This window comes from Pantoea sp. X-Soil-OKNW-713, assembly GCF_059730685.1.
In genome coordinates this window covers 691,045-921,730 of the sequence record NZ_AP035995.1, presented here as the reverse complement: position 1 = coordinate 921,730, position 230,686 = coordinate 691,045, and the positions used below count along the sequence as shown (strand labels likewise).

At 55.2% G+C, this 230,686-nt stretch carries 195 protein-coding genes, 3 tRNA genes, 1 riboswitch and 1 other annotated feature (2 of these 200 running past the window's edge); of the genes, 87 read left to right on the top strand and 111 right to left on the bottom strand.

The window, feature by feature from the left end:
• The 17 genes from accA to rpsB all read right to left on the bottom strand — a co-directional run.
• Window positions 1–237 carry the 5' end (the start) of an acetyl-CoA carboxylase carboxyl transferase subunit alpha gene (accA, locus tag AC6I8R_RS04085; protein WP_021184656.1) on the bottom strand. 723 nt of this gene lie to the left of the window's left edge, so only the first 237 of its 960 coding nucleotides appear in the window; its start codon is at window positions 235–237; its stop codon lies beyond the left edge, outside the window.
• A 12-nt stretch (window positions 238–249) separates the two neighbouring features.
• On the bottom strand, window positions 250–3,732 hold the full coding sequence (dnaE, locus tag AC6I8R_RS04080; protein WP_415174589.1) for a DNA polymerase III subunit alpha: 3,483 nt from the start codon (window positions 3,730–3,732) through the stop codon (window positions 250–252).
• Window positions 3,733–3,763: 31 nt separating this feature from the next.
• A complete protein-coding gene (gene rnhB, locus AC6I8R_RS04075) occupies window positions 3,764–4,390 on the bottom strand; it encodes a ribonuclease HII (protein WP_021184658.1) in 627 nt (208 codons plus the stop codon).
• Window positions 4,383–5,531 carry a lipid-A-disaccharide synthase gene (lpxB, locus tag AC6I8R_RS04070; RefSeq protein WP_208724842.1) on the bottom strand — a complete coding sequence of 383 codons (1,149 nt, stop codon included), beginning with the start codon at window positions 5,529–5,531 and terminating at the stop codon, window positions 4,383–4,385. The genes rnhB and lpxB overlap by 8 nt, the downstream gene beginning before the upstream one ends.
• A 3-nt stretch (window positions 5,532–5,534) precedes the next feature.
• Window positions 5,535–6,323, bottom strand: a complete 789-nt coding sequence (lpxA, locus tag AC6I8R_RS04065; RefSeq protein WP_415174588.1) for an acyl-ACP--UDP-N-acetylglucosamine O-acyltransferase — start codon at window positions 6,321–6,323, stop codon at window positions 5,535–5,537.
• 3 nt (window positions 6,324–6,326) lie between these two features.
• Window positions 6,327–6,782: a 3-hydroxyacyl-ACP dehydratase FabZ gene (gene fabZ, locus AC6I8R_RS04060; protein WP_013507953.1), complete on the bottom strand. Its 456-nt coding sequence runs from the start codon at window positions 6,780–6,782 to the stop codon at window positions 6,327–6,329.
• Window positions 6,783–6,977: 195 nt separating this feature from the next.
• The gene (gene lpxD / locus AC6I8R_RS04055) at window positions 6,978–8,003 is read right to left on the bottom strand and encodes a UDP-3-O-(3-hydroxymyristoyl)glucosamine N-acyltransferase (protein WP_208724840.1); all 1,026 of its coding nucleotides are present in this window, start codon (window positions 8,001–8,003) and stop codon (window positions 6,978–6,980) included.
• Between the two features lie 3 nt (window positions 8,004–8,006).
• On the bottom strand, window positions 8,007–8,507 hold the full coding sequence (locus AC6I8R_RS04050; protein ID WP_013507951.1) for an OmpH family outer membrane protein: 501 nt from the start codon (window positions 8,505–8,507) through the stop codon (window positions 8,007–8,009).
• A gap of 105 nt (window positions 8,508–8,612) precedes the next feature.
• Entirely contained in the window at window positions 8,613–11,024 is a 2,412-nt protein-coding gene (gene bamA / locus AC6I8R_RS04045; protein ID WP_036626612.1) for an outer membrane protein assembly factor BamA, read from the bottom strand.
• Window positions 11,025–11,075: 51 nt separating this feature from the next.
• Window positions 11,076–12,425 carry a sigma E protease regulator RseP gene (gene rseP, locus AC6I8R_RS04040; RefSeq protein WP_415174587.1) on the bottom strand — a complete coding sequence of 450 codons (1,350 nt, stop codon included), beginning with the start codon at window positions 12,423–12,425 and terminating at the stop codon, window positions 11,076–11,078.
• 12 nt (window positions 12,426–12,437) lie between these two features.
• On the bottom strand, window positions 12,438–13,295 hold the full coding sequence (gene cdsA, locus AC6I8R_RS04035; RefSeq protein ID WP_415174586.1) for a phosphatidate cytidylyltransferase: 858 nt from the start codon (window positions 13,293–13,295) through the stop codon (window positions 12,438–12,440).
• Window positions 13,296–13,313: 18 nt separating this feature from the next.
• Window positions 13,314–14,066, bottom strand: a complete 753-nt coding sequence (ispU, locus tag AC6I8R_RS04030; RefSeq protein ID WP_021184665.1) for a (2E,6E)-farnesyl-diphosphate-specific ditrans,polycis-undecaprenyl-diphosphate synthase — start codon at window positions 14,064–14,066, stop codon at window positions 13,314–13,316.
• Between the two features lie 166 nt (window positions 14,067–14,232).
• Window positions 14,233–15,435 carry a 1-deoxy-D-xylulose-5-phosphate reductoisomerase gene (ispC, locus tag AC6I8R_RS04025; RefSeq protein ID WP_021184666.1) on the bottom strand — a complete coding sequence of 401 codons (1,203 nt, stop codon included), beginning with the start codon at window positions 15,433–15,435 and terminating at the stop codon, window positions 14,233–14,235.
• A 258-nt stretch (window positions 15,436–15,693) separates the two neighbouring features.
• Window positions 15,694–16,251, bottom strand: coding sequence for a ribosome recycling factor (gene frr / locus AC6I8R_RS04020; RefSeq protein WP_021184667.1), 558 nt, complete (start codon window positions 16,249–16,251; stop codon window positions 15,694–15,696).
• A 188-nt stretch (window positions 16,252–16,439) separates the two neighbouring features.
• Complete coding sequence (gene pyrH / locus AC6I8R_RS04015; protein WP_013507944.1) at window positions 16,440–17,165, bottom strand: UMP kinase; 726 nt, start codon at window positions 17,163–17,165, stop codon at window positions 16,440–16,442.
• A gap of 158 nt (window positions 17,166–17,323) precedes the next feature.
• Window positions 17,324–18,175, bottom strand: a complete 852-nt coding sequence (gene tsf / locus AC6I8R_RS04010) for a translation elongation factor Ts (RefSeq protein WP_021184668.1) — start codon at window positions 18,173–18,175, stop codon at window positions 17,324–17,326.
• A gap of 181 nt (window positions 18,176–18,356) precedes the next feature.
• Window positions 18,357–19,082 (bottom strand): 30S ribosomal protein S2, encoded by a 726-nt coding sequence (gene rpsB / locus AC6I8R_RS04005; protein ID WP_013507942.1) that lies wholly within the window; start codon window positions 19,080–19,082, stop codon window positions 18,357–18,359.
• Window positions 19,083–19,398: 316 nt separating this feature from the next.
• On the opposite strand from rpsB, the gene map reads away from it, so the two are divergent.
• From map to AC6I8R_RS03985, 4 genes are all read left to right on the top strand, one after another.
• Window positions 19,399–20,193: a type I methionyl aminopeptidase gene (gene map, locus AC6I8R_RS04000; protein ID WP_021184669.1), complete on the top strand. Its 795-nt coding sequence runs from the start codon at window positions 19,399–19,401 to the stop codon at window positions 20,191–20,193.
• 75 nt (window positions 20,194–20,268) lie between these two features.
• Window positions 20,269–22,923, top strand: coding sequence for a bifunctional uridylyltransferase/uridylyl-removing protein GlnD (glnD, locus tag AC6I8R_RS03995; RefSeq protein ID WP_497830662.1), 2,655 nt, complete (start codon window positions 20,269–20,271; stop codon window positions 22,921–22,923).
• A gap of 164 nt (window positions 22,924–23,087) precedes the next feature.
• Entirely contained in the window at window positions 23,088–23,912 is an 825-nt protein-coding gene (gene dapD / locus AC6I8R_RS03990) for a 2,3,4,5-tetrahydropyridine-2,6-dicarboxylate N-succinyltransferase (protein ID WP_013507939.1), read from the top strand.
• 274 nt (window positions 23,913–24,186) lie between these two features.
• Window positions 24,187–24,579 carry a DUF3461 family protein gene (locus tag AC6I8R_RS03985; protein WP_021184671.1) on the top strand — a complete coding sequence of 131 codons (393 nt, stop codon included), beginning with the start codon at window positions 24,187–24,189 and terminating at the stop codon, window positions 24,577–24,579.
• A gap of 27 nt (window positions 24,580–24,606) precedes the next feature.
• Here AC6I8R_RS03985 and AC6I8R_RS03980 read toward each other — a convergent pair whose 3' ends face one another.
• The 4 genes from AC6I8R_RS03980 to dgt all read right to left on the bottom strand — a co-directional run bounded on the left by AC6I8R_RS03980 (window position 24,607) and on the right by dgt (window position 30,339).
• Window positions 24,607–25,863, bottom strand: a complete 1,257-nt coding sequence (locus tag AC6I8R_RS03980; RefSeq protein ID WP_497831934.1) for an alginate lyase family protein — start codon at window positions 25,861–25,863, stop codon at window positions 24,607–24,609.
• On the bottom strand, window positions 25,860–27,020 hold the full coding sequence (locus AC6I8R_RS03975; protein ID WP_208724836.1) for a CdaR family transcriptional regulator: 1,161 nt from the start codon (window positions 27,018–27,020) through the stop codon (window positions 25,860–25,862). Before AC6I8R_RS03975 ends, AC6I8R_RS03980 begins: the two co-directional genes overlap by 4 nt.
• 248 nt (window positions 27,021–27,268) lie before the next feature.
• Entirely contained in the window at window positions 27,269–28,708 is a 1,440-nt protein-coding gene (gene degP, locus AC6I8R_RS03970) for a serine endoprotease DegP (RefSeq protein WP_036626616.1), read from the bottom strand.
• Between the two features lie 137 nt (window positions 28,709–28,845).
• The gene (gene dgt, locus AC6I8R_RS03965) at window positions 28,846–30,339 is read right to left on the bottom strand and encodes a dGTPase (RefSeq protein ID WP_021184674.1); all 1,494 of its coding nucleotides are present in this window, start codon (window positions 30,337–30,339) and stop codon (window positions 28,846–28,848) included.
• A gap of 99 nt (window positions 30,340–30,438) precedes the next feature.
• On the opposite strand from dgt, the gene mtnN reads away from it, so the two are divergent.
• From mtnN to AC6I8R_RS03950, 3 genes are all read left to right on the top strand, one after another.
• A complete protein-coding gene (gene mtnN / locus AC6I8R_RS03960) occupies window positions 30,439–31,137 on the top strand; it encodes a 5'-methylthioadenosine/S-adenosylhomocysteine nucleosidase (RefSeq protein WP_021184675.1) in 699 nt (232 codons plus the stop codon).
• Window positions 31,130–31,942 carry a vitamin B12 ABC transporter substrate-binding protein BtuF gene (gene btuF / locus AC6I8R_RS03955; RefSeq protein ID WP_415174584.1) on the top strand — a complete coding sequence of 271 codons (813 nt, stop codon included), beginning with the start codon at window positions 31,130–31,132 and terminating at the stop codon, window positions 31,940–31,942. The genes mtnN and btuF overlap by 8 nt, the downstream gene beginning before the upstream one ends.
• 106 nt (window positions 31,943–32,048) lie before the next feature.
• Window positions 32,049–32,288: a hypothetical protein gene (locus AC6I8R_RS03950; protein ID WP_208724832.1), complete on the top strand. Its 240-nt coding sequence runs from the start codon at window positions 32,049–32,051 to the stop codon at window positions 32,286–32,288.
• Window positions 32,289–32,316: 28 nt separating this feature from the next.
• Here AC6I8R_RS03950 and erpA read toward each other — a convergent pair whose 3' ends face one another.
• Window positions 32,317–32,664 carry an iron-sulfur cluster insertion protein ErpA gene (gene erpA / locus AC6I8R_RS03945; protein WP_013507930.1) on the bottom strand — a complete coding sequence of 116 codons (348 nt, stop codon included), beginning with the start codon at window positions 32,662–32,664 and terminating at the stop codon, window positions 32,317–32,319.
• Window positions 32,665–32,885: 221 nt separating this feature from the next.
• Between erpA and hemL the strand changes: the two genes are divergently transcribed.
• The gene (gene hemL / locus AC6I8R_RS03940) at window positions 32,886–34,166 is read left to right on the top strand and encodes a glutamate-1-semialdehyde 2,1-aminomutase (protein ID WP_497831933.1); all 1,281 of its coding nucleotides are present in this window, start codon (window positions 32,886–32,888) and stop codon (window positions 34,164–34,166) included.
• 65 nt (window positions 34,167–34,231) lie between these two features.
• Here the strand turns inward: hemL and fhuB are convergent, their stop codons facing one another.
• The 6 genes from fhuB to hrpB form a co-directional block, all read right to left on the bottom strand.
• Complete coding sequence (fhuB, locus tag AC6I8R_RS03935) at window positions 34,232–36,208, bottom strand: Fe(3+)-hydroxamate ABC transporter permease FhuB (RefSeq protein ID WP_021184679.1); 1,977 nt, start codon at window positions 36,206–36,208, stop codon at window positions 34,232–34,234.
• Window positions 36,208–37,086, bottom strand: a complete 879-nt coding sequence (gene fhuD, locus AC6I8R_RS03930) for a Fe(3+)-hydroxamate ABC transporter substrate-binding protein FhuD (RefSeq protein WP_497831932.1) — start codon at window positions 37,084–37,086, stop codon at window positions 36,208–36,210. The genes fhuB and fhuD overlap by 1 nt, the downstream gene beginning before the upstream one ends.
• 8 nt (window positions 37,087–37,094) lie before the next feature.
• Window positions 37,095–37,889, bottom strand: coding sequence for a Fe3+-hydroxamate ABC transporter ATP-binding protein FhuC (fhuC, locus tag AC6I8R_RS03925; RefSeq protein ID WP_021184681.1), 795 nt, complete (start codon window positions 37,887–37,889; stop codon window positions 37,095–37,097).
• 42 nt (window positions 37,890–37,931) lie between these two features.
• Window positions 37,932–40,127: a ferrichrome porin FhuA gene (fhuA, locus tag AC6I8R_RS03920; protein ID WP_497831931.1), complete on the bottom strand. Its 2,196-nt coding sequence runs from the start codon at window positions 40,125–40,127 to the stop codon at window positions 37,932–37,934.
• Between the two features lie 196 nt (window positions 40,128–40,323).
• Window positions 40,324–42,825: a bifunctional glycosyl transferase/transpeptidase gene (gene mrcB, locus AC6I8R_RS03915; protein WP_415174580.1), complete on the bottom strand. Its 2,502-nt coding sequence runs from the start codon at window positions 42,823–42,825 to the stop codon at window positions 40,324–40,326.
• 94 nt (window positions 42,826–42,919) lie between these two features.
• Window positions 42,920–45,397, bottom strand: coding sequence for an ATP-dependent helicase HrpB (hrpB, locus tag AC6I8R_RS03910; protein WP_497831930.1), 2,478 nt, complete (start codon window positions 45,395–45,397; stop codon window positions 42,920–42,922).
• Between the two features lie 33 nt (window positions 45,398–45,430).
• Here hrpB and thpR point away from each other — a divergent pair, with 33 nt between their 5' ends.
• The 9 genes from thpR to panD all read left to right on the top strand — a co-directional run bounded on the left by thpR (window position 45,431) and on the right by panD (window position 52,466).
• Complete coding sequence (thpR, locus tag AC6I8R_RS03905; protein ID WP_021184685.1) at window positions 45,431–45,970, top strand: RNA 2',3'-cyclic phosphodiesterase; 540 nt, start codon at window positions 45,431–45,433, stop codon at window positions 45,968–45,970.
• On the top strand, window positions 45,971–46,675 hold the full coding sequence (sfsA, locus tag AC6I8R_RS03900) for a DNA/RNA nuclease SfsA (RefSeq protein WP_021184686.1): 705 nt from the start codon (window positions 45,971–45,973) through the stop codon (window positions 46,673–46,675). It begins immediately after the preceding gene.
• A gap of 260 nt (window positions 46,676–46,935) precedes the next feature.
• The gene (gene dksA / locus AC6I8R_RS03895; RefSeq protein ID WP_013507920.1) at window positions 46,936–47,391 is read left to right on the top strand and encodes an RNA polymerase-binding protein DksA; all 456 of its coding nucleotides are present in this window, start codon (window positions 46,936–46,938) and stop codon (window positions 47,389–47,391) included.
• 72 nt (window positions 47,392–47,463) lie between these two features.
• The gene (gene gluQRS / locus AC6I8R_RS03890) at window positions 47,464–48,393 is read left to right on the top strand and encodes a tRNA glutamyl-Q(34) synthetase GluQRS (RefSeq protein WP_497831929.1); all 930 of its coding nucleotides are present in this window, start codon (window positions 47,464–47,466) and stop codon (window positions 48,391–48,393) included.
• 38 nt (window positions 48,394–48,431) lie between these two features.
• The gene (pcnB, locus tag AC6I8R_RS03885; RefSeq protein WP_415174596.1) at window positions 48,432–49,841 is read left to right on the top strand and encodes a polynucleotide adenylyltransferase PcnB; all 1,410 of its coding nucleotides are present in this window, start codon (window positions 48,432–48,434) and stop codon (window positions 49,839–49,841) included.
• The gene (gene folK / locus AC6I8R_RS03880) at window positions 49,838–50,317 is read left to right on the top strand and encodes a 2-amino-4-hydroxy-6-hydroxymethyldihydropteridine diphosphokinase (RefSeq protein WP_415174577.1); all 480 of its coding nucleotides are present in this window, start codon (window positions 49,838–49,840) and stop codon (window positions 50,315–50,317) included. The genes pcnB and folK overlap by 4 nt, the downstream gene beginning before the upstream one ends.
• A 75-nt stretch (window positions 50,318–50,392) precedes the next feature.
• On the top strand, window positions 50,393–51,187 hold the full coding sequence (panB, locus tag AC6I8R_RS03875; RefSeq protein WP_021184690.1) for a 3-methyl-2-oxobutanoate hydroxymethyltransferase: 795 nt from the start codon (window positions 50,393–50,395) through the stop codon (window positions 51,185–51,187).
• 15 nt (window positions 51,188–51,202) lie between these two features.
• Entirely contained in the window at window positions 51,203–52,057 is an 855-nt protein-coding gene (gene panC, locus AC6I8R_RS03870) for a pantoate--beta-alanine ligase (protein WP_021184691.1), read from the top strand.
• 28 nt (window positions 52,058–52,085) lie between these two features.
• Window positions 52,086–52,466, top strand: a complete 381-nt coding sequence (panD, locus tag AC6I8R_RS03865) for an aspartate 1-decarboxylase (protein ID WP_013507914.1) — start codon at window positions 52,086–52,088, stop codon at window positions 52,464–52,466.
• Between the two features lie 93 nt (window positions 52,467–52,559).
• On the opposite strand, the gene AC6I8R_RS03860 is transcribed toward panD, so the two are convergent.
• The 3 genes from AC6I8R_RS03860 to hpt all read right to left on the bottom strand — a co-directional run bounded on the left by AC6I8R_RS03860 (window position 52,560) and on the right by hpt (window position 54,988).
• A complete protein-coding gene (locus AC6I8R_RS03860) occupies window positions 52,560–53,330 on the bottom strand; it encodes an ABC transporter permease (protein WP_021184692.1) in 771 nt (256 codons plus the stop codon).
• The gene (locus AC6I8R_RS03855) at window positions 53,327–54,253 is read right to left on the bottom strand and encodes an ABC transporter ATP-binding protein (RefSeq protein WP_013507912.1); all 927 of its coding nucleotides are present in this window, start codon (window positions 54,251–54,253) and stop codon (window positions 53,327–53,329) included. Before AC6I8R_RS03855 ends, AC6I8R_RS03860 begins: the two co-directional genes overlap by 4 nt.
• 198 nt (window positions 54,254–54,451) lie before the next feature.
• Window positions 54,452–54,988 (bottom strand): hypoxanthine phosphoribosyltransferase, encoded by a 537-nt coding sequence (gene hpt / locus AC6I8R_RS03850; RefSeq protein WP_021184693.1) that lies wholly within the window; start codon window positions 54,986–54,988, stop codon window positions 54,452–54,454.
• A 155-nt stretch (window positions 54,989–55,143) separates the two neighbouring features.
• Between hpt and AC6I8R_RS03845 the strand changes: the two genes are divergently transcribed.
• Window positions 55,144–56,424 carry a cystathionine gamma-synthase family protein gene (locus tag AC6I8R_RS03845; RefSeq protein ID WP_208724809.1) on the top strand — a complete coding sequence of 427 codons (1,281 nt, stop codon included), beginning with the start codon at window positions 55,144–55,146 and terminating at the stop codon, window positions 56,422–56,424.
• Here the strand turns inward: AC6I8R_RS03845 and cueO are convergent.
• Window positions 56,421–58,034: a multicopper oxidase CueO gene (gene cueO / locus AC6I8R_RS03840; RefSeq protein ID WP_497831928.1), complete on the bottom strand. Its 1,614-nt coding sequence runs from the start codon at window positions 58,032–58,034 to the stop codon at window positions 56,421–56,423. The genes AC6I8R_RS03845 and cueO overlap by 4 nt on opposite strands.
• A 175-nt stretch (window positions 58,035–58,209) precedes the next feature.
• Here cueO and AC6I8R_RS03835 point away from each other — a divergent pair, with 175 nt between their 5' ends.
• The 3 genes from AC6I8R_RS03835 (at window position 58,210) to speD (ending at window position 60,365) form a co-directional block, all read left to right on the top strand.
• The gene (locus AC6I8R_RS03835; RefSeq protein WP_013507908.1) at window positions 58,210–58,557 is read left to right on the top strand and encodes a YacC family pilotin-like protein; all 348 of its coding nucleotides are present in this window, start codon (window positions 58,210–58,212) and stop codon (window positions 58,555–58,557) included.
• Between the two features lie 109 nt (window positions 58,558–58,666).
• A complete protein-coding gene (speE, locus tag AC6I8R_RS03830) occupies window positions 58,667–59,530 on the top strand; it encodes a polyamine aminopropyltransferase (protein WP_497830092.1) in 864 nt (287 codons plus the stop codon).
• 28 nt (window positions 59,531–59,558) lie between these two features.
• Window positions 59,559–60,365 carry an adenosylmethionine decarboxylase gene (gene speD / locus AC6I8R_RS03825; RefSeq protein ID WP_415175721.1) on the top strand — a complete coding sequence of 269 codons (807 nt, stop codon included), beginning with the start codon at window positions 59,559–59,561 and terminating at the stop codon, window positions 60,363–60,365.
• Window positions 60,366–60,414: 49 nt separating this feature from the next.
• Here speD and AC6I8R_RS03820 read toward each other — a convergent pair whose 3' ends face one another.
• From AC6I8R_RS03820 to dtnK, 3 genes are read right to left on the bottom strand one after another with little or no spacing between them, the layout of a single operon-like run.
• A complete protein-coding gene (locus AC6I8R_RS03820; RefSeq protein ID WP_021184700.1) occupies window positions 60,415–61,176 on the bottom strand; it encodes a DeoR/GlpR family DNA-binding transcription regulator in 762 nt (253 codons plus the stop codon).
• A gap of 6 nt (window positions 61,177–61,182) precedes the next feature.
• Window positions 61,183–62,163 (bottom strand): D-threonate 4-phosphate dehydrogenase, encoded by a 981-nt coding sequence (locus AC6I8R_RS03815; protein WP_021184701.1) that lies wholly within the window; start codon window positions 62,161–62,163, stop codon window positions 61,183–61,185.
• Entirely contained in the window at window positions 62,156–63,427 is a 1,272-nt protein-coding gene (dtnK, locus tag AC6I8R_RS03810) for a D-threonate kinase (RefSeq protein WP_021184702.1), read from the bottom strand. The genes AC6I8R_RS03815 and dtnK overlap by 8 nt, the downstream gene beginning before the upstream one ends.
• Window positions 63,428–63,619: 192 nt before the next feature.
• Between dtnK and AC6I8R_RS03805 the strand changes: the two genes are divergently transcribed.
• The 6 genes from AC6I8R_RS03805 to AC6I8R_RS03780 all read left to right on the top strand — a co-directional run bounded on the left by AC6I8R_RS03805 (window position 63,620) and on the right by AC6I8R_RS03780 (window position 70,478).
• Window positions 63,620–64,768: an iron-containing alcohol dehydrogenase gene (locus AC6I8R_RS03805; RefSeq protein ID WP_497831927.1), complete on the top strand. Its 1,149-nt coding sequence runs from the start codon at window positions 63,620–63,622 to the stop codon at window positions 64,766–64,768.
• A 17-nt stretch (window positions 64,769–64,785) separates the two neighbouring features.
• Window positions 64,786–65,670, top strand: coding sequence for a dihydrodipicolinate synthase family protein (locus AC6I8R_RS03800; protein WP_415175722.1), 885 nt, complete (start codon window positions 64,786–64,788; stop codon window positions 65,668–65,670).
• 60 nt (window positions 65,671–65,730) lie between these two features.
• Entirely contained in the window at window positions 65,731–66,684 is a 954-nt protein-coding gene (locus AC6I8R_RS03795) for a phosphoglycerate dehydrogenase (RefSeq protein WP_497831926.1), read from the top strand.
• A 29-nt stretch (window positions 66,685–66,713) separates the two neighbouring features.
• Window positions 66,714–68,033 (top strand): MFS transporter, encoded by a 1,320-nt coding sequence (locus tag AC6I8R_RS03790; RefSeq protein ID WP_021184706.1) that lies wholly within the window; start codon window positions 66,714–66,716, stop codon window positions 68,031–68,033.
• 73 nt (window positions 68,034–68,106) lie between these two features.
• On the top strand, window positions 68,107–69,438 hold the full coding sequence (locus AC6I8R_RS03785; protein WP_415175725.1) for an MFS transporter: 1,332 nt from the start codon (window positions 68,107–68,109) through the stop codon (window positions 69,436–69,438).
• Window positions 69,435–70,478 carry a cyclase family protein gene (locus AC6I8R_RS03780; RefSeq protein WP_415175724.1) on the top strand — a complete coding sequence of 348 codons (1,044 nt, stop codon included), beginning with the start codon at window positions 69,435–69,437 and terminating at the stop codon, window positions 70,476–70,478. The genes AC6I8R_RS03785 and AC6I8R_RS03780 overlap by 4 nt, the downstream gene beginning before the upstream one ends.
• Before the next feature lie 84 nt (window positions 70,479–70,562).
• On the opposite strand, the gene yacL is transcribed toward AC6I8R_RS03780, so the two are convergent.
• The 3 genes from yacL to AC6I8R_RS03765 all read right to left on the bottom strand — a co-directional run bounded on the left by yacL (window position 70,563) and on the right by AC6I8R_RS03765 (window position 75,032).
• The gene (gene yacL / locus AC6I8R_RS03775) at window positions 70,563–70,925 is read right to left on the bottom strand and encodes a protein YacL (RefSeq protein WP_415173450.1); all 363 of its coding nucleotides are present in this window, start codon (window positions 70,923–70,925) and stop codon (window positions 70,563–70,565) included.
• 172 nt (window positions 70,926–71,097) lie between these two features.
• A complete protein-coding gene (acnB, locus tag AC6I8R_RS03770; protein ID WP_021184710.1) occupies window positions 71,098–73,695 on the bottom strand; it encodes a bifunctional aconitate hydratase 2/2-methylisocitrate dehydratase in 2,598 nt (865 codons plus the stop codon).
• Window positions 73,696–74,036: 341 nt separating this feature from the next.
• Entirely contained in the window at window positions 74,037–75,032 is a 996-nt protein-coding gene (locus AC6I8R_RS03765; protein ID WP_415173449.1) for an aldo/keto reductase, read from the bottom strand.
• Between the two features lie 98 nt (window positions 75,033–75,130).
• Here AC6I8R_RS03765 and AC6I8R_RS03760 point away from each other — a divergent pair, with 98 nt between their 5' ends.
• Window positions 75,131–76,027 (top strand): LysR family transcriptional regulator, encoded by an 897-nt coding sequence (locus tag AC6I8R_RS03760; protein WP_415173448.1) that lies wholly within the window; start codon window positions 75,131–75,133, stop codon window positions 76,025–76,027.
• Window positions 76,028–76,112: 85 nt separating this feature from the next.
• Here AC6I8R_RS03760 and lpdA read toward each other — a convergent pair whose 3' ends face one another.
• The 4 genes from lpdA to pdhR form a co-directional block, all read right to left on the bottom strand.
• A complete protein-coding gene (gene lpdA, locus AC6I8R_RS03755) occupies window positions 76,113–77,537 on the bottom strand; it encodes a dihydrolipoyl dehydrogenase (protein ID WP_036626678.1) in 1,425 nt (474 codons plus the stop codon).
• Window positions 77,538–77,711: 174 nt separating this feature from the next.
• Window positions 77,712–79,598, bottom strand: coding sequence for a pyruvate dehydrogenase complex dihydrolipoyllysine-residue acetyltransferase (gene aceF / locus AC6I8R_RS03750; protein ID WP_497831925.1), 1,887 nt, complete (start codon window positions 79,596–79,598; stop codon window positions 77,712–77,714).
• A gap of 14 nt (window positions 79,599–79,612) precedes the next feature.
• On the bottom strand, window positions 79,613–82,279 hold the full coding sequence (gene aceE, locus AC6I8R_RS03745) for a pyruvate dehydrogenase (acetyl-transferring), homodimeric type (protein ID WP_208724796.1): 2,667 nt from the start codon (window positions 82,277–82,279) through the stop codon (window positions 79,613–79,615).
• 127 nt (window positions 82,280–82,406) lie between these two features.
• A complete protein-coding gene (gene pdhR, locus AC6I8R_RS03740) occupies window positions 82,407–83,171 on the bottom strand; it encodes a pyruvate dehydrogenase complex transcriptional repressor PdhR (RefSeq protein ID WP_021184716.1) in 765 nt (254 codons plus the stop codon).
• A gap of 504 nt (window positions 83,172–83,675) precedes the next feature.
• Between pdhR and aroP the strand changes: the two genes are divergently transcribed.
• From aroP to AC6I8R_RS03725, 3 genes are all read left to right on the top strand, one after another.
• A complete protein-coding gene (gene aroP, locus AC6I8R_RS03735; protein WP_208724795.1) occupies window positions 83,676–85,031 on the top strand; it encodes an aromatic amino acid transporter AroP in 1,356 nt (451 codons plus the stop codon).
• A 172-nt stretch (window positions 85,032–85,203) separates the two neighbouring features.
• On the top strand, window positions 85,204–86,616 hold the full coding sequence (locus AC6I8R_RS03730; protein ID WP_208724794.1) for a glycoside-pentoside-hexuronide (GPH):cation symporter: 1,413 nt from the start codon (window positions 85,204–85,206) through the stop codon (window positions 86,614–86,616).
• Complete coding sequence (locus AC6I8R_RS03725; RefSeq protein WP_415173445.1) at window positions 86,613–87,572, top strand: glycoside hydrolase family 43 protein; 960 nt, start codon at window positions 86,613–86,615, stop codon at window positions 87,570–87,572. The genes AC6I8R_RS03730 and AC6I8R_RS03725 overlap by 4 nt, the downstream gene beginning before the upstream one ends.
• Here the strand turns inward: AC6I8R_RS03725 and ampE are convergent.
• Together ampE and ampD are read right to left on the bottom strand one after the other, a co-directional pair.
• On the bottom strand, window positions 87,554–88,408 hold the full coding sequence (gene ampE, locus AC6I8R_RS03720) for a beta-lactamase regulator AmpE (protein WP_497831924.1): 855 nt from the start codon (window positions 88,406–88,408) through the stop codon (window positions 87,554–87,556). The two genes, AC6I8R_RS03725 and ampE, sit on opposite strands and share 19 nt — an antisense overlap.
• A gap of 16 nt (window positions 88,409–88,424) precedes the next feature.
• Window positions 88,425–88,976 carry a 1,6-anhydro-N-acetylmuramyl-L-alanine amidase AmpD gene (gene ampD, locus AC6I8R_RS03715; RefSeq protein ID WP_497831923.1) on the bottom strand — a complete coding sequence of 184 codons (552 nt, stop codon included), beginning with the start codon at window positions 88,974–88,976 and terminating at the stop codon, window positions 88,425–88,427.
• 182 nt (window positions 88,977–89,158) lie between these two features.
• On the opposite strand from ampD, the gene nadC reads away from it, so the two are divergent.
• From nadC to hofC, 4 genes are all read left to right on the top strand, one after another.
• On the top strand, window positions 89,159–90,055 hold the full coding sequence (gene nadC / locus AC6I8R_RS03710; RefSeq protein ID WP_497831922.1) for a carboxylating nicotinate-nucleotide diphosphorylase: 897 nt from the start codon (window positions 89,159–89,161) through the stop codon (window positions 90,053–90,055).
• Between the two features lie 174 nt (window positions 90,056–90,229).
• Complete coding sequence (gene ppdD, locus AC6I8R_RS03705; protein WP_021184723.1) at window positions 90,230–90,685, top strand: prepilin peptidase-dependent pilin; 456 nt, start codon at window positions 90,230–90,232, stop codon at window positions 90,683–90,685.
• Window positions 90,672–92,060, top strand: coding sequence for a type II secretion system protein GspE (gspE, locus tag AC6I8R_RS03700; RefSeq protein WP_208724790.1), 1,389 nt, complete (start codon window positions 90,672–90,674; stop codon window positions 92,058–92,060). The genes ppdD and gspE overlap by 14 nt, the downstream gene beginning before the upstream one ends.
• Window positions 92,053–93,252: a protein transport protein HofC gene (gene hofC, locus AC6I8R_RS03695; protein ID WP_497831921.1), complete on the top strand. Its 1,200-nt coding sequence runs from the start codon at window positions 92,053–92,055 to the stop codon at window positions 93,250–93,252. Before gspE ends, hofC begins: the two co-directional genes overlap by 8 nt.
• 98 nt (window positions 93,253–93,350) lie before the next feature.
• On the opposite strand, the gene AC6I8R_RS03690 is transcribed toward hofC, so the two are convergent.
• On the bottom strand, window positions 93,351–94,391 hold the full coding sequence (locus tag AC6I8R_RS03690) for a GMP reductase (protein WP_021184726.1): 1,041 nt from the start codon (window positions 94,389–94,391) through the stop codon (window positions 93,351–93,353).
• Between the two features lie 229 nt (window positions 94,392–94,620).
• On the opposite strand from AC6I8R_RS03690, the gene coaE reads away from it, so the two are divergent.
• The 3 genes from coaE to yacG are packed head-to-tail and all read left to right on the top strand — an operon-like array spanning window position 94,621 to window position 96,183.
• Window positions 94,621–95,229 carry a dephospho-CoA kinase gene (coaE, locus tag AC6I8R_RS03685; protein WP_208724787.1) on the top strand — a complete coding sequence of 203 codons (609 nt, stop codon included), beginning with the start codon at window positions 94,621–94,623 and terminating at the stop codon, window positions 95,227–95,229.
• 4 nt (window positions 95,230–95,233) lie between these two features.
• Complete coding sequence (gene zapD, locus AC6I8R_RS03680; protein WP_021184728.1) at window positions 95,234–95,977, top strand: cell division protein ZapD; 744 nt, start codon at window positions 95,234–95,236, stop codon at window positions 95,975–95,977.
• An 8-nt stretch (window positions 95,978–95,985) separates the two neighbouring features.
• Complete coding sequence (yacG, locus tag AC6I8R_RS03675) at window positions 95,986–96,183, top strand: DNA gyrase inhibitor YacG (protein ID WP_021184729.1); 198 nt, start codon at window positions 95,986–95,988, stop codon at window positions 96,181–96,183.
• Between the two features lie 24 nt (window positions 96,184–96,207).
• Here yacG and mutT read toward each other — a convergent pair whose 3' ends face one another.
• From mutT to ilvI, 22 genes are all read right to left on the bottom strand, one after another.
• Window positions 96,208–96,603, bottom strand: a complete 396-nt coding sequence (gene mutT, locus AC6I8R_RS03670; RefSeq protein WP_021184730.1) for an 8-oxo-dGTP diphosphatase MutT — start codon at window positions 96,601–96,603, stop codon at window positions 96,208–96,210.
• Window positions 96,604–96,700: 97 nt separating this feature from the next.
• On the bottom strand, window positions 96,701–99,406 hold the full coding sequence (secA, locus tag AC6I8R_RS03665; protein ID WP_021184731.1) for a preprotein translocase subunit SecA: 2,706 nt from the start codon (window positions 99,404–99,406) through the stop codon (window positions 96,701–96,703).
• Window positions 99,407–99,475: 69 nt separating this feature from the next.
• Entirely contained in the window at window positions 99,476–99,982 is a 507-nt protein-coding gene (gene secM / locus AC6I8R_RS03660; protein ID WP_208724784.1) for a secA translation cis-regulator SecM, read from the bottom strand.
• Between the two features lie 268 nt (window positions 99,983–100,250).
• A complete protein-coding gene (gene lpxC, locus AC6I8R_RS03655) occupies window positions 100,251–101,168 on the bottom strand; it encodes a UDP-3-O-acyl-N-acetylglucosamine deacetylase (protein ID WP_021184733.1) in 918 nt (305 codons plus the stop codon).
• A 101-nt stretch (window positions 101,169–101,269) separates the two neighbouring features.
• Entirely contained in the window at window positions 101,270–102,424 is a 1,155-nt protein-coding gene (gene ftsZ / locus AC6I8R_RS03650) for a cell division protein FtsZ (RefSeq protein ID WP_021184734.1), read from the bottom strand.
• A 71-nt stretch (window positions 102,425–102,495) separates the two neighbouring features.
• Window positions 102,496–103,752 carry a cell division protein FtsA gene (gene ftsA / locus AC6I8R_RS03645; RefSeq protein WP_013507861.1) on the bottom strand — a complete coding sequence of 419 codons (1,257 nt, stop codon included), beginning with the start codon at window positions 103,750–103,752 and terminating at the stop codon, window positions 102,496–102,498.
• Window positions 103,749–104,588, bottom strand: coding sequence for a cell division protein FtsQ (gene ftsQ, locus AC6I8R_RS03640; protein ID WP_497831920.1), 840 nt, complete (start codon window positions 104,586–104,588; stop codon window positions 103,749–103,751). The genes ftsA and ftsQ overlap by 4 nt, the downstream gene beginning before the upstream one ends.
• 1 nt (window position 104,589) lies before the next feature.
• On the bottom strand, window positions 104,590–105,510 hold the full coding sequence (locus tag AC6I8R_RS03635) for a D-alanine--D-alanine ligase (protein WP_415173441.1): 921 nt from the start codon (window positions 105,508–105,510) through the stop codon (window positions 104,590–104,592).
• Window positions 105,503–106,978, bottom strand: coding sequence for a UDP-N-acetylmuramate--L-alanine ligase (gene murC / locus AC6I8R_RS03630; RefSeq protein WP_208724782.1), 1,476 nt, complete (start codon window positions 106,976–106,978; stop codon window positions 105,503–105,505). The genes AC6I8R_RS03635 and murC overlap by 8 nt, the downstream gene beginning before the upstream one ends.
• 70 nt (window positions 106,979–107,048) lie before the next feature.
• The gene (gene murG / locus AC6I8R_RS03625; RefSeq protein ID WP_415173440.1) at window positions 107,049–108,107 is read right to left on the bottom strand and encodes an undecaprenyldiphospho-muramoylpentapeptide beta-N-acetylglucosaminyltransferase; all 1,059 of its coding nucleotides are present in this window, start codon (window positions 108,105–108,107) and stop codon (window positions 107,049–107,051) included.
• Window positions 108,104–109,318: a cell division protein FtsW gene (ftsW, locus tag AC6I8R_RS03620; protein WP_021184739.1), complete on the bottom strand. Its 1,215-nt coding sequence runs from the start codon at window positions 109,316–109,318 to the stop codon at window positions 108,104–108,106. The genes murG and ftsW overlap by 4 nt, the downstream gene beginning before the upstream one ends.
• Window positions 109,318–110,634 carry a UDP-N-acetylmuramoyl-L-alanine--D-glutamate ligase gene (gene murD, locus AC6I8R_RS03615; RefSeq protein WP_021184740.1) on the bottom strand — a complete coding sequence of 439 codons (1,317 nt, stop codon included), beginning with the start codon at window positions 110,632–110,634 and terminating at the stop codon, window positions 109,318–109,320. Before murD ends, ftsW begins: the two co-directional genes overlap by 1 nt.
• A 2-nt stretch (window positions 110,635–110,636) precedes the next feature.
• A complete protein-coding gene (mraY, locus tag AC6I8R_RS03610) occupies window positions 110,637–111,719 on the bottom strand; it encodes a phospho-N-acetylmuramoyl-pentapeptide-transferase (RefSeq protein WP_013507854.1) in 1,083 nt (360 codons plus the stop codon).
• Complete coding sequence (gene murF, locus AC6I8R_RS03605; protein ID WP_021184741.1) at window positions 111,713–113,074, bottom strand: UDP-N-acetylmuramoyl-tripeptide--D-alanyl-D-alanine ligase; 1,362 nt, start codon at window positions 113,072–113,074, stop codon at window positions 111,713–111,715. The genes mraY and murF overlap by 7 nt, the downstream gene beginning before the upstream one ends.
• Window positions 113,071–114,558, bottom strand: a complete 1,488-nt coding sequence (gene murE, locus AC6I8R_RS03600) for a UDP-N-acetylmuramoyl-L-alanyl-D-glutamate--2,6-diaminopimelate ligase (RefSeq protein WP_021184742.1) — start codon at window positions 114,556–114,558, stop codon at window positions 113,071–113,073. Before murE ends, murF begins: the two co-directional genes overlap by 4 nt.
• Window positions 114,545–116,311: a peptidoglycan glycosyltransferase FtsI gene (locus tag AC6I8R_RS03595; protein ID WP_021184743.1), complete on the bottom strand. Its 1,767-nt coding sequence runs from the start codon at window positions 116,309–116,311 to the stop codon at window positions 114,545–114,547. The genes murE and AC6I8R_RS03595 overlap by 14 nt, the downstream gene beginning before the upstream one ends.
• 16 nt (window positions 116,312–116,327) lie before the next feature.
• Entirely contained in the window at window positions 116,328–116,648 is a 321-nt protein-coding gene (ftsL, locus tag AC6I8R_RS03590) for a cell division protein FtsL (protein WP_021184744.1), read from the bottom strand.
• On the bottom strand, window positions 116,645–117,586 hold the full coding sequence (rsmH, locus tag AC6I8R_RS03585; RefSeq protein ID WP_021184745.1) for a 16S rRNA (cytosine(1402)-N(4))-methyltransferase RsmH: 942 nt from the start codon (window positions 117,584–117,586) through the stop codon (window positions 116,645–116,647). Before rsmH ends, ftsL begins: the two co-directional genes overlap by 4 nt.
• A gap of 2 nt (window positions 117,587–117,588) precedes the next feature.
• Window positions 117,589–118,047: a division/cell wall cluster transcriptional repressor MraZ gene (gene mraZ / locus AC6I8R_RS03580; protein WP_021184747.1), complete on the bottom strand. Its 459-nt coding sequence runs from the start codon at window positions 118,045–118,047 to the stop codon at window positions 117,589–117,591.
• Window positions 118,048–118,540: 493 nt separating this feature from the next.
• Complete coding sequence (cra, locus tag AC6I8R_RS03575) at window positions 118,541–119,551, bottom strand: catabolite repressor/activator (protein ID WP_021184748.1); 1,011 nt, start codon at window positions 119,549–119,551, stop codon at window positions 118,541–118,543.
• 196 nt (window positions 119,552–119,747) lie between these two features.
• Complete coding sequence (gene ilvN / locus AC6I8R_RS03570; protein ID WP_021184749.1) at window positions 119,748–120,239, bottom strand: acetolactate synthase small subunit; 492 nt, start codon at window positions 120,237–120,239, stop codon at window positions 119,748–119,750.
• A gap of 2 nt (window positions 120,240–120,241) precedes the next feature.
• Window positions 120,242–121,966 carry an acetolactate synthase 3 large subunit gene (gene ilvI / locus AC6I8R_RS03565; protein ID WP_021184750.1) on the bottom strand — a complete coding sequence of 575 codons (1,725 nt, stop codon included), beginning with the start codon at window positions 121,964–121,966 and terminating at the stop codon, window positions 120,242–120,244.
• Window positions 121,967–122,881: 915 nt separating this feature from the next.
• Between ilvI and leuA the strand changes: the two genes are divergently transcribed.
• From leuA to leuD, 4 genes are read left to right on the top strand one after another with little or no spacing between them, the layout of a single operon-like run.
• On the top strand, window positions 122,882–124,444 hold the full coding sequence (gene leuA, locus AC6I8R_RS03560) for a 2-isopropylmalate synthase (protein WP_021184752.1): 1,563 nt from the start codon (window positions 122,882–122,884) through the stop codon (window positions 124,442–124,444).
• Between the two features lie 2 nt (window positions 124,445–124,446).
• Complete coding sequence (leuB, locus tag AC6I8R_RS03555) at window positions 124,447–125,538, top strand: 3-isopropylmalate dehydrogenase (RefSeq protein WP_021184753.1); 1,092 nt, start codon at window positions 124,447–124,449, stop codon at window positions 125,536–125,538.
• A gap of 4 nt (window positions 125,539–125,542) precedes the next feature.
• Window positions 125,543–126,949 (top strand): 3-isopropylmalate dehydratase large subunit, encoded by a 1,407-nt coding sequence (gene leuC, locus AC6I8R_RS03550; protein WP_021184754.1) that lies wholly within the window; start codon window positions 125,543–125,545, stop codon window positions 126,947–126,949.
• A 3-nt stretch (window positions 126,950–126,952) separates the two neighbouring features.
• Window positions 126,953–127,558 (top strand): 3-isopropylmalate dehydratase small subunit, encoded by a 606-nt coding sequence (leuD, locus tag AC6I8R_RS03545; RefSeq protein ID WP_021184755.1) that lies wholly within the window; start codon window positions 126,953–126,955, stop codon window positions 127,556–127,558.
• A gap of 56 nt (window positions 127,559–127,614) precedes the next feature.
• On the opposite strand, the gene AC6I8R_RS03540 is transcribed toward leuD, so the two are convergent.
• The gene (locus AC6I8R_RS03540; RefSeq protein WP_208724776.1) at window positions 127,615–128,793 is read right to left on the bottom strand and encodes an MFS transporter; all 1,179 of its coding nucleotides are present in this window, start codon (window positions 128,791–128,793) and stop codon (window positions 127,615–127,617) included.
• A gap of 254 nt (window positions 128,794–129,047) precedes the next feature.
• Here AC6I8R_RS03540 and sgrR point away from each other — a divergent pair, with 254 nt between their 5' ends.
• From sgrR to thiQ, 4 genes are all read left to right on the top strand, one after another.
• Window positions 129,048–130,709 (top strand): HTH-type transcriptional regulator SgrR, encoded by a 1,662-nt coding sequence (sgrR, locus tag AC6I8R_RS03535; RefSeq protein ID WP_208724775.1) that lies wholly within the window; start codon window positions 129,048–129,050, stop codon window positions 130,707–130,709.
• Between the two features lie 35 nt (window positions 130,710–130,744).
• Window positions 130,745–130,842: riboswitch (TPP riboswitch) on the top strand.
• A gap of 47 nt (window positions 130,843–130,889) precedes the next feature.
• A complete protein-coding gene (gene thiB / locus AC6I8R_RS03530; RefSeq protein WP_497831919.1) occupies window positions 130,890–131,876 on the top strand; it encodes a thiamine ABC transporter substrate binding subunit in 987 nt (328 codons plus the stop codon).
• A complete protein-coding gene (gene thiP / locus AC6I8R_RS03525) occupies window positions 131,852–133,462 on the top strand; it encodes a thiamine/thiamine pyrophosphate ABC transporter permease ThiP (protein WP_497831918.1) in 1,611 nt (536 codons plus the stop codon). The genes thiB and thiP overlap by 25 nt, the downstream gene beginning before the upstream one ends.
• Entirely contained in the window at window positions 133,446–134,147 is a 702-nt protein-coding gene (gene thiQ / locus AC6I8R_RS03520) for a thiamine ABC transporter ATP-binding protein ThiQ (protein WP_497831917.1), read from the top strand. The genes thiP and thiQ overlap by 17 nt, the downstream gene beginning before the upstream one ends.
• Here the strand turns inward: thiQ and AC6I8R_RS03515 are convergent.
• Window positions 134,144–134,908, bottom strand: a complete 765-nt coding sequence (locus AC6I8R_RS03515) for a DedA family protein (protein ID WP_021184761.1) — start codon at window positions 134,906–134,908, stop codon at window positions 134,144–134,146. The two genes, thiQ and AC6I8R_RS03515, sit on opposite strands and share 4 nt — an antisense overlap.
• Before the next feature lie 167 nt (window positions 134,909–135,075).
• Between AC6I8R_RS03515 and polB the strand changes: the two genes are divergently transcribed.
• The 3 genes from polB to rluA all read left to right on the top strand — a co-directional run bounded on the left by polB (window position 135,076) and on the right by rluA (window position 141,188).
• The gene (gene polB, locus AC6I8R_RS03510) at window positions 135,076–137,436 is read left to right on the top strand and encodes a DNA polymerase II (protein WP_497831916.1); all 2,361 of its coding nucleotides are present in this window, start codon (window positions 135,076–135,078) and stop codon (window positions 137,434–137,436) included.
• Between the two features lie 154 nt (window positions 137,437–137,590).
• Window positions 137,591–140,497 carry an RNA polymerase-associated protein RapA gene (rapA, locus tag AC6I8R_RS03505; protein WP_415173436.1) on the top strand — a complete coding sequence of 969 codons (2,907 nt, stop codon included), beginning with the start codon at window positions 137,591–137,593 and terminating at the stop codon, window positions 140,495–140,497.
• A gap of 37 nt (window positions 140,498–140,534) precedes the next feature.
• Window positions 140,535–141,188 carry a bifunctional tRNA pseudouridine(32) synthase/23S rRNA pseudouridine(746) synthase RluA gene (gene rluA, locus AC6I8R_RS03500; protein WP_021184764.1) on the top strand — a complete coding sequence of 218 codons (654 nt, stop codon included), beginning with the start codon at window positions 140,535–140,537 and terminating at the stop codon, window positions 141,186–141,188.
• Between the two features lie 91 nt (window positions 141,189–141,279).
• On the opposite strand, the gene djlA is transcribed toward rluA, so the two are convergent.
• On the bottom strand, window positions 141,280–142,095 hold the full coding sequence (gene djlA / locus AC6I8R_RS03495; RefSeq protein ID WP_021184765.1) for a co-chaperone DjlA: 816 nt from the start codon (window positions 142,093–142,095) through the stop codon (window positions 141,280–141,282).
• 182 nt (window positions 142,096–142,277) lie between these two features.
• Between djlA and lptD the strand changes: the two genes are divergently transcribed.
• Genes lptD through apaH form a run of 6 tightly spaced genes read left to right on the top strand, consistent with a single transcriptional unit; the run spans window position 142,278 to window position 149,102 of the window.
• The gene (gene lptD / locus AC6I8R_RS03490; protein ID WP_051337976.1) at window positions 142,278–144,650 is read left to right on the top strand and encodes an LPS assembly protein LptD; all 2,373 of its coding nucleotides are present in this window, start codon (window positions 142,278–142,280) and stop codon (window positions 144,648–144,650) included.
• Window positions 144,651–144,704: 54 nt separating this feature from the next.
• Window positions 144,705–146,000: a peptidylprolyl isomerase SurA gene (gene surA, locus AC6I8R_RS03485; RefSeq protein ID WP_021184767.1), complete on the top strand. Its 1,296-nt coding sequence runs from the start codon at window positions 144,705–144,707 to the stop codon at window positions 145,998–146,000.
• Window positions 145,990–146,982, top strand: a complete 993-nt coding sequence (pdxA, locus tag AC6I8R_RS03480) for a 4-hydroxythreonine-4-phosphate dehydrogenase PdxA (RefSeq protein WP_497830059.1) — start codon at window positions 145,990–145,992, stop codon at window positions 146,980–146,982. The genes surA and pdxA overlap by 11 nt, the downstream gene beginning before the upstream one ends.
• Window positions 146,975–147,799, top strand: a complete 825-nt coding sequence (gene rsmA, locus AC6I8R_RS03475; protein WP_021184769.1) for a 16S rRNA (adenine(1518)-N(6)/adenine(1519)-N(6))-dimethyltransferase RsmA — start codon at window positions 146,975–146,977, stop codon at window positions 147,797–147,799. Before pdxA ends, rsmA begins: the two co-directional genes overlap by 8 nt.
• Before the next feature lie 4 nt (window positions 147,800–147,803).
• Window positions 147,804–148,181, top strand: coding sequence for a Co2+/Mg2+ efflux facilitator ApaG/CorD (gene apaG / locus AC6I8R_RS03470; protein WP_021184770.1), 378 nt, complete (start codon window positions 147,804–147,806; stop codon window positions 148,179–148,181).
• 51 nt (window positions 148,182–148,232) lie between these two features.
• Window positions 148,233–149,102 (top strand): bis(5'-nucleosyl)-tetraphosphatase (symmetrical) ApaH, encoded by an 870-nt coding sequence (apaH, locus tag AC6I8R_RS03465; protein ID WP_021184771.1) that lies wholly within the window; start codon window positions 148,233–148,235, stop codon window positions 149,100–149,102.
• 79 nt (window positions 149,103–149,181) lie between these two features.
• Here apaH and folA read toward each other — a convergent pair whose 3' ends face one another.
• From folA to ribF, 10 genes are all read right to left on the bottom strand, one after another.
• Window positions 149,182–149,664, bottom strand: a complete 483-nt coding sequence (gene folA, locus AC6I8R_RS03460; protein WP_021184772.1) for a type 3 dihydrofolate reductase — start codon at window positions 149,662–149,664, stop codon at window positions 149,182–149,184.
• Window positions 149,665–149,951: 287 nt separating this feature from the next.
• Entirely contained in the window at window positions 149,952–151,094 is a 1,143-nt protein-coding gene (locus AC6I8R_RS03455; RefSeq protein WP_021184773.1) for a porin, read from the bottom strand.
• Window positions 151,095–151,329: 235 nt separating this feature from the next.
• Window positions 151,330–154,554 carry a carbamoyl-phosphate synthase large subunit gene (gene carB / locus AC6I8R_RS03450; RefSeq protein ID WP_021184774.1) on the bottom strand — a complete coding sequence of 1,075 codons (3,225 nt, stop codon included), beginning with the start codon at window positions 154,552–154,554 and terminating at the stop codon, window positions 151,330–151,332.
• 13 nt (window positions 154,555–154,567) lie between these two features.
• Window positions 154,568–155,716 (bottom strand): glutamine-hydrolyzing carbamoyl-phosphate synthase small subunit, encoded by a 1,149-nt coding sequence (gene carA / locus AC6I8R_RS03445; protein WP_036626638.1) that lies wholly within the window; start codon window positions 155,714–155,716, stop codon window positions 154,568–154,570.
• 470 nt (window positions 155,717–156,186) lie between these two features.
• Window positions 156,187–157,002 carry a 4-hydroxy-tetrahydrodipicolinate reductase gene (gene dapB / locus AC6I8R_RS03440; RefSeq protein WP_497831915.1) on the bottom strand — a complete coding sequence of 272 codons (816 nt, stop codon included), beginning with the start codon at window positions 157,000–157,002 and terminating at the stop codon, window positions 156,187–156,189.
• A gap of 245 nt (window positions 157,003–157,247) precedes the next feature.
• Complete coding sequence (ispH, locus tag AC6I8R_RS03435; protein WP_013507818.1) at window positions 157,248–158,201, bottom strand: 4-hydroxy-3-methylbut-2-enyl diphosphate reductase; 954 nt, start codon at window positions 158,199–158,201, stop codon at window positions 157,248–157,250.
• Window positions 158,182–158,652, bottom strand: coding sequence for an FKBP-type peptidyl-prolyl cis-trans isomerase (fkpB, locus tag AC6I8R_RS03430; RefSeq protein ID WP_497832736.1), 471 nt, complete (start codon window positions 158,650–158,652; stop codon window positions 158,182–158,184). The genes ispH and fkpB overlap by 20 nt, the downstream gene beginning before the upstream one ends.
• Before the next feature lie 9 nt (window positions 158,653–158,661).
• Window positions 158,662–159,162 (bottom strand): signal peptidase II, encoded by a 501-nt coding sequence (gene lspA, locus AC6I8R_RS03425; protein ID WP_036626641.1) that lies wholly within the window; start codon window positions 159,160–159,162, stop codon window positions 158,662–158,664.
• A complete protein-coding gene (ileS, locus tag AC6I8R_RS03420; protein ID WP_497831914.1) occupies window positions 159,162–161,981 on the bottom strand; it encodes an isoleucine--tRNA ligase in 2,820 nt (939 codons plus the stop codon). The genes lspA and ileS overlap by 1 nt, the downstream gene beginning before the upstream one ends.
• Before the next feature lie 27 nt (window positions 161,982–162,008).
• Window positions 162,009–162,947 carry a bifunctional riboflavin kinase/FAD synthetase gene (gene ribF / locus AC6I8R_RS03415; RefSeq protein WP_021184779.1) on the bottom strand — a complete coding sequence of 313 codons (939 nt, stop codon included), beginning with the start codon at window positions 162,945–162,947 and terminating at the stop codon, window positions 162,009–162,011.
• Between the two features lie 318 nt (window positions 162,948–163,265).
• On the opposite strand from ribF, the gene rpsT reads away from it, so the two are divergent.
• Window positions 163,266–163,529 carry a 30S ribosomal protein S20 gene (gene rpsT / locus AC6I8R_RS03410; RefSeq protein ID WP_013507813.1) on the top strand — a complete coding sequence of 88 codons (264 nt, stop codon included), beginning with the start codon at window positions 163,266–163,268 and terminating at the stop codon, window positions 163,527–163,529.
• 51 nt (window positions 163,530–163,580) lie between these two features.
• On the opposite strand, the gene nhaR is transcribed toward rpsT, so the two are convergent.
• The 4 genes from nhaR to dnaK form a co-directional block, all read right to left on the bottom strand.
• Window positions 163,581–164,483: a transcriptional activator NhaR gene (gene nhaR / locus AC6I8R_RS03405; protein ID WP_021184781.1), complete on the bottom strand. Its 903-nt coding sequence runs from the start codon at window positions 164,481–164,483 to the stop codon at window positions 163,581–163,583.
• Window positions 164,484–164,505: 22 nt separating this feature from the next.
• Entirely contained in the window at window positions 164,506–165,678 is a 1,173-nt protein-coding gene (nhaA, locus tag AC6I8R_RS03400) for a Na+/H+ antiporter NhaA (protein WP_415174427.1), read from the bottom strand.
• A 176-nt stretch (window positions 165,679–165,854) separates the two neighbouring features.
• Window positions 165,855–166,997, bottom strand: a complete 1,143-nt coding sequence (dnaJ, locus tag AC6I8R_RS03395; protein WP_013507810.1) for a molecular chaperone DnaJ — start codon at window positions 166,995–166,997, stop codon at window positions 165,855–165,857.
• A gap of 100 nt (window positions 166,998–167,097) precedes the next feature.
• Window positions 167,098–169,008: a molecular chaperone DnaK gene (dnaK, locus tag AC6I8R_RS03390; RefSeq protein ID WP_013507809.1), complete on the bottom strand. Its 1,911-nt coding sequence runs from the start codon at window positions 169,006–169,008 to the stop codon at window positions 167,098–167,100.
• Window positions 169,009–169,300: 292 nt separating this feature from the next.
• On the opposite strand from dnaK, the gene satP reads away from it, so the two are divergent.
• Complete coding sequence (satP, locus tag AC6I8R_RS03385; protein ID WP_021184783.1) at window positions 169,301–169,867, top strand: acetate uptake transporter; 567 nt, start codon at window positions 169,301–169,303, stop codon at window positions 169,865–169,867.
• A 36-nt stretch (window positions 169,868–169,903) separates the two neighbouring features.
• Here satP and AC6I8R_RS03380 read toward each other — a convergent pair whose 3' ends face one another.
• From AC6I8R_RS03380 to tal, 3 genes are all read right to left on the bottom strand, one after another.
• A complete protein-coding gene (locus AC6I8R_RS03380) occupies window positions 169,904–171,214 on the bottom strand; it encodes an MFS transporter (RefSeq protein WP_415174425.1) in 1,311 nt (436 codons plus the stop codon).
• 112 nt (window positions 171,215–171,326) lie between these two features.
• On the bottom strand, window positions 171,327–171,914 hold the full coding sequence (gene mog / locus AC6I8R_RS03375; protein WP_497831913.1) for a molybdopterin adenylyltransferase: 588 nt from the start codon (window positions 171,912–171,914) through the stop codon (window positions 171,327–171,329).
• Between the two features lie 112 nt (window positions 171,915–172,026).
• Window positions 172,027–172,980, bottom strand: a complete 954-nt coding sequence (gene tal / locus AC6I8R_RS03370) for a transaldolase (protein ID WP_013507805.1) — start codon at window positions 172,978–172,980, stop codon at window positions 172,027–172,029.
• 213 nt (window positions 172,981–173,193) lie between these two features.
• Here tal and yaaA point away from each other — a divergent pair, with 213 nt between their 5' ends.
• On the top strand, window positions 173,194–173,970 hold the full coding sequence (gene yaaA, locus AC6I8R_RS03365; RefSeq protein WP_021184786.1) for a peroxide stress protein YaaA: 777 nt from the start codon (window positions 173,194–173,196) through the stop codon (window positions 173,968–173,970).
• Window positions 173,971–174,074: 104 nt separating this feature from the next.
• On the opposite strand, the gene thrC is transcribed toward yaaA, so the two are convergent.
• From thrC to AC6I8R_RS03340, 5 genes are all read right to left on the bottom strand, one after another.
• Window positions 174,075–175,361: a threonine synthase gene (gene thrC, locus AC6I8R_RS03360; protein WP_021184787.1), complete on the bottom strand. Its 1,287-nt coding sequence runs from the start codon at window positions 175,359–175,361 to the stop codon at window positions 174,075–174,077.
• A 3-nt stretch (window positions 175,362–175,364) separates the two neighbouring features.
• Window positions 175,365–176,294, bottom strand: a complete 930-nt coding sequence (gene thrB, locus AC6I8R_RS03355) for a homoserine kinase (protein ID WP_021184788.1) — start codon at window positions 176,292–176,294, stop codon at window positions 175,365–175,367.
• Between the two features lie 2 nt (window positions 176,295–176,296).
• Window positions 176,297–178,759: a bifunctional aspartate kinase/homoserine dehydrogenase I gene (gene thrA, locus AC6I8R_RS03350; RefSeq protein WP_415174424.1), complete on the bottom strand. Its 2,463-nt coding sequence runs from the start codon at window positions 178,757–178,759 to the stop codon at window positions 176,297–176,299.
• 26 nt (window positions 178,760–178,785) lie between these two features.
• Window positions 178,786–178,907 (bottom strand) — a sequence feature (Thr leader region).
• The gene (gene thrL, locus AC6I8R_RS03345) at window positions 178,843–178,914 is read right to left on the bottom strand and encodes a thr operon leader peptide (RefSeq protein ID WP_071783593.1); all 72 of its coding nucleotides are present in this window, start codon (window positions 178,912–178,914) and stop codon (window positions 178,843–178,845) included. Its footprint overlaps the feature before it by 65 nt.
• A gap of 185 nt (window positions 178,915–179,099) precedes the next feature.
• Window positions 179,100–179,804 (bottom strand): tRNA/rRNA methyltransferase, encoded by a 705-nt coding sequence (locus AC6I8R_RS03340; RefSeq protein ID WP_021184790.1) that lies wholly within the window; start codon window positions 179,802–179,804, stop codon window positions 179,100–179,102.
• A 609-nt stretch (window positions 179,805–180,413) separates the two neighbouring features.
• On the opposite strand from AC6I8R_RS03340, the gene arcA reads away from it, so the two are divergent.
• On the top strand, window positions 180,414–181,130 hold the full coding sequence (gene arcA / locus AC6I8R_RS03335) for a two-component system response regulator ArcA (RefSeq protein WP_013507799.1): 717 nt from the start codon (window positions 180,414–180,416) through the stop codon (window positions 181,128–181,130).
• A gap of 66 nt (window positions 181,131–181,196) precedes the next feature.
• Here the strand turns inward: arcA and creA are convergent, their stop codons facing one another.
• Window positions 181,197–181,670, bottom strand: a complete 474-nt coding sequence (creA, locus tag AC6I8R_RS03330) for a protein CreA (protein ID WP_013507798.1) — start codon at window positions 181,668–181,670, stop codon at window positions 181,197–181,199.
• 195 nt (window positions 181,671–181,865) lie between these two features.
• On the opposite strand from creA, the gene robA reads away from it, so the two are divergent.
• The gene (robA, locus tag AC6I8R_RS03325) at window positions 181,866–182,747 is read left to right on the top strand and encodes an MDR efflux pump AcrAB transcriptional activator RobA (protein ID WP_021184792.1); all 882 of its coding nucleotides are present in this window, start codon (window positions 181,866–181,868) and stop codon (window positions 182,745–182,747) included.
• 42 nt (window positions 182,748–182,789) lie between these two features.
• Here the strand turns inward: robA and gpmB are convergent, their stop codons facing one another.
• Window positions 182,790–183,437, bottom strand: coding sequence for a 2,3-diphosphoglycerate-dependent phosphoglycerate mutase GpmB (gene gpmB / locus AC6I8R_RS03320; RefSeq protein ID WP_021184793.1), 648 nt, complete (start codon window positions 183,435–183,437; stop codon window positions 182,790–182,792).
• Window positions 183,438–183,488: 51 nt separating this feature from the next.
• Between gpmB and yjjX the strand changes: the two genes are divergently transcribed.
• Window positions 183,489–184,007: an inosine/xanthosine triphosphatase gene (gene yjjX, locus AC6I8R_RS03315; protein ID WP_021184794.1), complete on the top strand. Its 519-nt coding sequence runs from the start codon at window positions 183,489–183,491 to the stop codon at window positions 184,005–184,007.
• On the opposite strand, the gene trpR is transcribed toward yjjX, so the two are convergent.
• A complete protein-coding gene (trpR, locus tag AC6I8R_RS03310; protein ID WP_013507794.1) occupies window positions 184,008–184,316 on the bottom strand; it encodes a trp operon repressor in 309 nt (102 codons plus the stop codon).
• Between the two features lie 44 nt (window positions 184,317–184,360).
• The gene (gene sltY / locus AC6I8R_RS03305; RefSeq protein WP_036626663.1) at window positions 184,361–186,280 is read right to left on the bottom strand and encodes a murein transglycosylase; all 1,920 of its coding nucleotides are present in this window, start codon (window positions 186,278–186,280) and stop codon (window positions 184,361–184,363) included.
• 259 nt (window positions 186,281–186,539) lie between these two features.
• Here sltY and atzF point away from each other — a divergent pair, with 259 nt between their 5' ends.
• The 9 genes from atzF (at window position 186,540) to deoR (ending at window position 199,077) form a co-directional block, all read left to right on the top strand.
• Window positions 186,540–188,336 (top strand): allophanate hydrolase, encoded by a 1,797-nt coding sequence (gene atzF, locus AC6I8R_RS03300; RefSeq protein WP_415174423.1) that lies wholly within the window; start codon window positions 186,540–186,542, stop codon window positions 188,334–188,336.
• Between the two features lie 2 nt (window positions 188,337–188,338).
• The gene (uca, locus tag AC6I8R_RS03295; RefSeq protein WP_497831912.1) at window positions 188,339–191,956 is read left to right on the top strand and encodes an urea carboxylase; all 3,618 of its coding nucleotides are present in this window, start codon (window positions 188,339–188,341) and stop codon (window positions 191,954–191,956) included.
• A 9-nt stretch (window positions 191,957–191,965) separates the two neighbouring features.
• A complete protein-coding gene (locus AC6I8R_RS03290; protein ID WP_021184798.1) occupies window positions 191,966–192,667 on the top strand; it encodes a GntR family transcriptional regulator in 702 nt (233 codons plus the stop codon).
• A gap of 30 nt (window positions 192,668–192,697) precedes the next feature.
• A complete protein-coding gene (gene urtA / locus AC6I8R_RS03285) occupies window positions 192,698–193,966 on the top strand; it encodes an urea ABC transporter substrate-binding protein (protein ID WP_021184799.1) in 1,269 nt (422 codons plus the stop codon).
• Window positions 193,967–194,136: 170 nt separating this feature from the next.
• Entirely contained in the window at window positions 194,137–195,702 is a 1,566-nt protein-coding gene (gene urtB, locus AC6I8R_RS03280) for an urea ABC transporter permease subunit UrtB (RefSeq protein WP_021184800.1), read from the top strand.
• Window positions 195,702–196,778, top strand: coding sequence for an urea ABC transporter permease subunit UrtC (gene urtC, locus AC6I8R_RS03275; protein ID WP_021184801.1), 1,077 nt, complete (start codon window positions 195,702–195,704; stop codon window positions 196,776–196,778). Before urtB ends, urtC begins: the two co-directional genes overlap by 1 nt.
• The gene (gene urtD / locus AC6I8R_RS03270) at window positions 196,771–197,562 is read left to right on the top strand and encodes an urea ABC transporter ATP-binding protein UrtD (protein WP_021184802.1); all 792 of its coding nucleotides are present in this window, start codon (window positions 196,771–196,773) and stop codon (window positions 197,560–197,562) included. The genes urtC and urtD overlap by 8 nt, the downstream gene beginning before the upstream one ends.
• A 1-nt stretch (window position 197,563) precedes the next feature.
• On the top strand, window positions 197,564–198,262 hold the full coding sequence (gene urtE / locus AC6I8R_RS03265) for an urea ABC transporter ATP-binding subunit UrtE (protein ID WP_021184803.1): 699 nt from the start codon (window positions 197,564–197,566) through the stop codon (window positions 198,260–198,262).
• Window positions 198,263–198,312: 50 nt separating this feature from the next.
• Window positions 198,313–199,077, top strand: a complete 765-nt coding sequence (gene deoR, locus AC6I8R_RS03260) for a DNA-binding transcriptional repressor DeoR (RefSeq protein ID WP_021184804.1) — start codon at window positions 198,313–198,315, stop codon at window positions 199,075–199,077.
• Here the strand turns inward: deoR and AC6I8R_RS03255 are convergent.
• A complete protein-coding gene (locus AC6I8R_RS03255; RefSeq protein WP_021184805.1) occupies window positions 199,074–200,021 on the bottom strand; it encodes a 2-hydroxyacid dehydrogenase in 948 nt (315 codons plus the stop codon). The genes deoR and AC6I8R_RS03255 overlap by 4 nt on opposite strands.
• Window positions 200,022–200,207: 186 nt before the next feature.
• Here AC6I8R_RS03255 and ettA point away from each other — a divergent pair, with 186 nt between their 5' ends.
• The 3 genes from ettA to AC6I8R_RS03240 all read left to right on the top strand — a co-directional run bounded on the left by ettA (window position 200,208) and on the right by AC6I8R_RS03240 (window position 204,742).
• The gene (ettA, locus tag AC6I8R_RS03250) at window positions 200,208–201,875 is read left to right on the top strand and encodes an energy-dependent translational throttle protein EttA (RefSeq protein ID WP_071783592.1); all 1,668 of its coding nucleotides are present in this window, start codon (window positions 200,208–200,210) and stop codon (window positions 201,873–201,875) included.
• Window positions 201,876–202,308: 433 nt separating this feature from the next.
• A complete protein-coding gene (locus tag AC6I8R_RS03245; protein ID WP_497831911.1) occupies window positions 202,309–203,463 on the top strand; it encodes a mandelate racemase/muconate lactonizing enzyme family protein in 1,155 nt (384 codons plus the stop codon).
• Window positions 203,456–204,742 (top strand): MFS transporter, encoded by a 1,287-nt coding sequence (locus AC6I8R_RS03240; RefSeq protein WP_021185819.1) that lies wholly within the window; start codon window positions 203,456–203,458, stop codon window positions 204,740–204,742. Before AC6I8R_RS03245 ends, AC6I8R_RS03240 begins: the two co-directional genes overlap by 8 nt.
• A gap of 79 nt (window positions 204,743–204,821) precedes the next feature.
• Here AC6I8R_RS03240 and nadR read toward each other — a convergent pair whose 3' ends face one another.
• The 3 genes from nadR to serB form a co-directional block, all read right to left on the bottom strand.
• Window positions 204,822–206,060: a multifunctional transcriptional regulator/nicotinamide-nucleotide adenylyltransferase/ribosylnicotinamide kinase NadR gene (gene nadR / locus AC6I8R_RS03235; RefSeq protein ID WP_021185818.1), complete on the bottom strand. Its 1,239-nt coding sequence runs from the start codon at window positions 206,058–206,060 to the stop codon at window positions 204,822–204,824.
• Window positions 206,061–206,162: 102 nt separating this feature from the next.
• Window positions 206,163–207,545, bottom strand: a complete 1,383-nt coding sequence (radA, locus tag AC6I8R_RS03230) for a DNA repair protein RadA (RefSeq protein WP_013507777.1) — start codon at window positions 207,543–207,545, stop codon at window positions 206,163–206,165.
• A 13-nt stretch (window positions 207,546–207,558) separates the two neighbouring features.
• Window positions 207,559–208,536, bottom strand: a complete 978-nt coding sequence (gene serB / locus AC6I8R_RS03225) for a phosphoserine phosphatase (protein WP_021185816.1) — start codon at window positions 208,534–208,536, stop codon at window positions 207,559–207,561.
• A gap of 107 nt (window positions 208,537–208,643) precedes the next feature.
• Here serB and AC6I8R_RS03220 point away from each other — a divergent pair, with 107 nt between their 5' ends.
• A complete protein-coding gene (locus tag AC6I8R_RS03220) occupies window positions 208,644–209,303 on the top strand; it encodes a YtjB family periplasmic protein (RefSeq protein ID WP_021185815.1) in 660 nt (219 codons plus the stop codon).
• A 39-nt stretch (window positions 209,304–209,342) separates the two neighbouring features.
• Here AC6I8R_RS03220 and yjjG read toward each other — a convergent pair whose 3' ends face one another.
• From yjjG to AC6I8R_RS03205, 3 genes are read right to left on the bottom strand one after another with little or no spacing between them, the layout of a single operon-like run.
• Complete coding sequence (yjjG, locus tag AC6I8R_RS03215; protein ID WP_497831910.1) at window positions 209,343–210,026, bottom strand: pyrimidine 5'-nucleotidase; 684 nt, start codon at window positions 210,024–210,026, stop codon at window positions 209,343–209,345.
• Between the two features lie 20 nt (window positions 210,027–210,046).
• Window positions 210,047–210,487 carry a ribosomal protein S18-alanine N-acetyltransferase gene (rimI, locus tag AC6I8R_RS03210; protein WP_036627496.1) on the bottom strand — a complete coding sequence of 147 codons (441 nt, stop codon included), beginning with the start codon at window positions 210,485–210,487 and terminating at the stop codon, window positions 210,047–210,049.
• Complete coding sequence (locus tag AC6I8R_RS03205) at window positions 210,459–210,869, bottom strand: DNA polymerase III subunit psi (protein ID WP_036627493.1); 411 nt, start codon at window positions 210,867–210,869, stop codon at window positions 210,459–210,461. The genes rimI and AC6I8R_RS03205 overlap by 29 nt, the downstream gene beginning before the upstream one ends.
• Window positions 210,870–210,975: 106 nt before the next feature.
• Here AC6I8R_RS03205 and rsmC point away from each other — a divergent pair, with 106 nt between their 5' ends.
• The 4 genes from rsmC to AC6I8R_RS03185 all read left to right on the top strand — a co-directional run bounded on the left by rsmC (window position 210,976) and on the right by AC6I8R_RS03185 (window position 212,471).
• Window positions 210,976–212,007, top strand: coding sequence for a 16S rRNA (guanine(1207)-N(2))-methyltransferase RsmC (gene rsmC, locus AC6I8R_RS03200; RefSeq protein WP_497830039.1), 1,032 nt, complete (start codon window positions 210,976–210,978; stop codon window positions 212,005–212,007).
• A 142-nt stretch (window positions 212,008–212,149) separates the two neighbouring features.
• Window positions 212,150–212,236, top strand: a tRNA-Leu gene (locus tag AC6I8R_RS03195).
• Window positions 212,237–212,268: 32 nt separating this feature from the next.
• A tRNA-Leu gene (locus AC6I8R_RS03190) sits at window positions 212,269–212,355 on the top strand.
• 29 nt (window positions 212,356–212,384) lie between these two features.
• Window positions 212,385–212,471 (top strand) — tRNA-Leu (locus AC6I8R_RS03185).
• 84 nt (window positions 212,472–212,555) lie between these two features.
• Here the strand turns inward: AC6I8R_RS03185 and AC6I8R_RS03180 are convergent.
• A complete protein-coding gene (locus AC6I8R_RS03180; RefSeq protein WP_021185811.1) occupies window positions 212,556–212,840 on the bottom strand; it encodes a DUF1435 domain-containing protein in 285 nt (94 codons plus the stop codon).
• A gap of 232 nt (window positions 212,841–213,072) precedes the next feature.
• Between AC6I8R_RS03180 and AC6I8R_RS03175 the strand changes: the two genes are divergently transcribed.
• The 3 genes from AC6I8R_RS03175 to AC6I8R_RS03165 all read left to right on the top strand — a co-directional run bounded on the left by AC6I8R_RS03175 (window position 213,073) and on the right by AC6I8R_RS03165 (window position 215,622).
• The gene (locus AC6I8R_RS03175) at window positions 213,073–214,167 is read left to right on the top strand and encodes a diguanylate cyclase (protein ID WP_021185810.1); all 1,095 of its coding nucleotides are present in this window, start codon (window positions 213,073–213,075) and stop codon (window positions 214,165–214,167) included.
• 113 nt (window positions 214,168–214,280) lie between these two features.
• Window positions 214,281–215,084, top strand: coding sequence for a siderophore-iron reductase FhuF (gene fhuF / locus AC6I8R_RS03170; RefSeq protein ID WP_497831909.1), 804 nt, complete (start codon window positions 214,281–214,283; stop codon window positions 215,082–215,084).
• 85 nt (window positions 215,085–215,169) lie between these two features.
• Entirely contained in the window at window positions 215,170–215,622 is a 453-nt protein-coding gene (locus AC6I8R_RS03165; RefSeq protein WP_021185808.1) for a YbaK/EbsC family protein, read from the top strand.
• Here AC6I8R_RS03165 and AC6I8R_RS03160 read toward each other — a convergent pair.
• From AC6I8R_RS03160 to AC6I8R_RS03145, 4 genes are all read right to left on the bottom strand, one after another.
• Window positions 215,619–216,839, bottom strand: coding sequence for an MFS transporter (locus AC6I8R_RS03160; RefSeq protein WP_021185807.1), 1,221 nt, complete (start codon window positions 216,837–216,839; stop codon window positions 215,619–215,621). The two genes, AC6I8R_RS03165 and AC6I8R_RS03160, sit on opposite strands and share 4 nt — an antisense overlap.
• Before the next feature lie 217 nt (window positions 216,840–217,056).
• On the bottom strand, window positions 217,057–218,040 hold the full coding sequence (locus AC6I8R_RS03155; protein WP_036627489.1) for a nucleoside hydrolase: 984 nt from the start codon (window positions 218,038–218,040) through the stop codon (window positions 217,057–217,059).
• 8 nt (window positions 218,041–218,048) lie between these two features.
• Window positions 218,049–219,071, bottom strand: coding sequence for a LacI family DNA-binding transcriptional regulator (locus tag AC6I8R_RS03150; RefSeq protein WP_497831908.1), 1,023 nt, complete (start codon window positions 219,069–219,071; stop codon window positions 218,049–218,051).
• 53 nt (window positions 219,072–219,124) lie between these two features.
• Entirely contained in the window at window positions 219,125–220,519 is a 1,395-nt protein-coding gene (locus AC6I8R_RS03145) for an MFS transporter (protein ID WP_415173086.1), read from the bottom strand.
• Window positions 220,520–221,102: 583 nt separating this feature from the next.
• Here AC6I8R_RS03145 and AC6I8R_RS03140 point away from each other — a divergent pair.
• A complete protein-coding gene (locus AC6I8R_RS03140) occupies window positions 221,103–221,657 on the top strand; it encodes a histidine phosphatase family protein (protein WP_497831907.1) in 555 nt (184 codons plus the stop codon).
• On the opposite strand, the gene AC6I8R_RS03135 is transcribed toward AC6I8R_RS03140, so the two are convergent.
• Window positions 221,650–222,600 carry a beta-propeller fold lactonase family protein gene (locus AC6I8R_RS03135; RefSeq protein WP_497831906.1) on the bottom strand — a complete coding sequence of 317 codons (951 nt, stop codon included), beginning with the start codon at window positions 222,598–222,600 and terminating at the stop codon, window positions 221,650–221,652. The two genes, AC6I8R_RS03140 and AC6I8R_RS03135, sit on opposite strands and share 8 nt — an antisense overlap.
• 401 nt (window positions 222,601–223,001) lie before the next feature.
• Here AC6I8R_RS03135 and AC6I8R_RS03130 point away from each other — a divergent pair, with 401 nt between their 5' ends.
• On the top strand, window positions 223,002–224,021 hold the full coding sequence (locus tag AC6I8R_RS03130; protein ID WP_497831905.1) for a glycosyltransferase family 32 protein: 1,020 nt from the start codon (window positions 223,002–223,004) through the stop codon (window positions 224,019–224,021).
• Here AC6I8R_RS03130 and AC6I8R_RS03125 read toward each other — a convergent pair.
• Window positions 223,995–224,918 (bottom strand): LysR family transcriptional regulator, encoded by a 924-nt coding sequence (locus AC6I8R_RS03125; protein ID WP_415173082.1) that lies wholly within the window; start codon window positions 224,916–224,918, stop codon window positions 223,995–223,997. The two genes, AC6I8R_RS03130 and AC6I8R_RS03125, sit on opposite strands and share 27 nt — an antisense overlap.
• Before the next feature lie 120 nt (window positions 224,919–225,038).
• Between AC6I8R_RS03125 and AC6I8R_RS03120 the strand changes: the two genes are divergently transcribed.
• The 4 genes from AC6I8R_RS03120 (at window position 225,039) to AC6I8R_RS03105 (ending at window position 230,458) form a co-directional block, all read left to right on the top strand.
• Window positions 225,039–225,428, top strand: coding sequence for a tautomerase family protein (locus AC6I8R_RS03120; RefSeq protein WP_021185799.1), 390 nt, complete (start codon window positions 225,039–225,041; stop codon window positions 225,426–225,428).
• A gap of 215 nt (window positions 225,429–225,643) precedes the next feature.
• Window positions 225,644–227,941: a phosphatidylglycerol--membrane-oligosaccharide glycerophosphotransferase gene (gene opgB, locus AC6I8R_RS03115; protein ID WP_415173081.1), complete on the top strand. Its 2,298-nt coding sequence runs from the start codon at window positions 225,644–225,646 to the stop codon at window positions 227,939–227,941.
• A gap of 292 nt (window positions 227,942–228,233) precedes the next feature.
• Window positions 228,234–229,835 (top strand): APC family permease, encoded by a 1,602-nt coding sequence (locus AC6I8R_RS03110; protein ID WP_021185797.1) that lies wholly within the window; start codon window positions 228,234–228,236, stop codon window positions 229,833–229,835.
• Between the two features lie 173 nt (window positions 229,836–230,008).
• Entirely contained in the window at window positions 230,009–230,458 is a 450-nt protein-coding gene (locus AC6I8R_RS03105) for a hypothetical protein (RefSeq protein WP_497831904.1), read from the top strand.
• Here the strand turns inward: AC6I8R_RS03105 and AC6I8R_RS03100 are convergent.
• On the bottom strand, window positions 230,455–230,686 hold the final stretch of the coding sequence (locus tag AC6I8R_RS03100; protein WP_497831903.1) for a GNAT family N-acetyltransferase. It continues 479 nt past the right edge of the window; only the last 232 of its 711 coding nucleotides appear in the window; the start codon falls outside the window, past its right edge — the gene reads right to left on this strand; it ends in the stop codon at window positions 230,455–230,457. The two genes, AC6I8R_RS03105 and AC6I8R_RS03100, sit on opposite strands and share 4 nt — an antisense overlap.

Below are 230,686 nucleotides of genomic sequence, written 5' to 3'. Positions count from 1 at the left end.
GACATAGTCCAGCGTATAAGGACGCAGCGGGTGACGCGCCAGTTGCGCGACCTGCCATGCACCCAAATCGGAGAAGATTTTACGTGTCAGCTCTACGCTTTTTTCGCGCAGACGCTGCACTTCTTCGTCCAGATTAATATCGTGTTTCTCATCCTGACGGCCAATCGATTTCAGCGAGTCGATTTTCGCTTCCAGTTCTGCGATTGGCTGTTCAAAATCCAGGTAATTAAGACTCATAATGTTCCTGTTTTAGTCAAACTCCAGTTCCACCTGCTCCGACCCAACTAACGACCGCAAATCGTTGAGTAAACGATCGCTGGGCGAAATACGCCACGCTGCACCAAAGCGCAGCTTCGCCCGCGCATCTGCTCTCTGATAATAGAGATGCACCGGAATAGTCCCGGAGCGATGAGGCTCCAGAGACTGGCGGAGACGGTTTAAAAGCTGGTCATCAATTTGCCTGTCCGTCAGCGAGATAGCAAGACCACGCGCGTATTTTTCCCGCGCTTCGTCAATGTCCATCACTTCGCGGGCGGTCATTTTAAGGCCGCCACTGAAGTCATCAAAGCTGACCTGTCCGCTAACGATCAGGATTCGGTCCTTCTCCAGCAATTGCTGGTATTTATCCAATGCATCGGTAAATAACATCACCTCCAGACGCCCAGAGCGGTCATCCAGAGTACAGATACCAATTCGGTTGCCACGCTTGGTGACCATCGTACGGGCAGCAATCACCAGCCCCGCCGCGACGGTCACTTTACCACGATCGGTTGGATGCATGTCTTTGAGACGCATCCCGCCAACGTAACGTTCAATTTCTTTCAGATACTGATTAATCGGATGGCCGGTGAGATACAGGCCCAGCGTTTCACGTTCGCCATCCAGCTGAATCTGTTCCGGCCACGGTGTCACGCTGGCGTACGATTTCTCTACCTGCTCCGGTTCTTCTGCCAGCACGCCAAACATATCCGCCTGACCGATGGCCTCGGCTTTCGCATGTTGATCGGCGGCTTTCAGCGCATCGCTGAGGGAGCTCATCAGCGCAGCACGATGCGGGCCGAGACGATCGAACGCACCGGACATGATCAGTTTTTCCATCACGCGACGGTTGATCTTTTTGGTGTCGGTACGGGCGCAGAGATCAAACAGTTCTTTGAAGTAACCATCCCGGTTACGCGCCTCGAGGATCGCTTCAATCGGGCCTTCACCCACGCCTTTGATCGCACCGATACCGTAAACGATCTCACCCTCATCGTTCACATGGAACGGATAAAGCCCGGAGTTGATATCTGGCGGCAGCACCTTGAGGCCCATACGCCAGCACTCATCCACCAGCCCCACCACTTTCTCGGTGTTATCCATATCCGCGGTCATTACCGCCGCCATAAATTCTGCCGGATAGTGGGCTTTCAACCACAACGTTTGATAAGAAACCAGCGCATAGGCAGCGGAGTGCGATTTGTTGAAGCCGTAACCGGCGAATTTCTCCACCAGGTCGAAGATCTTCATCGCCAGCTCGCCGTTGACGCCCATCTTCTCCGCCCCATCCTGGAACACGGAGCGCTGCTTCGCCATCTCTTCCGGTTTCTTTTTACCCATCGCACGACGCAGCATATCCGCGCCGCCCAGAGTATAACCGGACAGCACCTGGGCGATCTGCATCACCTGTTCCTGGTAAAGGATGATGCCGTAGGTCGGTTCCAGCACCGGTTGCAGCGACTCATGCTGCCACTCGATATCCGGGTAAGAGATCGCCTCGCGGCCATGCTTACGGTCGATAAAGTTATCTACCATGCCGGACTGCAACGGGCCCGGACGGAACAACGCCACCAATGCGATCATATCTTCGAAGCAGTCAGGCTTCAGACGTTTGATCAGATCCTTCATGCCGCGCGATTCAAGCTGGAACACGGCGGTGGTTTCCGCGCGTTGCAGCATGTCGAAACTCTTTTTATCGTCGAGGGGAATGGCTGCGATATCAATCGGTTCCAGGCCCTGCTTCTCACGGCGCGGGTTAATCATCTTCAGCGCCCAGTCGATAATGGTGAGCGTGCGCAAGCCGAGGAAGTCGAACTTCACCAGACCAGCATATTCCACGTCATTTTTATCGAATTGCGTGACCGGGTGGTTGCCGTTTTCATCGCAGTACAGCGGTGCAAAATCGGTAATTTTGGTCGGCGCGATCACCACGCCACCGGCGTGTTTACCGGCGTTACGCGTGACACCTTCCAGCTTACGCGCCATGTCGATCAGCGCTTTAACCTCTTCATCTGCCTCGTAGATTTCCGGCAACTGCGGTTCGGCAGCAAAGGCTTTTTCCAGCGTCATGCCCGGATCGGGCGGCACCAGCTTGGAGATACGATCAACAAAGCCGTAAGGATGCCCCAGCACACGGCCTACGTCGCGGATCACCGCTTTTGCTGCCATCGTACCAAAGGTAATGATCTGCGATACCGCATCGCGGCCATACATCTCAGCAACGTGGTCGATCACCTGGTCACGTTTTTCCATACAGAAGTCGACGTCGAAGTCAGGCATCGACACACGTTCCGGGTTCAGGAAACGTTCGAACAGCAGGTCAAACTCCAGTGGATCAAGATCGGTAATCTTCAGCGCATAAGCGACCAGCGAACCGGCACCGGAACCACGTCCCGGTCCTACCGGTACGCCGTTATCCTTCGACCACTGGATAAACTCCATCACGATCAGGAAGTAGCCGGGGAAGCCCATCTGGTTAATAACGTTAAGTTCAATCTCCAGACGTTCATCATATTCCGGGCGTTTCTCGGCACGCACTGCCGGATCGGGGAACAGGAATTCCAGACGTTCTTCCAAACCTTCCCGTGATTTCACCACGAGAAAATCTTCGGTGGTCATATCACCGGTCGGGAACTGCGGCAGGAAGTACTCACCCAGTCGCACGGTGACGTTACAACGCTTAGCAATTTCTACGCTATTTTCCAGCGCTTCCGGGATGTCCGAGAACAACTCGCACATCTCCGCTTCGCTGCGCATATATTGCTGAGGGCTGTAGTTACGCGGACGTTTGGGATCGTCCAGCGTGTAACCATCATGAATTGCCACGCGAATTTCATGCGCGTCAAAATCATCTTCGTTGAGGAAGCACACTTCATTGGTTGCCACCACCGGCACGCCTTCGGCAATCGCCAGCTCAACCGCCGCGTGCAGGTAGCTCTCCTCATCCGGGCGACCCGTGCGCGTCAATTCAAGATAGTAACGATCGGGGAAGTGCTGCTGATAAAACGCCAGGCACTGCGCCACCAGCGCATTGTTGCCGCGCAATAAGCTACGTCCCACATCGCCACGACGGCCACCGGAAAGCAGAATCAAGCCTTCCTGATACTCAGCCAGCCAGTCACGATCAATGATCGGCCCGGCAATACCGTAACCCCGTTGGTAAGCGCGTGAAATCAGTAATGTCAGGTTCTGATAACCGGTGTTGTTCGCCGCCAGCACGGTGAGCTGTGTCAGCTCATCGCCCATCAGCTCGCTGGCAACGTTAAAATCGGCGCCAATAATCGGCTTCACCCCAGCACCGTGCGCGGTGCCATAGAATTTCACCAGCCCGCACAGGTTGGTGAAATCAGTAATGCCAATAGCAGGCATCCCTAATGAGGCAGCCTTTTTTACCAGCGGCCCGGTCTTCGCCAGGCCATCAACCATTGAGTAGTCGCTGTGAACGCGCAGATGTATAAAACGGGGTTCAGCCATATCAGTTTCCGGTTAAAACAGCGTCAGGCTATTAAAGCGTAGTCGGCTGGCGTGCGGCCAGCACGTCGGCATCAATCAGAGCGTTACGCACCGGCGCAAAGCTGCGGCGATGATGAGGCGTAGCACCATACTGGGTCAATTTTTCCATATGCAGTGCCGTCGGATAACCCTTGTGCTGAGCGAAGCCATACTGCGGGAAGAGAAGATCCAGTTCGGCCATTTCACGATCGCGCGTCACCTTCGCCAGGATCGACGCGGCGCTGATCTCTGCAACCAGGCTATCACCCTTAACTACCGCCTGTGATGGCATCGGCAACGCCGGGCAACGGTTGCCATCGATCAAAACAAAATCAGGCACCACAGGTAAACCTGCCACCGCACGCTGCATCGCCAGCATGGTCGCATGCAGAATGTTGATCTGATCGATCTCTTCCGGTTCCGCACGGCCCAGGCTCCAGGCCAGTGCTTTTTCTTTGATCTCGTCATACAACGCCAGACGACGTTTTTCCGACAATTTTTTGGAATCGGCCAGACCGACAATCGGCTTTGCAGGGTCAAGGATCACCGCTGCCGTCACCACCGCGCCGACCAACGGGCCACGCCCGACCTCATCAACACCGGCAATCAGCCGCGCATTGGGATAAATAAACTCAGCCATGAGCAATCTCCAGTACGGCATCCGCGGCCTGCTCATCAGCATTCCAGCGAATTTGTGCATGTAGTTCGTTAAACGTCGCAAGCAACGCATCACGCTCGGCACCCGCATGTAACAGCGGCTCCAGCGCAGCGGCTAAGGCTGCCGGCTGACATTCATCCTGCAACAACTCCTTCACCAACTCGCGCCCGGCAAGCAGATTCGGTAAGGAGACGTAAGGGGTTTTGACCAGCCGCTTCGCCAGCCAGAAGGTGAAAGGTTTCATGCGATAACCCACCACCATCGGACATTTCGCCAGCATACACTCCAGTGCCGCGGTTCCCGATGCCAGAATCGCTGCATCGCTGGCAATCATCGCTTCACGTCCTTTACCATCCAGCAGGTGCATCGGTAATTCCGGTGCCACTTCTGCTTTGATGTGCTCGAACTGTTCACGACGCTTCGCATTCACCAGAGGCACCACGATTTCAAGACGAGGATAGCGCTGGCGCAGCAGTTGCGCGGCACGCAGAAAATCGGCGCTCAGCATTTCCACTTCGGCACCACGGCTACCCGGCAACAGGCCCAGGCAGATTGCATCATCAGCAATCCCTAAACCACGACGCGCTGCCAGTTTATCCGGCTGCATCGGCATCGCATCGGCCATAGTGTGGCCGATAAAACGGCACGGCACATTGAAACGATCATAGAACGCTTTTTCAAACGGCAGAAATGCCAATACGAGGTTAGTATTGCGGCCGATTTTGAACACGCGTTTTTGACGCCAGGCCCAGACTGAGGGACTGACATAATGAATGGTGCGAATTCCGGCGCGTTTCAGACGACCTTCGAGCGTGATATTGAAATCAGGCGCATCAATGCCGACAAACACATCCGGTTGCAGCGCAGTGAAGCGCTGCGTCAGGTCACGGCGGATTTTCAGCAGCCGCGGCAGACGTTCCAGCACTTCAACAATGCCCATCACCGCCAACTCTTCCATCTCATACCAGGCTTCACAGCCTTCAGCCTGCATACGCGGACCGGCAACGCCGACAAAGCGAGCATCAGGATGGCGCGCTTTTAACGCACGAATGAGACCGGCACCAAGAATATCGCCGGAGGTTTCTCCGGCGACCAGGGCAATCGTTAAGGGACGCACTGACATGGATTAACGAATCAATCCACGGGTTGAGCGGGCAAAGAAGTCATAGAAAGGCTGAACTTCGCTATGCTGTTTTGCCAGCGCTTCAATCTCCGGCTTCACTTCATCCAGCGTTTTACCGCTGCGATACAGCAACTTGTACGCATTACGAATCGCATGCAGGGCTTCTTTGCTGAACCCACGACGCTTCAGACCTTCGATGTTGATACCAAAAGGTGTCGCATGGTTACCCTGCGCAATGACGTACGGTGGTACGTCCTGCGCGACACCGGAACAACCGCCGACCATCACATGAGCGCCAATGGTGCACCACTGGTGTACTGCCGTCATCCCACCGATGATAGCGAAATCATCAACCGTGACGTGGCCACCCAGCGTAGCGTTATTGGCGAAAATGCAGCGATTGCCAATCACGCAATCATGCGCAATGTGCGCGTTCACCATCAGCAGGTTGTCACTGCCGATTTTGGTCAGGCTACCACCCTGTATCGTACCGCGATGAATCGTGACACTTTCGCGGATACGGTTGCGATCGCCAATTTCCACACGCGTCGGCTCACCCGCATACTTCAGGTCCTGATTCACTTCGCCAATCGAAGCAAACTGGTAGATCTGGTTATCCTTACCAATACGCGTATGGCCATTCACCACCACATGCGATTTGAGCACCGTACCTTCACCAATTTCCACGTTGGCACCAATAAAGCAAAATGGGCCGATGTGAACATTGGCGCCGATCACGGCACCTTCTTCAATAACGGAACTGGGATGGATGCTGGCGGTTGAATCAATCACTAATTATGCCTCCCGGCTACGGGCACACATCATGGTCGCTTCACAGACAATCTTACCGTCTACGGTTGCTACGCCTTTGAAGCGCGTCAGGCCACGACGGGTTTTCTCGAATGTCACTTCCATGATCATCTGATCGCCCGGTACCACCGGACGCTTGAAACGGGCTTCATCGATGCCGGCGAAGTAGTAAAGCTCGCCCGGCTCCAGTTTGCCGACACTTTTGAATGCCAGAATACCGGTGGCCTGCGCCATCGCTTCCAGGATCAGAACGCCTGGGAAAATCGGTTTACCAGGGAAGTGCCCCTGGAAAAACGGTTCGTTTACAGAAACGTTCTTCACCGCACGCAGATATTTATGCTCTTCAAATTCCAATACACGGTCAACCAGCAGGAATGGATAGCGGTGCGGCAGCAGTTCTAAAATCTCTTCAATTTTCAGAGTATGCGTTTCAGTAGTCAAAATACTCTTCCTGTCCTAAAAATTCTGATGGCAACAATAACACGGCCTGCAACGATCAAAATGATCATCCGCAGGCCGCAAATCAGTTCGGTGGCGTCTCGCTTCCCTGCGATACCTGCTGCACATGCTCAGACAAGGTCTGAGCGGGTAAAGAAGGTACGCTGCTTATTATAAAGCCGGTGTCGTGGGATGGCGTTACTCGTCTTTGCCGACTTTACGCTCGATGGCTTTGAGGCGTTTGCTCATGTCATCGATATTCATCACCAACGCTGCCGTTTTACGCCAGGTTTTGTTGGGTTGCAGCGGAATACCCGAAGAGTATACCCCAGGCTCTGTGATTGGGCGCATAACCATGCCCATTCCCGTCACGGTGACTTTGTCACAGATTTCCATATGTCCGTTAATGACGCTGGCGCCGCCAATCATACAGTAACGGCCAATCTTCAGACTACCCGCCATGATCACACCACCGGCAACCGCGGTGTTATCACCGATCACAACGTTGTGTGCAATCTGACATTGGTTATCTATGATAACACCATTGCCGATCAGAGTGTTATCCAACGCACCGCGATCGATGGTTGTACAGGCGCCAATTTCCACCCGATCACCAATCACCACCGTGCCCAACTGCGGGATTTTCACCCAATTGCCACGATCGTTAGCATACCCGAAACCATCCGCACCGATGACGGTACCTGACTGAATCAGACAATCCTGACCAATCTGGATTTCGTGATAAATCGTCACGTTAGCCCACAGGCGTGAACCGCGACCAATACGCGTGTGCTTACCAACAAAACACCCGGCGCCGATAACGACGTCGTCGCCCAGCTCAACACCGGATTCGATCACCGCATTCGCACCCACCGAGACATTGCTTCCCAGCTTGGCCGTTGGGTCGATCACGGCGCTGGGCGCGATATTCTGCGCGGGCTGAGGCGTGGTGTCCAGCAGTTGTGCCATGCGGGCATAGGTCAGGTAAGGATTTTTCACCACCAGCGCGGCCGTATTACACCACTCCAGATCCGCTTCCGTCAGCACCACGGCCGAAGCCTGCACCTGGGCGAGTTGCTCACGGTAACGGCTGTTTGCAAGAAAAGTGATTTGGCCAGTTGTGGCGGATTGCATAGAAGCAATGCCGGAGATGGCGATATCGCCATCTCCGTGCAATTCTGCATCCAACTGCTGGGCTAAATCAGCCAGTCGAATAGATGACATCGATTATTTAACCTGTTTTACAACGTCAGCAGTGATGTCTTTAGCATCAGAAGAAGTGTACAGCACAGCCTGAGAGTCCAGGACCAGATCGTACCCTCCGCTTTTCGCTACAGACTGAACAGCAGTCTGGATTTTAGCCAGCAGCTTGTTACGTTCCTGCATCTGACGGGTCTGGTTGTCTTTCTCAAAAGCCTGAGCTTTTGATTCGAAAGCAGCACGTTCAGAAGCGATCTGCTTCTCTTTCTTGGTACGGTCGCTGGCTTTCATGGTTGAAGCATTGCGTTGCAGATCCTGAATCTCCTGCTGGATTTTCTGCTGCTGAGACTGGAGGTCAGAGGCACGGCCCTGGAACTCACTCTCAAGTTGCTTAGCAACGACAGCACGCTGCGGAGACTGCTGGAAAACCTGGCTCAGGTTAACAACGGCGATTTTGTCTGCCGCCTGGGCGCCAGCAGAAGCAGCTAATGCAACACCCAGAGCAGCGGCACAGAACAACTTTTTCACTATAAACTCCTTACCCTCAACATGTGTGTTTGCAGCGTGTAGCCAGGCTACACGCATGCAGACTCTCTTTATACCCTTTGGGTATACACTTCCCTGCTCAGAGCTTTACCAGGTTTTACCGATGTTAAACTGGAACTGCTCTGACTTGTCTCCCTCGACTTTCTTGATCGGTTGGGCATACGAGAAGACCAACGGTCCCAACGGTGACATCCACTGTAGTGCGATACCGCTGGATACGCGAATATTGTTTGGATCGCTGTAATCCGGGATCCCTGCCGCACGCGTTTCTGCGGTGTTCTGCCATTTGGTATCCCAGACAGTACCCGCATCGAAAAATACCGACGTACGTACTGAGTTAGCATACTTCTCGCTCAGGAACGGTGTTGGGGTGATCAGCTCAAGACTTGCCACCGCCATCGCGTTACCACCGACCGCATCATCTGACTTACAGATGCCATTCGGATCGGACAGCGTACAGGTTGACGAGCCATCATTCAGGTACGCCGCTTTCGGACCAATGGTGTTGGACTGGAAGCCACGAACCGTGCTGGAGCCACCCGCATAGAAGTTCTCATAGAACGGCATCTCTTTACCGCCGAGTCCGTCACCATAACCAACACGGCCACGACCTAACAGCACCCAGGTACGATCACGGTTGATCGGAACGTATTGTTGGGTATCCAGCGTCGCTTTGTAGAAGCTGTTATCTGAACCCGGGATGGTCACTTTACCGTTCAGGTTGGTACGGTTACCGGATGTCGGGAAGAAACCGCGGTCCAGGGTGTTGTACGTCCAACCATAGTTGAAGGTGAAGTCATTCGCGGAGAAATCACCATCATCATTCAGCTCCTGATGACGTCCTACCGAATCAAGATAACGCCACATCGCCACCTGCGGCTGCATATTGGAAAGGTCGTTATGAACATAACCTAAACCAACACGTAAGGTGTTGTTCTCATTGATCGGGAAGCCCAGCGTGCCATCAACACCATAACTTTTATTGGTGTAGTCAGACAGGTCAGCATCATCCGCTTTAAAGTCGTTATAGAAAATACGACCGCCCAGGCTGACACCGTCCACCGTGAAATACGGATCGGTCAGTGAGAATTCAGCATAGGTCTGATAATCGTTTTTGGTCCCACTGATACCCACGGTGTTACCCGTGCCGAGCCAGTTGTCCTGGGTCACGCCAACCTGGAAGCTCACGCCACTTTCTGTGCCGTAGCCCACACCGAAGTTGAATGTACCGGTGTTACGTTCCTTAACCTTGTAGACCACGTCAACCTGGTCAGGTGAACCCGGCACGCGCTGCGTATCCACGTCTACCGTTTCGAAGTAACCGGTACGGTTCAGACGTTCTTTACCCTGCTCAACCAGATCGCTGCCCAGCCATGCGCCTTCCATCTGACGCATTTCACGACGCAGTACCGAGTCCTTCGAGGTATCGTTACCTTCGAAACGGACTTTACGCACGTAGTAACGGTTCCCGGCATCAACGTTGATATGCAGTTTTACCGTCTTGTCGGCATCATTAATTTCCGGCTGAGTGACCACGCGCGGATAAGCATAACCGTAGCGACCCAACAGTTTTTTGATGTCGTCTTCCATCTGAGTGACTTTAGTGCCGTTATACAGCTCACCCGATGGGATCTTCGTCAGATGTTCAATTTCCGCCGAGTGACCCGCCATGCTGCCGTTAACAATCACACCCGCGATCTTGTACTGATCGCCTTCGGTAATGTTGACGGTGATGTAGATCCCTTTCTTGTCCGGCGTCAGGCTCACCTGCGTTGAATCGATATTAAAACGCGCATAACCGCGATCCAGATAGAAGCTGCGCAGGGTTTCGAGGTCCCCGGCCAGTTTCTGTTTCTGGTATTTACGATCGCCCACTACGTTCCACCACGGCACTTCGTCACGCAGCTGGAAACGGGAGATCAGTTCATCAGAACTAAAGGCTTTGTTGCCCACGATGTTAATCTGCTGAATCTGAGCAGAAACACCTTCCTGGAAGACAAATTTCAGGTCAACACGGTTACGTGGCAGCGGTGTAGCAATCGCTTTAACGCTGGCGGTGTATTTACCGACGCTGTAGTAGAAATCCTCCAGGCCCTTCTCAATTGAAGAAAGCGTGGTGCGGTCAAGTGCTTCACCGACACGGATACCAGAAGCCTCAAGATTCTGTTTCAGCTGATCTTCTTTCACCGCTTTGTTGCCGGAGAAAGTGATGCTGGCAATGGTCGGACGTTCTTTCACCTGGACAATCAGCGTAGTACCGTCGCGCAGAACCTGAACATCTTCGAAGTTACCGGTGGCGAACAGTGAGCGAATGGTATTTCTGATGTCATCATCATTCACTGTATCGCCGACACGTACCGGCATACTCAGCAGAGCCGCGCCGACGGCGACTCGCTGTAGCCCTTCGAAATGAATATCCTTCACCACGAAATCGTCTGCACCGTAAACGGTGGCGCTGCTAAACAGCAGCGACGCTATGAGCAACTTTTTCATCGCCATCGTTGTTATGCGTTTTCCTAACACATCCCACGCCTGTCTGCATTCCAGCTATTACAGGCGTGAGAAATCATTGAAAAGTGCAAGCCCCATTAACAGCACCAGCAAAATTGAGCCAATGCGGTAACTGAAGTCCTGAACTCGCTCGGACACCGGTCCACCTTTGATCTTTTCGATCGCCAGAAAGAGCAGATGTCCACCATCTAAAACCGGCAGTGGGAACAGGTTAATGATGCCCAGGTTAACGCTGATCAGCGCCAGAAACATCAGGTAGTAAATCACCCCATATTCTGCTGATAACCCGGCACCCTGCGCGATCGAAATCGGCCCGCTCAGATTATTCAGCTTCACGTCCCCGGTTATCAATTTGCCCAGCATGGAAACCGTCAGCTTCATCAGTTGCCAGGTTTTAACACTGGCTTCGCCGATGGCGGCAAAAGGCCCATACTGCCTTACCGTTTTGTACTCGTCAGGCAACGGAATCACGCGGGGTATTACCCCTGCAAAGCCTTCCGCCTTGTTACCCGGTTTTGCTTCCGGTGTCAGCGTCAACGCCAGTGATTCGCCGTTTCGCTCCACCTCAAGTGCCATATTTTTGCCGGGGTTATCCCGCACCTGCACCACAAAAGCCTGCCATTGTGTTAACGGCTGACCATCGACTTTAACGATCCTGTCGCCTGCTTGCAAACCGGCTTCACTCGCCGGAGAGTTAGCCTGAACTTCGGCCAGGGTTGTTTCGATTTGTGGCCCGCGAGGGCGGATACCCAACGCAACAACCGGGTCCTGCTTATCGGGTTCGAACTGCCAGTCACGCAAATCCAACTGCTTCTGCTGCGTGGCATCCTCACCAAATTGCGAGACGGTTAGCGTGGCACTCTGATCACCGATTTTGCCGATCAGCGCCATGCGCACAGCATCCCAATCAGGCGTTTCGATACCATCTACCGCTTTAAGTTCCATCCCGGAGGTAATTTGCGCTTCTGCCGCAACGGAACCGTTCAGAATTTCACCAACCACCGGGCGCACGCCAGGGACGCCGTGAATAAACACCGCCCAATACGCGATAATGGCAAAAATGAAGTTAGCTATCGGACCTGCGGCAATGATCGATGCCCGCTGCCAGACTGCTTTGTTGTTGAAGGCTTGATGACGCAGTTCAGCCGGAACGCTTTCAACGCGTTCATCAAGCATTTTGACGTAGCCGCCAAGAGGGATAAGGGCAATGACGTATTCAGTGCCCTGACGATCGCGGCGACTGAACAGCGCTTTGCCGAAACCAATCGAAAATCGTTCGACTTTCACACCGCAGCGACGCGCAACCCAAAAATGGCCAAACTCGTGCACGGTAATCAGCACGCCGAGCGCCACAATAAAGGCTGCAAAACTCCAGAGTATGCTCAACATGGTCGCCAATCCTCAGAGGGTGCGGAACACCAGCAGCAACAGGCAGGCAAAAACCGGCACCGCTGCTGTCAGGCTATCAATGCGATCGAGGATACCACCGTGGCCCGGAATTAAGTTACCACTGTCTTTGATACCGGCTTCACGTTTGAACATACTTTCCGTCAAATCACCCAGTACCGAAGCCAGTGCGGCAATGACGGCACAGATAACCAGCGTGGACGCGGCAATCGTTAGCGGTGCAAACAGGGCGAACAACCAGGCAATCAGCGCTGAAGAGAGCAACCCTCCCAAAAAGCCTTCCCAGGTTTTACCGGGAGACACTTTTGGTGCCAGTTTGTGTTTGCCAAACAACCGCCCAAACATGTAGGCACCGGAGTCGGCACCCCATACCAGAAACATCACGAAGAGTAGCCACCAGGCACCCGCGAAATGGTCGGTATCATAATGATACTGGCGCAGCGCCATCATACCCCAGAAGAAGGGGATAACAGTGAGTACGCCAAACAGGAGACGGAGCGGGCGAGAATGACGCCAGACCGCAGCAGAAGCGGGATAGAAAAGCACTAAAACCAACGCCACAATCCACCAAACCAGCGATGCCCACAAGGAGCTTTCCATCTGAAATTGATGTAAATCGCGTTGATAAGGTTGCAGGGTGAACAGCATCACGGCCAATAATAAACCGCAAAGCACAGCCAGCCAGATGCGTTGCTGGCGAGACGCCATGCCCGCCAGTTGCCCCCATTCCCAGGCGGCAAGCATGCAGATGATGATAGTTGTTATCGCAAAACCGGACAGTGGTAACCAGAACAGCGCAGCAATCACCAGCGGAATTAAAATCAACGCGGTAATTAAACGAGACTTCAGCAAAGGTTACCCCCAGGTTGCTCAGGCGCCGCCTGGTGCAGCGCCGCCATAGCGACGCTCCCGCAGAGAGAAAGCATTCAGTGCACCTTCAAAAACGTGTTCATCAAAATCAGGCCAGAGAACATCGGTAAACCAGAACTCAGCATAGGCAATCTGCCACAGCAGGAAGTTGCTAATCCGATGCTCTCCCCCGGTCCTTATCACTAAATCCACCGGCGCCAGCTCGTTCATACAAAGATACGGAGCCAGGCTCTCTTCGGTTATCTGGTCAGGACGTAACAGACCTTCCTGAACCTGTTCGGCCAGTTTTCTGGCACCCTGGATAATATCCCAACGGCCACCGTAGTTAGCAGCAATGTTGAGAGTCAGTCCATTATTTTGCTGAGTCAGTTCCTCGGCGCGACGAATGCGTTCCTGGATACGGGAATTGAAACGACTGATATCGCCAATAACACGCAAACGTACATTGTGTTTGTGCAGGCTTTTGACCTCACTGTCGAGCGCCCAGACAAACAGTTCCATTAAGGCCGTCACTTCCTGAACCGGTCGGCTCCAGTTTTCACTGCTGAACGCATAAAGCGTGAGCGCTTCCAGCTTATGGCTGACCGCAAAGCTGACGGCCCGGCGTACTGATTTTACCCCGGCTTTGTGGCCTGAAATACGCAGTTTGCCCTGATTTTTTGCCCAGCGACCATTACCATCCATAATGATGGCTACGTGACGCGGCGTACAATCAGCCCGGTCATCGAATGTGTTGTGATTGTTGGACGACATAACGCGTAATAATTCCTTTAATCAGAAATGCTGTGGTTTCTGAATACATTGCGCCTGCGGCAAGTACCAACCTCAAGGTCAGCTGGCATCAAAATAACACCAGGCCGAAAAACGCGAGCGAGCGACTATACCATTTTCACCCTGAGCTAACAAATAGCGCGGACAATCAACCTGCTATACGCAAGCGTGGCAACATTTCATTGGCACACACCCGCGCTAACCGATCGATCTCCATCACTGCTTCAACGCTGTCGGGCTCACCGCAGCTCAGCGACGCCAACACTTCGCTGTTTAACGCAGCGATATCGGTAAAGCGGATCTGATGCTGCAGGAATGCGGCCACCGCCACTTCGTTCGCTGCATTTAGCGTTGTCGTAGCGGCCTGGCCAGTGGCACAGGCGTCAATTGCCAGCTTCAGGCAGGGATAGCGCGCGTAATCCGGCTCAGAAAAGGTCAGCGCTTTCATTCGGGTGAAATCGAGCGGCGTGACGCCGGCAGGAATACGTGCTGGCCATGCCATGCTGTGGGCAATCGGGGTTCGCATATCCGGCGATCCCAGTTGCGCCAGCACGCTACCATCGCAATAACGCACCATCGAATGGATTACCGACTGCGGATGCAGGATAACCTCCATCTGCGCATCAGTGGCGTTAAATAGCCAGCGGGCTTCAATGTATTCAAGACCTTTATTCATCATGGTGGCCGAATCAACGGAGATTTTACGCCCCATTGACCAGTTCGGATGCGCACAAGCCTGATCGGGTGACATACCGGCCAAATCGGTTAATGGCGTGTCACGAAAAGGACCACCTGATCCCGTGAGAATAATCGACTCGATGCCGTTATCCCGCAGATCAGCGTACCCCAACTGATGCTGTATGGAAGCCGGTAAACTCTGAAAAATGGCGTTGTGCTCGCTATCGACCGGTAGCAACTGGGCCTGATGGCGCTGAACCGCCTCCATAAACAGACGGCCGCATGTGACAAGCGATTCTTTATTGGCCAGCAGGACAGTTTTTCCGGCACGGATGGCCGCCAGCGTCGGAAGCAAACCTGATGCGCCGACAATCGCCGCCATCACCTGATCAACTTCATCAAGCGCAGCCAGTTCACAGGCCGCCTGAACGCCGGAGAGCACTTCGGTGTTGATGTTGAGTGCTCTCAGTCGCTCACGCAGCGCTTGTGCCGAGGCTTCATCCGCCATCGCCGCATAACGAGGCTGAAACTGCTGACATTGCTCGGCCATCATGGCCACATTCTGACCGGCAACCAAGGCTGTTACCTGATATTGCTCAGGATTTTCCCGTACTACCGCCAGTGTACTGGTGCCAATCGAGCCAGTGGAACCCAGCAGAGTTAATCGCTTCATGACGCTTTCCGTGTGTACTCAGAGGAAGGGGACAGATAATTTCCCACTTCTTCAGGACCAAAATAAAACGCCGCAAGACAGCGCATTCACGAAGAATACCTCTCTTGACGGCGTTTATACCCGTCATACTTCAAATTGCAGATGCGTTGGCTGCGCTCGTTCACCCCAGTCACTTACTGATGTAAGCTCCTGGGAATTCATTCCCTTACCGCCAACCTGCAATCCGAATTATTTCGGGTATATAAGATAATGATGGAATCAGAATTCCATCAGTTCCTTTTCTTTCTCGGCCAGTGCCGCATCAACGTTTTTGATACGCACATCGGTCATTTTCTGCACATCGTCCTGCGCGCGACGCTCGTCGTCTTCGCTGATTTCTTTGTCTTTCAGCAGCGCTTTGATCTTGTCGTTCGCGTCACGACGTACGTTACGGACAGACACACGGCCCTGCTCCGCTTCACCGCGAACAATTTTGATCAGGTCTTTACGACGCTCTTCGGTCAGCGGTGGCAGCGGAACACGAATGTCGCTACCGGCAGAGCTTGGGTTCAGACCCAAATCAGATGCCATGATCGCTTTCTCAACTGCCGGACCCATAGAACGATCGAAGACGTTGATTTTCAGCGTGCGCGAATCTTCTACTGTAACACTGGCCAGCTGACGCAGGGGCGTCGGCGTGCCGTAATATTCAACAACAATGCCGTCGAGCAGAGAGGGTGAAGCGCGACCAGTGCGCACTTTGCTGATAGTGTTTTTGAATGCTTCCACGCATTTGTCCATGCGCGTTTCAGCATCTTTTTTAATTTCGTTAATCACGTTGAAACCCTTGGATTCGGTTTGACCTGGCCATTTCCGGGCTAACCGGAAGCGGTATCGATAATCATCGATCATCCTGATACCCTAAATAATTCGAGTTCCCTATCGGGCACGGATTATTCAGGGCATAGCGCAGCGCCCAAGCGCCGCGCCAACAGAATATACCCTATTTTATCTTGCGTCGGGTATTAATGCGTAATCAGGGTGCCTTCTTTTTCACCCATCACGACACGACGCAGAGCGCCAGGTTTGTTCATATTGAAGACGCGGATCGGCAGTTGATGGTCGCGTGCCAGCGTAAAGGCCGCCAGATCCATCACTTTCAGCTCTTTATCCAACACTTCGGCATACGTCAGCTGTTCATAGAGCGTGGCATCCGGGTTCTTCACCGGATCGGCGGAGTAAACGCCATCCACTTTAGTGGCTTTCAGTACCACATCAGCTTCGATTTCAATACCACGCAGACAGGCGGCAGAGTCGGTTGTAAAGAACGGGTTGCCAGTACCGGCAGAGAAGATAACCACGCGGTTATTACGCAGCAGGCTGATTGCTTCTGCCCAGCTGTAGTTATCACAAACGCCGTTCAGCGGGATCGCTGACATCAGGCGCGCATTGACATAAGCACGGTGCAACGCATCACGCATCGCCAGGCCGTTCATCACGGTAGCCAGCATCCCCATATGGTCACCGACCACACGGTTCATACCTGCCTGCGCCAGGCCTGCGCCACGGAACAGGTTACCGCCACCAATAACCACACCCACCTGGATACCCAGCTCAACCAGCTCTTTCACCTCTTGCGCCATGCGGTCAAGCACACTCGCGTCAATACCAAAACCTTCAGCACCTTGCAGTGCTTCGCCACTCAGTTTTAGCAGGATACGTTGATATACAGGTTTTGCGTTGGTCGCCATGGTCAATTCTTCCTGGAAGATATGATGAAAAGGAGAAGTTAAATCTGATCAATCATCCGCTTAGCGAGAGAGAAAAGCTATTGGGAAGTGACTGAAAATAGGCCCGCAGCAAAATGCAGGCAAAAAAGAACCGCCTTTTGGCGGTTCTTTCGGACCAGTTAAGACTGTTTGGACATCGCAGCAACTTCTGCTGCAAAGTCAGTCTCAACTTTCTCGATGCCTTCGCCCACTTCGAAGCGGATGAAGTTAATGACATCAGCGCCTTTCTCTTTCAGCGCCTGACCAACGGTTTTGCTCGGGTCAATAACGAAAGCCTGACCAGTCAGAGAAACTTCGCCGGTGAATTTCTTCATACGGCCTTCAACCATTTTCTCTGCGATTTCTTTCGGCTTACCAGACTGCATCGCGATGTCCAGCTGAACCTGGTACTCTTTCGCTACCACGTCTTCAGACACATCTTCCGGCTTCACGAATTCCGGCTTGCTTGCTGCAATGTGCATTGCAACCTGCTTGATCAACTCTTCGTCAGCGCCTTTGGTAGAAACCAGAACGCCGATACGTGCGCCGTGCAGGTAGTTACCCAGCTCAGCACCTTCCAGAATAGCAACACGACGGATGTTGATGTTCTCACCGATTTTCGCAACCAGTGCCACGCGCTCTTCTTCGAACTGTGCTTTCAGAACTTCAACGTCGGTCACTTTGCCAGCGGCAGCAGCGTCGATCACTTTGTCAGCAAATGCCTGGAAACCAGCATCTTTTGCGACGAAGTCGGTCTGGCAGTTAACTTCCAGGATCACACCGAAACCGTCAACGATCTTGGTTTTGATCACGCCGTCAGCAGCCACGTTACCCGCTTTTTTCGCTGCTTTGATTGCGCCAGACTTACGCATGTTTTCGATGGCCAGTTCGATATCGCCATTCGCTTCAGTCAGCGCTTTTTTGCAGTCCATCATGCCAGCGGCAGTACGCTCGCGCAGTTCTTTTACCAGTGCAGCGGTAATTTCAGCCATTCCAGAATCCTCGATTCGTTTCTCAGTGCTTGCACACTGCCAGAAACTTGTTGCGGAAAATTTACTCTGCCCCGCTCGCCTTAATGGAAGCGTGACAGACTTGGATATAATAAAGGGGCCGTGCGGCCCCCTTAACAGATTACATCTGATGTCTAAGGGCTCTGTGAAAGAGCAGACCTTATCAGGCGTTCTCTAAAGACGCGTCTTCAGCTTGCTCAGCCAGATCCTGAGAACGGCCTTCGCGCACGGTAGTGGCAACGGCAGTCAGGTACAGGCTTACAGCACGGATTGCATCGTCGTTACCCGGGATAACGAAATCAACGCCGTCCGGATCAGAGTTGGTATCAACGATAGCAAATACCGGAATACCCAGGTTGTTTGCTTCTTTGATTGCAATGTGCTCGTGGTCAGCATCAACAACGAACAGTGCGTCCGGCAAACCGCCCATATCTTTGATACCGCCCAGGCTGTTTTCCAGCTTGGCCAGTTCACGAGCGCGCATCAGCGCTTCTTTTTTGGTCAGTTTGTCGAAAGTACCGTCCTGAGACTGAGTTTCCAGATCTTTCAGGCGTTTGATGGACTGACGAACGGTTTTCCAGTTGGTCAGCATGCCACCCAACCAGCGGTGGTTTACGAAGAACTGGTCGCAGCTCAGTGCAGACTCTTTTACCGCTTCGGCAGCAGCGCGCTTAGTACCGACGAACAGGATCTTACCTTTACGGGAAGAAATTTTGTTCAGCTCAGCCAGGGCTTCGTTGAACATCGGTACAGTTTTCTCAAGGTTGATGATGTGAACTTTGTTACGCGCACCGAAGATGAACGGCTTCATTTTCGGGTTCCAGTAACGGGTCTGGTGACCGAAGTGAACACCAGCCTTGAGCATGTCGCGCATGGAAACAGTTGCCATGATTACCTCTAAAGTTTGATTGGGGTTGGGCCTCCATGTATCCCATACAACCGACCTCTTACAAGGCACCCCGGCGTACGTGTCGATACATGTGTGTTTTAGTACACATAATGAGATTTATGCGTTTCCTGTTCGCCCAGGGGGCTGACAGAGAATCGTCGGCGCGCTTTATACCACAATGCGCAGGAATACGCCAATAGTCGTTAACAGAAAATGGCTTGAGACTTCCCGATTTGGCAGCCCAAATGCCTGCTGCTAACATGACTGCACAGAACTCAATTATTGTCGAAATTTTCGACAGCCGCGGATTAATTTAATGGCTATTTCAATAAAAACTCCTGAAGAAATCGAAAAAATGCGTGTTGCCGGTCGCCTGGCAGCTGAAGTGTTGGAAATGATTGCACCGCATGTGGTGCCCGGTATCTCCACCGGCGAACTGGATCGTCTTTGCCACGAACATATCACCAACAAACAGCAGGCAATCTCCGCGTGCCTCGGCTACCACGGATTCCCGAAATCGGTGTGTATCTCCATCAATGAAGTGGTCTGCCACGGTATCCCGAGCGACGATCGTCTGCTGAAAGATGGCGATGTCGTCAACATTGATGTCACGGTGATCAAAGATGACTATCACGGCGACACCTCAAAAATGTTCATCGTCGGCAAGCCGACCATTCAGGGCGAGCGCCTGTGTCGCGTCACCCAGGAAAGCCTGTATCTGGCCCTGCGTCTGGTGAAACCCGGCATCCGCCTGCGTGAACTGGGACGTGCGATTCAGAAGTATGTTGAAGCACAGGATTTCTCTGTGGTGCGCGAATATTGCGGCCACGGCATTGGCAAAGGTTTCCACGAAGAGCCGCAGGTGTTGCATTACGATGCCGATGACGGCGGCGTGGTGTTGCAGGCCGGCATGACCTTTACCGTCGAGCCGATGGTCAACGCCGGTGATTACCGCATCCGCACCATGAAGGATGGCTGGACCGTGAAAACCAAAGATCGCAGCTTGTCCGCGCAGTACGAGCATACTATTGTGGTGACGGAGAACGGCTGTGAGATTCTGACGCTACGTGAAGACGACACCATCCCAGCGGTGCTGGAAAACGTCGCGTAAATCTCTTCCCAACAGTACCAGGCCGACCTTGAGTCGGCTTTTTTATGTCAATGGCGCGAAGAAGAGACGATGTCGATGAGTGGTAGCGTGACCGAAGCAGTACACAAAGGCCTGACCGATTCCCCAGCCGACTGGCCTGATGAAGCCCTGACCCGCGAGAAACTCAAACTCTATCTCGAACAATTTCAGCAGCATATGGGGACGGCGTTTGATGCCGGTACCGATGTCGAATCCCTGATTGATGCGCGTACCCTGTTTATTGATCGGCTGCTGCGCCGCTTATGGCGCTTCTTTGGCTTTGATCAGATGAAAGAGATCGCCCTGCTGGCGGTGGGCGGGTATGGCCGTGGCGAACTGCATCCGCTGTCGGACATTGATGTGCTGATCCTGAGCCGCCGCCCGCTGGACGAGCATGCCGCACAACGCACCAGTGAGTTGCTCACGCTGATGTGGGATCTCAAGCTCGAAGTCGGCCACAGCGTGCGTACGCTCGAGGAGTGTCTGCTGGAGGGGCTGTCGGATTTGACCGTCGCCACCAACCTGATTGAATCGCGCATGCTGACCGGCGACGTCGCATTATTTCTTGAGCTGCAAAAAAACATCTTTAGCGATGGTTTCTGGCCATCATCACGCTTCTTCGCCGCCAAAATTGAAGAGCAGCAAGAGCGCCATAAACGCTACCACGGCACCAGCTACAACCTCGAGCCGGATATCAAAAGCAGCCCCGGCGGTCTGCGGGATATTCATACGCTGCAATGGGTGGCTCGCCGCCACTTTGGTGCCACCACCCTTGATGAAATGGTTGGCTTTGGCTTTCTCACTGAAGCCGAGCGTAATGAACTTAATGAATGTCAGGAGTTTCTCTGGCGCATCCGCTTCGCGTTGCATCTGACGCTGACGCGTTACGATAACCGCCTGTTGTTTGATCGCCAGCTGAATGTGGCGCAGCGTCTCAACTATCTCGGCGAAGGTAACGAGCCGGTTGAGCGCATGATGAAAGATTTTTACCGGGTCACGCGCCGCATTGGCGAGTTAAATCAGATGCTGCTGCAACTGTTTGATGAGGCGATCCTCGGCCTTTCCGCCACCGAAAAGCCGCGTAACATCGATGACGACTTCCAACTGCGTGGCGAGTTGATCGACCTGCGTGATCCCACGTTATTTGAACGTGAGCCTCAGGCGATTATGCGTATGTTTTACGTGATGGTACGCAACGAAAACATCAAAGGCATTTACTCCACCACCTTACGTCAGCTGCGTTTCGCCCGCCGCCATCTCAAACAACCGTTGTGCCAGATCGCCGAGGCGCGTCAGACCTTCATGGCGATTCTGCGCCATCCCGGCGCGGTGAGCCGTGCGTTGGTGCCGATGCATCGTCACAGCGTGCTTTGGGCTTATACGCCGCTGTGGGGCAATATCGTCGGTCAGATGCAGTTTGACCTGTTCCATGCTTACACGGTGGATGAACATACCATCCGCGTGTTGCAGAAACTGGAGAGCTTTGCTGACGAAGCGACACGTCCGATGCACCCGCTGTGCGTAGAACTCTGGCCGCGTCTGCCACAGCCGGAACTGCTGCTGATGGCGGCGCTGTTGCATGACATCGCCAAAGGGCGTGGCGGCGATCACTCGATTTTAGGTGCGCAGGATGCCCTCGATTTCGCTGAATTACATGGTCTGAACTCACGGGAAACGCAGTTGGTTGCCTGGCTGGTGCGTCATCACCTGCTGATGTCGGTCACCGCCCAGCGCCGCGATATTCAGGATCCTACCGTCATTCAGCAATTCGCAGAGGTAATGCAGAACGAAAACCGCCTGCGCTACCTGGTGTGCTTAACGGTATCAGACATCTGCGCCACCAACGAAAGCTTGTGGAACAGCTGGAAGCAGAGCCTGCTGCGCGAACTGTTCTTCGCCACGGAAAAACAGCTGCGTCGCGGCATGGAAAACAGCCCGGATCTGCGCGAGCGTGTCCGTCATCATCGCTTGCAGGCGCTGGCGCTGCTGCGAATGGAGAACCTCGACGAAGAGCGACTGCAACATATCTGGAGCCGCTGCCGTTCCGACTATTTCCTGCGCCACACCCCTAATCAGCTGGCATGGCATGCGCGACATCTGATCAACCACGATTTGAGCAAACCGCTGGTGCTGGTCAGCCCGCAGGCAACGCGCGGCGGAACTGAGATTTTTATCTGGAGTCCCGATCGTCCATATCTGTTTGCTGCTGTGGCGGGTGAACTCGATCGCCGCAATCTCAGCGTGCATGACGCGCAGATCTTTACCAGCCGTGACGGTATGGCAATGGATACCTTTATTGTGCTGGAGCCGGATGGCAGCCCGTTGGCATCCGATCGTCACCCGATGATCATTCAGGCGCTGGAGCAGGCGATCACCCAAACACAATGGGTGCCGCCGCGCGTGCGCCGTCAGTCATCGCGACTGAAGCACTTCAGCGTGGAAACCGAAGTCAACTTCCTGCCCACGCATACCGATCGCCGCAGCTATCTGGAATTGATCGCCCTCGATCAGCCAGGCCTGCTGGCGCGCGTCGGTGAAGTTTTTGCAGATTTAGGTGTCTCGCTTCATGGCGCACGTATCAGTACAATTGGCGAACGGGTTGAGGATCTTTTCATCCTCGCGAACAGCGAGCGCCGAGCGCTTGATGCCGAAATGCGCAATGTATTGCAACAACGGTTGACAGAGGCCCTTAATCCAAACGATAAAGTGTGACCGCAATCGATTTATTATCGCGTGCTTGCACGAATTTGTAGCGGCGCGATTTATCGCGCTGTTCTCAGGCATTTTCAGGTTTGGATAAACCTGCGCGATAAATCGCGCCGCTACGGAATCTGCCTTAAACAATCAATTTAGTATGACAGAATCAGGAATTAATCATGCAACAGTTACAGAGCGTTATTGAATCTGCCTTTGAGCGCCGCGCCGATATCACGCCAACCAGCGTGGACAGCGTCACTCGTGAAGCCATCAACCAGGTCATCGGTCTGCTGGACAGCGGTGAACTGCGCGTATCGGAAAAGATCAACGGTGAGTGGGTAACGCATCAGTGGCTGAAGAAAGCAGTTCTGCTGTCGTTCCGCATCAATGACAACCAGGTAATGGAAGGCGCAGAAACCCGTTTCTACGACAAAGTCCCGATGAAATTCGCCAACTGGGACGAAGCGCGCTTCAAGAAAGAAGGTTTCCGCGTTGTTCCTCCGGCAGCTGTGCGTCAGGGCGCATTTATCGCCCGCAATACCGTGCTGATGCCTTCTTACGTGAACATCGGTGCTTACGTTGACGAAGGTTCAATGGTTGATACCTGGGCAACCGTAGGTTCCTGCGCGCAGATCGGTAAAAACGTTCACCTGTCTGGTGGCGTCGGCATCGGCGGTGTTCTGGAGCCGCTCCAGGCTAACCCGACCATCATCGAAGACAACTGCTTTATCGGTGCGCGTTCAGAAATCGTTGAAGGCGTAATCGTGGAAGAAGGTTCCGTGATTTCAATGGGCGTCTACATCGGCCAGAGCACCAAAATCTATGACCGCGAAACTGGCGAAGTGCATTACGGTCGCGTACCGGCTGGCTCAGTCGTAGTTTCAGGCAACTTGCCTTCTAAAGATGGCAGCTACAGCCTGTACTGCGCGGTCATCGTGAAGAAAGTTGATGCGAAAACCCGTGGCAAAGTCGGTATTAACGAGCTGCTGCGCACCATCGACTAAGGCGAATTTGCCTTAAATTAACTAATCCGACGGGTCTGTAATCAGGCCCGTAATTTTTTCTTTACACTGCCTGCCAAACAACCTGTTTCTCACCGCGAATTAACAAGTGCGTTTATTTTTCAAACAGGTCATAATCCGCGCCAGTTAACTCAGGCCGCGCGATATTCATCCCGATTTTTGTCTACAGTTGATTAAGCTGGTTGCTGCGTTTTAGCCGCATCCCGAATGATGATAGTCCTGCGCGCTCCCCCCACTTTTGATGGAATATAAAGCTATGTATGACAACCTGAAAAGCTTAGGTATCAGCACCCCTGAAGACATTGACCGTTACAGCCTGCGTCAGGAAGCCAATAACGACATCCTGAAAATCTATTTCCGCAAAGATAAAGGTGAGTTCTTCGCGAAAAGCGTGAAGTTCAAATACCCACGTCAGCGCAAAACCGTGGTTGCCGACCACAGCAGCCAGGGTTACAAAGAAGTTCAGGAAATCAGCCCTAACCTGCGTTATGTGATTGATGAGCTGGATCAGATTTGCCAGCGTGATCAGGTTGAAGTCGATCTGAAACGCAAAATCCTGGCCGATCTGCGTCATCTGGAAAACGTGGTGTCTAATAAGATCGCTGAGATTGAATCCGACCTCGATAAACTGACTCGCAACGGTCGTTAATTTCGCCTCACGCTTTTCTCAGGCCAGCTATTGCTGGCCTTTTTTCTGCCCATAAGGCAACGAAATCAACCAGGTATCACGCTGCGCCTGCTCTACAGCCCCGCGCGCTGAACCGCTAAAGGCGGTCCAGTCAGTGCGGGCGATGGCGGATTCCCAGCGCGTTTGGTGCAAACTGTTATCCGCCAACGACAACAAAGGAATGATCCTCTGGCTGACACGATCGCGGTTTTTCCACGGCCAGGGTTTAACCGGATCGCTATAAGGGGCGAGCGCCGCCAACGCGGCGAGTAACGATCCGCCCTGTGCGTTCTGATAATGCCAGAGATCACCGTTGCCACTTTTCTGTGCCAACTGCGCGAGGGCGGTCAGCGCCTGCAAATTAAAATAGCTGTAATGAAAAGATCGGGTGCGCGCCAGTTCATAGGGTTGGCTGCCATCGGCCCGGATCTGTTGATCAATTTTTCCACGCGCCAGGGTCACCATCGCCCGCACCGCAGCATTATCCCCAAGATACCAGGCGATGCCCGCCAGCTGGGTACAGTACCAGCTACCGTGATTATTGGGCGCTGCCGCTTCCTGTTGTGCGAGCGGGCTATGCTGTAACCAATGCAGATAGTCGCGAAACCAGCGTTCTACCCCCTGCTGATCGGCCGCTTGCCAACCTGGAGAGGTTCTCAGTAACTGCAAGGCATCCACTACTCGGGTCGCAAAATAGCGCCCGTCGAGCACCCCGGTATGACGCCCATCCGCTATCCCAGGGACACCCTGCGCAAAGTTAAGGTTGGGATTCATTCGACTGGCAGGATCGATAAACCAGTGGCGCACCAGCGACTGTGCTTTATCGGCATAACGCTGCTCACCGGAGAAGTACCAGGCAAGCGTCAGTGCCTGCACATCAGCGCTAAAGCGTGCCAACCGGACACCATCGCTCTGATCATTTTTGCTGGCTGGATTCACCATACCGTCGCGTCGCAGCCACGGCAGGCCAGCGGGTTGTGACGCGTCTGGCCACCAATAGGCGCTCAGACTGAGATAGTCATGCTTCGAACCGCCTGGCGGTAACAGCCCTTTATCAATGACGCTGGGATCAGGATGCTTCAACGCCTGTTGCGCTTCCCGCTGTAATTGTTGCCACGCCGCCAGCGTTGGCGACGCAGCCCGGTGCTGCGCCAGTTGTTGCTTAACCTGCTGTAAATCACTCAGCGAGAGAAAAGCCAGCTCAGTCGCCTGGCTAAAACCGCTACATACCCATAGCGCGAACGCCAGTATCCCAGCCCGTTTCATCCGCCCTGCTCATCAAGTTGCAATGCCACGTACAATAACAGGCGATCGTCAAAGTTGCCGAGATTCAACCCGGTGAGTTCCGAGATACGATTCAGACGATATTCCAGCGTATTACGATGGATAAACAGCGCACGCGCCGTAGCGCTGGGTTGTACGTTATGGCTGAACCAGGCGATTAAGGTACGCCGCAGCAAACCATTGCTATCCATATTTTTCAGTTTCGCCAGCGGTCGGGCCAGCTCATTGGCCTGCCAGCCACCGCGTAAGCTATCGAGCAGTACCGGCAACACCAAATCCTGATAGAAATAGCTGCGTTGTTCCGGCATACGCTGTTTGCCGACCATCATGGTGGTACGGGCGGTACGATAGGAACGTGCGATGCTGCCGGGACCGGTAAAATAGTTCCCCAGCGCAATACGCATGCGCAGATGCCCGCTCTCTTTCATACGTTGTAATAACTGCTCAACCCGACGCCGATGATCGTCCTGATCATAGCGACCATGCGCATTCAGTGCCGGTTTCAGTACCACCATTTCGGTGAGCGAGACAATGGCAATCAGGTTATCGCGCTCGGGGGTAGTCAGCAGCGTTTGCAGTTGCTGCAATTCCGACATGGCGCTATCGACACCAAGTTGCCCGCTGTCCACCTCGACCACCGCAACCACACGCGGTTGATTAAGATCGATACCCAGCCGTTGCGCCCATTCGCTCAACGCCGGTGACAGGGTTTCGCTGCGTACCAGGTTGAGAACCAACTCCTCGCGCAGGCGGCTATCCTGCGCCAGCATATGCAGCAGCCGTGCCTGTTCCAGCATCATCTCTGCGGTCATGCAAACCAGTTCACCGTAATGCCGTAACGCTACGGGTTGCCCGGTCAGACCGATTACACCTACGATTTCACCATCAATACGCAGCGGCAAGTTAATCCCCGGGCGTACACCATGCAGATGCTTAGCCACCGCTTCATCGATGTCTACAACCCTGCCCTGCGACAGTACCAGCAGCGCACCTTCGTGCAATTCGCCAATACGCTCGCGGTCGCCACTGCCAATGATGCGGCCACGGGCATCCATCACGTTGACATTGCTGTCAATAATTTTCATGGTGCGGGCAACAATGTCCTGAGCCAGTCGCGCATCAAGATGATAGGTGGCCATTAATCACTCCAGATAAAAGGAACTGCCGACAGAATACGCGCCCGCTTAACGGCTGGCATTGTGCAACTGCACATAGCCGGATAGAGATTGCGGGAATTGCGGGGGAGGTCACATCTGTGATGCTTGTGGCGGCACGATTTATCGTGCGAATTTTGGCACCAGGTGCAAAACCGCGCGTTAAATCGCGTCGTTACATTTTCTGCATAAAAAAGGCGGACCGAAGTCCGCCTTTGCTTAGCTACAAGAGATTACTGCATCAGCAGGTACAGGCTGTTGTCGCCGCGCTGGACATTCAACGCCAGTACCGAAGGTTTGGTGTCGAGGATCTTGCGCAGTTCGCCCAGATTCGCCACCGACTGCTGGTTCACACCGAGAATCACATCGCCTTTTTTCAGGCCGATCCGCGCCGCGGCACTGCCCGGTTTCACGCTATCAACTCGCACGCCTTTCTGGCCGTTGCTGTCGACATTACTCAGATCTGCACCTTCAATGCCGGTATAGATCGTAGCGGACTGTACTTTATCCTGAGTGCTCTGCTGCAACTCCACAGTGACGCTTACTGGTTTGCCGTCACGCAGCAGACCGAGTTGCAGCTTAGTGCCAACCGGCAGTGAACCGACTTCAGCACGCAGTGCTGAGAAGCTGGTCAGCGGTTTGCCATTCATCGACACCACCACATCACCGGCTTTAATGCCCGCTTTCGCGGCAGCGGAATTCGGCAGAACCTGGCTTACAAAGGCACCACGCTGCGCATCGACTTTCATCGCTTTCGCCAGCTCGGAGTTCAGCTCGGTACCCATGATCCCCAGCTCACCGCGTTTCACCTGGCCATACTCGACCATCTGCGCACTGAGGTTTTTCACCATATTACTCGGGATGGCAAAACCAATACCGATGTTACCGCCGTCCGGAGCCAGGATCGCGGTGTTGATACCAATCAGTTCACCGTTAAGGTTCACCAACGCACCACCCGAGTTACCACGGTTGATCGCAGCATCGGTCTGGATAAAGTTTTCATAGTTCTCAACGTTCAGGCCGCTGCGACCCAGTGCTGAAACGATACCCGAAGTCACGGTTTCGCCCAGACCATAGGGGTTACCGATCGCTACGGTGTAATCGCCCACGCGCAGGTTATCTGAATCGGCAATCTTAATCGCCGTCAGGTTTTTCGCATCTTTCAGCTGGATCAGCGCAATATCCGACTGCGGATCTTTACCAATGACTTTCGCATCATAACGGCGTCCGTCACTCAACTGCACCTGGATTTTTGTCGCATTTTCAACCACATGGTTGTTAGTCACCACGTAGCCTTTATCAGCATTGATCACCACGCCAGAACCCAACGCGCGGAATTTCTCCTGCTGAGTGTTATCACCGCCGCCGCTGTTATCACCACCACCCCCCTGGCACATCGGTGAGCTTTGGAACGGCGAACCGTCCTGGCAGAACGGTGAGTTATCACCAAAGAACTGCTGGAATTGCTGCGACATACGCGGCGTCTTCACCGTGGTGCTCCCTTCCACGCTGATACTCACCACGGAAGGCATCACTTTTTCCAGCATCGGTGCCAGGCTGGGCAGCTGTTGGCTGGAGGAAGAAGCTGTCTCCGCCGCGAAAACACTGACAGGGCTTAACGCCATGCCAAGACTAAGTGCCAGTGCACTTAACATTAATGTGCTTTTTTTCATTCATCTGTGTCTCATATAAGATTTACGTCCGGACCATTGCTGTGGTCGTGATGATGAGATTAAATTGTAAGCGCGAAGTTCCTGATAAAGTTTTGGGTAAAAGTAAAAAATTATTCTTCGTCTTTACAAAACTTCTCTTATTCTACCGCCATCAAACGGCGGTACTCATCCCAGGCATAAAGATCCGTCATTCCGCTGATATAGTCCTGAATCAGGCGTGAACGATAATAGCGTTCCCACAGCAGGCGTTCATATTTATGCGCCACAATTAAGGTTCGCATTTTTTGCTGATAAGCTTTGCGATGTTTCCCGGATAGTTTATGAAACAGGCGAGTCTCAATCGGATGTTTGGCTAAGAAATCATCATTCATCAGGGTGGTAAACTGCTCATAATCGAGCAACATTAATGACTGATAAATTTCCAGTAACCCTTTAATGACACGATAGCCTTGCAATTCCAGTTGTTCGACTTCGGGATGATTAAACACCTGCTGGCGCGCAACCGTTTTAAATAACATCAACAGGCGCCCTTCCTCACCATCATCCTCCAGCAGAGCATGATTAAAATTCCCTGTAAAAATAGCCGGTAAGTTATCGATAAAGCGCCGTACGGCATGACTGACTAACACGTTTTGCACGTTAACACGTAGCGCCATAAAAAACTGGTCGCCTTTGGTGCGCCATTTCTTCTGGCAGGCTTCTTTCCACGCTTCACCAATGGTGCGGCTGAATGCATCACCAGGTTTTACCGGCCCCCAGGCTTTGAGCAAATAATCGTACAGCGTGTCGACATTAAAGATGTCTTTTTCTACCGCATCATCGAGATCGGCAATGCAATAAGAAATATCGTCAGCGGCTTCCATTATCCAGGTCAGCGGATAGCGATGATGTTCAGGAATATCGGTAGCCGCACGAAGATCGGCGACATATTCCCTTTCGGATAAATAAAAACCCGGCTTTTTCATTAATACGCTGAACTCAGCCGGTTTATCGCCTTGCCACCAGGCGGGGGCGGTATATTTTAAAATACAGGCCACCTGAGCATAACTGAGGTTCAGTTGTAGCAAGGTATGGACCATGCGAATCGCCTGCGCATTGCCTTCGAAGTGGCACAAATCCTGACGAATCATTGCATTTAACCGGTCAAAATCGGCCCGCTGCACCTCGTTTTCTACCCCAGCCACCAGCGGATCCACCAATTCAGCCGGTAAATTATCATCAAACCAGTCATTGATAGCGGCCTCACCGAAGTGACCAAAGGGCGGATTGCCAACATCATGCAGCAGACAGGCCATCTCAATCAGGCTTTCAAAGGCACCTTCCAGCTCATCAAGGCCATATTTCGCCAGCCCTCCCCCCTGGGTTTTCAGGGTTTGCAGCACTTCTTTCGCGATATAACGTCCGGTTTGTTGCACTTCGAGAGAATGGGTCAGACGTGAACGCACCGCGGCATTCCGCTCCAGCGGAAAGACCTGGGTTTTTTGTTGCAGACGACGAATCGCGGCCGAATTAATGATACGCCCACGATCGCTTTCAAAATGGCGGGTAATAAAGTATTCCCCTTCGGGATCTTTACGGCTGGTATAGGGGCGGGTGAAGCTGATCTTCTTCCTGAAATTGATCGTCGCCATAATTACCCCTTATTTTTTCGTGAATTCTTCCTCTGACAGCCATGATAGACTATGCCTCACTTTTGCGGTTTACATCCACAACATTAGCGAGACTCTTTTATGAAAGCAGGCATTATTGGCGCGATGGAGCAGGAAGTTACCCTGCTGCGTGACAAAATTGAAAACCGTCAGACGCTGACGCTGGCCGGGTGCGAAATTTACACTGGCACGCTGAATGGCGTTGAGGTTGCCCTGCTGAAATCGGGCATTGGTAAAACCGCAGCAGCACTGGGTACAACGTTACTGCTGGAACTGTGCAAGCCGGATGTCGTCATCAACACCGGTTCCGCTGGCGGTCTGGCACCAACGCTGAAAGTCGGCGATATCGTGGTATCCGACGAAGTGCGTTACCACGATGCAGATGTCACCGCATTCGGTTACGAACCGGGCCAGATGGCCGGTTGCCCGGCGGCGTTCATTGCCGATGATAAACTGATTGCCGCCGCTGAGCAGGTGATCAAGCAGCTGGATCTCAACGCAGTGCGTGGCCTGGTGGTGAGCGGTGATGCCTTTATTAATGGTGCAGAGCCGCTGGCACGCATTCGCCACACCTTCCCACAGGCGATTGCCGTCGAAATGGAAGCCACTGCGATTGGTCATGTATGCCATCAATTCAAGGTGCCTTTTGTGGTGGTGCGCGCCATCTCTGATGTCGCCGACCAGGAATCGCATCTCAGCTTCGATGAGTTCCTCAGCGTTGCAGCGAAGCAATCCTCTCTGATGGTGGAAAACCTGCTGGCACAACTGGCTCGTGGTTAAATCGACCTGGCTTGTCGGGCTGCTGCTGTTTTGCAGCAGCCTGCTTGCCGCAACCCCACGCGTTATCACCTTAGCGCCGCACCTGACCGAGCTGGCGTTCGCCGCCGGTATCACGCCAGTGGCGGTCAGCGCCTGGTCAGATTATCCCGCCAGTGCCGCATCGCTGGAGCAAGTGGCAAACTGGCAAGGCATCAGGATCGAGCGGATTGTGCAGCTTAAACCGGATGTGGTGCTGGCGTGGCGCGGTGGCAATCCTCAGCGCCAGGTCGAACAACTGCAACGGCTGGGCATTAAGGTGGAGTGGATCGATCCGCAGACCCTTGATCAGATGATCGATGCATTGGCGGATCTGCGACGCTGGAGCCCGCATCCACAACAGGCAGAAGATGCGGCTCAGGCGTTACGCGCGCAGGAAATGCAGCTGCGCCAGCAATACCAGCAGCAACCGCCGGTCCGCATTTTTTTGCAGTTTGGACAACAACCGTTGTTTACCGCCTCACGCAATACACTGCAAAATGCAGTGATTGAACTGTGTGGAGGCCGCAATATCTTTGCCGATAGCACAGTGAGCTGGCCGCAGGTCAGCCGCGAACAGGTGCTGGCACGGCACCCACAGGCGATAGTGATCGGCGGCAAAGCCGCACAGGCCGCCAGTATCGCGCAGTTCTGGCAACCGCAGTTGGCGGTTCCGGTGATTGCCATTAATGATGACTGGCTGAGTCGACCAGGACCACGCCTGTTGCTGGCAGCTCAGCAGCTCTGTGCGGCGCTTCATCCGGCGAAAAACAGTACCAAAATTGATTAAAGAATCAGCAAAAATTGTCGTTAATCAAGTAACAAGGCACGGCAGCCACGTATGCTCTGTGCCCTTTTTGCGCAAAGCGCAATTTTGACTACACCAGGAATTCAACATGACCAGAGCTTTGCTACTGGCCATAGGGCTTGTGATCGCTGCACCGATTGGTGCAGCCTCCACCACCGGCTCTATTGCCGTTTCGCTGACGATTTTCTCTCGCTGTGATATCTCACGTCCCAATACGCAATCCCTACCCGCGATTGATTGCGGTCGCCAGGTTAGCGCCCAACCACGGGTGATGCACAGCGCATTGGAGCACAACGAAGGATCGCAGTTAGTGACGGTAGAGTGGTAACCGGCCGCCAGAACGGCGGCCAGTGCAATCAGATACTGAAAGAAGAACCACAGCCGCAGGTGGTTTTGGCGTTCGGGTTGGTCACGATGAAACGTGAGCCTTCCAGCCCTTCGGTGTAATCAACCGACCCACCCACCAGATATTGCAGGCTCATCGGATCCACCACCAGCGCCACGCCCTGTTTTTCAATGGTCATGTCGCCGTCGTTCATTTGATCGTCGAAAGTAAAACCGTACTGGAAGCCGCTACAGCCACCACCGGTGATGTAAACACGCAATTTCAGCTCCGGATTTTCTTCATCCGCGATCAGATTCTTCACTTTTTTCGCTGCTGCATCGGTGAATTGCAAAGGCAGTGCTGCTACATCGTCACTCATCTTTTACTCCGGGTAAACGTCCAGGTCAGAAAACGACCTCAATCACGCTATTATCTGCCAGCCGCACAGTGCAATCAAGTGTTGCCCTTCGCACTGCGTGCCGCCTGTTATGCCCTAAAGTATAGCGATGATACGCCTTTAGCGCGCGGCTGCCTTTCACCTCATGCCTATCTTCCCGTAGAATGGCGCGAGTTTTTTTAAGACACAGCAGGAGCCGTAGAATGAGTAAGTCAGAAAACCTGTTTGCCGAAGCGCAACGCCTGATCCCTGGCGGTGTGAACTCCCCGGTGCGCGCATTTACCGGTGTAGGCGGTGTGCCGCTGTTCATTGAACACGCTGATGGCGCTTATCTGTACGATGCCGACGGCAAAGCCTATATCGACTATGTCGGATCCTGGGGTCCGATGGTACTCGGCCATAACAACGCCACCATCCGCAACGCGGTGATTGAAGCCGCCTCTCGTGGCCTGAGCTTCGGTGCACCGACCGAGATGGAAGTCAAAATGGCGCAGTTGGTCTGCGAACTGGTGCCGAGCATGGACATGGTGCGCATGGTCAACTCCGGCACTGAAGCCACCATGAGCGCCATTCGTCTGGCGCGTGGTTTTACCCATCGCGACAAAATCATCAAATTTGAAGGCTGCTACCACGGCCATGCTGACTGCCTGCTGGTCAAAGCCGGTTCCGGTGCATTGACCCTCGGTCAGCCGAACTCGCCAGGTGTTCCGGCAGATTTCGCCAAACATACCCTGACCTGTAACTATAACGATCTGGCCTCGGTGCGCAGCGCGTTTGAACAGTATCCGACAGATATCGCCTGCATCATCGTCGAGCCGGTAGCGGGTAATATGAACTGCATTCCGCCGCAACCGGACTTCCTGCCGGGCCTGCGCGCATTGTGTGATGAGTTTGGCGCGCTGCTGATTATCGATGAAGTGATGACCGGTTTCCGTGTGGCCCTGGGTGGCGCGCAAGCGTACTACGAGGTGACGCCGGATCTGACCTGCCTGGGTAAAATCATCGGTGGCGGTATGCCAGTGGGCGCATTTGGTGGGCGTCGTGATGTCATGGAAGCGCTGGCACCGACTGGTCCGGTCTACCAGGCAGGAACCCTGTCCGGTAACCCGATTGCAATGGCGGCCGGTTTTGCCTGCCTGACGCAGATTGCCCAGCCCGGCACCCATCAAACCCTGACTGACCTGACCACGCAACTGGCGGAAGGCTTGCTGGCAGCAGCGCAAGCAGAAAACATCCCGTTGGTAATCAACCACGTTGGTGGCATGTTTGGCCTGTTCTTCACCGATGCCGACAGCGTGACCTGCTATCAGGACGTGACCGAGTGCGATGTCGAACGCTTCAAGCGTTTCTTCCATCTGATGTTGCAGGAAGGCGTCTATCTGGCCCCTTCCGCCTTCGAGGCGGGCTTTATGTCACTGGCGCACAGCCAGGAAGATATTCAGCGCACCATCGATGCCGCACGCCGCTGCTTCGCGCAGCTGTAATGCATCAGGGCACCGCAAGGTGCCCTGATTTGCTCTGTCGAAAACCCGCGCGATAAATCGTGCCGCTACGCCCGCCTCAGCAGCCAGATAAAGTATGGCGCGCCAAAGAAAGTGGCCATCAGGCCCGCCGGGATTTGATCCGGGAACGCCAGCATACGGCCACACCAGTCAGCAAACACCATTAACACCGCGCCGAGCAAACCGGCCATCAACACCTGTGGTAAGGCACGGCGGAAGCCCAGCATGCGCACGATATGCGGTGCCATCAACCCGACAAAACTTAACGGTCCAATGGTTAAGGTCGCGGTAGCGGTCAATGCGGCCGCCAGCAGCAACAGGGCGAGCCGCGAAGTGGTCAGCGCCATCCCTGCCGAACGCGCCGTCGCACTCCCCAGCGGCAGCAGCGTTAACCAGCGGCTCGCCAACGGGGCCAATGCCACCAGTACCACGGCACACACCGCGCTTTGTAATGCCTGATGCAGGGTGATGTTGTAGGTCGAACCAGAGATCCAACTGAGCAACCCACCCATACGCGGATCACCGCTCGCCATCAGCAGCATCAGCAAGGTCACAAAGGCACTATTGAGGGCCATGCCCGCCAGTAGCATGCGTTCCGGCGAAAAACCGCCGCGGCTGGCGACCAACATAATGGTCAACAGCGTCAACGCTGCGCCCAACGCACCTGCCGGTAACAGCCAGGCCACCGCATTGCCGGGCACGAAAAACAGCATCACCACCACGCCACAGGCGGCACCAGAACTAATGCCTAACACTTCCGGGCTGGCCATCGGGTTACCGGTTAAACGCTGAATCAACGCCCCGGCCACGCCAAGCATCAGTCCGACCATTATGGCGGCCAACACGCGCGGTGCACGCCACGGCAGCAATTGATGCAGCATATCGCCACTGACCCACGCCCAGCCGTGCGCATCTCGGCCAAAGGCCACACCCACCAGGCCCAGCAGCGCCAACACCACGACGCCGCACAGGCACCAACGCAATACGGCCTGACGTTCGGCAGGCACTTTATCGCCCTGATTAAGGGGTGGAGGCACCGAACCGGTACGCAGACGCGGCAACAGCCACAGTAGAATCGGCACGCCGATCAGTGCCGTTGCCGTACCGGTAGAGACTTCGCGCCAATGGTTGGTCAGCCACAACACGCATTGGTCCGCCAGCCACAGCAGCAGCGCACCGATCAGCGGGGACAGCAGCATCCGGCTGATTAAACGACGGCCACCGAGCATCTTCGCCAGCAGAGGGGCAAACAAACCAATAAAGCCGATGATACCGGCGACATTAACCAGTTGCGCGCTCAGCAAAATCGCCAGCGCCAGCGCCGCTACGCGCGCCAGCGAGAGTGCCAGCCCGAGGTTTTTCGCGACACCATCATCCAGGCCCATCAGGGTCAGTGGACGCAGCAACGCCAGCGCCAGCACAAAGGCCAGCAGCAGACGCGGCCACAGTAACGCAACGTTGTGACCATCCAGTTGGTTGAGCGCGCCCGTGCTCCACAGGAACATGTTCTGCAACTGGTCGTGATTAAAGATGGCAAAGATTTGATTGACCGCACCAACGTACAGGCTGAGCACCAATCCGGCGAGAATCAAGGTCACTGGCGAAAGCCGTTTACCCCAGGCAACCCCGAAGACCAGAATACCAACCACAACTGCACCGCCCATCGCAGCGAACTGCTGCGTCACGGCACCGCCAGGCAGTTGCCATAAGGTTGCGACCGTCAGGCCTAGTTGGGCGCCGGACGAAACCCCCAGCGTGGTAGGTTCTGCCAGAGGGTTGCGCAGCACCTGCTGAAACAGCAAACCCGCCAGCCCCAATCCGGCCCCGACCAACAACGCCAGCGCCAGACGCGACAACAGGCTGTGATGAAACACCACCTGTTGGATATTGTTGACGTCCGGCGCAACAAACGCCTGCGCCCACTGCGCCATCGGCAAGGCCTGGCGAAAATTGATCAGGGTTAAGGTCAACGCCAGCAGGAACAACGCACTCAATAGCGCGACGGAAAACAGACGATTGCGCATCAGTGCGACTCCAGCGCGTGTTCCAGCACGCGGATAAATTTCAGTGCCGAGTAAGTGGCACCGTAATACCAGACGGCAGGCACCCGCTGAAAATGCCCGGCACGGATAAACGGCAGCGCCTGCCATAATGCCGTGCGCATCACTTCCTGCATCTGCAACTCATTATCGTGGTCGAAGCAGATCACCGGCACATCCCCTACCGCCGCCAGACGCTCCAGCCCGATAACGGCGCTGCCCCAAAAATTGGTTTCACCCTGCCAGGCGCTTTGCAAACCAAGATTGTCCATCACTTCCAGGAACAGGCTGCCTTTGCCGAAGGTAATGGCATGACGGCTGTCCAGCAATGACATCAGCAGAATCGGCCGTCCCGCCCAGGGTTTTAGCCGCTCACGCGCTGCCGCCAGCACGCTATCGACATACTGCAAATGTTGCACCGCCTGCGCTTGACGACCAATGCGCGCGCCCAATTCATGCAAAGATTTTCTGGCGGTACTTAACGGTTTGCCATCGCCGCTGTTCAGATCAAACCCCATAGTGGGCGCGATGCGTGACAAGGTTTCGGCAGAGGGACCATAGCCATTGGAATGCAGAATCAAAGAGGGATTAAGCTGGGTCATCAACTCCAGATTGGGTTCGGTGCGCAGACCAAGATCGATGGTGGTGGCAGGCAGTTCCGGCTCCCCCACCCACACCCGATAGTTAACCATGTCTGCCACGCCAAGCGGTGCGACGCCCAGCGCCATCAACAACTCCGTGGGTAACCACTCCAGCGCCAGAATGCGTTGGGTATCCGGCAACGCCGCGTGCAGCGGCGCGAGCTTCATCAGCGGCGACAACGCCAGCACCGCCAGCAAACGACGGCGAGAAATATCCAGCATCACGGGCCTCAGTAAACGAAACTGACGGGCGCACCGCCCTGCGGATGCGGCAGAATCCCCATCGGGATGCCATAAATGCTGCCCAGCACATCGGCCTGCATGATCACCTCTGGTCCCCCTTCGGCAATCATTTCACCACCGCGCAACGCCACCAGCCGGTCGCAATAACGCGCCGCCATATTGATATCATGCAGCACCGCAATCACCGTTAAGCCCCGCTCCTGGCTGAGACGCTGGATCAAAGCCAGCACTTCAACCTGATGGGCAATATCCAGCGCTGAGGTGGGTTCATCCAACAGCAGGCAGCGGCTGTTTTGCGCTACCAGCATCGCCAGCCAGGCGCGCTGACGTTCACCGCCAGACAGGCTATCCACCAGTCGTCCGGCGAACGGCTTCAGCCCGACCAGCGCTATCGCTTCTTCTACACGGTCACGATCTTCCTGACCATAACGCCCCAGCGCCCCGTGCCACGGATAACGCCCAATCGCCACCAGCTCGCGCACCGTCATGCCTTCTGCCGCCGGTAACTGCTGCGGCAGATACGCCACCTGACGGGCAAAATCCTTGCTGCCCCACTGATCTACCGCTTCGCCGTTCAGTAACACGCGACCAGCACTTGCCGCCTGATGGCGTCCCAGCATTTTCAGCAGCGTGGATTTTCCCGAACCGTTATGTCCAATCAAAGCCGTGACTTTACCCGGCGTGAAGGTCAATGAGAGCGGATGAAGCAGCGTGCGTCCCGGCACGCGAAAACTGACGTTATCCAGCGTAAAGGTGGTTTCTTCGTGGTGCGGATGCTGCATGGTAATCCCTGGCGTTACGGGCGCACAATGCGCCCTTTTCTATCAGAAACGGAAGGTTGCAGTACCAACAATCTGGCGATCGCTGCCCCAGTAGCAGGCATATTCGCGATAGCAGCTGGCAACATATTCGCGATCAAACAGGTTGTTGACGTTGATACCCAGTGATGAGCCCGGCAGGCCAAAGCGCGCGAGATCATATTTCACCGCGGCATCAACCACGGTATAGCCCTTCACATCGAAGTTTTGGTTTTCGTTAGCACCGCTGCTGTATAGCCCTTTGCTGGCACCGGTATAGCGCACGCCGGCCCCCAGTGTCAGACCAGAAAGTGCGGTTTCGTGGAAAGTGTAATCACTCCACAATGACGCGGTCTGTTTCGGCACCTGTACCGGGGTTTTGCCCTGCAAATCGGTATCATGGGTGTATTCCGCATCGGTATAGCTATAGCCCGCCGTCAGGTTGATATTGGCGGTCAGAGCCGCCTTGGCTTCCAGCTCCACCCCACGCGAACGGATCTCACCGCTCTGCACGCTGAAGTTGAGGTTATTCGGATCGGCGGTCAGGTTCTTGCTTTTGGTCAGCTGATACACTGCGGCGGTGATAACAATCGGACGATCTTTCGGTACGTATTTCACCCCGGCTTCATACTGTTTGGCGCGCGAAGGATCAAACGGCTGCCCGTCTGCGGTGGTGCCCGGTGTCGGGATAAAGGATTCGCTATAGCTGAAGTACGGGGCGATACCGTTATCAAATACGTAATTCAGCCCCCCACGCCAGGTAAACGCCTGATCGTGGTTTTTCTCTTCGCTGTTGCCATTACGGTTCAGCGCTGAGGTCATGGCGTAATCGTAGCGGCCACCCAATGTCAGCACCCAGCGGTTCCACTCCATCTGATCCTGGGTGTAGAGGCCGGTCTGCTCCTGGCGGTTCAGGTACTGATAAGGGAACGGCGTCCCCACCATCGCATCATTGCCGTATTGCGGATTGAACGGGCTAATCGGCTCGGCACCGGCATATACCACATCAATATCGTTACGGGTACGCTGATAATCCACGCCCATCAACAGGGTATGATCCACAGCACCAGTCAGGAATTTCGCCTGCGCCTGTGTGTCGACCGCGAACTGATTGAGCTTCTCATTGGAACGCGCATACCCACGGTTAATCATCTCAATCGAGGGATCGTAACCGCTACCGTAGATGCTGCGATAATCGGTACGCAGGTCGGCATAGCGCAGATTCTGGCGCACCGTCCAGGTATCGTTGAAACTGTGCTCAAAGCTGTAACCCACCATTTTGGTGTTGCGCGCAATCTTGTTGCTCGGTTCGCCTTCATCAAAATTGGTCGGCAGTTTGAACTGGCTGCCGTCGGCACGGGTGATCGGTACCACCGTACCTTCACGCGGCAGCCAGCCGTAGTAACCGGTTTCCGGTTCGTTCTGGAAATAGGTCAACAGGTCAAAACGGGTATTGGCATCAGGACGCCAGCTAAAGGAAGGCGCGATCGTGTAGCGCTTCTCTTTGTTCATCTCCTGCTGCGCATCCTGGCTGCGCGCCAGGCCGGTCAGTCGATAGCTGTAGACGCCACTGTCATCCAGCGCGCCACCGAAATCAAAACCGGTAGAGAAACGGTTATCGGTGCCCATCTGGAACTGCACTTCACGCAGCGTTTCCTGGGTCGGGCGCTTACTTACCAATGACACCACACCACCGGGGTTGCTTTTGCCGTACAGCACCGACGCCGGGCCACGCAGCAATTCAGCGCGCTCAAGGAAGTAAGGATCAATAGCGAACTCAGAGTAGTTATCAGCCTGCAATTTCAGGCCATCGAGGTACTGGTTGGTATTGACTTCACTAAAGCCGCGAATCGAGAAAGCATCGATCACATCCGAGCTGCCACGGTTATCGCTGATCCCTGGGGTGTAACTGAAAGCACGTTTGACCGACTGGACATTGTGCATCGCCATCTCTTCCTGCGTCACCACCGAAACCGACTGCGGGGTCTTCTCGATAGGCGTGTCGGTTTTGGTGGCCGTGGCACTGCGTTTTGCAGCGATGGTCGGGGCCGGTCCCCAGGCACTCTCCTGAGGTGCCGCAGAACCACCATCAGCGGTGACGACTACGGTATCTTCAGCCAGCGCTTGCGCGCTCAGGGTGCCAAGGGCTATTGAAATCAGTAACGCGATCGGGCGTTTGGTAGACGCTCCGCGCGGATCAACAGAGGGAAAATGCGCATTCATATCAGGAATCTCTCGAAAAGTAATCGACGCAGGCGAATGTAAACGAGAATGATTATTAGAAAGGTTGGATTTTAGGCGATATCGCGCAAGATCCGCAAGATTTAAAGCCTGATAGCGGTGCGTTTGCCGCACGTTCGCTCATTTTCACATCTATAAAAAAGGGTGCCGAAGCACCCTTTTTTTAAGATTCAGCAACTTAGTTGTTGCCAAACATCTCTTTGATCCAGCCAGCCACGCCGTTGCTGTCTTTCTGCTCTTCCTGTTGCTGCTGTTGCAACTGTTGCTGCTGCTGAACCTGCTGCTGCTGTTGCTGGCACAGCGAGTTAGGATCAAGCGTCCAGACCGGCAGTGAGCGCCAGGTACTGCTGCCCGAACCACAGACAAAGTTACCGGCCGAATCGATGTTCATCTGAGTGATATCTTCCGGCGGCGTCAACACCAGCGGCATCGGTGCCTGGTTATCCAGATAGCGGCGATACAGCTGCATTGCGCCACTGGCACCGTACAGTTTCGTCGTCTGGTTGTTATCGCGTCCAACCCAGGTGATCGCCACTTCTTTGCCGTCAATACCGGCGAACCAGCTATCGATCAGGTCATTCGTGGTACCGGTTTTACCCGCCAGATGCGCATTCGGGAAACGCGCACCCAGCGCACGCGCCGTACCGTGATCCGCCACCTGCTGCATGCTGTACAACGTCAGATATGCCGCCTGCGCCGGTTCCACACGCTGCGCCTGTGGGAAGCTCTGGTACAGCACGGTGCCATCTTCGGCAATCACCGAACGCACCGCCGACAGCTCAGCACGATTACCGCCACTGGCGATGGACTGGAACGCCTGCGCCACTTCAATCGGCGTCAGGTTAAGCGCACCCAGTAGCATCGCCGGAACCGGATGGAGCTGGTCTTTCGGCACGCCGAGCTTGCTCCAGGTATCGACCACCGAGTTCAGCCCCAGCGTCATACCCAGGTTTACTGTCGGCACGTTCATCGAGTTGGTCAGTGCGTCCACCAGCATCACTTTGCCACTGAAGCGACGATCATCGTTGAGCGGCTTCCACACCGTGCCATTCGGTTGTTTCAGGGCGATCGGTTCATCAGCAATCCAGCTATTCAGACGGTAGCTGTTCGGCTGGCTTAACGCGGTCAGGTAAGTGGCCGGTTTAGCCAACGAACCGATGGAGCGGCGTGCCTGCAACGCACGGTTGTAACCGGCGAACTGCGGATCGGAACCGCCCACCATCGCCCGCACTTCACCGCTGAAGCGGTCAACCACCACCATCGCGGTTTCCAGATCTTTCAGGCCACGCTGTTTTTTCAGCGTCGGAATGCCATCTTCAACCGCTTTTTCTGCCGCATCCTGCGAAATCGGATCGAGTGTGGTGAAGATCTTCACGCCGGAGAGATCTTTCACTTTATCGCCGAGTTTCGCCTGCAACTCGTTACGCACCATCTGCATAAAGGCGGGCTGCGGGGTAATCACCCCCCCCTTCGGCTGCACGCCTAATGGGCGCGCCGACAGCATGTTGTACAGATCTTCATCGATGATCTTCTGCTGTTGCAGCAAACGCAGCACCAGATTACGACGTTCCAATGCCAGCTGCGGATTACGCCACGGGTTGTACAGCGATGCGCCTTTCACCATCCCCACCAGCATCGCCTGTTGATCGAGGCTCAGCTCATCAACCGGGCGGCCAAAGTAGTACAAACTCGCCAGCGGGAAGCCACGGATCTGATCGTTACCCGCCTGACCGAGGTACACTTCGTTGAGGTACAGCTCCAGAATGCGATCTTTGCTGTAGCGCGCATCCATGATCACCGCCATATAGGCTTCACGCGCTTTACGCCACAGCGAACGCTCGTTGGTGAGGAACAGGTTTTTGACCAGCTGCTGCGTCAGGGTACTGCCGCCCTGCACCGCTTTACCTGCCGTAATGTTGGCAAGGAAGGCACGACCAATCGAGTAAGGGCTGATGCCATCATGCTCGTAGAAATGGCGGTCTTCGGTGGCGATCAACGTATCGACCAGCAGATCCGGGAAACCGGCACGCGGCACGAACAAACGTTGCTCGCCGTTCGGCGATTGCAACATGGTGATCAGGCGCGGATCGAGGCGGAAGAAGCCAAAATCGCGTCCGGTTTCGAGGTTTTTAATCTCGCTCAGTTCGTCACCGTTGAACGTCATACGCGCACGGATCTGGCCTTCTTTGCTGTCCGGGAAATCAAACGGACGGCGCAGCAGGTCGATGGTGTTGCCTTTGACGCTGAACTCACCAGGGCGGGTAATGCGCGACACTTCTCGATACTGCGTGCCTTCCAGCAGCGCAATCATCTCTTTTTTGTCATACGCCATGCCCGGCTCAAGACTGACCATGCGACCATAAACGGCAGCAGGCAGTTGCCACACTTTACCGTCAATACGGCTGCGGATTTCCGAGTCGAGATAGACGCCCCAGGCGGCCATCACCACGACAAAAACCAAAAATAGCTTAATGAACCAGCCTAACCAGCGACGTTTCGCGCGCGGCGGGCGCTTTCCTTTACCTTTGCGTGGCACTGGCTCACTCTCCTCGTCATCATCAAAATCGTCCTGATCGATATCATCATCAAGTTCCCTGCGGCGACCCCGACGCGCGGTGTTGCGCGGCGGTTTGGGCTGTTTTCCTTTGCGCCCAATCGGTTCGCGATCATTCCCAGACATGCTGTTATTCTCCAGGTATAGCTACGGCTGCGCCGTTACTCTAACTGCTTTCTCGTGCCGCGCATGGCAGAACCCTCTGAATTGTCACCAGAGGTCACGATGAAAATTTCTTGGTCCGCCTCGTGGGTAAGGCGTTGGCCGGATCGTCCGGCCAGGGATGTTTGGGATAACGCCCTTTCATCTCTTTCTGCACTTCAGGATATGCCCCACGCCAGAACGCTGCCAGGTCACGGGTGATCTGCAACGGCCGGTGCGCCGGTGACAACAACTCCAGTACCAACGGTATCCGGCCTTCAGCCACCGCAGGATTGCTGGCTTCACCAAACATCTCCTGAATACGCACCGCCAGCGCCGGGGGCTTCTCCGCATCATAGCGAATCGGCAGGCGGCTTCCGGTCGGCACAGTGTAATGAGTTGGCAGCACAGTATCCAGCCGCTGACGTTGTGACCATGTCAGCAAATGTAATAATGCACTGACAAGATTGACGTTCTGCAACCCCTTCAGGTCGCGCACCCCATCCATCTCCGGCAACAGCCATGCTTCCAGCGACTCCAACAGTGTCTCGTCATCAAAAGCGGGCCAAGCCTCCTCCGGCAACCACTGTGCGGCGCAGTGCAGACGCAGGCGCAGCTGTTCGGCTTCCGGCGTCCAGCCCAGCACCGACAGACCTTTCTCACGGATCCAACGCAGCATCGCCGCGTGCAATACCTCCGGTTCCGGGCGTGACATCGGCTGTGCTTTCAGGACCAGCGCACCCGAGACTTCACGCCGCCAGGCACGCAACGTGCCTTTCTCTTCATCCCACTCCACATCGGTACGCTGCTCGACCAGTTGTGGGCGCTGCTGACGCAACGCCTCAATATCCACCGGCAGTGCCAGCAAGATGCGCGCATCGGCAGCGCTGGCCCCTTGTAACAGCGACGGAGCGATCAGCCATTCGCTGCGGCTCAGGCCATCCTGCTCATCCAGCATCGCCCCGATACCGTTCGCCAGTTGATAACGCGCGCTGTTGCCACGGCGCTGGGCCAGGCGGTCGGCAAACCCGGCGGCCAGCAGTGCCGGGAAAAGATCGGCATCAACGTTGCCACCGCTGGCATTGAGGCGCTGTTGCCACTGACGGGCGCGCCGTTGCCAGCTGGATTGAGGACGATGCAGCGCGTCACGCAGGTCGGCGCTGCCGCTACGCGGCGGCTCCTCGAGAATAGCCACCAATAAGGCCGCGCTGGCGATGGCATCCTTATCCTGCCCGGCTGCACACAGCATGGCGCACAGACGCGGATCGCTACCCAGCTCAGCCATTTTGCGCCCGACGGCGGTCAGGCGTCCGGCGTCATCCAGCGCCGCCAGCCGGGTCAGCAACGTTCGCGCCGCACGCAGGTGACGTGGCGGTGGCATATCCAGCCATCGAAGTTGTCCCACATCCGGGCAGCCCCATTGCAGCAAATCCATTTGCAGGGCCGCCAGATCGCTATGCAGGATTTCCGGCTCACTTTGTGCCGCCGCCCGGAGCGCCTGCTCCTGCGGTAGCAAATGCAGACAGATCCCCGGTTCCAGCCTGCCCGCACGCCCGGCACGTTGCGTCATTGAGGCCTGGCTGATGCGTTGGGTTTGCAGCCGCGTGACACCGCTGCGCACCTCAAACTGCGCGGTACGTTCCAGCGCGCTGTCCACCACCAGGCGGATGCCCTCAATGGTCAGGCTGGTTTCCGCGATATTGGTCGCCAACACCACTTTGCGACGCCCAGGCGGGGACGGCAGGATCGCTCGCCGCTGCGCGTCGAGTGACAACGCACCATATAAAGGAGAAAGATCGACATCCTCACTGACACGCGCTTCCAGTTCACGTTTCACCCGTTCAATCTCCGCCACGCCAGGCAGGAACAGCAACAATGAACCTGTTTCTTCGCGTAACAACTGCGCCACTTCACGCGCCACCGCCTTTTCAAAGCGCAGCTGATTATTCAGGGAAGCAAAACGGCGCGTCACTGGAAAGCTACGACCTTCCGAAGCAATAAAGGGGGCGTCCGGTAGCAGCGCACGCAGGCGATCATTATCCAGCGTCGCCGACATCAGCAGAATCTTCAGATCCTCGCGCAGCCCCTGTTGCACATCCAGCAACAGCGCTAACGCCAGATCGGCCTGCAAACTGCGTTCGTGGAATTCATCGAGGATCACCAGCGAAACACCGTCCAGCATCGGATCGCGCTGCAACATGCGCGTCAGGATACCTTCGGTGACCACCTCCAGCCGGGTGTTCGCCCCGCAGCAGTTTTCACCCCGCATCCGGTACCCCACCGTGCCGCCCGGTTGTTCACCGAGCAGCTCCGCCAGCCGCTGCGCCACGTTGCGCGCGGCAAGCCGCCGTGGCTCCAGCATAATGATGCGACCGGGCAGTTGCGCCTGTTGCAGCAACTGCAACGGTAACCAGGTGGATTTGCCTGCGCCGGTCGGTGCTGCCAGTAATACCTGTGGCGCTTGCGCCAGCGCGGTCAGCAGCTCAGGCAGTACCTCGCTTACCGGTAATTCACTCAAACTCAACTCCCTTTCTGCCTGTGCTAAGATGGCGCGCATTGTACCACCCAGCGCGGATTATCGGAGGCTACGATGACCACCCAACGTCTGTTTTTTGCTCTCGAACTGCCTGCGCCTTTGCAGCAGGAGCTGGTGCGCTGGCGAGCCGAAAACTTTGCCGAAGACGCCGGACGCCCGATAGCGGCAGCCAATCTGCACCTGACGCTGGCGTTCCTCGGTGAAGTCAGCGATGAAACCTCGCTGCGCCTGCAACAACTCGCCGGACGGATTAGCCAGCCGGGTTTTGCTATCGATCTGGATGATGCCGGACACTGGCCGCGTCCTGGCGTGGTGTGGCTGGGTTGCCAGCGCCCGCCACGCGGTTTACTGCAACTGGCCAACCTGCTGCGCGCCCAGGCGGCACGACATGGCTGTGCGCAAAGCGCGCCATCGTTTCACCCGCATGTCACCTTGCTGCGCAACGCGGCCCATAAAGTCGCCCTTCCGCCGCGCGGTTTTCACTGGCGTCTGGATGTGAGCCATTTCGTCTTATGCTCCTCGCGCTTCGAAAAGGGCCAAACCCGCTATCAGGTGCTGGCCCGCTGGCCGTTATCCACCCCGACAGGAGACTGAATGCATTTCTCCCCGCCACTCAAACCGGCCCGTTTAATCGCCCGATATAAGCGTTTCTTAGCGGATGTCATCACCCCGGAAGGTGAGACGCTGACCATCCACTGTGCCAACACTGGCGCGATGACCGGTTGCGCCACGCCAGGCGATACCGTGTGGTATTCCACGTCCGACAGCCCCACACGTAAATATCCTCACAGTTGGGAACTGACCGAAACCCAGCAGGGGCACTGGATCTGCGTCAATACGCTGCGCGCCAATCAACTGGTGAAAGAAGCGATAAATCTCGGTGTAATTCCAGAATTTTCCTCTTATGACCACTGCCAGTCTGAAGTGAAATATGGCACGGAAAAAAGCCGAATTGACTTCCTGCTACAAGCGAAGGGCAGATCGAACTGCTATATTGAAGTCAAGTCCGTCACCCTTTTACAGCATGGTAAAGGCTATTTTCCGGATGCGGTGACGGCCCGCGGGCAAAAGCATCTGCGCGAACTGCGACATATCGTGGCAGAGGGCCATCGGGCCGTTTTGTTGTTTGCCGTTTTGCACACGGGGATTGAGGACGTTTCCCCGGCGCGCCATATCGACGCGCAATACGCAGAACTACTGGTACAGGCGCAACGGTGTGGCGTGGAAGTATTGGCGTATCAGGCTCACATATCACCGCTAAAAATGTTACTGACACAGCCGATAAGGGTAGAGTTGTAATATTCTTAGCAATTTGTTGTGATAGGAATGTTCTGAGCGGTGCGCTGAATACGCTGTTCCTCACAGGCTTGTCAAGGTGTGATCATGAATAATTGCCAACCTTGATTGCTTCTGCTATTTATAGCGGCCTGTTTTTTTCCCTGTTGGGAATCGATATACCCTAAGTAATGCAAGTTGCAGACCGGCCGCCAGTATCACCGCAGCCAACATGCTGGAACTTGACATATGACGGGTGGTGCGTGTTATCCAGGAGAAACAACATGCAAGAAGGGCAAAACCGTAAAACATCGTCCCTGAGTATCCTCGCCATCGCTGGGGTGGAGCCGTATCAGGAGAAACCGGGCGAAGAGTATATGAACGAAGCCCAGCTGAGCCATTTCCGCAAGATTCTGGAAGCCTGGCGCAATCAACTCAGGGATGAAGTCGACCGTACTGTGTCGCATATGCAGGACGAAGCTGCCAACTTCCCGGATCCGGTTGACCGTGCCGCGCAGGAAGAGGAATTCAGTCTGGAACTGCGTAACCGCGATCGCGAGCGTAAGCTGATCAAAAAGATCGAGAAGACGCTGAAGAAAGTGGAAGATGACGATTTCGGCTACTGCGAATCCTGCGGTGTTGAAATTGGTATTCGTCGTCTGGAAGCGCGTCCGACCGCCGATCTCTGCATTGACTGCAAGACGCTGGCAGAAATCCGCGAGAAGCAGATGGCTGGCTAATGGCCGTGAACAGACTGTCGCCGCACAGCAGGGAAAACCACTGTTTTCCCGCCGTGCGGTGCACATTAAAAAATGTCTAATTTTCCCTGCATTGGGCGTTTCGCCCCCTCTCCCTCTGGTGAACTTCATTTTGGCTCGCTGATTGCTGCAACAGGCAGCTACCTGAGTGCGCGTGCACAACAAGGGCGTTGGCTGGTGCGTATCGAAGATATCGATCCACCGCGTGAAGTGCCCGGTGCCGCCAGCCGCATTTTGCAGCAGCTGGAGCAGTATGGATTGCATTGGGATGGCGAAGTGTTGTGGCAGTCGCAGCGCCATGAGGCATACCGTGAAGCCTTAAACTGGCTACGCGAGCAGCGCCAGAGCTATTTTTGCACCTGTACGCGCAGCCGTATTCAGCAGTTGGGCGGTTTTTATGACGGCCACTGCCGCGATTTGCAGCTCGGATCACACCATGCCGCGCTACGCCTGCGCCAGCATACGCCGGTGTATGGCTTTGACGATCGTCTGCGCGGTCATCTGGTTGCGGATACCCGGCTGGCAGAGGAAGATTTTATTATTCATCGCCGTGATGGCCTGTTTGCCTATAACCTGGCGGTGGTGGTAGATGACCATTTTCAGGGTGTCAGCGAGATTGTTCGCGGCGCGGATTTGATTGAACCAACGGTGCGCCAGGTGGCCCTGTATCAACAGTTTGGCTGGCCAGTCCCTGCGTATCTGCATTTGCCGCTGGCGGTGAATACCGATGGTAACAAACTGTCCAAGCAGAACCATGCCCCCGCGCTGCCCGCGGGCGATGCGCGACCGTTGCTGGTTCAGGCGTTAAACTTTTTGGGTCAACCGGTATCAGAAGGATGGCAGGATGAATCGCTGGAAACCCTGTTAAAACAGGCGGTCGCCCGGTGGAATATCCGTCTGATCCCACAGGAAAACGCCCTGAAGCCGGATGAAACGACAACGCCATTCTCAAATGGTTCGCAACAAGCTATGATTAGCCGCTGATTTTACCAACACCATTAATGTCACTGTCGAGGTGTCCCATTTTTACCCGAGTCGCTAATTTTTGCCGGAGAGTCCTCAAGCGTGACGAGGAGGTGCCTGAAGAGGTGGAAACCGAAAGTCTGATGACCGTCATTCCCCGTGAAAGCCACAACATCTCACGCAAAGATATCAGCGAAAATGCCCTCAAAGTGCTCTATCGCCTGAACAAAGCCGGTTACGAAGCCTACCTGGTAGGCGGCGGTGTGCGCGATTTACTGTTGGGTAAGAAACCAAAAGATTTCGATGTCACCACTAACGCGACCCCGGAGCAGATGCGCAAATTGTTCCGCAACTGCCGTCTGGTGGGACGCCGTTTCCGCCTGGCCCATGTCATGTTCGGGCCGGAAGTGATCGAAGTTGCCACCTTCCGTGGCCATCATCAGATGGATGAAGGCGAAGAAGATCGCAACAGCTCACAGCGCGGGCAAAACGGTATGCTGCTGCGCGATAACATCTTCGGCAGCATCGAAGATGATGCCCAGCGTCGTGACCTCACCATCAACAGCCTGTACTACAGCGTGGCCGATTTTACGGTGCGCGATTATGTCGGCGGTTTGCAGGATTTGCAGCAAGGCATCATTCGCCTGATTGGCGATCCGGAAACGCGCTATCGCGAAGACCCGGTGCGTATGCTGCGCGTGGTGCGTTTTGCCGCCAAGCTGGATATGCGTATTGCGCCGGAGACTGCCGAGCCGATTCCGCGTCTTGCCACCCTGCTGCATGACATTCCGCCCGCACGCCTGTTCGAAGAGTCGCTCAAGCTGCTGCAAGCCGGTTATGGCTACCGCACCTATCAGATGATGCGTGAGTATCAACTGTTCCAGCCGTTGTTCCCGACGTTGACGCGTGGCTTCACCGAACACAGCGACAGCCCGATGGAGCGCATGCTGGCACAGGTGCTGAAAAACACCGATACCCGCCTACAGAATGATATGCGCGTCAATCCGGCGTTCCTGTTTGCCGCGATGTTCTGGTATCCGCAGCTGGAATCTGCCGAACAAATCGCCCAGGAAAGCGGCCTGACCTATTACGATGCCTTTGCTCTGGCGATGAACGAAACGCTGGATGAAGCCTGCCGCGCGCTGGCGATTCCGAAGCGCATCACCACGCTGATTCGTGATATCTGGCAGTTACAACTGCGGATGTCGCGTCGCCACGGCAAACGTGCGTGGAAGCTGATGGAACATCCTAAGTTCCGCGCGGCCTATGACCTGCTGGCGCTGCGTGCCGAAGTGGAAAACAACCCGGAGCTGCAACGTCTGACGCAGTGGTGGGGGGAATTCCAGGCCGCCGCCCCGACGACGCAGAAAACCATGCTGAATACGCTGGGCGACGATCCGGCACCACGCCGTAAACCACGTCGTCCTCGTCGCCGTCCTGCTGCCCCACGCAGCAACAGCGCGCCATGACCCGCGTCTATCTCGCTTTAGGCAGTAACCTCGCCGACCCGCTGCATCAGGTTGATGCAGCGCTGGCAGCGCTGGATGCACTGCCGCACACCACCCGCGTTGCTACGTCGTCGCTGTACCGCACCCCGCCTTACGGCCCACCGGATCAACCGGATTACCTCAACGCGGTGGTGGCGCTGGAGACAGATTTGCCCGCAGAAACCTTGCTCGACCATACCCAGCGCATTGAGCTGGAACATGGCCGGGTGCGCAAAGCCGAGCGTTGGGGACCCCGCACCCTCGATCTGGATATCCTGCTGTTTGGCGATGCGGTGATTAACACGCCACGCCTGACGGTGCCGCATTATGACATGCACAACCGCGCGTTTATGCTGCTGCCGCTGCTGGAGATCGCCCCTCAGTTGACGTTGCCCGACGGCACCCCACTCGCTCCTGTGCTGGCAGCGCTCGACCAAAGCGCGATTCGTTTCTGGTAAAATCGCACGCCAGTCATATCACCTGCACCGCCAATCCTTTACACTGCGCCCATCAGAAAATACTGAGAGAGTGCGATGAAACCCACAACCATCTCCCATTTGCGCCAGTGGAAAGCCAGTGGCCGCAAGTTTGCCACGCTGACGGCCTATGACTTCAGTTTTGCCCGCCTGTTTGCCGACGAAGGTATTCAGGTGCTGCTGATTGGTGATTCGCTCGGCATGACGGTACAGGGCCATGAATCGACCCTGCCGGTGACGGTCGCCGATATCGCTTATCATACCGCCGCAGTGCGTCGTGGTGCGCCACAGGCGCTGGTGATGGCTGACCTGCCGTTTATGAGTTATGCCACGCCCGCACAGACCTTCGACAACGCGGCACAGTTGATGCGTGCCGGGGCCAACATGGTCAAACTGGAAGGCGGTGCCTGGCTGGCAGAAACCGTGCAGATGCTGACCGAGCGCGCGGTGCCGGTATGTGGTCATCTTGGCTTAACGCCGCAGTCGGTGAACATCTTCGGCGGTTATAAAGTTCAGGGCCGCGACGAAGCGGGTGCAGAACGTCTGCTGGCAGATGCGCTGGCGCTGGAAGCGGCAGGTGCGCAGTTACTGGTGCTGGAATGCGTGCCGGTGGCGCTGGCAGAACGCGTCACCAAAGCGCTGGCGATTCCGGTTATCGGTATCGGCGCAGGCAATGTCACCGATGGACAAATTCTGGTGATGCACGATGCCTTTGGCATTACCGGCGGCCATATCCCGAAGTTTGCCAAAAATTTCCTCGCAGAAACCGGCGACATTCGCGCGGCGATTCGCCACTATATTGCCGAAGTTGAGGCGGGCAGCTATCCGGCCGCCGAACACAGTTTCCAGTAAATCAGGAGATGTGCAGTGCTGATCATTGAAACACTGCCGATGCTGCGTCGCGAGATTCGTCGCTGGCGGCAGGAAGGCAAACGTATCGCGCTGGTGCCTACCATGGGCAACCTGCACGACGGACACTTAACGCTGGTCGATGCTGCGCGCGAGCGCGCCGATATCGTGGTGGTGTCGATTTTTGTGAACCCGATGCAATTCGATCGTCCCGACGATCTGGCGCGCTACCCGCGTACTTTGCAGGACGACTGCGAAAAACTGAATCGCCACAGCGTGGACCTGGTGTTCGCTCCCGCACCGGCTGATGTCTATCCCAAAGGCCTGGACACCCAAACCTTTGTTGAAGTGCCGGGACTGTCATCGCTGCTGGAAGGCGCCAGCCGTCCGGGCCACTTCCGTGGCGTCTCCACCATCGTCAGCAAGCTGTTCAACCTGGTGCAACCCAATATCGCCTGTTTCGGTGAAAAGGATTTTCAGCAATTGGCTATCATCCGCAAAATGGTGGCGGATATGGGCTTCGACATCGAGATTGTCGGTGTGCCAACGGTACGTGCCAAAGATGGCCTGGCGCTCAGTTCGCGCAATGGTTATCTCACCGCCGATGAGCGTAAACTGGCACCCGGTTTAAGCCAGGTGATGAACGCTATGGCCGAGCGTCTCAGCAATGGCGAGCGCCATGTCGAAGAGATTATCGAGACTGCCGAACAGGCGCTGCGTGAGAAAGGTTTCCGCCCGGATGGTCTGGCGATTTGCGATGCCGAAACGCTCCAGCCGCTGACCGTCGATAGCCAACGAGCCGTGATTCTGATGGCTGCCTGGCTGGGCAACGCCCGTCTGATTGATAATCAGCAAGTGGATCTGACCCAGTAAGGGATCATTTTTATAAGGTTATACCGCTATGATTCGTACCGTATTACAGGGCAAGCTGCATCGCGTCAAAGTGACCCAGGCAGACTTGAATTACGAAGGTTCCTGCGCCATTGACCAGGACTTTCTGGATGCCTCTGGCATTCTGCAATATGAAGCCATCGACATCTACAACGTCACCAACGGCCAGCGTTTTTCCACCTACGCCATTGCCGCTGAGCGTGGCTCAAAGATTATCTCCGTCAACGGTGCTGCCGCACGCTGCGCCTGTGAAGGCGACATCATGATCATCTGTTCTTATGTGCAGGTGGAAGATGAAGTTGCCCGTAGCTGGCAGCCCAAAGTGGCCTACTTTGAGGGCGATAACGAGATGAAGCGCATCGCAAAAGCGCTGCCGGTGCAGGTCGCCTGATAGCATTGTAGCGGCGCGATTTATCGTGCGATTCCGCGCGGGCTGCCGGAAAAAATCGCGCGATAAATCGCGCCGCTACGTCACAGTTCTGCCTTAGCTTCGCAGTCCCCGCCCACGCTGTATCAATACATACACCAGCGCGTAAAACACCACGATAAACGCCACCAGCACTGACAGGGTCAGCTCCAGCGGTACATCATGGATGCCGAGGAAACCGTAGCGGAAGCCACTGATCATATACACGATCGGATTCAGCTTAGACACCGCCTGCCAGAATGGCGGCAGCAGCGCCAGCGAATAGAACACCCCTCCAAGATAGGTCAACGGCGTCAACACGAAGGTCGGAATCAGGCTGATATCGTCAAAGGTGCGGGCAAATACCGCGTTCAGCAAACCGGCCAGCGAGAACAGAATCGCCGTCAGCAGCAGCGTAACCGCCACCATCGTCCACGAATAGACCTGGAAAGGCACGAAGAACAACGATATCGCTGTCACCAGGATCCCGACACAGACACCACGCGCCACACCACCACCGACATACCCGGCGATGATAATGTGCGTCGGCACCGGTGCCACCAGCAGTTCTTCAATGTTGCGCTGAAACTTGGCGCTGAAAAACGAGGAGGCCACGTTAGCGTAGGCGTTGGTGATTACCGCCATCATGATCAGACCCGGCACGATAAATTGCATGTAACTAAAACCATGCATATCACCGATGCGCGATCCAATCAGGTTGCCGAAGATGATGAAATACAGCGTCATGGTGATCACCGGTGGCACCAGCGTCTGAATCCAGATGCGGGCAAAACGGTTGATCTCTTTGGTCCAGATGCTCTTGAGCGCCACCCAATATAAATGCGTCATGCTTTGGCTCCTGTTTTTCCCTGCACCAGGCTGACAAACAGCTCCTCAAGGCGGTTAGCTTTGTTTCGCATACTCAATACCTGAACACCCTGCGCGCTGAGCTGACTGAAAACGCTGTTCAGCCCCTGCTCACGCATCACCTCAACTTCCAGCGTCGAGGTATCGACGAGACGATACTGGAAACCTTCCAACTTCGGCAGCGGACTGCGCGGCGCTAAATCGAGGATAAAGGTTTCGGATTGCAGCTTAGAGAGCAAACCTTTCATCGAGGTGTTTTCCACCAGCTCACCGCTCTGGATAATGCCGATATTACGGCACAGCATTTCCGCCTCTTCCAGGTAATGGGTGGTCAGAATGATGGTGGTGCCCTGCGCATTCAGCTCCTTCAGGAACACCCACATGGAGCGACGCAGTTCGATATCGACACCCGCGGTTGGCTCATCGAGGATCAGCAGCTTGGGTTCGTGCATCAGCGCGCGGGCAATCATCAGGCGGCGTTTCATCCCGCCAGACAACATACGCGCACGTTCGTTGCGCTTGCCCCACAGATCGAGTTGTTTCAGGTATTTTTCGGCGCGGATATTCGCTTCACGACGTTCCACACCGTAATAACCGGCCTGATTAACCACAATCTGTAATACGGTTTCAAACGGGTTGAAGTTAAATTCCTGCGGCACCAGTCCCAGCTGGCGCTTGGCATTGACCACATCCTTTTCCAGGTCATAGCCGAACACCCGCACGCTGCCGCCAGATTTATTCACCAGCGAGCTGATAATGCCGATGGTAGTGGACTTACCGGCACCGTTCGGCCCCAGTAAGGCATAAAAATCACCTGCTTCCACGCTGAGATCGATCCCTTTCAGCGCCTGTACGCCGCCGGGATAGGTCTTGGTCAGCCCGGAAAGTTCCAGTGCATAAGTCATTGCGAATCCATACCTTGTTGTAATCAGAAATGAGTGACCAGGTGATAAAAGTCGTGAATTTAAAGGAGTTTAGCAGAGATTATGTTACCACTCAGCGCAGCGCGGGGGAAACGCGTGCAGCGCCACCCGTCAGCCACTGGCCGACGGGCTGCGCATCTTATCGCAGGCGGGAAAGGTTAGCCTTGGAAGATTGTGCGGTTACTCGTCGAGCAGCACCACTTTGCCGATGTACGGCAGATGACGATAGCGCTGGGCGTAGTCGATACCAAAACCCACCACAAATTCGTCCGGGATGGCGAAGCCAACATATTCAACGGTGACATCCACTTCACGACGTTCCGGCTTGTCCAGCAGGGTACAGATCGCCAGCGAGTGCGGCTCACGCAGACGCAGGATCTCGCGCACTTTGCTCAGGGTGTTGCCGGAATCGATGATGTCTTCGACGATCAGCACGTCTTTACCGCGAATATCTTCGTCAAGATCTTTCAGGATCTTCACATCACGGGTACTGGACATGCCGCTGCCGTAGCTGGAGGCGGTCATAAAGTCGACTTCGTGCGGCACCTCAATGGTGCGGCACAGATCGGCCATAAACATAAAGGAACCGCGTAACAGCCCGACCAGCACCATTTCACGGCCGCTGTTACGGTAATGGTCGCTAATCTGTTTGCCCAGCTCGGCAATACGGGTTGCGATCTCCTGCTCAGAGATCATCACGTCGACGGTGTGTTTCATTGCATTCAGCCCGGTTAGGTGTCTTAAGAAAGCCACGCAGTCTATCATAGTCCAATTAAGCGCTGACGCCGCGCACACAACGCAAACGTTACCGTGGCGAAAAATATTGCTCTGACGTTAACTGTATAAAAAGCACCCAGCCAACCGGAGACGTTATGACCTCTTCATCCAGCAAAAAATCGCCGCCTGATACCTCTTCGCTCCATCCCGAAACACAAATGCTGAATTACGGTTACGATCCACGCCTGTCGGAAGGGGCAGTTAAGCCGCCGGTATTCCTCACCTCCACCTTTGTGTTTAACAGCGCCGAAGAAGGGAAGGATTTTTTTGATTTCGTCGCCGGTCGCCGGGAACCGCCCGAGGGCCAAAGCGGCGGCCTGGTCTATTCACGCTTTAATCATCCCAATAGCGAAATTGTTGAAGATCGGCTGGCAATTTACGAAGGGGCAGAACGCGCCGCCCTGTTCTCTTCCGGCATGGCGGCGATTGCCACCACCTTGCTGACCTTTGCCCGGCCAGGTGAGGTGATTTTGCATTCACAGCCGCTGTACGGCGGCACCGAAACCCTGCTCAGCAAGACGCTCCATAATCTCGAAATTAAAGCCGTTGGTTTCAGCGATGGCACCGATGAAGAGAAAGTTCACGAAGCCGCTAAACTGGCCTGGCAACGTGGACGCGTGGCGTTGATTTTGATTGAAACCCCCGCCAACCCCACCAACAGTCTGGTGGATATTGAATTGATGGTGGAAGTCGCCGAGGTGATTGCTCAGCACCAGGGTTCCCGCCCGATTATTGCCTGTGATAACACCCTGCTCGGCCCGATTTTTCAGCGCCCGCTGGAACAGGGTGCTGACCTGTCGCTCTATTCCCTGACCAAATATGTCGGCGGCCACTCTGACCTGATTGCCGGTGCGGTACTGGGTAGAAAAGCGTTGATTGATCAGGTACGGTCGCTGCGCAGCGCCATTGGTACCCAGCTTGATCCTCATTCCAGTTGGATGATTGGCCGTTCGCTGGAAACATTGTCGTTGCGGATGGAGAAAGCCGCGCACAACGCAGCGTTAGTGGCGGCGTTTCTGCGCGATCAACCGCAGGTGGAGAAGTTGTACTGGCTCCCCTTCCTCGATAAAAACAGCAGCGCCGGGGAAACCTATCGTCGTCAGTGCTTTGGCGCAGGTTCCACCTTCTCTTTTGATATTCGCGGCGGTCAGCCTGCCGCTTTCCGTTTCCTCAACGCCCTGAAGTTGTTCAAACTGGCGGTGAGCCTCGGCGGCACCGAATCACTCGCCAGCCATCCGGCCAGCACCACCCATTCTGGTGTCGCCGCCGAAGTACGTCAGCGTATTGGTATCACTGACGCCACCGTGCGATTATCCATCGGCATCGAACATGCCGATGATTTAATTGAAGATATCCGGCAGGCGTTAGCCAGTTAAGTCACGGTAAAGCCCAGCATCATGCCGGTGTCTTCATGTTCCAGCAGGTGACAGTGCGCCATGTAGGCATGTTCAGCGCTGGCGACATAGTTGAAGCGCACCAACACCTCACTGCGCCAGCCATCGACGCTGACCATATCTTTCCAGCCCTGGCGGTGTGGAGCCGGCGGCTTGCCATTTTCTGACAGAATACGGAACTGGGTGCCGTGGATATGGAACGGGTGCAGCATGCTGTCGCCTTCGCCGGAGATGGTCCATTTCTCCATGCTGCCAAGTTTCGCACCGAACATCGGCTTCGCCATATCAAAGGCAACGCCATTGATTTTGTTCCCATTATGAAAATCGTAACCCGGCGCAGCCTTAGCATGACCGCTGTGATCCATCGCCATGTTGCCGTGATCCATCTGCATGCCGCCCATGTCCATCTTCATGTCCATCGGCTTTTTGTCGGCTGGCATGGCCATGCCGTGATGATTACCCATCGCTTTTGCCCCGTAGCGATCCATCAACGCCTGCATCCCCTGGCTGTCGAGCTGCGGGTCCATCATCAGTTGCAACCAACGGGTTTGCAGCCCCTCGGTCGCGGGTACTGGCGGCAGATCCACCAGCTTATCCGGCAACGCGCCGCTCGCCATGACACGCAGCGGCAGGATATTCACCAACGGCAGTGGCTGATCGAACGGGGCCAGCATCATACCCATCTGTGTCACTGGCAGCGTCACCATATCAAAGGCGTTGCCGTCGGAAGTATCGACCATCACTTCAAAACGTTCGCCTGGCAGTAGCGGCAGGCTCTCCACCTTCACCGGTTCCGCCAGCAAACCACCGTCGCTGCCAATCACATATAACGGACGTTTATCGCTGGTGGCGATATGCAGTGAACGGGCGTTACATCCATTCAACAGACGCAGGCGCAACCAGCCGCGAGGCACCGCATGTTGTGGATATTGCGCGCCGTTGGTCAGCATCATATCGCCGAACCAACCCACTGCCGCGCGCATAATATCCAGTTGATATTCGATGCGGCTGCCATCTTTCGTTAGCTGCTTGTCCTGGAAAATCAGGGGGACATCGTCAACGCCCCACTGGATGGGCAGGCGCAATTTGCCGGATGCGTCATCCTGAAGCAGCACCAGTCCAGCCAGCCCCTGAGCGACCTGATGGCCGGTTTTGCCATGCTGGTGGGGATGAAACCAGCAGGTCGCTGCGGGTTGATCCGGGGTAAAACTCACCTGCCGGGTTGCTCCGGGCGCGATGACCGCCTGAGGCCCCCCATCCACCGCACCGGGTACTTCCAGCCCGTGCCAGTGGACGGTCGTCGCTTCCGGCAGACGGTTATGGATATTGACGTTCACCGGTTTACCGCGCTGCAAGGCAATGGCGGGGCCGAGCAGGCTACCGTTGTAGCCCCAGGTCGGTACCGCTTTGCCGTTCCACTGGCTGGTGCCTGCCTGAGCGATAAGGTTATAGGTGCCGTGCGCATCCGCTTCCAGCAGAGCGGGGATCGGCAATAAAGGGCGCGTGGCAGCCATCAATGAGCGGCTCCACAGGGGCAGGGCACCTGCCGCGCTGAGAGCAGCAGTCAGCTTCAGAAAATGACGACGTTGCATATTCATATCCTTATTGTGCATAAGACCTCAGCGTAAACCTTGCCCCTGCGGGAGGGTCAAGCCCTGCTGTATAATGCAGCGAAAAAATTGCGATGTGCGGCACGACGGCAAATTTATCGGAATCCTGCCAGTATCTGTGCTAACGTCAGTTTATTGTCCCTTGTTGAGAATGATTATGACGAAAAGCATCAAGATCCTGCTGCTGGCGGGACTCCTTGGCTTCTCCTCCACCAGCTTTGCCCTGAGCGAATCCGAAGCGGAAGATCTGGCTGATCTCACCGCAGTATTTGTTTATCTGAAGAATGATTGCGGCTATCAGGACTTACCCGATGCGCAGATTCGCAAAGCACTGGTGTTCTTCGCCCAGCAAAACCGCTGGGATCTGAGCAACTACAGTACCTTCAACATGAAAGCGCTCGGCGAAGACAGCTACAAAGATTTGAGCGGCATCGCCATCACCAATGACAAAAAATGTAAGTCACTGGCACGCGACTCGCTAAGCCTGCTCGCCTACGTGAAATAACCCGCCGCCCCGCTCTGCTGCTGAACATTTGACCGTGCAACCACGGTCATAATTCGCTATGATTTGCCGCCCATTTTCATGGCGATGTCATCACAGGAGAGCCTCAATCATGGCCCAAAATGAAATGTGGTATGAAACCCTTCATGCCGGTTTCGGACAGTATTTCACGGTGGATAAGGAACTTTACCGCGAGAAAACTGCGCACCAGGATTTAGTCATCTTTGAAAATGCGGCTTTCGGTCGCGTTATGGCGCTGGATGGCGTGGTACAAACCACCGAGCGCGATGAATTTATCTATCATGAAATGATGACCCATGTGCCGATTCTGGCGCACGGGGCGGCAAAGCGTGTGCTGATTATCGGCGGTGGCGACGGTGCCATGCTGCGCGAAGTATCACGCCATGCCAGTATTGAACAGATCACTATGGTGGAGATCGATGCCGGGGTGGTGAACTTCTGCAAACAGTATCTGCCCAACCACAGCGCGGGTGCCTATGACGATGCGCGTTTGCAGCTGGTGATTGATGATGGCGTCAATTTCGTCAACCAGACGCCGGAGAAATTCGATGTGATCATCTCTGACTGCACCGACCCGATCGGTCCGGGAGAGAGCCTGTTCACCTCAGAATTCTATGCCGGCTGCAAAAACGCCCTCAACCCGGGCGGTATTTTTGTCGCACAGAACGGCGTCTGCTTTTTACAGCAAGACGAGGCGATTAACAGCCATCGCAAACTCAGCCACTACTTTTCCGATGTCAGCTTTTACCAGGCAGCGATTCCGACCTATTACGGTGGCATCATGACCTTTGCCTGGGCTAGCGACAATCCGGCGCTACGTCAACTTGATAGCGCCACCTTGCAGTCGCGTTTTGCGGCCGCTGGCCTGCACTGCCGTTACTACAATCCGGCAATCCACACTGGCAGCTTTGCCCTGCCGCAATATCTGCTGAATGCCCTGTCAGACGTGCGCTGACCGGATATTTATAAGGGGGTGAACGAAATTGCAAAAGCTAAAACTACATGGCTTCAATAACCTGACAAAGAGCCTGAGTTTTTGTATTTACGATATTTGCTATGCAAATACTGAAGCCGAGCGTGATGGTTACATCGCCTATATTGATGAGCAATACAACGCCAACCGTCTGACGGAAATTCTGACGGAGACCTGCTCGATCATCGGTGCCAACGTGCTCAACATCGCACGCCAGGACTATGAACCACAGGGAGCAAGCGTGACCATTCTGGTCAGCGAGGAGCCGATCGATCCGAAAGACATCGATAACTCAGAACATCCCGGCCCGCTGCCCAACTCCGTCGTCGCGCACCTCGATAAAAGCCATATTTGCGTGCATACCTATCCGGAGAGCCACCCGGAAGGCGGATTATGCACCTTCCGCGCCGATATTGAAGTCTCAACCTGCGGCGTGATTTCACCGTTGAAAGCGTTGAATTACCTGATTCACCAGTTGGAATCTGACATCGTCACCATTGACTATCGCGTGCGCGGTTTTACCCGTGATGTGAATGGCGTGAAGCACTTTATCGACCATGCAATTAACTCGATTCAGAACTTTATGTCGGATGATATGAAGTCGATGTATGACATGCTGGATGTGAACGTTTATCAGGAAAATATCTTTCACACCAAAATGTTGCTGAAAGAGTTCGATCTGAAGCATTACCTGTTCAACACCAAACCGGAAGATCTTAGCCCGGAAGAACACCAGCGCATTACCGGCTTGCTGTGGAAAGAGATGCGGGAGATCTACTATGGCCGCAATATTCCGTCGGTGGGTGTTAAATCGTAATTGATCGCGTAGCGGCGCGATTTATCGCGCCGCTACGGGGTTTTCGCCCTTATTCCGTCAGTTGCAGCGCAATTCCACGTTCCCGTAGATTGCGACACACTTCGTCATCCAGGCGCGCATCGGTCACGATATCGGTCAGACTCTCAATCGGCGCAGCACAGAACAGTGACCATGAACCGTATTTGCTGCTGTCGGCCAGCAGAATCCGGCGACGCGCATTCGCCAGCAAATCCATCTTCAGCCCGGCCTTCTCTTCGGTTGGCGTGGTAATGCCGCGTTCGATACTCCACGAGTTACAGCTGACAAAGGCCACATCCGGGTTGATGCTACGCAGCAGGCGGCGACCATGTTCACCGATGCATGACTGGCTGGAATCATCGATCCGCCCGCCAATGATGGTGACTTCAATCTGTTTAAATTCAGACAAAAACAGCGCGATGTGCAGGTCGGCAGTGATCACCCGCAGCGGTAAATGGGTCAATTGACGCGCCAGCTCCAGCATGGTGGTGCCAGCATCCAGTACCACCGCATCTCCGGACTGTACAAAACCGGCTGCAAAATGAGCGATCGCCTGTTTTTCCGCCAGGTTACGCTGCATCTTTTCCAGAGTGGTTGGCTGGGCGGGGATAAAGCGATTAAGGGTAACGCCGCCGTGACTACGGCTAATCACGCCTTCTTTATCCAGCTTGATCAGATCGCGGCGAATAGTGGCCGGTGAGGCAGAAATAGCGCTCACCAGCTGTTCAACAGTAACCAGATTATGGCTTTTCAGATAGTCCATAATCTGGTCGAGGCGACTTTGTCCCTTCATATTTCCCTATGCAAGTTGCATCGCGAGTTTGATGGAGATCGCCATGCTCGCAGAGTTCGCCTTACCTGTCCAGGCGATATCAAAGGCGGTGCCGTGGTCCGCAGAAGTACGGATAAACGGCAAACCGGCTGTAATATTGACGCCATCATAAAAACCAAGCAATTTCAGCGGGATATGCCCCTGATCGTGGTACATCGCCACCACCATATCATACTGGCCTTGCTGGCATTGCAGGAATACCGTATCCGGCGGGCACGGGCCATAAACATCGATGCCTTTTTCCTTCATCGCTTTAATGGCCGGTGCCACGGTGGTGATCTCTTCATCACCAAACAAACCGTTCTCACCGGCATGCGGGTTAACCCCGGCAACCGCAATACGCGGTTTGTCGAATCCGACGCGGCGCAGGAAAGTATCTGCCATGCCGATCACCGTCTCAATACGCGGACGATTGAGGGTGTCGAGGAATTTACGCAGCGCGATATGCGTCGTGACGTGAATCACCTTCAGATGATCGGTGTACAGCACCATCGCGTAATCTTTGGTGTTGGTCAGTTGCGCCAGCAGTTCGGTGTGGCCGGGATAGATATGACCCGCCGAATGCAGGGCTTCTTTGTTCAGCGGCGCAGTCGCAATCGCCTGCACTTCCCCAGCCAGAGCCAGTTCGGTGGCACGTTTCACGCAGCGCCATGCCAGATCGCCCGCTTCTTTCTGCACCACACCGGGTTGCAGCGCTTCCGGGTTCGCCAGCGGCTCGTCAATCACGTTGATGATACCCGGCGCAAAATGCGCGTCTTTTACCTGGTCCAGCACGCGCAGCTCAGCCTGCGGCGTAATGTTCAATCCCATCACCCGACGCAGCGTTGCGGCACAGCCCACCACCACCGCCGGCACACCGGCCAGCTCGCCTTCCGCCAGCGCTTTAATGATGATCTCCGGGCTGATGCCCGCCGGATCGCCCATGGTCACCGCAATAATTTTATTCACTCGACATCTCCTCAATAAAACGAATGGCTTCTACCAGGGTGTTTTCGTCGCCAAAGCCACCCGCTTTGGTCATCACCGGCAGGTGTAAATCACTATTAAGCAGAACCCCGTGCGGCACACAGCCCGCCACCAGACCCTGAATTTGAAAACCGCTGGCCCCCAGCGCCTGTGCCACAGCAATCGCCACATCCCCACCGGAGAGATACAGCCCGGCAGGCTGGACGTTGCGGCACACCGCTTCGGTCAGTTGGGCCAAAAACTGGCAGATACGCTCGCCCAGTTGCTGGCGGGAAACCTGTTGCTGCTGGCACAGCCTGTCAATCTCATGACGCTGTGCGGCATGTTGAGTGGTGCGCACCACGCAGTGTTCACCCATGCGCAATGCCTGCTCCATCGCCTGCTGCCAGTTGCTGGCCTGCGGCCATGCTGGCTGGGCAAACAACTGACGGATATCAATATCGATAATGCGAATCGCCCGCTGGCTATTGAGACGATCAATCTGCTGTTGGGCAATGGCGCTCATCGAGCCCACCACCGCCAGCACCGGCCGCGCCTCCCGGCCTGCCAGATACTCACCCAGCGCGTCACCCAGACCAGATGCCCCGGCCAACAGTGGACGCGTTGACAGCGCGGCTGCCGCCTGCATCAAAACGCGTAAATCGGCGTCCTGCTCAATATCAATCACCACCAGCCCCTGCTTCCCTGCCAGCACCTGCGCCAGCTTGCCGCTGCGTAGCGTGTCGATGTTGATCACTTCACCTGGCAAATCGCTCTGCATCTGCAAGCGCGTCAGCACATTGCTGCTGGTAACGGGCGTTTTCGGGTCGCTGGCAAATTCGGTGTCAGTCAGGCGCTGCTGATTGATCCACACCTCGCCCCCTCGCGTGGTGCGCCCCAGCTTTGGTACCGCAGGCACGACCAGCGCCAGCGCTTTGCCACTGGCCGCCATCGCTGCGGCGATTTCCGCACCGGGGTTGCCACGTAACGTGGAATCCATCTTCTTAAACAACCAGCCATCCTGCGCAATCGCCTGATGCTGCTGTACCGCGCGTTCAGTGCGTTGCGCGGCCTCGGTGGCACTGACTGCCCGGCTGTCGGTGCTAATCACCAGTACATCGGCGGCATTGGCATCATGCGGCGTATCGCTATTAAACAGCACATGCACGCGCGCCCCTGCCCGGGCCAGACCGCTTCCGGCATCGTTAGCGCCGGTAAAATCATCGGCAATCACCAGAACCGGCGTTTTCCAAGGTTGTGAACGCATCCTCTCTCCTGTAACGGGCAGCTTGCCGTGTTGAGATTGATTATATTCAATCACGATTGATTATATGTGAGCAAGATCAAATTAATTGAAATCAATATGCCCTATAAATTCAGGCACAGTTAGTGACAGATATCGCAGACTGATGAGCAAAACCAATCAATCAGCGCGATAACATCGGGAAAAGGGTACGAAATGAATATCAACAGCACCGTGATTAGCGGCTATCAGGCACTCAATGACCTCAGCTACCTGCTGAAAGGTCGGCAGAAAGCGCTGCTGGTCACTGATAAGAATATAGAGGGCATCCCGGCAGTCCAGACGTTGATTGCCCAACTGAAGCAGCACATTGCCAGCCTCAGTGTGGTCAACAGCGTGCCGCCAGAACCCAGCCAGCATGATGTGGCGGCGATTGTTGCTGCCCTGCCGACGACCGATGTCGATCTGGTGATTGGCGTAGGCGGCGGTAGCGTACTGGACGTTGCCAAACTGCTCTCTATTCTGTGCGTGAAAGGCGCGCCTACCCTTGAGGCCCTGCTGGCCGGGGAAAAACCGCTGACCCGCACCACTTCGCTGCTGATCCCGACCACCGCAGGCACCGGTTCAGAAGCCACGCCGAACGCCATCCTGGCGATCCCGGAGAAAGAAACCAAAGTTGGCATTATTACTCCGGTGATGCTGCCGGACTATGTCGCGCTGGTGCCGGAGCTGACCACCAGCATGCCACCACACATCGCCTCTTCTACCGGCATTGATGCGCTGTGCCACCTGATTGAGTGCTTCACCGCCACGGTCGCCAACCCGGTGAGTGATAACTACGCGATGATTGGCATGAAAAAGCTGTTTGCCAGCCTGGAAACCGCCGTTGCCGAGCCGGGTAATCTTGAAGCGCGTCTGAATATGCTGTGGGCGTCATATTACGGCGGCGCATCGATTGCCCACGCCGGTACGCATCTGGTGCACGCGATGTCTTATCCGCTGGGCGGCAAATATCACATTCCGCACGGCGTGGCGAACGCCATCCTGTTGGCACCCTGTATGCGTTTCGTCCGCCCGGCAGCAGTGAGTAAATTTGCTCAGGCTTATGACCTGCTGCCTGACGCCGACCAGACTCTGGATGAAGAAGCGAAATCGCACGCGCTGGTTGAGTACTTCGCCACGCTGGTACAGCGCCTGAAACTGCCAGCCAGCCTGGAAGAGCTGGGTATCGGCCCGGATCACCTGCCCTATCTGGTGGAAGCCGCGCTCGACGTGCAACGCCTGATGAAGAATGTACCGATGAAAGTGAGCGCCGATGACGTGCGAAACGTCTACCTGACGCTGTTTCCGGCATTGAATCACTAAGGACTATCGAGGAAATCATGAGCAACAAAATTCAGGGCGTACTGACCGCCATTGTCACCACCTTCGACCGCGACGGTGCCTTTAACCCTGCCACACAACGTGAGCAGGTGAAGCGTCAACTGAGCGCCGGTAACGGTATTTTCTGCGGCGGCACCAACGGTGAATTCTTCGTGCTGAATGAGCAGGAGAAACTGGCGGTCACTGAAACCTGCGTGGATGAAGTGAACGGCAGCGCGCCTGTAGTGGCACATATTGGCGAGATCTCCACCCGTGAAACCATCCGTCTCGGTAAGCAGATTGAGAAACTGGGTGTTGATGCGGTATCGGTGATCACCCCGTACTTCGTGCCGTTGAAGCAGGATGAGTTGATTTACCACTACCAGACGGTGGCGGATGCGCTGAACGTGCCGCTGTTCCTCTACAACATCCCGGCGCGTACCGGCAATACCTTGCAACCGGAAACCGTGCGCACGCTGGCGTCACATCCCAACATCATCGGTATCAAGGACAGCGCGGGCAGCTACGAAAGCCTGAGCGGTTTCCTGCAAGCCGCCAAAGGTATCGATAATTTTGACGTGCTGAATGGCCCGGACTCGTTGATTCATCAGGGCTTTGTTGATGGCTGCTCAGCCTGCATCTCCGGCCTTGCCAACGTGGCACCGAAAGAGATCAACGCCATCTGGGCACGCTTCCACGCCGGCGATATCGAAGGTTCGCGCCTGGCACAGGAAAACGTCACCGGCTTACGCACCGACCTATACAGCGTCGGTTTCTCACCGGCCGCGGTGAAAAAGGCGGTTTCTCTGCTCGGTTATAACGTCGGTGACAGCCGCTATGCGGTGCGTTTCACTGCCGAAGAAGAGCAGAAGATCCGTCAGATCGTGAACCAGTATTTGCAGTAATGGCCGTCAGGGCAGCGTGTGCTGCCCTTGCCTGTTCCACTTTTTACACCGGGAAGCGTTATGAAAGTCATCTGTACCTCACCATCATTCGCTAAATATGACGCAACGCCAATCACCACGTTGCAACAGCAGGGTTTTGAACTGATCACCCTGCCCGCCGATGCCCCGCTCAGCGCGCTGGAGCCGCATCTGCCCGACACCGTGGCGATGATTGTCGCCTTTACCGACGTCAATGAAGAACTATTGAGCAAAGCGCCACAGCTGAAGATTGTCTGTAAGCACGGCGTAGGCGTCGATAACATCAATCTGGAAGCCACCCGCGCACGCGGTATTTACGTGACCAACGTGCCGGATGCCAACAAGCATGCCGTGGCTGACTTCGCTTTTGCTTTGATCCTCAACAGCGCCCGTCAGGTCACCCAGGCGGCGGTGGAAACCCGTGCCGGCAACTGGCCGCGTATTTTTGCCACCGACGTTTACGGCAAAACGCTGGGCATCGTTGGGCTGGGCAACATTGGTAAGCAGGTCGCACTGCGCGCCAAAGGCTTCAACATGCGCGTGGTCGCCTTCGATTTCTACCCGGATGAGAAATTCGCTGCGGAACATGGCATCGAATTCGTCAGCATGGATCAACTGACCGAAGCGAGTGACTTCATCACCCTGCATACCCCGCTGACCAATGAAACGCGCAACCTGTTTGATGCAGCACGTATCAAACGGATGAAGAAAAGCGCATTCCTGATCAATGTATCGCGCGGTGGCGTGGTGAATGAACAGGATCTATTCCAGGCGTTGCAGGACAACGTGATCGCCGGGGCGGCTGCGGATGTCTTTGAGCAGGAACCTCTGGCCGAACATCCGCTGTTCACCCTGAGCAACTTTATTCCGACCTCACATATTGCGGGCTATACCGACGGGGCGATCAGCGCCATCGGCGAACGTTGCGTGACGCAAATTGTGCAGTGCATTAAACAGGGCGAACGCCCGGTTAACGTGATGAACGGGCTGGCCTGAGGGCCGCCCCCCTGAATCGAGTGATTATTATGAATACACCCTCACGCTCGACCCGTATTCGCTGGTGGATCGCTGGCCTGATGTGGCTGGCTGTCGCCATTAACTATATTGACCGTACTGTACTCTCTGCTGCTGCCCCGCATCTGATCAAAGAACTGGAAATCAATCCAGAGATGATGGGCGTAATCATGGCCGCGTTTTTCTGGTCGTACGCACTGCTGCAAATTCCGGCAGGCTGGTTTGCTGACCGTTTCGGCCAGAAAAAAGGGCTGGGAATTGCCGTTGGCTGGTGGTCAATCGCCACTATGGCAATGGGCCTGGCAACGGGCTTTAAATCGCTGCTGGCGCTGCGTCTGGCCCTGGGTGTCGGTGAAGCGGCGGCCTACCCGAGCAACGCCGGGATCGCAGCCCGCTGGTTCCCGGACCGCGAACGCGCCACCGTCTCTGGTTTGTTTGACAGCGCCTCCAAATTTGGTGGCGCCATCGCCATGCCGCTGATTGTATGGATGATCGCCATGTTTGACTGGCGCATCACCTTCCTCGCTATCGGTGCGGTCGGTCTGTTCTGGGTAATTGCCTGGTACTTTATCTATGCCGAGAACCCGGAAGACCATAAGTCGATCAGCCGCGATGAAGTGCACCTGATCCGTGATGGCCAGGCTAACAAGCACGGTGATAAAAGCGTGCTGCCGATGAAGTGGTACAAGCTGCTGCGCTATCGCAATATCTGGGCAATGTGCATTGGCTTCTTCACCATCAACTACACCTCCTATTTCTTTATCACCTGGCTGCCGACCTACCTGGTGAAAGATAAAGGCATGGACTTCCTGAAAATGGGGATGGTGGCAGCACTGCCGTTGATTTGCGGCATGGTGATTGAAGTGCTGGCTGGTTGGGCATCCGACCGGATGGTGCACAACAAAGTCCTGTCGCTGACCGCGACGCGCAAATTGTTCCTGACCATCGGCCTGGTGATGGCGCTGTGTATCGGTTTTGCGCCCTTCACTGACTCGGTATTTATGACGGTGCTGCTGCTGTGCATCGCCAAATCGGGTACCACCGTAGCAGCTTCCCAGGTGTGGGCGTTGCCGGGTGACGTGGCACCGAAAAACAGCGTGTCGATTGTCGCCGGATTGCAGAACACCGTGTCCAATATGGGCGGCGCGGTTGGCCCGATCATTACCGGCGCTATCGTGGGTGCCACCGGCCATTTCACCTGGGCACTGGTGTTCTCCGCCGTGCTGGTGGTGATTGGCATCCTTAACTACCTGTTCCTGATGGGCAAAGTTGAACCTATCGTGGATGAAGAACAGGTTCATCATTCACAAACCCTGACCAGCGGCGCGTAAGCGCCCTGACTCGCCGCATCGTCCTGATGCGGCGTTCCCTACAACTCACTATAAAAAACAATTGGAGGCGATGATGTCGCTGAATTCCAATGGAGCATCTGCTGCTGTTTCGGCAAGAAAAGGGAAATTTCGTTTCATCATTCTGACGGTGCTGTCTGTCGGCATCGCCATCAACTACATCGACCGCGCCGCAATGAGCGTCGCCATCCCGTTTATGAGCCAGGAGTTACACTTCTCGCCCACCGACAGCGGGTTGCTACTCTCCGCCTTTTTCTGGAGTTATGTGCTGTTCCAGTTACCAGGCGGTTGGCTGGTGGATAAACTCGGCCCACGCATCACTTTTGCCCTCAGTAGCCTCGGCTGGGGACTGGCAACGGCGGCCTGCGGCCTGGCCAGCAGCATCGCGGCGCTGGTGGGTTTCCGTTTTGTCCTCGGCGCGGTCGAAGCCCCCAGCTATCCCGCCAGTTCCTCGACGGTGACACGCTGGTTCCCGCGCCAGGAACGCAGTTTCGCCGCCGCCACCTTTAACAACGGCAGCAAAATTGGCGGCACCCTGGCGATTCCGATCATCTCGTTTTTGATTGCGCTGGTTGGCTGGCGTATGACCTTTGTCATCTCCGGTCTGGTGGCGGTGGTCTGGGCGCTGGCATGGTATCTGTGGTATCGCGATCCGCGGGAACACAAGGCCGTCTCCGCAGAGGAAGTGGCGTTTATTGAGGCCAATCAGGACCCGCAAAACGGCGAACCGATGAGCGTACGTCAGTTGCTGGCACAGCGCACCGTGCAGGCGATGATGGCGGGTTTCTTCTGCATCAACTTCGTTTCCTATTTCTTCTTCACCTGGTTCCCAACCTATCTGGTGGAAACCTTCCATCTTTCGCTGATGAAGTTCGGCCTGCTGGGGATGCTGCCGGGTATCGCCGCGATTGTCGGTGGCTGGTGTGGCGGTTTGCTGTCGGATTCGTTGGTACGCCGAGGTTATTCACTCAGCGTGGCGCGCAAAATCCCGCTGGTCGGTGGGATGCTTGGCAGCGCCACTATCGGCCTGGCGGCCTTTTCCCCGACGGTAGGTCTGGCGCTGTCTGCGCTGTGCTTTGCTAACTTTGCCGCAACCTTTGCTTCGGCGGCTTTGTGGGCGCTGCCGTCAGACGTGGCACCCAACCGCGCCAATGTCGCCACCATTGGGGGTATCCAGAATATGGCGGCCAACCTTGCTGGCATCATTTCACCGATTCTGATCGGTGTGATCATGCAGTTCACCCATTCGTTCGTGATTCCGCTGGAAATCGCTGGCGTCATCGGTGTGGTCGGCGCGCTGGTGTATGCCTTCTGGCTGCCGCGCGTGCAGCCGATGGGCGTGGCCGACAACGCTGCGCCGAATGGCGCATTGAGGAGAGAAGTATGAATAGCCGTTGGAAACAACGCCCGCCCCACTCCACCTGGGGTGATTTTGGCCCCGATGACCAGTTAGGTCGCCTCAATCTACTCACGCCACAAAAAGTGCGGGAAGGTGTGGCGGAAGTGCAGACCGGAGAAACCTTTTGCCTGAGTTTGCCGCTCGATTTACCGGGCGGCACGGCGATGAACCCACGTCGTCCACCGCCGCAGCTCAACGCCACAAGGCGTGGTGAACACGCCAATATGACCTATCCGCTGTCGCGTGATAATCCACAGTTGAGTGATGTGATTTGCGACGACACCGTGACGCTGGCGCTGCAATATTCCACCCAGTGGGACAGCCTCGCACATATGGGACAATGGTTTGACGTGAACGCGAACGGCGAGCCGGAGATGGTGTTCTACAACGGCTATAAAGCGAATGTCGATATCGTCGGCGAAACCGACTACCGCGCCGGGTGTGGCTGCCACCACGGTAGCCATCTGGGAGCCAAAGCGCTGGGCATCGAAAATATGGCGCAGCACGGTATTCAGGGACGTGCGGTGATGATCGATATCAAGCGCCACTTTGGCACCGAGCGTTTTGCCTTTGGCTATACCCATCTGCAACAGATTTTGCAGGCTGACGGTATTGAAGTGCGCCCTGGCGATCTGGTGTGTTTCCGTACCGGCATGGATGAGGCCATTCTGTCGATGCAAGGCGAGCCAGATATGACTTTCCTTAACAGCCACTTTGCCGGGCTGGACGGCAGCGATGCGCAATTGCGGCAGTGGATTGTAGAAAGCGGTGTTGTGGCGCTGATTGCCGACAATCCGGCGGTGGAGATGCTACCGGCACGACCGTTGAACGATGATTTTTATCCGTCGCATCCGTTGCATGATCTCTGCCTGTTCCGCCTCGGGGTGTATCTCGGTGAGTTGTGGTTGCTGAGTCCGTTAGCAAACTGGCTGGCGCACCACCAGCGGCACGCATTTCTGCTGACGGCCCCGCCGCTGCGGCTACCTGGCGCAGTGGGATCGCCTGCTACGCCGGTTGCTACCGTATAATCCATCTCTGTAGCGGCGCGATTTATCGCGCATTTTGTAACCCCGAGATCAAAAGAGCGCGATAAATCGCGCCGCTACAGGTCATTATTTTCCCGCTAAAAACTGCCGATACGCGGTAATCACCGCCAGAAAATCCTCAACACCGCAAAACGCCAGGCTCTCTTCATCGTAATAGGTCATGCCTTCTTCCAGCCCGTCATCCTCGAGTGCCAGCTGGTTGGCGCGAATCATCACCTCTTCTTCATCCAGCCACAGCGTATATTCATGCCCGACACGTTGCCACTGATGATGGGTGCCTTTCACCTGCTGCACGGCAGCTTCGACTTCATCCAGCAGGGCCAGATTCTCATCCACCTCTTCGTTGAACCAGTGCCCCACCGCTTCGTGGTCCATCGACATACGCACTTTGACCTTACCGGTCAGATCGCGCAAAAATTCATATTCCATGAGTTTTACCTCTTACTGATAGCGCGCCACGAGGCACTCCCTGAGAGCATTTTGTGCGCAACACGCTGAATAAAGTGGGATCGTGCTCGCATTATGCCAGGCCGCGTCAGAGGAAAAAAGCACACAAAAAAAGGGGCGATTCTCATCGCCCCCTGATAACACCTTGACCCAATTACAACGCGGTCTGGAAGATCACGTTGTCGGCTTTATCGGTGTACTGATGCAGCTGATCAAAGTTGAGGTAGCGGTAGGTATCCGCCGCGGTCTTATCAACCTGAGTCATAAACTGCTGATACTCATCCGGCGTAGGCAGTTTACCCAGCAATGAGGCGACAGCCGCCAACTCCGCAGAGGCCAGATAAACGTTCGCGCCAGTACCGAGACGGTTCGGGAAGTTACGGGTCGAGGTGGAAACCACCGTCGCACCGTCAGCTACACGCGCCTGGTTACCCATGCACAACGAGCAACCCGGGATCTCAATACGCGCACCGCTCTTGCCGAATACGCTGTAGTAGCCTTCTTCGGTGAGCTGTGCCGCATCCATCTTGGTTGGCGGAGCCACCCACAGACGGGTCGGCAGCTGACCTTTGTGGCTGTCCAGCAGTTTACCCGCCGCACGGAAGTGGCCGATGTTGGTCATGCAAGAACCGATAAATACTTCATCGATCTTCTCACCCTGTACATCAGACAGCAGACGCGCATCATCCGGATCGTTTGGCGCGCACAGAATCGGCTCTTTGATTTCCGCCAGATCGATGTCGATCACCGCAGCGTATTCTGCATCCGCATCGCCTTCCAGCAGTTGCGGATCAGCCAGCCATTTCTCCATACCTTCAACGCGGCGCTCCAGCGTACGACGGTCGCCGTAACCTTCGGAGATCATCCACTTCAGCAGCACGATGTTGGAGTTGAGATACTCGATAATCGGCTCTTTATCCAGCTTGATGGTACAACCGGCAGCAGAACGCTCAGCAGAGGCATCGGTCAGTTCAAACGCCTGCTCCACTTTCAGTTTTGGCAGACCTTCGATTTCCAGCACGCGGCCAGAGAAGATGTTTTTCTTACCTTTCTTCTCAACGGTCAGCAGGCCCTGTTTGATGGCGTACAGCGGAATCGCGTGTACTAAATCGCGCAGGGTGATACCCGGCTGCATTTCGCCTTTGAAACGCACCAGTACCGATTCCGGCATATCCAGCGGCATTACACCTGTTGCCGCAGCAAACGCGACCAGACCAGAACCCGCCGGGAACGAAATACCAATCGGGAAACGGGTATGGGAGTCACCACCGGTGCCAACGGTATCCGGCAGCAGCATACGGTTCAGCCAGCTGTGAATTACGCCGTCACCTGGACGCAGCGACACACCGCCACGGTTCATAATGAAGTCTGGCAGAGTATGGTGCGTGGTCACGTCTACCGGTTTCGGGTAAGCGGCAGTATGACAGAAGGATTGCATCACCAGGTCAGCAGAGAAGCCGAGACACGCCAGATCCTTCAGCTCATCACGGGTCATCGGACCGGTGGTGTCCTGAGAACCTACTGAAGTCATCTTCGGCTCGCAGTACGCGCCAGGACGGATACCTTCAACACCACAGGCACGGCCAACCATTTTCTGCGCCAGTGAGAAACCACGGGTGCTGGCAGCAACGTCTTTGGCTTGCAGGAACACATCGCTGTGCGGCAGGCCCAGAGATTCACGGGCTTTGGCTGTCAGGCCACGACCGATAATCAGCGGAATACGGCCACCCGCGCGAACTTCATCCAGCAGGACTTCGGTTTTCAGCTCGAATTTTGCCAGCAGTTCGTCGGTGTCGTGATTACGCACTTCACCTTTATACGGGTAGACATCAATCACATCGCCCATATTCAGACGATCAACGTCCACTTCGATCGGCAGCGCGCCGGCATCTTCCATAGTGTTGAAGAAGATCGGGGCAATTTTGCCGCCAAGGCACAAACCGCCACCCTTCTTGTTCGGCACATACGGAATGTCTTCACCCATAAACCACAGCACCGAGTTGGTGGCTGACTTACGGGAAGAACCGGTTCCGACCACGTCGCCAACGTACGTCAGCGGGAAACCTTTTTTCTGTAATGCTTCGATTTGTTTGATCGGACCAATGTTACCGGCATCATCGGGTTCGATGCCTTCACGGGCGTTCTTCAGCATCGCCAGTGCGTGCAGTGGAATATCCGGGCGAGACCATGCATCCGGTGCCGGAGAGAGGTCATCGGTGTTGGTTTCGCCGGTCACTTTGAACACGGTGGTGGTGATTTTTTCTGCCAGTTTAGGACGCTTCAGGAACCATTCTGCATCGGCCCAGGACTGGATGATTTTTTTCGCGTGTGGGTTACCCGCTTTGGCTTTCTCTTCGACATCGTAGAAGTTATCGAACATCAGCAGCGTGTGAGACAGGGCTTCTGCGGCAATCGGTGCCAGTGCTTCATCATCAAGCGATTCAATCAGCGCATGGATGTTGTAGCCACCTTGCATGGTGCCCAGCAGTTCGACTGCTTTTTCAGGAGTAACCAGAGGAGAGTGGGCTTCGCCCTTCGCGACAGCTGCCAGGAAACCGGCTTTTACATACGCCGCTTCATCAACACCCGGTGGGACACGATTGACCAACAGGTCAGTAAGGAATTCTTCTTCACCCGCTGGCGGGTTTTTCAGCAGTTCAACCAGCGCGGCCATTTGGGAAGCATCTAACGGCTTAGGTACGATTCCCTGGGCAGCACGCTCGGCAACGTGCTTACGGTATTCTTCTAGCACGACGTTCTCCTCGCTCTCATTGTATAGCTTTCCGGTGCACCCTTTAACGCAGTCCAACAGTAGGGTGAGGTGCCCGGTTCCGCGTCGGCCAGCATAGCAGCATTTCGGCTGATTGTTAATCTGTTTACAAAAAAGCAACATCCTTTCGTTAAGCAGCAGATTTCGCTGCGCAGGGGACACATCACAAAAAAAGCAGGCAAACGTATTGCTCCGTAGCGGCGCGATTTATCGCGCAATAACAGCAGCGGTGCCGGGAAAACTCGCGCGATAAATCGCGCCGCTACGAATGGGGCCTTAACAGGCAACAAGTGCCTGTTAAGTTGAGCATTTTTCAGGCCCCCTTAGCGATCAACCAGCACAAATTCTGTGGCGTTATAACGCTCACCCTGGATATGTTGCGGATCGAACAGCGCATCCAGGGTGCTGATATCGGCGCTGCGCAATGGCAGCGTGGCGGCGGCACAGTTTTGTTCCAGATGCACGATTTTGCTGGCACCAGGAATCGGGACAATAAACTCCCCTTTTGCCAGCACCCAGGCCAGCGCCAGTTGTGCAGGCGCGGCATCATAACCTGTAGCCATCTCTGTCAGCTGATTCACTAACTTCTGGTTATGCGCCTGAGCATCCTGCTGGAAGCGTGGCAGGTTACGCCGGAAATCATCCTCTGCCAGCGTTTCCCCCGCTGGGAATTTTCCGGTCAGGAATCCCCGTCCTAACGGGCTGTAAGGCACGAAGCCAATATTCAGTTCGCGACAGGTGGCGAGGATCTCTTGCTCCGGGTCGCGCGTCCACAGGGAGTATTCACTTTGCAACGCCGAGATGGGGTGTATCGCACAGGCGCGTCGCAGAGTGGCTGAAGAGACTTCCGATAAACCAAGGTATTGGACTTTACCTTCACGCACCAGATCGGCCATCACGCCCACCACGTCTTCAATCGGTACCGCAGGATCAAGACGATGTTGATAGAGAAGATCGATGCTCTCTACACCGAGACGTTGCAGCGAGCCTTCTACCGCACGGCGAATATGCGCCGGGTCGCTGTTCACGCCAGTAACGCGCTCCCAGCCTTCCCCCTGTTCGTTGATACGGAAACCAAATTTGGTGGCAATTTTAATGTCTTTGCGCCCTTTTAACGCTTTTGCCAGCAACCTTTCGTTGGTGAAGGGGCCGTAAACCTCGGCGGTATCGAGAAAATCGACACCCAGTTCAAACGCCCGCGCCAGAGTGTTCAGCGCTTGCTGCTCATCATTCTGGCCGTAGGCAAATGACATGCCCATGCAGCCTAATCCCAGTGCTGAAACCTGTAATCCCTGATTGCCTAATTGACGCTGTTGCATTGTTTCATCCTCGTTGCTGTCAGTGTTATTGTTATAACCCTCAACAATTGCAGCAACAATTGAGGCATTCTTGCCGATTTAGTGAGTAAAATTCAGTAATGAACCCTTATCGCGCCACGCTACAGGAACTGGAGATGTTTGCCGCTATCGCGCAGCATCTGAGCTTTCGCAAAGCCGCCAGTGAACGCAATATCACCCCCTCGGCGCTCAGCCATGCAATGCGTAATTTTGAAGAGCGCCTCGGAGTACGATTGTTGAATCGCACTACGCGCAAAGTGGCCCTGACCGAAGCCGGAGATCGTTTTCTCCAGCGTATTCAACCCGCATTGCAGGACCTGGCGCAGGCGGTTGATGAACTAAACGACTGGCGCAGCGACCCGCGCGGTAGCCTGCGTATCAGCATGCCACGTTCAGCAGAAGCGCTGTTTTTCCAGTCCCTGATCCTGCCGTTTATGCAGCGCTATCCAGACATCACGCTGGAGATCGACAGCAACGATACGCTGCTGGATATTGTGGCCGCCGGTTTCGATGCCGGCGTGCGCTACGGCGCGGTGCTGGCGCAGGATATGGTGGCGGTCCCCTTTGGTATCCCAATGCGTGCCCTAGCCGTCGCGACTCCCGAATTTATTGCACGCTATGGTGTACCAAACTCACCGGCTGAACTGCTCAATTTTCCCTGTATAGAACGCCGTTTTCCCAGCGGGCGTCGCTATCGTTGGGAGTTCTGGCAGGATGGGCAAAAACAGGAAGTGGCGGTAAATGGCTCGTTGGTACTCGACAATAATGAACGTATTTTGCAAGCGGCACTGGCGGGAGCAGGTATTGCCTTTCTACATCAGGGGACGGTGATGGAGGCGATCCAGCGTGGTGATCTGGTGGAAATTTTATCTGACTTTACTCAAGTAGAAGAAGGGTTCTGGCTTTATTATCCAAGTCGTAAATATCTGTCTACGCCATTGCGTTATTTCATTGACTGGCTGAAGGAAAATCGGTAACGGATTATCAAAAAAGTCGCGCCGTTACGAAATATGCCAAAAAAAAACGGCTCACTCAGGGAGCCGCTTTTTTATTTTTCAGCGCTTATTTCTTTTTCGCTTTCGCGTTCGGCAGGTCGGTGATGCTACCTTCGAACACTTCCGCAGCCAGGCCCACAGACTCGTGCAGCGTCGGGTGCGCATGGATGGTCAGCGCGATATCTTCGGCATCACAACCCATCTCAATCGCCAGACCGATTTCACCCAGCAGCTCGCCGCCGTTGGTGCCGACAATGGCGCCACCAATCACACGGTGCGTTTCTTTGTCGAAAATCAGTTTGGTCATACCGTCAGCACAGTCAGAGGCGATAGCACGGCCTGAAGCAGCCCACGGGAAGGTGGAAACTTCGTAGCTGATGCCTTTCTCTTTCGCTTCTTTCTCGGTCAGACCTACCCATGCCACTTCTGGCTCGGTGTAAGCAATTGACGGAATCACTTTCGGGTCGAAGTAATGCTTCATACCGGCGATAACTTCAGCCGCAACGTGGCCTTCGTGCACGCCTTTGTGCGCCAGCATCGGCTGACCAACGATGTCACCGATCGCATAGATGTGTGGCACGTTGGTGCGCATTTGTTTGTCGACGCGGATAAAACCACGATCGTCCACTTCTACGCCCGCTTTACCGGCATCCAGACCTTTACCATTCGGCACACGGCCAATCGCCACCAGCACGGCATCGTAACGCTGTGCTTCAGACGGTGCTTTTTTGCCTTCCATGGAAACGTAAATGCCATCTTCTTTCGCGACAACGGCGGTGACTTTAGTTTCCAGCATCAGGTTGAATTTCTTGCTGATGCGTTTGGTGAACACTTTCACCACGTCTTTATCGGCCGCCGGGATAACCTGGTCAAACATCTCAACCACGTCGATCTCTGAACCCAGCGCATGGTAAACGGTACCCATCTCCAGACCGATGATACCGCCACCCATAACCAGCAGACGCTTCGGTACTTCTTTCAGTTCCAGCGCATCTGTTGAATCCCACACGCGCGGATCTTCGTGCGGAATGAACGGCAGTTCAATCGGACGAGAACCGGCAGCGATGATAGCGTTGTCGAAGTTAATGGTGGTCGCCCCACCTTCACCTTCAACCACCAGGGTGTTAGCACCGGTGAATTTACCCAGACCGTTCACCACTTTGACTTTACGGCCTTTGGCCATACCCGCCAGGCCACCGGTCAGTTGTGTGATGACTTTCTCTTTCCAGGTACGAATTTTGTTGATGTCAGTTGAAGGCTGGCCAAACACGATGCCGTGTTCTTCCAGTGCTTTCGCTTCTTCAATGACTTTCGCTACGTGCAGCAGCGCTTTTGACGGGATACAGCCAACGTTCAGACAGACACCACCGAGGGTGCTGTAGCGCTCTACCAGTACGGTTTCCAGACCTAAATCAGCGCAACGGAAGGCTGCAGAGTAACCTGCAGGACCTGCCCCAAGTACCACGACTTGAGTTTTAATCTCTGTACTCATCATGACCTCTTATTAGATTTCCGGCGGTCAGACGCGAACCTGTCCCAGGCTCTGGATGCCCTTATTCCACCGGCACATTTCACCGCAAGAGTTTACAGAATTGTTAATAAACTGCCAACCGCGGTGACTCTGAATGCGTACAACAAGGCCGGCATTCGCCGGCCTTGATTAACTTCACATCACCAGACGGCGAATGTCTGACAACATGTTGTTGATGATGGTGATAAAGCGCGCACCATCAGCACCGTCAATCACGCGGTGGTCGAAGGAAAGAGAGATTGGCATCATCAGACGCGGAGCAAACTCTTTACCATTCCATACCGGCTCCATCGCCGATTTGGAGACACCGAGGATAGCCACTTCCGGCGCGTTCACGATTGGCGCAAAGTGCGTGGTGCCCAGGCCACCCAGGCTGGAGATGGTGAAACATCCACCCTGCATATCGCCCGCAGTCAGCTTACCGTCACGCGCTTTTTTCGAGATCGCCATCAGTTCACGGGACAGCTCGGTGATGCCTTTTTTGTTCACATCTTTGAACACCGGAACCACCAGACCGTTTGGCGTATCCACGGCCACACCGATGTTGATGTATTTCTTCAGCGTCAGTTTCTGACCATCTTCGGACAGTGAGCTGTTGAAACGCGGCATCTGCTCCAGCGCAGCGGCAACGGCTTTCATGATAAACACCACCGGGGTGAATTTCACATCCAGCTTACGTTTCTCTGCTTCGCTGTTCTGCTGCTTACGGAACGCTTCCAGATCGGTGATATCGGTTTTGTCGAAGTGAGTCACATGCGGGATCATGACCCAGTTACGGCTCAGGTTAGCACCGGAGATTTTCTGGATACGACCCAGCTCGACTTCTTCGATTTCACCAAACTTGCTGAAGTCCACTTTCGGCCACGGCAACATGCCAGGCAGACCGCCGCCACTTGCCGCCGCAGCCGGAGCTGCTTCAGCGCGTTTCACCGCGTCTTTCACATACGCCTGAACGTCTTCTTTCAGGATGCGACCTTTACGGCCAGTACCTTTGACTTTCGCCAGGTTGACACCGAACTCGCGCGCCAGGCGACGAATCACCGGGGTAGCATGCACGTAAGCGTCGTTCTCAGCAAAATCACTCTTCGCATCCGCTTTGGCGGCAGCGGGTGCCGGAGCGGCCTGAGCCGCAGGTGCCGGAGCAGCTTCCTGTTTCGCCGGTGCAGCAGCAGCAGGCGCAGCGCCTTCGACTTCAAACACCATGATCAGCGAACCGGTTTTCACTTTGTCACCGGTGGAAACTTTCAGCTCTTTCACGGTGCCCGCGAACGGCGCCGGGACTTCCATTGAGGCTTTATCGCCTTCAACCACAATCAGTGACTGCTCAGCGGTAACTTTGTCGCCCACTTTGACCAGCACTTCAGTGACTTCAACTTCATCACCACCGATATCCGGTACGTTGACATCTTTCGCGCCAGCAGCAGCGGCCGGTGCCGGTGCCGCAGCAGGTTGTGCCGCCGCAGGGGCTGCCGGAGCAGCAGCGCCTTGCGCTTCGAATACCATGATAAGTGAACCGGTGTTCACTTTATCGCCGGTAGCAATTTTGATCTCTTTCACTACGCCCGCGAACGGTGCCGGGACTTCCATTGAGGCTTTGTCGCCCTCAACGGTGATCAGGGACTGCTCAGCCGCAACGGTGTCGCCCACTTTAACCAGAATCTCGGTGACTTCGACTTCATCACCACCGATATCCGGCACGTTGACGTCTTTGCTGACAGCAGCGGCAGCCGCAGGTGCCGGCGCGGCTTCTGCTTTCTTCTCTTCTGCCGCCGGTGCAGCAGCCGCTGCGCCTTCTGCGTCAAAGATCATGATCAGTTTGCCGGTTTCGACTTTGTCGCCGGTGGCAATTTTGATCTCTTTGACTACGCCAGCCTGCGGTGATGGCACTTCCATCGAGGCTTTGTCGCCTTCCACGGTGATCAGTGACTGTTCGGCTTCAACCTTGTCACCTACCTTGACCAGGATCTCGGTGACTTCAACTTCATCTGCCCCGATATCCGGCACTTTAATTTCGATAGCCATTACTCTCTTACCTCTTAAGCCAGACGCGGGTTAACTTTATCGGCATCGATGTTGAATTTGGTGATCGCTTCCGCCACCACTTTCTTATCGATTTCGCCGCGTTTAGCCAGTTCACCCAGTGCTGCAACCACGACATACGATGCATCCACTTCGAAGTGGTGACGCAGGTTTTCACGGCTGTCTGAACGACCGAAGCCATCAGTACCCAGCACACGGTAATCGCTCGCCGGTACGTAGCTACGAACCTGTTCTGCGAACAGTTTCATGTAGTCAGTTGACGCAACGGCCGGCGCGTCATTCATCACCTGAGCGATGTAAGGCACACGCGGGGTTTCAGTCGGATGCAGCATGTTCCAGCGCTCGCAATCCTGACCATCACGCGCCAGTTCAGTGAACGAGGTCACGCTGTAGACGTCAGAACCGATACCGTAGTCTTTCGCCAGGATCTGAGCCGCTTCACGGACGTGACGCAGGATAGAACCAGAGCCAAGCAGCTGCACTTTACCTTTGCTACCTTCAACCGCTTCCAGCTTGTAGATACCCTTACGGATACCCTCTTCCGCACCCTGCGGCATCGCAGGCATGTGGTAGTTTTCGTTCAGCGTGGTGATGTAGTAGTAAATGTTTTCCTGCGCTTCGCCGTACATACGCACCAGACCATCATGCATAATGACAGCCACTTCGTAGGCATAAGACGGATCGTAAGAGATACAATTCGGGATAGTCAGCGACTGAATATGGCTGTGACCATCTTCATGCTGCAAGCCTTCACCATTCAGGGTGGTACGACCGGAGGTGCCGCCGACGAGGAAGCCGCGCGCCTGTTGGTCGCCTGCCAGCCACATCAGATCACCAATACGCTGGAAGCCGAACATCGAGTAATAGATGTAGAACGGAATCATTGGCAGATTGTTGGTGCTGTAAGAGGTCGCCGCCGCCAGCCAGGATGAACCTGCGCCCAGCTCGTTGATCCCTTCCTGCAAAATCTGGCCTTTTTCATCTTCTTTATAGTAAGCAACCTGCTCACGGTCCTGCGGGGTGTACTGCTGGCCGTTCGGGCTGTAGATACCAATCTGACGGAACAGACCTTCCATACCAAAGGTACGGGCTTCGTCCGCGAGGATCGGCACCAGACGATCTTTGATCGACTTGTTCTTCAGCATCACGTTCAGCGCACGCACGAAAGCGATGGTGGTAGAGATCTCTTTGCTCTGCTCTTCCAGCAGCGCGCTGAACTCTTCCAGTGCCGGCATTTCCAGCTTCTCGGTGAAGTTTGGCTGGCGAGTCGGCAGGTAGCCGCCCAGCTTCTCACGCTGACCGTGCAGGTAGTTGTACTCTTCTGAGCCTTTTTCGAAGGTCACGTACGGCAGTTTTTCGATGTTTTCATCAGCTACCGGCACATTGAAGCGATCGCGGATGTAGCGAACGCCATCCATGTTCATTTTCTTCACCTGGTGAGCGATGTTTTTACCTTCGGCGGTGTCACCCATACCATAACCTTTGATGGTATGTGCCAGAATCAGCGTCGGCTGGCCTTTGGTGTCCTGCGCTTTTTTCAGTGCCGCGTAGATTTTCTTCGGATCGTGACCACCACGGTTCAGGGCGAAGATCTCTTCGTCTGACCAGTCTTTCACCAGCGCAGCAGTCTCCGGGTATTTACCGAAGAAGTGCTCACGCACGTAGGCACCGTCGCGTGATTTGAAGGTCTGATAGTCACCGTCAACGGTTTCGTTCATCAGCTGGATCAGTTTACCGCTGGTGTCTTTCTTCAGCAGTTCATCCCAACGTGCGCCCCAGATCACTTTGATCACGTTCCAGCCAGCACCGGCAAAGATGCCTTCCAGCTCGTTGATGATCTTACCGTTACCGGTGACCGGGCCATCCAGACGTTGCAGGTTACAGTTGATGATGAACACCAGGTTGTCCAGTTTTTCGCGGACAGCAATGGTGATCGCACCTTTAGATTCCGGCTCATCCATCTCACCGTCACCCAGGAAGGCGTAAACGGTCTGAGCAGAGGTGTCTTTCAGACCACGATGATCCAGATATTTCAGGAATTTCGCCTGGTAGATCGCATTCAGTGGGCCAAGGCCCATGGATACGGTCGGGAACTGCCAGAATTCCGGCATCAGTTTCGGGTGCGGATAAGAAGAAAGACCGTTGCCATGCACTTCCTGACGGAAGTTGTTCATCTGCTCTTCGGTCAGACGGCCTTCAAGGAACGCACGAGAGTAGATACCCGGAGAGATATGGCCCTGGAAGTAAACCAGATCGCCGCCATCTTTCTCGCTACGCGCACGGAAGAAGTGGTTAAAGCACACTTCATAGATAGTCGCGGAAGACTGGAAGGATGAGAGGTGACCACCCAGCTCCAGATCTTTCTTCGACGCACGCAGCACCGACATGATGGCGTTCCAGCGGATTGCGGAACGGATACGACGTTCAAGCGAGGTGTTGCCCGGATAGTCCGGTTCATCTTCAACGGCAATAGAGTTGATGTAGTTGCTCACGGCAGAAGAACCTGCAGCAACTTTTACGCCGCCCTTGCGTGCAGCACTTAATACCTGGTCAATCAGATACTGCGCGCGCTCAACACCTTCTTCACGGATGACCGATTCGATCGCCTGTAGCCAGTCACGAGTTTCGATCGGATCCACGTCATTGTGTAAACGTTCTGACATGGGGTGTATTCCTTATCTGTGTCTAATACGTTGAATTGTCAGGAGCCTGTCTGCTTGTGCTTTGCTTCAGTTCACAGCACAAGAAGACAGGCCCGTCGCTTTTTATCCGCACGTTCGTTGCCGCGCGTTATTCCTTACGTTGCTGTAAACGACGCAGGGAGCGTTCACGACGACTCTGCTCCCGACTTCTATCCAGCAAGATTTCCTCAATGAACGCCAGGTGACGGTGTGATGCCTCGCGTGCTTGTTCTGGCTCACGAGCCACAATCGCCTCAAAAATACTGGCGCGGTGACCGCTCACTTTCGCCAGCATTTCCCGGCGAGCGTAGAGCAATTCAAAATTCTGACGGACGTTTTGTTCCAGCATAGGGCCCATAGAACGCAGCAAATGCAAAAGCACCACATTATGGGCCGCTTCTGTGACAGCGATCTGATACTGCATCACGGCGTCGGCTTCAGCGTCGAGATCGCCGCTGTCCTGGGCCTGCTGGATTTGAACATGGCAGTCGCGAATGCGTTGCAGATCCTCATCCGTACCACGCAACGCCGCGTAATACGCAGCAATGCCTTCCAACGCGTGGCGGGTTTCCAGCAGGTCAAACTGAGATTCCGGATGTTGGGCAAGCAGGCTGACCAGTGGGTCGCTCAGGCTTTGCCAGAGATGCTTTTGCACGAAGGTGCCGCCACCCTGACGGCGCAGCAGCAACCCTTTCGCCTCAAGGCGCTGGATCGCTTCACGAAGAGAAGGACGTGATACATCGAATTGTTTGGCGAGTTCGCGCTCGGGTAGCAGCTTCTCTCCTGGCCGCAGCGTCCCTTCCATAATCAGGGATTCCAGCTGCTGCTCAATGGCATCGGAGAGCTTTGGTTGGCGAATCTTACTGTAAGCCATCGTCCCTTCTTATTGTGACTGACGTCCGGAGTAAATTGGTAATACCAATTGCCAAAAGTTGCCGGTAAAGTAACAAAGTATTCACCTTGTGTCTATATGGCAGCCGTCACACTTCAGGGGATTATCATTGGTTAAATGCGCTAAACGGCTGGGATAAAGACAGAAATAGAGCTGCGGGGCGAATTGTTAACAGAATCCGCTTTTACCAAACCTTACACAGGCTTAGCGTATCCCTTCCACACTCACCATAAGGGAATGCTATTCGTGTTTATTACCAATTCATGTCAGAAATACCGCGTTAGCGCGGCAGTGGATGCTGCTGCTTTTCCAGGCGTCTCTTAGCACAAAAAGCAAAAGCAGGTGCAAAGCGTCGCGCTTATCACTATTCTGGTCGCCAAGGTAGCTCTCGTATGCACACAGCACGCCAGATACCGTAAATAAATGAGTACGTTATGTAAAAATAGCCTTACATTGGGCGAAAAATAACAACATCACGAGGTTCGTATGGAACAACAGCATGGCGACACGCTGCACCGCGGCTTGAAAAATCGCCATATTCAGCTGATTGCGCTGGGTGGTGCCGTAGGTACTGGTCTGTTTCTGGGTAGCGCTTCAGTCATCAAATCTGCCGGCCCGGCCGTTATTCTGGGCTATGCAATTGCCGGATTTATTGCCTTTCTGATTATGCGCCAATTGGGCGAAATGGTAGTGGAAGAGCCGGTTGCCGGTAGCTTCAGCCATTTTGCCTACAAATATTGGGGCAACTTCGCCGGTTTCGCCTCTGGCTGGAACTACTGGGTGTTGTATGTACTGGTTGCCATGGCCGAGTTAACCGCCGTGGGTAAATATATCCAGTTCTGGTGGCCCGACTTCCCCACCTGGGCAACCGCCGCCATCTTCTTTGTCGCGATCAACGCCATCAACCTGACCAACGTGAAAGTGTTTGGTGAGATGGAGTTCTGGTTTGCCATCATCAAAGTCGTTGCGGTCATTGGTATGATCCTGTTTGGTGGCTGGCTGCTGTTCAGCGGCAATGGCGGCCCGCAGGCGACCGTCAGCAACCTGTGGAACCAGGGCGGCTTCCTGCCGAATGGCTTTGGTGGGTTGGTGATGATGATGGCGATCATTATGTTCTCGTTTGGCGGTCTGGAGCTGGTGGGGATCACCGCTGCGGAAGCCGACAACCCGGAACAAAGCATCCCTAAAGCGACCAACCAGGTGCTGTGGCGTATCCTGATTTTCTATATCGGCTCACTGGCGGTGCTGCTGTCGCTGCTGCCGTGGACCCGCGTCACCGCTGACACCAGCCCGTTTGTACTGATTTTCCACGAACTGGGTGATGCGCTGGTGGCGAATGCACTCAACGTGGTGATCCTGACGGCGGCACTGTCGGTGTATAACAGCTGCGTTTACTGTAACAGCCGCATGTTGTTCGGCCTGGCGCAGCAGGGCAATGCCCCGAAAGCCCTGTTGAAAGTCGATAAACGCGGTGTACCGGTGGCAACCATTCTGGTGTCTGCGGTAGCAACTGCCCTCTGCGTGCTGATTAACTACCTGATGCCTGGCGAAGCCTTCGGCCTGTTGATGTCCCTGGTGGTTTCGGCGCTGGTGATTAACTGGGCGATGATCAGCCTCGCTCACCTGAAATTCCGTAAGAAGAAAGACCAGCAGGGCGTTACCACGCGTTTCCGCGCCATCCTTTACCCGCTGGGTAACTGGATCTGCCTGGTGTTCCTCGCCGGTATTCTGGTGATTATGGCGATTACTCCCGGCATGGCTATTTCGGTCTGGCTGATTCCGGTTTGGCTGGTAGTACTGGCTATCGGCTACGCGATTAAAAACAAAGCGCAGCAAGCGTAAATCTGCCCACTCTGCCCGCCCTTGATCGGCGGGCAGAGATCTTCCTTCTTTAGATCTTCCTCACACTTTTTTCCGCCCAGGTGTTTTGTCCATCATCCTGACCAAATGGTCCCCGCCAGATTGCTGATTTTCCGCTAATAATTTTCCCACTGGTTATTACTGGAGAACAACAATGAAAGGAACCGCGCTCTCATTTCGGGAAAAGCTGGGATACGGCATGGGCGATGCCGGATGTAACATGATTGGCGGGGCCATCATGCTCTTCCTTAACTATTTCTATACCGATGTTTTTGGCCTCGCACCGGCGCTGGTCGGCACCTTATTGCTTTCCGTGCGGGTACTGGATGCGGTGACAGACCCGATTATGGGTGCCATTGCCGATCGCACGCAAAGCCGCTGGGGCCGTTTCCGCCCCTGGCTGCTGTGGATCTCCGTCCCTTATGTTCTGTTTAGCGTGTTGATGTTCACCACTCCGGACTGGAGCTATGAAAACAAGGTCATCTGGGCCTTTGTTACTTACTTTTTGATGTCATTAACCTACACCGCCATCAATATTCCTTACTGCTCGCTGGGTGGCGTCATCACGAATGATCCGGGTGAACGCGTCTCCTGCCAGTCATACCGTTTTGTCATGGTCGGGGTTGCCACATTGATTTTGTCCTTGTCGCTGTTGCCAATGGCCGAGTGGTTTGGCGGCGACAACAAAGCGCGTGGTTATCAGATGGCGATGAGCGTGCTGGCACTGATTGGCCTGGCGATGTTTCTGTTCTGCTTTGCCACGGTACGTGAGCGTATTCGCCCGGCGGTACCCACCAATGATGATCTGAAAAACGACCTGCGTGACGTGTGGAAAAATGACCAGTGGGTACGCATTCTGCTGCTGACATTCTGCAATGTCTGCCCGGGTTTTATCCGCATGGCCGCTACCATGTATTACGTTACCTGGGTAATGGGCCAATCGACCCATTTTGCCACTCTGTTTATTAGTCTTGGCGTGATCGGCATGATGTTGGGCAGCACGCTGGCAAAAGTGCTGACCGATCGCTGGTGCAAATTAAAAGTGTTTTTCTGGACGAACATCGCCCTGGCGCTGTTTTCCTCTGGTTTCTACTGGATCAACCCGCATGCCACTCTGAGCGTGGTGATCGCCTACTTCCTGCTGAATATCCTGCATCAAATTCCTTCACCGCTGCACTGGTCGCTGATGGCCGATGTTGATGATTATGGCGAGTGGAAAACCGGCAAACGCATTACCGGCATGAGCTTCTCTGGCAACCTGTTTTTCCTCAAAGTCGGACTGGCCGTCGCCGGGGCGATGGTCGGTTTCCTGCTCTCCATCTATGGCTATGATGCCGGGGCGAAACAACAATCAGACCAGGCAATCAACGGCATTATGCTGCTATTCACCGTTATTCCTGGCGTTGGTTATCTGATCACCGCCGGTGTCGTCCGTCTGCTGAAAGTGGATCGAAAATTGATGCGTACCATTCAGGACGATCTGGCGTTGCGCCGCGCGAACTTTCGCGATCTGCAAACATCACGTCCCTCCTCTGCCGCCGTTATCGAACCCGGAGAAATTAAATGAGTCATTCCTGGCCTAATCCCTTTATCACGCAACGTGCTGATCCTTTTATTCTCCGTCATGACAACGGGTATTACTTTGTCGCGTCAGTGCCTGAATATGATCGTCTGGAAATACGTTATGCAGCCACGCTGGCAGCACTGCCCGAGGCTGAACCGGTTGTGGTTTGGCACAAACCGGACACGGGACCGTTTAGCGCACTGATCTGGGCACCCGAGCTGCATCATATCAACGGCCAGTGGGTGATCTATTTTGCTGCTGCCCCCACGCGTGAAATTAAAGATGGCTTGTTCCAGCACCGCATGTACGCGTTGGTTTGTAGCGATGCTGACCCGCTGACCGGCCACTGGCAGCCGGTGCGTCGGGTGCATACGCCGTTAGATAGCTTCTCACTCGACGCTACGCATTTTGTTCATCAGGGAAGAAACTGGTATCTGTGGGCGCAGAAAGATCCCGCTATCCCAGGTAACTCGAATCTTTATCTCGCTGAATTGCTTAATCCCTGGACGCTGAAAGGCACGCCACAGATGCTGAGCCGCCCGGAGTATGAATGGGAATGCGCCGGATTTAGCGTGAACGAAGGTCCGGCGGTGATTCGTCATGGTAACCGGTTGTTTGTCACCTACTCCGCCAGCGCGACGGATGAAAACTATTGTCTGGGAATTCTCAGCATTGATGCGGATGCCGACCCGCTGCAAGCAGCCGCGTGGCAAAAATCAGCGCGCCCGGTCTTCAACACCAGTTGGGACAATCATCAGTACGGACCAGGCCACAATAGCTTTACCGTCGACGAACAAGGGAAGGATGTACTGGTTTATCACGCGCGTAACTACACGGAAATTGAGGGCGATCCGTTATGGGATCCTAATCGCCATACGCGGTTGAAATACTTTGCCTGGCGTGAGGACGGCACACCGGATTTTGGTGTGCCGCCCGCCGATCACACCAGCGTACCGTAGATGGTCAACAGCGCGACTACCACCACCAGCACCAGGGAAATGCGTTTTGCCAGCGCAACAGCTACGCGCGGGGTTTCCACTTTATCAACATGGGGATCCCGCGCCAGTGAGAACTGCGCCAGACTGGTCAACACCTGATATTGCGAGCGATGCCAGTCAGTCAGCGAGGCGAACCAGGCGGGCAACGCTCGCTCACCATGCCCCAGTAATGCGTAGGCAACGCCTGCAAGACGTACCGGAATCCAGTCCAGCAGATGTAAAATGCGGTCAACACCTGATTGCGCACGTTCCAGCGGAGTATGATGCTTTGCCAGCCAGCTTTGCCAGGCTCGCAGAAAGGCGTAGCCCACCAGCAGCACTGGCCCGTAAGGACCGCCCACCACGAACCAGAACAGCGGGGCCAGATAAAAGCGGAAGTTAATCCAGATCAGCGCGTTCTGAAGCTCACGCAGAAATTCGCGCTCGCTGCACTCAACCGGCACCCCGTGAATCAGCGTCAGCTCTGCCGCCATCGCCTGATGCGCCGCCAGGTCATCGTGACTCGCCGCTTTCAGATAAGTGTGATAATGCAGGCGTACCGAACCTGCGCCAATACACAGCAATCCCACGACAATCCAGAACAACAGCTGCACTACACCAAAAAGCAACCCTTTCAGGCTCCAGACCAGCAGCCAGACAATCAGCATGGCGATAATCGTCATCACCAGAGTGCGAAGCAGCGAAAAATGCCGACGACCACGAAACAATGGCTCCAGCCGATGATCCAGCTGCCAGTGCTCACCCAGCTTAAACAGTCGTTCCCAACCTAAAACCAATAACAAGCTAAACAACGTCATACCTGCTCCTGCTGATTCAGGGATTCTCCCGCTTTAAGGCATGTTTATAGCGTACCCAGTCAAATGCCGGTCCCGGATCGGTTTTACGTTCCGGCGCAATATCACTGTGTCCGGTGATACGTTCCGCTGTCAGCGGATAGTGTTGCATCAATAGCTCAGTTACCTGTGCCAGCGTCGCATACTGTGCATCGGTATAGGGCAGAGTATCGGTGCCTTCCAGCTCTATCCCCATCGAAAAATCATTACAATTTTCCCGGCCGTCAAACTGCGATGCCCCCGCATGCCAGGCTCGCTGGTTAAAGGAAACATACTGCACCAGTTCACCGTCGCGCCGGATCAGACAGTGCGCAGCCACACGTAAATGGGCAATATCGGCAAAATAAGGATGCGCATCCGCAGGCAGAGTCCCCGTGAACAGACGATCAATCCACGGGCCGCCAAATTCGCCGGGCGGCAAACTGATATTGTGAATAATCAGCACCGAAGGTATTTCATTTTCCGGCCGCTGATTGAAGTGCGGTGAAAGCACCTTACGCGCACTGCTAATCCAGCCATCTTCCAGTTTCATGCCGTTTTCCCTACGTTGAGGTCAGGCTGAGAATAACATGATTCTTTCCGGGAGCTTGTGAGTTAATGCGAAAGGCAGAGGAAGTTAAGGATACTAAACATTTCATCGCCATGAACTGGCATTGACGCGAAAATCAGGCTAAGGTGTGCGCTCATTCTCTCGTCATCTGGAGCAGAAATAGTATGGCATCGCGTCGTTACGATCCCGATCATCGTCGTCAGGCATTGATCAGGCGCATTGAGCAGGACATCCCGGAAGCCGTTTCCGCTGCACTTCGGGAAGACTTAGGCGGCGAAGTGGATGCCGATCGTGACATCACAGCGCTATTGCTCCCGGCAGACAAACAAGCCGAAGCCAAAATCATCACACGCGAAGCCGGTGTTTTCTGTGGTAAACGCTGGGTGGAAGAGGTCTTCATCCAACTGGGTAATAAAGTCACCATCACCTGGCATGTTGAAGATGGGCAACCCCTGACCGCTGACCAGTTGTTGTTTGAACTCCAGGGCCCGGCACGTCTGCTGTTGACGGCGGAACGCACCGCGCTGAATTTTGTACAAACGCTCTCTGGTGTGGCAACCGAAGTCAGTCATTATGTGGCCTTGCTGGCAGGTAGCAATACGCAGTTACTGGATACACGAAAAACCTTACCGGGGCTGCGAACCGCCCTTAAATATGCCGTGCTCTGCGGGGGCGGTAGTAATCATCGTCTCGGTCTGTCTGACGCCTTTCTGATTAAAGAGAACCATATTATCGCCAGTGGCTCGGTGCGCCAGGCCGTGGAGAAAGCGTTGTGGCTGCACCCTGATGTGCCGGTCGAGGTCGAAGTTGAAACGTTGAATGAGCTAAGGGATGCGCTGGATGCGGGTGCCGACATCGTGATGCTCGATAACTTCAGTCTCGAGATGATGCGTGACGCCGTGGTGCTGACACAAAAACGCGCATTACTCGAAGTGTCCGGCAACGTGACAGAAACGACACTGCCGCAAATTGCGCAAACCGGGGTGGATTATGTCTCGGTAGGAGCGTTAACCAAACACGTACGCGCACTTGATCTCTCCATGCGTTTTCGCGAAACCTGATAGTCCCGTCGCGGTGCGCTGCACCGCGAATCTGCGAGGTTGCTTCCAGTTCCCTGTTCCGCAGGCTGCAAATGCGGATCTTTTCTGCGTAACGTTTCCAGCCGTTTGATTTCATCGCTTTTTCTTTCCTGCCCCCTTTTTTACCGTGACGGCTCCACAACAAGGAGCCTGCTTATGGAACGACAACGTGGTTTTACCCTCATCGAATTAATGATTGTGATCGGCATTGTGGCCATCCTCAGCGCAATCGGTGTTCCGGCTTATCAAAATTATCTACAACGCGCCGCTCTGACGGATATGTTACAGACGATGGTGCCTTACAAGACGGCGGTGGAACTTTGTGCCATTGAACGTGGTGGCCCTGCTCAATGCCAGGCAGGTGATCGGGGGATACCGGCAGCCAAAGGTTCGCGTTATGTCGCGACACTTGCCGTCATCAACGGCGTCATCACGCTGACCGGGCAGGAAAGCCTGTCAGGATTAACGGTGGAGATGCAACCGGTGTGGAACAGCACCGATGGCACGCTTGACTGGCAACGTAGCTGTAACAGCGACAACAGCACCCTGCGCGAAAACTGCCTGGAACAGTTTCGCTTTGCTGACAAAGGTGGACGTCATGGAGAAGCCTGATGACATGCTCAAGACGCTGTGTAGGCGTCATAACGCGATAATCCTGCATCATGATGACACTTTGCTGCGCGTGGCTGTGTCCGGTACACCTGAACCGGCGCTGCTGGAGGCACTGCAATTTGCCAGTCAGTGCAAAGTCGAGGTGGAGTGCTGGCCAGCCGCCCGAATCGAGCAGCAACTCCACGAGCCGGGGCGTTCTGAGGTGCCCAAAGAACAGGCTGCGGTGGAGTCTGCCATCAACGCAGTGGAGTATATTCTGCGCCAGGCATTACAACGTCGTGCATCCGATGTCCATTTTGAGCCACAGCATCACGCGTTGCGTGTTCGGCTACGTATTGATGGTGTCCTGCACAAGCTGGCGCAATTGCCCGATGCTCAACCCGCTGCGGTGCTGGCCCGGTTGAAAATTCTCGGCGGGCTGGATATTGCTGAACGGCGGTTGCCGCAGGATGGGCAATTTACCCTGGAACTGGAAGGGAAGCAGGCCGCCTTTCGTCTCTCCACCTTACCCATCAGCCACGGAGAGAAAGCGGTTGTACGTTTAATGCAGAGCGAAAATAGCGCGATTGCGCTGGATAAACTCGGCATGCCGACCAGCCAGTTGCGTCAGTTCAGCACGGCACTGGCGAAACCACAGGGGTTGATTCTGGTAACCGGCCCAACCGGTAGCGGAAAAACCTTCACCCTTTACAGCGGATTGAGTGCACTCAATGTGCCGGAAAAAAACGTCTGTAGTGTTGAAGATCCGGTGGAAATTCCGCTTGAAGGTATCAACCAGACACAAATTCAGCCCCGCAGTGGGCTGGATTTTAATCTGGTGTTGCGCGCCTTATTGCGCCAGGACCCGGACATCATCATGGTGGGTGAAATACGTGATGCGGAGACGGCGGGGATTGCCGTCAAAGCCGCGCAAACCGGTCATCTGGTCCTCTCTACGCTGCATACCAACTCAACCGCTGAAACCCTGACGCGGCTGCGGCAAATGGGGATCCCCGGCTATCTGCTAGGTCCGGCGCTGCAACTGATTGTTGCACAACGGCTGGTAAGACGCCTGTGTATACATTGCCGCCAACCGGGACAGGCAATTGCTCATCTGCCCCCCGAATTATGGCCGGGAACGCTTCAGACCTGGCGGGCTCCGGGGTGCGACCACTGTTTTTCCGGCTACTATGGGCGGTTGGCACTTTTCGAACTCCTGCCCATGACCGCCAAATTGCAGAACGCCATCTCTGCTGATATGCCACTGGAGCATCTGCTCTCACTGGCAAATCAGCAGGGAATGAAAACGCTGGTCGCCGCCGGACTGGAAGCGGTCAGTCGAGGGGAAACCTCACTGGAAGAGATGCAACGCGTGGTTGGATTGGGCAATGGCTAATCTCTATCATTTTCGCTGGCAGGCGCTGGATAGCGCGGGTTTACTGCAAAACGGTGAATCATTAATCTCCACCCCGGATGCACTGCTGCACCAGTTGGCGGATCGTGGAATGATGGCCGTGAGTTGGAAACGGGGGAAGTGCTGGCGTGCGCGCGACTGGAAGTGGCAGCAAAAAAGCAACCTCATCCAACAACTTGCCACGCTGCTCAAGGCAGGACTTCCTCTGGCAGAAAGCCTGGCTCTGCTTGCCGAAGGGCACCCCGATATCGGCTGGCGTACATTACTCAGAGGGTTGCAGCAACGGGTGCTTGCCGGAGTACCCTTTTCCCAGGCATTACGCGACTGGCCGCAAATTTTCCCGCCGTTGTTTCCGGCGTTAATGCAGGTGGGAGAACTTACCGGGCAATTAGACGAATGTTGCCGCCAACTGGCGCAGCAGCAAACCGGCCAACAGCTTTTGCGTCAGAAAGTGGTCAAGGCACTGCGCTATCCATTGTTCATAATGTTGGTCGCGATAGCAGTGAGTGCTGGCATGCTGCTATTTGTCTTGCCGGAATTTGTCTCGGTGTACGCCAGCTTCGATGCACCACTCCCGGCACTCACTGCCGGTGTGATGGCATTATCAGCCTTGCTACAGGCGGTTGCTTTACCGTTACTGTTGACCTGCGGAGCCGTTGCCATTCTGGTTCAACAATTTTATCGACGCTCTCCCCGCTGGCAGCGTCAATGCCAGCTTTGGTTATTACGGCTGCCATTGCTGGCACCGCTATGGCGCGGCAGCCAACTCACACAAATTTATGACATTCTGCAACTGACACAGCGGGCCGGCCTGACCTTACTGCAAAGTTTGCAAGCGGTGGAAGTCACACTGGCAGCCCGACTCTGGCGTGAGGCTATCGGGGAATTGCAGCAACATATTGCCGCTGGCGCACCCTTGCACCAGGCTCTGCTACAACATCAATTGTTCACTCCCCTGTGTGCCCAACTCATTAAAGTGGGTGAAGAGGTAGGTGCTTTAGATGTCATGCTGTCACGCCTGGCGGAATGGCATCGGCAGAATACGCTGAGCCGCGCAGAGTCTCTGGCCGCAGCGCTTGAACCCATGATGATGGTCGTGATTGGCAGCATCGTGGGGACACTGGTGATTGCGATGTATCTGCCGGTATTTGGGCTGGGTGATGCTATTCGCTGATGGGTGTACATTTTTATTCGTAGCGGCGTGATTATTCGCGCAATTTCGTACGCGAAGTCAGAAAAGGTTGCGCGATAAATCGCGCCGCTACCAGTGAATCAGCGAGTAAACACCCGATTTTCCTGTTCCGCCACACGAATAAAAGTGGTGCGTTTGGTCAGCTCTTTCAGTCTTTCCGCCCCAACATAAGTACATGCCGAGCGCAGGCCACCGAGGATATCTTTAATCGTGTCGTCAACCGGACCACGCAGCGGCAGCCGAACGGTTTTGCCCTCTGCCGCACGATACTGCGCAACACCACCAACATGGCGCTTCATGGCTGATTCTGAACTCATGCCATAAAACAGCATAAATTGCTCACCCTGCTCCTCAACGATAGTGCCTTCACACTCATCATGTGCCGCCAGCATACCGCCAAGCATGACAAAATCGGCTCCGCCACCAAAGGCTTTGGCGATATCACCCGGTACGGCACAACCGCCATCACTGACGATCTGCCCCCCCAGCCCATGTGCAGCATCTGCACATTCAATTACCGCTGAAAGCTGCGGATAACCCACCCCAGTTTTCACGCGTGTGGTGCAGACTGAACCGGGACCGATACCCACTTTCACGATATCCGCACCAGACAAAATCAGTTCTTCCACCATTTCCCCGGTGACCACATTACCGGCACAAATCGTTTTATCCGGGAAACTCTCGCGCGCACGTTGCAGGAACGCGACAAAGTGCTCGGAATAACCATTAGCAACATCGATGCAGATAAAGTTAAGTTGAGGTGAAAGCGCCAGAACGGCACTGAGTTTGCTGAAGTCTGCTTCTGACGTACCGGTAGACACCATTACATGCCCCAGCACCGATGCGGGCACGCGCTGAATAAACGCCTGCCAGTCTTCGACGCTGTAGTGTTTGTGCACGGCGGTTAGCACGCCAAATCCTGCCAGCGCTTCTGCCATAGTGAAAGTACCGACCGTATCCATATTAGCGGCGATAACCGGTACGCCAGTCCAACTTAGAGCAGAGTGTTTAAAGGTAAAAGTACGCTCGAGTTCAACATCTGAACGGCTTTTGAGAGTGGAACGTTTAGGGCGGATCAGTACGTCTTTAAAGCCCAGTTTAACATCTTCTTCAATACGCATAACGGGTGTCCTGGTTAGTGGCATCGAACCTCAGTTCGGGTAGCGCTCACGGCTCCAGTGTCGTTATCATACGCGCCATTCGTTCTGCGACAAGACTGCGAATTTCACTTTATTTAAGCTACAATCCGTTAAATTTAGCTGAGAAAATCGATTGTGATCCTGCTCTCATCTTGCCTTAAGTTTTACGCAGGTTGTGGCAGCATGACGGTGCAGATTCCAGGAAAACGCTATGCCTTTTACCGTTGCGCTAACGGGTGGCATTGGCAGTGGTAAATCCACCATCGCCAATGCCTTCGCGGCGCTGGGTGCCGAGATCATCGACGCCGACTCCATTGCCAGAGAAGTAGTTGAACCGGGTACGCCAGCATTGCAGGCGATCGTTAAACGTCATGGCGAATCGATCCTGACGGCAGAAGGCACGCTTTATCGTGCACGGTTGCGCGAAATTATTTTTCAGCAGCCGCAGGAAAAAAACTGGCTGAACCAATTGTTGCATCCATTAATTAATGCGCGAACTCAGCAGTTAAAGGCACTCACTACCTCACCTTATGTGCTGTGGGTGGTGCCGTTGCTGGTGGAAAACGGCCTGCAACATCAGGCCAATCGCGTGCTGGTGGTGGATGTGGATGAGGCAACCCAATTGCAGCGTACGCAACAACGCGACGGAATATCCCTCGCGCAAGCCCAAAATATTCTTGCCGCGCAGGCCAGCCGACAACAGCGCCTGGCCGTCGCGGATGACATCATCGATAATAGCGGCACGCCTGATGATGCGCTGCCGCGTGTTGCTGAACTTCACCAGCGCTACTTGCGTCTGGCCGCAGCAGAACAGGATTAACATCATGAGTACAGTCGTTCTGTTTGAACATCCCCTGAATGAGAAAATGCGTACCTGGTTACGCGTCGAATTTCTGCTTAACCAATTGCACGAAACCATCCCCGTCACCAGTTCCGTTTCCGCGCTGGGTGTCTTCCGCATTCTTGCCGATTTGCTGGACATCTTTGAACGGGGTGACATGCGCACTGAACTGCTGAAAGAACAGGAACGCCAGCAGCAAAAGTTGCGCGCCTGGCTCGATGTCCCGGGAGTGGATCTGCAACGAGTGCAGACGTTAAGCAAACAGCTAAAACAGCAATCGAGCGAGCTGTTACAGGCACCCCGTATGGGCCAGCAATTACGTGAAGATCGTCTGATTGGGCTGGTTCGTCAGCGCCTGAGCATTCCTGGTGGTTGCTGTAGTTTTGATTTGCCCGGCCTGCATATTTGGTTGCATCTCGAACAAACGATGCGTGATGCACAAGTCAACGCCTGGCTGGAATCGCTTAATCCACTGCGTAACAGCCTTGCGATGATCCTCGATTTAGTTCGCCAATCGGGTGTGTTTCGCAATCAAACCAGCCTGAACGGGTTTTATCAGGATAACGCCGAAGGTGCTGATTTGTTGCGGCTGCAACTCACACTGGAAGATGCCTTATACCCGCAAGTCTCCGGCCATAAGAGCCGTTATGCCATTCGCTTCCTGCCGCTGGACAGTGAACGTGGTGAAGTACCCGAACGACTTAACTTTGAACTGGCCTGTTGTTAGAGGATGTTATGCAGGAAGAGATGATTGTTGTACCTTGCCCCAATTGCGGTAAAGACGTGATGTGGGACGAACTGAGTCCCTGGCGCCCATTTTGTAGCAAACGTTGCCAGCTGATTGATTTAGGCGAATGGGCAGCAGAAGAAAAACGTATTGCCAGCAGCGGTGATATGACCGACAGCGACGACTGGAGCGAAGAACAACAGTAACTATCAGGGGCCTGGCCCCTGATATCAGATTTCGCCCGCCACCAGGCGTGCAATCAATGCATGGTTTGCGGGTGGGAATTCTTCTGCAACCAAGGCTGTTTGCTCGACCCAGCGTTGCGGCTGCCCTTCCTTACCCCAGGGCTCGCCATGCCAACCTTCCACCAGAAAGAAATGCAGCGTGACACGCAAATCTTCATAGCTGTGATCAGCCTGCCCAATTGGCTGAGCTGCCGTCACTTCAATACCCGTCTCTTCCATTAGCTCACGCTTCAACGCCTGTTCAGCGGTTTCGTCCTGTTCGATTTTGCCGCCAGGAAACTCCCATTTGTTAGCCATGTGGGAACTTGCTGCACGTTGAGCAAGGAAGATCTGGTGACTGGCATTGCGAATGATGCCCACCGCGACTTGCAGGTGTTTCATAAGCTGAATTCCGCTAAAAGAATAAAATGAGTCGCTGATTCTAAAGCAGTCACCGTGAAAACGCATAAAAAAAGGAGCCAATCGGCTCCTTTCTTTATCAGGCCAGACGGCCGTGGCACTGCTTATATTTTTTACCTGAACCACACGGGCAAGGATCGTTACGACCGACCTTGCGTTCGCCGCCCTGCGCCGCCAGCGCGGCAGCCGCTGCGGTCTCATCATCCACATGACTCAACTGCTGCTGCTGTGCCAGACGCTCAGCTTCTTCACGACGCTGTTGCTCCATCGCTTCAACTTCTTCCGGCATACGCACCTGAACCTTGCTCAGGGTGCTGATCACTTCGTATTTCAGCGATTCCAGCATGGCGGCAAACATGGAGAAAGATTCGCGCTTGTATTCCTGCTTCGGATCTTTCTGCGCATAACCACGCAGATGAATACCCTGACGCAGATAATCCATCGCCGCCAGATGCTCTTTCCACAGTGAGTCCAGCGTTTGCAGCATCACGCCTTTTTCAAAGTTACGCATCATTTCCACGCCCACCACTTCTTCTTTGGCAGCGTAGCTTTCTGTCGCATGCTTCATGATGCGCTCGCGCAGCGTCTCTTCATGCAGGTCAGGTTCTTTATCCAGCCATTCCGCAATCGGCAGATCCAAGTCGAAATCAGTACGCAGACGCTCTTCAAGGCCAGGCACATCCCACATTTCCTCCAGCGACTGCGGCGGAATATAGGTGTCGATGGTTGCTTTAAACACATCCTCACGGATGCTGTTGATGGTTTCTGATACGTCAGACACATCCAGCAGCTCGTTACGCTGGCTGTAGATCGCGCGGCGCTGATCGTTAGCAACATCATCATACTCAAGCAGCTGCTTACGGATATCGAAGTTACGGCTTTCTACTTTACGCTGCGCATTGGCAATCGCTTTGGTTACCCACGGGTGTTCAATCGCTTCACCTGGCTTCATCCCCAGCTTACGCATCATGTTAGAGACACGATCCGAGGCGAAGATACGCATCAATGCATCTTCCATTGACAGGTAGAAACGTGAAGAACCAGCGTCACCCTGACGGCCCGCACGGCCACGCAGCTGGTTATCGATACGACGCGATTCATGGCGCTCAGTACCGATAATATGTAAACCACCGGCAGCCAGAACCGCTTCATGACGCTGCTGCCAGGCGGCTTTGATTTCTTCAATCTGTGCGTCGGTTGGCGCTTCCAGCTCCGCCACTTCCGCATGCCAGTTACCACCCAGCATAATGTCAGTACCACGACCCGCCATGTTTGTGGCGATGGTCACAGCACCAGGCTGACCAGCCTGTGCCACGATATCTGCTTCGCGGGCGTGGAATTTGGCGTTCAGTACGCTGTGTTTGATGCCGGCACGCGTCAGTTCGTTGGAGACCACTTCAGATTTTTCAATTGAAATAGTACCCACCAGCACCGGCTGCCCATTGGCAGTACAGGCACGAATATCTTCAATGATGGCATCAATCTTCTCTTTCTCGGTCATGTAGACCAGATCGGCCATATCTTTACGCACCATCGGACGGTTGGTTGGCACCACGATGGTATCGAGTTTGTAGATCGAGCTAAATTCAAAAGCTTCGGTATCCGCTGTACCGGTCATGCCGGCCAGTTTTTCGTAGATACGGAAATAGTTCTGGAAAGTGATGGACGCCAGCGTCTGGTTTTCGTTCTGGATCTCCACGCCTTCTTTGGCTTCAACCGCCTGATGCAGACCATCTGACCAACGACGTCCCTGCATCGTACGACCGGTGTGTTCATCAACGATCACAACCTCACCATCTTTAACGATGTAGTCAACGTCACGGGTGAACAACGCATGCGCACGCAGAGCCGCAGTGACATGGTGCATCAGCATAATGTTGGTCGGTGAATAGAGAGATTCACCCTCATCCATAATGTTCTGGCTAACCAGCAGTTCTTCGACTTTAACCAGACCGCGCTCAGTCATATGTGCCTGACGCGCTTTTTCATCCACCCAGAAGTCACCTTCGCCCTGGAAGGTATCGGAATCTTCTTTTTCCTGACGGATCAGGTGCGGGATGATTTTGTTGACCTTGATATACAGGTCAGAGCTGTCTTCAGCCGGGCCAGAGATGATCAGCGGCGTACGCGCTTCATCGATCAGGATGGAGTCGACCTCATCCACCAGCGCATAATGCAGTTTACGCTGCACGCGCTCTTCCGGGCTGAAAGCCATGTTGTCACGCAGATAGTCGAAACCATACTCGTTGTTGGTACCGTAGGTGATATCGGCAGCATAGGCAGCGCGTTTGGCAATTGACGGCATACCTGGCAGGTTGATACCCACGGTCAGACCAAGGAATTCAAACAGTGGACGGTTATTTTCGGCGTCACGTTGAGCAAGGTAATCGTTCACGGTTACGACGTGGACGCCTTTGCCACTCAGGGCATTCAGGTAAGCAGGCAGCGTAGCCGTCAGGGTTTTACCTTCACCGGTACGCATCTCAGCGATGCAACGTTCGTTGAGTACCATGCCGCCAATCAACTGCACGTCGAAGTGGCGCATGCCAAACACACGCTTACTTGCTTCACGTACGGTGGCGAAGGCTTCCGGGATCAAGCTTTCCAGGCTTTCACCTTTTTCCAGACGCTCGCGGAATAAACCCGTTTTCGCTTTCAGTTCGTCATCGGAGAGCTTTTCAAAATCCGGCTCCATCTTATTGATGACATCCACGACTTTGCGCATGCGGCGCAAAGTACGATCATTGCTACTACCAAAAACTTTAGTTAATAATTTGATTAACATGATAATTATTTTCTCAATTCAGTCGTGACACCACGAACTGCGCAATCTAAACAAAGTGAGTGAAAAAGGTTAGCAGTTGAGCAATGAAGGTCCGGCGCGAATGCCCTGAAGAGCAGACAACCAGAAAGCGGGGGTATTAATTTGCGGTTCTGAGACGCGAACAGCACGTTGCGGTTCGGCAACCATCTGTGGCATCGCCGGTGAAGTCAGCAATGCTTGTAATGAATCGATGAGCGCCAGCTTTTGTGCTGCCAGCGGAGCCACCTGATCGCTCTGCGCCTGCGCCGGTGGCGTCATGCTGAAAGAGAGATGGCGAATAACGGTGCGAATGGCATGTTGATGCCAGTAATCGACATTAAAACTTGGGCGGCGTGCCGTTTCCTGGAGACGGATCAGGTGGTCGAAACGGACGATATTACCGACAAACAGGCTGCTGACAGGCGTATCAGCGGAAGTAGGTTCGGAGGTTTGCGCACACGCGGGCAAGCCAAAACTGGCTGCAACCATCCCCAACAGGAGATGCGGCCAGAAGTAGCGTCTGCCAAATTGTCGCCAGCGTGAGAAAATCCCGATCACAACCCGTCCACAATGCTTCAGTAAAATAGTATTCCCGCCTGCGGCGGTACTTACCCTGCCAATTCAGGCGCCTGATAATAGCATTTATGTGTGGCTTCCACACCAGTGATTCAATGGTCGTCGGACGAATTCACGCTTTTTCGTACAAGAACTAACCCGTGTTGGCAGTGAAATGCGAGTCGTTACGCAGAAAGGATAGAGAATAAAAAAACGGCAGGTTCCACTGACCGGAGAGAGTGTCAGGGAGACCCGCCGTTTTATGTCTGACTTACGCCAGAACCAGATTGGGTGCTTTGAATGCCAGCGGCAGTTCAGCTTCGTCTTCGAAGGTTGCCCATTCCCAGGCTTCCTGCTTCGCCAGTACCGCTTGCAGCAGCTTGTTGTTCAATGCATGGCCTGATTTAAAGGCGGTAAACGCGCCAATAACGTTGTGGCCGCACATAAACAGGTCGCCGATCGCGTCCAGCATTTTGTGACGAACGAACTCATCCTCAAAGCGCAGACCTTCTTCGTTCAGTACGCGGAAATCATCGAGGCCAATCGCACAATCTAAACTACCGCCCAGGCACAGGCCTTTAGACTGCAGATATTCGATTTCACGCATAAAGCCGAAAGTACGCGCACGGCTGATCTGGCGAACAAACGCCTCGGCCGAGAAGTTCAGCTGATAGCGCTGCGAACTTGAATCAATTGCCGGATGTTTGAAATCGATGGTGAAGTCGAGTGAGAAACCATTGTACGGTTTAATCTCTGCCCACTTGTCGCCATCTTCAACGCGCACCGCTTGCTTAACACGCACAAATTTCTTCGCGCTGTTCAGCTCTTCGATGCCCGCATCCATCAGCAGATAGATAAAAGGTGCAGCACTGCCGTCCATGATCGGGATTTCCGGCGCATCAACTTCAACAATGATGTTGTCGATACCCAGACCCGCCAGCGCGGCATTCAGGTGTTCTACGGTCGAAATACGCACGCCTTCATCATTCACCAGGCAAGTACTCAGCATGGTGTCGCGCACGTATTTTGCATCAGCCGGGAAATCTACCGGTGGATTCAAGTCTGTGCGACGATAGATGACCCCGGTATTAGCCGACGCAGGGCGTAAGGTCAGCGTGACTTTTTTGCCGGTATGTAAACCGACGCCAGTCGCCTGAACAATACGTTTTAATGTCCTTTGTTTGATCATCGCATTATCTCGCAATATTACCCATCCGACCGCCAGTATAAATTACCGGCGGGCGAACACTTTAGCACAAAGAGCGGAGAATCCCAATTCTCGGGATATTCTTAGTCGGCCTGCTTACGCAGAAACGCCGGAATATCCAGATAGTCAGGCTCTTTGCTTGACGAAGCAGCCGGGTCGTTAACCACTTTCGCAGCAGGTTTTTGCTCCTGCGGCAGCGGCGCCATGCCATGCTGCTGGTAACGATGGTCCATCACTGGCTGGCTGGCCGGTTTGTTGGTCACCAGGGTGATTTCCGGACGCTTGTCCATACCGATACCAGTCGCGACCACGGTCACACGCAGTTCATCGTTCATCTCTGGATCCAGAGAAGTACCGATTACCACGGTAGCGTTGTCTGAAGCGAAGGCACGGATGGTGTTACCCACGGTTTCGAACTCGTCGAGACGCAGATCGAAGCCAGCGGTGATGTTAACCAGCACCCCACGCGCGCCAGACAGGTCGATATCTTCCAGCAGCGGGCTGGAGATCGCCATTTCGGCCGCTTCTTCCGCACGGTCTTCACCACATGCCACGCCAGAACCCATCATGGCGTAACCCATCTCTGACATCACCGTACGTACGTCGGCGAAGTCAACGTTCATCAGACCCGGACGGGTAATCAGCTCGGCGATACCCTGCACCGCACCTTTCAGTACGTCGTTAGCTGCACCGAAGGCATCCAGCAGAGAAATGCCACGACCCAGCACTTTCAGCAGCTTGTCGTTCGGAATCGTGATCAGTGAATCGACATGCTTCGACAGTTCAGCGATACCCTGCTCGGCAAAAGCCATGCGCTTTTTACCTTCGAAGTTGAAGGGCTTAGTCACCACCGCAACGGTCAGGATACCCAAATCTTTCGCGACTTCTGCAACCACCGGTGCCGCACCCGTACCGGTGCCGCCGCCCATGCCCGCCGCAATAAACACCATGTCTGCCCCATCCAGCGCAGAACGCAGTGCTTCGCGATCTTCTTCCGCTGAGGTGCGACCAACTTCCGGGTTTGCACCCGCACCCAGACCCTTGGTGATATTGGTCCCGATCTGGATAGTCTGGCCGACCGCCGTTTTACGTAACGCCTGCGCGTCGGTGTTCACAGCGAAGAATTCCACACCTTCGATACGCTCGCGTACCATGTGTTCTACGGCGTTGCCACCGCCACCGCCGACGCCGATGACTTTAATCACCGCGTCATTGGTCAATTCCATAGGTTCAAACATGATTTCTCTCCGTTATGTGCCTGTCGCCTGGAGATCATAAAAACTGCCAGCATGATCCCCTTTTACAAAAATTAAAACTCTTTCTTCAGCCAGCTGTTGATTCGTTTGAACCAGTTACCCACTGAAGCACGTTTTTCCGTTTCCGCATCACCATTCATATGTGACTCTTTGCCGTAATGCAGCAGACCAACTGCGGTTGAATAGTACGGCTCCTGCGCATAATCCGTCAGGCCGGTGATGTTCAGTGGCTGACCAATACGCACCTGCGTGTGAAAAACACGCTGGGCGCAGGCCGCCAGGCCTTCAATCTGCGCCGCGCCACCGGTCAGCACAATACCGGCTGCCAGATGGTGCTTCACGCCCTGCTGGCGCAGCTGTTCCTGCAATTGCAGAATCTCGTCATTCACCAGATTCAGCAGTTCGGTGTAACGCGGCTCAATCACTTCTGCCAGCGTCTGACGCTGCAAACTACGCGGTGGGCGTCCACCCACACTCGGGACTTCCACATTCTCGTCTTTACCGACGATGGAACCCAGCGCGCAGCCATGACGAACTTTAATCGCTTCAGCGTCCGTCGGCGGTGTACCAAAGGCGTAAGCGATATCGCTGGTCACCACGTTCCCGGCATACGGGATCACTTTGGTGTGACGCAGCGCGCCGCCGGTATACACCGCGATATCCATAGTACCGCCACCGATGTCGACCACGCACACGCCCAATTCGCGCTCATCTTCCGTCAACACCGAGAAACTGGAAGCCAAACCGGCAAAAATCAGTTGGTCCACTTTCAGGCCGCATCGTTCCACCGCCTTCACGATATTTTTCGCCATATCGTTGTGGCAGGTGATCAAATGAACTTTCGCCTGCATGCGCACACCGGACAGCCCAACCGGATTCTTAATGCCTTCCTGGTAGTCGATGGCATATTCCTGCGGAATCACATGCAGGATACGATGTTCATCACGAACGCGAACCGATTTAGCGGTATGCACCACGTTCTCTACATCATCCTGAGTGACTTCCTCTTCGGAAATCGGAACCATCCCGATTTCGTTCTGACAACTGATATGTTTGCCCGATAAAGCAAGGTAGACGGAAGAAATCTGGCAATCTGCCATCAGTTCAGCCTGATCGATGGCGCGCTGCACGCATTTCACCACCGACTCAAGGTCATTCACGCCACCTTTGTCCATACCGCGAGACGGGCAGCTGCCCACCCCAATAATGTTGACCATACCATCGGGCAGAATTTCCCCAACCAGGGCGGCGACCTTCGCGGTGCCGATTTCAAGTCCTACTACCAGTTTTCTGTCCGTTGCCTTGATCATTGTTGTTTAGCCTGTGCCTGGTTCTGTTGCTGATTGACTTCCTGTGGCTCTAACGGTGCCGGTGTCCATCCTACGGCAGCACCCGAGTCATAGCGCAAATCGACATAGCTGATGCGCTTGTTACCGCTCTGGGCCTGCTGTTGCAGTTCCGGGTAGAGCTCAATAAAACGGTTCAGACGCTTCATGGTATCGCTGCGCCCCAACTCGATGCGCACATCATCGCTGGTCACCAGCTGCCACGAGCGCCGCGCCGTCATCGACGCGACCTTCAGGGTAAACTTGCTGGCCTTCAGTACATTACTCATGGTGTGATACCCGGCCAACACCTCTTTCTCACTGCCTTCCGGCCCGTACAGCATTGGCATGGTTTCTTTACCAATGTGACTGGCCGGGATACTGAAGGAGACACCATCAGCGTCCACCATGTGCAGGTCATTCCAGCGAGCCACCGGAACATACTCTACCAGGTTAATCTTCAGCTCATCAGGCCACTGCTTGCGCACGCTGACCTGTTTAATCCACGGCAAACGTTCAATTTGCTGCTGGATAATGTCGACATCCTGCGACATAAAGGTGCCCGGTGCGCCGAGTGACAAAATCGCCTGGCGAATGTCATCGTGCGTGGTGTAATGCGTTTCACCGGTCACCACCAGTTTCGATAATGGCAGGCGGGATGCATCGTTCATCCACTTCAACACCACCAGCCCGCCAGCCACCATAATGCCTAACACAATCAGCAGGAACACGATGCCGAAAAGCCGGGCACCGTTGCTACGCCCGGAGCGCGTGCGCTCCTGGGGTTCGCGGTTGCGTACGTTCAGCGCCGCCTGTGACATATCAGTCGGCCAACTCCAGAATACGGGCAACCAGCTGCGGGAAGCTGAGTCCCGCCTGCTTCGCTGCCATCGGCACCAGACTATGGCTGGTCATTCCCGGCGAAGTATTCACTTCCAGCAGCTGGAAATTATCCTCACCGTCGACCATCACATCCACTCGTCCCCAGCCGCTGCAACCTAATGCCCGCCAGGCCGCCAGTACCAACGCCTGCAATTCTGCTTCACGCTCAGCACTCAAGCCGCTCGGGCAGAAGTATTGAGTATCGTCAGAAATGTATTTTGCTTCATAGTCATAGAACTCACTGGCGGTTTGAATTTTGATGGATGGCAGAATCTGGTCGCCTAAAATGCCGACGGTGTATTCCGCACCACTCAAAAACGCTTCCACCAGCACGTCATCATCGTGACGAAACGCTTCTGCCAGCGCCGCCGGTAACGCATCGCGCGTATTAACCCGACTGATCCCCACGCTTGAACCTTCGCAGCTTGGTTTGACGAACACCGGTAAGCCCAGTGCATCAATATCGGCCAACGTCTGCGCATCCAGCCCATTTTCCTGCTGCTGACGCGTCAGCCAGACAAATTTTCCAGCCGGCAATCCCCTGCCCTGCCACAGCAATTTGCTGCGCAGTTTATCCATGGTGATCGCCGAGGCCATAACACCGCTGCCGGTGTAGGGGATCTGCTGGAATTCCAGCACCGCCTGCAAAGTACCGTCTTCACCGCCACGACCATGCAGGGCAATGAAAGCTTTATCAAATCCTTGTTGTTTCAGGGTGAGAACTGAAACATCGCGCGTATCCACCGGATGCGCGTCAATACCCATCTCGCGCAATCCAGCCAGCACCGCGCTACCGGACATCAACGAAACTTCACGCTCCGCCGAGGTGCCGCCAAACAAAACCGCTACCTTCTCAGCCATTGCGCACCTCCGCCTTCACTGCGGGCTGCAAACGGATTTCCGCCAGCTTGCGCGCGATTTTGCCAATATTACCTGCGCCCTGAACAATCACCAGGTCGTTGCCACTCAACAGGGGTGCCAGCGTCTCTGGCAGCGCATCGTGTTCAGACACCAGAATCGGATCAACTTTGCCGCGACCGCGAATCGCGCGGCACAGCGAACGGCTATCCGCTCCCGGAATCGCGGCTTCGCCCGCCGGATACACATCCAGCATCAGCAGCACATCCACCTGTGACAACACGTTGGCAAAGTCGTCAAACAGATCGCGGGTGCGCGTGTAACGATGCGGCTGAAATACCATCACCAGTTTTTTCTCTGGCCAGCCAGCGCGCGCAGCTTTGATCGTCACATCCACCTCGGTGGGGTGATGACCATAATCGTCGACCAGCATCGCGCTACCCGGCGTACCGTTAACCGGGGCGGTATCAAACTCACCCAGCACATCAAAACGTCGGCCCGTGCCCTGGAAGCTTTCGAGCGCAGCCAGAATCGCGTTGTCGTCGATGCCTTCTTCGGTCGCTACCGCCACCGCAGCCGCTGCGTTGAGCGCGTTATGGCGACCCGGCGCATTCAGCGTCACATGCAGCACTGGCTTGTCGTGACGAATCAGGGTGAAGTGCCCCTGAGCACCACGCTGCTCATAATTTTCGATGCGCACATCAGCATCTTCGCTAAAACCATAGGTGGTGAGTTGACGGCCGACGCGCGGGATCAGATCGCGGATCACCACATCATCGACACACATCACCGCACGGCCGTAAAACGGCAGGTTATGCAGGAAATTGATAAACGTCTGTTTCAGGTTCTCGAAATCGCCCTGATAGGTATCCATATGATCGGCTTCGATATTGGTGACAATCGCCACCATCGGTTGCAGATGCAGGAACGACGCATCGCTTTCATCCGCTTCAGCAATCAGATAGCGACTGCTGCCCAGCCGTGCATGGGTACCTGCGGCTTTCACCAGGCCACCGTTGACGAAGGTCGGATCCAGGCCACCTTCGGCATAAATACTGGCTACCATCGCGGTAGTGGTGGTTTTGCCGTGCGTACCGGCAATCGCGATGCCGTGGCGGAAGCGCATCAGCTCCGCCAGCATCTCTGCGCGACGAATTACCGGGATACGCTGCTCACGCGCCGCCACCAGTTCCGGGTTGTCCTGCGCCACGGCAGTGGAGACCACCACCACACTCGCATCGGTCACGTTTTCCGGGCGATGGTTGAAATAGATCGTTGCGCCCAGCGATGCCAGATGCTGCGTCACCGGGTTGGGTGCCAAATCGGAACCGCTAATATGATAACCTTCGTTCGCCAACACTTCGGCAATACCGCCCATGCCAGCACCGCCAATGCCGACAAAGTGGATGTGCCGGACGCGACGCATCTCGGGCACAATGGAACGCAGTTTTGCCAATTGTTGTGTATTCATCTGTCTCTGTTACCTGTGTTTTCCATTTGTACCTGAACCAGGTACGGGTCAATCTGACTGACCGATTAACTTACTTCGCGGCGCGCGCAACTTCCTGAGCAACCCGTTCAGTTGCATCGGGAATCGCCACCTGGCGGGCTTTTTCTGCCATCTCCAGCAAGGTAGCGCGATCCCAGTGGCGCAGCGTCTCCGCGACCACAGCCGCGGTGAACTGCGGCTGCTCAAAAATTTTGGCTGCGCCCGCCTGCTCCAGCGGCAACGCATTCCAGTACTGCTGACGATCCTTATGCATGAAAGGCACGAAAATCGCCGGTAAGCCTGCGGCGGCCACTTCACTGACGGTCAGCGCACCGGAACGGCACACCACCACATCAGCCCAGGCATAAGCAGCAGCCATGTCATCGATGAACTCGGTGACTTTATGCTGCGGCTGACCCGCATCGCGATACGCCTGTTGCACCGTCTCCAGCGCACCTTTGCCGGTCTGATGCCATAACGTGATGACATCACCGAGTTCAGCGGCAACCTGCGGCAGCGTCTGATTGAGGATGCGCGCCCCCTGGCTGCCCCCTACGACCAGCACACGCACCGGACCGCTACGCCCAGTCAGGCGTTCAGCAGGTAACGGCAGCGCCAACACATCGGTACGTACCGGGTTTCCGACCACATCCGCATTGGGGAATGCGCCGGGAAAAGCCTGCATCACTTTGCTGGCGATCTTTGCCAGCCATTTGTTGGTCAGCCCGGCGATACCGTTCTGTTCATGCAGCACCACCGGGATACCGCAGCTCCATGCCGCCAGACCACCAGGGCCAGACACATAACCGCCCATACCCAATACCACATCTGGCTGCCAGTTCTTCATGATGCGGCGCGCCTGACGCCAGGCATTAAAGATGCGCAGCGGTGCCAGCAGTTGGGCTTTCACCCCTTTGCCACGTAATCCGCTGATGCGGATAAAATCAATCTCGATACCATGTTTTGGCACCAGATCGGCTTCCATGCGATCGGCGGTCCCCAGCCAGCGTACCTGCCAGCCCTGTTCCATCAGATGATGGGCGACAGCCAGACCAGGGAACACATGTCCACCGGTTCCACCTGCCATCACCATCAGTCGCTTCCCACTCATCGACCACCTCGGGTAAACGCCTGAGCTTTCGCCAGACGCGTTTCATAATCTATGCGCAACAAAAACACGATGGCCGTCGACATAATGATCAAACTGGAACCACCGTAACTAATTAGCGGTAACGTCAGACCTTTGGTCGGCAGCATACCGGCAGCCGCACCGACGTTAACCAATGCCTGGAAGCTGAACCATACGCCGATGGAACAGGCCAGAAAGCCGGAAAAACGTTGGTCGATCTCCAGCGCGCGACGGCCAATCGACATCGCGCGAAAAGCGACGAAGAATACCATCAACAGCGCCAAAACCACACCGGCATAACCCAATTCTTCACCGATGATGGAGAAGATAAAGTCGGTATGCGCTTCCGGCAGATACTCCAGTTTCTGCACCGAGTTGCCCAGCCCCTGCCCCCAGAACTCACCACGGCCAAACGCCATCAATGACTGGGTTAACTGGTAGCCGCTACCAAACGGATCTTCCCACGGGTTCCAGAACGACGTCACACGACGCATACGATAGGGTTCCGCGATAATCAGCAGCACCACGGCGAAAATACCGGAACCGATGATTGCGAGGAACTGCCACAACTTCGCGCCTGCCAGAAACAGCATCGCCAGCGTGGTGACAAACAGCACCACCACCGTTCCGAGGTCGGGCTGCGCCAGCAGTAACACCGCCAGCACCACCATCACGCCCATCGGTTTACAGAAGCCCCAGAAGTTGTTACGCACCTCTTCCACTTTGCGCACCAGATAGCTGGCGAGATAGCAGAACAGCGACAGCTTCGATAGCTCCGCAGGCTGAATACGCAGCGGTCCCAATGCAATCCAGCGCGATGCACCGTTGACCGAGCTACCCACCACCAGCACCACCAGCAGCATCACTACGGACACCACCAGCATGGCATTGCTGTAGCGTTGCCAGAAATCCATCGGCACGCGCAAAGTGACCAGCGCCATACCGAACGCCAGTGCGATATAAAAAGCATCACGCTTGGCAAAATAGAACGGGTCTTCATTCAAACGCTGGCCCACCGGCATTGAGGCCGAGGTCACCATAATGAAGCCCACCAGGGCCAGACCAAACGTCAGCCACAGCAGCGTGCGGTCGTACAGCACCACCGGCGCATCTTCGTTTTCCCGCGCGCCCATCACCCAATCTTTCAGGCGCAGGGAGAGGAAGCTGGCTACACCGGCACCGGGAATGCGCATCAGCCTAACTCCTTCGCCAGTTGCGCGAACTGATCGCCACGCTGTTCAAAATTACGGAACTGATCGAGGCTGGCGCAGGCTGGTGACAGCAGCACCATATCGCCCGCTTTTGCCTGCTGCGCGATCTGTTCCATTGCCTGCTGCATGGTTTCAGTGCGGGTAGCCACGTCCGGCCGTAAGGCCGCCAGTGCATCGCCGTCACGGCCAAAGCAGAACAGTCGCACGTTGTCACCTTGCAGATAACGCGCCAACGGGCTGAAATCAGCGGATTTACCATCGCCGCCCAGCAGTAACCACAGCGTGCCTTTGACCTGCAAACCATTCAACGCGGCTTCAGTGCTGCCAACATTGGTGGCTTTGGAGTCGTTAATCCAACGAATGCCGTGCGCTTCATGCGCCAGTTGGAAACGATGCGGCAAGCCGGTAAAGGTGGTCAGCGCTTTCAGGCTGGAGGCTCGCGGGATATTCACCGCATCAGCCAGCGCCAGCGCCGCTAACGCATTGGTGTAGTTATGTTGCCCCACCAGCTTCATTTCGTCGGTGTTCAGCACCTTCTCACCTTTCACACGCAACCAGGTACTGCCCTGCTGCCGGTTGAGATGATAATCACCGATATCGATACCAAAGCTGACGCAGCGGGTATCGGCACCGCGTACCGGCATGGTCATGCCGTCATCGGCGTTAACCACACAAATCCGGGCATTTTCGTAGATGCGCAGTTTGGCAGCGCGGTACTGCTGCATACCCAACGGATAGCGATCCATATGATCTTCCGTCACGTTGAGGATGGTCGCCGCAGCGGCTTTCAGGCTGTAGGTGGTTTCCAGCTGGAAGCTGGAGAGTTCCAGCACGTACAGCTGAGCCGGGGATTTCAGCAGTGACAACGCCGGTAAACCGATATTGCCACCCACACCCACCTGCCAGCCTGCGGCACGCGCCATTTCGCCCACCAGGGTGGTCACGGTGCTTTTACCGTTAGAGCCGGTAATCGCCACAATCGGTGCCTGCGCTTCACGACAGAACAGCTCGATATCACCCACGATTTCGATACCGGCATCTGCCGCTTCGCTCAAGGCCGGGTGCGCAAGGGCAATACCTGGGCTGGCGATAATTAAATCGGCCGCCAGCAACCAGTCGTTGTTCAGTCCACCGACATAGCGCTCCACCTGTTCTGGCAGCTTATCCAGACCCGGCGGTGACACACGGGTGTCCATCACGCGGGGCGTTACGCCCTGCGCTAAAAAGAAATCAACACAGGAGAGGCCGGTCAGACCCAACCCGATGATGACGACTTTTCTGCCCCGATAGTCAGCCATGATTAACGTACCTTCAGCGTTGCCAGGCCAATCAGCACCAGCATCAGCGAAATAATCCAGAAGCGCACGATCACGCGCGGCTCCGGCCAGCCTTTCAATTCATAGTGATGGTGAATCGGTGCCATGCGGAAAATGCGTTGTCCGCGCAGCTTGAACGACCCCACCTGGAGGATCACTGACAGCGTCTCCACCACGAACACGCCACCCATGATCACCAGCAAAAATTCCTGACGCAGCAGCACCGCGATGGTACCGAGTGCGCCACCCAGCGCCAGCGAACCGACATCACCCATAAAAACTTGCGCCGGATAGGTGTTGAACCACAGGAAACCGAGGCCTGCACCGACAATCGCGGTACACACGATCACCAGTTCCCCCGCATGACGCAGATAAGGGATATGCAGATACTCAGCAAACTTCACGTTACCGGTCGCCCAGGCAACCAACGCAAAGCCGGCAGCGACGAACACGGTCGGCATGATTGCCAGACCATCCAGACCGTCGGTCAGGTTGACGGCGTTCCCCGTCCCTACAATCACAAAGTAAGCCAGCAGAATGTAAAACAGCCCCAGCTGCGGCATGATGTCTTTGAAGAACGGCACCACCAGCTCTGTCGCCGGGGTGTCTTTACCCGCCAGGTAGAGCGCGAACGCCACACCGAGCGAAATCACCGACATCCAGAAGTATTTCCAGCGGGCGATTAACCCTTTGGTGTCTTTGCGTACCACTTTGCGGTAATCATCGACAAAGCCAATCACACCGAATCCAACCAGTACCACCAATACGCACCAGACATACGGGTTGGACGGATATGCCCACATCAACACCGATACGGTGATGGAAGTGAGAATCATCAGGCCGCCCATTGTCGGGGTGCCGCGCTTACTGAAGTGCGACTCAGGGCCATCGTTACGTACTACCTGACCAATTTGCAGCTTTTGCAGCCAGGCAATCAGGCGTGGGCCCATCCACAGAGAGAGGAACAGAGCGGTCAGCAGGCTGACAATGGCGCGAAACGTCAAATAGGAAAAGACGTTAAAGCCGGAATAAAGTGCGACCAGATGCTCGGCCAGCCAAACTAACATGTTCCTTTCTCCTGTAAGCTCTGTACTACCTGCTCCATGGCGGCACTACGCGAACCTTTAATCAAAATCGTTAACTCCTGATGTTCGGACAATAACGTCCGTAAACGTTCAATCAGCGCGGCTTTGCTGGCGAAATGTTCGCCATTGCCACTGTTTTCACTGATCAACTGACTAAAGCGTCCGGTGCTCAGTACACAATCAATTCCAGCGGCTTTCGCCGCCTCGCCGACCTGACGGTGACAGGACTCCGTCTCATCACCAAGTTCCGCCATATCGCCGACCACCATGACGCGATAGCCCGGCATATCGCCCAGCACCTGCGCGGCAGCAGTCATCGATCCCACATTGGCGTTGTAGCTATCATCAATCAGCAGTTGATGCTCAGCCAGACGAACCGGGAAGAGGCGGCCTGGAACCGGCTGTAATTTCGTCAGACCTGCCTGAATTGCGCTGAGAGGTGCATCTACCGACAGTGCCAACGCGGCTGCGGCCAGGGCGTTGGCAATATTGTGGCGGCCCGGCAGCGGTAGCGTCACCGCGATATCACCGTGCGGGGTGTGCAGCGTGAATGCGGTGGCATCGGCGCGCAGTTGGATATCGCTGGCACCAAACTCCACCTCAGCCTGCGGTTGTGGTGAAAAACGCCACAAGGTTTTACCCGCCAGCAACGGTTGCCAGTTCGCCAGATCATTGCTGTCGGCGTTGATAATGGCCGTGCCATGCTCCGGTAAGCCACCAAAAATCTCACCTTTGGCTTTGGCGACACCGGCAAGCGAACCGAAACCTTCCAGATGCGCTGCGGCAAGGTTATTCACCAGCGCCGTCTCCGGGCGTGTTAAATCGGTGGTATAGGCAATCTCGCCCTGGTGGTTCGCACCCAGCTCAATCACCGCGTAGTCATGGTCTTTGGTCAGACGCAGCAGCGTCATCGGCACGCCGAAGTCATTATTCAGGTTACCGGCGGTATACAGCGTCTCACCACACTCGCGCAGAATCGCGGCGGTCATCTCTTTAACTGAGGTTTTGCCGGACGAGCCGGTCAACGCGACCACACGGGCTTTTGCCTGTTGGCGCACCCAGGCAGCCAGTTGACCAAAAGCGATACGGGTATCGGCCACCACGACCTGCGGCACCGCGACAGGCAAGTGCTTACTTACCAGCAACGCTTGCGCGCCGCTGGCGATCGCATCGCCGACAAAGTCGTGTGCATCAAAGCGTTCACCTACCAGGGCGACAAACAGGCACCCTGCTGTCACTTTTCGGGTATCGGTGACCACGTCGTTGACGGTTGCATCGCTTCCGTACAACGTACCGCCACTGACGTTAGCCAGTGTGTCGAGGGAAATCGGGATCATGCCATTACCCCCAGTAAACGGGCGACCGTGTCGCGGTCGGAATAGTCCAGGCGGCGATTGCCGACGATCTGATAATCTTCGTGCCCTTTACCTGCCACCAGCACGATATCCTCGGCTTTGGCTTGCATAATGGCGTTGGTGACCGCCTGCGCCCGCCCCGCTACCACGCGCGCGCGGCCAGGATCGAGCAATCCGGTCAAGATGTCATTCACGATTGCCTGCGGATCTTCACTACGTGGGTTGTCATCGGTGATCACCACCACGTCAGCAAACTGTTCAGCAATCGCCCCCATCAGCGGGCGCTTGCCTTTATCGCGATCGCCACCACAACCAAACAGGCACCATAACTGACCTTTACAGTGCAGGCGCGCTGCTTCCAGCGCTTTCTCCAGCGCATCTGGCGTATGGGCGTAATCAACCACTACCGTAGGTTTTTCCGGCGCACTAAACACTTCCATACGACCTGTGACCGGCAGTAACTGCGATGCGCTGCTGACCAGGGCATCCAGTGGGTATTCCAGCGACAGCAGCGTTGCCAAAGCCAGCAACAGGTTGCTAACGTTAAAAGCCCCCATCAGGCGGCTGTCAAACTCGCCATCACCCCAACTGGAGCTGAAGCGGATATGCGCCCCGCCATCGTGATAGTTTACGGCGGTGGCTTTCAGCCAGCGGCCATGACAACCGGGTTGCAGGTTATCCGCCATGGTGACGGCAACGGCATCCGGCAGGTTTGCCAGCCAGCGACGTCCAACCTCGTCATCCGCGTTGATAATCGCCGCACCAACATGGTGTTCAGAGAACAACAACCATTTGGCCGCTTCGTAGCTTTGCATGTCACCGTGATAATCGAGGTGATCGCGACTCAGATTGGTAAACACCGCAGCAGCAAACGGCAGAGCAGCAACACGATGCTGTACCAGGCCATGCGACGACACTTCCATCGCCGCCAGCGTTGCGCCCTGGCCTACCAGGTCGTGCAGGACATGCTGAACATCCACGGCGGAACCGGTGGTATTTTCCGTCGGTGCCAGTTGGCCATACAGACCATTACCCACCGTCCCCATCACCGCGCCCGTCTCGCCCAGCAGATTGGCCCACTGCGCGATCAATTGGGTGGTGGTGGTTTTGCCGTTGGTGCCGGTGACACCAATTAATTTCAGTTTTTCAGCAGGTTGCTGATAAAAGCGTCCAGCCAGTGCCGAGAGACGCTGCGGCAACTGCGCCAGATAGATAACCGGGACACCATGTATCTCGCGGATATCTCCATCGCTGGCTTCACCTTCGGCTTCGGCAATCACTGCCGCCACGCCCTGGGCAATAGCCTGCGGAATAAATCGACGTCCATCAGCATGATGGCCCGCCACGGCGATAAACAGATCGCCAGAAGCCGCAGAGCGGCTGTCCAGTGTCATGTCACGGAGTGGACGCGCCGGCGCGCCCGGCACCCAAGGGGCCAGTAAGTCGCGCAGGTTACGATCTGTCACTTGATTCCTCACTCTGGTTCTTCACCAAATCGTTCTTATCATTTACCGGTAGCGCATCGGGTTCGATGTTCATGGTACGCAGTACGCCGCCCATGATGGCACCAAACACCGGCGCGGAGACCGCACCACCATAATATTTACCGGCCTGGGGATCGTTGATCACCACCACCAAAGCAAAACGAGGATGACTGGCAGGCGCTACGCCTGCGGTGTAAGCAATGTATTTATTGACGTAACGTCCATCGGGACCGACTTTCTTCGCGGTACCGGTTTTGATCGCAATGCGATAGCCCTTGATGGCGGCCTTAACGCCACCGCCACCCGGCAGAGCAACGCTTTCCATCATATGCACCACAGTTTTCACCAGGTCTTCCGGGAAAACACGTTCACCGGCAACCGGTGGATCAACTTTGGTAATCGACAGCGGACGATAGACGCCATAGCTGCCAATGGTTGCGTAGACTCGCGCTAACTGTAACGGCGTTACCATTAGCCCGTAGCCGAAAGAGAAGGTGGCCCTCTCTATGTCAGACCACCGTTGTTTTTGAGGATATAAGCCACTGCTTTCTCCGACCAACCCCAAATTGGTCGCCTTACCCAGCCCAAAGCGCGCGTAAGTGTCTACGAGTGCTGAGGACGGCATCGCTAACGCCAGACGTGAAACCCCGACGTTACTCGACTTCTGTAGGACCCCGGTCAGGGTCAATTCGTTGTAGCGCGCCACATCTTTGATCTCATGACCATTGATACGATAAGGCACGGTATTCAGTACGCTGTTTTCTTTCACCACGCCGCGTTGCAGGGCAGTCATCACCACCATCGGCTTAACGGTGGAGCCAGGCTCGAAGATGTCGGTAATTGCGCGGTTACGCATCACATCTTTTGGCGTGTTAGCAAGGTTGTTCGGGTTATAGGCCGGGCTGTTAGCCATCGCCAGCACTTCACCGGTGTTAACGTCCACCAACACCGCAGAACCCGATTCGGCTTTGTTAAAGGCCACCGCGTTATTCAGTTCGCGATACACCAGCGCCTGCAAACGTTCATCAATGCTCAGCGTCAGGTTATGGGCGGCGCGGCTATCCACCGAGGAGATATCTTCAATCACGCGACCGTAACGATCTTTACGCACCGTACGTTCGCCAGGTTCACCGGTCAGCCATTTGTCGAAGCTTTTTTCTGTGCCTTCAATACCCTGACCGTCGATATTGGTAAAGCCAATCAGGTGGGCAGTAACCTGACCAGCCGGATAGTAGCGACGAGACTCTTCACGCAGATAGATACCGGGAAGCTTGAGTTTTTTGACATATTCGCCGATCGCCGGGTTCACCTGACGGGCCAGATAAACAAAACGCCCTTTCGGGTTGGCGTTGATGCGTGAGGCGAGTTGGTCGAGCGGGATCGACAGCGCATCCGACAGCGCTTTCCAGCGGCTATCAACAGAGACGCCGCCGTGTTCATTAAGTTCTTTCGGATCGGCCCAGATGGCGTTCACCGGCACGCTGACCGCCAACGGACGCCCGGCGCGATCGCTGATCATGCCACGCGCGGTAGGGACTGCCTGCACACGCAGTGAACGCAAATCCCCTTCTTTCACCAGTTTGTCAGGATTAATCACCTGCAACCAGGCAACACGCGATAACAGGCCACCCAGCGCCAGTAAAATACAGCCGCACAGCAACGCAAAACGCCAGCTTACAAAGCTGGCCTTATCTTCCGGTTTTTTTAACTTCAGCGTTTTGCTTGCGCCGCTCATCAGGTTCTGAGATTCCTTATTGCTGCACCACAATGTTTTCCTGTGAAGGATCGACATGCTGCATTTGCAATTTCTCGGTTGCGATTCGTTCTACCCGGCTGTGATCGCCGAGCGCGTTTTCTTCCAGAATCAGGTTGCGCCACTCAATATCCAGGGCATCACGCTCCAGCACCAACTGTTCACGTTCTGCCGTCAGACGACGCGTCTTATGCGTGGTCGTGACCACCAGCATCGCGGAAATCAGGACCGCCACCAGCAACAGCACCGGAATCTTGCCAAAACGCAGCAGATCGCCACCAATGACACCGGGCAGGCTATGACGCTCGTTTCCGATCATGACGCTGTCCTTTCAGCAATACGCAGCACCGAACTGCGTGCGCGTGGGTTATCAGCGACTTCGGCTTCGCCCGGCACCAGCTTGCCAAGCGTTTTCAGTTCCCGACCACCCAACGCCTTCAACTGCGTTTCGGTCATTGGGATACCTGCCGGTACTTGCGGACCACGGCTCTGATCGCGCATAAAGCGTTTCACCAGGCGATCCTCCAGTGAGTGGAAGCTGATCACGGACAATCTGCCGCCAGGTGCCAGTACTGACAACGCCCCTTTCAGCGCGGTGTCGATCTCTTCCAGTTCACTGTTGATCCAGATACGAATCGCCTGAAAACTGCGGGTCGCCGGATGCTTGAATTTATCTTTTACCGGTGTTGCCGCAGCAATCACTTCAGCCAACTCTTTGGTGCGCGTCATCGGCTGCTCGCGGTTGCGCTCGACAATCGCCCGGGCAATGCGCTTGGCAAAACGTTCCTCACCGTAGGTCTTCAGCACAAAAGCGATATCGGCTTCTTCAGCGCTGAGTAACCATTCCGACGCTGACTGGCCACGCGTCGGGTCCATGCGCATGTCCAACGGCCCATCACGCATGAAAGAGAAACCACGTTCTGCGTCATCCAACTGCGGCGATGACACGCCTAAATCGAGTAAAACGCCGTCGATCTTGCCGGTCAGCCCGCGCTCGGTTACGTATTCCGCCAGTGCCGAAAACGGCCCATGCACGATCGAGAAGCGCGGATCTTTTATCTCAGCGGCTGCGGCTATGGCTTGCGGATCGCGATCAATCGCCAGTAGCTGCCCGTTCGCGCCAAGTTGCGAAAGGATCAATCTGGAGTGACCACCGCGACCAAAAGTGCCGTCAATGTATATGCCGTCTTCCCTGATATTGAGAGCGTTTACCGCCTCATCCAGCAGCACTGTGGTGTGTTTGAAATTTTCCTGCATAGCTATAGCGACAAGTCCTGCAACCGCTCAGATAAAGGTTCCTGAGCTGACTGTTCTGCGTCAATATCATCCTTAACTTGTTGATACCAGGTCTGTTCATCCCACAGTTCAAACTTGTTGAACTGGCCGACCAGCATCACTTCTTTCGTCAGGCTCGCATGTTGGCGAAGGGTATTTGCCAACAACAAGCGGCCTGCATTATCCATCTGACACTCACTGGCATGCCCCAACAGCAGACGCTGCACGCGACGCTCGGCGGGGTTCATGCTGGATAAGCGAGACAGCTTTTTCTCAATGATTTCCCATTCGGGCAGGGTATAAAGCAGCAGGCAGGGCTGATGGAGGTCGATGGTGCAAACCATTTGACCCTGAGACTCTGCGATCAGCAATTCACGATAGCGTGTTGGTACGGCCAGCCGCCCCTTGCTGTCGAGATTGACTAACGTTGCCCCACGGAACATGCCAGCCTCACCCCTCAGATACCCTTTTTCACCACTTTATCCCACATTTTACCACGAAAAGAGTTTACGGAGCCGATGAAATCCTTGTCAAGCCGCAACGGCGAGTGAATATCACTCTTTACAGCGGGTGAAATTATTCAAAGAAGGGTGGAAGAAGACGATGAATGGCAAAATAAAAATTAACCTGATGAATAATGGAATAAAAATTTTCGCGTCATGAAAAATGGCGAAAAATAAAGCGCGTTGCCCCGTTAAGATAAATATCCCGCGTTATGCGACAGCGGCTGCATTTTAGGGGATTTCCGAAAAGAAGCCCAGCACCATCGCGACAGCTCTGCTACCCGCTGCTGCCGAAGATGTAAACAAATAAGAAAAGCCAGGCAGTTTAATTTGTTAGCAAATCAGGTGAAAATTTACGCTTTTTTACCTGAATGATGGCAGGGAAAATTAACCGGCTGGTTAATAAAGTGGGGCAGCACGCCACCCCACCGATTCATTTTGTCCGACGGCTTAATTGACCACGGCGAAATAAATTACGTCGAATTCGGGTTAAACCCGGCTTCGGTTTTCGAGGTTCATCCAGTGACGCTAAAACAAGTTCAAGCACGCGTTCCGCAACATCACGATGACGCTGCCCTACGGCCAGTACCGGACACTCAAGGAAATCCAACAATTCGTGGTCGCCAAAGGTGGCAATCGCCAGGTCGGTTGGCAGACGCCCGTCACGTTTCAGCGTCACATCCATCACCCCCTGTAACAGACCGAATGAGGTGGTGAACAACGCCTCTGGCATGGGATGATCTTCCAGATATTTCTCGAACAGCGCCGCGGCAGCCGTGCGTTCAAAGCTATTGCAGTAGATATAATCGATTGGGCGCTCGTCGCCTTTCCACGCCTCACGGAAACCCATTTCGCGCAGGAAGCTCACCGACAGCTCCGGCAGCGCGCCAAGGAACAGGACGTTTTTCACCGGCAGCTGACGCAATTCAGCGGCCAGTTGCTGGGCATCATCCTGATCGGCACCGACCACGCTGGTAAAATGTTCACGATCCAGCGCACGGTCCAGCGCAATGATCGGCAGCGGATCGTTGATCCAGCGCTGATAAAACGGGTGTTCCGGCGGTAGTGAAGTAGAAACAATGATCGCATCAACCTGACGCTGCAAAAGATGTTCAATGCAGCGCATCTCGTTATCAGGCTGATCTTCAGAACAGGCGATCAGCAGTTGATATCCACGCTGCCGCGCCTGGCGCTCAAGGTAATTGGCAATGCGCGTATAGCTGGTGTTTTCCAGATCGGGGATCACCAGCCCAATGGAACGGGTACGCCCGGCGCGCAGGCCCGCCGCCACGGCATTCGGGTGATAATTGTACTCACGCACCACCGCCATCACTTTCTCGACGGTTTTGTCGCTGACACGATATTGCCGCGCTTTGCCATTGATCACATAGCTGGCCGTAGTGCGCGACACGCCAGCCAGGCGCGCGATTTCATCCAGTTTCACGATGACACCTTAATTCCTGATAAGCCCTGTGGCGAAAATGCCCGCAGAGTAGCTAAGGGTAAAACATTTGTAACATCTAACCGCAGAAAACTACGCTGAGCAACCGCTTTTATCCGTCAGCTTGTTCAAGCGCATAAAATAAAAAAACCCGGCATTACGCCGGGTTAGCATCGTGACTGTCTGTTACTGACGGTGATTAACGCATGATGCGATCGCCGCGCGATACACCAACGATACCGGAACGCGCCACTTCAACAATTTCCGCTACGTCACGGACAGTGTTAAGAAACGCATCCAGCTTGTCGCTGGTGCCTGCCAGCTGAACCGTGTACAGCGTTGGCGTCACGTCGATGATCTGCCCACGGAAAATTTCCGCGCTGCGTTTCACTTCTTCGCGGCCATAGCCGGTCGCCTGGATTTTCACCAGCATGATTTCACGTTCAACGTAGGCACCCTGCCCCAGCTCGCTGACACGTAACACGTCAACTAACTTATGCAGTTGTTTCTCGATCTGCTCCAGCACCTTTTCATCGCCGACGGTTTGAATCGTCATACGTGACAGGGTGGGATCGTCTGTCGGTGCGACCGTCAGGCTTTCAATGTTGTAGCCGCGTTGCGAAAACAGGCCAACCACGCGGGACAATGCGCCGGATTCGTTCTCCAGCAGTACCGATAAAATACGACGCATAATTATGTCCTCTCCGTTTTGCTCAACCACATCTCGTCCATACCGCCACCACGAATCTGCATCGGGTAAACGTGCTCGCTGCCATCAACCGTCACATCTACAAACACCAGTCGCCCTTTCGCCAGGGTTTCCAGTGCCTGGGTCAGCTTCTCTTCCAACTCGGCCGGATGCTGAATCGCGATTCCAACGTGACCATAGGCTTCCGCCAGGCGTACGAAGTCCGGCAGGGACTCCATGTAAGATTGTGAATGGCGGCCAGAGTAGATCATGTCCTGCCACTGCTTCACCATGCCGAGGAAGCGGTTGTTGAGGTTCAGTACCAGCACCGGCAAATCATATTGCAGCGCGGTCGACAGTTCCTGAATGTTCATCTGGATGCTGCCGTCACCGGTGACACAGATTACGGTTTCTTCCGGCAGCGCCATCTTCACACCCAACGCCGCAGGCAGGCCAAAGCCCATGGTGCCCAAACCACCGGAGTTGATCCAGCGACGGGGTTTGTCGAACTGATAATACAGCGCTGCGAACATCTGGTGCTGGCCCACGTCCGAGGTGACGTAAGCATCGCCTTTGGTCAAACGCCAGATAGTTTCGATCACTGCCTGCGGTTTGATTTTATCGCTGGTGCGATCAAATTCGAGGCATTTGCGACCACGCCAGCCATCAATGGTCTGCCACCAGTCGCGCAGGCTGTCGAGCTCCTGCTTCACCTCGGTCTGCGCCAGCAGTTCCAGCATCTGGGTCAGCGTCTGTTTCGCATCACCGACGATCGGAATGTCTGCGGCAACGGTCTTGGAAATCGAGGTTGGGTCAACGTCGATATGCATCACCGTGGCATTCGGGCAATACTTCGCCAGATTGTTGGTGGTACGGTCATCAAAACGCACGCCGATACCGAAAATCAGGTCAGCGTTATGCATGGTCATGTTGGCTTCATAAGTACCGTGCATACCCAGCATACCCACGCACTGACGATGCGTTCCAGGGAAAGCACCCAGCCCCATCAGTGAGGTCGTCACCGGGATGTTGAGCTTTTCCGCCAGTTGCAGCAATTCGGCTTCGCAACCCGAGGTAATAGCACCGCCACCGACATACATCACTGGCTTATGGGCCGCCAGCAGGGTTTGCAGCGCGCGCTTAATCTGCCCCTTATGACCCTGGATGGTTGGGTTATAAGAACGCATGCTGACCGACTCTGGCCAGACATAAGGCAGCTTATTCGCCGGGTTCAGGATATCTTTCGGCAGGTCAATCACCACCGGGCCCGGGCGGCCACTTTTTGCCAGCCAGAACGCTTTTTTGATGACGGTTGGGATCTCTTCGGTGCTTTTGACCAGGAAGCTGTGCTTCACCACCGGGCGGGAAATCCCCACCATGTCGCACTCCTGGAAGGCATCATAGCCGATCAGTGACGACGGCACCTGACCCGACAGAACCACCATCGGGATCGAGTCCATATAAGCAGTGGCGATGCCGGTAATGGCATTGGTGGCGCCAGGACCGGAAGTCACCAGCACGACACCCACTTCGCCGGTAGCACGCGCCAGGCCGTCAGCCATGTGCACCGCGCCTTGTTCGTGGCGAACTAATACGTGGTCGATACCGCCGACCGTTTGCAGAGCGTCGTAAATATCGAGCACCGCTCCGCCCGGATAACCGAATACCTGTTTAACGCCCTGATCGATTAACGAACGGACGACCATTTCGGCTCCTGACAACATCTCCATTTTCTGCCTCCAGGCTTGAGGGACGGAATCCACGGACGTTCGCTTTCCAGCCGCGTCAGTGACATCCTGCCCCGGATTCGCCAATTAAGATCAAAACCTTATGTTTATGCTCAGAAGACGGAATTCATTTCCGCCTTCCAGGTACAGGGAATCTACTTGAGTTCATTCTTTTGAGAGTAGGTCGATTACCATAACCGCAGAAAACCCGGCAGGCAAACGCCCATCCCTCTCAGCTCCGCTTCTTTCCACCTCAAAGGCACTAAGGCGTGATAATTGCCCGCGAGGATTAAACTAATCCCAGCACAGAACAGCAGATGATAATGCTGGTTCGGCAATTATTTACAGCGAGTTATAAGAAATACACGATGCATATTTTGCAACATTCCAGCCCACAATCTTACCCGGCAATTAATTCCTGGCGTGATTATCTTTAAAATCCTTATCTGACGTGAGATTCGTCTAAACAACCGCTTTGCCATTGTTTTACCACCAGGTAAATAAACCCAACAAAACAAATTAAAATCAAACGGTTAAAATAAATATTCATTTTTAAAACATTTTTGCAAGTGATCAAAATCGCCAGCGCCGCGTTAATATTTGTTTTTCCTCTGAACAAGCGAATAATCACAGCAGATCCACCTTGAGCACCTTGAGAAATAACCTTTCACTTATGGTTGACATCAGCGGCCTTTCTCAGTATCAATATGTGCAGCACTCAATTTACGAGGTTTGATCCATGTCCCGTTCTTTTCGTCTACTTGGTCTACTACTAATCGCATCCCCATTGCGCGGTAGACTCGTGGGCGGAATCAACAACTGATTCGAACCTGCAGAAAGTTTAAGAAAACCCGCGCCAATGCGCGGGTTTTTTTATGCTCGTAGCACCGGCGAAGTTAATGCATAAGGAAGATTACGATGAGCCAGCAAGTTATTATTTTCGATACCACTCTGCGCGATGGCGAGCAGGCGTTACAGGCCAGCCTGAGTGTTAAAGAAAAATTGCAGATTGCCCTGGCGCTGGAACGTATGGGCGTAGACGTAATGGAAGTCGGTTTCCCGGTCTCTTCTCCGGGCGACTTTGAATCTGTTCAGACCATTGCGCGCACCATTAAGAACAGCCGCGTCTGTGGCCTGGCACGTTGCGTTGAGAAAGATATCGACGCCGCTTACGAATCTCTGCGCGTTGCAGAAGCGTTCCGTATCCATACCTTTATCGCCACCTCGCCGATGCATATCGCCACTAAGTTGCGCAGTACGCTGCCTGAGGTGATTGAGCGCGCGGTGCATATGATCAAGCGTGCGCGTAACTACACCAACGACGTGGAATTCTCCTGCGAAGACGGTGGCCGTACACCGATTGATGACCTGTGCCGCATGGTGGAAGCCGCGATTAATGCTGGCGCCACCACCATTAACATCCCGGACACCGTGGGTTACACCCTGCCGCACGAATACGCCAACATCATCAGCCAGCTGATCAATCGCGTGCCGAATATTGATAAAGCGATTCTGTCTGTGCATACCCACGATGACCTGGGCATGGCCACCGGCAACGCGATTGCTGCGGTGATGGCCGGTGCACGTCAGGTTGAGGGAACGCTGAACGGCCTGGGCGAACGTGCCGGTAACTGTGCACTGGAAGAGGTGATCATGGCGATCAAAACCCGCCAGCAGATCATGAACGTGCACACCAATATCAAACATCAGGAAATCTACCGCACCAGCCAGACCGTCAGCCAGATCTGCAACATGCCGATCCCGGCCAACAAAGCGGTGGTCGGTTCGAATGCCTTCGCCCACTCGTCCGGCATCCACCAGGATGGCGTGCTGAAAAACCGCGAAAACTACGAAATCCTGACGCCGGAATCGATCGGTCTGCATAAAATCCAGCTCAACCTGACCTCACGTTCAGGCCGTGCCGCGGTGAAACACCGTATGGAAGAGATGGGCTACAAAGAGACCGACTACAACCTGGATACCCTGTACGACGCCTTCCTGAAGCTGGCGGATAAGAAAGGTCAGGTGTTCGATTACGATCTGGAAGCGTTGGCCTTCATCAACAAACAGAATGAAGAACCGGAACATTTCCAGCTGAAAGAATTCAACGTGCAGACCGGCTCCAGCGTGACCGCTACTGCATCTGTCCAGCTGGGCTGTGGTGAAGAGATCAAATCTGACGCCGCCACCGGTAACGGTCCGGTCGACGCCGTCTATCAGGCGATTAACCGTATCACCGGCTTTGAAGCTGAGCTGGTGAACTACAAACTGACCGCCAAAGGCCACGGCGAGAACGCCCTGGGTCAGGTTGATATCGTGGTCAACTACAACGGTCGCAAATTCCACGGCGTGGGCCTGGCGACCGATATCGTCGAATCCTCCGCCAAAGCGATGGTCAACGCCCTGAACAATATCTGGCGTGCCAAACAGGTGGAAAAAGAATTGCAGCGCAAATTTAAAGAGCAAAAGGAAACGGTGTAACTATGACTAAGTCTTTTCATATCGCGGTAATGCCGGGCGACGGAATCGGCCCGGAAGTGATGGCGCAGGCCATGAAAGTTCTGGACGCGATTCGTGCGCGTTTCGACATGCGTATCACCACCAGCGAATATGATGTTGGCGGTATCGCCATCGATCGTCACGGCGAACCGCTGCCACCTGCCTCTGTTGCCGGTGCCGAGCAGGCCGATGCCATTCTGTTTGGTTCCGTAGGTGGTCCGAAGTGGGAACACCTGCCGCCCGCACAGCAACCGGAGCGTGGCGCACTGCTGCCACTGCGTAAACACTTCAAACTGTTCAGCAACCTGCGTCCGGCAGCGCTGTATAAAGGTCTGGAAGCCTTCTGCCCGTTGCGCAGCGACATCGCCGCGCGTGGCTTCGATATCCTGTGCGTACGCGAGCTGACTGGCGGTATCTACTTTGGTCAGCCGAAAGGCCGTGAAGGCAGCGGCCCACACGAACGCGCATTCGACACCGAGGTGTATCACCGTTTTGAGATCGAACGTATTGCCCGCATTGCGTTTGAATCTGCGCGCAAACGCCGCAACAAAGTGACCTCAATCGATAAAGCCAACGTGTTGCAGACCTCCGTGATGTGGCGTGAGATCGTCAACGAAGTGGCGAAAGATTACCCGGATGTGCAACTGAGCCATATGTACATCGACAACGCCACCATGCAGCTGATTAAAGACCCATCACAGTTCGACGTGCTGCTGTGTTCAAACCTGTTTGGCGACATTCTCTCTGATGAATGCGCGATGATTACCGGTTCAATGGGCATGCTGCCGTCAGCCAGCCTGAACGAAGAAGGTTTCGGCCTGTACGAGCCAGCGGGTGGTTCAGCCCCGGATATCGCGGGTCAAAATATTGCCAACCCGGTAGCTCAGATCCTCTCGTTGTCCCTGCTGCTGCGCTATAGCCTGAACGCCACTGAGGCTGCCGACAGCATTGAGCGCGCGATCAACCGTGCGCTGGAAGCGGGTCATCGCACCCGTGATTTGGCCGGAGACGGTCAGTCCGTGAGCACCGATGAAATGGGCAGCATCATTGCCCGCTTCATCACCGAGGAAAAATAAAAAAATGAAAAGCTTATACCAGAAGTTATTTGATGCACATGTCGTCCACGAAGCACCGAACGAAACCCCGTTACTGTACATCGATCGTCATTTGATCCATGAAGTCACGTCACCGCAGGCCTTTGATGGCCTGCGCGCTCACGGTCGCAAAGTCCGTCAGCCGTCGAAGACCTTCGCTACTATGGACCATAACGTCTCCACCCAGACCAAAGACATCAATGCGTCGGGCGAGATGGCACGTATTCAGATGCAGGAACTGATCAAGAACTGCGCTGAATTCGGTATTCAGTTGTATGACCTGAACCACCCGTTCCAGGGCATCGTCCACGTCATCGGCCCGGAACAGGGTATGACCCTGCCGGGTATGACCATCGTCTGTGGTGATTCCCACACCGCTACTCACGGTGCTTTTGGTTCACTGGCGTTCGGTATCGGCACCTCTGAAGTGGAGCATGTGTTTGCCACCCAGACCCTGAAACAGGGCCGTGCCAAAACCATGAAGATTGAAGTGCTGGGTGAAGCCGCACCGGGCATCACCGCGAAAGACATCGTGCTGGCGATCATCGGTAAAACCGGCAGCGCCGGCGGAACCGGTCATGTGGTGGAGTTCTGTGGCCCGGCGATTGAAGCGCTGACCATGGAAGGCCGTATGACGTTGTGCAACATGGCAATTGAAATGGGTGCCAAAGCGGGCCTGGTCGCGCCGGATGACACCACCTTTAATTATCTGAAAGACAAACAATTCGCACCGAAGGGCGAGCAGTGGGAACAGGCTGTTGCCTACTGGCGCACCCTGAAATCCGACAGCGATGCGAAATTCGATACCGTGGTGACGCTGAACGCCGCCGATATCGCCCCGCAGGTGACCTGGGGCACCAACCCAGGCCAGGTGATGGCAGTTGACCAGGCAATCCCGAACCCGGCCTCATTCGCCGATCCGGTTGAACGCGCCTCTGCCGAAAAAGCGCTGGCCTACATGGATCTGCAACCGGGTATCAAACTGACCGACGTGGCGATCGATAAAGTGTTTATCGGTTCCTGCACCAACTCACGTATCGAAGACCTGCGTGCTGCTGCCGCGATCGCCAAAGGCCGCCATGTAGCGCCTGGTGTGGTTGCGATGGTGGTACCGGGTTCTGGTCCGGTAAAAGCGCAAGCGGAAGCGGAAGGTCTGGACAAGATTTTCCTCGAAGCTGGTTTTGAATGGCGTCTGCCAGGTTGCTCCATGTGTCTGGCGATGAACAATGACCGTCTGAATCCGGGTGAGCGCTGTGCTTCCACCAGTAACCGTAACTTTGAAGGTCGCCAGGGCCGTGGTGGACGTACCCACCTGGTCAGCCCGGCGATGGCCGCTGCGGCGGCGGTGACGGGCCGTTTTGCCGATATTCGTGAACTGACTCAGGGAGCTTAAGCCATGGCGAAGAAATTTACTCAGCACAGCGGAATCGTAGCCCCGCTGGATGCCGCGAATGTTGATACCGATGCCATCATTCCTAAGCAGTTCCTGCAAAAGGTAACTCGCACCGGCTTTGGTGCGCACCTGTTCCACGACTGGCGTTTTGATGATGATGCCGGCACCGTACCGACCGCCAGCTTCGTGCTGAACAAGCCGGAATACAAAGGCACCAGCATTTTGCTGGCGCGTGAAAACTTTGGCTGTGGCTCCTCGCGTGAGCACGCACCCTGGGCACTGACCGATTTCGGTTTCCAGGTGGTGATTGCACCCAGCTTTGCGGATATCTTCTACGGTAACAGCTTCAACAACCAGTTGCTGCCGGTGAAGTTAAGCGATGAAGAAGTTGATGAGATGTTTAAGCTGGTCGCAAGCCATCCAGGCATCAGCTTTATCGTGGATCTGGAAGCCCAGACCGTGACTGCTGGCGACAAAACCTATAGCTTCGAGATCGACAGCTTCCGTCGCCACTGCATGATTAACGGACTCGACAGCATTGGCCTGACGCTGCAACACGAAGCGTCCATCGCCGACTACGAGACGAATCAGCCCGCGTTTTTACGTTAAAATAGCGCGATTAATCGTGCCGCTACAGCCGTAGCGGCGCGATTTATTGCGCGCAGTTACACATCCCGCACCCGCGAAGCCAGCCCCAACGCCAGCACTGCTAACCCTAGCGCCAGCCAATACACCGACTCATGGCCGAACTGTTCACTCAGCGCCCCCTGAATCAAACCCGCCACAATCATTCCGGTAGAGATCGAGGTGGTAAACATAGTGGTAGCCGCGCCAGCACGTCCCGGCATCAGGTCCTGGAACCACAACATACCGATTCCGGCAACAATCCCGATAAACGCAGCATTGAACAGCTGCAACACCATCAGCGCGGTACGTGACTGGAACAGACCCAGCCCGAGATAAAACACCATTGCGGCCACCAGCGCCACCTGCACCAGCCGACGTTTACCGAAGCGACGCGCATAATGCCCGGCCAGCAACATAATCGGGATCTCCAGCCCGGCCGCCGTTCCCATCAACAGGCCAGCCAGCTTTTCCGGCAAACCGAGCGTGGAGCTGATATAGAGCGGCATATCAATGATATACATCACGTTGCAGGTCCACATTATCACCGAGGCGATAAACAGCAGACGCACCTGGCTGTCTTTCCACGGACTCAGTTGTGTCAACACCTGCTCGGGAGACACGATCACACGCGGCACCGACGGCAGGGTGCGCCAGATCAGCAGCAGGCTTAACAAAAAGATCACCGCCGCCACGCAAAACAGCGTCACAAAGCCATAGTTCAATGCCAGCGCGAACGATAACGGCGGGCCGATCACCCACGCCAGCGACAACTGCGCACGCATGACCGAACTGAACATCACCACTTCGCGGGCGGAACGGTCAGCATACTCACGCGCCAATGCAAAAATTTGCGGCACTGCCACGCTGGCCAATGCCGACAGCAGCACGCCCAACGTAATCAACGTAAGATAATGACGGGTAAAGGCAAACAACAGCGAATTACACACCGCCATCAGGCAACAAAACATAATCAGGTGGCGGCGATCGCCGTGGTTGTCGGAACGTTTCGCCACCAGCAGGCTGATGACAATCCCGGCAATCGCGTTGACGGTAAAGAACAACCCAACCCAGAACGGCCTGACCTGCACTTCACGCGTCAGGAACAGGCTCAGCGTCGGTGCCTGCAAAGCACCGGCCACGCCAACCATAAAGGAGACGGCCATAAAAGCCAGATAAACCGGGTTGAGGAACGGCTTACGCGTTAACAGCGATTTCATGCAGAAATCCCTTTGCGGATTCAATCGGGGAAAAAAATGAGGGTAGAAGATTCCACAGCAAGACGAAAAAAGCCAGCAGAGAACACACTGCTGGCGGTGAAATTGCACCCTACTCAGAAAAGGTTCTACGTCGGCAGAACCGCTGGCAGAGCGCCATTCATGACTGAATGCCTCCCGCTCTTCCATTGGGGTCTACTATGCCTCTAATATAGGGCAAGAAAAACTGAGCGATTACGCGGCGGAGTTCCCCTTTTATGTCCTCTTCACGTCTACAACAGCAATTTATCCGCCTGTGGCAAAGCTGCCAGGGCCAGGATCAGGAAACCACCCTGAGCGAACTGGCGGAATTGCTGCACTGCTCGCGACGTCATATGCGCAACCTGTTGAATGCCATGCAGGATGCGGGTTGGTTAATCTGGCAGGCCGAAGCCGGACGGGGTAAACGTTCAACGCTGAGTTTTTGTTATACCGGGCTGGCATTGCAGCAGCAGCGCGCCGAAGATTTGCTGGAGCAGGATCGCATCGAACAACTGGTGCAATTGGTAGGCGACAAAAATCAGGTACGCCAAATGATTGCTTCTCACCTCGGCCGCAGCTTCCGCCAGGGTAAGCATATTCTGCGCGTCCTGTATTATCGCCCGCTTCCCAACCTGCTACCCGGTTCCCCGTTGCGTCGCTCCGAAACCCATTTAGCGCGGCAAATCTTCAGTGGTCTGACACGGATAAATGAGGAAAAGGGGGAAATTGAACCCGATATTGCCCATCACTGGCAACAAACATCGCTGCTGCACTGGCGCTTTTTCCTGCGACCCGCGATTCGTTTTCATCACGGTCGTGAACTGGAGATGGAGGATGTCATCAGCTCGTTGGATCGTCTGCGTACCCAACCGCTGTTCTCCCATATTGCCAAACTTCACTCCCCTGCCCCCTGGACGCTGGATATTCAACTGACTCAACCCGATAACTGGCTACCGTGGTTGCTTGGCAGCGTCAGCGCGATGATCTTGCCGCGCGAATGGCAAACGGTACGCGATTTCGCCCGTCAGCCGATTGGCACCGGCCCCTACAGCGTGGTGCGCAACCAGCAAAGCCAACTTAAAATTGCCGCTTTTGATGACTACTTCGGCTACCGCGCGTTGATTGATGATGTCTCAATCTGGGTATTGCCGGAAATCAGCGACGAACTGGTGTATGCCGGAGTGAAGTTGCAGGGCGAAACCGCGGATGAAAAATCGGAGGAGAGCCGCCTGGAAGAGGGTTGCTATTTTCTGCTGTATGACCAACGTTCAGAGCAGGGACGCGATGCCCATTTCCGCCGCTGGGTCAGCTATCTGTTTAACCCTATCGCCCTGCTGAACAACGCCGGGGTAGGTTATCAACGCTACTGGTTCCCGGCCTATGGCTTGATTCCTCGCTGGCACCACCGCCGCGACTTAACCCCAGTCAGCAAACCACAGCATCTCACCCAACTGACCATCAGCTGGTACAGCCATCATGTTGAGCATGAAGGGATCGCCAATGCGCTGCGCCCACTGCTGGCGCAGCAGGGCGTAGAGTTAATCACCCGTGAACTGAGTTACGAAGCATGGTTTAACGGTGAAGGCGAAAGCGATATCTGGCTCGGCAGTGTCAACTTCACCCTGCCGCTGGATTACTCGCTGTTCGCCCAGTTGTATGAGCTGCCACTGATGCAGCAATGCATCCCGATAGACTGGCAAAGCGCGGCTGAACGCTGGCGCGAAAAAACGCTACCGCTGGCGGAATGGAGCAAGCAACTGGTGGACAGTGACTACCTGCATCCGCTGTTTCATCACTGGTTGCTGCTGGAAGGCCAGCGCAGTATGCGTGGTGTGCGCATGAATACTCTTGGCTGGTTTGACTTTAAATCCGCCTGGTTTGCCCCGCCGGAGCTGTGAACCTTTCGCCCTGAGCCGGAAATGACTAGAATGAGCCGTTCTCAACGGGGTGCCCTGCATTACAGGGGCTGAGAGAGACCCGTCGAACCTGATCCGGTTAATACCGGCGTAGGGATTTGAGATGCCTCGCTGCTCAGATCCTTTGCGACTCAACCTTATCTTCTCCTCAAGGAGCGCAAAGTGCTTAAAAAAGTTCTGCCCGTGCTGCTGCTGATTTCTGCCCCGGCGCTGGCTGCCAAACCGGTACTGACCGTCTACACCTACGACTCATTCTCTGCCGATTGGGGACCCGGTCCGGCAGTAAAAAAAGCCTTTGAAGCCCAGTGCGGCTGTGAGCTGAAATATGTCGCGCTGGAAGATGGCGTGTCGCTGCTCAATCGTGTCCGTATGGAAGGCAAAAACAGCAAAGCGGATATCGTGCTGGGTCTCGATAACAATCTGGTGCAGGCGGCAGAAAAAACCGGCCTGTTTGCCAAAAGCCAGGTGGATACCGGCGCACTCCAACTGCCAGATGGCTGGCACAACGACACCTTTATCCCGTTCGACTATGGCTACTTCGCCTTTGTCTATGACAAAAACAAACTGAAGAACCCGCCCAAAAGTCTGAAAGAGTTGGTAGAAAGTCCTGAAAAATGGCGCGTGATCTATGAAGATCCTCGCACCAGCACCCCCGGACTTGGCCTGCTGCTGTGGATGCAAAAGGTGTATGGCGACAAGGCCCCAGATGCCTGGCAAAAACTGGCGCAAAAAACCGTCACCGTCACCAAAGGCTGGAGCGAAGCCTATGGCCTGTTCCTGAAAGGCGAAGGCGACCTGGTGCTGAGTTACACCACCTCCCCGGCTTATCACATCATTGAAGAGAAGAAAGAAAACTACGCGGCAGCGCCGTTCAGCGAAGGCCACTACATGCAGGTTGAAGTGGCAGCGCAGCTCGCCAGCAGCAAACAACCAAAACTGGCGCAGCAATTTATGCAGTTTATGGTATCCCCGGCCTTCCAGCAGACCATCCCGACCGGCAACTGGATGTATCCGGTGATTAAAAGCGAGTTGCCTGCCGGTTATCAGACGCTAAACGTACCGCAAACGGCGCTGCAATATAGCCCGACTGAGGTTGCCGACCATCGCGACGACTGGATAAGTGCATGGCAACGCGCCGTCAGCCGTTAATTCCCGGCTGGCTGCTGCCCGGCAGTTTCACCGCGCTATTGTTATGCGCGGTGGCGCTGCTGGCGTTTGGTGCGCTGTTGATGTCAGCCCCCATCGGTGACTGGCGCGCCCTGCTCACCGATGACTATCTGCATCACGTACTGGCTTTCTCCTTCTGGCAGGCGTTACTGTCGGCGCTGTGCTCAGTCATCCCCGCGATCCCGCTGGCGCGCGCCCTGTACCGTCGACGTTTTCCCGGACGTAACCTGCTGTTACGCCTGTGCGCCATGACGCTGGTGCTGCCGGTGCTGGTGGCAATATTCGGCCTGCTGAGCGTCTATGGTCGCAGCGGCTGGCTGGCCCAGCTGTGCAGCCTGGTAGGTCTCGATTATCACTTCTCACCCTATGGGTTGCAGGGCATTCTGCTGGCACATGTGTTCTTCAATCTGCCGCTGGCCACGCGCATGCTGTTGCAGTCGCTTGAAAGCATCCCGGGCGAGCAACGTCAGCTGGCGGCGCAGCTCGGCCTGCGCAGTTGGAACCTGTTCCGCTTACTCGAATGGCCGTGGCTACGGCGGCAGATTTTGCCGACCGCCGCGCTGATTTTTATGCTGTGCTTTGCCAGTTTTGCCACCGTGCTGGCGCTGGGCGGCGGCCCGCAGGCCACCACGCTGGAACTGGCGATTTATCAGGCGCTGAGTTTTGACTACGATCCCGGGCGCGCGGCCCTGCTGGCGCTACTGCAACTGGGATGCTGCCTGCTGCTGGTGTTGCTGAGCCAGCGCTTCAGCCAAGCCATTCTGAGCGGAAACCAGCAGATACGCGGCTGGCGCGATCCCCAGGATAGCTGGCGCGCGCGCCTCAGCGATGGCGTATTGATCGGTTTGGCCTTGTTGTTGTTGCTCCCGCCTTTGCTGGCGGTAGTGACTGATGGCCTGCGTGGCGGCGTCGCCGGGGCGATTCAACAACCGGCCTTGTGGCAGGCCACCTTTACCTCATTACGCATTGCCATCGGAGCAGGCGTGTTGTGTGTCATTCTTACCCTGATGCTGTTATGGAGCAGCCGTGAACTGCGCCTGCGTCATCACACTATCCCGGCGCAAGCAATGGAACTGAGCGGCATGCTAATTCTGGCGATGCCGGGCATCGTATTGGCGAGCGGTTTTTTCCTGCTGTTCAACGCCACCGTTGGCCTGCCGCAATCCCCCGACGGGCTGGTGATCTTCACGAACGCACTGATCGCCATCCCCTATGCCATGAAAGTGCTGGAGAACCCGATGCGCGATCTCAGCGCGCGTTACAATCTGTTATGCGCCTCGCTGGGTATGCAGGGGTTGAACCGCCTGCGCCTGCTTGAACTGCGCGCACTGAAACGTCCGATTGCCCAGGCGCTGGCGTTTGCCTGCGTGTTGTCGATTGGCGATTTTGGCGTGGTGGCGTTGTTTGGCAGCGCGGATTTCCGCACGTTGCCATTCTATCTGTACCAGCAAATTGGCGCCTATCGCGGCGAGGACGGCGCGGTCACCGCGTTGCTGTTGCTGCTGCTGTGCCTGCTCCTGTTTACCCTGATGGAAAAATTGCCAGGTCGTCATGCTCACACTGAATAACCTCACCTGGATGTACCAGCATCTGCCGATGCGCTTCCAGTTTAGTGCGCAAGCCGGCGAACGGCTGGCGATCCTGGGTCCGAGCGGAGCCGGGAAAAGTACCCTGCTTAGCCTGATTGGCGGCTTTTTGCCGGTCAGCAGCGGCAGTTTATGGTTGAACGGCGAAGATCATACCGCCAGCGTCCCCGCCGCGCGCCCGGTGTCGATGTTATTCCAGGAGAACAACCTGTTTCCACACCTGACGGTGCAGCAGAATCTGGGACTGGGGCTGCATCCGGGCTTAAAACTTACCGCTGACCAGAAACAGCAGGTGCTTGAGATCGCCGCGCAGACCGGGCTTCAGGAGATGCTACAGCGCCTGCCGGGACAGCTCTCCGGCGGGCAACGCCAACGCGTGGCGCTGGCGCGCTGTCTGCTGCGCAATCAGCCGATTCTATTGTTGGATGAACCTTTTTCTGCACTCGATCCGGCGTTGCGTCAGGAGATGCTGCAACTGGTGCATAGCGTCTGCGTCGCGCGTAACATCACGCTGCTGATGGTGTCGCATAGCCTGGAAGATGCGCGGCAAATCGCGTCGCGCAGTCTGGTGGTGGTTGATGGGCGGATTTACTGGGATGGCAGCACGGAAGACCTGCTCAATGGCAGAACCCCCGCCGCCGCCATCCTCGGCGTGGCACAACGTTAAGCGAAGAACACCTTCCACAGCAGATGACGGAACACTGGCATCATCGGGTGGAACTGGATAGCAATAAACGCTGCCACGCCGACCACCGCGGCCAACGGTGCCAGCCAGCGTAAACGCGCCGCCGGTAGATACGCCGTTGCCCAGTCGATATTTTTGCCACTGCGCCACCAACGCCAGCACAGCCAGAACCCCAGCCATACCAGCAACGCCACCAGCGCCAGCAGCCAGGTAAAGTGGCTGCCTTGTGCGGCCTGCGGCACATCAATCGCCACCCCGGCGAGGATACCGGGCATCAGATACAGCGGTGGCCAGAGGATGCAGCCAATAATGTTCGGTGGCAGGAATTTGCGCACCGGTAACTCCAGCATCCCAGCCGCCAGCGGAATTAATGGACGCGTCGGGCCGACAAAACGCCCCACCAGGATGGTAAACATGCTGTGCTGATGCAGCGCATGCTCGGTCTTATCCAGCAAACCACGATACTTTTGCAAATATTTCCAGCGATGCAGCGGCCCCTGGAATCTCCAGCCAATGCCATAGGAAACCCAGTCGCCAATCAGGCAACCGACCAGCCCGGCAGCCCAGGCCGGATAGAGACCAATCTGGCCGCTGCCGACCAGCGCGCCCAGACTTGCCATCAACACCGTGCCCGGCAGCAGCAATCCTACGAAGGCCAGCGACTCAAGAAACGTCACCAGCGCGACAGCAAACAATGCCCATTCCAGAGATTGCGTAAAAAGATGTTGTACCCAGGCTTCCATAAATATCCTCTGCGGAATATGAAGGCTGGATTGTCCAGAGCCAGCCGCGCAGCGTCAAGGCAAGATTTGTACACCAATGTTGACAAAGCGCTGACAATTTAAGCAAACCAAAGACACTGTATAAACATCCATGATACACTAAACGGGTTATCACACCCGGAGTTCCCGTGACCGATCCACGCGCAGGTTTTCTGCTTACCCGACACTGGCGAGACACCCCCACTGGCAGCGAAGTGGTGCTGTGGCTGGCTACCGACCGCGGCGCGCAGCGCTTAGTGTTGCCCGCTCAGGAGTCGGTGGCGTTTATTCCCACCGAATTTCAATCGCAGGTCGAAACGCTAATCCGCGACGAGCGCCACACGCGCATTCAGTCCCTCAAATTAAGAGATTTCCGTCGCCGTCCGGTGTTCGGCCTCTATTGTCGCAGCTATCGCCAACTGCAAAATCTGGAAAAACGCCTGCGGGACAATGGCATCCCGGTGTATGAAGCGGATATCCGCCCGCCGGAGCGCTATCTGATGGAGCGCTTTATCACCGCGCCGGTGTGGTTCAGTGGCGACACGCGCGGTGACAGCGTAGTTAATGCGCGCCTTAAACCCCATCCCGACTATCGCCCAGAACTTAAATGGGTGTCGCTGGACATCGAAACCACCGAACATGGCGAGCTCTATTGCATCGGGCTGGAAGGTTGTGGCCAGCGTCAGGTGTATATGCTCGGCCCGCCCAACGGCGATGCCAGCCCGCTTGATTTCGAACTGATTTACGTTGATAGCCGCCCGCAACTGCTGGAGCAACTTAATACCTGGTTCGCCCGCCATGAACCTGATGTCATTATTGGCTGGAACCTGGTGCAATTCGACCTGCGCGTGTTGCAAAAACACGCCGATCGTTATGGCATTCCGCTACGTCTGGGACGCCAGCAACAGCCGCTGGAGTGGCGCGAGCATGGTTTTAAACCCGGCGTCTTTTTTGCGCAGGCCACCGGCCGCCTGATTATTGACGGCATCGAGGCGTTAAAATCCGCCTTCTGGGATTTCCCCTCCTTCAGTCTGGAGGCCGTTTCGCAGGCGTTACTGGGTGAAGGCAAAGCCATCGATAATCCGTGGCAACGCATGGAAGAGATCAACTGGCGCTTCGCCAACGATAAACCGGCGCTGGCACGCTATAACCTGAAAGATTGCGAACTGGTAACGCGCATTTTCCATCATACCGCCATCATGCCGTTCCTGCTGGAACGCGCTACGGTGAATGGGCTGGCGGTCGATCGCCACGGCGGTTCAGTGGCGGCATTTGGCCATCTCTACATTCCACGTATGCATCGCGCCGGGTTTGTTGCGCCTAATCTCGGCGAAGTGACGCCGGAAGCCAGCCCCGGTGGTTACGTGATGGATTCGCGTCCTGGCCTGTACGATTCGGTGCTGGTGCTGGATTACAAAAGCCTCTATCCATCAATTATCCGTACTTTCCTGATTGATCCGGTGGGACTGGTGGAAGGGCTGGCGCATCCTGCTGATGCCGACTCGGTACCCGGTTTTCGCGGCGCACGTTTTTCCCGTGCCACCCACTGCCTGCCCGCGATCGTTGAGCAGATCTGGCAGGGACGTGAGCGGGCAAAACTCGACCATAACAAACCGCTGTCGCAGGCGCTGAAAATTATCATGAACGCTTTTTACGGCGTGCTCGGCACCAGCGCCTGTCGCTTTTTCGATCCCCGCCTTGCGTCCTCCATCACCCTACGCGGGCACGCTATCATGCAGCAAACGCGTGAACTGATTGAAGCCAAAGGCTATGACGTGATTTACGGCGACACCGATTCAACGTTTGTCTGGTTGAAGGGGGCGCACAGCGAAGAACAGGCGGCGGTAATTGGTCGTCAGTTGGCCGAACACGTCAATGGCTGGTGGCAGGAACATTTGCAGCAAACCTATGGCCTGAGCAGTGCGCTGGAGCTGGAGTACGAAAACCATTTCAGTCGTTTCTTAATGCCTACCATTCGCGGTGCGGAACAGGGCAGTAAAAAGCGCTATGCTGGTCTGATTCGCACCGACGGCAGCGAACGGCTGGTGTTCAAAGGGCTGGAATCGGTACGCACCGACTGGACACCCCTGGCGCAACAGTTCCAGCAAACCTTGTATGGCCGCATCTTTCGCGGTGAACCCTGGCAGGATTATATCCGGGATACCGTGGCGCAATTGCTGGCAGGCGCACTTGATGATCAACTGGTCTATAAAAAGCGCCTGCGCCGCCCGCTCAAAGATTATGAACGCAACGTGCCGCCGCATGTTCGCGCCGCGCGCCTGGCGGATGAGGTCAACCGCAAACTGGGGCGGCCGTTGCAGTATCAGAACGGCGGCACCATTCGCTATGTCATCGCCACCGCAGGCCCGGAGCCTCTGGAAGCGCGCCATACGCCGCTCGACTATGATCACTATGTGACGAAGCAGTTGCAGCCCGTGGCGGAAGGCATTTTACCCTTCGTCGGCGATGATTTTGCTACACTGATTACCGGGCAGTTGGGGCTTTTTTGACAGGTGACGAATGCCCTGCCATCCAGTACCATAGCGCCCTTCCTGAATCTCACCGCATCCACACGCTGCCCAAACCCTTTCGTTTGGCGGTACGGTTTTGCCTGAGAGCAGGTGCACATCTTCATGACATGACAGAGAATCGAACAGGAATTATATGGTTTTTACACTGGGTCAACGCTGGATTAGTGATACGGAAAGTGAACTGGGACTGGGCACGGTAGTTGCGCTGGATACGCGCATGGTCACACTGATGTTCCCGGCAACCGGCGAAAACCGCCTCTATGCCCGTAATGATTCTCCTGTTACCCGCGTGATCTTCAATCCGGGTGATACCGTCACCAGCCATGAAGGCTGGCAGATGCGCGTCGATGACGTCCGTAACGAAAACGAGTTAATTACCTACATCGGCACACGTCTCGACACCGAAGAATCCAACGTGCTGATGCGCGAAGTGATGCTCGACAGCAAACTGGTGTTCAGCAAACCGCAGGATCGCCTGTTCGCCGGACAGTTGGATCGCATGGACCGGTTTGCGTTGCGCTTCCGCGCCCGTAAATATCAGAGCGAGCAGTACAACCTGCCGACCAGCGGTTTACGTGGTATGCGCACCAACCTGATCCCACATCAGCTGCACATTGCGCATGATGTTGGCCGTCGCCATGCACCGCGAGTGTTGCTGGCTGACGAAGTGGGTCTGGGTAAAACCATCGAAGCCGGGATGATCATCCAGCAACAGTTGCTGGCTGGACGTGCGGAGCGCGTGCTGATTGTGGTACCGGAAACCCTGCAACATCAGTGGCTGGTGGAGATGCTGCGCCGCTTCAATCTGCGCTTTGCGCTGTTTGATGATGACCGCTACACCGAAGCGCAGCACGACAGCGATAACCCATTTGATACCGAGCAGCTGATCATCTGCTCGCTCGATTTTGTCCGCCGTAATAAGCAGCGTCTGGAACTGCTGGCCGATGCTGCGTGGGATCTGCTGGTGGTTGATGAAGCACACCATCTGGCATGGAGCGAAGACGCACCGAGCCGTGAATATCAGGTCATTGAGCAGTTGGCGGAACAGACGCCTGGCGTACTGCTGCTGACCGCGACACCGGAACAGCTCGGTTTGGAGAGCCATTTCGCCCGTCTGCGCCTGCTCGATCCTAATCGCTTCCACGATTTCAGCCAGTTTGTCGCTGAACAGCAGCACTATCGCCCGGTAGCCGATGCGGTAAGCACCCTGCTGGCCGACAAAGCGATCTCCAAAGATGAAATGAACCTGATCAACGATCTGGTCGGTGAGCAGGACATCGAACCGCTGTTGCAGGTGGCAAACAGCGATCGCGAAGGCAAAGAAGATGCACGCAAAGAACTGATTTCTATGTTGATGGACCGCCACGGCACCAGCCGCGTGCTGTTCCGCAACACCCGTAACGGCGTGAAAGGTTTCCCGAAACGCGAACTGCATCAGATCCGTCTGCCGCTGCCGGCGCAGTACCAGACGGCAATTAAAGTCTCCGGCATTATGGGCGCACGTAAAAGCGCGGAAGAACGCGCCCGTGACATGCTGTACCCGGAGCAGATTTATCAGGAGTTTGAAGGTGACAGCGGCACCTGGTGGAACTTCGATCCGCGCGTTGAGTGGCTGATGGGTTATCTCACCAGCAACCGTAAAGAAAAAGTGCTGGTGATTTGCGCCAAAGCCGCCACCGCCCTGCAACTGGAACAGGTGCTGCGTGAGCGCGAAGGTATCCGCGCCGCCGTGTTCCACGAAGGTCTGTCAATCATCGAACGTGACCGCGCTGCCGCCTGGTTCGCCTCCGAAGAAGATGGCGCGCAGGTGCTGCTGTGTTCGGAAATCGGTTCTGAAGGCCGCAACTTCCAATTCGCCAGCCGTCTGGTGATGTTTGATTTGCCGTTCAACCCGGACCTGCTGGAGCAACGAATTGGTCGTCTCGATCGTATCGGCCAGATGCACGATATTCAGATCCTGGTGCCGTGGCTGGAAAAAACCGCGCAGGCAGTGCTGTTACGTTGGTATAACGAAGGTCTGGACGCGTTTGAGCACACCTGCCCAACCGGACGCACCATTTACGACAGCGTCTACAGCCAGTTGATTGAATACCTTGCCGCGCCGGAAAATCCGCAGGGGCTGGATGAATTCATCGTTGAGTGCCGCAAGCAGCATGACCAGTTGAAAGCCCAACTTGAACAGGGCCGCGACCGTCTTCTGGAGCAGAACTCAAACGGCGGTGAGGCAGCCCAGGCGTTGGCAGAAGCGATTGCCGAACAGGATAACGACACCGGCCTGGTGAATTTCGCCCTCAACCTGTTTGATATCGTGGGTATCAACCAGGAGGATCGTAGCGATAACCTGATCGTGCTGACGCCGTCCGATCATATGCTGGTGCCGGATTTCCCCGGTCTGCCGGAAGATGGCTGCACCGTGACCTTTAACCGCAACCAGGCACTGTCACGCGAAGATACCCAGTTCATTACCTGGGAACACCCGCTGATCCGCAACGGTCTGGACCTGATCCTCTCCGGCGATACCGGCAGCTGTGCGCTGTCGCTGTTGAAAAACAAAGCGTTACCGGTTGGCACGCTGCTGGTAGAGATGATCTATGTGGTGGAAGCCCAGGCACCGAAGCATCTGCAACTGACCCGCTTCCTGCCGCCGACACCGGTGCGTTTGCTGATGGATCGCACCGGCAACAATCTGGCCGGAAAAGTGGAATTTGAGAGCTTTAACCGTCAGTTAAACGCCGTGAATCGCCATACCGGCAGCAAGCTGGTAAATGCCGTTCAACAGGATGTGCATCAGATTCTGACGCTGGCGGAGAGCGCAGTGGTGCCGGAAGCGCAAGCAATTATCGCGGCGGCAAAAGCCGAAGCCGATGAGAAGCTGAGTGCTGAGCTATCCCGTCTTGAGGCACTGCGCGCCGTCAACCCCAACATCCGTGATGACGAGGTTGAGGCGCTGGAAAGCAACCGTAGCCAGGTGCTGGCAAGCCTCGGTGACGCGGGCTGGCGTCTGGATGCGCTGCGCCTGATCGTGGTGACGCATCAATAATTGACCGGGGCCGCAAGGCCCCCTTACGGAATGGCTGATGGAACCTTATAACCCGCCGCTTGAACCCTGGCTGCATATCCTTTATCAGGACGATCACATCATGGTGGTCAATAAGCCGAGCGGTTTGCTGTCGGTGCCGGGTCGCCTTGATGAGCACAAAGACAGTGTGATGACACGGATCCAGCGTGATTACCCGCAGGCTGAATCAGTGCATCGTCTGGATATGGCCACCAGCGGCGTTATTGTGGTGGCGCTGAATAAAGCGGCCGAGCGTGAGCTGAAGCGGCAATTTCGTGAACGTGAGCCAGCCAAACAATACGTGGCGCGCGTCTGGGGCCATCCGGCTGAAGAAAAAGGCTTAATTGATTTGCCGCTGATTTGCGACTGGCCGAACCGGCCAAAGCAGAAGGTGTGTTTTGAAACCGGCAAACCGGCGCAAACCGAGTATCAGGTGCTGGCATATGATGACGACAACAGCGCCAGGGTGCAGCTGAAGCCAATTACCGGACGTTCGCATCAGTTACGTGTGCATTTGTTGGCGCTGGGGCATCCGATTCTTGGTGACCGCTTTTACGCTTCGCCAGAAGCGCTGGCGATGGCATCGCGCCTGTTGTTACATGCGGAATCGCTGACCATAACCCACCCGGCGTTTGGCAACAGTATGACGTTTCGCCAGCCAGCAGATTTCTGACAACCGTAGCGGCGCGATTTATCGCGTGGCCGTTTCCCAATGGCGGCACAAACCCGCGCGATAAATCGCGCCGCTACGCCGGAGCAAGGATTTATTTAAATCCTTTTTCCTTACGAATCAGATCGTAAGCCGCCTGAATTTCCTGAGCTTTCTGCTTCGCCATCTCCATCATTTGTGGCGGTAGCCCTTTCGCCACCAGCTTGTCAGGATGATGTTCCGCCATCAGCTTACGGTAGGCGCGTTTGATCGTAGTGCTGTCATCGCTGCTTTTCACCCCCAGCACGCTACAGGCATCTTCCAGCGTCGGGCCACGTTTAGCCTGCTGATACGCGCCGCCACTATACGATGAACCGCCACCACCAAATTGCTGGCCGCCTTCCATCATGCGCAGGAACTGGTCAAACTGCATTTTTGAGATGCCCAGCTCCTCGGCGATCACATACAACACCTGACGTTCGTTGGGATGCAGCGAACCATCAGCGAAGGCGGCCTGGATCTGAATTTCCAGAAACATCCGAATCAGATCAAAGCGACCAAAGCAGGCGCTGCGCAGCTCACGCAGTTTATTGCGTAACGGATAGTCGCCCTGCTTACCTTCACGGAAGGCTCGCTGTGCCGCAGTGCGCGCATCGCCATGCAGCTGCATACGATCCATCAGTAAAGATGCAATCTGGATATCCGCCTCGGTCACGCGCCCTTTTGACTTGGTCAAATGGCCCATTACCTGAAAAGTGGTACTAAAAAACAGTGTCTGGCGGGTTTGGTTGTTAGCGAAATAGCCTTGTCCCTGAACGCTGCGCACCTTATCAAACATGTGACCAATGATCAGACCCAGTACAATGCCCCAAAAGCCCAGTCCGGAAAGTAAGCCCAGAGCCAGACCAATTACTTTTCCCCAGTAGCGCATAAACTCCTCAATTCGCCATGCTTGCGGCTGAAAATTGCATTATCATACCTGTCATTTATCTCAGCGCCTAACGGCAACGCGGACAGAAAAGGATTAACACTGGCGCATCGCCGGGCAGTAAGTTAGTCTCTGACCGGATTGTCGGCATGATGCCAGTTTTCATGGAATTATCGAAACCGCGTATGAAAAAACGTATACCTACCCTGCTGGCTACCATGATTGGTGCAGCGATATACAGTCAGCATTCCCTCGCCGACGACTTAATGTCGCAGTGTATGCTGGGCGTGCCGAGCTTTAACCGTCCGCTGGTTAATGGCGACACGAATTCGCTGCCCGTGACGATTCATTCTGACTCGTCCAAAGGCACCTATCCCAACGACGCGGTATTCACCGGTAACGTCGATGTGCAACAGGGAAACAGCCGCCTGACTGCCGATGAAGTGCAGTTGCATCAGCGTCAGCAGGAAGGGCAAACCGCGCCGGTTCGTACCGTTGATGCGCTGGGTAATGTGCACTATGACGACAATCAGGTCATCCTGAAAGGTCCGAAAGCCTGGTCGAATCTGAATACTAAAGATACCAACGTCTGGAACGGTAACTATCTGATGGTTGGCCGTCAGGGACGTGGTGATGCCGATCAGATGAAACTGCGTGGCAACAATCGTTATACCATCCTCGAAAACGGCAGCTTTACCTCCTGTTTGCCCGGGAGCAACAGCTGGAGTGTGGTGGGCACAGAAATCATTCAGGACCGCCAGGAAGAAGTGGCGGAGATCTGGAATGCGCGCTTTAAACTTGGCAATGTGCCGGTTTTCTATAGCCCCTACCTGCAACTGCCGATTGGCGATCGTCGCCGCTCTGGCTTCCTGATCCCGAATGCAAAATACAGCAGCACGAATGGTTTCGAGTTCATGCTGCCGTACTACTGGAACATCGCACCGCAGGCCGATGCCACCATTACGCCGCACTATATGAGCAATCGTGGCCTGCAATTGCAGAATGAATTCCGTTATCTGACCCAGTTTGGTGCGGGTTTGATGGAGCTGGATTATCTGCCATCCGATAATCAGTACGATAAAGACAAAGCGGTGCGTGGTATTGCTCAGGATGCCAGCTCCGATCGCTGGTTGTTCTACTGGCGTCACGCTGGGGTGTACGATCAGCACTGGCGGTTCAATGCCGATTACACCAAAGTCAGCGATCCTTATTACTTCAACGACTTAACGTCAAAGTATTACAGTTCGACTGATGGTTACGCCACGCAGAAATTCAGCGTTGGCTATGCCGATACCAACTGGGATGCCACACTCTCAACCAAAGATTTCCAGGTGTTTGGCACCACCAGCAACAGCAACGTCTATCGCGCGATGCCACAGCTCGATCTGAATTACTATCAGAACGATATCGGGCCGTTTGATGGTCGTGTTTTCGCGCAGGCGGTGAAGTTTACCAACGTAAATAGCCGGATGCCGGAAGCAACGCGTCTGCATATTGAACCGACGCTGGATCTGCCACTGTCAAACGGCTGGGCCAGCCTGGATACCGAAGCCAAGTTCCTTGCTACCCATTATCAGCAGGATAGCCTCGATTATTACAACAGCTCAAGCTACACCCGTACCTCCAGCGGCCTGCTGAAAGACTCCGTTAACCGTACGCTGCCGCAATTTAAGGTCGATGGTCGTCTGGTATTTGACCGCGATATGGATTGGGCTGAGGGCTATACCCAGACGCTGGAACCGCGTGTCCAGTATCTCTACATCCCGTACCGCGACCAGAGCGCTATTTATCCGTACGATTCAACATTGCTGCAAACTGACTATACCGGCTTGTTCCGTGACCGCACCTACAGCGGCCTCGATCGCATCGCCTCAGCCAATCAGGTCGCAACCGGTGTTACCACACGAATTTATGATAACGATCTGGTTGAACGTTTTAACGTTTCTGTTGGTCAAATCTACTCGTTTACCCCATCGCGGACTGGCGTTGAGCAGATCGACGATGAAGATGACACCGGTAGCCTGATCTGGGCCGGTGACACTTACTGGAAAGTGAGCGATCGCTGGGCCATGCGTGGCGGGCTGCAATATGATACCCGTCTCGATAACATCGCTCAGGGCAATGCGGTACTCGAGTATCGTCAGGATGCCGATCGTATGGTGCAGCTGAGTTATCGCTACAGCAGCCCGGAATACGTCGCGCAAGCACTGAATAACTCCAGCCTGCTGACTAACCCGATCTACAAAAACGGGATCTCTCAGGTCGGAGCAACCGCCAGTTGGCCGATTGCTGACGCCTGGTCGCTGGTCGGTGCGTATTACTACGACACCCGTAACAGCAAACCGGCTGACCAGTTGGTGGGTCTGCAATACAGCTCCTGCTGCTATGCAATCCGTGTCGGTTACGAGCGCAAAATCAACGGTTGGGAAAACAACAATAGTAAGTATGACAACCAAATCTCATTCAACATTGAGCTGCGTGGCCTGAGCTCCAACTATGGCTTAGGCACCCATGACATGCTGCGTCAGGGCATCATCCCTTACCAGCAGGCTTTCTGATGTTGTGATGTTTGACAGGCTATCCCGCAGTGCGGAAACAACAATGGATAAAGTATGAAGAACTGGAGAATGCTGATTCTTGGTGTGGCGATTGCCGCTAACACTGCGTTCGCAGCCCCGCAAATGGTAGATAAAGTTGCCGCCGTCGTGAATAACGGCGTGGTGCTGGAAAGTGACGTTGATAGCATGCTGCGCACGGTGAAAGCACAGGCACAGCAGGCACATCAGCAACTGCCTGATGACAATACCCTGCGTCATCAGATCCTTGAGCGCCAGATCATGGATAGCATTGTTTTACAGATGGGTGAAAAAGCAGGTTTGCAGATAAGCGATCAACAGCTGGATGAAGCTATCCAGAATATCGCCGGTCAGAACCATATGACCCTTGATCAACTGCGCAGCCGCATTGCCTACGATGGTATTAACTACAACGAATACCGTGCGCAGATCCGCAAAGAGATGATGATCTCTGAAGTGCGTAACAATGAAGTGCGCCGCCGCGTGACCATTCTGCCGCAGGAAGTGGATACCCTGGCGAAGCAGATTGGTTCACAGAACACCCAGGGTACTGAGCTGAACGTCAGTCAGATCCTGCTGCCACTGCCGGAAAACCCGACCCAGCAGCAAGTTGACGATCAGGAAGCGCTGGCCCGTCAGTTAGTGGGTGAACTGAAAAAAGGGGCCGATTTTGGCAAGCTGGCTGTGACCTATTCTGCTGATCCGCAGGCGCTGAAAGGCGGCAACATGGGTTGGAGCAAAATTGAAGAGCTGCCGACCCTGTTCTCCCAGGCGCTGGCCACCGCGCAGAAAGGCGATGTCGTCGGTCCGATCCGTTCAGGCGTGGGCTTCCATATCCTGAAAGTGAACGATCTGCGTGGTGAGAGCAAAAATATCTCCGTCACCGAAGTGCACGCACGTCATATCCTGCTGAAACCGTCGCCGATCCTCACTGACGATCAGGCACGCGCTAAGCTGGAAGAGATTGCTGCGGATATTCGCAGCGGGAAGATTACCTTTGCCGCCGCCGCTAAACAGTATTCAGACGATCCGGGGTCTGCGAACCAGGGCGGCGATCTGGGTTGGACCTCGCCGGAGGTGTTCGATCCTGCCTTCCGTGATGCGCTGATGCGCTTGCAGAAAGGCCAGACCAGCCAGCCGGTTCACTCCTCTTTCGGCTGGCATCTGATTCAGTTGCTGGATACCCGTCAGGTTGATAAGACGGATGCGGCGCAGAAAGAACGCGCCTATCGCTTGCTGTTTAACCGTAAATTCGCGGAAGAAGCACAGACCTGGATGCAGGAACAACGCGCCAGTGCTTACGTGAAAATTCTGGACAACAATGGTCAGTAATTATCGTGTAGTTATCACTCCCGGCGAACCCGCCGGGATTGGTCCTGACTTAACCGTTCAACTGGCTCAGCGTGACTGGCCGGTTGAGCTGGTGGTGTGCGCTGATGGTGAGCTGCTGCGTCATCGCGCAGCTCAGCTTGGTTTACCGCTAACGCTGCGTGATTACCAGCCCGGCGTCGCGGCGCAACCGCAACAGGCTGGCTCGCTGACGCTGCTCCAGGTTGATACCGCGCAAGCGGTCATACCGGGTGAACTGGCGGTGGCTAACAGCCACTACGTGCTGGAAACGCTGGCACGCGCCTGTGATGGCTGCCTTAACGGTGAATTTGCCGCACTGATTACCGGTCCGGTTCACAAAGGCGTGATCAACGATGCCGGTATCCCCTTTACCGGACATACTGAGTTTTTTGCCGATCGCGCTGGCGGCGACCGCGTGGTCATGATGCTGGCTACCGAAGAGCTGCGGGTAGCATTGGCTACGACCCATCTGCCACTTAAAGATGTGTCGGCGGCAATCACCCGTGACAGCCTGCATGAAGTGATCACCATTTTGCATCGTGATATGCAGCAAAAGTTCGGCCTGCCGAACCCTCATATTTTCGTCTGCGGCCTGAATCCGCACGCTGGCGAAAGCGGCCATATGGGCCGTGAAGAGATCGATACTATCATTCCGGCCCTGGACGAATTGCGTCAGCAGGGCATTCAACTGACCGGTCCCCTGCCCGCTGATACCCTGTTCCAGCCCAAATACCTGCAACATGCAGATGCGGTGCTGGCGATGTATCACGACCAGGGCTTACCTGTACTAAAATTTCAGGGGTTTGGCCGGGCGGTGAATATCACGCTGGGCCTGCCCTTTATCCGTACCTCGGTTGACCACGGCACCGCGCTGGAACTGGCCGGTCTGGGTCAGGCGGAGCCGGGCAGCTTTATTACGGCGCTTAACCTCGCCATCACTATGATCAAGAGCAGTAATGAATAATCGCGTCCATCAGGGGCATTACGCCCGTAAACGTTTCGGGCAGAACTTCCTGAACGATCAGTATATTATCGACAGCATCGTCTCCGCTATTCATCCGCAGAAGGGTGAAGCCGTGGTGGAGATCGGTCCCGGCCTCGGCGCATTGACGGAGCCAGTGGGCGAGCGTCTGGATGCGCTGACCGTGGTAGAACTGGACCGCGACCTTGCCGCGCGTTTACAAACTCACCCGTTTCTTGGCCCCAAGCTGACCATCTTCCAGCAGGATGCGATGACCTTTGATTTCTCCGCGTTGGCGCGTGAGAAAGGCCAGCCGCTGCGTGTGTTTGGTAACTTGCCGTACAATATCTCCACCCCGCTGATGTTCCACCTTTTCAGCTATACTGGTTCGATTAAAGACATGCACTTCATGCTGCAAAAAGAGGTGGTCAACCGTCTGGTGGCCGGACCGGGCAGTAAAGCTTACGGTCGACTCAGCGTGATGGCGCAATATTATTGTCAGGTGATTCCGGTGCTGGAAGTGCCGCCACAATCATTCACGCCACCGCCTAAAGTGGACTCCGCGGTGGTACGCCTGGTGCCTTATGCCCAGCCGCAACATCCGGTCAGCGATGTGCGTCTGTTAAGCCGCATCACAACCGAGGCATTCGGCCAGCGCCGTAAAACGCTGCGCAATAGCCTCGGTCATTTGTTTGCTGCCGGCGCGCTGGATGAACTGAATATTGATGCCACCCTGCGTGCAGAGAACGTCACGGTAGCTCAGTATTGTCAGCTGGCCAACTGGCTTGGCAACCATCAGGCAGAGAATCCGGAGAACTGAGTGCATGAGTGAAATGGCCCGCGTCTGTATCCAGGTACAAAGCCTGTATGTGGAGTCGCAATCGTCGCCCGACGAGGAGCGCTACGTGTTTGCCTACACCATCACCATCCGCAATTTGGGGCGCAGCAGCGTCCAGCTGCGCGGCCGTTACTGGTTGATCACCAACGGTAACGGTCGCGAAACCGAAGTTCAGGGCGAAGGTGTGGTCGGTGAACAACCCCATATCGCACCCGGCAGCGAATTCCAATACACCAGCGGCGCGATCCTCGAAACGCCGATGGGCACCATGCAGGGCCACTACGTGATGATCGACGAAGAGGGAGAAGAGTTTTTTGTCGACATTCCCGTGTTCCGACTCGCGGTGCAAACCCACATCCACTAATCCTTCCTCGCCCGGCCTGTCCGGGCGATGCGTTTTAACCGGACTGATGTAATGAGTACATATCTGATTGGCGATGTTCACGGCTGTTATGATGAACTGCGTGCCCTCCTGGCACAGGTTAACTTCGATCCGCAGCAGGATGTCCTGTGGCTGACCGGCGACCTGGTGGCCCGTGGTCCCGGCTCGCTTGACGTGTTGCGCTACGTGAAGTCACTGGGAGACTGCGTACGATTGGTGTTGGGCAATCACGATCTTCATTTGCTGGCGGTATATGCCGGTATCAGCCGCAACAAACCCAAAGATCGCCTGACGCCGCTACTGGAAGCTGCCGATGCGGATGAGCTGATTAACTGGCTGCGTCGTCAGCCGTTATTACAGGTGGATGAAGAAAAAAAACTGGTCATGGCTCATGCTGGCATCACACCGCAATGGGATCTCGACACGGCAAAACTTTGTGCGCGTGAAGTCGAAGCCGTGCTGTCCAGTGACAGCTATCCGCTCTTTCTCGACGCGATGTATGGCGATATGCCGAATAACTGGACGCCGGAACTCAGCGGTCTGGCGCGTTTGCGCTTCAGTACTAACGCGCTAACGCGGATGCGGTTCTGTTTCCCGAATGGTCAGTTGGATATGATCTGTAAAGAAACCCCGGAATCCGCTCCACCACCGCTGAAACCCTGGTTTATGATCCCGAGTCCGGTAGCGCATGATTACACGTTAATCTTCGGGCATTGGGCATCACTGGAAGGGAAAGGAACACCGGAGGGCATCATCGGGCTGGATACGGGTTGCTGCTGGGGTGGCACACTGACGATGCTGCATTGGGAAACACAACAATATTATGTCCAGCACTCCAACCGTGAGCAGGCGATGGCGCAGAGTGCACCCCACCCACATCCACCGCTCAGCCATCAGGAATGATGTAGTTCGCGTAGCGGCGCGATTTATCGCGCAGGTTTTAAAAGCGCGCGATAAATCGCGCCGCTACGGGACAACTCAATTAACGGCGGCGTTCGAGGATTTCGAAACAGTAGCTGTGCGAATTCTGCGCATCGGCGTCGTGGAATTCGCTGAAGGTGGATTGCCACTCATCCGGCTCGTAGTCCGGGAATTGGGTGTCACCCTCAACTTCCGCATCGATATGGGTCAGATAGAGACGATCGGCACGCGGCAGCATCTGTTCGTAAATACGACCACCACCAATCACCATCACTTCTTCCGCATCACCCGCTGCATTCACCGCATCTTCCAGCGATGTCACCCAGGTCACGCCATCATGGTCACCCGGTTTGCTGCTGACCACAATATTCAGACGGCCCGGTAACGGACGGCCAATCGATTCAAAGGTCAGACGCCCCATAATCACGGGCTTGTTCAGGGTATTACGTTTGAACCATGCCAGGTCGGCAGGCAGGTTCCAGGGCATGGCGTTTTCCATACCGATGATGCGATCCGCTGCCAGAGCTGCGATCAGACTAATCATGTTTAATGACCTACAGGAAAAAAATTGGCGCCATCATACGTAAAGGCGAAACTTTCGTCGATAGGAGGGACTCGCTATTTACGTAAAGCTCCTTTGCCACCGCATTTTTGTTATTGGACAGAGTTTTACACCGCCTTTCTCAGCAATATCCGAGAGAGGCGCCATATTTTCGCGTGGAAACGGCACAAGGCAGCGTGAAAAGGGGATGTCGCCTGTACAGCCGTGTAAAGAAATGCGCACTGACTGACACAAATGAAAACGGCTCCCGCAGGAGCCGTGGATAGCGATTAGAAATCGTAGCGCAGACGCACCAGGTTAACGTTACCCAGTGATTTGTCGGTGCTGGAAGTAATCACGTATTCGTAATCAACACGGAAACCGTAGTCGAGCTGGAAGCTCACACCCAGGCCGTTGTCGATACGTTTGTAGTTACGACCATTCAGGTATTCCAGACGGTCACCCATAAAGTACGGTTGGATGGATTTAACCGCATATTGACCAATCGGGAATTTGTAGCCAGCAAAGTATTCCAGGCCCCAGGCATCATCAGCAAAGTAGTTGTGTACCTGAGATGTTTTGGTAGACAGGAAATTCTGGTAGTAACCACCACCGGCAGAGAGCGTCCAGTGACCCGGCGTCCAGCTCAGCGCTGTACCGTAGATATTCTGGTCATAGGTTTTGCTATCGCCAGTTGACGGCTGGTGGATATCAGCACGGGTGTAGTTCCACGCGGTACCCCACGCCAGATCTTTGGTGATGTGATAGTTCACACCCAGAGAGCCGCCGCCTTTACGTTTGTAACGCATCCCTTTACCTGGCAGATAGTCGTTATCTTCAAACAGGTAAGATGCATAGACATCAACGTCACCGAAGGTATTTTTGTATTTCAGCTGCTTACGTGAACGGTAGGAACCATCGTAGTCGCCGTTGATACCGTTACCCGGTGCCTGGGCCAGCATGTCGTAGTCCCAGATATCGGTCTTCGCACCGACCACATCATAGTAAACGCTGTTTTGCTGACCGAAGTAGAGTTCACCGAGGGTCGCACTTTTGAAGCCGGTGTACAGTTGACGACGCGTGGTGTTGTTCGCGCCATCGGCATAGTGGTTATCCCAACCCCACCACGCCGGGAAGTTAACGCCCAGCTCGTAGTAACCTACCCAGCTTACGTCATCAAACAGGTAATAATTGGCGGTGAAGCGGAAACGTGAACCGCCGTCATAGCCATTACGCTTATAAGACTTGTCGTTCACGCCGTTCTGATGCATGAACTGCGGGCGGATACTACCGCCAACTTTAAAGTCGAGACGGCTCAGCGGATCGTTAGCCTGTGGGTCTGCTTTAAGAAGAGTAACTTCAGCCTGGCTGGCAAGGGGTGCCGCTGCGACCAACGCAGCAATGGCGGTGAGAGTGAAAGCACGCATTTTCATTTTTTATAAATATCCCAGTTATGCTCGAAAAAATGAGCGATTAACATACTAAGGGGAGCAGCATCGCTTTATATTTATAAAATTGTGCTAATAATGATGTGAAAAATTAAATCCGCACTAAGCGCTAAAAACTAAGTCAAATCAATATGTTTCATATAAGTTAACTTATTAACCAGACAGATAAATAAAAAAACGGCCCCCTGAGGAGCCGTTGTTTATTATTTAAGCAGAAGATTTAACCGGTAATTTGCTGATGCATTTCCTGCACAGAAATCACTTTTTCGGTTGGGTCCGCATTCAGTGCCATCGCCGTAGCGAAACCACCGTTCAGCGTGGTGTCGTAATGCACTTTATATTGCAGCGCACTGCGGCGAATCAGCTTGGAGTCCTCAATCGCCTGACGTCCTGCGGTGGTGTTGACGATGTAGGTGTATTCGCCGTTCTTCAGGCGGTCCTGAATGTGCGGGCGACCTTCATGCACTTTGTTCACCAGACGCGGATTGATACCGGCTTCACCCAACACCACGGCGGTGCCGTGGGTAGCATCCAGCTCAAAGCCAAACTTCTGCAACTTCGCCGCCAGGTCAACGATACGTTTCTTATCGCCTTCACGTACTGACAACAACGCACGACCTGATTTCTTCATGTTGCTCTGCGCACCCAACATCGCTTTCGCGAAGGCTTCCGCGAAGGTACGACCCACGCCCATCACCTCACCGGTAGAGCGCATTTCTGGTCCGAGAATCGGGTCAACACCCTGGAACTTGTTGAACGGCAGCACCACTTCTTTCACCGAGTAGTACGGCGGAATCACCTCTTTCGTGACGCCCTGCTCAGCCAGCGTTTTGCCTGCCATCACGCGCGCCGCCACTTTCGCCAACGGAACACCGGTCGCCTTGGAAACGAATGGCACGGTACGTGCCGCACGCGGGTTCACTTCAATCAGGTAGACTTCATTGTCTTTCACCGCAAACTGCACGTTCATCAGACCACGGACATTCAGTTCGAATGCCAGTTTTTCTACCTGCTGACGCATCACATCCTGAATCTCTGCATTCAGAGTGTAGGCTGGCAGAGAACACGCGGAGTCGCCGGAGTGAACGCCCGCCTGCTCGATATGTTCCATGATGCCGCCAATCAGCACGCGCTCGCCGTCGCAAATCGCATCCACGTCCACTTCAACCGCGTCATCCAGGAAACGGTCCAGCAGCACAGGCGCATCGTTGGAAACGGATACCGCCGTCTGGAAGTAGCGCTTCAGGTCGATTTCGTCGTAAACGATTTCCATCGCACGACCACCCAATACGTAAGACGGACGCACCACCAGCGGATAACCGATACCTACCGCTTTCTCCACCGCCTGCTCCAGCGTGGTCACGGTGGCGTTAGCCGGTTGTTTCAGGTTCAGACGTTCAACCGCCTGCTGGAAACGCTCACGGTCTTCGGCACGGTCAATCGCATCCGGGCTGGTACCGATAACCGGTACACCGGCGGCTTCCAACGCGCGCGCCAGTTTCAGCGGAGTCTGGCCGCCGTACTGCACGATGACGCCTTTTGGCTGTTCAATACGCACGATTTCCAGCACGTCTTCCAGCGTAACCGGCTCGAAGTAAAGACGGTCGGAGGTGTCGTAGTCGGTAGAGACGGTTTCCGGGTTACAGTTAACCATGATGGTCTCGAAACCATCTTCGCGCAGCGCCAATGCGGCGTGAACGCAGCAGTAGTCAAACTCGATACCCTGTCCGATACGGTTTGGACCGCCACCCAGTACCATGATCTTATCGCGGTCCTGGTTGGGATTAGCCTCGCACTCTTCTTCATAGGTTGAGTACATATACGCGGTGTCGGTCGCGAACTCTGCCGCACAGGTATCAACGCGTTTGTAGACCGGATGCAGGTTGAACTGCTGACGCAGTTTGCGGATTTCACCTTCAGCCACGCCAGCCAGCGTTGCCAGACGCGCATCCGCAAAACCTTTACGCTTCAGGTTACGCAGGAAGGCAAAGTCCAGCGCCTTCACGCCTTCACGCGCCACTTGTTCTTCCAGGCGCACCAGTTCTTCAATCTGTACCAGGAACCAGCGGTCGATGTTGGTCAGATTGAACACGCCATCAACTGACATGCCAGCACGGAAAGCATCGGCGATGTACCAGATACGGTCAGAGCCAGCATCTTTCAGTTCGCGGCGAATGCGGGTCAGCGCTTCGGCGTCGTCCAGATTCACTTTCGGGTCAAAACCATTGGCACCCACTTCCAGGCCGCGCAGTGCTTTCTGCATCGATTCCTGGAAAGTACGGCCAATCGCCATCACTTCACCGACAGATTTCATCTGCGTGGTCAGGCGATCGTTAGCACCGGCAAATTTCTCGAAGTTGAAACGTGGAATCTTGGTCACAACGTAGTCGATGGACGGCTCGAACGATGCCGGGGTACGACCACCCGTGATATCGTTCATCAGTTCGTCGAGGGTGAAGCCCACCGCCAGTTTCGCCGCCACTTTAGCAATCGGGAAACCGGTGGCTTTAGAGGCCAGCGCCGAAGAACGTGATACACGCGGGTTCATCTCGATAACGATCAGACGACCATCTTTCGGGTTCACTGAGAACTGCACGTTGGAACCGCCCGTCTCAACCCCGATTTCACGCAGTACCGCCAGTGAGGCGTTACGCATGATTTGATACTCTTTATCGGTCAGGGTTTGCGCCGGGGCCACGGTGATGGAGTCACCGGTGTGGATACCCATCGCATCGAAGTTTTCGATCGAGCAGACGATGATGCAGTTGTCGTTTTTATCACGCACCACTTCCATCTCGTACTCTTTCCAGCCAATCAGCGACTCGTCAATCAGCAGCTCATTGGTCGGCGACAGGTCCAGACCGCGTTCACAAATCTCTTCAAACTCTTCGCGGTTATAGGCGATGCCGCCACCGGTGCCGCCCATGGTAAAGGAAGGACGGATGATGCACGGGAAGCCAACATCTTCAGCCACCGCCAGCGCCTCTTCCATGGTATGCGCGATACCGGAACGTGCGGTGTCCAGACCGATGCTTTTCATCGCCACGTCAAAACGGCGACGGTCTTCAGCTTTATCGATCGCGTCGGCAGTCGCACCAATCATGGTCACGCCGAATTCTTCCAGCACGCCCTGACGCTCCAGCTCCAGTGCGCAGTTCAGCGCCGTCTGGCCGCCCATCGTAGGCAGCACGGCATCCGGGCGCTCTTTTTCGATGATTTTACGCACCACTTCCCAGTGGATCGGCTCGATGTAGGTTGCATCAGCCATCTCCGGGTCAGTCATGATGGTGGCCGGGTTGGAGTTCACCAGAATGACGCGGTAGCCCTCTTCACGCAGCGCTTTACACGCCTGCGCACCCGAGTAGTCAAATTCACATGCCTGGCCGATAACGATCGGACCTGCGCCAAGGATCAGGATGGATTTTATGTCTGTACGTTTTGGCATCGTTAGCTCCTGATTACTTCGCGTTAGAACGGTAGGCTTCAATCAGTTCGATAAAGTGATCGAACAGCGGCGCCGCATCGTGCGGGCCTGGGCTGGCTTCCGGATGTCCCTGGAAGCTGAAAGCCGGTTTATCGGTACGGTGAATGCCCTGCACGGTCTGGTCGAACAGCGACACATGGGTCACGCGTAAATTTGCCGGTAAGTTGCTGTCATCAACGGCGAAACCGTGGTTCTGTGCGGTGATCATCACGGTGTTGTTGTCGAGATCTTTTACCGGATGGTTGCCGCCATGATGGCCCAGCTTCATTTTGATGGTTTTCGCACCGCTTGCCAGCGCCAGCAACTGATGACCCAGGCAGATACCGAATACCGGGATATCGGTATTAAGGAAAGACTGAATCGCGCTGATGGCGTAATCGCACGGCTCCGGGTCGCCAGGGCCGTTGGAGAGGAAAATACCATCCGGGTTCAGCTTCAGAACGTCTTCAGCAGACGTCTGCGCCGGCACCACCGTCAGGCGACAGCCACGGTCTACCAGCATGCGCAGGATATTGCGCTTGGCACCAAAATCGTAGGCAACTACGTGGAATGGCAGCTCTGCCGCTGACTTCTGCTCCGGCAGATCGTCTTTCAGCGTCCAGCTACCTTGCTGCCACGGATAGGTTTCCGCCGTCGTCACTTCTTTTGCCAGGTCCATGCCTTTCAGGCCCGGAAAGGCTTGTGCCTTCTGCAACGCCAGAGCGGCGTCCGGATTGTCACCGGCGATGATGCAGCCGTTCTGTGCCCCTTTTTCACGCAGCAGACGCGTCAGCTTACGGGTATCGATATCGGCAATGGCGACGATGTTGTTGCGCTGCAAATAGGCTGACAAGCTCTCTTCACTACGGAAGTTGCTGGTAATCAGCGGCAGGTCGCGGATAACAAGGCCTTGAGCATGAATTTGACTGGACTCTGCGTCGGCGGCATTAGCGCCAACATTGCCGATATGGGGATAAGTGAGGGTGACGATCTGGCGGGAATAGGAGGGATCAGTGAGGATTTCTTGATAACCGGTCATTGACGTATTGAAAACGACCTCCCCCACTGCCGATCCCGTTGCCCCGATGGCCCGACCGTGGAATTGGGTTCCGTCTTCCAGAACCAAGAGCGCTGACTTAATCAAAACATCCTCCAGGGAATAAACAGTCACAATATTTGCATATTAATTCAAAATAATGTCCTGAATCAATGCAAAAACCGCCTGACCGGTCGATTTTTGGCAAATTGCGCGCATTCTAATGATCGACCCGCACCTTGTCTACCCTGAGACGTTATTTTTTTGTTTTTTTCGGGCAACTGAATGTTAAAAGCAACAGAAACCGACAAAAGAGCGAGACAACCTGGAAAAATAAACGGTTGCGAGGCGGAAATAATCTGAAAGTCGTGCTACCGGGATGATAATTTTGACCAAATGGTCAAAAATGACGTTTTTAAGGATAAAAAACGATCACAAACAACGAAAAACATGAGTCTGAGCATTAAAAAATAACGAAGACCATTTTTTTAAGGCAAAATAAAGGGCAATAATATTATTGCCCTATTCAATCAATGTCTTACCGATTGAAATAACCACATCACGATGGTTCACAACACTCACAACATCGATAAATCCAGCACATCACGCATGTCATAAAGGCCAGATTTCTTGTCTTTAAGCCAATAAGCGGCTTTTACGGCTCCATTTGCAAAGGTCATGCGGCTGGAAGCCTTGTGGGTAATCTCAACGCGTTCCCCGATATCTGCAAACATCGCGGTATGTTCACCGACGATATCACCGGCGCGAACGGTAGCAAAACCGATGGTTTGCGCTTTGCGCTCACCGGTATGGCCTTCACGCGCGTAGACGGCGTGCTCGTCCAGTTTCCAGTCCATTGCTTCAGCAATGGCTTCACCCATCGCCAGCGCTGTGCCTGATGGTGCATCAACTTTATGACGGTGATGCGCTTCTACGATTTCAATATCGGCATAATCGCCCATCACTTTTGCGGCTTGTTTCAGCAGTTCCAGCACCAGGTTCACACCAACGCTGAAGTTGGCCGCAAACACGATGCCAATCTCTTCTGCCGCAGCACGAATCGCCGCTTTACCTGCCTCATCAAAACCGGTGGTACCAATCACCATCGCTTTTTGGTGCTGGCGGCAAAAAGCCAGGTATTCCAACGTACCTTCCGGGCGAGTGAAGTCGATCAACACGTCGAAGTCATTGACCACCTGCTGCAAATCCGCAGTGATGATCACCCCGGTCTTGCCAATACCTGCCAACTCACCGGCGTCACTGCCGATCAATGACGAACAGGCACGCGCCAGCGCAGCACCTAGCACGACGCCTTCCGCCTGCTGCGCGGCCTGAATCAAATTGCGTCCCATGCGACCCGGCGCACCAACAATAGCAATGCGGATTTCACTCATATTTATTCATTCCTGATACAAATCTATGCATGCAAAGCGCAAACAGGTTAACGGTCAGATAACAGTCACGCCACAATAAAAAAGGGATAATAAGAATTTTATGCCAGCCGCGTCAGATTATCAGTAAAAGCAATCTCACCAGGTGGAAATCGGCTTGCGCGGGTTGGTGTAGCGGCGCGATTTATCGCGCGTCTTTTTGCCTGATCGAAAAAAGCGCGATAAATCGCGCCGCTACGGGGAAGGGGTTACTGCACGTTGCGCACTTCTACACGCAATTCTTTCGGTACTTCAAACACGATGTTTTCTTCGCGGCCAATCAGCTCAATCGCTGCTTCACCACCCAGATCGCGCAGGCGCTGAATCACCTGCTGCACCAGAACATCCGGCGCGGAAGCTCCAGCGGTCACACCTATGGTGGTCACGCCCTTTACCCACTCTTCCTGAATATCATCGGCAGAGTCGATCAGCTTCGCCAGCTTACCGGCGCGTTGTGCCAGTTCCGCCAGACGATTGGAGTTGGAGGAGTTTTTCGAACCGACCACCAGCACCACTTCAGCATCACGCGCCAGCACACGCACCGCTTCCTGGCGGTTGGTGGTGGCATAGCAGATATCATCTTTGCGTGGCCCGATGATCGCCGGGAAGCGCTGACGCAGCGCGTCAATCACGTCCGACGTATCATCAACGGACAACGTCGTCTGGGTCATAAAGCACAGGTTGCTTTCATCTTTGACCTGCAATTTGAACACGTCTTCCGGCGATTCCACCAGATACATGCCGCCGTTGGGGTTGCTGTATTGCCCCATCGTGCCTTCCACTTCCGGATGGCCTGCATGTCCAATCAGAATGGCTTCGACGCCTTTACGGCTGGCGCGTGCCACTTCCATATGCACTTTGGTCACCAACGGACAGGTGGCATCAAACAGCATGGTCAGATTACGCGCCTTCGCCTCAGCACGTACCGCCTGAGATACCCCATGCGCGGAGAAGATCAGGATAGCGTCATCCGGCACTTCGCTGATCTCTTCGATAAAGATGGCACCGCGTTCGCGCAGGCTGCTTACCACATAGCGGTTATGCACCACTTCATGACGTACATAGATTGGCGCGCCGTACATCTCCAGCGCGCGCTCAACGATGCTAATGGCGCGATCCACGCCCGCACAGAAACCACGCGGGTTAGCTAACAGGATTTGCATCGCTTGCCTCCAGGACCGGATCAATCTCCAGCACTTCAATCTCAAACTGAATGCGCTGACCCGCCAGCGGGTGATTGAAGTCTACGGTGATGGAATCACCAGAGACTTCACGGATCACCCCCGGCATTTCGCTGCCGCCCATGCCGCTGAACAGCATGATGGCACCGACTTCCGGCTCGCCTGCATCGATAAAATCACGACGCGAAAAGTATTGGATCAGGTCCGGACTGATGCCACCAAAGGCATCTTCCGGTGCCAGGGTAAAGTTGTGCTTGTCGCCCACTTTACGTCCCAGCAACTCCTGCTCCAGCGCCGCCGACAGGCTGCCATCACCGAGACGAAACAGCGCGGGTTTGCCATTGGCGCGCGTCGATTCCGCTGTCGAACCATCTTCCAGCTTCAGCGTAAAATGCACCAGCAACGCGCTATCGCGCTGTACAGAGTCTGTCATCATTTACCCTTAATCTTTAACCTGTTTGCCTTTTGGGCTTAAGAAGCCCTCCAGCACCACCAACGCGGCACCGATACAGATGCCGCAGTCAGCGATATTAAAGGTCGCGAAATGCCAGTCACCGATATAGAAGTCGATAAAATCGACCACAAAACCGTGATATGCGCGATCAAACAGGTTACCTAATGCCCCGCCGATAATCAGCGCATAAGCAATGTTGGTTAATTTGTTACGAGCCGGGTTGCGATACATCATCACCAGCAACGACACCACAATCGCGATGGCGATACCGGCAAAGAACCAGCGCTGCCAACCGCCTTTATCCGCCAGGAAACTGAACGCCGCGCCATAGTTGTGCGCGTAGAACAGATTCAGGAACGGCATCAGCGGTCGCGTTTCGTGCAGCATCATGTTGTTCATGACCCACTGCTTACTGGCGAAATCGACCACAATCACCACCAGCACCAGCCACAGCCAGCGCAATCCGGTTGAGAAAATCGCTTTACTCATCAGGCAAACTTACGCTCTTCGCCGTTACCGGCTACGTTGGTATAACAACGTCCGCAGACCGCCGCATGTTCCGGGTTCTGACCGACGTCGGTAGTGTAATGCCAGCAGCGCGGACATTTCTCGCCTTCTGCTTTATGCAGCGCGATTTTCAGACCTTTCAGCAATTCGCTCTGCTGCGCTTCATCACTCGCGGTGGCGTAATCTGCCACGGTCGCGCCGGAAGTCAGCAGGACAAAGCGCAGTTCGTTACCCAGCGCCTGCAATTTCGCCGCCAGCTCTGCATCTGCGTATAACGTCACCGTTGCTTCCAGCGCACCACCGATACGTTTGTCGCTACGCGCCTGCTCAATCACCTTGTTGACTTCGCCGCGCACTTTCAGCAGCTCAGCCCAGTAGGCATCGTTGAGGGTTTCATCATCAGCCAGACCAAACAGACCGTCGTACCACTCTTCGGTGAAGACGTATTGCGCACGATCGCCCGGCAGGTAGCCCCAAATTTCGTCAGCGGTGAAAGACATGATCGGTGCCATCCAGCGCACCAGCGCTTCCACGATATGCCACAGTGCCGTCTGGCAGCTGCGACGCGCCAGGCTGTCGCCTTTAGCGGTGTACTGACGGTCTTTGATGATGTCGAGATAGAACGACCCCATCTCAATTGAGCAGAACTGCATCAGACGCTGAATCACTTCATGGAAATCATAATTGGCGTATGACGCGACGATATCTTTCTGCGCGTCCAGCGCACGGCCAACGGCCCAACGATCCAACACCACCATCTCTTCCGGGCTGACTTTATCGGTCGCCGGATTAAAGCCGTTCAGGTTCGCCAGCAGGAAGCGCGCAGTGTTACGGATACGACGATAGGCATCTGCGGAACGCTTCAGAATTTCATCGGACACCGCCATTTCGCCAGAGTAGTCGGTTGATGCCACCCACAGACGCAGAATGTCAGCACCCAGCTTATCCATCACGTCCTGCGGTGCCACGGTGTTGCCGATAGATTTCGACATCTTGCGGCCCTGACCATCCACGGTGAAACCGTGCGTCAGTACCTGGCGGTACGGTGCTTTGCCCTTCATCGCCGTGGAGATCATCAGTGAAGACATAAACCAGCCGCGATGCTGATCCGAGCCTTCCAGATACATATCCGGGTTATGGCCTTCAAATTCCGGGCGTGCATCAACGACGGCATAGCTGGTTGATCCTGAATCGAACCAGACATCCAGCGTATCCGGCACTTTGGTGTAGTTGTCGGCGTCATCGCCCATCAGATCGCGCGGGTCCAGATCCCACCACGCCTGAATTCCGTCCTGCTCGACACGCTGCGCCACTTTTTCCATCAGCTCCAGCGTATCCGGGTGCAGCTGCTCGGTTTCGTTGTGCACGAACAGTGCCATCGGCACACCCCAGGTGCGCTGACGGGAGATACACCAGTCCGGGCGGTTGGCGACCATCGCTTCGATACGCGCCTGGCCCCAGTCCGGGATCCACTGCACGCCTTTGATCTCTTTCAGCGACTGCGCACGCAGACCTTTCTGATCCATGCTGATAAACCACTGTGGGGTGGCACGGAAGATGATCGGCGTTTTATGACGCCAGCAGTGCGGGTAGCTGTGCAGCAGTTTTTCCACATGCAGCAGCGCGCCTTTCTCTTTCAGCAGCTCAACAATCATATCGTTGGCTTTAAACACGTTAACGCCATCCAGCGTCGGATAGGTACCTGGCAGGTAGGTGCCATCCGGACCAACCGGGTTAGCCGTTTCGATACCGTATTTCTGACCGATAACGTAGTCGTCCGGACCGTGGCCAGGCGCGGTATGCACTGCACCCGTACCAGCTTCAAGGGTGACGTGCTCGCCCAGCACCACTTTCGACTGGATCTGCTCCAGGAACGGATGCTGGAACAGTTGCAGCTCAAGCGCCGCGCCTTTGCATTCGCCCAGCACACGCCAGTCGCTGATGCCCGCGCGTTTCATCACGCTTTCCACCAGATCTTTGGCGAGGATCAGGCTGCGGCCTTCGATCTGCAACAGTTGGTAGTCGAATTCCGGGTGCAACGAGATGGCACGGTTAGCGGGCATGGTCCACGGGGTAGTGGTCCAGATCACCAGAGAAACCGGGCCTTCAGAAGCAGATACGCCAAATTTGGCGCGCACCGCATCGGCATCTAACGCGTTAAACATCACATCGATGGAGGGTGAGGTTTTGTCGTAATATTCGACTTCCGCTTCCGCCAGTGCTGAGCGGCAGTCCAGACACCAGTGCACCGGCTTCGCGCCCTTGTGCAGGTGGCCGTTGCCGATGATTTTACCCAGCGCACGGATGATGTTGGCTTCGGTCTGGAAGTTCATGGTCAGGTAGGGACGATCCCAGTCGCCCAGCACGCCAAGACGGATAAAGTCTTTTTTCTGCCCTTCCACCTGCTCCGCCGCGTACTTGCGGCAAGCTTCGCGGAATTCAGCCGCGCTGACTTTCTCGCCCGGCTTACCAATCATCTGCTCAACTTTGTGTTCAATCGGCAGACCGTGGCAGTCCCAGCCCGGAACGTAAGGCGAATCAAAGCCCGCCATGCCTTTCGACTTAACGATAATGTCTTTCAGAATCTTGTTAACGGAGTGACCAATATGAATGCTGCCGTTCGCATAGGGAGGGCCATCATGCAGAATAAAGGTTTTTTTCCCTTTTTTGGCTTCGCGGATGATGCCGTACAGGTTGTCATCATACCAACGTTGCAGCATTCCCGGTTCGCGTTTGGCCAGATCGCCACGCATCGGGAACCCCGTTTCCGGCAAATTCAGGGTAGATTTATAGTCACTCATCAGATTCTCGGTTCCGTATTTCGGTCATTAAACCGGTGTTTTTAGCCCAAAAAATTGTCGGGCCGTCACCACATCTTTCGCTATTTGTTCTTTCAACGCGTCCAGCGAGGCGAAACGCTGTTCGTCGCGAATCTTCTGTTTCAGTACCACATCAATGTGGCGTCCATAGAGATTCATATGTGTGTCAAGCAGGTGAACTTCAAGCTGCTGACGCAGACCTTTTACCGTCGGACGCGTACCAATGTTGGCAACGCCGGGGATCGGGTGTTCACCCAGGCCCAGTACTTCAACCGCAAATACGCCTTTCACCGGCGTTACTGTGCGGCGTAAAGGGAGATTGGCGGTGGGAAAACCAATGGTACGGCCCAGGGCATCACCATGCACCACGCGGCCTGAAATGCTGAAGGGATGGCCTAACAACGCCTGCGCCTGGACAAAATCATCCTGCGCCAGCGCCTGACGCACCGCAGTACTGCTGATGCGTTTGCCGCCATCACAAAATGTCTGGGTGCTGATGACATCAAAGCCATATTCCACACCGGCTTTCTGTAATAACAGGAAATCCCCCTGGCGACCAGCGCCAAAGCGGAAATCATCACCAACAGCGAGAAATTTAACGTTCAGTTTCTCCACCAGCAGTTCAGAGATGAAAACCTGTGCTGAATGGGCAGCAAAACGACGATCGAAGCGAACACATAACACCGCATCGACGCCGGCCTGCTTAAGATACCTCAGCTTTTCACGCAGACGCATCAGACGAGCCGGGGCTTTATCGCCCGCAAACAGCTCCAGCGGCTGCGGTTCGAACAGCATCACGATCACCGGCAGCTGACGCTTACGTCCCTCTTCGACCAGCTCCGCCATCAATGCCTGATGGCCACGATGAAAACCGTCAAAATTACCAATGGTCAGGACGCAGCCGCGATGCTGCTGAGTGAGATTGTAAATACCGCGGATAAACTTCATGGCTGACTCAAACCGGTGGAAATCGGCGGATTATACCCTCGAATAGCGTTCAGGTTAACCCGTCTGCGTGCCTTTCCTGCTTCTGTTACCGCTTATTCCGCGTGCAGGCAGTAGCTTAGCGGCGATCTGAAGAATTTTGTTGTGAAATACTGTATTCAGCGCGGTGTTGCTGGTAGAATCTTGCGCCATCAATTACGTAACCGGGTGTCGTTTGTAAAACGGCGCTTATTTGCACAAATCCATTGACAAAAGAAGGCACAAAAGGCATAGTCCTCGGCCTTTGATTTGTCCATATAGAACACATTTGGGAGTTGGACCTTGGCTAATATCAAATCAGCTAAGAAACGCGCCGTAACATCTGAGAAACGTCGCAAGCATAACGCGAGCAACCGTTCTATGATGCGTACTTTCATCAAGAAAGTATACGCGGCTATCGCAACAGGCGACAAAGCTGCTGCGCAGAACGCATTCAACGAAATGCAACCGATCGTGGACCGTCAGGCTGCTAAAGGTCTGATCCACAAAAACAAAGCTGCACGTCATAAAGCAAACCTGACTGCACAGATCAACAAACTGGCTTAATCGCCTGTCTGTTAATCGCTTTGTGAAAGAACCGGCGTTAAGCCGGTTTTTTTATGCCTGCGATTTGCCGCTAAACAACGCGCTGAAGTCGCGATGACAGATGCGTTGTACCGCCGGATGCTGGATCATGCGCTCGGCAAAAATCACATGATACTCCTCCATCACCGCATCCAGACGACCAATTTCCTGGATAGCCTCATCGCGGTAGACCGCTTCACCATACAACGTGGGGGCCACGAAAATCGCGTTGTGCTGCGCGCCAAACGCTTTCATCAGCGCCGCATCATCAAATTCACCCAGAATTTCGACCTGTAATCCCTGACTGTGAATCCAGTTGAGTAGCTTACGTCCCAACATCGAACGACGACCGGGGATCAGCAAGCGACGCTGTTCAAGGCAGGCGGGAAAAGTCTGTTCCGGCCACGGGGCATAACACCAGAAGCTCACCGGGCATTCCCCCAGCTTCACCGAAAACAGCCCCTCCTGCTGCGTTGAATCAATCGGGCAGTCCGAGACAATCATATCCAGCTTATGCTGGCTTAATTGCTCCAGCAGCATCTCATGTGTCGATTCAAAGCAGCGCAGATGAATCTTCTCATCCGCGACCACTGCCGCCTCCAGCACCTGACTCACCAGTTGCTTGGAGAGCGCATCCGCAATACCCACATCAAACAGCAGGTTTGACTCTTTGCGATAGTTGACGATATCGAGCATCTCCTGGCTGAGCATAAACATTCGGTCGGCATAGCGGAACACCAGTTGCCCCAGCTCCGTCGGCACCAGACCGCGGCCCTGCCGACGAAACAATTTGCCTTGCAGACGCTCCTCCAGCGCCTTGATCTGCCCGGTGATGGTTTGTGGCGTGAGGAACAGTGCCTCTGCCGCTCCGACAATCGATCCCTCACGGCACACATGCCAGAAGTAATACAGATGGTTGTAGTTGATATGTGACATCTGGCTACCGCCTTGTATTAGGTTACGCCGCCTGACGCGGCAGACGCCGCCACAGCAGCAAGTAACCGACCACCGCCGAGATTATCGAACCCAGTAAAATGCCCAACTTCGCCAGCGTAATCAGCTCAGGCGCGGCTTCACCGTATGCCAGCGAGGCGATAAAGATCGACATGGTAAAGCCAATGCCACACAACACGCCGACAGCCGCGATATCACGTAGCGAGGTGTTATCCGGCAATTTTGCCAACCCGGTTTTAACGCTGAGCCAGCAGAATAAGGTAATGCCGAGCGGTTTACCGACAAACAGGCCGAGCATGATGCCAAGCGGCAGCAACGAGAACAGGCTGCCTGGTGTCACCCCGGCCAGCGATACCCCTGCGTTAGCAAAGGCAAACAACGGCAGAATCAGCCAGCGTACCCACGGATGCAGCGCGTGTTCCAGGTGGATTGCCGGGGAGTGACCATTTTTCTTCTCCAGTGGGATCAGGAAGCCCACCACCACGCCCGCCAGCGTGGCATGCACACCGGATTTCAATACCGCCGTCCACAACACCAGCCCAACCAGCAGATAGAGGCCGGTATTACGTACATTCAGCAAATTCATGATGCCGAGCACCGCAATCGCGCCAGCCGCTACCCCCAGCGATACCATCGACAGATCATTGGTGTAGAACAGCGCAATAATCACGATAGCGCCCAGATCGTCAATGATCGCCAGCGCCATGAGGAAGATCTTCAACGCTGGCGGCACACGGCTACCCAGCAGCGCCAGGATACCCAGGGCAAAAGCGATATCGGTCGCCGTCGGGATCGCCCAACCGCTGCGCGTGGCCGCATCCCCGGCGTTAAACAACAGGAACAGCAGTCCCGGTACCAGCATGCCACCAACGGCAGCAATCAGCGGGAAAATCGCCTGGTCGCGGCGTGCCAGTGCCCCCATGACCATTTCGCGCTTCACTTCCAGACCGACCATCAGGAAGAACACCGCCATCAGCGCATCGTTGATCCAAAGCAACAGGTTTTTACTGATATCCAGTGAGCCAAAACGAAACTCCACCGGGATTCCAAGCAGGTCAAGATAGCCCTGCTGGGTGCTGGCGCTGTTGGCCAGCAACATGGCAATGGCTGCGGCGATGATGAGCACCACCCCGCTGGTGGCGTCACTATTCAGGAGTTTTTTCAATCGGATATTCACGTCCAGGTTCCTTGTCGCAGAGCGAATAATGAAAAGGCGGTTAGCTTAGCGACAATATTAGATCGAAAAAAACAGATTATTTATTAGGTCGGGTTCGAAAAAACCGAATGATCGTGGCGATCAGGAAATAAAAAAGCCAGCGACGCAGCGCTGGCTTTCAGGTAAGTCGCGCAGACTTAGCGGGTTAAATCATCAAAAAACTTCTTCACGCCATCGAAGAAACTCTTCGAACGCGGGCTGTTTTTCTCACCGGTCGGGCCGCCAAAACTCTCTTCCAGTTCACGCAACAGCGCTTTCTGTTTGTCGTTCAGGCTAACCGGGGTTTCCACCACCACGCGGCACAGCAGATCGCCCACGGCACCACCACGCACTGATTTCACGCCTTTACCACGCATGCGGAACAGCTTGCCGGTTTGCGTTTCTGACGGTACTTTCAGCTTCACACGGCCATCCAGAGTCGGCACTTCAATCTCGCCACCCAGTGCAGCCATCGCAAAGTTGATCGGTACTTCACAGTACAGGTTGTTATCTTCACGCTCGAAGATCGGGTGTTTTTTCACTGACACCTGAACGTACAGATCGCCCGCCGGTGCGCCATGCTCGCCCGCTTCCCCTTCGCCGCTCAGACGGATACGATCGCCGGTATCAACACCTGCCGGGATTTTCACTGACAAGGTTTTCGAGCGTTCAACACGACCGTGGCCATGACAGGCGTTGCACGGATCTTTGATCACCGAGCCACGGCCATGACAGGTCGGACACGCCTGCTGTACGGTAAAGAAGCCCTGACGCATCTGCACCTGGCCTGCACCATGACAGGTTGGACAGGTTTGCGGTTGAGTCCCGGCTTTCGCCCCGCTGCCGTGGCAAACATCACACTCTTCCAGGGTTGGAATGCGGATCTCTTTGGTCACGCCGCGTACCGCTTCTTCCAGCGTCAGGTCCATGTTGTAGCGTAAATCGGCGCCACGGGCAGCGCGCTGACGGCGACCACCACCAAAGATATCGCCAAATACGTCGCCAAAGATATCGCTGAAGTCAGCACCGCCACCGAAGCCGCCGCCGCCAAATCCACCGCCACCCATGCCGCCCTGTTCGAAGGCCGCATGACCGTACTGATCGTAGGCCGCACGCTTCTGCGCGTCGGTCAGAATTTCGTAGGCTTCCTTAACCTCTTTGAATTTCGCTTCGGCTTCTTTATCGCCCGGGTTACGGTCCGGGTGATATTTCATCGCCAGGCGCTTGTACGCCTTTTTGATTTCGCGCTCATCTGCCGATTTAGAGACGCCTAAGATCTCGTAAAAATCACTCTTCGCCATCTTCTGCCCTTAACATGATCGCACGGGCGTGGAGAGATCTCCTACGCCCGTGCTGGTTTCAACGGCTGTCAGGCCAGCCGTCGCGCCCGGTCAGGGGCAATTATTTTTTATCTTTAACTTCTTCGAATTCAGCGTCGACAACGTCGTCATCTTTCTTCGCGGAAGCGTCGCCAGCGTCTGCTGCGCCAGCCTGAGCCTGCTGCTGTGCCATTTCCATCAGCTTGCTGGAAACCTGCATCAGAGCCTGCATCTTCGCTTCGATGTCAGCTTTGTCTTCGCCTTTCAGCGCAGTGTTCAGATCGTTCAGCGCAGATTCAATCGGGGCTTTGTCATCGGCAGACAGTTTGTCACCCGCTTCATCCAGCTGTTTACGGGTGCTGTGCGCAATCTGGTCGCCCTGGTTACGCGTCTGCACCAGCTCTTCAAATTTACGGTCGGCTTCGGCGTTCGCTTCAGCGTCACGTACCATTTTCGCGATCTCTTCTTCGTTCAGACCAGAAGACGCTTTGATGGTGATCTTCTGCTCTTTACCGCTGTTTTTGTCTTTCGCTGATACGTGCAGGATACCATCCGCATCGATGTCGAAAGTCACTTCAATCTGCGGCATACCGCGCGGTGCAGGCTGGATACCGTCGAGGTTAAACTGGCCCAGTGATTTGTTATCGCTGGCACGTTTACGCTCACCCTGCAACACATGAATGGTCACGGCAGACTGGTTATCTTCAGCAGTTGAGAACACCTGGCTGTGTTTGGTCGGGATGGTGGTGTTCTTGCTGATCAGCGAAGTCATCACGCTACCCATAGTTTCGATACCCAGTGACAGCGGGGTTACGTCGAGCAGCAGGACGTCTTTCACGTCACCACCCAGCACGCCACCCTGTACCGCAGCACCTACGGCAACGGCTTCATCCGGGTTCACGTCTTTACGCGGCTCTTTGCCAAAGAATTCTGTCACTTTAGCCTGAACCAGCGGCATACGGGTCTGACCACCGACGAGGATCACGTCGTTGATGTCAGAAACCGACAGGCCAGCATCTTGCAGAGCGACTTTCAGCGGCTCGATAGAACGCGCAACCAGATCTTCGACCAGCGATTCCAGCTTCGCACGGGTCACTTTGATGTTCAGGTGCTTAGGACCGGTCGCATCAGCAGTGATGTACGGCAGGTTAACGTCAGTCTGCTGAGCAGAAGACAGCTCGATTTTCGCTTTCTCAGCCGCTTCTTTCAGACGCTGCATCGCCAGCGGATCGTTGTGCAGATCGATGCCCTGATCTTTCTTGAACTCCGCAACGAGGTAGTTGATCAGACGGCTGTCGAAGTCTTCACCACCCAAGTGGGTATCACCATTGGTTGCCAGAACTTCAAAGGTTTTCTCGCCATCAACTTCATCGATTTCGATGATAGAGATATCGAAGGTACCGCCGCCCAGGTCGTACACCGCGATGGTGCGGTTGCCCTGACCTTTGTCGAGGCCGTAAGCCAGCGCCGCCGCAGTCGGTTCGTTAATAATACGTTTCACTTCCAGGCCCGCGATACGGCCGGCATCTTTGGTTGCCTGACGCTGTGCATCGTTGAAGTACGCCGGTACGGTGATAACCGCTTCAGTCACTGGCTCACCGAGGAAATCTTCCGCGGTTTTCTTCATTTTTTTCAGCACTTCAGCAGAGATCTGCGGCGGAGCCATTTTCTGGCCTTTCACTTCCAGCCAGGCATCACCGTTGTCAGCTGCGGCGATTTTGTACGGCATGATTTTGATATCACGCTGCACTTCTTCGTCCTGGAAACGACGGCCGATCAGGCGCTTAATCGCGAACAGGGTGTTCTGCGGGTTAGTCACCGCCTGACGTTTAGCCGGTTGACCGACCAGAGTTTCGCCATCCTGTGTATAAGCAATAATTGAAGGCGTGGTACGATCACCTTCGGCATTTTCCAGCACGCGTGCTTTGGTGCCGTCCATAATCGCAACACAAGAGTTGGTTGTACCCAGGTCAATACCAATAATCTTACCCATCTAAACGTCTCCCACTTAAATTCTTTGCCAAATTGGGTTGTGAAGCAGAGATGCGGGCATGTTTCGCCGCTTTCAACTGCCTGAGCAGGCTTTTTTTCCTGCACCACAACTCTCGATGACAACTAGATGGGGCCGCTTCGAAGCGCATCAAGGGTTAAAACTAAAAAAATTTTAATTATCTCTCCCCACTCAGATCAAAGATGCCGGGTAGCTGGCTGATTATTATGCTGCGCCCCGTCTGACTAACGGGATAAGACAACATTCAGATATTAATAATTACCTTTGAGGAACTATGCGTAACATCACTCTGGCGAACCCTGCGCCACTGGGCTTAATGGGCTTTGGTATGACCACCATTCTGCTCAATCTGCACAACACCGGACTCTTCGCGATGGATACCATCATCCTGGCGATGGGCATTTTTTATGGCGGCCTCGCGCAAATCTTTGCCGGTCTGCTGGAATTTAAGAAAGGTAACACCTTCGGCCTGACGGCATTTGCCTCTTACGGCAGCTTCTGGCTGACGCTGGTCGCGATTCTGCTGCTGCCGAAAATGGGGCTGTCGGAAGCCGCTGACAGTCATTTCCTCGGGGCTTACCTTGGCCTGTGGGGCGTGTTCACGCTGTTTTTATTCTTTGGCACCCTCACCGGCCCGACTATGCTGCAATTTGTGTTTGCCAGCCTGACGGTGCTGTTTGCCTTGTTGGCGATTGGGCATCTGCTGGATAACGCGCTGCTGGTGCGCATTGCCGGTTGGGTTGGTCTGATCTGTGGTGGTAGCGCCATCTATCTGGCGATGGGTGAAGTGCTGAATGAACAATGGGGCCGCACCGTGCTGCCGATTGGTCAACCACGCTGAATCGCAACGCGGAGCCTGAAGGCTCCGCGTAATCATTTATGAAGAATGAATGGATGTCTCAAACTGCACGCTTTCCTGCCGGTTATCACGTAACAGCCACACCCCTACTGCAAATCCAATAACCGCTAACGCCAACACGTACCATGCCGGTGCCATCGGTGTCAGACGCATAATCAAGGTCACGCTAATCGGCGTCAGGCCGCCAAAAATGGCGTAGGCGACGTTATAGGAGAAGGAGATACCGGTGAAGCGCACCGCTGCCGGGAAGGACCGAACCATCACAAACGGTACAACCCCCACCACGCCAACGCTCATCCCCGCCAGACCATACCAGACAAACAACATCTCCGGCGCACTTCCTAATTGATGGAAGAAGTTCCAGCTACCGATCGCCAACAGCAACGAACCGATCATCAAGGTGCGCGCCGCTCCGATACGGTCCACCAGCCAACCCGCAATCACGCAGCCAAACAACAACATCACCGTAGCCAGGCTATTGGCCTGTAAGCTCAGCGCCGCCGGAATCGCGTGTTGTTTTTGCATCAGCGTCGGAGCCATCAGAATCACTACTACGATGCAGGCGGAGAGCAACCAGGTCAGCAGCATCGAAATCACGATGCCGCGTTTGTGTTGGGCCAGGATGGTTTGCAGTGGCAGCTTATCCGCCAGCGCCTTGCGCTGCTGCATTTGCTGAAACACTGGCGTTTCATGCAGCCAGCGGCGCAAATACATTGCCAGCAAACCAAACACGCCACCGAGAAAGAACGGGATGCGCCAGCCATGCGCGGCAATTGCCGCCGGAGAGAGCGAAGTATTGATGATGGTTGCCACCAGCGAGCCGAGCAAAATCCCGGCAGTTAAACCGGCGGTTAACGTGCCACAGGCAAAACCCACGCGTTTTTCTGGCACATGCTCCGCGACAAACACCCATGCGCCCGGCACTTCGCCACCAATCGCGGCCCCCTGTAACACGCGCAACAGCAGCATCAACAGCGGCGCAGCGATACCAATGCTGTCGTAAGTCGGCAACGCCCCCATTGCCAACGTCGGCAGAGCCATCAGCAGGATACTCAGACTAAACATCTTCTTACGGCCAACTTTGTCACCAAAGTGCGCCATGATGATGCCACCAAGCGGGCGCGCCAGATAACCTGCGGCAAAGATGGCAAAGGTCTGCACCTGACGCAGCCATTCCGGCATATCCGCCGGGAAGAAGAGTTGGCCGATCACCGCAGCGAAGAACACAAAGATGATGAAGTCGTAAAATTCCAGCGCCCCGCCAAGGGCGGCCAGCGACAGGGTTTTATAATCCTGTCGGTTGAGGCGACGAGTTGCGAGCGAATCCATAACGTAGCGGTATCCAGAGGCAAAAAAATCTAGTTGTAAAGTTACGCTTACTATACCGTAAATTTTTTGCCACACCAGTACGTCTGAATTTTATGCCTGAAAACGGCGATATTCAGACGTTTGTCTCACGCCTCGCGCTTTTTGGCCGAAATGCTGCTACCACTACCGGGTCAGTCTCGACATAAGGCCCGTCAAGCAGCTGTAAACAATACGGTACAGTCGCGAAGATACCCGGCACTTTCACCACGCCGTCATCTCCTTTCAGTCCTTCCAGCGTTTCTTTGATCGATTTCGGCTGCCCCGGCAAGTTGAGGATCAGCGACTGTTTACGGATCACCCCCACCTGACGTGACAGGATCGCCGTCGGGACAAATTGCAGGCTGATCTGGCGCATCTGCTCGCCAAAACCGGGCATCTCACGATCGGCAACCGCAAGGGTCGCATCAGGTGTCACATCACGGCGCGCAGGCCCCGTACCGCCCGTGGTCAGTACCAGATGGCAGAACAATTCATCCACCAGCTCGCAAATCGCCTGTTCGATCATCGGTTGTTCATCCGGCACCAGCCGGGTTTCAATCTCAAATGGCGTCGTTAATGCGCTGCCAAGCCAGCTTTCCAGCGCCGGAATGCCCTGATCCTGATAAATGCCGTTCGCCGCGCGATCGGAAACGGAAATCAATCCAATACGTAATGTATCCATAGAGTTATCGCTGTGATGCATGAGGGGGATAAAAAGAAGAATAATACAAAGCAAAAGGGAGAGAAAACCTTAAAACCGTGGCGGGCAGCCTGTGCCGCCACGGTGTCATCACTTACAGCAGTTCAGCGATCATCTTCTCAAGTTTGCCCTGGTCGATGGCAAAGTTGCGGATGCCTTCCGCCAGTTTGGTGACGGCCATCGGGTCCTGGTTGTGCTGCCACAGGAACTCGGCTTCGGTCATTTTCGCCGGACGCGCTTTCACTTCGCCGCTGTAGCTCAGTTTACGCTCAACAGCGCCTTCGCTCTCAGCCAGCTCTTTCAGCAGGTTCGGGGAGATGGTCAGACGGTCGCAACCGGCCAGCTCGATGATTTCACCGACGTTACGGAAGCTGGCACCCATTACCACGGTTTCGTAACCGTGTTGCTTGTAATAGTTGTAGATCTCAGAAACAGAAACCACGCCCGGATCTTCGTGCGCAGCGTACTCTTTCTTGTCGGTGTTCGCTTTGTACCAGTCGAGGATACGACCTACGAACGGAGAGATCAGGAACACGCCCGCTTCAGCACAAGCACGCGCCTGAGCGAAGGAGAACAGCAGAGTCAGGTTACAGTTGATACCTTCTTTTTCCAGCTGCTCAGCGGCACGGATACCCTGCCAGGTTGAAGCCAGTTTGATCAGGATGCGATCGTTGCTGATACCTGCATCGTTGTACAGTTTGATCAGGCTACGTGCTTTGGCGATGCTTGCTTCGGTGTCATAAGACAGACGCGCATCGACTTCAGTCGAGATACGACCCGGGATCAGTTTGAGAATTTCCAGACCAATGTTGACGGCCAGCTTGTCAGAAACCAGCTGTAACTGCTCTTCTTTGTTGCTGCTCTGCTGACGTGCCCAGCTAATGGCTTCGTCAATCAGTTTACGGTATTCAGGAATTTGAGCGGCATTGAGGATCAAAGAAGGGTTGGTGGTGGCATCTTGCGGTTGATACAGCTTCATTGCCGCGATATCACCGGTGTCGGCGACCACAGTAGTCAGCTGACGCAAGGAAGTAAGTTTGTCCGTCATGGTTCTCTTTTCTCTTAGGTTGACTGTCAGGGTGAAAAAGGCTGTTGCGATAATATCACGCGGTAACCACGGTGCAAGGTCGCGGCGTGCCCTTTCCGATAGCACGGACAAATGGGAACGATTTGCCGATCCGTCACGCTTTTTTGCTACACTCGCCGAACAAATTTTCCGTTAATACCCTGATAAACCTGCGGGTCAACCGAGGACGAAACAATGTTGATGGTCATCTCGCCAGCCAAGACGCTGGATTATGAAAGCCCGCTTGCGACGCAAACCTTCACTCAACCGGCGTTGTTAGAAAAGTCACAACAGCTGATTGATGTCGCCCGTGATCTGTCACCGGCGCAAATCGCCTCGCTGATGGGCATCAGCGACAAACTGGCCCATCTGAACGCAGAACGTTTTAACGAATGGCAGCCCCCCTTCACGCTGGAGAATGCGCGTCAGGCGATTCTGGCGTTCAAAGGGGATGTCTACACCGGTTTGCAGGCGGAAACCTTTAGCGAAAAAGATTTTGCTTTCGCCCAGCAGCATCTGCGTATGCTGTCGGGTTTGTATGGTTTGCTGCGCCCGCTCGACTTAATGCAGCCCTACCGGCTGGAAATGGGGATCAAACTGACGAACCCGGCGGCGAAAGATCTCTATGGTTTCTGGGGTGATTTGCTGACGGAAAAACTGAATGCTGCGCTGGCGGAACAAGGCGATGACGTGTTGATTAACCTGGCGTCAGATGAATATTTCAAAGCTATCAAGCCGAAAAAACTGGCCGGGCGACTGATTAAGCCGGTGTTCCTGGATGAGAAGAACGGCAAGTTTAAAGTGATCAGCTTCTACGCCAAGAAAGCGCGTGGCCTGATGAGCCGTTATGTGATTCAGCACCGCCTGACCAAACCGGAGCAATTGAAGAAATTCGATGTGGATGGTTATTTCTTTGCTGCGGCTGAAAGCAGCGAAAACGAGCTGGTGTTTAAACGCCACGAGCAGCAATAACCCGCAACGGCGCGATTTTTTCCGACACCGTGCACGGAATTGCGCGATAAATCGCGCCGCTACGACAGATAAAAGAATGGCTGGCAAATGCCAGCCATTTTTCATTATTTCGTCAGCAAAAACGCGCGCAGCGCGGCGAAATCTGCTTTCAAATTATGCGACAGCAGCGGCAGGTCGGCACGCTCAGCCAGTGCTTCCGGCAGCGGCAGCGTCTGCTCCAGAATCGCTTCCACGCTCTCCTTGAACTTCGCCGGATGCGCAGTGCCAAGGAACAGGCCGTACTCACCTTCCTGCAACTGATCGCGCAGCAGACGATAAGCAATCGCCGCATGCGGTTCAGACAGATAACCGATTTCTGCCAGCTCACGCATGGTCGCTTTGGTGGTTTCATCGCTCACCGCACCATAGGCCAGATCGCCCAGACGCCAGGTTTTGCGGCGGAACAACTCTTCCACGCGCGGCCAGTTGTTCGGCTGGCTCACATCCATGGCGTTGGACAGCGTGGCAACGGTGGCATGCGGCGTCCATTCGCCATTGGCGAGGAAGCGCGGCACGGTATCGTTGGCGTTGGTGGCAGCGATAAAGCGTTTGATCGGCAGACCGAGTGATTTCGCCAGCAGGCCTGCGGTCAGGTCACCAAAGTTACCACTTGGCACCGACACCACCAGCTGATTGCGTTTTTCCTGCGGCAGTTGCGCCACAGCTTCAAAGTAGTAGCAAATCTGCGCCAGCAGACGGCTGATGTTGATGGAGTTGGCTGAGTTCAGGCCGATCGCCTTTTTCAGTTCTTCATCATCAAAGGCTTGTTTCACCAGCGCCTGGCAGGCATCGAAATCGCCGTCGATGGCGATGGTTTCGATGTTCCCCCCCAGGGTGCAGAACAATTTTTCCTGCAACGGGCTGATTTTGCCCTGCGGATAGAGGATCACCACGCGCACGTTTTCCATGCCGTAAAACGCATGGGCTACTGCTGCGCCGGTATCGCCAGACGTGGCGGTCAGAATGGTGATTTTTTCATCGGCACCGCTGACATACGAAAGCATCTGCGCCATAAAACGGCCGCCGAAGTCTTTGAACGCCAGCGTCGGGCCATGAAACAGTTCGAGGCAGGCGACATCGTCGCTCACTTTTGCCACCGGGGCCGGGAACGCAAACGCGTTTTTCACGCGCTCAGCCAACTGATGTGCGGCAATTTCGTCACCGATGTAAGCCGAGAGGATTTTGCTGCTGCGGGTAACAAAATCCATCTCCAGCATCGCATCGATGTCGGTCAGTTCAAATTCCGGCAGTTCGAGCGGAAAAAACAGTCCCTGCTGCGAGCCAAGGCCCTGCTTCACGGCCTGAGCGAAGCTCACCTGCTCGTTATGATCCTTAAGGTTGTAGAGTTTCATGCGTTATCCCAATTTACGTGCGCCAGCCGTATCAAGACGGCAGATATGGACGAAACCTTCTTCATTTTGCAGATAGTGCTGGCTCAGCCAGTCTGCCATCCGCTGTGCCGTTGCCATCTCGTTGCAAACGGCGAAAAGTGTCGGGCCGGAACCCGAAATACCGCAGGCCAGCGCGCCAATATCGGCTGCTGCCTGGCGTGCTTCCGCAAAGCCCGGCAGCAGTTTGGTGCGATACGGCTCCGCCACCACATCCTGCATCAGCTTCGCGGCCAGTTCTGGCTGCTGAGTATGACAGGCATGGATGAAACCGCCCAGTAAACGACCGTGTTTGATGATGTCCTGTTTACGATACTGCGCCGGTAGAATCGCACGCGCTTCAGCGGTGGAGACTTTGATGCCCGGATAGGCCATCACCCACAGCCACTCGTCAAACGACGGCACTGACTGGCTGATAATGCCGTTCTCTTCAATCATCAACTGCACGCCGCCGAGGAAGCACGGCGCAACGTTGTCGTAATGCACGCTACCGGAGATACGTCCTTCCAGCTCGCCCATCAACGCCAGCAGTTCAGTGTCATTCAACGGCTTGCCGCAAAATTCGTTCATCGCCATCAGGCCAGCCACGACCGAGCAGGCACTGGAGCCAAGACCCGAGCCGATCGGCATGTTTTTTTCCAGCGTCATCGCCACCGGCACTTCTTTACCAATCGCTTCACAAAAACGCTGCCAGCACTGATAAACAATGTTTTCCTGTGGATTGTCCGGCAGTTTGCTGACGAAGCGCCCTTTGTTTACCAGGCTAAAGCGGTCGGCCGCCTCGACCGACACACAATCACCCAGCAGGGTGCCATCCACCGGCGAAACCGCCGCGCCAAGCACATCAAAGCCGACGCTGACGTTACCTATCGAGGCCGGTGCATAAATTTTTACCATCATCAAACTCCCAACTTCCACGACAGCGTGCGCAGCAGATCGGCAAACACACCAGCTGCGGTCACATCATTCCCGGCACCGTATCCACGCAGAACCAGCGGGATCGGCTGATAATAACGGCTATAGAACGCCAGGGCGTTTTCGCCATTTTTGACTTTAAACAGCGGATCGTTACTGTCCACTGCATCAATTTTCACTTTGCAGGCACCACCCTCTTCGATGGCACCGACGAAGCGTAACACTTTACCTTCATCACGCGCTTTGGCAACGCGCGCCGCAAAGGCGTTGTCCAGTTCCGGCAAACGCTGCATGAATTGCTCAACGTCAGCAATCTCCGTCAGGCTGGCAGGCAGCAGCGGTTCGATCTCGATATCGCTCAGCTCCAGTTGATGTCCCGCTTCACGCGCCAGAATCAGCAGCTTACGCGCCACATCGGTGCCCGACAGGTCATCACGCGGGTCCGGTTCGGTGAAGCCCATGTCACGCGCCATTTTGGTCGCTTCAGACAGGGAAACGCCCTCATCCAGCTTGCCGAAAATAAACGACAGCGAGCCGGAAAGAATACCGGAGAATTTGATCAGCTCATCACCGGCATTCAGCAGATTTTGCAGGTTCTCGATCACCGGCAAACCTGCACCCACGTTGGTGTCATACAGGAACTTACGGCGCGATTTCTCCGCTGCCGCACGCATCTGCTGGTAATAATTCCATGAAGAGGTGTTGGCCTTTTTGTTCGGCGTCACGACATGGAAACCATCCGCGAGGAAATCCGCGTACTGATCGGCCACCGCCTGGCTCGAAGTACAATCGACAATCACCGGATTCAGCAGGTGATACTCTTTCACCAGACGGATCAGGCGACCAAGATTGAACGATTCTTTGGCTTCCGCCAGCGCCCCTTTCCAGTTACTGAGATCGATGCCGTGCACGTTGGTCAGCAACGCGCGCGAGTTAGCGATGCCACACACCCGCAAATCGATATGCTTTTGCTTCAGCCACGCCTGTTGACGATGTAGCTGCTCCAGCAACGCCGCGCCGACGCCACCGACACCGACCACGAACACTTCAATCACCTGATCGGTGGCAAACAGCATCTGGTGCACTACACGCACGCCAGTAGTGACTTCATCGTTGCTCACCACGGCAGAGATGGAACGCTCCGAGGAACCCTGGGCAATGGCCACGATATTGATATTGGCTCGCGCCAGCGCGGAGAAGAACTTGGCAGAGATGCCACGCAGGGTGCGCATGCCGTCACCGACCACCGAGATAATCGCCAGTTGCTCAACCACTTCCAGTGGGTCCAGCAAGCCGTCTTTCAATTCGAGGTAGAATTCATCTTCCAGCACGCGGCGCGCGCGCGCCAGCTCGTTCTGCGGCACGCAGAAGCTGATGCTGTACTCGGAAGAAGATTGGGTAATCAACACCACCGAGATACCGGTGCGCGACATCGCAGCAAACACGCGTGCCGCCATGCCAACCATGCCTTTCATCCCCGGTCCGGAGACGTTAAACATCGCCATGTTGTTGAGGTTAGTGATGCCTTTTACCGGGTTTTCATCATGCTCACCTTCGCCACCAATTAAGGTACCGGGTGCTTGCGGGTTAGCGGTGTTTTTAATCAGGCAGGGAATCTGGAACTGGGCAATCGGGGCGATGGTGCGGGGGTGCAGCACTTTGGCACCAAAGTACGACAGCTCCATTGCTTCCTGATAGGACATGGACTTCAGCAGGCGCGCATCCGGCACCTGACGCGGGTCACAGGTATAGACGCCATCGACGTCAGTCCAGATTTCACAACAGTCAGCACGCAGACAAGCCGCCAGTACCGCTGCCGAATAGTCAGAACCGTTACGGCCCAGCACCACCAGTTCGCCACGCTCGTTTCCGGCAGTGAAACCGGCCATCAGGATCATATGATCGGCAGGGATCTGGCTGGCGGCGATACGGCGGGTGGATTCATTGATATCCACGGTAGATTCAAGGTAGTGGCCGACGGCCAGCAGTTTTTCCACCGGATCGATGACCGTCACTTTGTAGCCGCGCGCCTGGAGCAGCGCTTCCATAATGGCGATGGACAGCTTCTCACCCCGGCAGATGATGGCAGCATTGACCGCATCCGGGCACTGTCCCAGCAGGCTGATGCCATGCAGCACCTGCTTCAGTTGGGCAAATTCGAGGTCAACGCGAGTCTTCAATCCATCATAATCGAAGCCCGGCTGTGCATCGGCCAACCCCTGCAACAGCTCGGCAAAAATACGTTCGGCATCGCTGATATTCGGCAACGCATCCTGCCCGCTAATGGTTTTCTCAATCATCGCCACCAGATGATTGGTAATTTTCGCTGGCGCAGAGAGTACGGTTGCAACCTGTCCCTGTTGCGCATTGCTTTCCAGAATGTCTGCCACGCGGAGAAAACGTTCCGCATTGGCTACCGAGGTCCCGCCGAATTTCAGCACTCGCATGGTTAAAGCTCTCCTGAATTTATGCCGAAAAAAAAGCCCGCACTGGTTAGGTGCGGGCTTCTTTTTTGTTTTTCCTGTATGCGTCAGCCCGCACCGTTACCTGTGGTAATGGTGGTGGTAATAATAATGGTGGTGTTCAGGCTGTTTGTACGCATTGAGATTTTTTTCTGTCTGTCTTGATTGTCCGTCTGCCTTCCAGAATTAAAGCAAAGCGCACGTTAAGTCAACGAATTTGTCCTAAGGCGGATTTTTCGCCACTACGCAGTGCTGCGCTTTGCCCGGAAAATGCCATCGGGATCGTTCAGCAAATAGCCACAACTCCCGATCTGTCACTGCAAAGTCAGGATTTACCCGAGTTATTATCTATAAGTTTTTTTTCTACGTCGTGCAGCAGACGGTGCAGCATGGCGCTGTCACGTTGTTCCAGCAAACCGATACGTTGATCGATCCAGTCCACCATCTTGGCATCGTCGTCCACTGCCAGACGAACCAACAATTGCTGGAAACGCACCCGCAACGCCTGCAACTGCTGCGCATCCGCCATCGCTGCGGGCTGGGCCGCCACTTGATTAAGCGCAGAGAGTTGGTAGCAATACACCATCACTGCCTGCCCGAGATTGAGCGAGGGATAGTCGTTTGCCATCGGAATGCCGGTGAGCAGGTCAACCTGTTCCAGCTCCTCATTGGTCAATCCGCTATCCTCGCGGCCAAACACCAACGCTATCCGGCTCAGCCACTGGCGTTTCTCCTGCAAAATGGTTTCCACTTGTGCGGGTGTGGCGTAGTAACGGAACTTCGCCCGGCTGCGCGCCGTGGTCGCGACCGAGAAGTCCACGTCCTGAAGTGCGTCACTAAGCGTGTCATAAGTTTTTACGCTATCAAGGATTTCGCCTGCGCCGTGCGCCACGCGTCGGGCCGCCGGATCCTGCCAGGCATCGCTGGCGACAATACGCAACTCGCTAAAACCCATGGTTTTCATGGCACGGGCGGCGGCACCGATATTTTCTGGTCGGGCGGGAGAGACAAGAATGAGGGGGAAATGCATGATTTTTCCATCGAACTGTTAACAACTCAGCGTATGTTGGCATGCACACCGGAAAATACCAACCATGCGGATATAAGAAAATAAGATGTTAAGGATGTTAAAACGGAATAAAATCGCGAGGTAGCATAAATTAACGTATTAAAGCTAAATTTCCGTACCATTTTATTATAAAAGCATTAGATATCATCTTATTGAAATATAATTTCCGGCAAGTTTTTGTTTTGCTATTATGCAGCCGGAATGTAGCAAAAATGCTGCTTTTTGTGAGCTAAGCTGGCATTCCTGGAGAAGTTTTTCATAAAAGTGTTAACGTGCTACACTTGCATTTGATATAAGTCAACGAAGCGTTGTTTTTATGCTTATCGGTTGTTGTTGGTGCTGTTAGGTTGCTGTTAATACGGTTAGGATAAGCGCCAGTCCGATACCCACGGGGCACGCAAATATTCATCCTGACTGGCTGAGCTAACACTGAAGTTGACGTAGATGGATGGTGTATTCCGAAGATTATTTCGTACACCGGTTGCGAACGGCATGCTGTTACGATTAACAGTAAGTGCAACCGCCGTACGCCCTGTTTTCGATTTGTTGGCAAATTTTAGGTAGCGAAACATGCAGACCCCGCACATTCTTATCGTTGAAGACGAACTGGTCACGCGTAACACCCTCAAAAGCATCTTTGAGGCTGAAGGTTACATGGTCTATGAAGCCACCGACGGCGCCGAAATGCATCAGGTTCTGACGGAAAACGACGTCAATCTGGTGATTATGGACATCAACCTGCCGGGAAAAAACGGCTTGTTGCTGGCGCGTGAACTGCGTGAGCAGGCGAACGTAGCGCTGATGTTCCTCACCGGCCGTGATAATGAAGTGGATAAAATCCTTGGTCTGGAAATTGGCGCGGATGATTACATCACCAAGCCATTTAATCCGCGTGAGCTGACCATCCGTGCGCGTAACCTGTTGTCGCGTACCATGAATCTGGCGATGCCGAATGAGGAGCGTCGTCAGGTGGAAAGCTATCGTTTCAACGGTTGGGAGCTGGATATCAACAGCCGCTCACTGATCAGCCCGAACGGCGAGCAGTACAAGTTGCCGCGCAGTGAATTCCGCGCCATGCTGCACTTCTGCGAAAACCCAGGCAAAATTCAGACCCGTGCTGACCTGCTGAAAAAGATGACCGGTCGCGAGCTGAAGCCGCATGACCGCACCGTGGATGTCACCATCCGCCGTATCCGTAAGCATTTCGAATCTACGCCGGATACCCCAGAAATCATCGCCACTATTCATGGCGAAGGTTATCGCTTCTGCGGTGAGTTGCAGGACTAATCTGCACATATCTGTTCTGTAGCGGCGCGATTTATCGCGCCGCTACGAATAGGTGCCAGCCTGTTGTTAATGCCAGGGCATAATCGGCACAGCGCTCAGCGCGTTTTTTGGCGAGCCTTCCACCACTTTATCTGAGTAAGCCAGGTAGACCAGCGCGTTGCGCTTTTGATCATAAAAGCGTACAACCTGTAGCTTCTTAAAAACCAGCGATGTGCGCTTCTGGAACACCACATCCCCCTGCGCTTTACCTTGCGCAATTTTATCGCTCAGCGTAACCGGCCCTACCTGCTGGCAGGAAATCGCCGCATCGGAAGTGTCCTCGGCCAGACCTAATCCGCCTTTGATCCCGCCGGTTTTCGCCCGGCTGATATAACAGGTTACATTTTTTACATCGGGGTCATCAAAGGCTTCCACCACGATCTTATGATCGGGGCCAAACATCTTGAAAACCGTGTCAACTGAGCCGATCTCCTCTGCCTGGAGGGATCCCGCGAAGGCATATGTTGCCAGGGTGACTATAAGAAGGCGAGCTATTGTCATGGAGTTACCATTGCAAACGGAATAGATGAGAATGTAATGTACTGGCAATCGATAACAGAACCAAACCAAATGGGTAACAACCCGCATTGATGTAGCACAGTCGACTTACAAAACCGCCCTCTCGCCTTTTTGCATTTCGTGCTATTATTCGACGACTTCATAAGTTGCGCCACCAGAGAGTTATGAGGATGTTTTATGGACCAAGCCGGTATCATTCGCGATTTGCTTGTCTGGCTGGAGAGCCATCTGGATCAACCCCTTTCACTGGATAATGTCGCCCTGAAAGCGGGCTATTCCAAATGGCATCTGCAGCGCATGTTTAAGGACGTGACAGGCCACGCGATCGGCGCTTATATCCGCGCTCGCCGGCTGTCTAAGGCCGCGGTGGCGTTACGCCTCACCAGCCGCCCGATACTCGACATCGCCCTGCAATACCGTTTCGATTCCCAGCAGACCTTTACCCGTGCGTTTAAAAAGCAGTTCAATCAGACGCCCGCCTGGTATCGTCGTTCGTCAGACTGGAACTCCTTCGGTATCCGCCCGCCGATCCGTCTGGAAGATAACCACATGCCTGAGCCGCAGTTTGTCACGCTGCCGGAAACGGTGTTGGTGGGTCAAACCCAAAGCTACAGCTGCACGCTGGAGCAGATTTCCAGCTATCGCGACGAAATGCGCGTGCATTTCTGGAAACAGTTCCTGCTGGAAACCGATACCGTGCCACCGGTGCTGTATGGCTTGCATCAGGTACGCGCCAGCCATGAAAAGGATGACGAGCAGGAGATTCTCTACACCACCGCGGTGCCTGCCGATCAACTGGCAAAAAGCATGCAATCCAATCAGAGCGTGATTCTGGAAGCGGGTGATTATGTGCAATTCACCTATAACGGACCGCGTACCGCGTTGCAGGAATTTATTCTGCTGCTGTACGGGACTTGCATGCCCACGCTGGGCCTGGTACGTCGTCAGGGGCAGGATATCGAACGTTTCTTCACCCACGGTGGCAAGAAGCGTAGCGAACCACCTACCGAGATTCGCTGCGAGTATCTGATTCCGATACGTCCGGTGCAGGAACGCTAACAGCAAAATGCCGTCGTCATGACGGCATTTTCATATTGCGCTTCAGCGTTGCAGTTCATCCAGCGCTGGTGCATCCAGATGTGACACATCCCCGGCCGTCTCCACCACCCAGCCCGCTGCCAGCCAGGCGCTCTGCTGATGGTCAACGCGAGAGATGGAGCAGTTACGCAGACGCAAACGGCGTTCGGCATGTGCCGGTAAACCAAGAATGGTACTGACCAGCACGCCGAGTGCCATACCGTGGCTGACAATCAGTGGACGGCTGCCTGCCGGTAATCCGAGGCAATCATTTAACGCCGCGTGCATCCGCGCCGCCATCTCCGCCATCGACTCACCGCCAGGAATGCGACCGTTTTCGGTGCCATCCACCAGGGTTTTCCGCCAGCTCTCTTCTTCCGCCGTCAACCCTTCGATTGGGCGCTGTTCCAGCACCCCCATATTGAGTTCGCGCAGGCGCGCATCAAGCGTTACCGCACAACCGCAGGCATCCGCGATAATTTCCGCAGTGCGACGAGTACGTCCTAAATCGCTGGCAATCACATGGGTAATCCCCAGCGATTTAACGCGCTCACCCACCTGATGGGCCTGTTGCTCACCTTTCTCCGTCAGCGGACTGTCGGACTGCCCCTGAATGCGTCGGGCCGCATTCCAAACCGTTTCACCGTGACGAACAAGATAGACCTGTAGCATGCTTAATTTCCGTTATACTGCGACAAATTTGCCTTGAGGGTTCAAACAATTATGTACCATGTTGTCGCAGCCACCATCAATCCGGCAAAAATCCGCGCGATTGCACAAGCGTTCAACGACGTTTTCGGCGAAGGATCCTGCCATATTGAAGGGGTCGAGGTCGAGAGCGGCGTTGCAGCCCAGCCGCTGACGGATGTCGAAACGCGAACTGGCGCACGTCAGCGTGTTGCCAACGCACGCGCCAAAAAAGCGGATGCCGATTTTTGGGTGGCCATTGAAGCCGGAATTGAAGGCGACAGCGCCTTCGCGTGGATGGTGGTGGAAAATGCGCAGCAGCGCGGTGAATCACGTTCCGCCAGCTTTACGCTGCCAGCAGTAGTGATGGCAGGTTTGAGCGCCGGTCATGAGCTGGGTGATGAAATGGCGCGCTTAACCGGCGTGGAAAATATCAAACAGAAAGGCGGAGCGATTGGTGCCTTTACCCACGGGCTGCTGACGCGTTCCAGCGTCTATCATCAGGCGCTGATTCTGGCGCTTTGCCCGTTCACCCATCCGTTGTACCAGCAGTGATCAGGCGCGTCCCAGACGCGCTTCCAGCCAACGTTTCAGCTCCGGCGGGGCCTCTTTCAGGCTGTTGGAGCCACGGGTGATGGTGGCAATACCAACGCCCAGCTCATTCTTCAGCTCACGCTGGCTCATCTCTCCGTTCATCAACTCTTCAATGATGCGCAGACGCGTGCCAAAAGACTCCCGCTCATCCGGGGTCATCATCAATTGCAGCAACGGTAAGGCGACGCCATCGGCGAAGGCATTTTGCATCAGGTCAACAAAACGCAGCCAGTTATCTTCAACAGGCTGGGAAGAAAGGGGTTGGCTCATGAAGGGCTTCCGTACTCATTAACGAGTACGGAAGCATAGCACAGTCAGTAGCGGCGATTCCACTCGCTATCTGCCAGAATCTTATCGGGTTGTCCCATGAAGTAACGATAGTAGGCATCATACGCCAGCACGTTCTTCACGTAGCCACGGGTTTCCGAGAAGGGAATGGTTTCAATAAACGCCACCGCATCCAGACGTCCACCACTGTTGTTCAGCCAGCTACGCACTCGCGACGGTCCGGCGTTGTAAGCTGCCGAGGCAAAGATACGGTTCTGCTCAAACTGCTGATAGACATAATCCAGATATTGCGTACCAATCTGGATATTGGTTTGTGGATCAAGCAATTGGCCGCTGTTCACATAACCGGGAATGTTATACATCTTCACGGTATGCGTGGCGGTCGCGGGCATCACCTGCATCAGCCCACTGGCCCCCACCGGCGAACGCGCTTTCGGGTTCCACGCACTCTCCTGACGCGAAATTGCCATGGCATAACTTTGCGGAATCGCTTTGCCGCTGGTGTACTGCTGATACAGATTGCGCCATGCCAGCGGGAAGCGTTCTTTCAGGCTGTCCCACATTTTGGCGGTAATGGTGGCCTGCACGCTCAGATCCCACCAGTCCTGCTCATTGGCGTAGCGCGCCAGCATCTGTTGCTGCTGACGGGTTTTGCTGGAAATCAGGTTAGCCCATTCGCTGCGCGCCAGGTTATCCAGCCCCCAGTACATCAGCTCGCGCACCCGTGCCAGTTCCGCACCCTGCACCAGATTGCTCTCCGGTGCCGGAGCCGGATTCACCTGCAACGGATAGTCGACGCCCAACCGCTGGGCCGCCACCATCGGATAGAAACCCCGTCCCTGCATCAACTTGCGCAGGATTTCGTCGGCTTCATCTTTACGTCCCTGCTCAATCAGCAGATCGGCCTGCCAGTATTGCCACTCATCTTTCTCTTTGGCCTCGACCGGCAGGCGAGCAATCCAGGTATTCAGTCCCCGCCGGTCGTTATTACCCAGCGCAAGTCGCACCCGGCGCTCAATCAACGTGGTGGATTCGCTGTTCATCACCACGTTATCGCGCCAGCGCGCCTGCTCAGAAGTCACATCGTTGCCCATCAGACGCCACGCGACGATCTCTTTCAGCGCCTGCTCATCTGCCGGTCCCATCTTCTGCGACTGCACCAGTCCCGGAATCATCAGGCGCGCATTTTCTGCGTCCTGACGTGCCACACGGGCGAAAGCAAAGTTGGTGGCCTGGCGGGTAAAATCCGTCGGCCCAACGCTGCTGGCAAAGCTGGTGACGGTTTGCGGGTTCTGCTGCAACGTCATCACTGCCGTGGCGATGGTTTGATAATCCGCTGGCAACATCTTTGCCAGATAATTGACCAGGCTATCGTTACCCTCTTTCATCGCCAGGCGAATACGCTCAAGGATGGTGATCGGCGAGAGTTGCCCGGCAGATTGCCACACTGAGAACAACTGGTCGCAATCATTAGGCAGCGATGTCCCGCGCAGCCAGATGTCTTTCGCGCCATCAAATGCCACCTGCTGCTGGCCGGTGGCCCACTTGGCGTAATACCAGTTACAACGCGCCTGTACCGGTTGCGGTGCTTCCGGGCTGAAATTCAGCAATTCCTGCCATGCCTGACGGTGTGCCAGCACATTGACAAAACGGGTGGAGAGCGCACGCGCAGGCGGTAACGTCGGGTATTGTTGAATAAAATTCTTCACCGCCAGCGGCGTTTCCTGATCGAGATCCTGCGCCAGCATACGGTATTGCAGATAAGGATAGAGCGGGTAATCCTGTAGCGTTGGCATCAACTGTGCCACGGTGTCCATCTGCTTGTTATCCCAGGCTTGTTTTATCTGGGCATAACGCTGTCGTTGCTGGTCTAGCGAATCGGCCCACACGCTGCTGGCCGCACTGACCAGGCAGATCCCTATAATCCAGTTACGCCACTTATCCACTTCACTCTCCTCTTTGTGCTGCGATCCAGCTGCATGCCAGACTTTCTTCATGCTAACCAGGCCAACACGCTCTTGCCATGTTCTTCATAAAATTTACGATCACGCACCGCTATCGACCAGATGCTGCGCCGCCATTGTGCACTTATTCATCACAAAAACTTATCGTACTGGAACTAATTTCGCATAATCATTCTGTTACAAATATGGCACGGCCTTTGCTCTGTTGAATTCCATCTTGTATACCAGTTGGAATTCACTCATGGCATCGACTTTTGGCTACACGCTTCAGGATTGGCAACAGCGTTACCAACAGGAACCGCAGCAGATCACCGCCCTGCTGGAAGCACACCTCGCAGCTATCGATAACCAGGATAATGCGTGGTTGTATCTCGCCACCCCGGCACAACTTCAGGCACAAATTGAGCCGCTGTTAGCCAGCTATCTGCGCAACCCGGCGGCACTGCCGTTATTTGGCGTACCTTTTGCCGTCAAAGACAATATCGATGTCGCGGGCTGGCCGACGACCGCCGCCTGCCCGGCGCTGACTTATACCGCCAGCGCAGATGCCTTTGTCGTCGCCCAACTGAAAGCCGCCGGCGCGGTGGTAATTGGCAAAACCAACCTCGACCAATATGCCACCGGTCTGGTCGGCACCCGTTCCCCTTATGGTGCGGTGCGTAATACCTTTAATGCCGACTACGTCAGCGGCGGCTCCAGTTCCGGCTCGGCGTCGGTACTGGCACGCGGTCTGGTAGGCTTCTCGCTCGGCACCGATACCGCCGGTTCCGGTCGCGTACCGGCTGGCTTCAATAATGTGGTGGGCCTGAAACCGACCAAAGGCTGGTTCTCGGCCAGTGGATTGCTGCCCGCCTGCCGCCTGAACGACACCATTTCCGTATTTGCCCTGACGGTGGAAGATGCCTTTGCCGTCGCCAGCGCCGCTGGCGGTTATGACGCGGCCGATGCCTATTCGCGCAGCAATCCGCATACTGCGCCCGCCAGCATCAAGGCGCACCCCGACTTTGCCATTCCGGCCAACCCGGAATTCTTTGATGACAAGCAAGCAGAAGCCGCCTGGGACAGTGCACTGGAACGCCTGCTCGCCAGCGGCGCCACGCTGCACCCCATCGACTTCACCCCATTCCAGCAACTGGCCGAGCAGCTCTACTACGGCCCGTGGGTAACGGAGCGCACCGTGGCGGTGGGCGAGATGATCAACCGCCCGGAAGAGATGGACCCGGTGGTCTATGGCATCGTGAAAAGCGGTCTGGATTACAGCGCAGTCGATGCCTTCAAAGCCGAATATCTGCGCGCGGAACTGACGCGCCAAATTCAGCAAACGCTGGCGCAGTTCGATGCGCTGGTGGTGCCGACCTCCCCCACCATCCACACCATTGAAGAGATGAAGCAGGAGCCGGTGCGCTACAACTCGCAGTTTGGCACCTACACCAACTTCACCAATCTGGCCGACCTCAGCGCGCTGGCGCTACCGGCACCGTTCCGTGCCGATGGCCTGCCGGCGGGCATCACCCTGATCGCCCCCGCCTGGCATGATCGTGCCCTGGTGGAATTCGGCCTGCGCTGGCAGCAGCAGCTGGCATTGCCGCTCGGTGCCACCGGCAAAGCGCAACCAATGCAGCATCGCGCCCTGCCGCCTTCCGCCGATCATGTGCGCGTCGCAGTCGTGGGTGCTCATCTCACCGGTATGCCGCTCAACTTCCAGCTCACCACCCGCCAGGCGGTGCTGGTGGAGGAAACCACCACCGCCAGCCATTACCGCCTGTTTGCGCTGCTGGATGGGCCGATCAAAAAACCGGGCCTGCTGCGCGATGAACAAGGGGCAGCGATCACCGTCGAGCTGTGGGATATCCCGCTGGCACGCTTTGGCGAGTTTGTGGCGGAAATCCCGCCGCCGCTGGGAATTGGCTCGCTGACGCTGGCCGATGGCCGGGTGGTGAAAGGTTTTATCTGTGAACCGATGGTGCTGAAACAGGCACTGGAGATCACCGAATTTGGCGGCTGGCGCAACTGGCTGACATCCCTGGGGAGTAAATAATCATGTTCAGTACCGTTCTGATTGCTAACCGTGGCGAAATTGCCTGCCGCGCTATCCGCACCCTGAAACGTCTTGGCGTGAAAAGTGTGGCGGTATATTCCGACGCTGACCGCAACGCACGCCATGTGAAAGAGGCTGATGTGGCGATTGCCCTTGGCGGCGACAAAGCCAGCGACAGCTACCTGAGAATCGACAAAATCCTTGCTGCCGCTAAAGAAACCGGCGCAGAAGCCATCTGGCCGGGCTACGGTTTCCTTTCTGAGAGCCTGCCGTTTGCCGCCGCCTGCGAAGAAGCCGGTATCGCCTTTGTTGGCCCGACCGCGCAGCAGATTGGCGAGTTTGGCCTCAAGCACCGCGCCCGTGAACTGGCAGCCAGTGCTGGCGTGCCGATGACGCCGGGCACCGCGTTGCTGACCTCGCTGGAAGAAGCCCTGAGCGCTGCCGATCGCATCGGTTATCCGGTGATGCTGAAAAGCACCGCCGGTGGTGGTGGTATCGGCCTGACGCGTTGCGCCGACGCCGATGCACTGCGCAACGCCTGGGAGAGCGTGCGTCGTCTCGGCGAACAATTTTTCAGTGACGCAGGCGTGTTTCTTGAGCGCTGCATCGATCGCGCCCGCCACGTTGAAGTACAGATTTTTGGCGACGGCAGCGGCAAAGTAATTGCTCTGGGCGAACGCGACTGCTCGCTGCAACGTCGTAATCAGAAAGTGGTGGAAGAAACTCCAGCGCCAAACCTACCGCAGGCCACGCGTGAAGCGCTGCTGGCCTCAGCGGTGCGTCTCGGCGAGCTGGTCAGCTACCGTAGCGCAGGCACCGTGGAATATATCTACGACGCCGAACAGGACGCGTTCTATTTCCTCGAAGTCAACACCCGGCTCCAGGTAGAACATCCGGTCACCGAGTGCGTCACCGGTCTTGATCTGGTGGAGTGCATGTTGCAAGTGGCGGCGGGCGACAGCCTCGACTGGACGCGAATGCAGCAGGCACCGCAAGGCGCCTCCATTGAAGTGCGCCTGTACGCGGAAGATCCGCTGAAAAATTTCCAGCCCAGCCCTGGCGTGCTGACCGGCGTCAGCTTCCCTGACGATGTGCGCGTTGATGGCTGGATCGATACCGGCACCGAAGTCTCCGCGTATTACGATCCGATGGTCGCCAAGCTGATCGTCCATGCCGACACCCGTGATGCCGCGCTGGCGAAAATGCAGCAGGCGCTGGGGGCCACCCAACTGCACGGTATCGCCAGCAACCTGGATTATCTGCGTCAGATCGTTGCCACCGAGGCGTTCCGCAGCGGCAAGGTCTGGACACGTTACCTCGACAGCTTCACCCCGGCGGCCAGCGTGATTGAAGTGCTGCAACCCGGCACCTTCAGCAGCATTCAGGATTTTCCGGGTCGCCTCGGCTATTGGGATATCGGCGTGCCGCCATCTGGCCCGATGGATGATTTCGCCTTCCGTCTTGCCAACCGTATTGTTGGCAACCACGAAGCCGCTGCCGGTCTGGAATTCACCCTGCAAGGCCCGACGCTGCGTTTTCACAGCGACGCGCTGATTGCCCTGACCGGTGCCGATTGTCCGGCCGATCTCGACGGTGAGCCGGTTAGCTACTGGCAACCGGTCAAGGTCACGGCAGGACAGACACTGACACTGGGCCGCGCCCACAGCGGTTGTCGCACCTATCTGGCCGTGCGTAACGGTTTTGATGTGCCGGAGTATCTCGGCAGCCGTTCAACCTTCTCACTCGGCCAGTTTGGCGGCCATGCCGGACGTACGCTACGCGTCGCCGATATGCTGCCAATCTCCCAACCTCTGCTTGCGGCCTGCACCACGCCTGCCCCGGTCAGCGAACCCCAGGCGCTCGATCACGCGCTGGTGCCGCACTACGGCAGCGAATGGCGTATCGGCGTACTCTACGGACCGCACGGCGCACCGGATTTCTTCACCCAGGCCGCTATCGATGAATTCTTCGCCAGCGACTGGCAGGTACATTACAACTCCAACCGTCTTGGTGTGCGTCTGGTAGGTCCGAAACCGAGCTGGACGCGTGCCAACGGTGGCGAAGCCGGGTTGCATCCTTCCAACGTGCACGACTGTGAATATGCCATCGGCGCGGTGAACTTCACCGGTGACTTCCCGGTGATCCTTACCCATGACGGCCCAAGCCTCGGCGGCTTCGTCTGCCCGGTCACCATCGCCAAAGCCGAGCTGTGGAAAGTTGGTCAGGTGAAGCCGGGTGATCGTATTCGATTCCACCCGATCAGCGCCGACGAAGCGGTGGCGCTGGAGAAAGCCCAGGCCCATAGCGTCGCGACCCTGCGTTCTGCCCATGCACCTGCGTTTGACGTACCGTCACTGGCGGCCAGCGACATCGGCTCGGCGACGCTGCTGGCGGCATTACCCGCCACCACCAGCACCCCGGCAGTGGTATATCGCCAGGCCGGTGATAAATACGTGCTGATTGAATACGGCGACAACGTGCTGGATCTGGCGCTGCGCCTGCGCGTGCATCTGCTGATGCAAGCACTGCGGGATCGCGCCGTGCCTGGCGTGGAAGAGTTGTCACCCGGCGTACGTTCGTTGCAGGTGCGCTACGACAGCCTGATCCTCAGCCAGCCGCAACTGATGGCGCTGCTGCTGGAACTGGAAGCCGGACTGGGTGATGTCAGCCAGTTGAAAGTGCCGTCGCGCATTGTCTGGATGCCGATGGCATTTGAAGACAGCGCCACCCTCGGGGCGGTGGAACGCTACAAAGAAACCGTGCGCGCCACTGCCCCGTGGCTGCCGAACAACGTCGACTTTATTCAGCGTATTAATGGCCTGGAGAGCCGTGAAGCGGTGCGCGATACCATTTTCGATGCCAGCTACCTGATCCTCGGTCTGGGCGATGTCTATCTCGGCGCGCCCTGCGCGGTGCCGGTCGATCCGCGTCATCGCCTGCTGAGCTCCAAATACAGCCCGGCGCGTACCTTCACCGCTGAAGGCACCGTAGGCATTGGCGGCATGTACATGTGTATCTACGGCATGGACTCCCCCGGTGGCTACCAGTTGGTCGGCCGCACGCTGCCCATCTGGAACAAATTCCTGAAAAACGATCAGTTCGCGGCCGACGAACCCTGGCTGCTGCACTTCTTCGATCAGGTACGTTTCTACCCGGTAAGCGAAGCAGAACTGACACAGTTACGCGACGACTTCCGCGAAGGTCGTGCACGTATCCGCATCGAGGAGACGCTGTTCGACTTCGCTGCCCACCAGCAATTCCTGGTTGAGCACGCCGATTCAATCGCCGAGTTCCGTGCCCGCCAGGCCGCCGCCTTTGAACAGGAAGTGACGCTGTGGGCGCAGGAGGAGCAGAACGCACCGCTGACCAGTGAAGAGACGCTGGTGGTGGCGGAAGAGGACGACTCCGCACTGGCGGTGAGCGCCGATATGAACGGCAACATCTGGAAAGTGCTGGTGCAGCCGGGTGATGAAGTGGCCGCCGGTCAGACGCTGATCATCGTCGAGGCGATGAAAATGGAGCTGGCTATTGTCGCACCCGAGGCGGGTCGCGTGAAACGTATCGCCTGCCAGGCGGGGCGTCCGGTGAGTCCGGGCGACACCCTGCTGTGGCTGGAATAAGGAAAGCCCATGAGTACCAGCCCGCAACGCAGCAAAGGCCGTCCGGAAGCGCTGGCAGAGAAAGTCTACCAGGCGCTGAAGAACGATATTTTCGAGTTTCGCCTGATGCCCGGCGACCGCTTTAGCGAAAGCGAAATCGCCGAACGGATGGAGGTCAGCCGCACGCCGGTGCGTCAGGCGCTTTTCTGGCTGGAGCGGGAAGGTTATGTCGAGGTGTGGTTCCGCAGCGGCTGGCAGGTTAAGCCGTTCAACTTTGAATACTTCGAGGAACTATACGATTTCCGCACCGTGCTGGAACGCGAAGCGGTGCGCCGTCTCTGCTCGCTGCCGCCGTTGCAGTGCGCGGAAACCCTGACCGAGCTGAAAATTTTTTGGATCGATAACCCGCGTCTGGAAGATGGCAAAACCGTGTCGCTGCACGACGAAGCCTTTCATATGGCGCTGGTCAGCGCCACTGGCAACCGGGAAATGGCCCGTGTGCACGCCGAACTGACCGAAAAAATTCGCATCATCCGTCGTCTCGACTTCACGCGCGACGACCGGGTCGATGCCACGTACCGCGAGCACGCTCAGATTTTACGGGCGATATTTCAGCAACATACCGAGGAGGCACAGCGCATTCTGACCGACCATATCGCCGTCAGTAAAGCAGAGGTCAGAAAAATCACTTTACACATGTTACAGCAGGCCCGGCTTCAACCCATTGAATAACAACACATTACACATTTAGGGGTTTAAACGATGAAAAGACGTTCGTTGCTTAAGGCTTTCGCTCTCTCCGCTACCGTTGTCAGCATGGGCTTTGCCTTTGGTGCCCAGGCTGCCGATACCATCAAAGTGGGGATTATGCACTCGCTCTCCGGCACTATGGCCATTTCGGAGACACCGCTGAAAGATGTTGCGCTGATGACCATTGATGAAATTAACGCCAAAGGTGGCGTGCTGGGCAAAAAGCTGGAACCGGTGGTAGTTGACCCGGCCTCCAACTGGCCGCTGTTTGCCGAGAAAGCCCGTCAGCTGCTGACGCAGGACAAAGTCGCGGTGGTGTTTGGCTGCTGGACCTCGGTATCGCGTAAATCGGTGCTGCCGGTGTTTGAAGAGTTGAACGGCCTGCTGTTCTATCCGGTGCAATACGAAGGGGAAGAGATGTCGCCGAACGTGTTCTACACCGGTGCGGCACCGAACCAACAGGCGATTCCGGCGGTGGAATATCTGATGAGCGAAGACGGCGGCAGCGCTAAACGCTTCTTCCTGCTGGGCACCGACTACGTCTACCCGCGCACCACCAACAAGATCCTGCGCGCCTTCCTGCATTCGAAAGGGGTACAGGACAAAGATATCCAGGAAGTGTATACGCCGTTTGGTTACAGCGATTACCAGACCATCGTCTCCAACATTAAGAAATTCTCTGCGGGTGGCAAAACTGCGGTGATCTCCACCATCAACGGCGACTCCAACGTGCCGTTCTACAAAGAGCTGGCGAACCAGGGCATCAAAGCCACCGATATTCCGGTGATCGCCTTCTCGGTGGGCGAGGAAGAACTGCGCGGTATCGATACCAAACCGCTGGTCGGCCAGTTAGCGGCGTGGAACTACTTTGAGTCAGTCGATAACCCGACCAACGCGAAGTTTGTCGCCGATTACAAAGCCTATGCCAAAGCGCATAACCTGCCGAACGCCAACACCGTAGTGACCAACGACCCGATGGAAGCGACCTATGTCGGCATCCATATGTGGGCGCAGGCGGTAGAGAAAGCCGGTACTACCGATGTGGATAAAGTACGTGCCGCGATGGCCGGACAAACCTTTAAAGCGCCGGACGGTTTCACCCTGACTATGGACAAAACCAACCACCATCTGCATAAGCCGGTGATGATCGGTGAAGTCGAAGAGAACGGTCAGTTCAACGTGGTGTGGCAGACCGACAAACCGGTTCGCGCCCAGCCGTGGAGCCCGTATATCGCCGGTAACGATAAGAAGCCTGATTATCCGGTGAAATCAACGCAGTAAGGTGCGGCCTGTGCCCTCACCCTAACCCTCTCCCGCAAGCGGGAGAGGGGACAGATCGAGCAAGCGTTTGCATGTAGCACACCTCCCTCTCCCTTATGGGAGAGGGCCGGGGTGAGGGTAACAGCACGCACCTTCCCCCCATTACCCACCCCAACCACAGGGCCAGAACCATGACAATTCGCCGCTATCTCTGCTGTCTGCTGTTGCTCCTGCCCTGGCTGGCCCAGGCGGGCGATGGCGCAGATTTCGCTGCCGCCAGTCGTACGCAGCAGGCCACACTGCTCCAGCAATGGGCCGCCGCGCCACAGGCCAGTCGCCTGCCGCTGCTGGAGGCACTGCGCAATGAAACCGTGGTCATTGATGAACACAAACAACCGTTCAGTAAACAGGACGATAAATTCCAGCCGCTCGACAGCGCGCAACAGCCGAGTGGCGAAACCAAAAAACTCTTTATGAACAACCGGCTGCGCGTGTTGATCGCCAGTGCGCTCGCCGCACATCAGCTGGTCAGTGCCGACCCCGCCATTCGCCTGCGCGCCGCGCAGCAACTGCAAAACGACGGCGCTGCCGACCAATTACCGCTGATTGAACAACGTCTCGCCAGCGAAAAAGACAGCAAGGTACACGCCACCCTGGCGATGGCTGCCGCCAACCTGCAACTCACCAGCCCCGATGCGCAGGTACGACTGAAAGCGGTAAAACTGTTGGGAGAATCCAGCGATCCTAATATGCAGGCCAGCCTGCAACAGCTGACGCAAGCGGCGAACGAACCCGATGCGCAGGTACGGGCCGCCGCCAGCGACAGCCTGCAACAAATCAAGCATCGCCTGATGTGGGGCGACCTGCTCGGCCAGGCCTTTACCGGCCTGTCGCTCGGTTCGATCCTGCTGCTGGCGGCGCTCGGCCTGGCGATCACCTATGGCCTGCTCGGCGTGATCAATATGGCGCACGGTGAAATGCTGATGCTGGGTGCTTACGCCACCTGGCTGGTGCAAAGCCTGTTTCAGCAGTTCGCGCCGCAATGGCTGGCGTGGTATCCGCTGCTGGCGCTGCCAGTCGCCTTCCTGGTCACCGCTGTGATGGGGATGGTGCTGGAACGTACCATTATCCGTCATCTGTACGGTCGCCCGCTGGAAACCCTGCTCGCCACCTGGGGCATCAGCCTGATGTTGATTCAACTGGTGCGGATGCTGTTCGGCGCACAGAACCTGGAAGTCGCCAACCCGGACTGGCTCTCCGGCGGGATGCAGCTGCTGCCAAACCTGGTGCTGCCGTATAACCGTATCGCGGTCATCGTGTTCGTGTTCGCCGTGCTGGGTTTGACCTGGCTGCTGCTGAACAAAACCCGCCTCGGCCTCAGCGTGCGTGCCGTGACGCAAAACCGGGCGATGGCAGATTGCTGCGGCGTTCCTACCGGACGCATCGATATGCTGGCGTTTGGCCTCGGTTCCGGTATCGCCGGGCTGGGCGGCGTGGCGTTGTCGCAACTGGGTAACGTCGGGCCTGAACTCGGTCAGGGTTACATTATCGACTCCTTCCTCGTGGTGGTGCTGGGTGGCGTCGGCCAGTTGGCCGGCACCGTGGTGGCCGCGTTCGGGCTGGGCATTCTCAACAAGGTGCTGGAACCGCAGATTGGTGCGGTGCTCGGTAAGATCCTGATTCTGGTGTTGATCGTTCTGTTTATTCAGAAACGTCCCCAGGGCCTGTTTGCCTTTAAAGGGAGGGTGATTGACTGATGAGCCAGCCACTGACCTTAACCGCCGCGCGCAAAGCGCCGCGTCTGACCCTCAGCCTGGGCGTGCTTATCGCGCTGCTGCTGTTGATCATGCCGTTCTTTGCGCTGCTGCCCGCCAGCCATCCGCTGGCGCTCTCGACCTATACGCTGACGCTGGTCGGCAAGATCCTCTGCTATGCCATTGTCGCGGTGGCGCTTGACCTGGTGTGGGGTTATGCCGGGCTGCTATCGCTCGGCCACGGCCTGTTTTTCGCCCTCGGCGGTTATGCGATGGGGATGTATTTGATGCGTCAGGCGTCCGGCGATGGCCTGCCTGCGTTTATGTCGTTCCTGTCGTGGAATGAATTGCCGTGGTTCTGGGCCGGGACACAACACTTCGCCTGGGCACTATGCCTGATCGTTCTGGTGCCTGGCCTGTTGGCGCTGGTGTTCGGTTTCTTCGCCTTCCGCTCGAAGATCAAAGGTGTCTATTTCTCGATCATGACGCAGGCGCTGACCTACGCAGGCATGCTGCTGTTTTTCCGCAACGAAACCGGCTTTGGCGGCAACAACGGCTTCACCGGCTTCACCACCCTGCTCGGCTTTAACGTCACCGCCACCGGTACGCGCATCGGATTGTTTGTCGCCACCGTGTTGTTGTTGCTGGTCAGCATCGGCGTCGGTTTTGCCCTGGCGCGCAGCAAGTTTGGTCGGGTGCTGACGGCGGTGCGCGATGCAGAAAACCGCCTGATGTTCATCGGCTACGATCCGCGTGGTTTTAAGTTGTTCGTCTGGACCCTCTCCGCCGTGCTGTGCGGGCTGGCGGGCGCGCTCTACGTCCCGCAGGTCGGCATTATCAACCCAAGCGAAATGTCCCCCACCAACTCCATCGAAGCCGCTATCTGGGTGGCGCTGGGTGGGCGTGGCACCCTGATTGGCCCCTTGCTCGGCGCGGCGATTGTCAACGGCGCGAAAAGCTGGTTCACCGTCGCCTTCCCGGAGTACTGGCTGTTCTTCCTGGGACTGATGTTTATCCTCGTTACGCTGTTCCTGCCGCGTGGCGTGATTGGCCTGCTGCGCCGGAGGAAAGATGACTGAACAACTGTTTACCCAACCGCATCCGGCGGATCGCCATCGCGATCAACGTGATCCGGTGCTGCTGCTGGAAAATATTAACGTGTCGTTTGACGGTTTTCGCGCGCTGACCGACCTGTCGTTACAGATCGGCGTTGGCGAATTGCGTTGCGTCATCGGCCCTAACGGCGCGGGTAAAACCACGCTGATGGATGTGATCACCGGTAAAACACGACCCGATAATGGACGAGTGATTTACGATCAGGACACCGACCTGACCGCCCTGTCTCCGGTGGAGATCGCCCGCGCCGGGATTGGCCGCAAATTTCAGAAGCCGACGGTATTTGAAGCGCTGACGGTGTTCGAAAATCTCGAGATCGCCCTGAAAAATGACAAATCGGTGTGGGCCAGCCTGCGCGCCCGTCTCAACGGTGAGCAGCAGGATCGCATCGACGAGGTGCTGAAGCTGCTGCGTTTGGGCGGCGAACGCCAGCGCAAAGCCGGTCTGCTGTCGCACGGACAAAAACAGTTTCTGGAGATTGGCATGTTGCTGGTGCAGGACCCGCACCTGTTGTTGCTGGATGAACCGGCAGCGGGCATGACCGATGCGGAAACCGAGTACACCGCAGAATTGTTCCGCAGCCTCGCCGGTCAGCATTCGTTGATGGTGGTGGAACACGATATGGGGTTTGTCGAAACCATTGCCGACCATGTGACGGTACTGCATCAGGGCCAGGTGCTGGCCGAGGGATCGTTGCGCGAAGTACAGGCCGACGATCGGGTAATCGACGTTTATCTGGGGCGCTGAGATGTTACAGGTATCGGATCTGAATCAATATTATGGCGGCAGCCACATTCTGCGCGGCTTGTCGTTTGAAACCAAACCCGGCGAAATCACCTGCCTGCTGGGACGCAACGGCGTAGGCAAAACCACGTTGCTGAAGTGCCTGATGGGGTTGATACCAGCTAAGTCCGGCGAGATCCGCTGGCAAGATAAGGTGATCAACCAGCGCAAACCGCATCAGCGGGTGCAATCTGGCATCGCCTACGTTCCCCAGGGCCGGGAAATTTTTCCGCGTCTGACGGTAGAAGAGAATCTGTTAATGGGACTGGCGCGCTTCTCAGGTGCACAGGCCAAAGCGGTGCCGGAGGAGATTTATCAATTGTTCCCGGTACTGAAGGAGATGAAAGCGCGACGCGGCGGCGATCTTTCCGGGGGACAGCAACAACAATTGGCGATTGGCCGCGCCCTCGCCGCCAAACCACAACTGCTGATCCTTGATGAACCCACCGAAGGGATCCAGCCGTCGGTGATCAAAGAGATCGGCGCGGTGATCCGTCAGTTGGCACAACGCGGTGATATGGCGATCCTGCTGGTGGAGCAATTTTACGACTTCGCCGCTGAGCTGGCCGACAACTACCTCGTCATGTCACGCGGTGAAATCGTGCAGCGTGGCCGTGGGGAAACAATGGAAGCGGATGGGGTGCGTGGACTGGTGGCGATCTGAGGTGATTTCTGGTTAACATGGCGCATGTTTTTTCCAGGAAAAACCGAGAGATGGAAACCCGCCGCTTTGATCGTATCACCCGCCTGGCGCTGGCGCTGAAACGCACCGATAAACTGCATCTGAAGGAAGCGGCACAGCTGCTGGGCGTGTCCGAGATGACCATCCGCCGCGATCTGACCGAACCGGCAAACGGCGTGGTGCTGCTTGGCGGCTACATCATGCGCGATCCGCGTCAGAACATCGCGCATTACTTTGTCAGCGACCAGCAAAATCTCAACGTCAGCAAAAAACAGCAGCTGGCGCAGCATGCGGCGGCCCTGATTGAGGCCAACGACACGGTTTTTTTTGACTGTGGCACCACGCTGCCGCTGGTGATTGATGCCATTGATGACGAGCTGCCGTTTACCGCCATTTGCAGCGCCATCAATACCTTTCTGGCGTTGAAAGAGAAGCCTAACTGCCGGGTGATTTTATCGGGTGGGGAGTTTCATGCCGACAACGCGGTATTCACGCCACTGGAACAAGTGACGGTACTGGACGCGCTTTGTCCGACCAAGGCCTTTATCTCTGCCGCCGGGATGGATGTACGTCAGGGTGCCACCTGCTACAACCTGAATGAGTTGCCGATTAAACATCTGGCGTTGCAACGGGCGCAGACATGTATCGTGGTGGGCGACAGCAGCAAATATGGCAAGGTGCTGCCCGCCCGGATCGGCGATTTCTCGTTATTCGATATTCTGCTGAGCGACAGCCCGCCGCCACCTGCGTTGTTGAAGGTGATGCAGGTGGCCGGGGTTAAGCTGTGCTGCGGTTAGGCCCAGCGATCAATCACCGCCTCGCCGTCACGCAGACGGCGCAGGTTATCGCACACGCCTTTGATATTCCCTGCCAGCGAGATATCGGTGACACCGCCAATATGCGGTGTGGCAATCACGTTATGCTGAAACACCGCATCGTTGGGATCAGGCGGCTCCTGCCAGAACACATCTAAACCGGCTCCGGCCAGCGTTTGATTCTCAAGCGCGGAGAGAAACGCCGCTTTGTCGATCAGCCCGCCACGCCCAAGGTTTACCAGGAAAGCGGTGGACTTCATCTGCGCCAGTGCCGCCGCATCAATAATCTGATGGGTTTCCGCGCTGTGCGGCAGACTTAACACCACAAAATCAGACTCGGCCAACAGTTGCGGCAACTGGCTGATACTGCCTACCCAGTCAAGCTGATGCTCACGGGCAAAGGCTGCATCTGCTTCGCGTTTCACACCAATCATCCGCATACCAAAAGGCGCGAGGCGTTTTGCCAGCGCTTTACCGATACCGCCCAACCCGACCAGGCCGACGGTTTTGCCCATCAACCCCATGCCGATCGGCTGTCCGAGCAACTGCTGCGCCAGGCACTGCGCGATTTCCTGCTGACGGCGCGCCAGGCCGATCATCATCCAGATACCCAGCTCTGCGACAGAATCGGCGTTGCCGGAGTGATCAGAGGGGACATTTGCCACCATGATGCCGGCCTTCTTTGCCGCAGCGATATCAACGCCTTCCAGCCCGACGCCTGCCTGCTGAATCAGCTTCAGGCGATCAGCCGTTGCCAGTAGCCGCGCATCGACCCGGCACATACCGGGCACCAATGCATCAAACCCGGCGAGGCTCTCAGCCGCATGACCCGCTGACGCAACAAACTCCACATCGGGTAACATCTGACGAATCGACGGGATTAAACCGCCCCAAGCCTGTTCATCCGCAGCAATCAGCACTCTCATCGCACCTCCTCCCGTTTTAAGGCAAAAAGCCAGCATAGTCCGATGGCTGAGTGAGAATCAAACAGTTATCCGTTTATCGCGCCAGCTCCAGAAGTTTCCCCGCTGTGTCGCTGTGATTGGATCGGGAAAACGGCTAAACTTCAGCATCTGACGTCCACCTCCACAGACCAAGAGGCTCATTACAACGTGGCTCAATTCGTCTATAGCATGCATCGCGTCGGCAAAGTGGTTCCGCCGAAGCGTCATATTCTGAAGAATATCTCTCTCAGCTTTTTCCCTGGAGCCAAAATTGGTGTCCTCGGCCTGAACGGTGCGGGTAAATCAACCCTGCTGCGTATCATGGCGGGTATCGATAAAGATATCGAAGGGGAAGCCCGCCCACAGCCGGGTATCAAAGTCGGCTATCTGCCGCAGGAACCGCAACTCAACCCGGAACACACCGTGCGTGAATCCGTAGAAGAAGCGGTGTCCGAAGTGGTCGGTGCGCTGAAGCGCCTCGACGAAGTTTATGCGCTGTACGCTGACCCGGATGCCGATTTCGACAAACTGGCCGCTGAGCAGGGCCGTCTGGAAGAAGTGATCCAGGCCCATGATGGTCACAACCTGGAAACCCAGCTGAACCGTGCGGCGGATGCCATGCGTCTGCCAGAGTGGGATGCCAAAATCGCTAACCTGTCCGGTGGTGAACGCCGCCGCGTTGCGCTGTGCCGTCTGCTGCTGGAAAAGCCAGACATGCTGCTGCTCGACGAACCCACCAACCACCTGGATGCAGAATCCGTGGCCTGGCTGGAGCGTTTCCTGCACGACTTCGAAGGTACTGTCGTGGCGATCACCCACGACCGTTACTTCCTCGATAACGTGGCGGGCTGGATTCTGGAACTGGACCGTGGCGAGGGTATTCCGTGGGAAGGTAACTACTCTTCCTGGCTGGAGCAGAAAGATCAGCGTCTGGCGCAGGAAGCCTCTGCCGAAGCGGCACGTCGCAAGTCCATTGAGAAAGAGCTGGAATGGGTGCGTCAGGGCGCGAAAGGCCGTCAGTCGAAGGGCAAAGCCCGTCTGGCTCGCTTCGAAGAACTGAACAGCACCGAATACCAGAAACGTAACGAAACCAACGAACTGTTTATTCCGCCAGGCGCACGCCTCGGTGACAAAGTGTTGGAAGTCGCTAACCTGCGTAAATCCTACGGCGATCGCGTGCTGATTGACGATCTCTCCTTCTCGCTGCCGAAAGGCGCGATTGTCGGGATTATCGGACCGAACGGCGCGGGTAAATCTACCCTGTTCCGTATGATGTCTGGTCAGGAGCAGCCGGACTCAGGCACCATCGAGCTGGGCGAAACCGTGAAACTGGCGTCCGTCGATCAGTTCCGTGATGCGATGGATAACAGCAAAACCGTGTGGGAAGAAGTTTCCGGCGGTCAGGACATCATGCGTATCGGCAACACCGAAATGCCAAGCCGCGCTTACGTTGGTCGCTTTAACTTCAAAGGCACCGACCAGGGCAAACGCGTGGGCGAGCTGTCTGGTGGTGAGCGTGGTCGTCTGCACCTGGCGAAACTGTTGCAGGTTGGCGGCAACCTGTTGCTGCTCGATGAACCGACCAACGACCTCGACATCGAAACCCTGCGCGCCCTGGAAAACGCCCTGCTGGAATTCCCTGGCTGTGCGATGGTTATCTCGCATGACCGTTGGTTCCTTGACCGTATCGCTACCCACATCATCGATTACCAGGATGAGGGTAAAGTGGAGTTCTTTGAAGGTAACTTCACCGAATACGAAGAGTACAAAAAACGCACCCTCGGCGCAGAAGCGCTGGAGCCGAAGCGTATCAAGTACAAGCGTATGGCGAAGTAATTGCGCTGACGCGATAATAAAAGGCGCCTTAACCGGCGCTTTTTTTTGCGCGATAAATCCTGAACCGGATCGCGCGATAAATCGCGCCGCTACAGATATTTGCCTAACCCGTAGCGGCGCGATTTATCGCGCAGAGATGATATTTGCCCATCCCGTAGCGGCACGATGTATCGTGCAGTGATGATATTTGCCCAACCCGTAGCGGCACGATTTATCGTGCAGTTATGATATTTCCATCATATTTGTGATCCCCTGCACCACGCACCGTTAATCAGCACAAAAACCCGCCTGAATCCGCTTTCACTCCTGGGCTGTTGCCCGATGTTCCCGTTTTGCCTGCTTTTTATACTCGCTATTGACCCGATGTATCCCTATCCGTCCCGGCATTTTTCATAACTACTCACGCCGGGCGCACCCTTTTGAGGTCTATGGCATGAAGATATCTACGATTGAAGTGATGCGCATCGCGATCCCCTTTGATGCTCATCGACGTCCACCAGCGGAGCAAGAAACCACGTTTAACGCGGCCTCGCCGTCGTTGAGCCGGATGGAAACCCTGCTGGTTAAAGTCACCAGCGACAACGGACTGGTGGGTTGGGGAGAGGCCTTCGGGCATCTGGCTAACCCGGTCACGGAGCAGGCGCTGTGCAGCCTGGTCGCCCCCTTTTTCCTGCAACAGCCACTCCCCGACAGCGAACCGGCAATCGCGTCATTAATGCAGAACGCCGAGCAGGCTCTGCATGCGTTTGGCCGCAGTGGCCCGGTGCGCTACGCCCTTTCCGCTCTTGATATCGCCTTGTGGGATTTGCTCGGCCAGCAGCGTCAGCAACCGCTGTGGCAACTATTGGGGGCAACGCGTCATCAGATCGAGCGCTATGCCAGCCTGGTAAGCTACGCCAATGATCCCGAAGAAGTCGCCACCCAGGTGCAGCGCGCTTATCAGCAGGGATTCCGCACCATGAAGCTGCATGAAACAGCCAGCCCCGCTATCGCTGCTGCCCGTGCTGCACTGCCTGCTGACGCGCAGTTAATGGTGGACGTTAACTGTCCGTGGACGCGTGCGCAGGCGAGCCAGCACGCTTTTGAACTGCGTGCGCTGGAGTTGGGCTGGCTGGAGGAGCCGATCTGGCCACCGGATGATTTTGACGGTCTGGCGCAGTTGCGTCGCGTCGGTGTACCGCTGGCCGCCGGTGAAAACGTCGATGGTGATTTCGGTTTCGTCAATCTGCTGGAAAGTGGCGCAGTCGATGTGGTGCAACCCAGCGTCACCAAAGTCGGCGGTATCACCGCCGCCCTGCATGTCTTCGACCTGGCGCAGCAATATCGCGTACGTGTGGTGCCGCACTGCTTCTATTACGGCGCAGGGATGCTGGCTACCGCTCATCTGGTCGCGTTGCTGCCAGACAGCGTCAAAATGGAGATCCCGTGGATCGACTTCGCCGTCGATCTTTACCCCGATTTGCCTCACGACGTGCACTTTACCCTGAGCGATCGTCCTGGCCTCGGTTATCAGCCCGACGAGCAGGTGCTACGCGAGTATCGGATAACCCATCAACGGGTGGATGAACAGGGAGTGCATCATGTTTAAAAATTATCGTGTGGTCATTGCCCTGCTGCTGTTCTGCGCCGGGATGCTCAACTATCTTGATCGCGCCGCACTGTCGGTCATGGCGCCACTGGTGAAAAAAGATCTCGGCATTGATGATGCACAGATGGGCATCCTGTTTAGCTGCTTCTTTATTGGTTATTGCCTGTTTTGTTTTCTTGGCGGCTGGGGGGCTGACCGCTTTGGCCCACGTCGTGTCTATGCCTGGGCGGCTTCGATCTGGTCGCTGTTTTGCGGTGCCACCGCGCTGGTCACCGGCTTCGGTCATCTGTTGATTGTGCGTATGCTGTTTGGTATCGGCGAGGGGCCGATGGGTACCACCACCAACAAATCGATTGCTAACTGGTTCCCGCGTCAGGAAGTTGGCCGGGCAGTCGGTTTTACCAATGCCGGACAGCCGCTGGGTGCAGCCATTGCCGCACCGATTGTTGGTCTGGTTGGGCTGAATTTTGGCTGGCGTATCGCTTTCATCGTGATTGCCGCGCTGGGCTTTATCTGGGTCGCCAGTTGGCTGCTGCTGTTCCGTGATAAGCCAGAGCAGCATCCGCGCGTCAGCCGCGAGGAAAGTCAGCTGATTATGCAGCAACGTCCGGCCAGCCAGAGCGCCAGCACCCCACAGCAGGATCAGCACTCGCTGTGGCGCTACGTCTTCTCACTGCCGGTGTTAGGCGTCGCCAGTGCCTTTTTCTGCTTCAACTACATCCAGTATTTCTTCCTCTCCTGGCTGCCGAGTTACCTGACCGACTTCCAGCATCTGGATATCAAAAGCATGAGCATCATCGGTATTCTACCGTGGCTCGGTGCCACCGTTGGTTTTCTCGGTGGTGGCGTGGTGTGCGACATGCTGTTTCGCCGCACGCAGAACTTCCTGTTGTCTCGTAAGCTGGTGATTTTTGTCGGACTGGCCGTCGCCGCGTTATGCGTGCTGCTGACCGCCTGGAGCCAGAGCCTGGCTGCGGCCGTCACCTTGATTACCCTGGCGAGCGTGTTTGCTTATATGACGCCGCAAGCCTGTTGGTCATTGTTGCAGGATATCGTTCCGGCAGGACGAATTGGTACGGCAGGCGGGTTTGTTCACCTGCTGGCGAATCTGGCGGGCATTCTGTCACCGGGGATTACTGGCTTCCTTATCCAGTACGGCGGCGGCTATCACACCGCCTTTGTGTTGGCGAGCGTACTGGCTTTGACGGGAATGCTATTGCTGGCGCTGCTGGTACGGCAGAAAGGGGTTAATACGCTGCGCGCACTGGCGTCGCATTAAGGCGGAAATACGTAGCGGCGTGATTTACACGCGCCAAAAACATTGCGCGATAAATCGCGCCGCTACGCCAGAGGCGTGTTTAACGGGGGACGCCGTTCCCCAGCATCTGTTTAACCAACTCGACACAGCGCAGGAAGCGCGTGTCGTAGTCGTCCTCTTTCACATGGACGAAGTCGATATTGTTCTCACGCAGCATGGTGATCAGCAACGACTGAAACTCGCGTCGATCCACTGAACTGCCCAGGCTACGCAACCCATCCGCCACCCACGGCACGTTATTCTCCAGCAGAATCACCAGGTCGAAACGGTATTCATCAATCAGCGCCTGCACAAACGGATGTTCGCGCCCCTCATACTTGAGGCAAAACGCCTGGGTGGTGATGAAATCGGTATCGATAAAGGCCACTTTGTTGGCGTACTTGACGGCAAAATCGATGTACTGCGCCTGACCAAGGGCGATTTTGTCATAGTCCGAATATTGCAGCGCGATCTCGTCGCCACCAAGGTGAGAGAACACATAATCGCGGCCATATTCCCACGCGCTGGTGGTATTGAAGATGTTCGCCAGCTTATTGACCAGCGTCGATTTCCCGCTCGACTCACCGCCAAGGATCGCCACGGTGCGCACAAAGAACGGCTTGACCTCAGTCGGAATATATTCCCAATAGCGGAACGGATCCTGGCGAATCTGCGCACCGCTGATGCTCATAAAGGATCGATTGGGATCAAGCACCACCGCTTCAATACCGAGGTGCTGCTGATACATCGGCGCATCCGGTGCTTCGCTGGTGTAGACGCAATCCGCTTCAATGCCCTGCTGCGCCAGAAACGCTTTAACGCCTTCACTCCACACATCCCAGCCGTGCGGATAAGGCTCGATGCCTTCTTCGTTGAAGGAGTGGATACGGATGTTTTTCTGGTATTTGAAGGTTTGCAGCAGCCAGCGCAGGCGATCGCTGACTGTCGGCTGCTGCGACATGGCGCTGTTTTCAAATAATTCGCGATCGCGCGGATCATCATGTCCCATGATGATATGCAGTTCATCAACCTGGCTACAGGCGCGCTGGATCAGATAAATATGACCGGTGTGCAGCGGGTAGAACTTACCGAATATCACGCCGACGGTCTTCTCGCGACGCGGAAACTCCAGACCGAGAAAGCGATGTAACGCTTCCAGTTTAGCGGCGCTGGGGCTTTTGATTTTGGCATTCAGCAACTGGCTTAAATAGCCTTTGGTCATCCCGCTGGCATCCGCCACCTGTTGCAGCGTATGGCCCTGCTGGCGAATGGCGGTTTTCAGGTAGTCAAATGATGACATGATGTGCCTCCTGCATGGAAAGTGCGGCTGGTTGCCCTCACCCCGGTCCTCTCCCGCAAGACGGGAGAGGGAGGTGTGCAAAATGTTAGTCAGGCTGAGGCATTACAGCTCGTCCAGAATCGCCAGCGCATCCGCCAGCTTCTTCGCGCTGTAAACCTTCATCCCCTCAATCGGTTTTTTCGGTGCATTGCCTGCGGGCACTATCGCGCGCTTGAAACCATGCTTGGCGGCTTCGGAAATACGTTCCTGACCACTGGGCACCGGGCGAATTTCACCGGCCAACCCGACTTCGCCGAAAATCACCAGATCCTGTGGCAGAGGACGATCGCGCAAGCTGGAGACCATCGCCAGCAGCAACGCGAGGTCGGCACTGGTTTCCGTGACTTTTACGCCACCCACCACGTTGACGAACACGTCCTGATCCGCCATCTGTAATCCACCGTGACGATGCAGCACCGCCAACAGGATCGCCAGGCGATTCTGCTCCAGCCCCACCGCCACGCGACGTGGATTGCCCATCATGGAGTGGTCCACCAGCGCCTGAATCTCCACCAGCAGCGGGCGTGTACCTTCCCACACCACCATCACCGAGCTGCCCGAGGTGATTTCATCACCGCGAGACAGAAAGATGGCCGAGGGATTGCTGACTTCACGCATCCCCTGCTCGGTCATAGCGAACACCCCTAACTCGTTCACCGCGCCAAAACGGTTTTTGTGGCTGCGCAGGGTACGGAAACGTGAATCGGCGTCACCATCCAGCAACACGGAACAGTCGATGCAATGCTCCAGCACTTTAGGACCAGCCAGTGAGCCATCTTTGGTGACATGTCCCACCATCACAATCGCCACGCCACGCGTTTTTGCGAAACGCGTCAGATAAGCGGCAGTTTCACGCACCTGCGCTACACTACCCGGCGAAGATTGGATCTCCGCCATATGCATCACCTGGATCGAGTCGATCACCATCAGTTTCGGTTGTTCCTGCTCGGCGATCAGGCAGATCTGTTCGATGCTGGTTTCCGACAGCATATTCAGATTTTCGGTGGGTAATCCCAGACGATGGGCGCGCATGGCCACCTGTTGCAGCGATTCTTCGCCAGTGACGTACAGGGTTTTCATCCCCTCCGCCAGCTTACACATCACCTGCAACAGCAGCGTTGATTTCCCGGCACCGGGGTTGCCGCCAATCAGAATCGCGCTGCCCGGCACCACGCCGCCGCCGAGCACACGGTCAAACTCTTTAAAACTGGTGGAGAAACGCGGCAGGGCCTCAAGGCTGATCTCCGACAGCTTCTGCACCCGGCTGGTACCGGCGCTTCCGGCGTAACCACTCAGGCGCTCGTTGCGCGCGGCGGCTGGCGAGGCGGCAATGCGCACCTCGGTGATGGTATTCCAGGCATGGCAGGCGCTGCATTGCCCCTGCCAGCGCGGATAGTCAGCGCCGCATTCATTACAAACGAAAGCGCGTTTTGCCGCTTTGGCCAAATCCGTTCCTTAATTAACGTTCTTCGTGAATCAGGCTGCCGCTCAGGATGCAGAACACCCCCATCAGGTCAGCGTGACGGATAATGACCTCCGTCTGCTCATTCACTTTGGGTTTAGCATGATAGGCGATACCCAGACCGGCGGTTTTAATCATCGGCAGGTCATTGGCTCCGTCGCCAATCGCCACGGTCTGCTCCGGGGCAATGGCAAAACGCTGCGCCAGGTTATTCAGGGTATCGGCTTTAAATTGTGCATCGACAATCTGGCCCAGCACCTGGCCGGTCAGTTTGCCGTCGCGGATTTCCAGTTCGTTAGCCACGGCCGCTGCCAGATGCAAGGTGTCGCGCAGATAGTCAGCGTAATAGGTAAAGCCGCCAGAGGCGATCGCCACCTGCCAACCCAGCGCCTGTAATTTCTGCACCAGCGTGGTCAGGCCCGGCATCAAAGGCAGCGTATCACGCACCTGCTTCAGGATATTGGCATCGGCACCGGCCAGCGTGCCGACACGTTCGCGCAGGCTGGCTTTGAAATCCAGTTCGCCCCGCATCGCGCGTTCGGTCACTTCCGCCACGCGTTCGCCGCTGCCCGCGAGTTTGGCGATTTCATCAATACATTCGATCTGAATCGCCGTGGAGTCCATATCCATCACCAGCAAACCCGGGGTTTTCAGGTGGGGAATTTTGCCAAGCGGTGCCACATCAAAACCGGCATCATGCGCCAGTTTGGTCGCTCGCGGCGTCAGAGAGCCAGCCAGACGAATCACCTGGTACTCATCAACATTCCAGGCGCTGACGATCACCATCGCTGCGCCCAGCTGATGCTGATAGTCAGTCAGCTTTTGTTTATCAAGCCCGCGCCCATACAGCAGCCAGCCAGTCCGACCAGCACGGTAATCCAGCGGCATCACTTCATCACCGCTGAGGGAAAGGGGTAGACCCGGCCAAAGGGATACATCGGCGGGCAGATCGCACCAGGTAAGACGATTTGGCATTACAGCTCCTGTAGGGACAACAAAACCACGCAAGAGGCTACCTTGTCTGCGCGGGTTCTGGCAACATAATTGCCAGCCTTTCTGCTGTTATGTCACACGGGTTTCTGATGGTTAAAACCGCACTGAAATTTCGCCTGCACCGCACGGTGATTGTTCTTATCTCGCTGGCCCTGTTAGTGGTGCTGATGCAGGGAGCATCCTGGTTTAGTCTCGGGCACCAAATGGCGCGCTCCGAACAGGTTGAGGAGCTGGCCCGCACCCTGACTAAACAGGTGGCATTCAGCCTGCAACCCTTGATGGATAACAGCGACGATAATCGCGCGCAAATTGAAGCGGTGCTGAATCAGCTCACGGACAACAGCCGCATCCTGGATGCCTCTGTCTATGCTGATGATGGCAGCCTGGTGGCGCACAGCGGCGAAAGCATCGATGTGCGCGACCGCCTCGCTCTTGATGGCAAGCGCGCCGGTAGCTACTTCAATCATCAGATTGTGCAGCCGCTCAACGGTAAAGACGGCCCGCTGGGTTTTCTGCGTATCACGCTGGACACCCACGTACTGGTCACCGAATCGCGCCAGGTAGATAACACCACCAACATTCTGCGTCTGATGATGCTGCTGGCGCTGGCGATTGGCATCATCCTGACCCGTACCCTGCTGCGCGACCGCCGCACCCGCTGGCAGCAGTCGCCGTTCCTGCTTACCGCCAGTACACCGGTGAAAGAGGATAAAGAAGAAGAGGCGGAAGCGGAAAACAGTAAGCCGTAACGGCGCGATCTTTGCTGCGCCATTTCCGCCCGTTGCCTTTTATGCTTTCACCAACAACACTTCCAGCTCAGCAAGGTTTTTCACCTGCCAGTCCGGCGTGATTGATTCCGGCAACGGACGCGTACCGTGATCGAACCAGCAGGTTTTCAATCCGGCATTGATGCCGCCGAGGATATCCGATTCCGGTGTATCCCCCACCATCAATACCCGTTCACGCGCCGGGTTGCCGAGCAGCGCCAGCGTGTGATCAAAGATGGCACGATCGGGCTTGGGTACGCCGACCTGCTCCGAAATCACCAGCGCATCAAAATAATCACGGAAGCCGGTGCGTTCGAGACGCGCCTGCTGCAACGCGGTAAAGCCGTTGGTAATGATGGCGATCTTCACCTTGCCGTGCAGCGCGTCAAGCAAACGGGCCGCCCCCGGCAAAGGCAGGCAGATTTCCGCCATTGCGTTCAGAAAGCCGCTGTTGAGCACTTCCGGGGCCACGCTGAGTTTTTCGCCCCAACCAGTGAAGCGGCGTGTCTGTAGCTGCAACGCCGAAATCGCTCCGTTCTGATAATCGACCCACAGCGGTTTGTTGATCGCCTGGTAATCGGCGTAATCCTGATCGGTGAATTGCACGTCATAACCGGCAAACATGCGTTGCAAACCGGCATAGGCGTCGAAGTGAAATAGCGTGTCATCCGCATCAAAAATAATGCAGTCCCAGTCGTTTAACATAGATCTCCTCAGCCAAAACGCTACAGCGTCAATGCCATGATAATGGCGTCTTCTCTTCCGCTGGCAGTGGGGTAGTAATTGGGGCGGCGGCTTACCTGGTGAAACTCCAGCTGTTCATACAGCGCTATCGCCGCCAGATTGGAGGCACGAACTTCCAGCCACAGCGTCATGACCTCGCGCTTTTCCAGCTCAGCAATCAGATGCTGCAATAACTGGCGGGCATAGCCACGGCGTTGAAAATCAGGATCGACAGCGATATTGAACAGCGAAGCTTCATCCAGCACCACTTGGGTGATGGCAAAACCGACCAGACGGCCTTCCGCCTCAATGCGAAAATTTAAAAAACGTTCACCCTGATTGCTGGCAAACGTCTGTTCGCTCCAGGGAAACGCATGGCTGCGGCGCTCAATCGCCAGCAGCTGTGGTTGGTCTTCAGGGGTGACTAAAGAGATGGCTGTCATGGTTACACATCTGTTGCCAGAGGGCGCGTTTCGCCGCACCGCTACTGATTAATTCATTGAAAGCGGCGGTCGCAAAAGTGACGCCATTAAAAGGATGCGAGCTCTCGACACCCAGCAACCAGCCCGCACAATCCACCTGTTCCGGTAGCATCTGGAGCTGTTCTGGCGTGAGCGTCATTACCTGCGCGGGTTGCAGGTTTAGGGTACGCAACACATCGCGAACCAACGGCTCATGCAACGCCGGAGCGTGTTCCGCCACCAAGACCAGACGAGTCTCTGGCGTAAGCCGAACGGCAATCTCTCCCTGCAACACGCGTGGACGCCGCAGTTGATACTGCGTAATCCCCATTTGCTGTAAAAGCCAGTCGCGCCTTGATGTCATGCTGTTACCCGTTGTGCTGCCAGAATGCGACGCTATGCTAGCAAACCCATCGAACATGCGCCAACAAAGCACTATAATCCCCGCTCTGATTTAACAGGAGCCATCCATGTCTGCTTTTACCCCGGCCAGTGAAGTGATTCTGCGCCACAGTGATGAATTTACCGCCCGCCATGTTTTGTTTGCTGGCGATTTGCAGGATGACCTGCCCGCTCAGCTGGAAACCGCGTCAACACGCGTGCATACCCAGCAATATCATCACTGGCAGAACCTTAGCCGCCGCCTCGCGGAGCGCGCGGTCTATGGCCTGGTCGCAAGTGCGGCGGATGTGGCAGGCTGCGATACCCTGGTTTACTTCTGGCCGAAGAATAAACCGGAAGCGCAGTTCCAACTGCAAAACCTGCTCTCGCTGATGCCGGTTGGTAGCGATATTTTTGTCGTCGGCGAAAACCGTAGCGGTGTCCGTAGCGCGGAAGGCATGGTGGAGTCGTGGGCCAAACTGGAAAAGATCGACAGCGCACGTCGCTGCGGCCTGTACCACGGGCAACTGGAACAGCAGCCCACCTTCGATGCCGATGCCTTCAACGACAGTTATATGCTGGATGGCCTGACCATTCACACCCAGCCTGGCGTATTCAGCCGTGACGGCCTTGATGCCGGAAGCGCGCTGCTGCTCTCGACGCTGACGCCGCACACCAAAGGTAAGGTGCTGGATATTGGCTGTGGCAGTGGCGTACTGGCAACCGTGCTGGCACAACATTCGCCGAAAGTCCGTCTGTGGCTGTGTGATGTGCATGCCGCCGCAGTAGCAGCAAGTAAAGCCACGCTGGCGGCTAATGGCCTTGAAGGTGAAGTCTTTGCCAGCAACGTCTTCTCCGATGTCACCGGTCGTTTTGACCTGATCATCTCCAACCCGCCGTTCCATGATGGCCTGCAAACCAGCCTAGATGCGGCACATACGCTGATTCGTGGCGCGGCAAAACATCTCAACAGTGGCGGCGAACTGCGTATCGTCGCCAACGCCTTCCTGCCCTATCCGCAGGTGCTGGATGAGACTTTCGGAAACCATGAAGTGCTGGCGCAAACCGGACGCTTTAAAGTTTACCGTGCGGTTTACGGTCGCGGCGCGAAAGCACGTTAATTCAGCGATGTTGCTGACGCGGCGGCAGAAACGTTGCTTTTTCCAGCAATCGTTTCACCGCCGCGAAATATGTGTTGACGCATTGAGTAAAATCTCTAAAATGCGCCTCCGTGGTTAGCAATACTTAAGGTATTGCAGGTACGCGAAGGTGGCGGAATTGGTAGACGCGCTAGCTTCAGGTGTTAGTGTCCTTACGGACGTGAGGGTTCAAGTCCCTCTCTTCGCACCAAAAACCACGTAGTTCATATCGCACTGCACAATGCGAAGGTGGCGGAATTGGTAGACGCGCTAGCTTCAGGTGTTAGTGTTCTTACGGACGTGAGGGTTCAAGTCCCTCTCTTCGCACCAATGCGGTGATATGAACAGACAACTACGATGCGAAGGTGGCGGAATTGGTAGACGCGCTAGCTTCAGGTGTTAGTGTCCTTACGGACGTGAGGGTTCAAGTCCCTCTCTTCGCACCAACGTTGTCATCCTTCCCGGTTATCTCATCCATCATGTTTACAGCTTCTGCTCACGCTCATGCGTGATTTTGTCATTTCTGTCGTTCAGATCAGATGAAAATTCACTGACACCGCCGCTAATCCGCCAGCCAGCGCCAGGCAGGAAGGCAACAGCAGGTAATGACGCAGACGATGATGAAACAACATCACTATTGTCAGCAGCAACGCCACAATCATCACTAACCGCCACTGGCTGAAACTGGGTTCCCATAGCGCGAAGACCGGCATCGCCGCACAGGGCAACAGCACACCCCAGCCACTATCCAGGCGTTTACCCATAATCCAGCTCACACCCCATAAGCCACAGGCAGCCAACATCGCCATGATCATCGCGCAACCCTCAAATGATAAGTATTCGTATTATCATATGATAATATTTCTCATTATGCAGCGGATTTTTTTTATCGAAAAAGCCCTGCGGATGACAGTACTACTGGAAAATGCTAAATTGCCGCCGATAACTATTTTGATAACACAGCAATAATGTGCTCATTACCCTGGCAGGGAGAATATTCCGGCCGGGTAGCGCTTTGATATTTCAGGGCTGTTACGAGTAATAATAATGAAATTACAATCTTACGATGAATTGAAACACAGCAAATATCGGCTCTCACTGATGCTTTTTCTGTTTTTGAATGTCGCTGTTTCACTATTTTCTTTGTTACCATTTTTAGGGGAGGCATCCAGCATCCACTCACTGCCAGCAGTACTGGTGGCAGGCTTTAGCATCTCTTTACTTACCCTTTGTTTAATCAGCCCAAAACTAAAATTACCGCTATTAAATCCTGTGGCTTTGTTATTTGGTGCATTATGGGCATGGCACATAAACCACAAATACCATCTGGTTTTCTATTTTGATGGTAGTTTTTTAATAATCAGTCTGTTGAGCGTATTTTTTGTCAGTGCGATTGCGCTAAGTGATTATTTAGTTGCTTTCTGTTTACACATCACGCCGCCGGTATTCACTGTTTTGCTGCTGGATGATGGTCAGCATTTAATGATGATTTTGTTTACCATCACCTTGCCGTTGATTGGTTTTTCATTACACCATCTGATGCGTCGCCGCTTCGATCATTTCACCCGCCGTCTGGTGCGGCAGCTATACGAAGAGAAAGAGAGTTTCAGCGACTTAAGCATGCTGGACCCGTTAACCGGTTTGTATAACCGCCGGGGGCTGAAAAACCGTCTGGATACCATTCTGGAAAATCACGCAGGCAGCCACTTCGTCTTACTGCTGGATATCGACCATTTCAAGGCCTACAACGACAACTACGGCCATGCGATGGGCGATCAGGCATTGGCACGGGTTTCGGTCGCCATTCGCGATGCCGTCCGCTCGCGCGATGTGGTGACACGGTACGGCGGTGAAGAGTTTCTGGTACTGATGACGAACGTTAACGCCTCAATTGCCATGAAACTGGCCGAGCGCATTCGCCAGTACGTGGTCGATCTGGAAATTCCCCATCGCTTTAATGAGAAGGTTTCGACCCACGTCACCATCAGTGCAGGTATCGCCCCAATTTTTGATGATGATTTTGATCAGGCGGTCGCGAATGCTGACCGTGCCCTGTATGTGGCGAAAAATCAGGGACGTAATACCATCCTGGCGTGGGATGATTTACCCAAAGCGCCGCTGGATACTAAAGATCTCGCCTGAAACGTTGGATTCACGGGTGCCATGACAGTGAATCCAACGCCGGGTTGTCTTGTGAGCTGAAGCGGGAACGATTATCATTTGTTTTTCGCTTCCCGTTTTCATTCAGGACCGGCATGGCTACTATCACCCGTCAGGATCATCGCTTCAGCGAACATCCACTGATCTTTATCCAAAGCGACCGCACGCTGGCGAGCGCACTGGAAGATCTGATGCGTGAACAGCGTAGCTACATGCTGGAAACAATCCACCTCGGCCAGCCTGCGCCATCAGGCACCTTAACACTTGCCGAATGGTCCCAGCCCCAGCATTACCTCCGCCTGACCCAGCGCTACAGCGATTATTTGTATCGCAATCATCCTGATGTCCCGCATGAGGCGAAGCCCCTCCAGTCGCTCTGGGCGCAATGGTATTTTGGCCTGTTGCTGTCACCGTTGATGCTGGCACTGCTGCTGGAACCACGCGCGCTTAACTGCGCTCCCCATCTGATTCACGTTGAATTCCATGAAAATGGCCATCCCTGCGCTTTCTGGATTGATGTGCAGGAGGATGAGGATGCTCGTTACCTCAACGCCCAGCAGCGTCTCGATCGCCTGATCCAGCACTACCTGATTCCAGCCGTAAATGGCATGGCACAGCACGGTGATATCAACGCCAAACTGATCTGGAACAACATGGGATTCTCCTTCTGGTGGTTCCTTGGAGAGTTAAAAACGCTGTTGCCCGCAGATGTGGTGTCACAGCTGGAGCAGGCGTTGTTTTTCAGCCGTACCCTGCTGGATGGCAGCGATAACCCGCTTTACCGCACCATGATCCCACGCAATGGCGTGATGGAACGCCGTAGTTGCTGCCAGCGTTACCGCATTCCCGACGTTGAACGCTGTGGTAACTGCACATTAACAGCGGTGTGTGCTCAGTAAATTCTGTTACAGATTCTCCTGCATTCTCGTTTACAGTTGAGAGGGCTTATGGCAGTTTTAGCGCTTGATTTTGCCGGAGAAAAAAATGAGCCTGGAGTCGGTACGGCACTTCTTTGCCGAACATGCACCGGATGTCGATATCATCGAGATGCCGGACGCTGAACTGGCCCTACGCCTGCATGACGTGGAGCCAGGACAACTCGCTAAAACCCTGTCTTTTAAAGTAAAAGATAAAATCGTGCTGATTGTCACGCGCGGTGATGCGCGTCTTGATAATGACAAATTAAAAGCGACACTTGGCAGGAAAGTACGTATGTTGTGCGTCGATGAGGTGGTGAATCTGACAGGCCATCCCGCCCGCGCAGTCAGCCCATTCGGCCTGGAAAATCCGCTGACCGTCTATTGCGATGTCTCATTGCGTAGCTACGATGAGGTGCTGCCTGCGGCGGGTTCCATTTACAATGCGGTGCGCATTTCGCCGCAGCGTATGGCGGATCTCACTGCGGCAAAATGGATTGACGTCTGCGAGTCGTTTTAATGCGACTCGCGCGCCACGGCACCGGATATTTCAATGCCACGCGTTTCCCGTCCAAATGCGACAAACACGCATATCAACACCGCCACCGTCCCGGCAACAATCGCCATTCCTAAGCCATAGTTACCGCCGTGTGCCTCCGCAATACGCGATTGTAAGGTGGCGTTAACCGAGGCAATCAGGTTCCCTAACTGGTACACAAAGCCCGGCAGCACCGCACGCGCATTGGCAGGCACCAGCTCGGTGAGATAGGTCGGTACCACACCCCATGCGCCCTGCACCATAAACTGCATCAGAAACGCACCGATGCCAATCATCCAGGAACCGCTGGAAAACGCCCACAACGGCAGCACCGGTAGCGCCAGAAACGATGCCAGCATAATGGCTTTCTTACGCCCGATACGCTCCGACAGCGAACCGAAAAAGATACCGCCCAGCATCGCCGCGATATTGTAGCTAATCGCAATAATGCTTACCGTGTGCGGATCAAACTGGTGTTGTACCTTCAGGAAGGTGGGATAGAGATCCTGGGTGCCGTGGCTGAAGAAGTTGAAGCAGGCCATCAGCAGCACCATGTAAATACAGATTTTCCAGTGCTGGCGAATAATCGGCAGCAAGGCGGTACTCTCTTTACGCTGGCGCGCCGCCAGCCACACCGGGGATTCCGGCACCTTGAAATAGATAAAGGGCAGCAACAAAATCGGCAGCGCACCAATCATAAACATTCCGCGCCAGCCCACGCTCTCGAAGAACAAACCGAAGATGATCGACGCCAGCAGGTAGCCACAGGGATAACCCGCCTGGAAAATTCCGGACATCAAACCCCGTGAGCGATCCGGGATGGTTTCCATCGCCAGCGACGAGGCCACGCCCCAGATGCCCCCCATTGCCACGCCGTAAATCACGCGGAACGTCAGGAAAGCAGCAAAGTTCGGTGACCAGGCTGACAGCAGCTCAAACAGCGAGAACAGCACAATATTGAGCATCAGAATCGGGCGACGCCCATATTTTTCCGCGAGACGACCAAACAGCAGCGCACCAATTGGCCGCACTGCCAGCGTGAGCATAATCGCGATAGAAACATCAGAAACGCTGGTGTGGAAATACTGGGCAAGATCGCTGAGTACAAACACCAGAATAAAGAAGTCGAACGCATCCAGCGTCCAGCTGGCGAAACTGGCAAAAGCCACATTTCGCTGCGTCGCAGTCCAGTTAAACATAGGGGGTATCCTGTCTGACAGCGCCCGGATCGTTGGCCGGACATTCTTGTGAACGTTACCGTGCGAATGATTGCATCGGTTACTATTTTGTTAACTATTTGTATATAGCATGTCAGAAGGGCAGGCTGTGACGCGGAATTGTCAGCGAGTGCGTCCCAGTGTAAGGAAGCATGTCAGGTGAAATACGGTCATCGCCAGCGCGATGACCGGGCTTTTTTTAGTTGTTCAGGCCGTTAAATGCCTGCTCGATGATGTCCAGCAACAAGGGGTTATCGACGCTGTGCAAGACATGTACCAGCGCGCCGGCATCGTGTGGAATGCCCACATCCAGACGCAGCGGCGTGCGATAGCGCCAACTTTTACCCCGCGTGGCACCCGGCCGTAATTCCACATCGACATGATAATCCATGCCGTCGGCGACACGTTGATTCAACAGCCAGGCGACCACCAAAGCATCGTGGATCCAGCAGCCCGGCAAATGGCGGGTACGGATGGAGTAATCAATCCACGGTCGCAGCGTTTCCCGGACAAACTGGGTAAGTGTATGTTGATGGTGGGTAAGGCGGCTGAGATCCTGATGCGTCAGCAACGTTTGCGTGGTGACATCCATTGGCACCAGCGTCACCGTCGCCCCGCTGTGCAGCACCTGATGCGCCGCTTCCGGGTCGAGGCCAAAATTGGTGTCTTTGATATAATCGTCCAGCGCAAATACGCCACCCATGATGACAATCTCCGCCACCGCTTCCGCCATCTGCGGATAACGTTGCAGCGCCTGTGCCACATTGGTAAGTGGACCGATCGCCACCAGGGTAAACTCGCCCGGATTGTCACAAATCAGCTGGCCCATCACGCCTGCGGCATCATTGCCATCGGCTGGCAACAGCTGTGGCTGACGTACGCCGCGCCACAGTTCGGCCAGTTTTTTGTCCTCGACACCATCAAGGCGCGCGCGCCACGGTGCCGGGTCTTCGCGTAATGCCTGCTGGGCACCCTGCACCACCGGAATATTCAGGCCCAGTCGCTGCAACAGATCCTTCACCACCTGGGTTCCCACCGCACAAGGGGTATTACCGGTGACGGTGGTGATCAATTCCACTGACAAAGCAGGTGACGCCAGCGCTAAGGCTAAAGCCAACCCATCGTCGGTGTTTGCACCGGCAATGCCATTCCCCGGATCACAATCAATAATCAATCTTTTCATGGTGTTATTTATTTTCGGCTGGTTAGTTGGCAACCACAGGACTCACCGATCTCCAAATGGTGAGGAAATTCCGCCAGCTCCGCCTCGCCATTCCAGTTTTTCAGCATGGCAATTGCGCGCTGCGCCATTTCACGCAGCGGCTGGCGTACTGTTGTCAGCGTCGGCACATGAAAGGCCGACTGCTCAGTACCGTTAAAACAGACCAACGCAACATCGTGCGGCACGCGTAAGCCAGATTCAGCAAAGGCACGAATGCAGCCAATCGCCTGCCCTTCATTGCTGGCAAAAAGCGCACGCGGCACCCGGTTGCTGTTCATCATCCGCCATGCGGCATCGTAGCCGCCCTGTCGCGTATAACTGGCGGGGAAGATCAACGCCTCATCCACCTGCAAGCCATACTCGGCCTGCGCATCACGCCAGCCCTGAATACGATCCTGCGTATTCAACATTTCCAGTGGACCACTGATCATCCCAACCTGCTGATAACCGTGACTGAGCAGATGCGCTGTCACCTGACGTGCCGCTTCGCGTTCATTCACCCGCAGCATGCTGACGCCGGGTTGTGGCTCAACGCGATCGAGCATGACAAACGGTGTCCCGCTGGCTTTGATCACATCGATATAAGGGTGGCGATCGACGCTGTTATAAAACAGGCCGTCGACCTGACGATTCAGCAGTCCCTGAATCAACTCCAGCTCGCGCTGACGATCATCACCAGCATCGCCCAGTAACATGACGTGCCCGTGGTTTAGCGACTCCTGTAACAACAGATGCGCCATCGATGCGACAAACGGGTTGGCAATATTGGGCACAATCAAGCCAAAGGTTTTGGTGCTGCCCGATGCCAGCGCACGCGCCACGGCATTTGGCCGGTAGCCGGTTTGTTTGATCGCCTCCAGCACCCGCTGACGTGTGGCTTCTGCCACCGGGCGAGGTCCGTTGTTGATGACGTAACTCACCACCGCCACAGAGGTGCCTGCGGCTTTGGCGACGTCACTCCGCGTGACATTTCCGGACGACGATTTAGCCAATACTTTTACCTCGAATTCTGTTCCTGGCACCCAACCGTAGCGGCAGATGCACGTCAGATCGCATCATCCGGCAGATTGAGGTCACGCCCGCGCGTCTCCGGTGCCACAAAGGTGGTCAGAAACCCAATGGTTGCCATGGCGCTAAAGTAGACAGCAATCGCCCACCAGTGGCCGGTAAACGACAGCAGCGCCGCAGCCACCAATGGCGCAGTGCCTCCTGAAAGGATAGACCCCAGCTCTTTTGCCACCGCCATTTTGGTGTAACGATGCTTCACACCGAACAACTCAACGCCCCACGCCGCCTGTACACCAAAGATACCGAGTGACGCCAGCGCCATCCCCACCACCATCACCGGAATAACAATGGCCGGGTCACGGCTATCGAGCAGGTGGAACGCAGGCCAGGCGTAGAACATCAGCAACAGACAGAAACCACGGTAGGTAATGCGGCGGCCAAAGCGGTCAGAGAGCCAGCCGGCCAAAGGAATGATCAGGAAACCCAGAATCGAGGCGATAAACACCGCAGTGGTGGGCACCGATTTGTCCACCATCAGCACTTTCGCCACATAACCCACGATAAAACCTTGCGCCAGATACGATGGTCCATTTTCGCCAATACGCAGGCCAACCATGGTCCAGAAGGCACGGCTACGTTGCCAGAAGCTGCGGGTATCGGTGGGTGCGACATGGGTGGCGAGGCTCGCGTCACGTTCCGCTTTCAGCTCCGCCTGCTGGCGTTCGAATACCGGGGTTTCGCGCAGATGGCGACGAAGCCACAACGCCACCAGCGCAATCAGCACGCTACTGAGGAACGGAATGCGCCAGCCCCAGGCGAGCAGGCTTTGCTGGTCCATCTGCACCACCGCCAGCCAGACCAGTGACGCGATCAGCGTACCGCTGTTGGAACCGAGCGCAATCACCGACGAGACCAGGCCACGACGTTGCACCGGTGCATACTCGCCCAGCATCACCGTACCGCCAGACAACTCAGCCCCCGCCCCTAACCCCTGGGTAAAGCGCAACAGGACCAGGCAGGCGGGTGCCCACAAACCAATGCTGGCGTAGGAGGGGATTAAACCAATCAGCGTGGTAGAGGCACCCATCAAAATGATGGTGGTGATCATCACCACCTTGCGGCCTTTACGATCGCCAATCCAACCGAACAGGAGCGCGCCAATCGGACGGGCAATAAACCCAACCGACCAGGTGGCAAAACTGGAGAGCAGCGCCATCGTCGGACTGGCTTCGGGGAAGAATACATCGCCAAAAATGATGCCGGCAGCAAGGCCATAGAGCGCGAAATCCGCATACTCCATTGCCGTACCCAACCAGCAGGATAAGGTGGCGCGCCAGAAATCTTTGCGGCCAGAGGAAGTTTCGAGCCGCGCATCGGCGGCCGAAGAAGAAGACAGTGCGCGTTGTTGCGAAACGGAGTGATGTACCGTCATAACCATTTCCCTGATAGATGAGGATCGAGCAAACGCCCTTCCGTGGTCTGGTTCCCTTGCAACAAGCGGAACGCCCCGGTGGCGACGTTTAGTGGGCAAACCTGGATGCAAGGTCAATAAAGGATTCCCTGGTGTTGGAATTCTCTGATTTGCCAGACTTCGCCGATGTTTTTTTCACCGATCGCATTAACAAGGCAAATGTAACTTCGTCATCTCAAGGCCAACTTCGTCTTTGGCACCGTGAGCTATCACTGTGTAATCAGTCTATCTACGCGCGTAGATAAATCAAGTGATTTCAGTAAAAACAATTAATTTATCTTTACTATTTCTCAGGGATTATCGATAAAAATGGCGTCAATTCATGACATTACATGCAATGCGAGCGCGCAAAAAAACGTCAAAAATGCACCAGACTGACGATTTCTGCTTATCATTAGCAAAGTGGCGATTGAACCTGCATCGCACCACTTGTCGCATAATTCAGTTAAGTTTTGATGACAGATGAGAATTTGTCTGAAATCTTGCCACTCTCCCAGGTTGCCAACCGGCTGCATTACACTGGAGAAATTCATTGCGAGGCGTTATGACCATCATTCTTATGCGACATGGCAAACCCAACCATCCGGTGAGCGGGCGCTTTACGGCGCGAGCGCTGGCTGACTGGTGTGAAGGTTACGACCTGGCAGATATCTGTGATTCACCGCCACCTCGCAGCATGGCGATCGCTAGCCAGGCCAGTGTCATCGCCTCCAGCCCGTTGCCGCGTGCCCGATCCTCACTGACACGCCTGGGGCTACAGCCGCATGCAGTGGATGAAGTCTTCAGCGAAGTGGCAATGCCACTCTTGCCCTACGCAAGGCTACATTTGCCGCTCAATGTCTGGTTGGCGCTGCTGCGCCTGTTGTGGCTGTGTGGCTATTCCAGGCATGTGGAATCGGTGCAGCATGCGCGCCAGCGCGCCCAACAGGCTGCCGACAAACTGATTTTGCTATCAAACCGTGGCACCGTGCTGCTGGTTGGCCACGGCATTATGAACAAACTGATTGCACGCGAACTGCGCAAGCGCGGCTGGCAGGCAGAAAAACACGCCAGCAGCCGCCACTGGAGTAGCGCCATTTATCATCGCCCCTTTATTTGAGGGTGAAATAACTCAGCACCTCACAACCCGTCCCAACCTGCGGCGTGGCAACCACCTTCAACTGCGCCAAATCGATCACGCTCAACGACCCCGCGCCTTCATTGGCAATCAACAACGTGCGTTTGTCATCACTGAAACAGCCATCCATCGGTTTATCACCCACGGCGATATCACCCAGGGGATTGAGAAGATCGTCGAACAGCGTAATCACTGCCTCATGATCGCCAATCGCCACCAGACGCTCGCCGTCAGCGCTGAAACGAACGACCTGACAAGGTTGCTGATGACCCGCTAAACGTAACCGCTGGCGAATGCGATGACTCTGACGATCCACCACATAAAGTAAGGGGGCATCGGCCGCGCTGGCGACCAGATAAGGATGTTTTGGCGAGGCGGCGATACCGGCAATCGGTCCTGGCATCAGAATGGTGTCGATAACTCGCCCTTCAGCCTCACAAAGATCAACCACCGTAATGCTGGCATCTTCTTCGTTTTCAGTGAACAACTTGCGCCCACTGGGTGACAGTGCCAGCCGGTGGGCGTTATGTGACGGCAGGGGAATGGTTTTCTCCAGCCGATCGGTAAGCGGATCAATCACCGCCACGGCGGCGCTGTTTTCGCAGCAGAGATACACTTTACCGTCGCGCCCCAATTGCCCGCTGTGTGGCGCCTGCAAGGGCGTAACATCGATAAAACCACTGATCACCCGCTGACGCAGATTAATCACCGCAATTTTGTGGCCCGGATGGGGATTATCACCGTGGATACCATCACCATAAATCGGAACATAGGCTTTCTCCCACTGCGGCAGCATCAACAACTCATGTGGCCGGGGTGGAAAGGCATTCAGTTCCTGTTGCACTGCAAAAGTGTCCGGGTTGAGAAACAGCACGCGATTGCCCTGTTTATCGACTGCCAGTAATCCGCGGTTATCAGGCTGCATAGCGTCTCCTTTTTTAATAACGTCCTTTAAGCGTAGCTAACGCGGATCAGCGTGGGGTAGGCCAGTGAAAAATCCAGTACCGTTAACCCATCATTTGACTCACGTTTTTTAATCCTGCCCGCAGCAAACCACAGCGAAATTCTATTTTATTAGGAATAGTCTTATCTGCAATTAATTAAACGACTCCCGATTACCAAGCTTATTTAATGATAACTTTGACTTGAGTGGCTCATTCATTTTCCGGTTTATCTGAAAGATAAAGAAAATGATGGTCTCGCGCGCAGGAATGTTTTATTAAGCAAGGGTAGTCTTTTACACACAGCCGTGAGGAAACAAGAGCGCGCCCACGCGCCAGCATCAGGGAATCCCCAACCGCGATAATCACAATAATCAGGTGCACCATGACAAAAAAACGCCTCCAAACTGCCCGTATGCTGTGGCAAAGCTGGCAGAAAATTGCTTTTACCGGCCAGATGTTACTGCAAAAAAAGCAGCAAAATAGCCTTGTCGCTCCGGAATACGATCCGAGCGAAGAGGATGACGTGGTGTTGATTTCTGCCGAAAAAGAGTTGGCAGATATCCCTAAAATAGTCTGGATGTATTGGGACGATGAATATTTACCGAAATCAATGGCGTTAAATATTCAAAAAATCCGCCAGGATAATCCCGATCATCAGGTGCATTTGTTAAATCGTCAGACGGTAAAAGAAGTCTTGCCCGATTTTATCTTCACTTCACCAGAATTAACGCTGAAACAAAAAAGTGATGCCATTCGGTTGGAATTATTATTACGCTACGGTGGTATCGCCATTGATTGCAGCACCCTGCTGTTTGAAGATCTCGCCTGGGTACATTGTGTGCATCAGGAACGTCCTATGGATGTGATTGGTTTTTATTGCGAAGTCTCAACCATGAATTACCTGTCGCCGGTGATGGAAAACTGGTTTCTCGCCGCCAGCCCCAATAATCCTTTTATCCGCGAATGGCAAAAGCAGTACGCGCCGATTAAACATCTTGGGGCGCAACGTTTCTTCAGTGAATTGAATAAGCGCGATGATTTTACCCTGCTGGCGCAAAAAATTGCCGAGCCGGAGCAGCAACTTTGCTCCCTGGCGCAACAGGCGGCGATGCGTGAATATCGCCGGGCGAATATCTATCTGCGCAAGGGCGAAGCGAATGCCTACTTTTATCAACGCCTGAGCGGCTGGAATAGCGCGGCGTTTGCTAAATCGGTGTTATTTCAGCAGCGCCCGCACACCCCACCACCGGTGATTAAATTAAGCGGTAATGAACGTCGGCATCTCGACTTCAACCTGCGCCTTGGCAACTACAATCGCACCAGCCTGCTGGGACAAATGATGCAACCCCATGCACCGGTTGCGCTGGTGTCGCCCTCAGCCATCAACAAAGCGCGCGCGTAGCCAGTGAATAAAGGTGGTGACCGCCCGTGGCACCTGGGCCGCATAAGGGCGCACCACCCATAAACGATCGGCGAAGGCATCCACCGACTGCCATTGCGGTAAAACCCGTTGTAACGTACCCGCCGCCAGCGCCGCGCTGGCGCTGAAATCTGGCAGCATAGCAATGCCCACCCCCTGCAACGCCGCATCGCGAATCGATTCGCTATTGTTGGTGGCAAAATTCCCCTGGATTCTGACCAGCACCGTTTCGCTGGCGTCGTTCAGTTGACGGAAACGCCACTGTGGTGACTCCAGCCCGCGCGGATAGTACAGGCAATTATGCTGCTGCAATGCCTGTGGGGTTTGTGGTGTACCCTGCTCCGCCAGGTAAGCGGGGGACGCCACCAATAAGGTCTGGGTTTCACACAGCGGCAATGCGACATGCGTTTCCGGCAACTGCTGGCTGTGACGAATCGCTAAATCAAAGCCCTCACTGCCGAGCGAGACTAAGCGGTCAGTCACATCCAGTTGGATACGCACCTGCGGATATTCACGCAAAAAATCGCCGATGATCGGCACCAATTGCTGCCGGGCAAAGGCTACGGGAGCGCTGACACGAACCATGCCGCGTACCGGGCCCGCCTCATCACGCACGCTGAAAAAACTCTGCTCAATACGCGCAAAGGGATCTCGCAGCTCATCCACCAGCTTTTCTCCGGCAGATGTCAGGCGTACGCTGCGGGTGGTGCGTTGCACCAGCGCGACACCCGCCATCTCTTCCAGCTCTTTAATCTTTTGACTCATCGCCGCCTTACTGACATCCAGCCGTTCAGCCGCACGGGTAAAGCTCCCCAACTCAGCCAGCACGGTCAGCCAGTGCAGGTGCACCCAAAGTGCATCGGTTTTAATCTCTTTCATGATGATTGTTCAAAATAATAAATAATCATTTCAGGCAGCGCGCTTTTTCTTTGCAACGGTACACGGCAGCATAGCACCACATCCTACTCTTTCCATGTGCGCAAAAACGAGGGTTTATTTATGCCGTTACTGCAATTTGACGTGATTCAGGGCCGCTCTGAATCAGAATTACGTACTCTGCTGGATGCGGCTCATCGCGCCGTTCTGACTGCTTTTAAAGTCCCACCCCGCGATCGTTATCAGATTGTTCACGAAAACAAAAGATACCAGATGGTTTTTCAGGATACCGGCCTCGGTTTTGAGCGCAGTGACAATCTGGTGATGGTACGGGTCTACACCAGCCCGAGAAGTGAAGAACAGAAAACGCTCTTCATGGCAGAGTTAGCACGCGAGTTACAGGAAAACTGTGGCGTGCAGGGCAATGACCTGATGATCAGTTTTATTACCAATAATAAAGGTGACTGGAGCTTTGCCGATGGCGAAGCGCAGTACCTGACCGGCAAACTCTGATCCTCTTCTCTTCCCCCTTATCTGGCAGCGATGTTTGATTGCTGCCAGTGCAAACCATAGCCTGCCTAAACCCGCTTTAAACAAAGTCAAATCAGCCGCACAAATCTGACTGGTCGTGTTGCAGACATGTGACAGCCAATATAGATTGACGCAAAAACCCCCAAAGAGGGTGGTTACGCACGGATTGCGTATTCAATCAGCCTGAGGATCCGACCTTGTCCGAAGTATTATCGGTTGTACTTTTTTTAGCTGCGATTGCAGTCTATTCCCACAAAGCCGGACGTAATAAGTTCTGGTTTGGTGTGATTTTGCTTCTTCTTACCCTGTTCATCGTGCTCAACATCACGCTGTTTGCCAGCAACTATTTTACTGGCGACGGGATTAATGACGCGGTGCTCTATACCCTGACTAACAGCCTGACCGGTGCGGGTGTCAGCAAATACGTGGTGCCGGCGATCGGTATCATCATTGCCTTATTTCTCCTGTTCTGTCTGCTCACATGGCTGCTACGTCGTCGCAAACAGAAACACCATCTTGGCTGGAGCCTGCTGGCTATCGCCTGTGCTGCGGGTTCAGTGCAAACCACCCCGGCATTTCGTCAGGTGAAAGATTTAATTGCTTCCCATAATCGACTGGCGGATTCCGATTTCGAGACTTACTACAAGACGCCCAAATCGGTGATTAGCGAGCCAAAGCTCAATCTGGTCTATATCTATGGCGAAAGTCTGGAGCGAACCTACTTTAACGAAAAAACGTTCCCCGGCCTGGCGCCCGAGCTGAGTCGTGAAAAAGATCAAAGCCTGGATTTCAGCAACACCGAACAACTGCCCGGCACGGATTACACCATCGCCGGTATGGTCGGCTCACAATGCGGGATTCCGCTGTTTGCTCCGTTCCAGGACAATGCGTCGGCCGCACTGTCCAGCTTCTTCCCACAAAATATCTGTCTCGGCGATATCCTGAAGAATTCCGGCTACGAGAACTGGTTTATTCAGGGTGCCGACCTGCGCTTTGCCGGTAAAGACACCTTCCTGAAATCGCATGGTTTTGACCCGGCACATATGTACGGTGCGCAGGAACTGAAAGATCGCGTGGCTGACCCTGACTATCGCAACAACTGGGGTTATTACGATGATACCGTGATGGATGAAGTGTTTAAGAAGTATGAGGAACTGTCGCGGCAGCAGAAACGCTTTGCGCTCTTTACCCTCACCGTCGATACCCACCACCCGGACGGTTTTATTTCCCGTACCTGCCAACATAAAAGCTATAGCTATGATGGCAAACCAAATCAGTCATTCAGTGCGGTGGCCTGCTCCCAGGAACATGTGGCGCGACTGATTGAACGTATTAAAGCCTCGCCGTGGTTTAAAAACACCATCATTGTGGTGACGTCCGATCACCTGGCGATGAATAACACCGCGCATCAATATCTGATCCAGCAACCACGCCATGACCTGTTTATGGTGATCCGTGGCGATCAGCCTGAAGCGAAGGTGCTGGATGGCAAGCGCAGCACGCTGGATAACGGTGCCACCGTGTTGGATATTCTCGGTGGCGATAAAGCCATTGGCCTTGGCCGCAGCGGCCTTAGCTCCCCTTCGCTTTCCGCGCAGTTTGATAACATGACGCAGAAGGTGTTGACATGGAAACCGGATATCATCCAGCTGTGGAATTTCCCCAGCAAGCTCGATGCCTTCACCATCGACCAGCAGAAGAACACTTTCAGCTTCTCAGGTACCACCTTCAAGCTGCCGATTCTGTTCCGCGTGGGCGACAAACGCGTGGAACCGCTGCCGGAAGGTGAGTATTCCGCGCCGCTGCGTTATCAACTGGCAGACTTTACCGCTGCGGAGAAGTTCGTCTGGGTGGATCGCTGCTTTAAGATGGCGCGCCTGTGGCAGCCTGATCTGGCACTTTCCAGCGACCTCTGTCTCGCAATGGGGCAGATGGGCGGTCAGCCAACGGTTACGCGTATTGATAAACCGGTGTGGAAGGGAAAAGCGATCTTCCCGCTAACCACCCTCAGCGATGCGCAATATCAGCACAATGAGCAGCAGATCCGTATTGAAGACAACGCCATTCGCTATAGCGCTGACAGCTTTATGCTCAACGTGCCCGGTGCACCGCAAAGCGTGAAAAGCTTTACCGGTATTTCACGCCCGGAGCTGTGGGGACGCTGGTCCAACGCCAATCTGGCACCGGAAGTGAACATCGAATATGTCGATCCGCTGCCGGGAAGTTTTGATGTGGTGATCACCGCCCGTGCATTTGGCCCCAATGCGCATCGGCCAATTCCGGTTCGCGTTGGCGATCAGCAGCAGGAATTAACCTTGGGTGACGATGTATCGACCACCACGCTGCATTTCACCAATCCTGGCGGCAGCCATAATTTAATTATTGCCCCGCCGGAACCTCAGCTCTCCAATGTGGGAAATATCATCGGCCAGGACCCTCGTAAATTAGGTATTGGCATGGTGGATATTAAAATTATTCCACAACCGCAGGGTTAACGGGAATTATGTCATTCCTGTTGCAGGGATGACATAATGTTTCAACTACATGCATAATGTATATTTCGGATCATCGCGGTGCGTCCTGCACCGCGAATCCATAGGTTCAGATAGTTCCCGAATATATTGAATCCCCTATTTCCATGTCAGGCATTTACCTAAACCGCCCATTCTCCAGGTGATGCCAGAATATTTATTTCATCGCTAAACCTTCACGTCCGTAAAATATTACTGGCACGCAATATGCTTTATTCCCCTCTCACAACATCTAATAATCAGACAGGGGCATGTTATGGCGTCAAGTGGGCTAAAACAGAAATTAGGGCTGGTCGATCTGTCGTTACTTGGCATTGGATCGATGATTGGGTCGGGCTGGTTATATGCCGCACTCAACAGCTCCGGCTATGCGGGCAGCCATACTGGCTGGGCGTGGGTATTAGGAGCAGTGATCGTGCTGCTGATTGGCCTGGTGTATGCCGAGCTTTCATCGGCGCTGCCGCGCGCGGGCGGCTTTGTGCGCTATCCCAACTATTCACACGGCAATATCGTCGGTTTTGTTATTGGCGTGAGTTCACTGCTCGCCTACACCAGCACGGCCGGGGTGGAGGTTGAAGCCGTGCGTCAGTACGCCATTTATTGGTGGCCTGCGCTGGGACATGCTGATGGCAGCCCGACCGGACTGGGTTTTGCCGTGCAGATTGGGCTGCTGGTGGTGTTTTTCCTGCTTAACTACTGGAGCGTCAGTTTCTTTGGCCGCGTTAACACCATTGTCACCACCTTCAAATTTATCGTGCCGCTGCTGACCATTGTCACCCTGCTGCTCTACTTCCATGCGCCAAATCTTGAGGTGCCACCGGCACCTCCGGGTGGTGCTCATGGCGTGTTCAGTTCACTGACCGGCGCAGGGATCGTGTTTGCCTACCTCGGTTTTCGTCAGGCGGTGGATTTTGCCAGCGAAGCCAAAAACCCACAGCGCAACGTGCCGCTGGCGATTGGTATCGCTATCGCCGTCAGTTTCGTTATTTATCTGGCACTGCAATACGCCTTTATGGGTGCAGTGCCGACAGATTTACTGTCGCAACACGGCTGGGCTGGTCTGAAGCAGGTATTCCAGTCTCCCTATGCTGACCTGGCACGCAGCCTTGGTCTTACCTGGTTAATTAACCTGATCTTGATCGACGCCGTCATTTCACCGGCCGGGACCGGTAACATCTATCTGGCTGGGGCCGCACGCGTACTTTTCGCGTGGGCGCGCAACGGCCATCTGTTCAAGGTGTTTGGTGAAGTGGATGCGAAATCTGGTGTGCCTCGTGGCGCGTTGTGGCTGTCACTGCTACTGGCGATCGTCTGGACGCTGCCATCAGAGTTTCAGGTATGGGGTGGCTTGATTGGTGCAGTGACCTCCGCAACGGTGTTTACCTATATGCCCGGTCCAATTACCCTGGGCGCGTTCCGTAACCACTTGCCAGATATGCAGCGCCCGTTCCGTTTACCGATTGCCGCGATCCTCAGTCCTCTGGCCTTTGTTGCCAGTACTCTGCTGATCTACTGGAGTGGCTGGTCAGTGAATGAGATCCTCATCCCGATCCTGATCGTCGCCTGGATTGGCTATGCCATTTTTGGCAAGAAAAACAGCCAGTTCCGTCAGGATTTGCAGTGCGCATGGTGGCTACTGGCCTACTACATCGCCGTAATGGTGATTTCCATGCTCGGCACCTATGGCGGCAGCGGTGTGATTGGTGCGCCACTGGATATGATCCTCGCCATCGTTGCTTCACTGGTCTGCTACTTTTGGGGAGTAAAAGCCAGCCTGTCCGTGCCCGCCATCACCGATGAAGAGGATGAAACCCCAACTTCCGGCAAAAAAATTAGCGGTAAATACGCACATAATTAATCCCCCACCCGCCTGTGCCACGGCACAGGCGGCCTGCCCCTGAAAATCTCGTTACTCGTTGTCCTAATTGATTTTTTTCGAGATAGCGCGCAAAATACATACTGTCACATGGCGCAACTATCACATCCCAGATAGGTTTCTCCCCAGGAGAAAACCATTCAGGGAGAACAGGGATGATACTGACGATGATGAATACCCATAAAGCGTACAAATCGTTGCAGCAGGCAGGTGTGGACGAACGCCAGGCAGAAGTGCTGGTCGAGATCTTCGCCGAAATGCAGCAGGAACATTCACTGACTAAAGCCGATTTATCCCAGGCGATGGAAGGGGTGGTAAAAGGACAACAAGCGCTCCAGACACGCGTTGACCGCCTTGAAGATCGGGTTGACCAGTTTGAGAAGAACGTCAATCAGCGCTTTGCACAAGTTGATCAACGTTTCGACCAGGTTGATAAGCGCTTCGAAAAACTTGAAGCGCGTTTTGATCACACGGATTCCCGTATCAGTGGCATGAATCTCGACATTGTCGGGATGAAGAAAGAGCTGCAATGGCTGAAGCGGGTCATGATGGCAGCAACCTGCGCCATCGTGCTTGCCGCCAGCAAATATATCTTTCTCACTTAACCCTGACGCAGCGCTTCCAGTCGGTTGCGCTGCCTTCCCCCGGCGTCGAAGTTATCCGCTGACAACCAACGTTCAAAGCCCAGTTTCACCTGCGGCCATTCGCTATCAATAATCGAAAACCAGCAGGTATCACGGCTGCGGCCTTTATAGACAATGGCCTGACGGAAAATCCCTTCCAACTGGAACCCCAGTCGCAGTGCCGCATTACGTGATGGCTGATTGCAGCTG

What these genes read in the sequence shown, in the direction of transcription:
- AC6I8R_RS03290 (WP_021184798.1), top strand. Translation starts at nt 191,966, where the DNA reads ATGAGTACCAGCCCGCAACGCAGCAAAGGCCGTCCGGAAGCGCTGGCA.
- fhuF (WP_497831909.1), top strand. Translation starts at nt 214,281, where the DNA reads ATGGCTACTATCACCCGTCAGGATCATCGCTTCAGCGAACATCCACTG.
- urtC (WP_021184801.1), top strand. Translation starts at nt 195,702, where the DNA reads ATGAGCCAGCCACTGACCTTAACCGCCGCGCGCAAAGCGCCGCGTCTG.
- AC6I8R_RS03205 (WP_036627493.1), bottom strand. Translation starts at nt 210,869, where the DNA reads ATGACATCAAGGCGCGACTGGCTTTTACAGCAAATGGGGATTACGCAG.
- AC6I8R_RS03105 (WP_497831904.1), top strand. Translation starts at nt 230,009, where the DNA reads ATGATACTGACGATGATGAATACCCATAAAGCGTACAAATCGTTGCAG.
- AC6I8R_RS03595 (WP_021184743.1), bottom strand. Translation starts at nt 116,311, where the DNA reads ATGAGCGGCGCAAGCAAAACGCTGAAGTTAAAAAAACCGGAAGATAAG.
- AC6I8R_RS03785 (WP_415175725.1), top strand. Translation starts at nt 68,107, where the DNA reads ATGTCGCTGAATTCCAATGGAGCATCTGCTGCTGTTTCGGCAAGAAAA.
- ispU (WP_021184665.1), bottom strand. Translation starts at nt 14,066, where the DNA reads ATGTCGTCCAACAATCACAACACATTCGATGACCGGGCTGATTGTACG.
- AC6I8R_RS03135 (WP_497831906.1), bottom strand. Translation starts at nt 222,600, where the DNA reads ATGCAGCCTGATAACCGCGGATTACTGGCAGTCGATAAACAGGGCAAT.
- nadC (WP_497831922.1), top strand. Translation starts at nt 89,159, where the DNA reads ATGGCATCGCGTCGTTACGATCCCGATCATCGTCGTCAGGCATTGATC.
- rnhB (WP_021184658.1), bottom strand. Translation starts at nt 4,390, where the DNA reads ATGGCTGAGTTTATTTATCCCAATGCGCGGCTGATTGCCGGTGTTGAT.
- AC6I8R_RS03220 (WP_021185815.1), top strand. Translation starts at nt 208,644, where the DNA reads ATGGTTAAAACCGCACTGAAATTTCGCCTGCACCGCACGGTGATTGTT.
- lpxD (WP_208724840.1), bottom strand. Translation starts at nt 8,003, where the DNA reads ATGTCATCTATTCGACTGGCTGATTTAGCCCAGCAGTTGGATGCAGAA.
- AC6I8R_RS03765 (WP_415173449.1), bottom strand. Translation starts at nt 75,032, where the DNA reads ATGCAACAGCGTCAATTAGGCAATCAGGGATTACAGGTTTCAGCACTG.
- AC6I8R_RS03125 (WP_415173082.1), bottom strand. Translation starts at nt 224,918, where the DNA reads ATGAAAGAGATTAAAACCGATGCACTTTGGGTGCACCTGCACTGGCTG.
- thiQ (WP_497831917.1), top strand. Translation starts at nt 133,446, where the DNA reads ATGCTCACACTGAATAACCTCACCTGGATGTACCAGCATCTGCCGATG.
- ampD (WP_497831923.1), bottom strand. Translation starts at nt 88,976, where the DNA reads ATGAAACTGGAAGATGGCTGGATTAGCAGTGCGCGTAAGGTGCTTTCA.
- dnaJ (WP_013507810.1), bottom strand. Translation starts at nt 166,997, where the DNA reads ATGGCGAAGAGTGATTTTTACGAGATCTTAGGCGTCTCTAAATCGGCA.
- ribF (WP_021184779.1), bottom strand. Translation starts at nt 162,947, where the DNA reads ATGAAGTTTATCCGCGGTATTTACAATCTCACTCAGCAGCATCGCGGC.
- cueO (WP_497831928.1), bottom strand. Translation starts at nt 58,034, where the DNA reads ATGCAACGTCGTCATTTTCTGAAGCTGACTGCTGCTCTCAGCGCGGCA.
- leuC (WP_021184754.1), top strand. Translation starts at nt 125,543, where the DNA reads ATGAAAAGCTTATACCAGAAGTTATTTGATGCACATGTCGTCCACGAA.
- satP (WP_021184783.1), top strand. Translation starts at nt 169,301, where the DNA reads ATGCGTAACATCACTCTGGCGAACCCTGCGCCACTGGGCTTAATGGGC.
- AC6I8R_RS03130 (WP_497831905.1), top strand. Translation starts at nt 223,002, where the DNA reads ATGACAAAAAAACGCCTCCAAACTGCCCGTATGCTGTGGCAAAGCTGG.
- ilvN (WP_021184749.1), bottom strand. Translation starts at nt 120,239, where the DNA reads ATGCGTCGTATTTTATCGGTACTGCTGGAGAACGAATCCGGCGCATTG.
- AC6I8R_RS03455 (WP_021184773.1), bottom strand. Translation starts at nt 151,094, where the DNA reads ATGAAAATGCGTGCTTTCACTCTCACCGCCATTGCTGCGTTGGTCGCA.
- mtnN (WP_021184675.1), top strand. Translation starts at nt 30,439, where the DNA reads ATGAAAGCAGGCATTATTGGCGCGATGGAGCAGGAAGTTACCCTGCTG.
- thpR (WP_021184685.1), top strand. Translation starts at nt 45,431, where the DNA reads ATGACCACCCAACGTCTGTTTTTTGCTCTCGAACTGCCTGCGCCTTTG.
- AC6I8R_RS03175 (WP_021185810.1), top strand. Translation starts at nt 213,073, where the DNA reads ATGAAATTACAATCTTACGATGAATTGAAACACAGCAAATATCGGCTC.
- ppdD (WP_021184723.1), top strand. Translation starts at nt 90,230, where the DNA reads ATGGAACGACAACGTGGTTTTACCCTCATCGAATTAATGATTGTGATC.
- hpt (WP_021184693.1), bottom strand. Translation starts at nt 54,988, where the DNA reads ATGAAACACACCGTCGACGTGATGATCTCTGAGCAGGAGATCGCAACC.
- AC6I8R_RS03110 (WP_021185797.1), top strand. Translation starts at nt 228,234, where the DNA reads ATGGCGTCAAGTGGGCTAAAACAGAAATTAGGGCTGGTCGATCTGTCG.
- apaH (WP_021184771.1), top strand. Translation starts at nt 148,233, where the DNA reads ATGAGTACATATCTGATTGGCGATGTTCACGGCTGTTATGATGAACTG.
- fhuD (WP_497831932.1), bottom strand. Translation starts at nt 37,086, where the DNA reads ATGCTGGATATTTCTCGCCGTCGTTTGCTGGCGGTGCTGGCGTTGTCG.
- yjjX (WP_021184794.1), top strand. Translation starts at nt 183,489, where the DNA reads ATGTACCATGTTGTCGCAGCCACCATCAATCCGGCAAAAATCCGCGCG.
- murD (WP_021184740.1), bottom strand. Translation starts at nt 110,634, where the DNA reads ATGGCTGACTATCGGGGCAGAAAAGTCGTCATCATCGGGTTGGGTCTG.
- yacL (WP_415173450.1), bottom strand. Translation starts at nt 70,925, where the DNA reads ATGGAATATGAATTTTTGCGCGATCTGACCGGTAAGGTCAAAGTGCGT.
- hemL (WP_497831933.1), top strand. Translation starts at nt 32,886, where the DNA reads ATGAGTAAGTCAGAAAACCTGTTTGCCGAAGCGCAACGCCTGATCCCT.
- rimI (WP_036627496.1), bottom strand. Translation starts at nt 210,487, where the DNA reads ATGACAGCCATCTCTTTAGTCACCCCTGAAGACCAACCACAGCTGCTG.
- fhuA (WP_497831931.1), bottom strand. Translation starts at nt 40,127, where the DNA reads ATGAATGCGCATTTTCCCTCTGTTGATCCGCGCGGAGCGTCTACCAAA.
- murC (WP_208724782.1), bottom strand. Translation starts at nt 106,978, where the DNA reads ATGAATACACAACAATTGGCAAAACTGCGTTCCATTGTGCCCGAGATG.
- robA (WP_021184792.1), top strand. Translation starts at nt 181,866, where the DNA reads ATGGACCAAGCCGGTATCATTCGCGATTTGCTTGTCTGGCTGGAGAGC.
- AC6I8R_RS03160 (WP_021185807.1), bottom strand. Translation starts at nt 216,839, where the DNA reads ATGTTTAACTGGACTGCGACGCAGCGAAATGTGGCTTTTGCCAGTTTC.
- murF (WP_021184741.1), bottom strand. Translation starts at nt 113,074, where the DNA reads ATGATCCCGATTTCCCTCGACACACTGGCTAACGTCAGTGGCGGTACG.
- aceE (WP_208724796.1), bottom strand. Translation starts at nt 82,279, where the DNA reads ATGTCAGAACGTTTACACAATGACGTGGATCCGATCGAAACTCGTGAC.
- carB (WP_021184774.1), bottom strand. Translation starts at nt 154,554, where the DNA reads ATGCCAAAACGTACAGACATAAAATCCATCCTGATCCTTGGCGCAGGT.
- rsmH (WP_021184745.1), bottom strand. Translation starts at nt 117,586, where the DNA reads ATGCAGGAAAATTTCAAACACACCACAGTGCTGCTGGATGAGGCGGTA.
- rsmC (WP_497830039.1), top strand. Translation starts at nt 210,976, where the DNA reads ATGTCTGCTTTTACCCCGGCCAGTGAAGTGATTCTGCGCCACAGTGAT.
- mraY (WP_013507854.1), bottom strand. Translation starts at nt 111,719, where the DNA reads ATGTTAGTTTGGCTGGCCGAGCATCTGGTCGCACTTTATTCCGGCTTT.
- atzF (WP_415174423.1), top strand. Translation starts at nt 186,540, where the DNA reads ATGGCATCGACTTTTGGCTACACGCTTCAGGATTGGCAACAGCGTTAC.
- AC6I8R_RS03120 (WP_021185799.1), top strand. Translation starts at nt 225,039, where the DNA reads ATGCCGTTACTGCAATTTGACGTGATTCAGGGCCGCTCTGAATCAGAA.
- lpxB (WP_208724842.1), bottom strand. Translation starts at nt 5,531, where the DNA reads ATGTCAGTGCGTCCCTTAACGATTGCCCTGGTCGCCGGAGAAACCTCC.
- dtnK (WP_021184702.1), bottom strand. Translation starts at nt 63,427, where the DNA reads ATGCGTTCACAACCTTGGAAAACGCCGGTTCTGGTGATTGCCGATGAT.
- rapA (WP_415173436.1), top strand. Translation starts at nt 137,591, where the DNA reads ATGGTTTTTACACTGGGTCAACGCTGGATTAGTGATACGGAAAGTGAA.
- dgt (WP_021184674.1), bottom strand. Translation starts at nt 30,339, where the DNA reads ATGGCGACGATCAATTTCAGGAAGAAGATCAGCTTCACCCGCCCCTAT.
- urtB (WP_021184800.1), top strand. Translation starts at nt 194,137, where the DNA reads ATGACAATTCGCCGCTATCTCTGCTGTCTGCTGTTGCTCCTGCCCTGG.
- thiP (WP_497831918.1), top strand. Translation starts at nt 131,852, where the DNA reads ATGGCAACGCGCCGTCAGCCGTTAATTCCCGGCTGGCTGCTGCCCGGC.
- AC6I8R_RS03180 (WP_021185811.1), bottom strand. Translation starts at nt 212,840, where the DNA reads ATGATCATGGCGATGTTGGCTGCCTGTGGCTTATGGGGTGTGAGCTGG.
- ftsW (WP_021184739.1), bottom strand. Translation starts at nt 109,318, where the DNA reads ATGCGCATTCCCGGTGCCGGTGTAGCCAGCTTCCTCTCCCTGCGCCTG.
- AC6I8R_RS03950 (WP_208724832.1), top strand. Translation starts at nt 32,049, where the DNA reads ATGACCAGAGCTTTGCTACTGGCCATAGGGCTTGTGATCGCTGCACCG.
- folK (WP_415174577.1), top strand. Translation starts at nt 49,838, where the DNA reads ATGACCCGCGTCTATCTCGCTTTAGGCAGTAACCTCGCCGACCCGCTG.
- ispH (WP_013507818.1), bottom strand. Translation starts at nt 158,201, where the DNA reads ATGCAAATCCTGTTAGCTAACCCGCGTGGTTTCTGTGCGGGCGTGGAT.
- map (WP_021184669.1), top strand. Translation starts at nt 19,399, where the DNA reads ATGGCTATTTCAATAAAAACTCCTGAAGAAATCGAAAAAATGCGTGTT.
- leuD (WP_021184755.1), top strand. Translation starts at nt 126,953, where the DNA reads ATGGCGAAGAAATTTACTCAGCACAGCGGAATCGTAGCCCCGCTGGAT.
- AC6I8R_RS03635 (WP_415173441.1), bottom strand. Translation starts at nt 105,510, where the DNA reads ATGGCTGAGAAGGTAGCGGTTTTGTTTGGCGGCACCTCGGCGGAGCGT.
- nadR (WP_021185818.1), bottom strand. Translation starts at nt 206,060, where the DNA reads ATGTCATCATTTGACTACCTGAAAACCGCCATTCGCCAGCAGGGCCAT.
- apaG (WP_021184770.1), top strand. Translation starts at nt 147,804, where the DNA reads ATGAGTGAAATGGCCCGCGTCTGTATCCAGGTACAAAGCCTGTATGTG.
- AC6I8R_RS03835 (WP_013507908.1), top strand. Translation starts at nt 58,210, where the DNA reads ATGACGAAAAGCATCAAGATCCTGCTGCTGGCGGGACTCCTTGGCTTC.
- pdhR (WP_021184716.1), bottom strand. Translation starts at nt 83,171, where the DNA reads ATGGCTTACAGTAAGATTCGCCAACCAAAGCTCTCCGATGCCATTGAG.
- AC6I8R_RS03820 (WP_021184700.1), bottom strand. Translation starts at nt 61,176, where the DNA reads ATGAAGGGACAAAGTCGCCTCGACCAGATTATGGACTATCTGAAAAGC.
- mraZ (WP_021184747.1), bottom strand. Translation starts at nt 118,047, where the DNA reads ATGTTCCGTGGGGCAACGTTAGTCAATCTCGACAGCAAGGGGCGGCTG.
- creA (WP_013507798.1), bottom strand. Translation starts at nt 181,670, where the DNA reads ATGACAATAGCTCGCCTTCTTATAGTCACCCTGGCAACATATGCCTTC.
- fhuC (WP_021184681.1), bottom strand. Translation starts at nt 37,889, where the DNA reads ATGCAGCATCCGCACCACGAAGAAACCACCTTTACGCTGGATAACGTC.
- bamA (WP_036626612.1), bottom strand. Translation starts at nt 11,024, where the DNA reads ATGGCGATGAAAAAGTTGCTCATAGCGTCGCTGCTGTTTAGCAGCGCC.
- ftsA (WP_013507861.1), bottom strand. Translation starts at nt 103,752, where the DNA reads ATGATCAAGGCAACGGACAGAAAACTGGTAGTAGGACTTGAAATCGGC.
- pdxA (WP_497830059.1), top strand. Translation starts at nt 145,990, where the DNA reads ATGGTCAGTAATTATCGTGTAGTTATCACTCCCGGCGAACCCGCCGGG.
- djlA (WP_021184765.1), bottom strand. Translation starts at nt 142,095, where the DNA reads ATGCGCTACTGGGGAAAAGTAATTGGTCTGGCTCTGGGCTTACTTTCC.
- ilvI (WP_021184750.1), bottom strand. Translation starts at nt 121,966, where the DNA reads ATGGAGATGTTGTCAGGAGCCGAAATGGTCGTCCGTTCGTTAATCGAT.
- lptD (WP_051337976.1), top strand. Translation starts at nt 142,278, where the DNA reads ATGAAAAAACGTATACCTACCCTGCTGGCTACCATGATTGGTGCAGCG.
- ispC (WP_021184666.1), bottom strand. Translation starts at nt 15,435, where the DNA reads ATGAAGCGATTAACTCTGCTGGGTTCCACTGGCTCGATTGGCACCAGT.
- ileS (WP_497831914.1), bottom strand. Translation starts at nt 161,981, where the DNA reads ATGAGTGACTATAAATCTACCCTGAATTTGCCGGAAACGGGGTTCCCG.
- tal (WP_013507805.1), bottom strand. Translation starts at nt 172,980, where the DNA reads ATGACGGACAAACTTACTTCCTTGCGTCAGCTGACTACTGTGGTCGCC.
- folA (WP_021184772.1), bottom strand. Translation starts at nt 149,664, where the DNA reads ATGATTAGTCTGATCGCAGCTCTGGCAGCGGATCGCATCATCGGTATG.
- AC6I8R_RS03975 (WP_208724836.1), bottom strand. Translation starts at nt 27,020, where the DNA reads ATGGCCACCTATCATCTTGATGCGCGACTGGCTCAGGACATTGTTGCC.
- AC6I8R_RS03860 (WP_021184692.1), bottom strand. Translation starts at nt 53,330, where the DNA reads ATGACGCATTTATATTGGGTGGCGCTCAAGAGCATCTGGACCAAAGAG.
- nhaR (WP_021184781.1), bottom strand. Translation starts at nt 164,483, where the DNA reads ATGTCACATATCAACTACAACCATCTGTATTACTTCTGGCATGTGTGC.
- lspA (WP_036626641.1), bottom strand. Translation starts at nt 159,162, where the DNA reads ATGAGTAAAGCGATTTTCTCAACCGGATTGCGCTGGCTGTGGCTGGTG.
- AC6I8R_RS03780 (WP_415175724.1), top strand. Translation starts at nt 69,435, where the DNA reads ATGAATAGCCGTTGGAAACAACGCCCGCCCCACTCCACCTGGGGTGAT.
- aceF (WP_497831925.1), bottom strand. Translation starts at nt 79,598, where the DNA reads ATGGCTATCGAAATTAAAGTGCCGGATATCGGGGCAGATGAAGTTGAA.
- gluQRS (WP_497831929.1), top strand. Translation starts at nt 47,464, where the DNA reads ATGTCTAATTTTCCCTGCATTGGGCGTTTCGCCCCCTCTCCCTCTGGT.
- rsmA (WP_021184769.1), top strand. Translation starts at nt 146,975, where the DNA reads ATGAATAATCGCGTCCATCAGGGGCATTACGCCCGTAAACGTTTCGGG.
- AC6I8R_RS03760 (WP_415173448.1), top strand. Translation starts at nt 75,131, where the DNA reads ATGAACCCTTATCGCGCCACGCTACAGGAACTGGAGATGTTTGCCGCT.
- dapB (WP_497831915.1), bottom strand. Translation starts at nt 157,002, where the DNA reads ATGAGTGAAATCCGCATTGCTATTGTTGGTGCGCCGGGTCGCATGGGA.
- erpA (WP_013507930.1), bottom strand. Translation starts at nt 32,664, where the DNA reads ATGAGTGACGATGTAGCAGCACTGCCTTTGCAATTCACCGATGCAGCA.
- urtE (WP_021184803.1), top strand. Translation starts at nt 197,564, where the DNA reads ATGTTACAGGTATCGGATCTGAATCAATATTATGGCGGCAGCCACATT.
- leuB (WP_021184753.1), top strand. Translation starts at nt 124,447, where the DNA reads ATGACTAAGTCTTTTCATATCGCGGTAATGCCGGGCGACGGAATCGGC.
- yaaA (WP_021184786.1), top strand. Translation starts at nt 173,194, where the DNA reads ATGTTGATGGTCATCTCGCCAGCCAAGACGCTGGATTATGAAAGCCCG.
- fkpB (WP_497832736.1), bottom strand. Translation starts at nt 158,652, where the DNA reads ATGACAGACTCTGTACAGCGCGATAGCGCGTTGCTGGTGCATTTTACG.
- arcA (WP_013507799.1), top strand. Translation starts at nt 180,414, where the DNA reads ATGCAGACCCCGCACATTCTTATCGTTGAAGACGAACTGGTCACGCGT.
- AC6I8R_RS03140 (WP_497831907.1), top strand. Translation starts at nt 221,103, where the DNA reads ATGACCATCATTCTTATGCGACATGGCAAACCCAACCATCCGGTGAGC.
- dapD (WP_013507939.1), top strand. Translation starts at nt 23,088, where the DNA reads ATGCAACAGTTACAGAGCGTTATTGAATCTGCCTTTGAGCGCCGCGCC.
- mrcB (WP_415174580.1), bottom strand. Translation starts at nt 42,825, where the DNA reads ATGTCTGGGAATGATCGCGAACCGATTGGGCGCAAAGGAAAACAGCCC.
- AC6I8R_RS03240 (WP_021185819.1), top strand. Translation starts at nt 203,456, where the DNA reads ATGTTTAAAAATTATCGTGTGGTCATTGCCCTGCTGCTGTTCTGCGCC.
- pyrH (WP_013507944.1), bottom strand. Translation starts at nt 17,165, where the DNA reads ATGGCGACCAACGCAAAACCTGTATATCAACGTATCCTGCTAAAACTG.
- rluA (WP_021184764.1), top strand. Translation starts at nt 140,535, where the DNA reads ATGGAACCTTATAACCCGCCGCTTGAACCCTGGCTGCATATCCTTTAT.
- mog (WP_497831913.1), bottom strand. Translation starts at nt 171,914, where the DNA reads ATGGATACATTACGTATTGGATTGATTTCCGTTTCCGATCGCGCGGCG.
- AC6I8R_RS03165 (WP_021185808.1), top strand. Translation starts at nt 215,170, where the DNA reads ATGAGCCTGGAGTCGGTACGGCACTTCTTTGCCGAACATGCACCGGAT.
- rseP (WP_415174587.1), bottom strand. Translation starts at nt 12,425, where the DNA reads ATGTTGAGCATACTCTGGAGTTTTGCAGCCTTTATTGTGGCGCTCGGC.
- leuA (WP_021184752.1), top strand. Translation starts at nt 122,882, where the DNA reads ATGAGCCAGCAAGTTATTATTTTCGATACCACTCTGCGCGATGGCGAG.
- AC6I8R_RS03795 (WP_497831926.1), top strand. Translation starts at nt 65,731, where the DNA reads ATGAAAGTCATCTGTACCTCACCATCATTCGCTAAATATGACGCAACG.
- AC6I8R_RS03985 (WP_021184671.1), top strand. Translation starts at nt 24,187, where the DNA reads ATGTATGACAACCTGAAAAGCTTAGGTATCAGCACCCCTGAAGACATT.
- ftsZ (WP_021184734.1), bottom strand. Translation starts at nt 102,424, where the DNA reads ATGTTTGAACCTATGGAATTGACCAATGACGCGGTGATTAAAGTCATC.
- thrB (WP_021184788.1), bottom strand. Translation starts at nt 176,294, where the DNA reads ATGGTAAAAATTTATGCACCGGCCTCGATAGGTAACGTCAGCGTCGGC.
- urtD (WP_021184802.1), top strand. Translation starts at nt 196,771, where the DNA reads ATGACTGAACAACTGTTTACCCAACCGCATCCGGCGGATCGCCATCGC.
- AC6I8R_RS03800 (WP_415175722.1), top strand. Translation starts at nt 64,786, where the DNA reads ATGAGCAACAAAATTCAGGGCGTACTGACCGCCATTGTCACCACCTTC.
- coaE (WP_208724787.1), top strand. Translation starts at nt 94,621, where the DNA reads ATGCCTTTTACCGTTGCGCTAACGGGTGGCATTGGCAGTGGTAAATCC.
- rpsB (WP_013507942.1), bottom strand. Translation starts at nt 19,082, where the DNA reads ATGGCAACTGTTTCCATGCGCGACATGCTCAAGGCTGGTGTTCACTTC.
- AC6I8R_RS03855 (WP_013507912.1), bottom strand. Translation starts at nt 54,253, where the DNA reads ATGACTTATGCACTGGAACTTTCCGGGCTGACCAAGACCTATCCCGGC.
- secA (WP_021184731.1), bottom strand. Translation starts at nt 99,406, where the DNA reads ATGTTAATCAAATTATTAACTAAAGTTTTTGGTAGTAGCAATGATCGT.
- thrC (WP_021184787.1), bottom strand. Translation starts at nt 175,361, where the DNA reads ATGAAACTCTACAACCTTAAGGATCATAACGAGCAGGTGAGCTTCGCT.
- panB (WP_021184690.1), top strand. Translation starts at nt 50,393, where the DNA reads ATGAAACCCACAACCATCTCCCATTTGCGCCAGTGGAAAGCCAGTGGC.
- yjjG (WP_497831910.1), bottom strand. Translation starts at nt 210,026, where the DNA reads ATGTTAAACGACTGGGACTGCATTATTTTTGATGCGGATGACACGCTA.
- AC6I8R_RS03340 (WP_021184790.1), bottom strand. Translation starts at nt 179,804, where the DNA reads ATGCATTTCCCCCTCATTCTTGTCTCTCCCGCCCGACCAGAAAATATC.
- dnaK (WP_013507809.1), bottom strand. Translation starts at nt 169,008, where the DNA reads ATGGGTAAGATTATTGGTATTGACCTGGGTACAACCAACTCTTGTGTT.
- dnaE (WP_415174589.1), bottom strand. Translation starts at nt 3,732, where the DNA reads ATGGCTGAACCCCGTTTTATACATCTGCGCGTTCACAGCGACTACTCA.
- tsf (WP_021184668.1), bottom strand. Translation starts at nt 18,175, where the DNA reads ATGGCTGAAATTACCGCTGCACTGGTAAAAGAACTGCGCGAGCGTACT.
- hrpB (WP_497831930.1), bottom strand. Translation starts at nt 45,397, where the DNA reads ATGCGCGCCATCTTAGCACAGGCAGAAAGGGAGTTGAGTTTGAGTGAA.
- deoR (WP_021184804.1), top strand. Translation starts at nt 198,313, where the DNA reads ATGGAAACCCGCCGCTTTGATCGTATCACCCGCCTGGCGCTGGCGCTG.
- AC6I8R_RS03730 (WP_208724794.1), top strand. Translation starts at nt 85,204, where the DNA reads ATGAAAGGAACCGCGCTCTCATTTCGGGAAAAGCTGGGATACGGCATG.
- sfsA (WP_021184686.1), top strand. Translation starts at nt 45,971, where the DNA reads ATGCATTTCTCCCCGCCACTCAAACCGGCCCGTTTAATCGCCCGATAT.
- aroP (WP_208724795.1), top strand. Translation starts at nt 83,676, where the DNA reads ATGGAACAACAGCATGGCGACACGCTGCACCGCGGCTTGAAAAATCGC.
- AC6I8R_RS03380 (WP_415174425.1), bottom strand. Translation starts at nt 171,214, where the DNA reads ATGGATTCGCTCGCAACTCGTCGCCTCAACCGACAGGATTATAAAACC.
- AC6I8R_RS03690 (WP_021184726.1), bottom strand. Translation starts at nt 94,391, where the DNA reads ATGCGTATTGAAGAAGATGTTAAACTGGGCTTTAAAGACGTACTGATC.
- AC6I8R_RS03790 (WP_021184706.1), top strand. Translation starts at nt 66,714, where the DNA reads ATGAATACACCCTCACGCTCGACCCGTATTCGCTGGTGGATCGCTGGC.
- AC6I8R_RS03145 (WP_415173086.1), bottom strand. Translation starts at nt 220,519, where the DNA reads ATGACGGTACATCACTCCGTTTCGCAACAACGCGCACTGTCTTCTTCT.
- speE (WP_497830092.1), top strand. Translation starts at nt 58,667, where the DNA reads ATGGCCCAAAATGAAATGTGGTATGAAACCCTTCATGCCGGTTTCGGA.
- AC6I8R_RS03845 (WP_208724809.1), top strand. Translation starts at nt 55,144, where the DNA reads ATGACCTCTTCATCCAGCAAAAAATCGCCGCCTGATACCTCTTCGCTC.
- serB (WP_021185816.1), bottom strand. Translation starts at nt 208,536, where the DNA reads ATGCCAAATCGTCTTACCTGGTGCGATCTGCCCGCCGATGTATCCCTT.
- mutT (WP_021184730.1), bottom strand. Translation starts at nt 96,603, where the DNA reads ATGAAACACCTGCAAGTCGCGGTGGGCATCATTCGCAATGCCAGTCAC.
- surA (WP_021184767.1), top strand. Translation starts at nt 144,705, where the DNA reads ATGAAGAACTGGAGAATGCTGATTCTTGGTGTGGCGATTGCCGCTAAC.
- gspE (WP_208724790.1), top strand. Translation starts at nt 90,672, where the DNA reads ATGGAGAAGCCTGATGACATGCTCAAGACGCTGTGTAGGCGTCATAAC.
- AC6I8R_RS03540 (WP_208724776.1), bottom strand. Translation starts at nt 128,793, where the DNA reads ATGAAATCGCTGTTAACGCGTAAGCCGTTCCTCAACCCGGTTTATCTG.
- urtA (WP_021184799.1), top strand. Translation starts at nt 192,698, where the DNA reads ATGAAAAGACGTTCGTTGCTTAAGGCTTTCGCTCTCTCCGCTACCGTT.
- thrA (WP_415174424.1), bottom strand. Translation starts at nt 178,759, where the DNA reads ATGCGAGTGCTGAAATTCGGCGGGACCTCGGTAGCCAATGCGGAACGT.
- trpR (WP_013507794.1), bottom strand. Translation starts at nt 184,316, where the DNA reads ATGAGCCAACCCCTTTCTTCCCAGCCTGTTGAAGATAACTGGCTGCGT.
- AC6I8R_RS03515 (WP_021184761.1), bottom strand. Translation starts at nt 134,908, where the DNA reads ATGGAAGCCTGGGTACAACATCTTTTTACGCAATCTCTGGAATGGGCA.
- sgrR (WP_208724775.1), top strand. Translation starts at nt 129,048, where the DNA reads ATGTCCTCTTCACGTCTACAACAGCAATTTATCCGCCTGTGGCAAAGC.
- glnD (WP_497830662.1), top strand. Translation starts at nt 20,269, where the DNA reads ATGAGTGGTAGCGTGACCGAAGCAGTACACAAAGGCCTGACCGATTCC.
- ftsL (WP_021184744.1), bottom strand. Translation starts at nt 116,648, where the DNA reads ATGATCGGAAACGAGCGTCATAGCCTGCCCGGTGTCATTGGTGGCGAT.
- AC6I8R_RS03980 (WP_497831934.1), bottom strand. Translation starts at nt 25,863, where the DNA reads ATGAAACGGGCTGGGATACTGGCGTTCGCGCTATGGGTATGTAGCGGT.
- panD (WP_013507914.1), top strand. Translation starts at nt 52,086, where the DNA reads ATGATTCGTACCGTATTACAGGGCAAGCTGCATCGCGTCAAAGTGACC.
- zapD (WP_021184728.1), top strand. Translation starts at nt 95,234, where the DNA reads ATGAGTACAGTCGTTCTGTTTGAACATCCCCTGAATGAGAAAATGCGT.
- AC6I8R_RS03255 (WP_021184805.1), bottom strand. Translation starts at nt 200,021, where the DNA reads ATGAGAGTGCTGATTGCTGCGGATGAACAGGCTTGGGGCGGTTTAATC.
- lpdA (WP_036626678.1), bottom strand. Translation starts at nt 77,537, where the DNA reads ATGAGTACAGAGATTAAAACTCAAGTCGTGGTACTTGGGGCAGGTCCT.
- AC6I8R_RS03155 (WP_036627489.1), bottom strand. Translation starts at nt 218,040, where the DNA reads ATGAAAAGATTGATTATTGATTGTGATCCGGGGAATGGCATTGCCGGT.
- murG (WP_415173440.1), bottom strand. Translation starts at nt 108,107, where the DNA reads ATGAGTGGGAAGCGACTGATGGTGATGGCAGGTGGAACCGGTGGACAT.
- AC6I8R_RS03805 (WP_497831927.1), top strand. Translation starts at nt 63,620, where the DNA reads ATGAATATCAACAGCACCGTGATTAGCGGCTATCAGGCACTCAATGAC.
- AC6I8R_RS03725 (WP_415173445.1), top strand. Translation starts at nt 86,613, where the DNA reads ATGAGTCATTCCTGGCCTAATCCCTTTATCACGCAACGTGCTGATCCT.
- uca (WP_497831912.1), top strand. Translation starts at nt 188,339, where the DNA reads ATGTTCAGTACCGTTCTGATTGCTAACCGTGGCGAAATTGCCTGCCGC.
- ftsQ (WP_497831920.1), bottom strand. Translation starts at nt 104,588, where the DNA reads ATGTCACAGGCGGCGCTGAACGTACGCAACCGCGAACCCCAGGAGCGC.
- dksA (WP_013507920.1), top strand. Translation starts at nt 46,936, where the DNA reads ATGCAAGAAGGGCAAAACCGTAAAACATCGTCCCTGAGTATCCTCGCC.
- lpxC (WP_021184733.1), bottom strand. Translation starts at nt 101,168, where the DNA reads ATGATCAAACAAAGGACATTAAAACGTATTGTTCAGGCGACTGGCGTC.
- ampE (WP_497831924.1), bottom strand. Translation starts at nt 88,408, where the DNA reads ATGACGTTGTTTAGCTTGTTATTGGTTTTAGGTTGGGAACGACTGTTT.
- degP (WP_036626616.1), bottom strand. Translation starts at nt 28,708, where the DNA reads ATGAAAAAAAGCACATTAATGTTAAGTGCACTGGCACTTAGTCTTGGC.
- gpmB (WP_021184793.1), bottom strand. Translation starts at nt 183,437, where the DNA reads ATGCTACAGGTCTATCTTGTTCGTCACGGTGAAACGGTTTGGAATGCG.
- AC6I8R_RS03245 (WP_497831911.1), top strand. Translation starts at nt 202,309, where the DNA reads ATGAAGATATCTACGATTGAAGTGATGCGCATCGCGATCCCCTTTGAT.
- hofC (WP_497831921.1), top strand. Translation starts at nt 92,053, where the DNA reads ATGGCTAATCTCTATCATTTTCGCTGGCAGGCGCTGGATAGCGCGGGT.
- yacG (WP_021184729.1), top strand. Translation starts at nt 95,986, where the DNA reads ATGCAGGAAGAGATGATTGTTGTACCTTGCCCCAATTGCGGTAAAGAC.
- fhuB (WP_021184679.1), bottom strand. Translation starts at nt 36,208, where the DNA reads ATGCGCAATCGTCTGTTTTCCGTCGCGCTATTGAGTGCGTTGTTCCTG.